A 221,136-nucleotide genomic window follows, 5' to 3' on the forward strand; every position below is an offset into this window, starting at 1 on the left:
AAAATCAAAACACCAAACGAGCCGCCCAAGGGCGGCTTTGCTCGTTCTCAACCGCTCGTTCAGCACCAACCCAACAATCGCCGACAAAAAAAGGAAAGAAACGCGCAATATGCGCAAGAATTGCAGCGCGCCACCAAAAAATCTCAGCACCTGTCGAAATCTGAGAAAACCCGACGTCCTTGGGACACGAACCTGAAAACAGGAAGGACGATAGATGGTTTTTTCAACGACACCGATTTATGCGCTGCTAGTGGCGATGATCTGGCTCGTCTTATGGTTTCGTGTCTCGGGGATGCGGTCGGCCACGGGCCAATCCATCGGCGATGGCGGCGACATGGCGCTGATGTTGCGCGTGCGCCAACACGGAAACTGCCAGGACTGGGCGACCTTCATATTGATATTGATGATGCTGGGCGAAGGGGGCGGCACAGCTACACTATGCCTAAACGCGGCGGGCATTTTGCTGGTCATCGGACGAGCTGCGCATCCTTTCGGGCTGAAGATTGACAATGCCGGCCACCCGCTCCGCTATGTCGGTAATGGAACCAATATTCTGGCCGCGCTGATCATGATGATCTGCATCGCAACCCGGATCTTCGGTCTTTGACCCAGAACTTTTGAAAAGGATTATTGCTATGAAATACATGCTGTTGATCTACACCGACCCCGCGCAGGAACCGGCCTATGGCACCCGGGAATTTGACGAGATGATGAGTGGCTTCTTTGCCGCCAATGAGCGGATGAAAGCGGATGGTGTTCTTTGCGATGGCGAGGGTCTGCAAGGGATCGAAACTGCAACCTCCCTTCGGATCCGCTCCGGAAAAGCTGAAACCATGGACGGGCCCTATGCCGAAACGCGTGAGCATCTGGGCGGATACTATGTGGTTGACGTTGCCGACTTGGATGCGGCGCTGAAATACGCGGCACTGATCCCGGCCGCCAACTACGGTACCATCGAGGTTCGGCCTCTGATGGACTACAATCCGGCTGGATAACCCATGAAGAACGCCGCCCCCAAAGCGATCGCAGTTGGACATGTCATTGATGATGTGTTGCGGCGGGATCGGGGGCGGCTTTTGGCCGGTCTGATCAACCGGTTGGGTGACTTTCAACTGGCCGAGGACGCATTGCAGGAGGCCGCAATCTCGGCCGTGAAACACTGGAGCCGCAACGGAGTTCCGGACAACCCGACCGCATGGTTGATGCGGGTTGGTCTGAACAAGGGCATCGATCGCATTAGAGCGCAACATAGGGAAGGTCGAAAAACAGCAGCCTTGGCCATAACCCTGCCCGAGTCCGTGGCGGACGACATGCCTGAGCCGATACCGGATGACCGGTTGCGTCTGATTTTCACCTGCTGCCACCCCGCGCTGGACCAGAAGTCACGCATCGCGCTGACCTTGCGCACGGTCTGCAACCTGACCACACGGGAAATCGCCGCGGCATTTTTGGACAACGACCAGACGATGGGCCAGCGCCTGTCCCGAGCCAAGGCCAAGATTCGCGCCAAGGGGATTGGCTACTCTGTTCCCGATCCGGAAATCTGGCCGGAACGTTTGGATACGGTGCTGACGACCCTCTACCTGATCTTCACCACCGGGTACGTGACCGAGGATACAGGGCCGCGGGACCTCTGCCACGAAGGCATCTACCTTGCGCGGGTTCTGCGAGACCTCCGACCGGGAGAGCCCGAAATCGAAGGTGCGCTGGCCCTGATGCTATTGACCGATGCCCGCCGCCCTGCGCGAATCGACGCTGATGGCGCTATGGTGCCCGTAGAGGATCAGGACCGAACACTTTGGCGGCAGGGTCAGATACGTGAGGCGCAGCGGCTCCTGCAAGCTGCGGTAGACCAGAGAAAACCGGGACCGTTTCAACTCAAGGCCGCCATTGCGGATTGCCACATGATGGCGCCGGCCCCGGATTGGTGGCAGATGTCGCTGCTGTATCAGTCCCTTTGGGCCTGCGAGCCAACCCCGGTGGTTGCCCTGAACTGGGCCGTCGTGATGGCCGAGGCAGGTCATGCCCAACTGGCCTTGGACAAGCTGGACAGCCTGCGGCCCGATCTTGACGATTTTCAGCCATGGCACGCGGCCCGCGCGCATATTCTTCAGAAGACGGGCCGCACCGCCGCGGCGGTCGCGGCCTATCGGCAGGCCATAGAAGCGACACCGAACCTGGCGTCCAGAAAGTTTTTGCAACAAAGACTGCGGCGGCTCGCGCACTGAGGATCTGACAAGATCGGGCGCCATTGCGACGATTGCCTGGAAAGGGACTCAGCTGGTGCCTTCCGCGTGGGCCAGCATTTCCTTGCCGACTCGCCGATAGTTCACGAAGGAATTGGCGCTCATGACGACAAAGAAGCTGTCCAAATCAATCATGACATAGCCCATTTCCAGAAGTTCACGGGTCAGAGCCGTGATGTCCTCCTGGTACAGCCTTCTCCGGCCACACAGTTCACGCAGCAGCTTCTGCGGGATGCGATACCGGCCCGAGGCCTTTCCTCCGAACTCCCGGGCATACAGCCCGGCCAGGGTTTCCGCAGCATTCGTGAAGTCAGACATTCTATATCTCGTGTAATTTTGCCTATAGACAAAAATTTATCACTTATATAAAGGAACGACAACCCAATTGAATGGCCAAGGCATGGACGGAAACGTAGACATTCCCTCAACCGACGAAGAGCTTTCGCTTCGGATCAAGGAAGCGGTCGAGCAGTCCAATGCGTCCGAGCTTGAGGCGCTTCTGGATCCGCTGACCAGCAGCGAAGCCCTGCGCGAAGTTCTTCAGCTGACACCGGCTGAGCGCGATACCGTTCTGGAGATCGTGCCCGTTGGACTTGCGGCGGAACTGGTCGAAGAAGCGCCAAACGAGATGGCGGTCGAGCTTGTGGAACGCCTCAAGCCCGAGCGTGCTGCCGAGATCATCGAACAGCTGGATTCGGACATTCAGGCCGACGTTATCGGCGAGTTGGATACACCGGATGCCGAGGCCATCCTGTCCGAAATGGACGCCGAGGAGGCTGCGGATGTCCGCCTGCTCAGCACGTTCGAGGATGACACCGCCGGCGGTCTGATGATGACCGAGGTGTTCAAGTTCCGCGACACGCAGACCGTTGGCAATGTCCTGCGCGAACTTGCTTCGGACGACGAGGATTTTGAAAGGTATCGCGGGCAGCACCCCTATATTGTCGATTCCGAGGGGCGCGCCGTGGGCGTGGTATCGCTGCGCAGCCTGCTGACCGCCAAGCGCAGCGAAAAGCTGACAAGCATCATGGTTCCACCACTGACCGTGACCGTGGATACCCCGTTGGAACAGCTGGAAGACGTGTTCAACGATCATCCTTTCCTGGGGGTGCCGGTGGTTTATGCCGACGGAGTCCTGGCGGGTGTCGTGTCCCGCACGGCGGTGGCAGAAGCCACTCTGGAACGCTCGGAAAGTGAAAGCCTCAAACGTCAGGGTGTGGTTGGCGACGAGTTGCGCTCGATGCCTTTGTCGGTGCGGTCCCGTCGCCGGCTGGCCTGGCTTGCGGCCAACATCGTGCTCAACATCATCGCGGCCAGCGTGATCTCGGCCTACGAAGAAACACTGGCCGCGGTGATTGCGCTGGCCATCTTCCTGCCGATGGTATCGGACATGAGCGGCTGTTCCGGCAACCAGGCCGTTGGCGTCACCATGCGCGAATTGAGCCTTGGATTGGTACGGCCGCAAGATGCCATGCGGGTCTGGATCAAGGAGATTTCGGTCGGGGTCATCAATGGGATCGCGCTGGGTATTCTGATCGGGCTGGTCGCGTGGTTCTGGAAAGGCAATCCGGCTCTGGGTCTGGTGATTGGTACTGCGCTGGCACTCAATACGATGCTGGCAGTATCCATCGGCGGTGTTGTTCCTTTGCTGCTGAAGCGGATCGGACAGGACCCGGCCGCCGCAAGTGGCCCGCTGTTGACCACGATTACGGACATGGCCGGCTTCTTCTTCGTGCTCAGCCTTGCAACCCTTCTGATGCCCTGGCTGGTGTGATTATGGCAAACGTTTCCGACAAGGGTCAGCCGCAGATGCCGAAGGTCATTGGTTGGATGGAATACATCGACCTTCCCGACCTGCCATTGAACGACATCAAGGCCAAGATCGACACTGGCGCCCGCACGTCAGCGCTGCATGCAACCGACATTCGGCGGTTTCAACGGGACGGACATCATTGGGTGTCCTTCCTGACGGAGGTGCCGGGTGGAGAAGGCATGATCCGTATCGAGGCTCCGATAAAGGAACGGCGCAACATCAAGAACACCAGCGGAATTCCTGAAAACAGGATCGTCATCCGAACCACCATCCGGTTGGGCGACGAAACCTGGCCGCTGGATCTGTCTCTGACCGATCGCACGAACATGACCTTTCAGATGATCGTGGGCCGGGCGGCGCTGAAGAACCACGCGATCGCCGTTCACACCAAGCGCGCGCATCTGTTGCGCGGCAAACCAAAACACCAGGACAAAGGGGATTTGTCATGAAGATTGCAATGCTGGCGCGCAATGCCAACCTGTACACGCACCGCCGCCTCAAGGAAGCGGCCGAGGAGCGTGGGCATCAGCTCGACATCATCGACACCCTGCGGTGCTACATGAACATCGCAACCCGTCGCCCCGAGATCTATTACAACGGCGAAAAGCTGACGGGGTATGACGCGGTGATTCCGCGGATCGGTGCCTCGGTCACCTTCTACGGAACCGCAGTGCTGCGTCAGTTCGAAATGATGGGTGTCTACCCATTGAACGAAAGCGTCGCCATCGGCCGGTCGCGCGACAAGCTGCGGTCGATGCAGTTGCTGGCCCGCGACGGTGTCGGTCTGCCCGTCACAACCTTTGCCCACGACCCCAAACAGACCGACGAGGTGCTTAGACTCGCTGGTGGCGCGCCTATCGTCATCAAGTTGCTGGAAGGGACGCAAGGCATCGGTGTGGTTCTGGCCGATACGGATCGGTCCGCCAAATCGGTTGTCGAGGCGTTCCGCGGTGCGGGTGTGAACATCCTGCTGCAGGAGTTCATCAAGGAAGCCGGCGGAACCGACATTCGGGCCATCGTGGTGGGAGGCAAGGTTGTCGCTGCGATGAAACGCACCGGTGCAGAGGGCGATTTCCGCTCGAACCTGCATCGCGGCGGTTCGGCCAAGGTGGTCAAGCTGACCCCGGAAGAGCGTGCAACGGCCGTTCGCGCGGCCAAGTCGATGGGCCTGAATGCCTGCGGCGTCGACATGCTGCGCGCCAACCACGGCGCTGTGGTGATGGAGGTCAATTCCTCGCCGGGTCTGGAGGGTGTGGAAAAAGCCACGGGTCTGGATATTGCCGGAAAGATGATCGAGTTCCTGGAAAAGAACGCAAAAGCCGGGGCCACCAAGACCAAGGGCAAAGGGTAACGGCATGGCAAAGCGGCAGCCAATCACGATCGGCCACGCCACGGTGGCGCCGGGGTCGCGGCTTACCGTGGATCTGCCGGTCAGCGTTCTGTCGGACCATACCCCGGTGACCATGTCCGCGCAGGTGGTGCATGGCCGACAAGACGGGCCTACCGTTTTTGTCAGCGGTGGGGTGCATGGTGATGAGGTGATCGGCGTCGAGATCATTCGCCGCCTGTTGCGTGCGCCCAACCTGGCGACCTTGAAAGGCACGCTGATCGCGGTGCCGATCGTGAATGCGTTCGGCTTCATCAACCATTCGCGCTATCTGCCCGACCGTCGCGACCTGAACCGGGTGTTTCCCGGCAGCGAGAACGGGTCGCTGGCCTCGCGGCTGGCGCATCTGTTCATGACCGAAATCGTCGCCCGCTCGGATCTGGGGATCGATCTGCATTCGGCGGCGATACATCGCACGAACTATCCGCAGATCCGGATCTCGCCCGACAACCCTCGGACCAAGGAACTGGCCAGCGTTTTCGGAGCACCGATCGTCATCCAGTCGCCCCTGCGCGATGGATCATTGCGCGGCGCGGCGAAGGCGCAGGGGAAAGATATTCTGTTGTACGAAGCGGGCGAGGGTCTTCGCCTGGATGAACTGTCGATCCGCGCGGGCCTTGCAGGCATTCTGCGGGTGCTGAGGCACATGGGGATGGTTCCCGTTAAGCGGATCTCCAAGCCCAAAGCGGCGCCGCAGTTCTGTTCGTCCAGCAAGTGGTTGCGTGCCCCGATGGGGGGAATCCTCCGGATCTACAAAGCGGACGGTGAACTGGTTCGCAAAGGTGATCTGCTGGGAGCCGTATCGGACCCGTTCGGCGAAGCCAGCGAGGATATCATCGCTCCGTTCGACGGATTGATCGTCGGGCGTGCGGTCATGCCTGTGGTGAATGAGGGCGATGCCGTGTTTCACCTGGGGCGGGTCGGGTCCGTGGAAAAGGCCGAAGACTCGATGGAAGACATCAACGCGCAGCTGGAAGATGATCCCATGTTCGACGAAGACGAGATCATCTGAACGGTCCGACACGAAAAATATACTGTCAATACAGGCACTTGGGGCGGCCTTGGTCGCCCCTCTATTATCCCAGGCGTTTCTTGAACCTGAGCGTCGCAGCCAGCATCCCAAGTACGGCAAACCCGATCATCCACAGGATGTCACCGCGCAGAGCGTAAAGCGTTGCATCCCGCAGAACCACGCCGCGGATCATGTCCATGAAATGGGTGGCCGGCAGCACTTGGGCGATCACCTGAACCGGCTTGGGCATCCCGTCGAACGGGAACATGAATCCCGACATCAAGATCGAAGGCAGCAGAACGAAAATCGTCATCTGCATGGACTGCAGCTGGTTCTGGGCCAGTGTCGAGATCACTAGGCCAAGCGACAGGCTGGCGATGATGAACAGAAGCGTTACCACCAGCAGCGGGATCATCCCTCCATTTACGGGGACGTCGAACAGGAAATGTCCCAGCCCGAGGATGATCGCGACCTGCAGCAAGCCCAAGAAGATGTAGGGAATGATCTTGCCGATCATCAGTTCGATGGATTTGACCGGGGTGTTGATCAGCATCTCCATGTTCCCCCGCTCGCGCTCTCGGACAATGGCGGCCGAGGTGAACAGGATCATGGTCATGGTCAGGATGACACCCACAAGCCCGGGCACGATGTTCACCGCCGATCGTTGCTCGGGATTGAAATACAGCGTGACCTCGAAGGTCGGGACCTGACGGTTTGGCGGCTGTCGCAGCAATTCGGTCAGTGGCATGCTGCGCAGGGATTTGATGGCGCTGGCCACCATGGTGTCCGACCCGTCCACGATCCAATGAGCCACGGGGCGGCTGGATGTCTGGTTCGTCGCGTTGGGCAGGCCCAATCCGATGGACGGGCTTCGGGCAAGCCGGTCATCGACGTCGGGCGGAATGATGAACGCGGCGCGCACGGTGGATTCGGTGATCGCCTGCTCGGCCTCTTCCGGGGTCGCGAAGACCTCGGTGATGGTCACGACCTGCGTAGCCTGAACGATCTGAGCCAAGGTCCGGGACAGCGACGAGTCGGCCTGATCCACGATCCCGACCGGTATATGGCGGATGTTTGTGTTGATTGCGTATCCGAACAACAGCAGCTGGATCAGCGGGATCATGACGACCATGGCAAAGGTCATCCGGTCACGCCGCAGTTGCAGCAGCTCTTTCTTGAGAACGGCGGTGATACGGCGGAGCGATTTCATTGGGCGGGCCCCTTCGTCGCGCTGACGAACACGTCTTCCAGATTGGGGCGCTGTACCGACATCGCCACGTTGGGAAAGTCCGAAAGGCGCGACGTGATCATCGCCATCGGATCGGTTTCCGACTTGTCCACCAGAACGCGCAATCGGGCACCCACCTGCGCCGTCGACAGCACCTTGGGCGTATCATCCAGTAGGTGTTTGACCTGCCGCAGACCCTCGCCTTCGACCTCGATCACGGTGGCGTTCAGGTCTTCCATCAGTTGCCGGGGCGATCCATCCGCCTTTTTTACCCCATGCTCGAGGATGGCCAGCTTGTGACACCGTTCCGCCTCGTCCATGAAATGCGTGGACACGATCATCGTCGCGCCCTGATCGACCAGGTCGAACAGCTGTTCCCAGAAAGACCGGCGGGTTTCGGGGTCGACGGCCGATGTCGGCTCGTCCAAAAACAACAGCTTGGGGCCGTGCAGCACCGTCGCGGCCAGCGCCAGTTTCTGCCGCTGCCCGCCGCTCATGCTGCCGCTCAGTTGATTGGCGTTTTCGGTCAGGTCGTAGGTTGTCAGTAACTCGTCGATCCGGTCGGCGGATTTGCGGCGCGGCATTCCATAGATCTCGGCGGCAAAGCGCAGGTTCTCAAGCACCGTCATGTCGCGGTAATACGAAAAGATCTGCGTCATGTACCCGATTTCATTCTTCAGCGGCTCGGCGTATTGCGGCATTGGTCGGCCCAGCACCGAGACGGATCCGCTGCTGGGTGTCAGCAGTCCGGTCAGCATTCGCATCGTCGTTGTCTTGCCGCAGCCGTTCGGGCCCAGAAACCCATAGATCTGACCCTGGCGTATCTCCAGGTCCAGGTTGCTGACGGCTGTCTTTTCCTTGAACCGGCGCGTCAGACCCTGGGTCGAGACCACCAGATCGCTCATGGCATCTTCACCTGGACGGGAACGCCTGCGGGCAGATCTCGGGCGGTTTCCGGCAGGTCGATTTCTGCCAGATAGACCAACCGCGTCCGATCATCCTTGTTCAACCCGTAGTAGGGGGTGAAGGACGGGTCGTCGCTGACCCATCGCACGGTGCCCGTCAAAGGTTGGTCCAGTCCATCGATCCGAACCTCGAGAGAGTCACCGGGCGCGATGTCCACCCGGCTGGGTTCGGGGACATAGACCCGGGCGAAAGGGGCCGCGCCGGACACCAGCACCGCGACCGGGCTGCCCTGGGCGACCCGTTCCCCCAGGTTCCAGGGAAGGGAATCCAGGATGCCGTCCCGTGTCGCAACAACCGTCAGGTCATCCAGAACGGTCTGCTCGGCGGCAACCGCCGCTTCGGCCGCCCGCACATTGGCCCGGGCAACCGACAGATCTTCGGGGCGGGTTCCGTTTTCCAATTCTTTCAGGGATTCCCGAGCGCTTTCCAGTGCCGCCCGAGCGGAATCGCGTGCGGCAATATCCTGGTCCAGGCGCGCCTGGCTGACGACCGAGTTGACGACCAGCTGGGAATTCCTCTGATATACGGCCTCTGCGTCCAGCAGACGCGCCTCGGCACCGGCGACGTTGGCGCGCGCGATCGCAATCTCTTCCTCGCGCGGGCCGACTTCCAGTTTCAGTAGCGTGGCCTGCGATTTTTCCAGTTCCGCCTGCGCGAGGTTCAGCTTCGCGGTCTGCAGATCCGTGTCGAACCTGACCAGCACGTCGCCGACCTTGACCGGAGACCCTTCTGCAACAGGCAGTTCCACGATGATCTCATTGGCCGTTGCCGTCAGTGCGACCCGGTCCCGCGCCAGAACTCCCAACGCGGTGCCGGTGTTCTGGCCCGAACATCGGTCCAGCAACGCAGCAGGGAGAATGGCCATGACCAGCAGCGGAATCGGCAGGGACACATTCATCAAATCATCGTCTCCTTGGTCGGGGCGGTTTGGTATCGGTGTCAATTTCTGCCCCGACTCAAAGGTTTAACAGACGATTGAAAAATCACAAAAGCAGAACCAAACGGGCCAATACCAAGCCATCCAAGGATGCCCAGGCTGCAAATTCAAGAGATTGACCCCGCCCACGACCGGCTGAGTTCTGTCCTGACCGCGGTGCAATGACGGGCAAGAGCGCGGGCACATACAGGGCGCAAATAATCCTTGCAACCGGTTGCAAAAAAGAACATGCTCCCGCCAGAAATATACCCAGAGGTCACAATGCTCAGAATCGGATTGCTTGGAGCAGGGCGCATCGGAACCGTCCACGCGCAAGCCATTTCGGACCACCCGGACAGCACGCTTGTTGCGGTTTCGGACGCAATGGAAGACGCCGCCGCACGTCTGGCGCAAGCGCATGGAGCTGTAGCGCGCACGTCGGAAGACATCATCGCCGACCCGGATATCGACGCGGTACTGATCGCCACGCCGACGGATACGCATTCGGACCTCATCGAGGCGGCGACCGCCGCGGGCAAGGCCGTTCTGTGCGAAAAGCCGGTCGATCTGGACCTGAACCGCGCCCTCGCCTGCCAGCAAGCCGTGGCAGGTGCCGGTCAACCGGTCATGATCGGGTTCAATCGGCGTTTCGATCCGGGCTTTGGCGCATTGAAATCCGCCGTTCAGTCCGGCGAGATCGGAAGCCCCGAATTGCTGTCGATCACTTCTTTTGATCCGGCGCCGCCCCCGATTTCCTATGTCAAAGTATCGGGCGGATTATTTCGGGACATGACGATACATGATTTCGACCTCGCCAATTTCATCATGGGTGACTTACCGGTCACTGTTTCGGCCGTTGGCACATCGACCGTGGACCCCGCCATCGCCGAAGCGGGGGATGTGGACACAGCCGTCGTCACCATGACCTACAAGGACGGTCGGATCGCCGTCATCAAGAATTCTCGCCGGGCCGTATACGGCTATGATCAACGGGTCGAGGTCTTGGGGTCCGGCGGGCTGCTGCAGGCGCGCAACGTGCTCGAGAACAACCTGGTGAAATCCACGTCCGACGGCGTGATCAGTGCCAAGCCGACCTACTTCTTCCTCGAACGCTACATGCCTGCCTATCGGGCGGAATGGGATGCGTTCGTGACTGCGGTCAAGACCGGATCCGCCGTGCCGGTGACGCTGGAAAACGGCGTCGCAGCGCTGGCCCTGGCCGAAGCTGCGACCCGATCGGCCAGGACGGGTATTCCGGTAAAGCTGGAGGAAATTTTGAAACCGGTTGCAAAATGACGTGAAGTATTGAAACTGAAACGGCCCCGATGCGTATCGGTGCGACAGAGATTCGGCCTTGCCGGATGAATGGGTCCAGGACCCGGACAAGACAAAAATCTGTCCTAGTGGGAGGAAACGTAATGAACAAATTTTTCAAAGGTGCTTTGGCCGCCGGCGCGCTGGCGCTGGCCACTCCGGCCTTTGCGCAGGACATCGTCGTGGTGTCGCACGGCCAGGCCAATGACGCGTTCTGGAACGTGGTCAAGAACGGGGTCGAGCAGGCCGGCACGGATATGGGCGTGAACGTCGAATATCGCGCGCCCGAAACCTTCGACATGGTTGCCATGTCGCAGCTGATCGACGCTGCCGTGAACCAGGAGCCCGACGGGCTGATCGTCTCGATCCCGGACGCCGACGCGCTTGGCCCCTCGATCGAACGCGCGGTCGCCGCAGGCATCCCGGTGATCTCGATGAACTCGGGCTCGGACGTGTCCAAGAAACTGGGCGCGGCGCTGCATGTCGGCCAGGATGAGTTCGACGCCGGCAAGGCCGCCGGTGAGAAGCTGGCCGAAATGGGCGGCAAGAACGCGATCTGTGTGAACCACGAGGTCGGAAACGTCGCGCTGGACCTGCGCTGCGCGGGCTTTGCCGAAGGCTTTGGCGGCAACGTGACCGTTCTGCCCACGTCGAACGACCCGTCCGAGATCGAGTCGAAAGTGTCGGCGGCTCTGGCTTCGGATGAAAGCGTCGATACCGTGATGGCGCTGGGCGCAAGCTCGGCCGGTGAGCCCACAGTGGCCGCCGTCAAAGGGTCGGGGCGCGACGTGAACGTGGCCTCGTTCGACCTGTCGGCCAACTTCCTGCAGTCGATCGTCGATGGTGACGCGGCCTTTGCCGTGGACCAGCAGCAGTATCTGCAGGGTTACCTGCCGGTCGTGTTCATGGCGCTGAACGCCAAGTACGGCCTGATGCCGGGCGGCAACGTGCCCTCGGGTCCGAACCTGATCACCGCCGACAAGGCCGGTCAGGTGGTCGAGCTGTCCGCTCAGGGTATCCGCTGATACCGGCGGGCTGAAAACCGGGGCGGCGTCAGGGCGCCGCCCCTGCCAAACGGGAGGAAACCATGACCGAGTCTGCACAAGCGGCGATGGACGAACGGATCAAGAAGGAACCGTTCCTGACCAAGCTGATGAAGCGGCCCGAACTGGGGGCCATCGCAGGGGCGATCCTTGTCTTCATCTTCTTCGCCATCACGGCCGATGAATCGATGTTCACGCTTGCCGGCATCATGAACTTCATGACCCCGGCCGCCCAACTGGGTATATTGGCGATCGGCGCGGCGCTGCTGATGATCGGGGGCGAGTTTGACCTATCGATCGGGTCCATGGTGGCCTTTGCCGGCCTGTTCTTCGGGGTCTGCGTGGTGACCTGGCAGCTGCCCTTGGTCGCCGCGATCCCGATGACTTTTGTTTTTGCCGCCTTTGTCGGGGCAATCAACGGCACCATCGTCATCCGCTCGGGTCTGCCATCCTTCATCGTGACGCTGGCGTTTCTGTTCATTCTGCGCGGCCTGTCCCTGGTGGGGCTGAAGGCGGCCACCGGCGGGTCGACCCAGCTGCGCGGCGTGCGCGATCAGGTCGAAAATGACTGGCTCGCGCCGTTCTTTTCCGGCGAAGCCTTTGCCAGCCTGTTCACCTGGCTGGCCGAAAAGGGCCTGATCGACACGTTCAAAAGCGGCGCGCCCAAAGTGCCGGGTGTCCCGGTTGAAATCCTGTGGTTCGTGGCCTTCGCCATTGCCGCCACCTATGTTCTGCTGCGCACCCCGGCCGGCAACTGGATCTTCGCCTCGGGCGGCGACCGGGTTGCGGCGTCGAACTCGGGCGTACCGGTTAACCGGGTCAAGATTTCACTGTTCATGCTGACTGCCTGTTGTGCCGCGCTGGTGGCGATCATCACCGTGATCGACGCGGGCTCCACCGATGCGCGGCGCGGCTTCCAGAAGGAATTCGAGGCGATCATCGCCGCGGTGATCGGTGGCTGTTTGCTGACCGGAGGGTATGGCTCGGCCATCGGGGCGTTCTTCGGGGCGATCATCTTTGGCATGGTGGTCATCGGCCTGACCTATACCGATTTCGATCAGGACTGGTTCCAGGTGTTCCTGGGGGCGATGCTGCTGATCGCCGTTCTGTTCAACAACGCGATCCGCAAACGCGTGACGGGAGAGCGCTGACATGACCGAAGATACCAAGTTCCACCACGGCGACGCGGTCAAGGACGTGGCCCCGGTCGTCGAAATGAAAGAGATCGAAAAGCATTTCGGCAACATCATCGCGTTGGCGGGCGTCAGTTTCGACGTCAAGCCGGGTGAATGCCACTGCCTGCTGGGTGACAACGGGGCGGGCAAATCGACCTTCATCAAGACGATGTCGGGCGTGCACAAACCCACCAAGGGCGAGATCTATTTCGAAGGTCAGCCGATGTCCTTCGACACGCCCCGCGACGCGATGGAGGCGGGCATCGCCACCGTGTTCCAGGACCTGGCGATGATCCCGCTGATGAGCGTCACCCGCAATTTCTTCATGGGGCGCGAGCCGACCAAAGGGAAAGGCCTGTTGAAACGGTTCGACATCGAGCACGCCAACGAGGTCTGCATGGAAGAGATGCGCAAGATGGGCATCAACCTGCGGGGCCCCGATCAGGCGGTGGGCACCCTGTCGGGGGGCGAACGTCAGACCGTGGCGATTGCCCGTGCGGTCTATTTCGGCGCCAAGATCCTGATTCTGGACGAACCGACCTCGGCGTTGGGCGTGCGGCAGACATCGAACGTGCTGGCCACCATCGACAAGGTGCGCCACCAGGGCATCGGCGTGGTCTTCATCAGCCACAATGTCCGGCACGCGTTGGCCGTGGGCGACCGGTTCACGGTTCTGAACCGCGGCAAGACGCTGGGCACCGCCCGGCGCGGCGAGATCTCGCCCGAAGAGCTGCAGGACATGATGGCCGGCGGGCAGGAGATGGCCGAGCTGGAAGGGTCGCTGGGCGGTACCGTCTGAAGGTTTCTCCCCGGTGTCCCGTATCGTGCGGGGCACCAATATCACCAGGGTCCGGCAGGCCGGGCCACCCGGTCTGGGTGGTGGGCGTGTCGGATCCTTTCACGACAGAATGATTGCAACGGATTGCCCATAGCGGCCTCGTTCTGAAAGGGATCATGATGAGCAAGACAATCCGACTGACCGCGGCGCAGGCCTTGGTGCGTTACCTTGGGGCGCAGATGAACGAAGACGGCGAGCCCTTCATCGCCGGTGTCTGGGCGATTTTCGGCCATGGCAACGTGGCCGGTCTGGGCGAGGCGCTGCACGGTGTGCGCGACAGCCTGCCCACCTATCGCGGTCACAATGAACAGACCATGGCCCATTGCGCGATCGCCTATGCCAAGCAGATGCGGCGCAGCCGGGCCATGGCGGTGACCTCGTCGATCGGGCCGGGGGCGACCAACATGGTGACGGCCGCCGCGCTGGCCCATGTGAACCGCCTGCCGGTGCTGCTGTTGCCCGGCGATGTGTTCGCCAGCCGTGGCCCCGACCCGGTGCTGCAACAGACCGAGGATTTCACGGATGGCACCGTCAGCGCCAATGACTGTTTCCGCCCGGTCAGCCGCTATTTCGACCGGATCACCCGGCCCGAACATCTGCTGACCGCTCTGCCGCGCGCCTTCCGCACCATGACCGACCCGGCCGATTGCGGGCCGGTGACCCTGGGCTTTTGCCAGGACGTGCAGGCCGAGGCCTATGACTATCCGCTCAGCTTCTTCGAGCCGTGCATCTGGCACCAACGTCGCATCCGCCCCGACGCAGGCGAGCTGGCCCGCGCCGCCGAGGCCATCCGGTCGGCCAAACGCCCGATCATCGTGGCCGGCGGCGGTGTCCATTATTCCGGCGCGACCGACGCGCTGCAGGCCTTTGCCGAGACCCACAACATTCCTGTTGCCGAGACGCAAGCCGGCAAATCGGCCCTGGCCTGGGATCACCCGCTGAACCTGGGCCCCGTTGGCGTGACCGGGGGCGAACCCGCCAACACCGTGTGCGCCGAGGCAGATCTGATCCTGGGCATCGGCACGCGGTTTCAGGATTTCACCACCGGGTCCTGGGGGCTGTTTTCCAACCCCGAGCGCAAAATGGTCTGCCTGAACACCGCCGCCTATGACGCCGCGAAACACGGCGCGATGCCGCTGTTGGCCGATGCGCGGGTCGGGATCGAGGAATTGGGCGCGGCCCTTCAGGGCTATCGCGCCGACCCGGTTCCCGACACGCTCAAGGCCGAGTGGTTTGCCAAGGTCGATGCGCTGACCCATGCGCCGGGTGACGCCAACGCGCTGCCCACCGACATGCAGGTGGTGGGCGCGGTGCAGCGCGCGGCACATGACGACACGGTGGTGATGTGCGCCGCCGGCACCATGCCGGGCGAGCTGCACAAGCTGTGGAAGGCGCCGCGTCCGGGGGCCTATCACATGGAATACGGCTTCAGTTGCATGGGCTACGAGATCGCCGGCGCGATGGGCATCAAGATGGCACAGCCCGACCGCGACTTGATCTGTTTCACCGGGGACGGCACCTACATGATGGCCAACTCGGAAATGGCGACGGCGGCGATGATGGGCGTGTCCTTCACCGTGGTGATCACCGACAACCGGGGCTTTGGCTGCATCAACCGGCTGCAGATGGGCACCGGCGGGGCCGAGTTCAACAACCTGCTGGACCATGCGGTGCACGAGACGCCCTCGGCCATCGACTTTGCGGCCCATGCGGCGGCGATGGGGGCGACCTCGGTCAAGGTCGGCTCGATCGCCGAGCTGGAAGAGGCGCTGGCCAGACGCGGCGACATAAAAGGCCCCTATGTGATCGTCATCGACACCGATCCGTACCCCTCGACCGAATATGGCGGCACGTGGTGGGAAGTGGCGGTGCCCGAGGTCAGTGTCCGCCCCGAAGTGAATGAAAAACGTGCGGCCTACGAGGCTGCCATCAAGGAAAGAAACACCAAATGAGCGTGAAGATCGGCATCTCTCCGATTGCGTGGCAAAATGACGACCTGCCCGACCTGACGGCGGCGTTCACGATGGAACAGGCCCTGATAGAGGCGCGTCAGATCGGCTATACCGGGGTCGAGCGCGGACAGCGCATGCCCGCCGATACCGAGGGGCTGCGCGCCTACTTGGAGGAAAATGACCTTGCCCTGTGCGGCGGCTGGTGTTCGGGCAATTCGCTGATCAACGATTTCGCTGCCGAACGCGACGCCGTGCGCGCACAGGTCGAGCAGTTCGTGGCGCTGAACAGCCCCTGCATCGTCTATGCCGAATGCTCGAACACGGTTCAGGGCCAGATCGGCACCCCGGTCAATGACCGTCCGCAGCTGTCGAAGGATGAGATCAAGGCCTACGGCGCCAAGATCACCGAACTGGCCAAGTGGATGGCCGATCAGGGGATGCCGATGGCCTATCACCATCACATGGGCACGATCATCGAAAGCGAAGATGACGTGAACTGGCTGATGGAGGGGTCGGGACCCGAGGTGAAGCTGTGCTTTGACACCGGGCATCTGCTGTTTGGCGGCGGTGATGTACTGGCAACCCTGAACCGCTGGGGCGATCGGTTGCAAAATGTGCATTTCAAGGACATTCGCCCCGGCATCGTGCGCGACACGCGCGGCAACCGGCGCAGTTTCCTGGATGCGGTGATCGCGGGGGCCTTCACCGTGCCCGGCGATGGCTGCATCGACTTTCAGGAGGTCGCCCATGCGTTGAAGACCATGGATTACGAGGGCTGGATCGTCGTCGAGGCCGAGCAGGACCCGGCCAAGGCCCCGCCCTATGAATACTCGAAGATGGGTTATGACCACATCGTCGAGGTCTGCGGTCGGGCCGGCTTGGAGATCACCGCCTGATCTTTCGCGCCCTTGGGTGCCGCCATGGGAAAGGAGCGTTTCATGGTCCGTCAGCAACCTGGTTTCGTCGGTTATTTCGGCCGTGAGTCCTGTGATCTGGACGAATTCAAGGTGCTGACCTCGCAGAGCCTGCGGCCCGAGCAGGTGCGCCACGCGGCCGCTGTGGAGAAGAACGTGCCGGTCTATGACATGCACGCGCTGCGGCCCGCCTTGGAAACCCCCAACACCCGGCGCGCCCTGCTGGCTGAATGGGGCTGGGTTCTGGGCCGATCTGCCGGGGTGATCGCGTTGAAAGGCGCCTATGCGGATACCGCGGTCATCGACCGGGCGACCGAGGTGTTTCGCCGTATCATCGAAGATGAGCGTCAGGCCGAGGGCGGCGAAGGTGATCACTTTGCGGCCTCGGGCGCGAATGACAGGGTGTGGAACGCGCTGCAAAAGCAATGCCTGCGCGACCCCGAGGGTTTTGCGCTCTATTTCGGCAACACGGCGATTGCCGCCGCCAGCGAGGCCTGGCTGGGCCCCGATTACCAGATGACCGCGCAGATCAACCAGGTGCGGCCGGGCGGCAAGGCGCAGCAGGCGCATCGAGACTATCACCTGGGGTTCCAGACCGCCGACAAGGCGGCCCAGTTCCCGGCGCATGCCCATATGGTCACCGCCGCGCTGACCCTGCAGGGCGCGGTTGCCCATTGCGACATGCCCATCGAGAGCGGCCCGACCAAGCTGTTGCCGTTCTCGCAGCTGTATGGGCCCGGCTATGTCGCCTTTCACGACGACGCGCATCGGGCGCATTTCGAACGGGCCTGCATCCAGCTGCCGCTGGCCAAGGGCGATGCGGTGTTCTTCAACCCGGCGCTGTTCCATGCAGCCGGCGAAAACAGCAGCGCCGACATCCACCGGATGGCCAACCTGCTGCAGGTGTCGTCAGCCTTCGGGCGGGCGATGGAGGCAGTGGACCGCAAGGCGATGTGTCTGGCCGTATTCCCGGCACTGATGGCGTTGAAACAGCGCGGCGATCTGGATGATGCCCGCATCGGCGCCGCGATCGCGGCCACGACCGAAGGCTATCCCTTTCCGACCAATCTGGATACCGATCCGCCGGTGGGCGGAAACGCTCCGCCCAGCCAGGCCGACATCCTGCGCCAGGCGGTGTCGGAAAGCTGGACGCAGGCACAGTTGGAACAGGCGCTGGACGCGCGACAGGCGCGGCAGGCGGTATGACGGAACCCGGGCGGCCGGTGCTGCCCCAACACAGGTGAAACCGATGGCAGAACTGCTGAGAAAACCGTTCGGAACCCATGGCAAGGTTCATGACATCACGCCGGCCAACGCTGGCTGGCGCTATGTGGGCTTCGGCCTTTATCACCTGCGGGCCGGCGACCGCGCCGCCGAGGTCACCGGCGACCGCGAGGTCATTCTGGTGATGGTCGAGGGCAAGGCCCGGATCACCGGCGCCGGGCAGGATTGGGGCGTGTTGGGCGACCGGATGAACGTGTTCGAAAAATCCCCGCCCCATTGCCTGTACCTGCCCAACGGCACCGAGTGGGAGGCCACGGCCGAAGCCGATTGCGTGATCGCCGTGTGCTCGGCCCCGGGCAAGGGCGGCCATGCCCCGCGCCGGATCGGGCCCGAGGGCATCACCCTGACCGAGCGCGGCAAGGGAACGAACACGCGCCACATCAACAACATCGCGATGGAAGCCGAGGACTACGCCGACAGTCTGCTGGTGACCGAAGTCTTTACCCCCAGCGGCCATTGGTCATCCTACCCCAGCCACCGGCATGACGAGGATGACTATCCCCGCATCACCTATCTGGAAGAGACCTATTACCACCGCCTGAACCCGGCCAGCGGGTTCGGCATCCAGCGCGTCTATACCGATGACGGTCAGTTGGACGAAACCATGGCCGTGTCCGATGGCGATGTGGTACTGGTGCCGCGCGGGCACCACCCTTGCGGGGCGCCCTACGGGTTCGAGATGTATTACCTCAACGTCATGGCCGGGCCGCTGCGCAAATGGCGTTTCGTTCCGGCGCCCGAAGTCGAATGGATCATGGAGCGCGACAAATGACCAAGGCCTTTGCCATCCATCCCAGCCTGAAAGGGCGCACCGTATTCGTGACCGGCGGGGCCTCGGGCATCGGGCGCGAAATCGTGCGCGGCTTTGCCGAGCAGGGGGCCAAGGTCGGCTTTGTCGACATCAACGCCGAGGGCGGAAACGCGCTGCTGGAAGAACTGGACGGAACCCACGCCTTTGCCGCCTGCGACCTGCGCGACATCGCGGCGCTGCGGTCCGCTTTTGACGAGCTGGCAGGCGCGCTGGGCACGGCGGACGTTCTGGTCAACAACGCCGCACATGACGACCGGCACGACTGGCGCGAGGTGACGCCGGACTATTGGGACGAGCGCATGGCGACCAACCTCCGCCACATGTTCTTCGCCATCCAGTCCGTGGCGCCCGGCATGATCGACAAGGGCGCGGGGTCGATCATCAATATCGGCTCGAATTCCTGGTGGGAGGCCGGCGCGGGCTTTCCCGCCTATGCCACCGCGAAATCCGCTGTGCACGGCCTGACCCGCACCATGGCGCGGGAACTGGGCGATCACCGGATCCGGGTCAACACGGTCGTGCCCGGCTGGATCATGACCCAGCGCCAGAAAGACCTGTGGGTCACCCCCGAGGCGCTGGCCAAACAGATCGATCGCCAATGCCTGCCCGACCCGATCGACCCGGTCTATGTGGCGCGGATGGTGCTGTTTTTGGCCTCGGACGACGCGGCCATGTGCAGTGCCGGGAACTTCATGGTCGAGGGCGGCTCGATCTGACGAAATTGGGGTCTTCCCTGCCCGGAATCGACGTGCGCCGATGTGCTGGTGCCGGTTGACGGATCGACACCCTGCAAGGGAAGATGCGGCATGATTTCCTATGTCACGGTCGGCGCGGACGACATCGCGCGTGCAAAACGGTTTTACTGCGCCTTTCTGCCGGATCTCGGCTATGCGCTGGAGGAAGGCCCAGAAGGGCTGAGTTTCGCCCTGCCGGTGCCGCCGGGCCAGCAGCCGGTTCTGCCGGAATTTTATGTCAAACCGCCTTTTGACGGGGCCGCGGCCTCGGCCGGGAATGGTGCGATGGTCGCGTTCGAGGCGCGCAATCAGCAGCAGGTGTGCGACCTGCACGCCGCCGCGCTGCGGGCCGGCGGGTCTGACGAAGGCCAGCCGGGCTTTCGCGCCATGTACGGGCCGCGTTTCTATGTCGGCTATCTGCGGGACCCACAGGGCAACAAGATCGCCCTGTTTTCCAGCAATCCAAACGAACCGGGGCGCGACGACTAGGGCCCGCCAGCGCATTTTGCGGTATGGCATAGGTCGGAGCGGTTAGCGCTGCGGCGGCGCACCAAAGGCGCGGATCACGGTGCGGGCGGCGGCCTCAACCGGGTCATGGGTTTCCTTCAGGATCGTCACCCGGTCGAACCGGTCGGGGTCACGGTTGACGGCCTCGCGTAGGGCGGCGCCGAAGGCCATGCGCAGCTCGGTCCCGATGTTGAACTTGCAGATCGCTGTTTCACGCGCCAGCCGCGCGCGCTGTTCGACGGGCACGCCCGATCCGCCATGGATCACCAGCGGCACATTGGTCACGGCCTGAATCCGGCGGATGCGGTTCTCGTCCAGCCCGCCTTCCTTGTTCTGCTGAAGGTGGACGTTTCCGACCGAGATCGCCATCGCATCCACGCCGGTCTGGGCGGCGAAGGTGGCGGCCTCGTCCGGATCGGTCCCGGCCGAGCCTTCGCCCCCGGAATAGCCGACGAAGCCGATCTCGCCCTCGCACGAGATCCCGGCGGCATGTGCCATTTCGGCAATCGCGGCGGTCTCGTCGATATTCTGCTGCAGGGGCTTGCGCGATCCGTCGAACATCAGCGAGGTGAACCCGCTGTCCAGCGCGATCTTGCACTCCTCGAACGTATAGCCGTGGTCCAGGTGCGCCACGACGGGCACCGAGGCGTTTTCGGCCAGATACCGGAACATCTTGCCCAGGATCGGCAGCGGTGTGTGCTCGCGGCAGCTGGGTCCGGCCTGCAGGATCACCGGGGCGTTCTCGGCCTCGGCCGCGGCGACATAGGCGCGCATATCCTCCCAGCCCAGCGTCACCAGGCCGCCGACGGCATAGCCCTGTTCATAGGCGGGTTGCAGGACGTCTTTGAGCGTAACGAGGGTCATTTGAACTTGGCGATCATGTCTTTGATGCCCGGGATCGTCTCGATCTGATAGGCATGGGTGGGTTGGAAATACTGTACCAGCGATCGTTGGGTCAGCCCGCCGAGGATGGTAAAGTAATACATCTCGTATCCCGGCAGCACGCAGCAGGGGTGATAGCCCTTGTCGATGCAGATCGTCGAGCCATCGACGATGTGATAGGCATCGCCCGGCTCGTTGTCCTCGCGCTGCAACATCTGCAGGCCCGAGCCCCAGTTCGGTTTGAAACGGAAATTGTAGGTCTCGTCATGCCGGGTCTCGTCCGGCAGGCGGTTGGTGTCGTGCTTGTGGCTGGGAAAGCCCGACCAGCCGCCCTGACCCACGGTGAACAGCTCGCTCACCAGCAGGCGGCCGACCTTGTCATGCTGCTTCTGGCCCAGGATATGCTTGATCTTGCGATGGGTCTTGGTGTCGTCGCTGCCATATTGCACCAAGTCATGCTCGCGCACGTCGAACGGGTCCAGCACCTTGTTATACTTTGCGCCGGCCACGAACACCTCGGCCGTATCCGAGACGCAGACCATCTGCGCCCGTGCCCCTGACGGGACATAAGCCCCCTCGGGCTCGCCATCCCAGACATCCTCGCCCCGATTGCCCAGATGGGCAAAGTGCACGCCCTCGACATCCAGATCGACGCTGCCGGTGGCGGGCACGATGCAGGTCTCGTACCCTGGGACCTGGTATTCGAAGGCTTCGCCGCGCTTCAACTTGACGATGTTGAAATAGTTCAGCGGCACGGTCGGATCATCGACATCGACGATGGGTTTGTTCTGGTTGTCGAACGGGGGGATGTGCATCGGGCTCTCCTATCCGGCCGGGGTGGGGCCGGGGTGGGACGCAAGGAAAGCGTCCAGGTCTTCGGTGGTTGGCATGGCGGGCGCGCAGCCTGGTTTGGACACGACGATCGAGGCGCAGGCCGAGCCGCGCAACACCGCCTGTTCCAGCGAATGGCCCGCCGCGACCGAGGCCAGCAGCCCGGCCATGAAGCTGTCGCCCGCGCCGTTGGGTTTGACGGCGGTGACCGGGTAGATGCCGGTGTGGATCTCTTGCCCGTCGGTCAGGGTCACGGCGCCCTTTTCGCCCATCTTGTAGATGACGATGCGGCCGGGTTTCTCGGCCAGATCGCAGGCTTTCCGGAAGCCTTTCTCGATCCCGCCGGCCATGAAGCCGAATTCTTCGTCATTGCCGACGATCATGTCGCTGGCCTCGCCCGCGCGCGACAGCACGTCGGCGGCGACCTGCGCCGAAGGCCAGCTGTAGGGCCGGTAGTCGATGTCGAAGATCACCGGCAGCCCGGCCTTGCGCGCGTTTTCGAAGGCGCGGAACGTGGCGCTGCGCGACGGTTCGGCGGCAAACACGGTTCCGGCCGAGATCGCCGCGCTGAAACGGCCATAGTCGACCCGGTCCATGTCATCTTCGGTGACCTGAAAATCGACGGCGCCGTTTCGGTAGATGACGTTCTGAAAGTCCTCGATGCAGCTTTCATAGACCGCCAAGGACATGCGGTATTCACCGCCGACGACGCGGATGAAAGAGGTGTCGACACCATAGTGATGCAACTTGTTGAGGCAGAACCGCCCAACCGCGTCATCCGAGACGGAGGTGATCAGCGACGCCTGGCTGCCCAGCTTGACCAGACCCGCGCAGATATTCGCGGACGAACCGCCCAAGTCCGCGCGGAACATGTCGGCATGTTCGCTTTTGACACCGACCGGATCGGCGAACATGTCCATGCCAGCGCGCCCGAAAACGGCAAACCGGTTTCCTTTGATGCCGTCGATCAAGTGACTCAAACTGTTCCTCCCAGGCATTTTGATCCCGCCGATCCGATGGACCTTGCATTGGATCGATTCTCACGATACTGATTTTGCAACCGGTTGCAATCAGTATGTTCGGAGCCGCCCAAAATGCGAGAAATCGGAATTGGAATCGTCGGAGGCGGCTATATGGGCAAAGCCCATTCGGTGGCCATGTCCGCCGTGGGCGCCGTGTTCGACACCGCGCTCAGACCGCGGCTCGAGATGATCTGCGCCTCAAGCCCCGACAGCGCCGAACACTACCGCGCCGCCTACGGGTTCCGCCGTGCTACGGCCGACTGGCAGGCGCTGGTCACTGACGCGGCGGTCGAGGCCGTCGTGATCGCCTCGCCCCAATCCACGCACCGGCAGATCGCCGAGGCGGCGCTGGCGCTGGGCAAGCCGGTGCTGTGCGAAAAACCGCTGGGCGCGTCGCTTGAGGACAGCCGTGCCATGGTGGCGGCGGCCGAGGCCTCGGGTACCGTCAACATGGTTGGGTTCAACTATATCCGCACCCCGGCCAGCCAGTTTGCCCGCCAGCTGATCGCCGACGGCGCGATTGGCGACATCACATGGTTCCGCGGTGAACATACCGAGGACTTCTATGCCGACCCCGAGGCCCCCGCGACCTGGCGCACGACCGGCATGGCCAACGGCACCATCGGCGATCTGGCGCCGCACATGGTCAATGGCGCGCTGGCTTTGGTGGGGCCGATCGCGCAGGTCATGGCCGATGTGGAAACCGTTCACCACACCCGCCCGGGCGGCGCAGTGACCAATGACGACCACGCCCAGATGATGTGCCGGTTTGAAAACGGCGTCATGGGGAACCTCTATTTCAGCCGCATCGCGACGGGCCGCAAGATGGGCTATGCCTACGAGATCTCGGGCACCAAGGGCGCGATCCGGTTTGACCAGGAGGATCAGAACGCCCTGTGGCTCTATCGCCGCGAAGGCCCCGAGGCCCAGCGCGGTTTCACCAAGATCCTGACCGGTCCGGCGCATCCCGATTATGAGCCCTTTTGCCAGGGTCCCGGCCACGGCACCGGTTATCAGGATCAGATCATCATCGAGGCCAAGGATTTTCTGACCGCCATTCATTCCGGCCGGAACATCTGGCCGACCTTCCGAGACGGGCACGAGGTCAACCGGGTGCTGGCGGCGGCGCTGGCCTCGGCCGACGGTCGCGGCTGGCAGGACGTCGGCGCGTTCTAGGCCCGGCACGTTTTCCAACATCGTTCGCAGAGAGACCAAGACCATGGCAAAGTTGAAATGGGGCATGATCGGGGGCGGAGAAGGCAGCCAGATCGGGCCCGCCCACCGTCTGGGCGCACAGGCCGACGGCCTGTTCGAATTCGCCGCCGGCGCGCTGGATCACCGGCCCGAGGCGGGGCGCGCCTATGCGCAGCGGCTGGGTGTGCCCGCCGACCGCGCCTATGGCGACTGGCAGGAAATGCTGGCCGGCGAAAAGGACCGGCCCAACCGGATCGACCTTGTAACCATCGCCACCCCGAACGCCACCCATTTCGAGATCGCCAAGGCGTATCTCGAGGCCGGGTTCAACGTGCTGTGCGAAAAGCCGATGACCATGACCGTGGAAGAGGGCGAAGAGATCGTGCGCGTGGCCCGGGAGTCGGGTAAGATCTGTGCGGTCAACTACTGCTATTCGGCCTATCCGATGGTGCGGCAGGCCCGCGCCATGGTCCGCGCCGGCGAGATCGGCAAGGTGCGCCTGGTCGTCACCAATTTCAGCCACGGCCATCATGGGGATGCCACTGACGCGGACAATCCGCGCGTGCGCTGGCGATATGATCCGGCCATGGCGGGCGTGTCGGGGCAATTCGCCGATTGCGGCATCCACGCGCTGCACATGGCCAGCTTCATTTGCGACGACGAGGTCGCGACGCTGTCGGCCGACATGGCCTCGACCATTCCCAGCCGCCAGCTGGAAGACGACGCGATGGTCAATTTCCGCATGGAAGGCGGCACCGTGGGCCGGTTGTGGACCTCGTCCGTGGCGATCGGGCGGCAGCACGGGTTCGATATCCAGGTGTTCGGCGAAACCGGCGGGCTGCGCTGGGCATCGGAACACCCCAACCAGCTGATCTACACCCCGGTCGGTGGACGCACCCAGATCATCGAAAAGGGCGAGGGCGGCCTGCATGAAGACGCGATGCGCCTGTCGCGGGTGGCGATTGCCCATCCCGAGGGCTTTCCGCTGGCCGTAGCCAATATCTATTGCGATCTGGCCGACGCGATCCGGGGCGAGCCGCGCGATGGGCTGCCCGATGCCGCCGATGGCGTCCGCTCGATTGCCGCGGTGCACGCGGCCGTGGCCTCGGCCCGGGCCGAGGGCGCCTGGCAGGACGCGCGCCCGCCGATGTTCCGTTGATCAGGGGCGGGGCCGCAACGTGCCCCGCTCGATCACCCGGCAGGGGAAGATCCGCGCCTCGGGGTAGCGATCGGGCGTTTTCAGCATCTCTTCGACCAGATCGACCGACGCGGTGATGATCTGCTTGATCGGCTGATGGATGGTCGTCAGGTTGATGTATTCCCAGCGCGACATCTCCATGTCGTTCAGGCCGATGATCCCGATGTCGGAACCCGGTTTCAGCCCGTGGTCGGCCAGCGCCGACAGCGCACCGATCGACAGGATGTCGTCGCCGCAGAAATAGGCCTGCGCCGGGTCACCCGCCAGCAGGCGCAGCATCTCGGCCCGGCCGGCCTCGAAGGAGTAGGCCCCGGCGAAAGAGTGGCTGACGGGAACCTGTGGGTGGTTTGCCATTTCCTCGGTAAAGCCCCGTTGCCGGTCCCGTGCCGAGGTCGCATCGATCGGCCCGCCCAGATAGCCCACGCTGGCATAGCCTCGCGAGACCAACTCGCGCGCGGCCATGCGTCCGCATTCCACATTGTCGATGCCCACCACATGCACCTCGGGCGAGGTCGCCGAGCGCCCGAAGGTGTGCACCACCGGCACGCCGGCATCGTGGAACGCCTTGGCAAAGCTGGGCGGCAAGGTCGACGAGGCGACGATCACCGCATCCACCGAATATTGCCGCAGCATGCGCACGGAATTGGCGGGCTCGGTCTCGTCGGTCAGGTTCACGATCAGGGGGCGCAGCCCGCGTTCCTGCAGGGCGCGGGTGAACTGGTCGAAAACCTCAAGAAAGATGGGGTTGTGGAAGTTGTTCGAGATCAGCCCGATCAGCTTGGTCCGCCCCGTCGTCAACGACGAGGCCAGCGCGTTGGGGCTGTAGCCCAGTTCCTTGGCGGCCTTTTCCACTTTGGCGCGGGTCTTGGCCGAGACCGAGGCGCCCGGCGTGAAGGTGCGCGACACCGCCGACCGCGACACCCCGGCCAAGGCCGCAACTTCCTTCAGCGTAACGCCCACTTGCCTGGTCTCCTTCGTGAGGTCGATCGGGTCTGTTGAATGTCGCATCATTGCAAAAATGGTGCAATCGGTTGCAAGGCATTTCCACCCCTGACGTCAGGTTCCAAGACGCTGCGGCCGTGATCCGACATTATGATTCAATTTTCGTCATTATGGCGGAAAAGCCGCCCGTTTCGTCAACTCGATTGCTGTGCCCGGACGGCGGCGCGGTCATACTGGAACCAGAGCAGAGGAGGAGGCGCGCAATGAGTTGGAACATCTGCGTCGTCGGGGCCGGAAAGATCGGACAGATGATCGCCGCCCTGTTGAAGAAATCGCACAATTATACCGTAACCGTGGCCGACCATGACCTGACGGCCTTGTCGGCGTTGAACAGGCAGGGCATCACCACCCGCCAGATCGACGCGGGCGACGAATCCGGGCTGGCACAGGGGCTTGCGGGGTTCGATGCGGTGATCTCGGCCGCACCGTTTTTCCTGACGCCTGCCATCGCCAAGGCAGCCAAGGCGGCGGGTGCGCATTATTTCGACCTGACCGAGGATGTCGCCGCGACCAACGCCGTGCGCGAACTGGCCCGCGACAGCGGCACCGCCTTCATGCCGCAATGCGGATTGGCCCCGGGTTTCGTCGGCATAGCGGGAGCCGCACTGGCGGCCGACTTCGACACGCTGGACAGCCTGCACATGCGAGTGGGCGCGCTGCCGCTCTATCCGACCAATGCGCTGAAATACAATCTGACCTGGTCCACCGATGGGCTGATCAACGAATACTGCAACCCCTGCGACGCCATCGTGAATGGCGAACGGGTCAAGACCGCGCCGCTCGAGGATTACGAGATCATCGGCCATGACGGTGTGGAATACGAATGCTTCAACACTTCGGGCGGCCTGGGCACCTTGCCCGAGACGCTGGCCGGCAAGGCGCGGGCGGTGTCCTATCGCTCGATCCGCTATCCCGGCCATCGCGACATCCTGAAGCTGCTGTTGACCGATCTGGGCCTGGGCCAGCGCCGCGACCTGTTGAAGGACATCTTTGAAACCGCGCTGCCGCGCACCGATCAGGATGTGGTTCTGGTCTATTGCACGGCCAAGGGCATGATCGACGGGGCCCTGCGCGAGAAATCCCTGATCAACAAATCCTTTGCCCGCACCATCGACGGCCAGGTCTGGAGCGCGATCCAGATCACCACCGCCGCCGGCGTTCTGGGCGTGGTCGACCTGATGCGCACCGGCGCGCTGCCCACCCAAGGCTTTGTCCGGCAAGAGCAGGTCGGGCTGGATGACTTCCTGAACACCGAATTCGGCCAGCTGTACCGCGCTGGCGAAGTGACCCCCCAGAACAAGGCGGCCTGAACATGAAAGACGTAGTCATGACTGCAGAACACACACTCGAAAAACTGGGCCTGACGGCAGCCGAGCTGACCGGCGGGTCGCTGGAGGTCCGTTCGCCCATCGACGGCCGCGTGCTGGCGCGGGTGCATGAAACGCCCGTTGCCGACATGGATGCGGTCTTTGCCCGCGCCACGGCAGCCTTCAAGGCCTGGCGCACCGTGCCCGCCCCGCGCCGGGGCGAGCTGATCCGCCTGCTGGGCGAGGAATTGCGCGCTGCCAAGGAAGACCTGGGCGCGCTGGTCAGCTGGGAGGCCGGCAAGATCACCTCGGAAGGTCTGGGCGAAGTGCAGGAGATGATCGACATCTGCGATTTTGCCGTGGGCCTGTCGCGCCAGCTGTATGGCCTGACCATCGCCTCGGAACGCCCCGGCCACCGGATGATGGAGACCTGGCACCCGGCCGGTCCGGTCGGCGTGATCTCGGCCTTCAACTTCCCGGTCGCGGTCTGGTCGTGGAACGCGGCGCTGGCGCTGGTCTGCGGCGATCCGGTGATCTGGAAACCGTCCGAGAAAACGCCCCTGACCGCGATGGCCTGTCAGAAGATCTTTGAAAAGGCCGTGGCCCGGTTCGGCGATGCGCCCGACGGGCTGCTGCAACTGCTGATCGGCGGTGCCGATCTGGGCAAGGCGCTTGTGGCCAGCGAGGCGGTGCCGATCATTTCGGCCACCGGCTCGACCCGGATGGGCCGCGCGGTCGCGCCGATCGTGGCGCAGCGGTTCGGCAAGTGCATCCTGGAGCTGGGCGGCAACAACGCCATGATCGTGGGCCCCTCGGCCGATCTTGAAATGGCGGTGCGGGCCATCGTGTTCTCGGCCGTGGGCACCGCGGGTCAGCGCTGCACCACGCTGCGGCGGCTGATCGTGCACAACTCGATCCGTGCCGATCTGGTTGCGCGGCTGAAAAAGGCCTATGCCGGTCTGCCCATCGGTGACCCGCTGGCCGAAGGCACGCTGGTCGGTCCGCTGGTGGACGAGGCCTCGGGGCAGGCGATGGAGGCCGCACTGAAGGCGGCCGAGGCCGAGGGCGGCACCGTCTTCGGCGGCAAGCGCGTGTCCGACGGCGTGCCCGAGGGCGGTGTCTACATGCAGCCCGCGATCGTCGAAATGCCGGGCCAGACCGAGATCGTAATGACCGAAACCTTTGCGCCGATCCTCTATGTCATGGGCTATGACGGTTTCGACGAGGCGCTCGAGATGCAGAACGACGTGCCGCAGGGCCTGTCGTCTTGCGTGTTCACGCTGAACATGCGCGAGGCGGAACAGTTCCTGTCGCCCGCCGGGTCCGATTGCGGCATCGCCAACGTGAATATCGGCCCCTCGGGCGCCGAGATCGGTGGCGCGTTCGGCGGTGAGAAGGAAACCGGTGGCGGACGCGAAAGCGGTTCGGACGCCTGGAAGGGCTATATGCGGCGCCAGACGAACACCGTGAACTACTCGGCCGAATTGCCATTGGCGCAGGGCGTGAAGTTCGACATCTGAAAACCCGGCCCGGCGGCATAGTGCGGCCGGGCCAACACTTGCGTTCAGTCCGTGAACAGGTAGTCAAGCTGCATGATTGACTGGGCGGTTTCCTCCGAAACCCCAAGGAACCCCGCGATCGCGGCCACGTTCTCGGCCGGGTCAGCGGTTTCGCGCAATCGGAAGAACCTCTCGATCCCGGCACCGCGCAGCTGTTCGGATTCATAGGCCAGATCGCTGCGGATCGTCGGTAACAGGCGTTCGACGGTTGCGGCTGGGCTGTTTTCTCCGGCCAACCCGACCCTGTGGGCGTGGCCGACAAGATACGCGTCTGAATAAGTGCACTCGATTTCAAGCACATGGGTGCGCGCCTTGTCCGAGCAGAAATCCTGTACGATATCCAGACTGGCGGGATCGAGGCAGATGAGCAGCCGGTCGGCGCCGAAGTGATCGTACAGCATCCGGGTGACCGCCCTGCGATGCCGGGATCGTTTGACCAGCGTGGTCTCCAAGCCCCCAAGATCGGGCAGCGGGGCGGTTTCCTCGTTGAACAGGTACTCGATGCAGGGCAGGTTGGTCTCAGAGGCGATCTGGTCGATCAGCCGCTTGGCCACATGCCACTTCTTGCAGACGACCATGTACAGATCGCGATCGGCGCCCAGCGTGTTGGCGGTTTCCCAGAAGCGGGGTGCATACCGGCGTCCCACGCGGCCACGGCCGGTCAGAAATCCGTGCAGATTCCGACCCTCGTTCGAGATCTGGAACGCGACCCCTTCGCTGGCATAGAGCGCACCCAATTTCTGCTTCAGCAACTGCGCCTCGGGGCTGATCTTGCGGGCGAACAGGTAATCTTGGGTCAGCAGCAGGTCGTAGTGATCGTTGTAAAACGTCACCGGCATCCCGTAGTCCGAGAACATCAAGAAAGTCAGCGTACGGTTTTCGATTTCGATTTTCGGGATCAGGTGGCGCACGAGGGTCTGAAAGAACGTCTCGTCCGGAATCCAGGTGGTCGAGAAAAAACGGACCACGTCCCGGCGCTGGCGCAGGAAATCCAGGATCATCTCGATTGTCCGGCGGCGAAGGCACCACCACTGGCTGCCGATCATGATCTGGAGATCCTCCGGGATCTCGCGGGTCAGGCCGAGACGTTTCTGGGCCTCGTAGGCGGCATAGAACAGTTTGCTCTGCGTGCGTTCGTTGAAATAGTGGCGATAGATCAGCCGGTCTTCCTTCATGCCGGTCTTGATCCAGTCGCTTTCGAAAAAGTCGTGGCTTTCGATGAAATCCTTGTCGGTTTCATCCAGAAACCGATGCGCATATTCCGCGGTCTTTATCGCCATGCAGTCGCCCGACAGCATGTAGAAATGGGTGGCTCGCGGGAAGGCCTCGACCGCAGCTTGCACCGCGTTCAGTGTTGCCTGCACCAGCGACCATTCCCCCCAGCCACATTTGATCCGCCTGGCCGCGAAGGTCACATTGGGATTGCTTTTCAGGGCCGTCTGGATTCGGTCAAAGTCTCCTGCGGATGCGCTGGCGTCGAAATGGATGGCCATGCAGTCCCCTGCGGCCGTCAGCCGTTCGGCCTGTGCGATAATCGCGTCAGGGTCTTTGTGACACAGCAGAATGTAGGCGATCTTGGCCATTGGCGTTGCATGAAGTCCGTTACTGCCCGGTTCCAACCGTGATACTGAGGATGAGCGATTGAATAAACAGAATATTTTTGCTTCTCTGGCGTCAAAAGCTGGCGCATAACCTTGAGACTCGGCCGGCTAAGGAGGCATGGCAGATGGGATTTCCCGGTACATGGATGACCGAAAGCGAAAGCATGGTCTATCGCGTCGTGCCCAAATGCGCCTGCTCGACCATCGGGCAGATCATGTATTACTCGGATCACGGTCGGTTCTTTGACGGCGATATCCACGACGCCAAAGACGGGATGCACAAATGGGCGTTTGACCACAGCCAGGATGTGATTTCGGCCAATGTGCGCGGACACAGGTCGTTCGCCTTCACCTGCGTGCGCAACCCCTACACGCGGATCCTCAGTTCGTTCTTCGACAAGATCTGCGGCATTCAGCGCAACGGGAAACGGTACCGGGGCAATCTGGTGCCGACGCTGATCTACAATTACGGGATCGAGGTCGGGGGTGAGGACGGCAAGGGCGAATTCGACCAGATCGCCAGCTTCCGCCGGTTTCTTCTGTTTGCCCGCGACACGATCCGTTGGCGGCGGCCAATGGACCCGGACATTCACTGGTCGGCCATGTCGGGGCATGTGTCGACCTTCATAGTGAATGGCGGGCGCTATGACCGGATTTTCTGGACCGAAAAATTCAACGACGGGATGCAAGGCGTGCTGGACGCGCTGGAAACCCCGCATCCCGTGACCCTGTCCGAGATTCCGCGCTTCAACGAATCCGAGGGCCACGGCCCCAAACGTGCGAACCGGGTCGAGGACTATTTCGACGACCTGTCGATGCATCTGGTCTATGAGATCTACAAACAGGATTTCGAACTGTTCAAATACGATTTCGAGAACCCGGCCAACAAGATGCCGACAGGTGAAATCGACTTGGATGAGATTCACGCCAAGTTGGGTGATTGATCCTACAGGCAGGGGCGCTCCCGTCCATCGTCGATGTCTCTGGCGAGACATCTCCTCTGGTTGGGCCGGGCGCCGCGCACGGCGCGGCGCCCGGCCCAAGACTGAAGGAGGCAGCGGCGCAGCCGATGGGTCCTGTCAGGCGCGGGAGCACTTCGGTTTCAGGCAACGGACCGGCCCGCATGACGCGGGCCGTCAGCGTTCAGACCTGACGCACCGCGCCTTTTGCAGCGCTGGTGGCCAGCTTCGCATAGGCCTTCAGTGCCGTGGACACCTTGCGCTTGCGCGGTGCAGCGGGAACCCAGCCCTTTTCGTCCTGGACTTCCCTGCGGGCTGCCAGCTCTTCGTCGGACACGGCGAGGTGGATCGAGCGGTTGGGGATGTCGATTTCGATCGTGTCCCCGTTCTGCACCAGACCGATCTCACCGCCTTCGGCCGCCTCGGGTGAGACGTGCCCGATCGACAGACCCGAAGTGCCGCCCGAGAAGCGACCGTCGGTCAGCAGCGCACAGGCTTTGCCCAGACCTTTGGATTTCAGGTACGAGGTCGGGTACAGCATCTCCTGCATACCGGGCCCGCCGCGGGGGCCTTCATAGCGGATCACGACCACGTCGCCTTCCGTGACCTTGCCGGTCAGGATGTCGTTCACCGCCTGGTCCTGGCTTTCGCAGACATAGGCGGTGCCGGTGAATTTCAGGATGTTCTCATCCACACCTGCGGTCTTCACGATGCAGCCGTCGCGCGCGATGTTGCCGAACAGAACGGCCAGACCGCCATCCTGACTGAACGCATGGTCCTTGGACCGGATCACGCCGTTTGCCCGGTCCGTGTCCAGTTCCTTGTAGCGGTTCGACTGGCTGAACGCCTGGGTCGTGCGCACGCCACCGGGGGCGGCCTGGAACAGCTCTTGCGCTTTGGGGTTGTTGGTCACCGTGATGTCCCAGTTGGCGATGGCCTCGGCCATGGTGGCCGAATGCACCGTGCAGCAGTCGTCATGCAGCAGACCGGCGCGGCTCAACTCACCCAGGATCGAGAAGATGCCACCCGCGCGATGCACATCCTCCATGTGGACGTTTTCGGTGTTGGGCGCGACCTTGCACAGGCAGGGCACCTTGCGGCTCAGCCGATCCATGTCGGACATGGTGAAATCCACCCCACCCTCATGCGCGATGGCCAGCAGGTGCAGCACCGTGTTGGTCGAGCCGCCCATGGCGATGTCCAGGCTCATGGCGTTTTCGAAGGCCTCGAAGGTCGCGATCTCGCGCGGGAGGAAGCCTTTTTCGTTCAGCTCATAGTGGCGCTTGGTGATTTCGACGATGCGGCGGCCGGCCTCCAGGAACAGCTCCTTGCGGTCGGCATGGGTGGCTAGCGTCGAGCCATTGCCCGGCAGCGCCAGACCCAGCGCCTCGGCCAGGCAGTTCATCGAGTTCGCGGTGAACATGCCCGAGCACGATCCGCAGGTGGGGCAGGCGTTTTCTTCGATATGTTTGACCTGCTCGTCGGTGTATTTGTCATCGGCGGCGGCGACCATGGCATCGACCAGGTCGATCTTCTTCACATCCAGATCGGCGATGTCGATCTTGCCGGCCTCCATCGGCCCGCCCGAGACGAAGATGGCCGGGATGTTCAGGCGCATCGCTGCCATCAGCATGCCCGGGGTGATCTTGTCGCAGTTCGAGATGCAGACCATCGCATCGGCACAGTGTGCGTTGACCATGTATTCGACGCTGTCGGCGATGATCTCGCGCGAGGGCAGCGAATACAGCATGCCGTCATGGCCCATGGCGATGCCGTCATCGACGGCGATGGTGTTGAACTCTTTGGCCACGCCGCCGGCGGCCTCGACCTCGCGGGCGACCATCTGACCCAGATCCTTGAGGTGGACGTGCCCCGGCACGAATTGCGTGAACGAGTTGACGATGGCGATGATCGGTTTGCCGAAATCGTCGTCGCCCATCCCAGTGGCGCGCCACAGGCCGCGGGCACCGGCCATGTTGCGGCCATGGGTCGAAGTTCTGGATCGGTACATTGGCATGATGCTGTTTCCCTTTTGCCCAGTTGCAAAACCGGGGGTGCGTGCGTTATAGCGCACGTAGCACATGTGCGTTATAACGCACAAGGTAAATCGCGGGACGTGGCCATGGAATCGGATGACATCACCCTGAAACTCAGAGACGTCCGTGCGGCATCGGGGCTGAGCCTGGCCAAAGTGGCCGAGTTGACCGGAGTCAGCAAGGCCATGCTGGGCCAGATCGAGCGCGGCGAATCAAGTCCCACCATCGCGACGCTGTGGAAGATCGCCAAAGGGTTCCAGATGCCACTGAGCGCGCTGATCGGCACCAGCGCCCTGCGCGATCCGGCGGATGCGGCCCGGTTCCGCACCGTGACCTTTCCGGGCAGTCTGAAGGTCAAGATCGTCTTTCCTTTCGACCCGGTTCTGGGGGCCGAGACCTTTCACGTTGAACTGGACCGCAACCAATGCCACGAATCCCCCGCCCATGCCGCCGGCGTAACCGAGGAAGTCTTTGTGCTGAGCGGCGCGCTCGAGGTGCTGCGGAACGGCGAATGGGTGCCGCTGAGCGCGGGCCAGGGGTTGCGCTTTCCGGCCGACCTGCCGCATGGCTATCGCGCCGGGCCCGAGGGCGCGGCGTTTCTGAACATGCATCACTACGGACATCGGCCCGCCACCGCCGCGGCCGGTTGATACGGCAGAAGGAGATGACCCTATGACGGACTTCCTGAACGCCCTGACCTTGGCCGATGGCATCGGGTCCTTCGGGGCGCTGATCGTGGTCGCGGCTTATTTCGCCACCCAGATGCGGATGATGAATTCCGACGATCTGGCCTTTCCGGTGGTCAACCTAGTGGGGTCGGTTCTGATCGTCTATTCGCTGCTGCAGAACTTCAACCTGGCCTCGATGCTGATCGAAAGTTTCTGGATCGCCATCAGCGTGATCGGCATCATCCAGCATTTCCGCCTGCGACGGGCGCGATAGGGCCGCAGGGACCCGATCCAGCCTTGAACCCGCACCTTTGCGCGTATAGGGAAATCCCTGCGCGTAAAGGGGAGGCTTTGATGCTGGACGATCCAAAAACCCTGGTTTCCACCGAGTGGCTTGCCGCCCACCTCAAGGACCCGGATCTGAGGATCCTCGACGCCTCGTGGTACCTGCCGCAGCAGGGGCGCGACGCCCGCGCCGAATACGAGGCCGGACATATTCCCGGCGCGCGGTTCTTCGACATCGACGAGATCTCGGACCACCGTTCGGACCTGCCGCACATGGCGCCTCCGGTCGAGAAATTCATGTCGCGCCTGCGGGCCATGGGCGTGGGCGACGGCCATCAGGTCGTGGTCTATGACGGCGCGGGCCTGTTCTCGGCGGCGCGGGTCTGGTGGCTATTCCGCCTGATGGGGCAGGAGAACATCGCCGTTCTGGACGGCGGCCTGCCCAAATGGGTTGCCGAGGGGCGCGAGATCGAGGATCTGCCCCCCGTCATACGCGATCGCCACATGACCGTGCGCGTGCAGAACCACATTGTCCGCGACGTGACCCAGGTCTCAGCCGCCGCCAAGCTGGCCGATCACGAAATCATCGACGCCCGCGCCGCGGACCGTTTCGCCGGAACCCAGCCTGAACCGCGCGAAGGTTTGAGGGCAGGGCACATCCCCGGTTCGCGCAACGTGCCCTTCGGACAATTGCTGAACCCCGAAGGCACCATGAAATCGCCCGAAGAATGCCGTGCCGTGTTCGAAGCCGCAGGCGTCGATCTGTCGAAGCCTGCCATCACCACCTGCGGGTCGGGCGTGACCGCCGCGATCCTCAGCCTTGCGCTCGAGCGCATGGGCAAGAAAGACCATTCGCTTTATGACGGCAGCTGGGCCGAATGGGGCGCTTTCCCGACCCTGCCCGTCGCAACCGGAGACTCCTGATGTTTGAAAACCTCAAGCCGCAGCCAGCCGACAAGATCCTGGCCCTGATGCAGATGTATCGCGAGGACCCGCGCGAGCAGAAGATTGATCTGGGTGTCGGCGTCTACAAAGACGCCAATGGGGTGACCCCGGTGATGCGGGCGGTCAAGGCCGCCGAGCAGCGGATCTGGGAAGAGCAGGACTCAAAGGCCTATACTGGGCTGGCCGGTGATCCGGTCTATGCCGATGCGATGATCAGCCTGATACTCGGCACCAGCGTGCCGCGCGCCAACATCGCCGCCGTGGCCACCCCGGGCGGCACCGGTGCCTGCCGTCAGGCATTCGAGCTGATCCGTATGGCCAACCCCTCGGCCCGGGTGTTCGTGTCGAACCCGACCTGGCCGAACCACATCTCGATCCTGAACTATCTGGGCATCGAAACCGTCGCCTACCGCTATTTCGACGAGGAAACCCGTGGCGTCGATTTCGACGGCATGATTGAGGACCTCAAGACCGCCAACGCGGGTGACGTGGTGCTGCTGCATGGCTGCTGCCACAACCCGACCGGCGCCAACCTGAACATGGTCCAGTGGCAAGAGGTGGTGAACCTGATCAACGACCGCGGCCTGGTGGCGATGATCGACATCGCCTATCAGGGTTTTGGCGACGGTCTGAACGAGGATGCGCAGGCGACACGGCTTGTCGCTGCGTCGGTCAAGGAATGCCTGATCGCGGCGTCCTGTTCGAAGAATTTCGGTGTCTATCGCGAGAGGACCGGCCTGCTGATGGCTATCAGCGCCGATGCCGGCCAGACCGCGCTGAACCAGGGCACGCTGGCGTTTCTGAACCGCCAGAACTACTCGTTCCCGCCGGATCACGGCGCGCGCGTAGTGACCACGATTTTGATGGATGAGGGCCTGCGCGCCGACTGGATGGCCGAACTGGAGGAGGTTCGCCTGTCGATGCTGGGCCTGCGCCGCCAGCTGGCGGACGAGCTGCAGCGGCTGAGCGGATCGGACCGGTTCGGCTTCCTGGCCCAACACCGCGGCATGTTCTCGCGCCTGGGCGCTGCGCCCGAGCTGGTCGAGAAGCTGCGGGTCGAGCACGGCATCTACATGGTCGGCGACAGCCGCATGAACATTGCCGGGTTGAACGAGGCCACCGTGCCGATCCTGGCCAAGGCCATCATCGACGTCGGCGTCTGAGATAAGGCATTTCAAAAAAGAAACCCGGGCACGAATGCCCGGGTTTTTTGTTTGGATTGAAGAGAGCTCAGCCCTTCGAGAACTCGGGATAGGCTTCCATGCCCAGTTCGCCCATGTCGAGGCCGTTGATCTCTTCTTCCTCGCCAACCCGCAGGCCGACAGTGGCTTTGAGGATCGAGAACAGGATGTAGCTGACCACGAAGACGAAGATCCCGATGGCCGCAAAGCCGATGATCTGGGTCACGAAGGACGCGTCGCCGTTGGTCCAGGCCACGATGAAGGTGCCCCAAAAGCCCGCGATCAGGTGAACCGGGATGGCGCCGACCACGTCGTCGATCTTCATCTTGTCCAGCAGCGGCACGGTGTAGACCACGATCACGCCACCGATGCCGCCGATGATCAGCGCTTGGAACAGCGACGGTGCCAGCGGTTCGGCGGTGATCGAGACCAGCCCGGCCAGCGCACCGTTCAGCACCATGGTCAGGTCTACCTTGCCGTACATCACCTGGGTCAGGATCAGGGCAGCGACAGCGCCGGCGGCGGCGGCCATGTTGGTGTTGGCGAAGATGCGGCTGATGTCAGCCATGTCGCCGATCGTGCCCATGGCCAGCTGCGATCCGCCATTGAAGCCGAACCAGCCCAGCCACAGGATGAACGTACCCAGGGTGGCAAGCGCCAGGTTCGAGCCGGGGATCGGAACGACCTTGCCGTCCTTGCTGTATTTGCCGATCCGGGGGCCCAGCACGATGGCACCGGCCAGTGCGGCAAAGCCACCTGCGGCATGCACCAGGGTCGAGCCCGCGAAGTCGCTGAAGCCCATTTCGGACAGCCAGCCGCCGCCCCACTGCCACGATGCTTCGATCGGGTAGATGACACCGGTCAGGACGATCACGAAGATGAAGAAGGGCCACAGCTTGACCCGCTCGGCCATGGTGCCCGACACGATCGAGGCGGTGGTGGCGCAGAACATCAGCTGGAAGAAGAAGTCCGAACCGACCGACGCATAGGACAGATCGGTTTCGACGCCATCAAGGCCGACCGGTTCGAGCGAGGTGGGCGAGAATGCGCCCAGAATGCCGGTGATGGTCCAGCCGTCGCCCGGATACATCAGGTTGAAGCCGACCAGCCAGTACATGATGGCGGCAAAGGAAAACAGGCCGATGTTCTTGACCAGCTGCATGGCCACGTTCTTGGAGCGCACCAGACCTGCCTCGAGCATGGCAAAGCCTGCGGCCATCCAGAACACCAGGAAGCCGCCCATCAGGAACAGCAGCGAGGTCAGGATATATTGCGTATGCTGCGCGGTTTCGCCGGTTGCGGCGGCCTCCTGCGCCAGGCCCATCTGCGGCAGCGCGACGATCGCGGCGGCAGGGATGAGTGATTTCATCAGGTTCATGTTCAGTCCTCGAATGATTGTCGGTCGCGGCGCCTTACAGCGCCTCTTCGTTGAGTTCCCCGGTCCGCACGCGCAGGGCCTGCTCGACATCGAGGACGAAAATCTTGCCGTCGCCGATCTTGCCGGTCTTGGCGGTTTTAGTGATGGTCTCGACGATCTGGTCGGTCATCGCGGCGGGCACCACGATTTCCAACTTGATCTTGGGCACGAAGTTCACCGCGTATTCGGCGCCCCGATAGATTTCGGTGTGACCGGATTGCGAGCCGAAGCCCTTGATCTCGGTCACCATCATGCCGCGCACGCCCGCCTCGGTCAGTGCCTCGCGCACCTCCTCGAGCTTGAACGGCTTGATTGTCGCAATGATCAGTTTCACGTCTTTCCCCTCTTCTGTTCCGGTGGGTCCGGCTTTGCACCTGCAGAAAAAGAGCCCGACATGGCCGCTCAAGGAACGATTTCGGCGAAAAGACGCTGGGGAAGAGGGGCAAAGTTGCACATTTTTTGCACAAAAACGGCAAAGTGATTAAAAAATACGCAAGTGTGAGAGGGGAATTCGCGCTATTTCACACCTCTACATGGGCGCGACAGCGCGGTATGGTGCCACAAAAGCAAAAACGGGCAGAGTTTGAGCATGACTGAGTCCAAGCGTCGAAAACCGCTGGTGGCGGACAAACGGTATCCGTCCGGAGGCCGCAAGACCTCGTCCGCCAAGCGGACGGCGAAACCGGCGGGCAAGAAGGCGACGGCGCGCAAGACTACGACCCGAAAGACCAGTCGCAAGCCCCGGGGCAAACGTTCGGGAGGCGGGCAGGGCGGCTTCTTTCGCCGGCTGTTCCGCTGGATAGGGCGCCTGATCTGGGGGCTGACCTGGCGGGTGGGTGCGATAGCCGCTATGCTGCTGGCGCTTGCCGTTGGGGTTGTCTACTCCACGTTGCCCGAGGTCGATGCCCTGCTGGATGGGCGCGCGCGTGGATCGGTCACGCTGCTGGACCGGGACGGCAAGGTCTTTGCATGGCGCGGGGATCAGTTCGGCGGCGTTATCACCACCGACACCGTGTCGCCGCATCTGAAGAATGCGGTTGTCGCGACCGAGGACAAGCGGTTTTACCGTCACTTCGGCGTAAGCCCGCGCGGCATTGCCAGTGCGGTGAAGATCAACCTGTCCGAGGGGCGTGGCCCGCTGTCGGGGCATGGCGGTTCGACCATCACCCAGCAGACGGCCAAGCTGCTGTGTCTGGGCGTCCCGTACGATCCGACCGAGTGGGAATCGGAAGCGGCGTACGAGGCCGACTGCCGTCAGGGCTCGCTGTGGCGCAAGGCCAAGGAAGCGATCTACGCGATGGCGATGGAGGTCAAATACTCCAAGGATGAGATCCTGACCATCTATCTGAACCGGGCGTTTCTGGGGGCCGGGGCCCGCGGATTCGAGGCGGCCAGCCAGCGCTATTTCGGCAAGTCCGCAGCCGAGGTGGACCCGGCCGAGGCGGCGATGCTGGCGGGGCTGCTGGTGGCGCCCACGCGTTATGCGCCCACCAACGACCTGCAACGCTCGCAGGACCGGGCCAAGGTGGTCATCAGCCTGATGGAGGATCAGGGTTACCTGACCACGTCACAGGCAACCGTGGCGCGCAACAACCCGGCCGAGCTGTCCGAGGCCGCCGCCGCCCGCGCTGGCGGGTATTTTGCCGACTGGGTCATGGCCAGCGGCCCCGAATTCTTTACCCGCAACACCACCGAGGACGTGGTGATCAAGACCACGCTGGACCAGCGGATCCAGCAGGCGGCCGAGGCGGCGCTGAAACAGGTTTTCGACGAAAAGGTCAGTGAAGGCTCAAAAGCGCAGGCCGCGATCGTGGTGATGTCGGCCGATGGTGCGGTCCGGGCCATGGTGGGTGGACGCAAGACCAAGGTGTCGGGTGCGTTCAACCGCGCGACGCAGGCGTTGCGCCAGACCGGGTCTTCGTTCAAGCCCTTCGTCTATGCCACCGCGCTGGAACTGGGTTATTCGCCGCTGGCCACGGTGGTGGACGAGCCCTATTGCATCGACATCCCGGGGTCCGGCCAGTGGTGCCCAAAGAATTACACCAACAAGTTCTACGGTCGCGTGACCCTCGCGGATGCGCTGAAGAACTCGTTGAACATCCCGGCCGTCAAGGTGGCCGAGGTTGCTGGGCTGGACAATGTGCGCACCGTTGCCAGCGGGTTTGGCATCGAAAGCGATCTGGCGGCGGGCCCAGCCCTGGCGCTGGGCGCCTCGGAAAGCACACTGATCGAAATGACCGGCGCCTATGCCGGTATCCTGAATGGTGGCTCGTCCGTGGAACCTTACGGCCTGACCGAGTTGAAACTGCTGGGTGATGATGCCCCGATGATGGTGACGACAACCGGAATCGGCGAGCGAGTAATCCGAGACGAAGCTGCCAAGCAACTGACCTGGATGATGGAGCGCGTGGTATCCGAGGGAACCGGACAACGAGCCAAGTTGCCGGGATGGCAGGTTGCAGGCAAAACAGGCACGACCCAGGCCGCCCGGGATGCTTGGTTCATCGGCTTTACCGCGGATTATGTGGCCGGTGTCTGGATGGGCTATGACGACAACACGCCGTTGTCGGGCGTGACCGGCGGTGGGCTGCCAGCCGAGATTTGGAAGGAAACCATGGTGCGGGTCACCGAAGGCATGACTCCGACACCGCTGCCTATGCTGGCTCCGGCCGCTCCGGTCCAGACGACGCAGCAATCCCAGCCACGCCGCAGGCAGCAGGGTGGTTTTGCCAAGGCCGTCGACAGTCTGTTGAAGGATCTCTTTGGCGGCAACTAGGCCGCAGATGATCAGACGGGCGGCGCTGGGCGCCGCCCGGACCAATTCTTACAGGCTTTCGTCCAGCGCGGCGACGATCGCATCGCCCATTTCGCTGGTCGAAACCGGCTGAACGCCTTCTTCGGCCAGCAGATCAGCTGTGCGGACACCATCGGCCAAAACCTTTTCGACCGCAGCTTCCAGGCGATCGGCCTCGGCGCCTTGGTCAAAGCTGTAGCGCAGCGCCATCGCAAAGCTGAGGATACAGGCGATCGGGTTGGCCTTGCCCTGGCCGGCGATGTCGGGGGCCGAGCCGTGGACGGGCTCGTACAGCGCCTTGGGCCGGCCGTTGGCCATCGGCGCGCCCAGCGAGGCCGAAGGCAGCATGCCCAGCGAGCCGGTCAGCATCGCCGCGCAATCCGACAGGATGTCGCCGAACAGGTTGTCGGTCAGGATCACGTCGAACTGTTTCGGCGCGCGCACCAGCTGCATGGCGCCGTTGTCGGCATACATGTGGCTCAGCTCGACCTCGGGATAGTCCTGGCCCACGCGGGTCACCACCTCGCGCCACAGGATGCCCGATTCCATCACGTTGGCCTTTTCCATCGAGCACAGCTTCTTGTTGCGGCGCATCGCCAGTTCAAAGGCCGAGCGCGCGGCGCGTTCGATCTCGGATTCGGTGTAGCGCTGGGTGTTGATGCCCACGCGCTCGTTGCCTTCCTCGAAGATACCGCGCGGCTCGCCGAAATAGACGCCCGAGGTCAGTTCGCGCACGATCATGATATCGAGACCGGCAACCACGTCCTTTTTCAACGACGAGAAATCGGCCAGCGCGTCAAAGCACTGGGCCGGGCGCAGGTTCGAGTACAGGTCCATCTCCTTGCGCAGGCGCAGCAGGCCGCGCTCGGGCTTCACGCTGAAATCCAGATCGTCGTATTTCGGGCCGCCCACGGCGCCCAGCAGAACCGCGTCGACCTCTTGCGCCTTGGCCATCGTCTCGTCCGACAGGGGCTTGCCGTACACGTCATAGGCGGCACCGCCGACCAGATCCTCGCTCACGTCGAATTCAAGGCCGCGCTTGGCGCCGAACCAGCCGATGATCTTGCGCACTTCGGCCATGACTTCGGGGCCAATTCCGTCTCCGGGCAGGATGAGGAGCGAGGGGTTGGACATGAACGGTCTCCTTGCGTTTTTCAGCATCGGGCCTAGCGTTTGCGGTGCATCTGGTCAATGAGGCGTTCTGGTCAAAATGCGCGGAATCAGGGCCGTACAGCGCGAAAAACGCCGCTGAACATGCGCCGGGCACCCGATCTGGGTTACAAGCTGGTTTTCAGCCCTTCTGCAAGCAGGTCCCAGACCCGGCGAATGCGCGGTGTCTGCCGCATGGCCTGCGGCGCAGCCAGCCAGACCGGCAGAACCGGGATGTCCACATCCAACGGCAGAATTTCGACCGCAGGATCAGCCTCGGCCACTTGAACCTGGCTGAAACCGATGCCGCAACCCGCACGGATCAACTCCCAATAGGCGCTTTGAAGATCGCAACGGGTGGCAAAGTTTTCCTTGCTGGCAGGCCAACCCTTGGCCTGCATTTTCGAGATGATCAGGTCGTTGGAATCGAAACCCACCAGGTCATGCTGAAACAACTCTTCGGGGGTGGTTGGCCGACCGGCGCGGTCCAGATACGACCGGGCTGCGCAGAAACACAACGGTACGTCGCCCAGATGACGGGTCACGATATCGACCTGCTCGGGGCGGTACATGCGAACTGCGATATCAGCTTCGCGGAACAGCAGGTTCTCGCTGATGTCGGTGGCGACCAGTTCCAGCTGGATCGAAGGCTCTTGCCTGCGGATGTCCGCCAGAATGGACGGCAGGATATGGTGCGATGCGAAGACCGACGCGGTGATGCGGACCGTACCGCCCAGCTGTTGCGACTGCCCGGCGGCGGCCAGGCTCAGCTGACGCATGGCCGCGTGCATCTGTTGCGCCATCGGCAGCAATTGCTGGCCGGCGGCGCTGAGCTTGAGGCCTCGCGCATGGCGATCGAACAGCGACACGCCCAAATCCGTCTCGAGCGCCTGCACCTGGCGACCAAGCGTCGGCTGACTGCGCCCCAGTTCCCGCGCGGCCGCCGACAACGATCCCGTTTCCGCAACTGCCAGAAAGCTCTGCACCAAAGACCAATCAGAAAGTGCCAAGGTTTTATCCATGCGCAGATGAATACATGCTCTGCGTTTTTCGGCAATTCCCAAAGGTGAGTGAATGGATATCTTTTGTTCAACCGCCAGGGCATACAGGAGGTTGCGATGACGGGAAGGGCGCTGATCCTAGGATCTTCGGGGCGTTTTGGCCGCAATGCCGCAGACGCGTTTCAAGCGGCCGGATGGACGGTGCGGGGATTTGACCGCGCGAGGGATGATCTGTCCACCTCAGCCCGGGGTGCGGATGTCATCGTGAATGGCTGGAACCCGCCATACACCGAGTGGGCGCGGCAGGTGCCGGATTTGCACGCTCAGGTCATCGGTGCGGCGAAGGCAACCGGGGCGACCGTGATCGTGCCCGGGAACGTCTATGTTTTCGGGGCCGACACGCCCGGGCCGTGGGCGGCAGATACGCCGCATCTTGCAACCAACCCTCTGGGCCAGATTCGGATCCGTATGGAGGAGGCCTATCGGTCGTCGGGTGTGCGCACCGTGATCCTGCGCGCCGGGGATTTCCTTGACACGCAAGCCTCCGGCAATTGGTTCGACCAGATCATGATCAAGCCCCTGGCCAAAGGGCGTTTCGTCTATCCCGGTGACCCTGACATTGCCCATGCCTGGGCCTACCTGCCGGATCTGGCCCGCGCTGCGGTTCAGTTGGCCGAGATGCGGCATGACTTGCCGCGCTATTGCGACATTCCTTTTGCCGGATACACGTTGACCGGCCGCCAATTGGCACAGGCCTTGTCGGAAGTGACCGGGACTCCGGTGCGCCTGAAGCAGATGAACTGGTGGCCAATCGTTCTGGCCCAGCCGTTCTGGAAACTGGCCCCGCATCTGCTTGAGATGCGCTATCTGTGGGACACGCCGCACCGCTTGGATGGCTCGTTCTTCGACTCGTTGATCAGCGATTTCGCATCCACGCCGCTGCACGAGGCATTGAAAACCGCTGTGTCTGACCTGTCGCATGATAACCCGCGAACCACAGACGTGGATCGAGTTCAGGGCCTGTCATAGGCCCGGCGGCATGTCAGGGTGTGACAAGTCAACCCAAATCAGGCGATGTCGGCTGGCCTTGCTGGCCGCGGCAAGGGGCGCGTCTTTGGCGTCAGTCCAGTGGATGCCGGCGTTTTCAACCACCCAGTCGACCGATGGCAGCAGATAGTCAACACGCCGTTCACCCACCGCCTTCCAGACCACCGTTACAGCCGAGCCTGCGCCATCCACGGGTCGCGGATCCTGCAGGCTGGGGTGCTGTAACAGATCGCGGATGGCTTCATTGCGCCCCTCGCCCAGGTTCGGGTCAAGATTGGCGTCACCGGCAATGATGAAACGACTTTTCGGGGCTGGACCCAGCCCGCCGTCAAGCAACACCGACCACAGCCGGATCTCATCGCGATTGCGCAATCCGTTGCGATCCTCAGGCCCGTCAAAGACAGGAGGGGTGGCGTGAAAGGTCATCAGGTTCAGGCGGCCTTGAGGTGTCTCCACCGGCACGATCCAATGGGCGGTCGACGACAGGCGCTGAACAGCGTGGGCTTGTTCGGACGGGAAAGGCAACCCGCCAAGGGTGGGTAGCGTTGCGCCGGGCAGGTCCTTCCAAAGCAGCGCTGAAAGGTCACGAACCTCATCCTTTGCGATCGGATAGCGGGACAGCACGGCCAGCCCGCCATTTCCGGTGAAACGGCCCCATCCCTGGGCGTCCCCGGGTCCGCCCCGTTCTCCGTCCCCGTCCAGATCAAGCGACGTCATCAGCCCCGAGTTGGGCTGACCAGCGAAGAAATGCGGGTAATCCAGCCCTGCCGCGCGCAACCGATCAGCCAGCGCGGACAGGGCCAGGTTGTCATGGTCCCAGTCGATGCCTTGCAGGGCCAGGACATCGGGGGCAGCGGCGGTCAGAACGTCGATCACGGCTTGCACCTGGGGATCATCACGCCGAATATCCCGCAATAGCAGGCCCGGACCTTTCCGGCCTAGCTCAGCATTGAAGCTGGCAACGCGCACTGGCTCTGCCTGCGCCGCAAACGGCAGCAACAGCAGAACAAGAATACGGATCATGCGGTTTGGGTCGTCTCGGCAGTCGAGTAGGCGCGGCGTTTTTCCACGATCAGCCCGGCAATGCGCAGGGTTGCCATCCCGCGCATGATCATGCTGGCCGGCAAGAAGGCCCATGCGCTCATGGTCCAGATCAGCGTCTGCGGATTGGACAACGACAGCGGGTCAATGAAATCCGTGAGCAGCTTGATCAGGGCCGGAATCAGGAAAGGCAGCAGAACGCCGACCGAGATGTTCAACCGACCGTCGCGCTGCAGGCGAGTCACCACGTCTCCGCCCTTGGTGGGATCGAACAGGGGCAGGTTGGTCCAGACATTGAATGCCCCATTGCCAGTGGGCCATCCACGCAGTTTGACCGCATAGGCAAAGCTGGCGATCGTGACCAAAGCGGCGACATAGGCGACACTTGCCGTTATGCGCACCAACTCGACCAGGGGTTGGCTCGCGTCAGCAGGCAGCATCAACACCACCAGGCGGACAGGCGAATAGGGGAAGTCCACGACATTCGCGACGGCCAGACCGACCGAATACACGGTGCTGGTCAGTTCCGTCGGCGCATAGGCGTTCTTGCAGATCAGGGTCAGAAACGAGATCATCGACATCAGGCCGACAAAGCGCAGTCTGTTCACGGGCGGCGCATCGCGGAATTCGATAAAGCTGGGAAAGGCCGAGTTGTATTCGGCGAATGTCAGAATGAATGCCAGGATTGCCAGAAAGACAACGATCTCGGTCCCGTTGGACGTTGATGCGGGCAGATACAATGCGGGTGTCAGCACCAGAAGTGCCACCAACAATCCCCGTATCGCAGCCCCTGTTGTGCGAGCAATCACTATCCGAACCCTTTCCAAACCGGACCAGTCGATTCTTTGCCGACTTGGTTCCAACTTGATGCCCGCCAATCTCGATATTTGGCGGATGCCCCTTTAGCGCCATCATTGGCGATAAGCGGCATTTCGCTCAAGCCGAGGTGCAGAAAACACGTGATTTCGGGCAAAAAGATGGCGAAACTGGTGCGGCTTTGCATCATTCACGTCGCAAATTCGACGTGTAATGGAAATGGTTCTCTACATGTTGTGGTTGCTTTGACTTTAACCCCAAGAATGCGAACGGGGCCGCCTTGGCGACCCCGTCAGGTTGAGTATCCACAGATTCATCCCCAGAATCACACCCAGGGGCGCGCCTGTCCGGCATGGGATTCGAACGAGTCGATGTGGTGATCTTTTTCCATCGTCAGGCCGATATCGTCCAGACCGTTAAGCAGGCAATGCTTGCGGTGCGGGTCGATATCAAACTCGATCACGACGCCGTCCGAGGTCACGATCTGCTGATCTTCCAGGTGCACGGTCATACGTGCGTTCTCGCCCTTGTGGGCATCCTCCATCAGAATGACGTGGTGGTGTTCTTCGACCACGATGGGCAGGATGCCGTTCTTGAAGCAGTTGTTGAAGAAGATGTCGGCGAAGCTGGTCGAGATGACCACCTTGATACCGAAATCCTTGATCGCCCAAGGCGCGTGTTCCCGAGATGAGCCGCACCCGAAGTTGTCGCCGGCCACCAGAATCTCTGCGTTGCGATAAGCGGGTTTGTTCAGGACGAACTCTTCGTTCTCGCGTCCGTCATCGTGATAGCGCATCTCGTCGAACAGGACGACGCCGAGGCCGGACCGTTTGATCGTTTTCAGATGCACCTTGGGAATGATCATATCGGTGTCGATATTGATCAGGGGCATGGGGGCTGCCACACCGTGGACTTTTTCAAACTTTTCCATGTTCACACTCCTGCGGGAGAGGTCAGGCCCCATGCCCCGCGTTTCAAGCTTGTTGAGCTTCTGTTGTTTCGTCTTTGGGCGCGTTCTTGACGAAGAACGCCATGAAGACCAATCCGAACCCGTTGAACAGCATCTCGATGCCCAGCAGGATGCCCAGCAACTGGAACAGCACCGCCGGTTCCGAGCTTGCATAAGACCAGATGATGCCTGCCAGGATGATCGACAAGATGCCCGAGATCAGGGTTGGCCAGAAAAATGACGTGCCTCGCATCTGAAACGAGAGAATGATCCGTGCGATCCCGCCTGCCATGAACAGGATAAGCACCACTGTTGCCAGCGTCAGAGTGCCTGCCAGCGGATGGTCCAGAAACGACCAGCCCAGGAACAGCATGACCGCACCCATGATGAAGGCCAGGATCTTGTTTCCGGTTCCTTCGACGGTGAAACCGCCGACAACCTGCAGAACGCCGGACACCAGCAAAAGGACGCCGGTGACCACGGTCACTGCCACGGATGCCACAACCGGTGCGCCCAGCACGAATATGCCGAACACGATCGATAGAAGCCCCATCAGGAGCCATTTGACCCATTCACTCATTTCAGTCTCTCCCTCAAATATCTAGATATGAGGGGACCTTACATCAATTCACGCACATCTGTCAGCTTTCCCGTGATTGCCGCAGCGGCAGCCATCGCGGGGCTCAGCAGATGGGTGCGTCCGCCGCGGCCCTGACGACCCTCGAAATTGCGGTTCGACGTGGCGGCGCAGCGCTCGCCCGGGGTCAGCTGGTCGGGGTTCATGGCCAGGCACATCGAACAGCCCGCAAGGCGCCATTCAAAGCCGGCCTGCTTGAAGATCTCGGCGATGCCTTCCTCTTCGGCCTGCGCGCGGACAAGGCCCGAACCGGGCACGACCATGGCACGGATGCCGTCCTTGATCTTTTTGCCCTTCAGGATCTCCGCGGCGGCGCGCAGGTCCTCGATCCGGCCGTTGGTGCAGGAGCCGATGAAGACCGTGTCGATCTCGATGTCGCTCAGTTTCTGGCCCGGCTTGAGCCCCATGTATTCGATCGAGCGGCGCGCGGCCTCGACCTTGCCGCCCTCGAAATCCTCGGGGTTGGGCACGGTCGCGGTGATCGGCAGAACGTCTTCGGGGCTGGTGCCCCAGGTAACCACGGGGGCGATGTCCTCGCCGCGGATGGTGACGACCTTGTCCCAATGGGCGTCGTCATCGGAATAGAGCGTCTTCCACCAGGCCAGGGCGGCCTCCCACTGCGCGCCCTTGGGAGCGTGCGGGCGGCCCTTGACGTATTCGAACGTCTTTTCGTCCGGCGCGATCAGGCCGGCGCGGGCGCCGCCCTCGATGGCCATGTTGCAGACGGTCATGCGGCCTTCCATCGACAGGTCGCGGATCGCTTCGCCGCAATATTCGATCACATAGCCGGTGCCGCCGGCGGTGCCGGTTTCGCCGATCACGGCCAGAGTGATGTCCTTGGCGGTCACGCCCGGCTGCAGTTTGCCGGTGATCTCGACCTTCATGTTCTTGGACTTTTTCTGGATCAGAGTCTGGGTGGCCAGAACATGCTCGACCTCGGAGGTGCCGATGCCGTGGGCCAGCGCGCCGAACGCGCCGTGGGTGGCGGTGTGGCTGTCGCCGCAGACCACGGTCATGCCCGGCAGGGTCCAGCCCTGTTCGGGGCCGACGATGTGGACGATGCCCTGACGGATATCATTCACCGGGTAGTAGTGAATGCCGAATTCGCGGGCGTTTTTGTCCAGCGCTTCGACCTGAATGCGCGACTCGGGGTTTTCGATCCCGTTCACGCGGTCGGGCGTGGTGGGCACGTTGTGGTCCGGCACGGCGATGGTCTTTTCCGGCGCGCGCACCTTGCGGCCTGCCATGCGCAGGCCTTCGAACGCCTGCGGGCTGGTGACTTCGTGCACCAGGTGGCGGTCGATATAAAGCAGGCAGGTGCCATCGTCGGCTTCGTGCACGACATGGGCATCCCAGATCTTGTCATAGAGTGTTTTGGGGGACATCGGTCCTCTCCCGTCTGTATTGAGAAATGCTGGCGAGTGGCTGGGCGCCGATTATAGGCGGGCCAGAACCGTGCGGGCGGCCCCGAAGAACCGTTCACGCAGGCGCGCGCGGTCTTGCAGGTTGGGAGCAGGGGCCTGATGGAATCTCATGCGATCCAGATATATCGCGCCCCCTCGTCAATCAAGGCTCAATCCGCGTCCCGCGACAGGTCGGTGGGCCTTGCAAGCCGCCACATTGCTGTTCAATCTGGCGGCAGGAGACGCGCATGGACAATGATTTGATCCCAAGTTCGATTTCAGAGCTGTTCGACAACATGGCCGAGGCCTTTCTGTTGCAGCTTGGGAACCTGGTCGAGCTGATCGTGACTCCGGGGTGGCGGCAGTATCAGATCGCCATCATCCTGGGGCTGGTGGCGCTGTCCTTCCTTTTGACTCTGCTGACAAAAGGCCGGTGGGAAGCCTGGGCGCGGGCGCGCAGCGGATGGCCCAAATGGCGGTTGCGGGTTCTGGTTCAGCTGATGCAGCGGATGACGCTGGTCTACTTCGTCGTGCTGGCTTGGGGCGTTTATCTGGTGATGCAGCAGGTCACCTGGCCATCGCGCAGTTACATCATCGGTGTTCTGGCAACGCTGGCAACCGCGTGGCTGGCGATCGCGCTGATTTCGCGACTGGTCCGCAACCGGACGATTCGGCGCATCTTCCGCTGGTCGATGTGGATCTACGCCACGCTGGTCGCGCTGAGTCTGACCGATGACGTCGCCGAGTTTCTGGACGGCGTGGCGATTTCGATCGGCAGCCTTCACATCTCGGCATTGGGGATTCTCAAGGCCATTCTGCTGATCGGCACGTTGTTGGTGCTGGCGCGGCTTGGTACCCGGGCGGCTGAACGCGGGCTGAAAAGCAATGACGACATCTCGCCCTCGATGCAGGTGCTGCTGGCCAAGGGGATCCAGGTCGCGTTTTACGGGCTGGTCTTTCTGGTCGGGATCCGGACGCTGGGATTCGACCTGACCGGGATCGCGCTGTTGTCCGGTGCGGTTGGCGTCGGTATCGGCTTCGGCCTGCAGAAGGTCGTGTCGAATCTGATCTCGGGGATCATCATCCTGATGGACCGGTCGATCAAGCCGGGCGACGTGATCTCGCTGGGCGATACGTTCGGTTGGATCAACGCGCTGGGCGCCCGCTACGTCTCGGTCGTCACCCGCGACGGGCGCGAATACCTGATCCCGAACGAGGATCTGATTACCGGGCAGGTGGTGAACTGGTCCCATTCCGACGAGTTCGTCCGCCTAGATCTGACCTTCGGCACCAGCTACGGCGACGACCCGCACAAGGTGCGCGAGACCGCCGTGCGAACGGTGAAATCAGTCAAACGCGTTCTGAGCGGCGGCAAGCACGAACCGGTCTGCCATATCACCGGGTTCGGAGACAGCAGCGTCGATTACGTGCTGCGGTTCTGGATCCGGGACCCGACGGCCGGCCTGACCAACATCCGCGGCAATGTCTATCTGGCGCTGTGGGATGCATTCCAGGCCGAGGGCATCTCGATCCCCTTCCCGCAGCGCGAAGTGCGCCTGCTGGGGCAGGGTGCCACCGACACCGCTGTGCCACATCTGGACACGGATTGATCAACCCCGTGCCATCAGCGGTTGCCGTTCATTGAAATGTTGCAATTGCCTTGCTACCTTAATAGTACCCCGGCGCCGGGGTTACACGGCGCTTTAGCAAGGAGGACCATGTCCTGTCTCTACACACACAGGCGGGTTTGCCCGCCGATGAAGGGGCCGCTGTGATGGCCCGCTCTCAGTCAATCAGCGACAAGCTGCTTGAACGCATCCTTTCCTCACTTTCCGATGACAAGGCCGAAGATGTTGTGCAGATCAACCTGCAGGGCAAGTCTTCGGTGGCCGACTACATGGTCATCGCTTCGGGCCGGTCGACGCGTCAGGTGTCGGCGATGGCGGAAAAGCTGACGGATCGCATCAAGCAGGAATTCGGTTTCACCTCGAAGGTCGAAGGCAAGGATGCCGGCGACTGGGTGCTGATCGATACGGGCGATGTGATCGTCCATATCTTCCGCCCCGAAGTGCGCGAATTCTACCAGCTGGAAAAGATGTGGCTGCCTCAGGGCGGCAGCGCCTCGGCGAACTGAGGCGCCATCCCGGCCCGTATTGAAGGGCCGGCGGCGAGAGCGACATGCGTATCAGCATTTGTGCGGTCGGGCGATTGCGTGCCGGACCGGAGAAGACCCTGCTTGACGACTATCTGACCCGTTTCGACCGGACCGGCCGCGGCCTGGGCTTGGGGTCTGCGCGCGTGATCGAGGTCGAAGACAAGAAAAACGCCGGTATGGGCGCCGAGGCCGCGTTGCTGCGCAAGGCGCTGCCCGCTGGCGCGGTGATCTGCACATTGGACGAGCGGGGAAAGGTGATGTCTTCCCCCGATTTCGCGCGGAAGCTGGCCGGGTGGCGTGACATGGGTCGGCAGGATCTGGCCTTTGTCATCGGCGGCGCCGACGGGATCGACCCGGCGCTGCGGGCCGAGGCCGATTTTTCGATTTCTTTCGGCGCTATGGTCTGGCCACATATGCTGGTCCGGGTGATGCTGTCGGAACAACTCTATCGTGCCGCGACGATCCTGTCGGGCGGCCCGTATCATCGGGCCTGACCACTGTGGCCCGTCTACTGATCGTCTATCATTCGCGCACCGGCGGCAGCCGGCAGATGGCCGATGCGGCCGCACAGGCGGCCAGCGCCGAGGCTGAGGTCAGCCTGAAACCCGCCGAGCAGGCGGGACCCGACGATTTGCTGGCGGCTGACGGATACATCTTTTGCGCGCCCGAGAACCTCGCGGCGCTGTCAGGCGTCATAAAGGACTTTTTCGACCGCTGCTACTATCCGGTTCTGGGCCGGATCGAGGGGCGGCCCTATGTGCAGATGATCTGCGCCGGGTCCGACGGTCAGAACGCGGCGCGGCAACTGGCGCGCATCGCCACTGGATGGCGCTTGAAAGAGGTGCAGCCGCCCCTCATCATCTGCACCCATGCCCAGACGCCCGAGGCGATATTGGCGAAAAAGACCATCCCCGAGGATGAACTGAACAAATGTCGCGAGATCGGTGCCGCGCTGGGCGCCGGGCTGTCGCTGGGCGTGTTCTGACGATCAGTCCAGCGTCACAAGCGTGGTGTCCGCGTTCCAGCCGTCGACACTGCAACGGGTCTGGACCTGGACCTGTTTCGCGCCTTCGGGGATCGCGACCCCGCCCAACGACCTGGTAAAGGGCTGCTCGGTCTCGTGCGGGTGATGCAGCACTCGCATCCCCAGCTCGGTCCCGTCCATCGCCAGAACGCGCCAGCCATCGGCATAGTGGTCCCACCCGGTATCGGGATGGCGGATGGTCACGTCGAATCGCCAGGTCTCGCCCGTGCGCGTCGCGGAGACATTTTCGACCGTCGGCGGGTCGGCGAGGGCCGGGGCGGCCAGAAACAGGCAGGGGATCAGGTGTCGCATTGCGCCAGTCTAGGGTCTGATCGGGCGGGGCGCGATCACGTCTGCGTGTCCGGCGGCAGGCTCAGCAGGATCGCGCGGGAATGCGAGGCAAACTCGCGCCGATAAAGAACCCCCAATGTCAGAAGCGTGCCGATGATCAAAGTGATCGGGCCCAGGATCCAGGCCAGCGAGGCCAGCGCGAAATAGGTGGCGCGTAGGGCACGGTTGAAGCTGCGCGCGGCGGTCACGCAGATCTCGGCCGCCTGCGCCGCGCGGGGATAGGCCTGCGGGTCCTCGGGCTCGTTGGGCACCGCCGCCATCAGCACCGCGCAGTAGCCGAACAGCCGATGCGCCCAGACGTATTTCAGAAAGGCATTCGACAGAAACAGCAGCACGATCAGGATCTTGACCTCCCACACCATGGCCGGTGCGCTGCCGATGGCCAGATCCTTGGCGACGCCCGACAGCCGCTCGGTATTGCCCAGAAGGGCCAGCCCGCCCCCGATGGCGATCATCGTGGTCGAGGCAAAGAACGTACTGCCCTGACGCATCGTGCCCACGACCTGGGCGTCGAACATGCGGGGCTGACGGGTCACCATTTCGCGCATCCAGCAGCGGCGGAAGTCGTCCATCATAACCGCGACCGAGCGCTTACCCGGCGCGGGGTTCTCGATCCGCCATCCGATCCATTGCCAGGCGATCAGCAACAGCAGGACGGCGGCGTAGTCCAGGGGCGAAAACAGCAGGGCGCGTTCGGTCAGTGTCATGGCGCGACAGTACGTCCGACGAAGGCAACTTGCCAGATGCAGAAATTGGTAATATTATTTTACCAAACCGGAGGATCCGCCATGGACATGCCACAGCCCAACCCCGACGTTCTAGCCCGCAAGGCCAGCGTGCTAGCCCGTCTGCGGCAGGTTCTGCCCGAAGATGCCATCATCGCCGATCCGTCCGAAACCCGCGCCTATGAATGCGACGCCCTGACCGCCTACAAATGCGCGCCGATGATCGCGGTTCTGCCGTCCTCGACGCAGGAGGTCGCGGACATTCTGCGCATCTGCCATGACGAAGGCGTGCCGGTCGTGCCGCGCGGGGCCGGGACCTCACTGGCCGGTGGGGCGCTGCCCACCGCCGATTGCGTGATCCTGGGCGTGGCCCGCATGAACGAGGTGCTTGAGGTCGACTATGACAACCGCTTCATCCGCGTGCAGACCGGACGCACCAATCTGAGCGTCACCGGCGCGGTCGAAGAGCAGGATTTCTTCTATGCGCCCGATCCGTCGTCGCAGCTGGCTTGCGCCATCGCGGGCAATATCGCGATGAATTCGGGCGGCGCGCATTGCCTGAAATACGGCGTGACCACCAACAACCTGCTGGGCGTGACGATGGTGCTGATGGATGGCCGCGTGGTCGAGATCGGCGGGGCGCATCTGGATTCCGGCGGGCTGGACCTGCTGGGCGTGATCTGCGGCTCGGAAGGGCAGCTGGGGGTCGTCACCGAGGCGACGCTGCGCATCCTGCGCAAGCCCGAGGGCGCGCGCCCGGTCCTGATGGGTTTTGATGACAATGCGGTGGCGGGCGAATGCGTTTCAGACATCATCAAATCCGGCATCCTGCCCGTGGCGATCGAGTTCATGGACCGGCTGTGCATCGAAGCCTGCGAGAATTTTGCCCATGCCGGCTATCCGAATTGCGAGGCGCTGCTGATCGTCGAGGTCGAGGGCTCGGACGCCGAGATCGACAGCCAGCTGGCCAAGATCGTCGAGATCGCCAAACGACACAAACCGGTCGAGCTGCGCGAAAGCCAATCGGCCGAGGAAAGCGCCCGCATCTGGCTGGGTCGGAAATCGGCCTTTGGCGCGATGGGGCAGATCAACGACTATATGTGCCTGGACGGCACGATCCCGGTGTCGGCCCTGCCGGACGTGCTGCGCCGCATCGGTGAACTGAGTAAAGAGTTTGGCCTGCCCGTGGGTAACGTGTTCCACGCCGGCGACGGCAACATGCACCCGCTGATTCTGTTCGACGCGAACAAGCCCGGCGATCTGGAAAAATGCGAAGCCTTCGGGGCCGAGATCCTGAAACTGTGCGTCGATGCCGGCGGCTGCCTGACCGGCGAGCATGGGGTGGGCATCGAAAAACGCGACCTGATGCACCATCAATACGCGCCTCAGGACCTTGAGGCGCAGATGGTCGTGAAGGACGTGTTCGACCCGAAGTGGCTGCTGAACCCCGCCAAGGTGTTCCCGCTGGATGCCAGTGCGGCCCGGCGCGTCGTGCCGATGGCGGCGGAATGACTCCCAAGACAGAACGGACCCCGCAATGAGACCTGAATCAGAGTCTGAACTGGCCGAAATCGTGGCCGGCCTGAACGAACCGGTACGCGTTGTCGGTGGCGGCACGCGCGGTGTGACCGGCCCCGACCGGACGCTGAGCACCGAGGGGCTGCGTGGGATCACCCTGTACGAGCCGGGGGCGTTGACGCTTGTGGCGCAGGCCGGAACCCCGCTGGCTGAGATCGAGGCCGCTTTGGAGGCCGAAGGTCAGCAGCTGGCGTTCGAGCCGATGGACCATCGCGCCCTGCTGGGATCCTCGGGCGCGCCCACGATCGGCGGTGTCGTGGCGGCCAACGTCTCGGGGCCGCGCCGGATTCAGGCCGGGGCCTGCCGTGATTTCCTGCTGGGCGTGCGCTTTGTCGACGGGCAGGGGCAGATCATCAAGAATGGCGGGCGGGTGATGAAGAACGTCACCGGCTATGATCTGGTCAAGCTGATGGCCGGGTCCTGGGGCACGCTGGGCGTGCTGACCGAGGTGTCGCTGAAAGTGCTGCCCAAACCCGAGGCCAGCGCGACGCTGGCCGTACCCGCCAAGGACGCCGCGACTGCGGTTCGCATCCTGTCCGAGGCCCTGAAATCACCCTTTGAGGTCACCGGCGCAGCCTATGATCCGCAGCAGCAGCGCGCCTTGATCCGGATCGAGGGGTTTGCTGAATCGGTCTCGTATCGCACCGGGCGTCTGCAGGAGTTGCTTGCCCAGTTCGGCGCAGTTGATCCGGTCGAGCCATCGGACGCCCTGTGGCAGGCGATCCGCGATGCGGCCGATTTAGCCGACACGCCCGGCGAAGTCTGGCGGATTTCGGTCAAACCCGGCGACGCGCCCGAAATCGCCGCGCGGGCCGAGGCTGATCGGACCCTGTTCGACTGGGGCGGCGGGTTGATCTGGGCGCTGGTGCCCGCAGGCACCGACCTGCGCGCGCGCATCGGCGCGTTTTCCGGCCACGCCACGCTGGTGCGGGCCGGGGCCGATACCCTTGCCCGGCTGGGCCGGTTCCAGCCGGAACCGCAGGGAATTGCGTCTCTGACACAGGGGATTCGACAGAAATTCGACCCGCGCGGCGTGTTCAACCCCGGGCTGATGGGATAGGGCGATGCAGACCACATTCACCGAAGACCAGTTGAAAGACCCCGGCACCCGCCGCGCAAACGAGATTTTGCGCAACTGCGTGCATTGCGGGTTCTGCACCGCCACCTGCCCGACCTACCAGGTGTTGGGCGACGAATTGGACAGCCCCCGCGGGCGCATCTACCTGATCAAGGACATGCTGGAAAACGAGCGTGTGCCGGATGAAAAGACCGTCAAGCATATCGACCGCTGCCTGTCCTGCCTGGCCTGCATGACTACCTGCCCGTCGGGGGTGCATTACATGCATCTGGTCGATCACGCCCGCGAATATATCGAAAACCGCTACAAGCGCCCCTTCTCGGACCGGGCGCTGCGGTGGGTTCTGGCACGGATCCTGCCCTATCCGATGCGGTTCCGCTGGGCGCTGATCGGGGCCAAGCTGGGGCGGCCGTTCCGCTTTCTGATGCCCGACGCGCGCCTGCGGGCGATGCTGGACATGGCTCCGAAACACATCCCGCCGGTCAGCCGCAATGACGACCCCCAAAGCTTTGCGCCCAAGGGGCAGGCGATCAAACGCGTGGCCCTGATGACGGGCTGTGCGCAAAAGGCGCTGAACACCGACATCAACGATGCCACGATCCGCCTGCTGACCCGGCTGGGCTGCGAGGTCGTTGTGGCCGAGGGCGCCGGCTGCTGCGGGGCGTTGACCCATCACATGGGCAAAACCCGCGAAAGCCATGCCACCGCCGCCGCCAATATCCGCGCCTGGACCCGCGAGATGGACGGCAAGGGGCTGGATGCGATCGTCATCAACACCTCGGGCTGCGGCACCACGGTCAAGGATTACGGGCACATGTTCCGCGACGATCCGCTGGCCGAGGACGCGGCCCGGGTGTCGGGCATTGCCATGGATGTCAGCGAGATCCTGATGCAGCTGGACTTGCCGCAGGGTGACGACAAGGGGTTGACGGTTGCCTATCACGCGGCCTGCTCGCTGCAACACGGGCAGCAGATCAAGACCTATCCCAAGGACCTGCTGAAAAAGGCGGGGTTCACGGTGGTTGAACCCGCTGACAGCCACCTGTGCTGTGGCAGTGCGGGCACCTACAACCTGATGCAGCCCGAGATCTCGGCGAAGCTGAAACAGCGCAAGGTGCGCACGTTGGAGGCCAAGAACCCCGATCTGATCGCGGCCGGGAACATCGGCTGCATGATGCAGATCGGGTCGGGCACCCGACTGCCCATCGTGCATACGGTCGAGCTGTTGGATTGGGCCACGGGCGGGCCTCGGCCCCCTGCGCTGGATCGGGACGGACAGCCTGCGGATACGGTGCCGATCCTGCGGTGATCGGGCCTGATGCGCCGACGCATCAGTCTGGTGCGGATTAGGCGCGGTCCGGCTTTGCCCTATTTTCGCCAAACGCCACGCGTAAGTAGATTGGCCGATACCTCATGCCGGAGAACCGCGTGCGCACATGGATCAGGGCGATAGCGTTATGTGTTCTGCCATTGGCAGCCACGGCGCAGGATACTGGGCTACAAAGCCTTGAAACCTCGGATTCCGGGCGCGAATGGATGGCGGTCGGACGGTTGAACATCGACGGCACCGGCTTCTGCACCGGTGCGTTGATCTCACCCACGCTTGTTCTGACCGCAGCGCATTGTCTGTTCGACCAAGCGACCCGCCAACGAATTGATCCGGGCCAAATCGAGTTTCTGGCGGGGTGGCGACACGGCCGCGCATCGGCCTATCGCACAGCGCGCCAGGCGGTCATTCATCCGGAGTACGAGTATGACCGCGCCGCATCCGTCAGCCGTGTGCGCCACGACGTCGCGCTGATCGAGTTGTGGCAGCCGATTCGAAATACGACCGTGATCCCGTTTGAAACCGGCTACAGGCCAACGCGTGGCGAGGATGTCGGAGTGGTTTCGTACGCCCACAACCGCGCGGAAGCCCCTTCGCTGCAACAGGTCTGCTCGGTCATGGCGCAGCAATCGGGGGTGCTGGTCATGTCCTGTGACGTGGATTTGGGTGCGTCCGGCGCGCCGATCTTCTCGTTCTCAGGGGATCACCCCCGGATCGTATCGGTTGTGTCCGCGAAGGCCGAATTGGAAGGCCGGCGGGTATCGTTGGGAACAGCGCTGGAAGAGTCGCTGGAGGTGCTGCGCACCGAGCTGTCCGCAGGGAATGGATTTGGCGCCTCCGGCAAGACGATCGAGCCTGGGAAGAACGTTGGCGCAAGGTTTGTCCGGCCATGACCTGCCGTATCGTGACATTGGCTCTGATTTTGGCCGGGATTGCTGCGTCGGCGGTGGCCCAGGACAGTGGCAAGCGCCGGCTGACCGATCGGGACGACCTGTATGGTTGGGAGGCGATCGGGCGGTTGGACATCGGAGACCGCTCGTTCTGCACCGGCACGCTGATCGCGCAGGATCTTGTCCTGACCGCAGCCCATTGTGCGACGGACAAGGCCACCGGTCGGACCTACGCACCCGGCGAAGTCACCTTTCGCGCAGGTCTGAGCGATGGACATGCGCTTGCCGAAGGCACGGTCGTGCAGATCGCCGTCCTTCCCGACTATGACCCCCGGGTTGGCCTGTCACCCGAGATGGTCCGGGTCGATGTCGCCCTGATGCGACTGGATCAACCGATCCCGTATACCGTCGCCAACCCATTTGCATTGCACAGTGGCCGGGTCGCCGGGGATGAGATCAGCATCGCTTCGTACGGGCGCGGCCGATCCGAGGCAATCACGCGCCAGCGGTCCTGCCGGATTCTGGAGCGGCGCCAAGGTTTGATTACCTTCAATTGCGATGTCACGTTTGGATCCTCCGGTTCAGCCATTCTGGCCCGCAACGGGCCGCGTTGGCAGATCCTTTCTGTGGTATCTGCGGTTGGTACCGACGGCCGTCGCAAGGTCGGGTTCGGCATGGAACTTGAGGGGGTCGTCTCGGACCTCAAGGCCATCATGCGGCGGGATGCGCCGCAGCCAAAGGCCAAGATTCGGCGGCTGCAGGTCGGCTCGGGCAAGTCCAGCTCGGGCGCGAAATTCATCAGCTCCGGCGGGTCTTGAACTCAGCCAGATCCTTTCCCATCTCATGTGTGTCGGGCAGCCAAACCGGGGTCCGACTATCACCAACGCCCGTCCAATCGGAGGGCAAAACTCGTAAATCGCTCTGAACATGAGGATAACGAACATGCGTAGCTTTGATTTTGCACCACTGCACCGTGCAACCGTCGGCTTTGACCAGATTGCCGACATCATGGACCGGGTCATGACCAGCGAAGTGTCACAACCCAGCTATCCCCCGTACAACATCGAAAAAACCGATGCCGATGCGTATCGCATTTCGATCGCAGTCGCCGGCTTTGCCGAAGATGACCTGACGATCGAAGTCAAGGAAAACGCGCTGGTCGTGGCCGGCAAGAAAGCCACCGAAGACACCAAGCGCACCTATCTGCATCGCGGCATCGCCACCCGCGCCTTCGAGCGTCGTTTTGCTCTGGCCGACCACGTCCGCGTGACCGGCGCCAGCCTGGAAAACGGTATGCTGCACATCGACCTGAAGCGCGAGGTGCCCGAAGCGCTGAAACCGCGCCGGATCGAGATCACCTCGACCAAGGCGATCGAAAAGGACGTGGTTGACGCCAAGCCCGTGAACTGAGGCTGAGACCGCCCAAGCGGCGATAATCGTCTCCTCCCTCGGTTGTCGCACAACCCCGCGTTCCTCCGGACGCGGGGTTTTTTCATGACGGTTGCAAGGAATAAGGGCGCCCAGAGGCGCCCTTGTCTCATGGTCCGTCCGATCAGACCGCCATGCAGATGTATTTCATCTCGAGATAGTCTTCCATGCCGTGGTGGCTGCCTTCACGGCCAAGGCCGGATTGCTTGACACCACCAAACGGGCCCAGTTCCGAGCTGATGATGCCGGTGTTGATGCCGACGATGCCGTATTCCAGCGCCTCGGCCACCTTGTACACGCGGCTCAAATCCTTGGCGTAGAAATACGAGGCGAGGCCGAAGATCGTGTCATTGGCCATGGCGATGACCTCGTCCTCGTCCTCGAACTTGAACAGAGGCGCCAGCGGGCCAAAGGTCTCTTCCTGCGCGACCTTCATGTCCTGGGTCACGTCGGTGATGATCGTCGGCTGGAAGAAGGTGCCGCCCAGATCGTGCGGCAGGCCACCGGTCAGGATCGCGCCGCCATTGGCCGTGGCATCGGCGATATGTTCCTGCACCTTGGCCACCGCCTCGTCGCTGATCAGCGGGCCGGTCGTTGTGCCATCGGACAGGCCGTCGCCGATTTTCAATGCCTCGACCGCGGCCTTGAGCTTGGCGGCAAAGGCGTCATAGACACCGGCCTGCACATAGATGCGGTTGGCACAGACGCAGGTCTGGCCGTTGTTGCGGAATTTGCACAGCATCGCGCCTTCGACGGCGGCATCCAGATCGGCGTCGTCGAACACGATGAACGGCGCGTTGCCGCCCAGCTCCATCGAGCATTTCATGACCTGGTCCGCGGCCTGACGCAGCAAGATCCGGCCCACCTCGGTCGAGCCGGTAAAGGTCAGCTTGCGCACGCCGGGGTTCTCGCAGAACTCCTTGCCGATCTCGCTGGCCTGTGACGAAGGCACCACGTTGAACACGCCCGCCGGAACGCCGGCCTGTTCGGCCAGCAGCGCCAGCACCAGCGCCGACAGGGGCGTTTCGGTGGCCGGGCGCGCGACGAAGGCGCAGCCAGCGGCCAGTGCCGGGCCTGCCTTGCGCGTGATCATCGCGTTGGGGAAGTTCCACGGCGTGATCGAGGCCGCCACCCCGATCGGCTGTTTCAGCACCATGATCCGCTTGTCGCGCTGATGGCCGGGGATGGTCTCGCCATAGACCCGCTTGGCCTCTTCGCCGAAAAATTCGATGAAGGAGGCGCCATAGGCGATCTCGCCCACCGCCTCGGCCAGGGGCTTGCCCTGTTCGGCGGTCAGGATCTTGCCCAGATCCTCGGCGTTTTCCATCATCAGGTCGAACCACCGGCGCAGGATCGCGGCGCGCTCCTTGCCGGTCAGCTTGGCCCATTCCTTCTGTGCGGCCTCGGCCTGCGCGATGGCACCGGCCACCTGGGCGCGGCTGACATCCGCGACCTCGGCGATCACGTCGCCGCGGGCCGGGTTGGTAACGGCAAAGGTGCCGTTGTCCCCATCGACCCATTGCCCGCCGATATAGGCCTTGGTGACCAGAAGGTCGGGGTTCTTCAAAAGCGATTTCAGGTCGGTCGTGGTATCCAGCATGGGTCGGCCTCCGGGCAGGGAAAGAATTTGCGCGTACCCAATCAGGTGGCGCAGAACATGTCTAGGGCCACCCGGGGGCGTCAATCAATCCAGATTTGATCAAAAAATAGATCGGCGTGCGATGCAAGGGCCGGAAAGCATCAAAAGCCAGCCAGCTGTTGGTTTTGACGCCTATCTTTTTCGATAGGGTTTTGCCAAAGTTCCGGTGATTTGAGAGACCCAGGGGGATGTAAATCGTTATAACATTTCCTATCTTGTTGGGTAGATAAGAAAAACAAGGATTGGACAGATGTCGAACCAGCAATTCGAAGCATTGATCGAGGAAACCCAGGCCAAGGTGCGCGAAAGCCAGTCGCAGATCGAAGGGCTGACCTCGCGGATCGAGGCCGCACGCGCCAAGATCGGAACGGCCGAAGCGGATATCGACATCGAAAATGCCACGCTTGAAGACGTGCACGCCCATACCGAGGTGATGAACGCGAACATCGCCGAACTGATCATGGGGCTGGACGACGTCACCAGCGCGTTTTCTAAGGATTTCGACGAAATGCGCTCGAAGACCGGGTGGGAATCGTTCGTGGGCATCTTCTCGAAGGGTAAATCCGAGTCCATGCGCCAAGAACGGATGCGCTCAGCCAATATCGACGACAAGCTGCAGGACCTGATCGCCAAATCCGACGTGATTGTGAAGCTGCTGGAAGGGCAACTGGCCGTGCTTGAAGAGCAGCGCGTGAAGGTGGAGAACAACCTGACCGTCACGCTGGATGACCGTGAGGCCACCGTGGCCGAATTGGAGGCTCTGCGTACCGAGATTCAGGGTATGGACCCGGCGATCATCACGCTGGAAAACAAGATCAGTGTCGAGCAGGACGCCGCCGCGCGCACCAAGCTCGAAACCGAACTGGCCGAGCTGAACAAGCAGTACAACGCGAAGGTTCAGGAAGAGCAGGTCAAGCTGGCCAAGTCCCAGACGCTGGAGCGCTATATCGAAAAGGGCAAGACCTGGGTCGATTCACTGCAGAACCAGGCGGCGACGCAGATGGTGCTGATCAACAAGCTGCAGACAGACACGCAGCAACGCGTGGTGCTGTATGACGCCCTGACCAAATCGCTGAAAACCGCGCAGCAGCAGGACGTGGCCCACCGCATCAACGAGATCGGCGTGCAGACCGATCAAGAGGCGCAAACCGCCATGGCCGCCATCGGCACAGCGACCAACCAGAAAATGGCCGACATGCTTGAGGCGCATGAGGACCACATGGTCTTTGCCCGCGACGTGCTGGAGAAAAAGGCCAAGGCGGACGAACGCTTTGCCCGTCGGTTTGCGTCGATTGTCGAGAAGCATGATAAGAACTTGTATGGGGGGTGAGGACTCAATCCGTTCGCCGCTAAAGATGCTAAGTTCAGCGGTGGGCGTTGCGCTCTTTGGGGCGCTTCTCATCCTGTTCGGGTACCTGACCCAATTGATTCCAGCATACCTTGGTCCCGATCTGAGATTGATGATGTTCTTCGTGCCATTGGTCTTCGCGCTCGGCTCATTTGGAGTTTCAGCCGTGTTCGCAGTCTGGGGCGCACTTTGGTTGGCATTCGAGGTATTCCTTCTATTGGTCGATAAGCTAAATGAGTAACCCAACCCAAGACCATGTTGGCCTGACCGACACCTTCGCCTCGCGCCGCTATTTCCGCAAATTCGAGGTGATCACCGCACACCTCCTACGCGTGGCCGCGACGATGGAGGCGGAAGGCGCGATCAGCAAACAAGAGGTGCGGATCATTTCGCGGTACCTCTCGGGGCTGCTCTACACCTTCCGGGCGCTCAGCATGAAATACCTGCTGGTCGGGCGCGACACTGGGCGGTTCTTTGGCAGTCTGGCCATGGACAAGCGCGACAGCGGGTTTCCGGTGGCGGCCGAACTGCTGACCATGGCCAATGACGCGCAGCAGGCGCAGGTACATCTGGCGAATATGCCCTCGGAAGAGGACCTGAAAACCGAGATGGTGCGGACCATCATCAGCGACCGCGAAATCCCCACCAAGCTGCAATTCGCTCTGTCTCAAAGGCTCTATTACGAGGAATTGTTGAAAGGTCAGCTGTTCTGGGCTCGCAATGATCCGGAGTGCCATTGGATCGAGACCGAGGGCGAGCGGCGGAAATTCCTGATTCATTGGGCGGTCTATGACAGCCAGATCAACCTGCCGGTCATCTACCTGATGCAGTTGGAGGACAGCGGCAAAACGGCCCTGCCCAAGGATCAACACCGCTGGCCCGAAGTGCAGGCGCATCTGATGGCGCAGTCGCTTGGCGGGTTGAAACTGGTGACCATCGCCAAGGGCTTCGATCAGGATTTCGACGACCTGCACCCCAAACACCTGCGCCGCATTCATGTGGGTCCGATGTATTCCTCGGCCTATACCGAGCAATCCGGCCCCCTGCGGCAGGTGTTGGAGGACGCGCAAGCCCCCGAGGGGCAGGATTGGGCTCTGGCCTGGACCACCGAAGAGCTGCGCAGCGAAGAGGTCATCGAAGAACGCGCCGGATGGTTCTCGACCGTCGAGCGCGAGGTCTTTGCGTTGGACCCCTTCGGCGGACAGGGGGCCGAGACCGGGGCCACACGCACCCAGCGCTCGATCATTCTTCCCCAGCGTCCGTTCCAGGTTCTGGCCGAACGCAATCCGCCGGGCTTTGCGGATGTGCGCAAGTTTGTGGTCAGCAAGTCCGGGCAGGTGTTGCGATATTGATAATACAAAGGCGATTTTGAAATGAGTTTGACGTCAGACCAGATGGAATTGCGCGAAGACGATATTCGCAAGCACTATCCTGCCGCCACCGCGTTGCTGAACGGGTTCGAGCATGCGCCGCGCATAGCCAAACCCGCCGAGGCCGCCGTCGAACGGTCACCGGGTGTGTCGACGGGGCGGCGGTTCCGGTCGACCACGCCGGGGTTGGTAACCCGCCGCACTGCGCGGGCCGATGGGGTGCATCTGGTCGAACGGATCGAGGCCGCGGATGACGGCGACGCGCTGGTGTCCCCACCGCAGGCGACCACACAGCAGGCGATCCGCCGGGCGATTGCCATCGCTCTTGCCTTGGCCGAAACCTATGCGGACCAGACCCCGCTGGCCGATCTGAAACGCGCGAATCTGGCCGGAGATCTTGCCGCCGCGCGCAAGACCGAATTCTCGGATCTGCTGACCGCCGAAGCGTTGATCACCTTGCACACCTTCGGCAATGCGTTGGCCTATCTGATGTCCTCGCATCTGGGTGAGACCACGGTCGAAATCGGTGAAATCGATGAGGTCCTGACAGACAACGGCCAACTCGCCCTGCACGGTGCCCTTTGGGAGCTGGATCAGGTTCTGGCCAAGCACGCGCCCGATGATGCCCATCTGATCGCGGCCACCAGTGCCTATGCAGAGCAACTGATGGAAAAAGCTGCTCTGCGCGCGCAAACGGCTGGCCATCTGGCCCCGTTCCAGAACGCCGCCTGGCATATCGAGGCCGACGATCTGACGATCCGGGGATTTGAGCCCGCGTCGAAAGCCAAATCCACCACGCTCACCATGACGTTCAAGAAACCGAACGAGGTGGTGGGCAACCATATCGCCAAATATCAGGCCATGAAGCTGGCCAAAATGCTGATGGCTTATGATTTTGACCGTCGCCTGAACCCGTTCGCGGAGCTTGGCGGGTTTATCTTTACCTTCATGGGCGACGGCAAACCGGGCACCGGCAAGACCACTCTGATCCAGATGATGGCCGGGCTGATCAATGATTATTGCCAGAATGCAGGCTATCCGTTCCGCTATCAGAACCTGAGCACCGACAATATCGACAGCTATCAGGGCAAATCCGGCCAGAACGCCAAGGCGTTCATCAACACGATCATCGACCCCTCGGTCATCGGCTTTGGCACCATCGACGATATCGACCAACTGGCGGGCAAACGCGGCGACCGGCAGTCCAGCGCGGGCCAGCTGGAAATCACCGCCGTGCTGATGGAGAGCTTTGCCGGCGCCAACACCGTGGTGCGCGGCAACTGCACCTTTGGCATGTTCTCGAACTACCCCGAGAATGTGGACGACGCCCTGCGCCAGCGTGCCGGAGCACGGTTTCTGGTGGACGGCCCGCAAACGCGTGAGGATTACATTGACATTCTGCACCTGCTGATGGGCCGCAACCACGACATCCCGCTGGGCGAGCACGACGCCTATGCCGCGCAGGAAATCAAGAAGGCCGTCGCCGCCAGTTTCGAAAGCCACTCGCGCCCGCATGAGGATGCTTTGCTGCTGGTCTATGAGCGTGTTTCTGGTGAGATCGGCCAGATGGACACCATCGCCAAGCTGGGCACCTACCTCAAGGCGATCCAGCAGGCGGACGAGCGTTTTACCGGCCGCGCGATCAAGAACATCACCGACGCCGTCAAGGTCCGCGCGATGGATTTCGAACTGCCGGATGAGTGGATGGAGAACCCCGACCTGTTCCTGTTCCGCGACTACGACACCAAGAAAGCGATGATCGAGGAACTGCGCCAGCCGATCACTGTGGACATGGTGATCCAGGAGATCAATCGCTACGCCGACAGCGAGTTCCGATATGCCGACAAGATCGACGAGGTCGCCATCGAAAACGCCGTCCGCGAGATGGGCCGGATGGAAGAGGCCAAGCGGCGGTATCTGGAGGGGAAAGGGTGAGCCGTCCAGCAGTTTGGATTGTTTTCGCCTATCTTTGGTGGACCATAGACGACAAACCTGACGACGTATTGAAGCGCTACGCTCACAGATATTGGTCGGGCGTCGATGGGCTGATCAAGTTCGGATTGGCAACGACAGCAATCTTTCTCGTAGTTGTCATCGGCTTTGCCCTTGATGGTACATGCAAAGTTATAGACGGCGAAAAGATGTGCGAGATGCGTTTTTTGGTTCTGATGGATGCTCCTGCCAACGAAATCGGAGACACGCTTGCGGGCCTTGCTGGTGGTTTAGCGTTCTTATGGTTGGTTGTGACGGTTCTATTGCAAGGAAAAGAACTCGCTGCGCAACGAAAGGAGCTTGAACTGACAAGACTAGAAATGATGGGGCAACGCGAAGCCGCGCAAAATTTGGCTCTGGCGGCAGCTGAGCAGGCCGATCTGGCGCGACAGCAGAATACCGCACTCTTGGAGGAAAGAGCCTCGGCGACATTCGATAGGTTACTCTTAGAAATTCGAAAAATGTTGCTCAGTGATGCTTGGGAAGGTGTTGATTGGCTAGTGAGACTGGACGAGTACGAAGGTGCAGAAACAAAGTACATTTACTTTGACTATTCAGCCTTTTCTGATGAGCAAAGCACCGACGACATGATGTCGAGACTGTTTATTGAGTTTGCAAAGTGGGCAAGGGAGTTGACAGGCTGTGTTCTCTACACAGAGAGATTACCTATGATGCGGAATGACTTTCGGCGCCTTTTTGACGCTCTTAAACTACTCGATGCACAATACGATAAATTGCCTCAAGATAAAAAGCTCCTCTGCAATGCTTGGATGGTTTCAAATATCGCTGCGTTAGCGCGCGAAGTTGAAAAACCCGAGTATTGGGCAGATTTTGGACCTCGGAGAAACTGATGATCCGCCTCATCGAACAAGGCCTGATGTTCGGCAACCTCGTTCACATCTCCAGCCCGGCTCTGGTCGAGCGGTATAACCGCGCGCTGCAGCATCTGGCGGGCAAGACCACGGCGCTGACGGACTTTCATGTCGATATCTCGGGCTATTCGCCGGAGGTGGGGATTGAGCTGGACGACCCGCTTTACCTCAACCCAAATGGGGTCAACCGGCAGTTCATCCTGCTGACGACCGAACAGAAACGCGCGCCTTTGCTGAACGTCAAATTCTCAACCTCGCGCGATATCCTGCGTGAATTCATCGAGATGAACGAGGCGCAGCTGTTCGCCCTGACCGCCACCGACGCAGTGGCCGGAGAGCTGGTGAACTCGGTCTTCAAACTTACCACGCCGCGCGACCTGCTGAACCTGCGCAAGATCGAGATTGAGGCCGACACGGTCGGCGGCACCCTGCGCAAGGCACAGCAACTGGCGGGCATGGTGGAAGAGTTCAAAACCAAAGAGGACGCCTGGTTCGACGATGTACTGATCGCCAAGATGATCGAAACGGCCAAGGAAACCGGCGACGTCACCCGCAATGCGGTCCGCCTGCGCCATACGACGTTTGAGCAGCGCAACTTCTGGACGGCGCATTTCGGCGGCATGTATCTGTTCCCGGATCTGGATCACCCGGCGGTGATCTGCATGGGTGAAAGGCCAGAGGATTTGCCGATCAAATATGTCTTTGATCCGTCGCAGCGAAACCAGATTGCCAAATTTCTGAATTACAACGATCTGGTTGAGCCGATCGTCAAGGCCCGCGGCGTGGATGCCGCCGCAATCCTGCAACAGAAGATGGACTTTCTGACCGTTGACGCCGCCGCGGATGCGGGCATTGATCTGACCGGGCTGGACCGCAGCGACATGCGGCGTTTGGCGCGCAATCACGCGGATCGCTTGCCCGAAGCCTATCATGGCCTCGCGCAATTGTTGCGCTGGGCGACAGATGGCGGGCCTTGGCCGCGTATCACCTCGGATCATCCGGCCTATTTCTATTCGCTGCGCGCCGCCAATACCCCGAACCGCGATCTTGTGAATATGCTGCTGGCCGAACTTGCCCCGCTGGACCCGCGCCAGATGTTCATTTGCCACAAGGAACTGTTCTACCGCACCTATGGTGGCTGGGCAGAACCAAAAAAGGCCTATGTGGCCGAGTTTCTTGCCCGTGAATATCAAGTGGACAAGGCCGGGGCCCGCGCCGCACTGTTCGGGCATGAACCCGACATGAGTGGCGAGGACCGGGTCAGCGAGGCGGTGATCGCACGGGTCGGCCCTTGGGGCGCGGTAAGGAAAGAGTGATATGTTCGGAGCAACGCGCCTGTTTCTCGGTTTGCTTGTCGTTCAGACGATTGCCTACTTTGCCTTGTCACTTTACTCGCGTCGCGTCCGGCGGCAAAAGCTTGAGACGTGGTGGGAGGAGAAGGGCAAGACTGGCAACAAGGAAGCCTTTGTCGAACGCGGATTGCATGTCTATGACAATTCGTTCCGTCGCAAACTGATCCTGGGTGTTTATATCGTGCCTTGGGTGGCGATCGCCGCGCTGATCTATGTCGTGAACTACATGTGAGGTTTTGGGAATGGTCTACATCAAATGGGCGTTCATCCTGATTTTCTGGATCACGCTGGGTGCGATCCTGCAATACTCGCTGCCGCAGCACGACATTGTCCGCATTGTAAACACCTACGAAGAGCGGCAGGATCTGACGGATTGGACCCGCATTTTCTGGTCCGAGCCCGATGATCAGTCGACCAGCCTTTCGAACCGCGATGTGCAGTTCATCCAAGCCGTGCGGGCGAACGGCAAGCCGATCGTCTATCGGAACGAAGATACCAGCTGGGGCTGGCCACCCTATTTTAAGTTCGATACCGCCAACCTTTATACCGAAGCCAACGACGCAATCTCGGACAAGGATGATCCGGATTGGGTTGTCGTGACCCACTACGGCTGGCGCAACGAGTTTCTGTCGATCTTCCCGAATGCCATCTTCATCAAACATGTCGAAGGACCGGATGTCCGCATCATTCCCTGGTTCAACATCATTTTCCTGACCGTTTTTTTTGCCATCGTCTGGGCGCTTTGGGTGCGTTGGCGCAGGTTCCGCGAAGCCCGCATCGACCCCATGCTTGAAAGCGTCGAGGATGGTCTCTACGCCGCTGGGGATGCGATCGACGAACGAAGGTCCAGCTTCCGGCGCTGGCTGGACAGTTGGAAGTCAAAATAGACCAGAACCGGAAACCAGTTTGACCATCGGCTACCCGGCTAGGCGTCTCGCTATCTGACGACAAACTCGGCATGAAGGGCCCCGGCGGCTTTGATGGTCTTGAGGATGTCGATCATATCCCGCGGGGACACGCCCAACGCGTTCAGGCCGGAAACCACCTGCGACAGCGTTGTCGCTTCGGGTATTTCTGCCAACCCGGTGCCGGCGTCCTCCTCAATCCCTGCGATGGTTCGCGGCACAACAACGGTCTCCCCTCTGGCAAAGGGGTTGGGCTGAACGGCGATCGGAGATTCCTCTACCCGAAGTGTCAGGTTGCCTTGGGAAACCGCGACACGTGAGATTCGGACCTCCTGCCCCATGACGATCGTGCCGGAGCGCTGATCTACAACCACCCGCGCTTTGGTTTCAGGTTCAATCAGGATGTTTTCGATCCAGCCGATCGCATGCGCCGTGGAAGGGGCCCGCGTTTCCGGGATGCTCAATTCCACCGTGCCCGAGTCGCGCATGACCGCAACGGCGCGATTGAACTCGCGGTTGATGGCCGCTTCGATCCGACCGGCGGTCGTAAAGTCCGGCTCGCGCAGGGCCAACCGCAATTGGGAAAGACCTGACAATTCAAAGTCGATCTCCTGCTCGACCCGGGCCCCGGCGGGGATGACACCGGATGTCGGGACTCCTTGAACAACCGATGCAGCGTCGCCCTCGGCGACTGCACCACCTGCCAGAACGGTGCCCTGCGCAACTGCGTAGATCTGCCCATCCGCGGCGTTCAACGGTGTCATGACGAGCGTGCCGCCCAGCAGGCTTTTGGAATCTCCGATCGCCGAAACGGTCACATCGATCTGCCCGCCCACCCTCGCAAAGGGCGGAAGGGTGGCGGTGACAAGAACGGCGGCGACGTTCTTGGGGCGAAAGTCCTCGCCAGTGACGTTTACACCCAACCGTTCCAGTATGTTCGACATGATTTCTTCGGTGAACGGAGAATTGCGCAGCCCGTCACCGGTTCCGTTCAGTCCAACGACAAGGCCATATCCCACGAGGTCATTGCCGCGCACACCGTCAAAATTCACTAGATCCTTGAGCCGGACAGCCCCGGAAACCGCCACCGAAGGCAGCATGATCAGAAGGAAGGCCAGAAGTCTCATCTCAGGAAATTCACCAATGATAGGGTCGAGTTGCGGACAGTGACCGAATAGAGGCTTTCGAGCTGGAACTGCACGGTCTGCAGGTGTGCCGCAGTTTCGTAGGGATCGGCGGCGACAAGTTCGTTGCGCGCGTATTCAAAACTGGTCCTGGCCGCCGCATTTCGTGTTTCGGCCTGTTCGATGCGGGCTTGCACCGCTCCGATCTGAGCGCGCATCGTCACGACGTCATCTTTGGTGTTGGCCAGAGCCACGCCCAGATCGGTAAACAAGGCAGTCTGCAGGTCTGGTGGCCATCCCAGCGCGCCCTCCGTCGCCAAGGCCGCAAGCGCGACATCGCGCAATCCATCCCGAAGTTTCGGATCATTGGCCGTGAACGGCATGTTCACCCGCTTGGTCTCCGAAATCTGCATTGGTGCGAGGGTCGTGTTGGACCCGTTGTACATGACTGCCTCGAATCCGGCAGGGTCATTGAACCAATCGTCGGTCGCCTGGCGAATATCGGTCAGGGTTGTCAGCCCTGCCAATTCGGTTCGCAGAGCAGCCAGTAGCGTGTCCGTCGACTTCAACGGAGAGGTGTCCGTGGCGGTTCCCGCGAACAAGCTGCGGCCACCGACCCGCGTGTTCAGTGAAGAAATCATCGTGTCCAGTTCGTTGCGCGCCTGAGCCGAGGCCTGAGCATGCGAAGTCGCTTGGTTGGACGTCCCAAACGCGAGCAGAGAAGCCGAAACCTCGCCGATCGAGGTCTCAAATGTCTCGAGGCTGATCTGAGTGGCATCAGCAAACAGATTTGCCTCGGCGGTCGCCGTAGAGAAGGCGTCCAGCTGTGCAATTTTTCGATCCAGGTCCAGCAGATGCGAGTAATCGCCACTGAGACGCCCAGAAATGTCAGCGGTTTGACCCGTAGACATCTCATAGGACAGGGTTTCGATCTGCGTTTTGATCTCGGTGCTGCGCGCACGCAAGGTCAGACCGCGGGCCAGATCACCAATCGAGTTTAAGGTCATGGTTACATCCTCAGCAGCAAATCCATCAATTCGTCGACAACGGTGATGATCCGCGCATTGGCGGCATAGGCCTGTTCAATCTGCATCATGCGCTGCAATTCGGTGTCACTGTCCACGCCTTGCTCGGCCACTAACTGTTCCATTTGGAGTTGCGCGTTGGATGCGTAACTTTGGCGCGATTGAGCGGTATGGGCAGCGGTGCCAGCTTTGGACAAAAGCGCCGCCGACACTTCACTGGCCCGCAGGGCCCCTGTGCCGAAAGCCGGGGCAGGGCGCGGCGTGGTCAATACGGCGCCAAAAGCCTGCAGCTGGGTTGCCTCGCCGGGGTCGTTGGGTGCAACGGTCCCCAACCCCGCGCGCAGTTTCCAACTGTCGCCGCCGGCATCTGGATCGACAATCGGGTTGAGCTCAAGACGGGACGCGAGCCCCGCCGGCGCCGCGGCATCGAAACGCGAACCGGCATCGGTGAACAAGCCTGGATCAGTCGGCATCGCGGTCGGGTCCAGGCCGGCAGTTTCGAACCGTTCGATCAGATCGCGCGCAACTGCGTCCAGGTCCTCATGCGCGTCGATGGCCAACACGTCGCGAATGTCAAACTGGGCTGCCAGAGCGCCGCCGCGGATCTGTCCGGAATCACCGGATGTGCGGACTGGCCGTCCATTGAGTTCGAGCCCGGACAGCAGTCCGTTTCCTACGGTCATGTGCGGTTTGGTATTACCGGTGACCGAGAACGCGAACTCTGCGGCTGATCCTTCTAGAAGTATCAGCCCACCGTCGGAGTACAGCGAGACGCGGTTGTTGTCGCGCGCCACGACATTGACCGGAACCAGCTGGTTGACTTGGTCAATGAGAACCTGGCGTTGATCCAGCAACCCATTGATATCGCCGCCCGCGTTCTCAACAGCCGGGATCTTGGCATTCAACGCTTCGATATCTTTCAGGTTTGTATTCAGTGTTTCGACATACGTCCCGATTATTCGGTCCGCGTCAGAACGCATCTTGCTGAGGCCGTCGGACGCCTTATTCAAATCGGCAACCAGATCCCCAGCTGCGCGCGCCGCCAGATCCAGACGCTCGACCGAGCCGGGATTGCTTGCGGCCGTGATCAAGCTGTTCTCGAATGCGCTCAAAGATACCGCGATCGAGTTGCCGTCATCGGGGGTACCGACCAATGCTTCGAATTGCGAATAAAACTCCGAGTTTGCCGAGGCCGCCGCGTTATCCGCCGTTGCCGCGCGCAGGTTCGCCATCAGAACAGGATCTTGATGGCGGGTGATTCCCACGACCCTGACGCCGTTGCCGGAAATAGAGTTGGTGGTCAGCTCCAACGTCCGCTTGGCGTAGCCGGGCGTCAGCGCATTGGCTATGTTGCCCGAGACGACGGCGGCGCCGCGGCTTGCCGCGCCCAGCCCACCCAGCGCGTTATTCAGGGCCGTTGACATGCTCATGAGGCCGTTCCTTTCCGCTTTGCAGGTTCAGATCAGCGCTTGATGTTGGTTGTTTCCTGCAACATCTCGTCGACTGTCTGGATCACCTTTGCGCTTGACGAATAGGCGCGCTGGGTTTGGATCATCGACGTCAGTTCAGTCGCAACGTCGGTCGTCGACTCTTCGCGCGCGAAGGAAATCAATTCGCCCGTCGGACCTTCGCCGGCATCCCACAGGAAATAAGTTCCACTGTCGCGAGACGGCGCATATGTCTGGCTGTCGAGTGCGGTCAGCCCATTCGGGTTGGGGACGTCCGCCAGCGGTATCTGGTACATCCGACGGGTGACGCCCGTGTCATACAGCGCGTAGACGTATCCGTTTTCATCGACCTGAACGCTGGACATGGTCCCGACTGCGGATCCGTCCCGGGTGATCGAAACCGGCGCAAACGTGTCGGACAGTTGAGTGATTCCATCGCCGTCACCGATCAGACCGATATTGACCTCCATCGGGCCGCCGGCGACGTTGACGACAAAGCTGCCGGCGGTCGGATCATAGGTGCCACCGGACACGGTGGTCACACTGGCAAGGGTACCGCCTGCGGTTCTGCTGTCCGTAAATGTCAGCGTATATTCACCGATCACGGCACCGCCCGAAGCGGAGTCGCGCAAGATCATCGTCCATTCGTTGCTGGACCCGGCGGCCGGCACCGTCGGGACAAGCTCGATATCGACATTCTCGGGTTTGCCCAAATTGTCGAAATATTCGACGGACAAGGGCTGCGTGTCACCAGGTGCGCCGGCATCGGTGGCCGTGGCGGGCAGGTTCATGCGCAGGTTCATTGCGGTGGTCGGCGAGCCGGACAATTGATTGACGCTGAGTTGAACCGGCTGCAACGCTGCGGGTGTGTCGCGCGAAACGTTGGGAATGGACCCATCGGCGTTGGCGGGCCAGCCCAGCAGCACAAGTCCGGACTCGGTAACCAGATACCCTTCCGCATTGGTTCTGAAGGATCCGGTGGTGGTCAGAAGCATTTCGTTTGAATCGGTTCCAATCTGAGAACTTGGGCGAACCGGCAGCATGCCCCGGCCGCGCACGGCCAGGTCGGTTGAGTTGTTGGTGGTAACCAGCGAGCCACGCTGATCGATCAGTCGCTGGCTGGTGGTCCGGACGCCGCCCGCCGAATAGCTTCCGCCCTGGCCCGACGTCACCATCGAATGAAAATCCGTCTCAACCCGCTTGTAACCGTAGGTCGAAGAGTTGGCGATATTGTCCGATATGGTCGCCAACCTGTTCGCGTTGGCCTTCAAGCTGGCCACACCGGCATTCAGCGAAGAGGAAATTGTCATCGGCACGCCCTTCTGTTGCGTCAATCGTTCCCGCAACAGCTAACGCGCTGGGCCTTAACAGCGCGCTAACAAGTAAAATGCCAGATATCCTCCGATCTCAGGGATTGCGCAGAAACACGATCTCGATCCGGTTGTTGCGGGCCGCCATCGGGTTTTCCACCGCCAGCTTGCGATCTGCATGACCCGTGATCCGTTCAAGCCGTTTGGCGCCGACCCCCTTGTCCTGAAGCATCTGACGTACCACCTGCGCGCGCGAAGTCGACAGATCCCACGACGGATTTCGGGCCAGAACCATCGGAGAGGAATGAACGTGACCCTCGACCGAGATGGAATTGGTCACCATGTCCGATGAACGTGCAACCAGCAGTACCAGTGCACGCATCATCTGCGTTGGAGAGTCGGAACCTCTCTCGAACAACGGCTCATCATCGGTATCGAACAGCTCGACGATCAGACCCTCGTCCGTCACCCGAGTGACAATATGCTTCAAGGCCTTTTTGGACACCATGCTTTCGCCTGACCGCCCCAGCAGCCGCGCCTCGAGCGACGAGAAGTCTTCGAACGCGCCGCGCCCGCCGCCATCGGCATCCACACCGGTCGAACCCCGCGCGCGCTTGGCCTCGGTCGGGTTCTTGTTCGTCGCTCCCGAGCCGTCCATCACCATGGTTTTCTCCGAGAACATATTGTCGCCCCCAAAGGCCCCGTCGCCCCCGCCGGAAACGGGATTGATCGGAATTGTCGGAGAGAAGTAGTCCGCCAAACCCTTGCGTTGCTTTTCTGTCGTTGCGTTCAACAGCCACATCAACATGAAGAACGCCATCATGGCCGTCACGAAGTCCGCATACGCGACCTTCCAGGCGCCGCCGTGATGGCCATCGCCACCCGAAACGCGCTTCTTCTTGATGATGATCGGCGCCGCATTTGATTGCGCACCCATCTAAACCACCCTTTTTCACCCACCCATTGGATTAACAGCGCGGGGATTAAGGGCGGCTTAATATCTAAAACTGTTCAGACCTTTGCCGACCCATCATTGGACCATCCCGGCGCTGGCCCGGCGCAGGATGACCGAAAGGCGGTTGAAACTGTTCTGGACTCCGTCCGGATCGAGTTTGCCGAAAAAGCCATCAAGCTCGTCATGGATGCGAACCGCCTGATCCAGGAGCGGGTCCGTGCCCGGCGTGTACAGACCCGCCTTGATCATCACGTCGGACTGCTCGTAGCTTCCGACCAACCGGCGGGCTTCGGTGATCAGCTTGTTTTCCTCGGGTGTCGCCGCAGCCGGTAAAGAGCGCGAGACCGAACGGCTGAGCGCGATGGCTGGAAAGCGCCCTCGCTCGGCGATCTCGCGACTTAGCACGATATGCCCGTCAAGAACGCCGCGCAGGATGTCGGCCACCGGTTCATCCATGTCCGAACCCGCGACCAGAACGCTGAACACGGCGGTGATGTCGCCCTGATCGGCGGTTCCCGGGCCGGCGCGTTCACAAAGGCCGGCGATCATCGGTGTGACCGAAGGCGGAAAACCCCGCAGGGACGGGGCCTCACCCATGGCGACGGCGATCTCGCGATGCGCCTCGGCGAACCGGGTGACAGAGTCGCACAGGAACAGAACGCTCAGACCCTGATCCCGCAAAAACTCGGCCGCTGTCATCGCAGACCAGGCGCAGCGCCGGCGGGCCAGAGCTGATTGGTCGGACGTGGCCGCAACCACGATCGAGCGCCCCATACCTTCGGCGCCCAACGCGGTCTCGACGAATTCATTCACTTCGCGCCCGCGTTCGCCCACCAGCGCGACGACCACTGCATCGGCTTGCATGGATCTGGCCAGCGTTGCCAGCAAACTTGATTTTCCCACACCCGACCCCGCAAAAAGGCCGACACGCTGCCCCTGGACGATCGGAAGCAGGGTGTTCAAAATCGCCAACCCGGTGGCCATACGGTCTCCCAGCGGTTTGCGGTCGACGGCCCGGGGCGGCGCGGACATCACGTTGCGGGCCTGCGTCCCGGGCAGAAGTGGTTTGCCGTCCAGCGGTTTGCCGAACGGATCGACCACGCGACCAAGCCAATGCAAACCGGGTGCAAAAACCGGAGTCGGCTCAAGATAGACCCTGTCCCCCAGGCGAACGCCGTCAGGGGCTGCGCCAGGCAGCATGTGAACGGCTCCGGCCTCGACCTGCAACACTTCGCCAGCCAAGGGCTGGTCGTCGCGTCGCCGCAAAATCAGATGGTCGCCGATGCGCGCGTGTTCCGCCAGCCCTTCGACCTCGATCACCCCACCGGAAACACCCGCGACCAGACCCATGTGCCGCACTGGAGAAAGCCGTTCGAACTGGTACTTCAGAATCGAGGGATCGAGGTCGCACATGGCGTCGGCTCCAATTGGTTTCTGAAAACGGTTTCTAAAGGAATCGGGGTTAAGCCTTGATTGAAATTGATCGAGGGAGAAGCCCCGATGTTCTCGGACCTGAACGTCTTTAAAGTTGCGTACGCCCTGGCAACCCACGCCGGACAACGGCAGGCCGTCATCTCGCGCAACATGGCCAATGCGGATACGCCCGGCTACCTGGCTCGCGATATTGAGCCTTTCGCGGAAGCCTTTGAAAAATCCAGTGCCACCAGCGCAATGAGCGCGACCCGCGAAGGTCATTTGAACGGTGTCGGGCCGGGGGGGATGACTTGGGCCGAACATATGCGCGGCGGCGCCGTCGATCCCAATGGCAATAGTGTTTCGCTTGAAGAAGAAATGCTGAATGCGGTCGAGGTCAAGCGACAGCATGACCGCGCGCTGGCCATCTACAAGTCCTCGATCGGGATCCTGCGTACCAGTCTGGGCAAGGCGTGAGGAGGCCGTCATGAGCGATTTCTCCAAGTCCTTTGCCGTCACCGCCAGCGCGCTGCGGGCGGAGGCTGCGCGCCTGCGCCATGTTTCGGAAAACATCTCGAACGCGGATACTCCGGGTTACCGGCGCAAATCGGTTCCTTTCGAGACGGTGCAGAAGGACGGCACTGATCTGGTTCAGGCCGGTCGGGTCAGGCTGGACCGGCGGGCGTTGCCCCGGATCTATGATCCCAGTCACCCGATGGCGGACGCCAGCGGATACTACGCAGGGTCCAATGTCGATCTTATGGTCGAGATCGCCGACGCGCGTGAAGCGCAACGCAGTTACGAAGCAAACCTCAAGATGTTCGACCAGACCCGACAGATGTCGGCCAGCCTCATGGAATTGTTGAGAAAATAAAGGAAAGCCAGAATGGATATCCGATCGATCACCGCGGCTCAGAGCTATGCGCATGCCCGCCCGGCCACCCAAGCGGATCCGGGAACAAGTGGCGCGGCACAAGGGCTGCGCGCAACTTTTCAGGACTTTGCGGAAACCCTGAAACACAGCGAAGAGGTCGCCAATGCGGCCATGATTGGTCAGGCCGACCCACATGCCCTCGTGCAGGCACTGGCTCAGACCGAACTTGCGGTCGAAACAGCGGTTGTGGTGCGCAATAAGGTCGTTGAGGCCTACCAGGAAATTCTCCGGATGCCGGTCTGAACGATGCTCAGCGAAGGTCTGTTCTATGACGTCGTACGTCAGGCCCTTTGGATTGCCGTGATCACGTCAGTTCCGATTCTGACGGTCGCGCTGGTCACGGGTTTGGCCGTGGGCCTGTTCCAGGCCCTGACATCCATCCAGGAGATGACCCTGACCTTCGTTCCCAAATTGGTGGCCATCGTCATCGTGTTCTGGGTCTCGATGGGCTTCATGACGCAGACGCTGGTCACATTCTTCACCTCGACACTGGTTCCGCTGATTGCAGGAGGTCGCTGATGGATACAGCCTACGTCACCCTGTCCCGTCAAACCGGGCTGATGAACGAAATGCGTCTGGTCGCGAACAATATCGCCAATGCGCACACGACGGGTTACCGCCAGCAGGGTTTGGTGTTTTCCGAGTTTGTGAGGGACCTTCCCGGCAGCCCCTCTCTGTCCATGAGCCGTGCTCAGGCGCGCAACACGTCTTTTGCACAGGGCGTGTTGACGGAAACCGGTGGGCAATTCGATTTTGCAATCGAAGGCAGTGGGTTTTTCTTGGTTGAAACTCCGTCCGGCAACCGTCTGACCCGGGCGGGCAGCTTTTCACCGGACGCCAATGGCGATCTGGTGACGATGGATGGGCACCGCGTGCTGGACAGCAACGGGGCCCCGGTCTTCATCCCACCGGACGCAGCAACCATTGATGTGGGCGGCGACGGGACGCTCAGCGCGAATGGACAGGCTTTGGGGCAGATCGGGGTGGTTCAGCCCGCGGAAGGCACCGAGTTGGTGCGGGAAGGCAGCACCCTGTTCAAACCGGAAGGCGAGGTCGAGCCGGTCGAGCAACCAGTGGTTCTCAACCGCTTTCTGGAGGGTTCGAACGTCAACGCCATCGGCCAAGTGGCCCGGCTGATCGAAATCCAGCGTGCCTACGAACTGGGTCAGAGTTTTCTTGACGCCGAAGATGAAAGGGTCCGCGGCGCCTTGAAGACCTTGATGCGCTGATCTGAAACTGCAGGAGAAACCGAAATGCGAGCCCTGAAAATTGCCGCGACTGGAATGGCGGCGCAACAAATGCGGGTCGAGACCATCTCGAACAACCTGGCGAACATGTCGACCACGGGCTACAATGCCCGGCGGGCTGAATTTGCGGATCTGCACTATCAGCAGATGGCTCGCGCCGGCACGGTGAACGCCGCGGACGGGACTGTCCTGCCGACGGGAATACAGCTTGGTCTGGGTGTTCGTCCCGCGGCCGTGACCGTCGAGTTGGCCCAAGGCGCGTTGTCCGCGACGGGCAGTGACCTGGACATCGCGATCGAAGGGCGCGGATATCTCGAGGTGGTGCTGCCAAACGGCCAGTCGGCCTATACCCGTGACGGCAGTCTGAAGCGATCGGCCGAAGGCCTCATCGTCACGTCGGACGGGTTTGCGGTCGCCCCCGAAATAACCATCCCGGACGACGCGCGGTCGATTTCCATCAACGCGTCCGGCGAGGTCTACGCCTATTTTGACGACACCGCGGAAGGGCAACTGCTGGGGGAATTCACGCTGGCCAGCTTTTCCAATGCCAAGGGCCTCGAGGCCATCGGCAGCAACCTGTTCAAGGAAACCGAGGCTTCGGGCGCTCCGATCGTGGGCACCCCAGGCGAGGACGGGCTCGGGATGCTGCGTCAAGGCTATTTGGAAGACAGCTCGGTCGATGCGGTACGCGAGGTGACTGATCTGATCGAGGCACAGCGCGGCTACGAAATGAATGCCAAGGTGATTTCGGCCGTCGACCAGATGATGGGCGCGACGACACAGGTACGCTGATGCGGGTCGTGGCCTTCATATCCCTGTGGCTTCTTCCGGTTGCCGCCTTCGCTGACATAGTCGTGCCAACCAGAACGATCCGGGCCAAGGAGATCATTGGATCCGCTGATCTTCAGGTGAAATCCGGTGAGGCACCCGGCGCGGTAAGTGATCCTGCAGACCTGATCGGGCAGGAAGCCAAGACCGCTCTGTATCCCGGTCGGCCAATTCTGAAGGCAAGTGTCGGCCCTCCCGCCCTGGTCGATCGGAACGATCTGGTGACGCTGGTCTTCGTGAAAGGCGGACTGTCCATCGCGGTCGAAGGGCGCGCGCTGGGCCGCGGAGCCGCCGGTGATCGCATCCGAGTCATGAACCTGTCGTCACGAACGACGGTAACCGGAAAAATCCGTTCCGACGGCCAAATCGAGGTATTTTGATCATGAAACTGTCCAGATCCCTGTTGCTGGCCATCCTGTCCCTTTCCGCCTGCGGGCGTTTGGACCATCTGGGCAAACCGCCCAGCCTGTCGCCAACTACGGAAACTCCGGAACACGTGGCGATGTTGTGGCCGGGTTTGCCGTTGCACACGCAATCCCAGCGCGCCGTGGACGGCGCGTCTCTGTGGAGTGGGGGTCAGCAGTCTCTGCTGGGTGATCAGCGCGCCATCAAGAAGGGCGATATTCTGACTGTCGTGATCGAGCTTGATGAAAAGGCCGAAATCTCGAACGATACAAACCGGTCGCGCGGCAGCTCGGAAGATCTCAAGGTTCCCGGCCTCTTGGGGTTGCCCCAGCGCGCAGCGAAACACCTGCCAGATGGTGCGTCACTGGACGAGGCGGTTTCGATCGATTCCGCGTCAGTCAGCAAGGGCAAGGGGTCGGTGAAACGCAAGGAAAAGCTGACACTGCGCGTCGCCGCAACGGTGATCGATGTCCTGCCGAACGGCGTCCTGTCGATTTCCGGAACACAGGAACTGAGGGTGAATTTCGAACTTCGCGAGCTGCTGGTGTCTGGCTATGTGCGTCCGCAGGACATCTCGCGCCAGAACGAGATTACCTATGACAAGATTGCGTCTGCACGGGTGTCCTATGGCGGCCGCGGCCAGATCACGGATGTTCAGCAGCCACGATACGGGCAACAGGTGCTGGACGCGCTGTTGCCGTTCTAAGGTGTTCAAATGATGAAGAAACTGCTCCCCGTTCTCTTTTTGATTGCAGGTCTCGGGGCCGGCGCTGCGGCTGGGCTATTTTTGACACCGGGACCAGCGGAAACCGTGGCCGATGCCAAAGCACCGGAGCCTCACGCCGAGGAGACCGCCAAGGCAGACAAGGCGAACAAAACCTCCGGCCATAGTGAGACATCGGGCAAGGCTGGTCCCTATGAGTATCTCAAGTTGACCAAACAGTTCGTCGTTCCGGTCGTCGAAGAAAACGAAATCTCTGCTCTGGTGACCATGTCGCTGAGCCTGGAAACCCGGCCGGGCATCTCGGAGGAGTTCTACAAAATCGAACCGAAACTGCGGGACGGGTTTCTTCAAGTGCTGTTTGATCACGCGAATATTGGTGGGTTCGACGGCGAATTCACGCAATCGGACAATCTTGAGGTGCTGCGAAGGTCTCTGTTGGAGGTTGCCCGAAAGGACCTTGGCGATGACGTGTCCCGTGTTTTGATCATGAGCGTGAGCCGCCAGGGCACCTGACGCCAAAAGGGCGGGCTTCAGCTTTCGGTTTACTGGTTCATCAGTTTCCTGGCGCGTGCAATGCGCAGCGCGGTTTCTTGATCGCGCTGCAACGTCTCAACCGCCTGCTTGCGGCCGAATGCTCGGCGAAGGTCCTCCATCATTGCCAGTTTCCGGGATCTGACGTGCGCCAATTCAGTGTTTAGGTCACGCCGGGTTCTGGACTCCCACCCGTGCCACAAGACGTCGGCGCCAGCGATCTGGTACCCAGGGGTTTGCGCGGCGTCCGACGCCGTTTGGGCGACCTGCGCGTTCAGTGCGCTGATCTGTGCCTGAATGCGGCTTTCGGCCTCAAGTATCGGTTTCAGTTTCTGAAACTCTCTTTCGAATGAAGCCGCCGTGACCGCCGCTAGATCCCCTAGTTTCGTGCGTGTCATCCGACCGTTCCCTTCGCGCGTTTTCGCATGGCTTCGGCAAATCGGATGGCGGCAGCGACCGGACGATACAGGTCTTCCGTTATCTCCTTTCCGATTTCGACGGTCGCATGCAGGGCTCGCGCCGTCGGCGGGTCCGAATGAATCGGAACTCCTGACTCCATTGCCGTTCGGCGGATTGTCGCGGCAACTTCGTCAACGCCCTTTGCGACGCAGACGGGTGCGGTTCCACGGGCGCGGGTCCATTTCAATGCCACCGCAAAATGGGTGGGGTTGACGATGACCACGTCGGCCTTTGGAACCTCGGCCATCATCTGGTTGGTCGCAATCTCTTGCGCGCGCTGGCGTCTCTGCTGTTTGACATGCGGATCGCCTTCCGAGTCCTTCGTCTCGTCCTGCAGTTCTTTGCGCGACATTCGATTTTTGCGCATGTGCTCGGAATACTGCCACAGGTAGTCGATGACCCCGATGGTCAACGTGACGGCGACGACGATGAACAGGAACCGAAACAGAAGGGTCATCATCAGCGGGATGGAGGCTCGTGCGGGGCTGGCTGCAGCGGTCAGGATGTCCGCCAGGTTGGATTTCAAAAACACGGCAAGGCAGATGCTGTAGATCACCAGCTTGATGAAGCTTTTGAGGAACTCAAAAAGTCCGGCACGACCGAACTTGTTCTTGGCATTGGATGGGACTGAAATTCGGGATATCTTCGGCGTCAGTTTGCTTGGGGCAAACACCAGGGCGCGCTGCGCCAGGAGGTTCAGCAACACAAACGCCGCTGGAACCGCCAGCAGAATACCCGCGGAAACGGCAACCTTTGTCATCAGCCCGCCGACCGGTGCAGCCGCGCTGCCAGACGTCAACAACAGTGACAGTTCCGGGGCCTGATCAATCAGAACCATCAGGGATGATCCCAAATGTTCGGTCGAAAACTGCCCGACCGCCAAAAGAGCGATTGTCAGGCCGGAATAGGCGGCAACGGCGGACAGGTCATTTGATTTGACGACCTCACCCTTTTCCCGAGCCTTCTGCAGTTTCTGCGGTGTCGCCTCGAAGGACTTGTCAGTGTCGTCGTCCGTGCTGCTCATTCCGGTGCTCCGGTCGGATCAAGCAAGTACTGGAACAGGACGTCAGACCAGACCGCAAGGATGACCGGCGCTCCCGCGAACAAAAGGAACAAACCGGCAAAGGTGATTGCCGGCGAGCCCACAAAGGCGACCATCAGTTGAGGCATGGCCCGGTTGATGACACCCAGAGCCAAGTTGTAGATCAATGACGCAATGACAAACGGCATGGCCAGCCCAAAGGCCAATGCAAAGCTGCGCGATACCTGCGACACCCCCCAACGGGAAAGATCGGTCGCTGTTGGGGCCGCGCCCACCGGGAATAGTGAATAGCTGTCGATCAGGAATTGGGCCGCCCGGATGTGAACGCCCATCAGTGTGGCAAGGGCCAACCCGGACAGGGTCAAAAAATGTCCCATCGCCGGGGCCGGATCGGCAGCCGCGCTACCCAGGATCTGCGATAACGACGTGGCTTGCGCGGCCATCGACCCGGCGGTTTGAAGGGCGAGTACCAGTAGCCGAAGTCCGATCCCCAGGGTCAGGCCGATCAGGATTTCGGTCAGTATCAATTGAACCAGCGGCATCAGGCCACTGTCGGGCTCGGCAATGGAAACCGACGGCGCGACGACCAGCGTGAATGCCATTGCGACCCCCAGCTTTACGCGGGTTGGAATGCTGCGCTCCCCGAAAGCTGGTAGCAGGGAAACCAGCGCTGAAACCCTGAGAAAAACCACAAATGAGGACCACAGCACGCCTCCCAGCTGAGCCAGCAAGTCCGGCGGCAGCTCAATCACGCCGGCACCGTTCCGACCAGAGCCGGCCGCGCTTCGAGCCCAATTTCCTCGAACGACAGGACAGGATTCGAAATTCCCCGCGCGTGCATGATGGTACGCAGCAACCTGCGCCGCCGCGTCGAGGTTACCAACGCCGGGAACACACCCTGATCCGCGCTGCGTGTTATCGTCGTGACGACGCCATCGGCCAGTTTGTTGAACAGATTGGGGGGCAGCGCCACATCCAATCCAGCATTTGGAGTGTCGATCTGGTAGGTGGAGAAGGTCTCCTCCCATTCCGGCGCCAACTGGATCAGGGGGATCGAGCCGTCGCCACGCTTCAGGTCCGCCACCAGCTGGAAGCCCAGTCGCTGGCGCACGATCTCGCAGATCGCCTCAGGCTGCGTCGTGGTCATCCGCGCTTCGGCCACGCTTTCCAGGATCAGCGCCATGTTGCGGATCGAAACCCGTTCTTCGAGCAGCAGCCTCAAAACCGCGTGCAAGGTGTCGATCGGAACCTTGTCGGGGATCAGCTCATCCAGCAGCTTTCGGTTTGCTTCGGCCCGGACCGGGTCGCTGAGGTGGGTCATCTCGGACAGCAGGCGGCGCAGGGATTTCAAGGTGAGCAGGCGCGGGAAGTTCTGCTTGATGATTTCCAGCAGATGGGTGGCCAGAATCTCGGGCGGGGTTACGATGGTTGCACCGCTCAGCGCGGCGGCCTCTTGATCCTTGGGCAGGATCCATCGGGCGGGTGCGCCGTAGACCGGTTCGGTGACGTCATTGCCTTCCGGCAACAGGTCCAGCCCGTCCTGCACCAGTGCCAGGATCAGGTCGGGGTGAAGCACCCCCCGGGCCTGTTCGACGCCCTGAACACGAATGACGTAAGTGCCCGTCGGCAAGTCGGCCCGGTCTGTCAGCCGGATCTCCGGCAGGATCAATCCAAAGCTCGACGCGACGTAGGTCCGCATGTTGGCGATCCGAGCGTCCAATCCGGTGCCGGGGTTCAACACCATGCTGACCAGATCCGGGGCAAATTCGAGGTGAACGTCGTCGAGGTCAAGGACGTCTCCGATGCCTTGTGAGGCCTTGGGCTCGGCGTCCGAAGCCGGCATCTGGGCCGCCTCTAAGGCAGCTGATCGTTTTTTGTGAACAACAAAGGCCGCATAGCCCAGGATCACGCCGCCGAGAATGAACGGCAGAAAAGGCAGCCCGGGCACCAGCGCAAACAGCACCATCAGGATCGCAACGGTTGCCAGCGCAGCCGGATGACGCCCCAGTTGCGAGAACAAGGCGGTGTCGGTTGCACCCTGCGTACCACCGCGGGCCAGCAACAGGGCGGATGCGATAGAGATGATGACAGCCGGTATCTGCGTGACCAACCCGTCACCAACAGTCAGGATCGCATAGGTTTCAAACGCCGAGGCGACCGGCATTCTGTGCACGATCACCCCCATGATCAACCCCATCACCAGGTTGAGCAGGGTAATCAGCAGCCCGGCAATCGCGTCGCCCTTGACGAATTTGGATGCCCCGTCCAGCGACCCGAAAAAGGTGGTTTCCTGTTGCTCAAGCTCGCGCCGTTCCTTGGCTTGCTGATGGTCGATGGCACCGGCAGACATGTCGCTGTCGATGGCAAGCTGTTTGCCCGGCATACCGTCAAGGGCAAAGCGGGCTCCGACCTCGGCCATGCGCGCCGCACCTTTGGTGATCACCATGAAATTCACGATCAGCAGCACGCCGAACACGACGAGACCCAGGAAGATACTGCCGCTCATGACGAATTGGGCAAAGCCCTCGATGACGTCACCGGCGGCGTTCGGGCCGGTATGACCCTGCCCGATGATCAGCTTGGTCGAAGACACGTTGAGCGACAGGCGCAGCATCAGCGAGGCCAGCAAGATCGTTGGGAAAGACGAGAAATCCAGCGGCCGCTCAATGAACAAGGTCAGGGTGAAAATCAGGATGGCCAGCGCGAACGAGGCCGCAAGGCCAATGTCCAGCACCCAGGATGGCATTGGAAGGATCATCATGACGATCACGGTCATCAAGGCCAACGCCAGTATAACGGTGGGTGAAAACAGGGATCGGGCGTCAAGCTTTGGCACGCGTCACTCCTGATCGAACGCGATGAAGGCAGCAGCAGCGGCGGAGGCGGGAACCAATGAGCCCAAGCGGCCCGGCTGGGTTCGGCTACGACCGGACGGGATCAAAGGCGCAGCCTCCCGGGAAAACGGATCGCGCCCCGCGGGATCCGGCTGCGCCGGCGGCACACCGTCGAGATTGGCGAGGATGGTTTCAAACCGGTCCGTATAAGCCCGTGCAAGGCCGGGCGTACGCGAGTGATAGGCGCCAACCGCATGCCCCCACGAACCCTGTTCGGCAAAAAGCGTCTTCAGGAACTGCGCCGCGTAGGCTGCGTTCTGATCCGGATCAAACATAGCGTCTATGGACCGGAAGGCTTTGCCATGCCAGCGGTAGTTGATCTGGAAACAGCCAATATCAAAACTGCGCGCACCCGCTTTGAACACGTCGAAGACAAAGGCCTTGGCCTCGGTCTCGGTGGCGAACCAGTACCCTTTGCCCTCGACATTGACGGTCCAGGGCCAGGGTGTCAGGCGGCCCCTCATGCTGCGCCCGGTCTCGGTTCGAGTGACGGCCAACAGGATATCCTGCGGCACACCTTCGGCCATTGCCGCCCGACGCGCGGCCCGGTCGCAGACATCAGTCGCGTGGCCATCCGACCATGCCAGGGCGGCAGGCGCGGCGGCGGTAAGCCAAACGGCGATCGAGATGAAAAACTTGAGCTCTGGCATTCTGCCGGTCCGGGGATTCTTGTGTCCGGGCCAAGCTAGCCAGTTTTGGGTTTACAGAGGGTTATCGGGACCTCAGCCCCGATCGATGCGGCGGCCGAACACCACGCTGGTGTTGGTCCGCAGCACTCCCGGGATCGCCGCTAGCTCATCAACCAGAATGTCCAGATCCTCGATCCGCGGCGCTTCGGCGGACAGCAACAGATCGAATTCACCATTGATCGACAGGCACAGCTTGACCTCTGGATAGGCTTCGAGCCGCTTGATGATGCGGGCGGTTTCTTTCTGCTGTACCTCCAGCAGGACAACGACCTGGACCTTGGGCGTGTCCTCGGCCTGGCGCAGGATCACCGAATATCCGGCGATCACACCGTTTCTCTCCATCCGGCTGATACGTTCATGCACCGTAGTCCGGGCCACCCCGAGCGTTGCCGCGATATGGGTGGTCGAGGCGCGCGCGTTGTGTTGCAGCGCGGCAATGATGCGGCGATCAAGCTGGTCCATCGATGCTCCGTGTTCCGAAGGGATGGTTCGGGTGTATGCCAGTTTGGCGCCTGCGCTCAAGGCTGATGCGGGTATCGGGGGTGAAGGTCGTCGATGATGATCGGGTGGGCGTGCTCTGCCGATCCGGACAGGTGCGGATGGTCGACCGGCAGGTCCGGATGCTGGTGGATGACCGCGCCCGGCTCGGCGCGAGGCCATGCCAATAGAGCTCCGACCAGACCGCACAGTGACAGAACGGTCAACAAAGCCATGGCCACTGTCGCACCGAACGCTGTCATGACCCATCCGGCCAGCGGGTAGAGAACCAACCAGCAGGTATGCGACAGGGTGAATTGGGCGGCGAAGACGGCCGGGCGGTCTTCGGCGTGGGCCGACCGGGTCAGCAGGCGCCCCGACGGGGTCAGGGTTGCCGAGTATCCGAAGCCGACCAGTGCCCAGATTGCGGACAGCCCGGCAAGGTTCAAAGGTACAGCTGCAGACAGGATTGCAGCAAACGCCATGGAAGCGGTGGCAATTGTGGCACCCGCCAGCATCACTTTGCGGTCCTCGAACCGCCGCAAAACCGCCGGCAAGGCAAATGCCGCCAGCATGGACCCGCTCCCAAATCCGGCCAGCGCGATGGCCACGGCACTGTCGGACAGCCCCAGGCTTGCACGCACGATGACGACGGAATTGACCAGGACCATCGCGCTGAGCGCTGCGGCGCTCCAGCTCAAAGCAAGCAACCCCCGAAGGCGCGGTGTGGCCAGATAGATCCGCAGACCGCGGGTCGTGCGGTCGAAGAACTCGCGCGGCCGGACGGGCGTGGGAGAGGGAAGGGTAACCGACATGACCAACAAGGCCGAGGCGACAAAGCCGAGGCTTGTTCCCAGAAACAGGCTGTCGAAGCTGACGAAGATCAGAAGGAACGCGGCCAGCATCGGGCTCACCAGACTTTCCAGATCATAGGCCAGGCGCGACAACGACAGCGCCTTGGTATAGTCCTGCTGGTCGGTCAGAACGTCTGGTATCGTGGCTTGGAGCGCCGGGGTGAACCCGGCCGAAGCAGATTGCAGAACGAAGATCAGAACGTAGACTTGCCAGATGTCGGTCACGAACGGCAGGCACAGCGCCACTGCGGCGCGGACGAGGTCCAGCGTCACAAGCAGTTTTCGCCGGTTCAGCCGTTCCGCAAAGGCCGCCGCCACCGGCGCGACCGAAACATAGGCAACCATCTTTATCGTCAGTGCCGTACCCAGAACCAGCGCCGCAGAGCTTCCGGCCAGATCGTAGGCCAGAAGCCCCAGGGCGACCGTGGCAAGACCGGTGCCCGTCAAGGCCACGATTTGCGCAGCAAGCAGGTGACGATAGACCCGGTTTTGCAGAACGCTCAGCATCACAGGTACTTGGTGATGGCCTTGAAGGCGTCGACCGAGTCGGCGTCGCCCGAAGCAACGCAATGGTCGACATGATCATGGATCAGTGCCCGCTTGGCATTCGTGATCGCCTTTTCCACGGCGAAAAGCTGCTGAGCGATGTCCGGACAGGGCTCCTGGTCGTCCAGCATTGCGATGACCTTGGCCAGATGCCCATGTGCGCGTTTCAGGCGCGCGATGATCTGCGGGTGAGTTGAATGCTTGTGAGGGTTCATGCATTAACCCTATCCCCCCCATGGGGATGCATCAAGCCTGCCTGAGATCAATCGCGGCATCGGTCCGGATGGCGTTGAGTTTGCAGGCCAAACACCCTATTTCGGGGACGATACCGAACGAAGGAAACACGTGTGGCGAACCATCTGTACAAGAACGACCTGCCCGATGGGCTGGATCTGGGCCCGATCGTGGCCATTGATTGTGAGACCATGGGTCTCAACCCGCACCGGGATCGCCTGTGCGTGATTCAGATGTCCGGGGGTGACGGCGATTGCCATATCGTGCAGGTCGAAAAGGGCCAAACCTCGGCGCCAAACCTGAGTGCCATGCTGGAAAACCCGGATGTGCTGAAGCTGTTTCATTTCGGGCGGTTCGACATTGCCGCGATGTATCATGCCTTCGGGGCGTTGGCCGCCCCGGTGTATTGCACCAAGATCGCCAGCCGCCTTGTGCGCACCTATACCGATCGTCATGGACTCAAGAACCTGTGTCAGGAGTTGCTGGGCGTCGATATCTCGAAACAGCAACAGATGAGCGACTGGGGTGCCGAGACTCTGACCGAGGCCCAACTGGATTATGCGGCCTCCGACGTCCTGTATCTGCACCGTCTGCGTGATGCCTTGAACGCGCGGCTGGCGCGTGAAGGGCGCACCGAGATGGCGCAGGCCTGTTTTGACTTCCTGCCGATGCGTGCCAGACTGGATCTGGCCGGATGGCCTGAAACGGATATTTTTGCGCACTCATGACAGACAATGAATCCTTTCTGAAGGTTGCCCGTCAGGTAATCACCGACGAAGCCCGGGCGTTGGATGTTTTGGCCGACAGCCTTGACGACCGGTTTGCCGAAGCCGTTCAGCTGATCCTGCAGGCCACAGGGCGGATCATCATCAGCGGCATCGGCAAGTCTGGACACATCGGCCACAAGATCGCCGCAACCCTGGCCAGCACCGGTACGCCGGCCTATTTCGTTCATCCGGCCGAGGCCAGCCACGGCGATCTGGGGATGGTGTCGAAAGGAGACGTGGTTCTGGCGATCTCCAATTCGGGCGAGGCGCCGGAACTGGCCAATCTTCTGGCCTTTACCCGGCGGTTCGGCATCCCTTTGATCGGCCTGTCCAGCAAGCCCGAAAGCTCGTTGATGAAACAGGCGGACGTGCATTTGCTGATCCCCTCTCTGGGCGAGGCCTGCGGCTATGGGATGGTGCCGTCGATTTCGACCACGCTGACGCTGGCCATGGGTGATGCGCTGGCGATTGCGCTGATGAAATATCGCGACTTCAAACCAGAGGATTTCCGCGCCTTTCATCCGGGCGGCAAACTGGGCGCGCAGCTGAGCGCAGTACGCGATCTGATGCACAGTGGCGATGCGGTGCCGCTGGTTTCTGCCGATACACCGATGAGCGACGCGTTGATCGAGATCAGCCAGAAAGGCTTTGGCGTGGTCGGGGTGACGGACGCGGATGGCAAACTTGCCGGTATCATCACCGACGGCGACCTGAGGCGCCACATGGAGGGGCTGCTGGACAATACAGCCGCTCAGGTCATGACCCGCAACCCGACCACGATCGCACCGGAGTCGCTGGCCGAAGAAGCCGTGGCGATCATGAACGCGCGCAAGATCACCTCGTTGTTCGTCGTCGACCCCGAACAACCGGGATTGGCGCAGGGCCTTCTGCATATTCACGATTGCCTGCGCGTCGGGCTGGGCTGACAGGAGGCGCAGGTGGACCGCTATTCCCGAATGGTGCAGTTCCTGAAGGTTCTGTTGCCGCTGGCGGCGATTCTGCTGCTGTCCACGGTATTCCTGCTGTCGCGCAGCATCGAAACCAACGTCTCGGGTCCGTTCACCCAGCAGGATATCGACGAACGGCTTGAGGGGCAGCTTGTGACCCGCCCGAACTATCGAGGGACCACCCGCAAGGGCGAAGATGTCCAGGTCGAGGCGGTTCGGGCCAGCCAGGGAACTGCCGACAGCGATCCAAGAGCAACCGAATTCCGTGGCCGGTTCGGCCTGCTGAACGGTGGGGTTATCACGCTGGACTCCAACTCGGGGTCGATCCGACCGGACAAGGCGACGGCCACCTTCACGGGGGACGTGGTGATCACAACCACGGACGGTATCCGGGTGACGACAGACCTGTTGAATACTTCATTGGATGAGATCCGGGGCGATACGCCAGGTCAGGTGCAGGGAACGGGACCAATCGGCAATTTCTCGGCCGGGCGGATGACATTCGGCGCTGAAAAAGACGGTGGACCGGTCCATATTCTTTTTACAGATGGCGTTAAGCTGTTATATGAGCCGAAAAAAGCCGAAAGATAGACTGTGTTTGATTTTCGTTTCGTCCTCGTTTGTTTCGCCCTGGCCGTGGGTTCGGTGCCAGCGTCCGCGCAGGAAGCGCAGGTGGCTTTTGGGTCGGTGAAGGCCGATCCCAGTCTGCCGGTCGAAGTGACATCCGAGACGCTGAACGTCAATCAAGAGGACGGTTCGGCCGAGTTTCTTGGCAACGTCATTGTAGTGCAGGGCGAAATGCGCCTGTCCGCCGGACGCGTGTTGGTGATCTACAACCAGGATCGGTCGGGGATCGAACGCATGGAGGCATCGGAAAACGTCGTGCTTGTCAGCCCGCCGGATGCCGCCGAAGGGGACTGGGCGGAATACACCATCGACTCGGGTGTGATCGTGATGAAGGGCAACGTTCTGCTGACGCAGGGGCCCAGCACGATCAGCGGCGACCAGATGATTGCGAACCTGACAAGCGGAACCGCGACCATGTCGGGGCGGGTCAAGACGATCCTTCAGCAGGGCGGCAATTGATGGCGGGCCCGCAACTGTCCGTTGCCGAAGGGTCTCAGGGTCTGAAGATTCAGAAACTGCGCAAATCTTATCGCAAAAAGACCGTGATCCGGGACGTGTCGATGACGCTGGACCGGTCCGAGGTCGTTGCGTTGCTAGGGCCGAACGGCTCAGGCAAGACGACCACGTTCTATTCCGTTGCCGGGCTGGTGTTCCCCGAGGCCGGAACGGTCACGTTGGACGGTCAGAATGTGACCACGCTGCCGATGTATCGCCGGGCGCGCATGGGCATTGGGTATCTGCCGCAGGAAATGTCGATCTTTCGCGGCTTGAGTGTCGAGGACAATATCTCGGCCGTGCTCGACATTGCGGTGAAGCATGTGCACCGCCGCAAGGAACGTCTGGAAGAGCTGCTCTCGGATTTTTCGATCGAGCATTTGCGGCGGGCGCCTGCCCTTGCATTGTCGGGCGGTGAGCGCCGTCGCGTCGAGATAGCCCGCTGTCTGGCCGCCGACCCCAAGTACCTGCTGCTGGACGAGCCATTTGCCGGCGTCGACCCGATCAGCGTGGGCGATATCCGGCATCTGGTGGCGGATCTGAAAAAGCGTGGAATCGGCGTACTGATCACCGACCACAACGTGCGGGAAACGCTGGAAATTGTGGACCGCGCCTATATCCTGCACGACGGGCAGGTGCTGATGTCCGGATCGCCCGACGAGGTGGTGGAAAACGAAAATGTCCGCCGCGTGTATTTGGGTGAAAACTTCAAGATTTCATAGGCTTAGCTGTGATTGCGCCAGGCGCATGACAGAATTCGCGTATATACACTCCTGTTTTGATTGACTCTTCTGCCGCCTCTTGGCTCAATTGGGACATGGCATTTTCGCGGTTCCAGACTGGATCTCGATCTCCCTTCTCCGAAGGGCCCTACCGAGGACAACCGCAAAACATGTCTCTACCCCCCACCCGATAAAAACAAGCATGTCACCTGACGTGACGTCATAATGGGTGTGAATTGTGAAGGAGATCACATGCGTTACCAAATCAGCGGCAAACAGATCGACATTGGTGCGGCCTTGCAGACACACGTGCAGGACGCATTGGGCGAGGTCGTGAGCAAATATGCTCAGCGACCGACGGATGCCAACGTCGTCTTTTCCCGTTCAGCGCATGAGTATGTGTGCGAAACCACCATACATATGTCCACGGGCCTGACAGCCCAGGCCAAGGCACATGCAACCGAAATCTATGCAGCATTCGAGGCGTGCTGCGAAAAGATGGAGAAACAGCTGCGTCGCTACAAGCGTCGCCTCAAGGACCACCATCGTGAACGGGCTCAGCCGGTTGAACTCTTCGGAGCGTCATCTTATATCCTCGCCTCGAACGAATCGGACGTGGCCGACGAACCCGACTCATTGCAGCCCATCATCGTGGCTGAGATGGAAACCAAGATCCCATCGTTGAGTGTCGGCGAAGCTGTCATGCAAATGGAATTGGCCGGCGCCCCGGTGCTGGTGTTCAGGAATGAAAACAAGGACGGATTGAACGTCGTGTATCGCCGAGATGACGGCAATATCGGCTGGATCGATCCGTAACAGGCAAGAATTGGGCGGGGCCCCCGGATTCTGGGGGCGTCGCCGTGGAGCAAAACATGGATTTGTCGAGCATACTGAAGCCCGAAGCGGTGCGCGTGCTATCTGCAGCGTCCAGCAAAAAACGGTTGTTTCAGGAAATCGGTGACGTCGCTGCGGGCGCACTCGGACTTGATCCGCAGACCATCGTAGACTGCCTGCTGGAGCGGGAAAGCCTTGGGCCGACCGGCGTTGGCCATGGTGTTGCCCTGCCACACGCCCGTTTGTCCGAGATCGACTCGGTTGCCGGCGTGTTCGTCATGCTGGAAAAGCCCATCGACTTCGGATCGGTCGACCGTCAGCCCGTGGATCTGGCCTTTGCGCTGTTCGCCCCGGAAGACGCCGGTGTCGAGCACCTCAAGGCCTTGGCGCTGGTATCGCGCACGCTGCGCGACGGCGCGGTCTGCTCGAAGCTTCGGGCCAACCCGGATCCGGTCAAGCTGTATGCGATCCTGACCACAGCCCAGTCCATGCAAGCTGCCTGAGACCTGTTAGAAAGAAAAAAGCCCCCGGTTTTCGGGGGCTTTTTTCGTCTGGGGCCATGCTTAACCGCCGGTTCCCATCTCGAGCGTCCACCAGATCTTCCCGCCGTTTTCCTGGTGCCATGCAAACCCCATCTGGGTTGCTTGCGGGTCCATGATCACCGATCGCGGACCCGGTTCCTGCATCCACGCGGCCAGGGTTTCGGTTTCGGTCTCGTAGGTCTCGGAAATCGCTTCACCCAGGAAACGCCCCGCATAACCGGCACGGGCCACCCGGTCGAGCGGCGAAGATCCGTCCGAGCCGAAATGCCAGGGCCGGTTCTGCCGCGACATGTCCTTGGCGTGCGTCGCCGCCGCTGCGTTCAACTGCGCGTTCAACTGCACCGACTGCAGTCCCGACGCCTGCCGCAGGGCGTTTACGGAATCAAGCATGCGGAACTGCAGTTTTTCGGGATTTCCCCGGATCTTGTAGGCTTTGGGCAGCGGGCGCCCATCCGCACCAAGGGTTGAAGTGCCGCTCACGTCGGTACATGCCGCCAGCGCGACAAGGCAAATCAAGAGCAGGGAAAAAATGCGCGTCATGATGAGTCCGGTTTGCTTGTTTCCAATTGGCAATACCCTGCCAGCGGCCCATGAGCAAAGGCTCAAATGCACGAACCCGCATGATTCTGCCGGTTTGATTTGCGACTGAAGCATTCTGGCAATAACATAGAGCGGATTCTTGCACATCTTTCGCAGAGGACCTGTCACCATGGTCAAGAAACGCGTTTTCTCTTCGTCCCGCCGCGGATTCCTCGCAGGCGCATCGTCTTTGCTCGCCAGCCCGGCGATCGCCCAATACATCCCGGGCGACCCATTGCGCCCTGCACCCGAGCCTGAACCGGCCGTTCGCCGCAACGTGTCGGGGTTCAAGGCGCAGCAGTGGCAGCCCTACTTCTCGAACACCCGGAACGGGGCGATTCTGGTCGACACCGTTTCCCGCGCTTTGCACTACTGGTCGGAAGATCAGACCGTCTACAAGCTGTACCCGTCCTCGGTTCCGCTGACCGAAGAGCTGACCCGCCGCGGTCGCACAAGTGTCATCCGCAAGGTCGAAGGGCCCAGCTGGTCGCCGACGCCGTCGATGAAGAAAAGAAACCCGGAATGGCCGGATTACATCCCTCCGGGGCCCGATAACCCGCTGGGAACGCACGCGTTGTATCTCAGCTGGAAGTATTACCGGATCCACGGAACCCACGATACGCGGAAAATCGGCCGCCGGTCGTCGAACGGGTGCATCGGGTTGTTCAACGAGAACATCGCAGAGCTGTACGCCATGGCGAAGGTCGGGACGCAAGTGTTGCTAATTTGACGACATTTTCGCGCGCCAACCCGCTTGCACTGCAAGTTGCAATTGCATTCGTTCTGCTTTGCTGATTAGAAAAAACCACGAGGTAAGTCTTAGGTGTGTGGTTCCGCAATTGGGATCGCGCAAACTCTGGAGGTTAATATGAAGAAACTTGTACTCGCTGCTGCACTGACCGCTGCTGCTTCGACCGCATATGCTGGCAACCTGGAAGAGCCGGTTGTTGAGGCACCTGTTGTCGTCGAAGAAACCCAGGGCTCGTCGCAGGGCATCATCCTGCCGCTGATCCTGCTGGTCGTTGTTGCCGCAGCTGTTGCCGCAGGCTAAGTCCAACGGACTACGACAAAAAAGAAAGGCGGTGGATTTCCACCGCCTTTTTTCGTGCTTGTTTCCGGGCCGGTTCAGTCCAGCCAGCCTTTGAGGTTGTCCTCGACAACCTTGCCCAAGGCCGCGATATGCGCGTCCTCGTCGTTGAGGCAGGGAATGTAGGTAAAGCTTTCGCCGCCGGCGTGCTCAAAGCTTTCGCGGATCTCTTCGTTGATCTCTTCCAGCGTTTCAATGCAGTCCGACGAAAATGCCGGGGCGATGACGGCTATGTTCTTTTTGCCCTGCCGAGCCAGTTCCGCGACGTGGTCGACGGTGTAGGGCTTCAGCCATTCCTCGGGCCCGAATCGTGACTGGAAGGTGGTCACCAGTTGATCATCCGCCCAGCCCAGCCGTTCTTTCAGCAGGCGTGACGTCTTGGCGCACTGGCAGTGGTACGGATCACCCTGCATCAGATAGCGTTCCGGCATGCCGTGATAGGAGCACACCAGAACGTCCGGCTTGGTCTCCATCGCGGCATAGGCCGTCTCGACCGACTGCGCGAGGGCGTCGATATAGGCCGGCTCGTCGAAAAAGGCGGGCACCGTGCGGCTGGCGGGCTGCCAGGCCTCGTCCATCAGTGCGCGAAAGAACTGGTCGTTCGCGGTGGCGGTCGTAGCGCCGGCATATTGCGGATAGAGCGGGAAGAACAGGATGCGGTCGCAGCCCTCGGCCACCATCTGGCGGACCTTCGACTTGGTCGAGGGGTTTCCGTAACGCATGCAGAAATCCACCATGACCTTGTCGCCATACCGGTCCTGCATCGCCGCACGCATCTTGCCGGTCTGGTCCTTGGTGATGGTCATCAGCGGGCTTTCGCCCTTGTCGTGGTTCCAGATCGACTTGTACGCAGCGCCCGAGCTGAAGGGACGTTTGGTCAGGATGATGGCCTGCAGGATCGGCTGCCATTTCCAGGCCGGATAGTCGATCACCCGCCGGTCGGAAAGGAACTCGTTCAGATAGCGGCGCATCGGCCAATAGCTGTAGTCGTCCGGGGTGCCGAGATTGGCCAGAAGAACGCCGACGCGGCCCATCTTCACTTTTGGGTGGTCTGCCGGAGCGTGTTCCGGGCGGGTGGCATCGAACATGGTGAGCTTCCTGAATTCTGGTTTAGAGGCTGAAATAATCGGTTCGGTCAGCGGGTCAATCGGACAGTTTGCCTTCTTTCGTGCCAAGGGCGTCGGCCAGTCTCATCTGGGCCGAGCCAGGGCGCAACGGCTTGGGCTGGCTGGCATCCGGCGCCCAGCCCGTCAGGCAGATCAGCTCGAACGTGGCACTCAGCCGGCCTTCGGGAGATGTGAAATGCGCGGCGTAAATCTCTTGGGCCCGGGAAAAGACCGCGCGGCGCGACGGGTGTTTCAACCGCTGGGTCATGGCGTTGGTTTCACCCATCGCGCGCAGGTCCCGCATCAGGTGCCACAGGTCGCGATACGTCGCCGTCAGGGATACTTTGTCCGCAACGGGCAATGCAAAACCCGCACGCTGCAGCAGCGCGCCAAGATCTCGCAACTCGGCCATCGGCGCGACACGGGGGCTGAGACCGCCGGTCACCTCAACCTCGGCCTGACCCAGCGCGGCCCGCAATTCGTATAGCGTTTCACCGCCCAGACACACCACCAACAACAACCCGTCGGGCTGCAGCGCGCGGACACATTGGATCAGCTGCCCCACCGGATCGTTGGCCCAATGCAGGGCCATCGCATGAACCACCAGGTCATGCGCAGCGGGTTTGAGGTCCAGCACGTCGTCATCGGCCACGACCTTGGCGCCCGGCAGGACCGGCGCCCAGATCTCGGGGCAGGGAGTTACGATCGCTGGCGCAGTAAAGGATTTGTTAACCATGGAAAGGCGATCCTGCACCTCGTCCATGGCGGCGTGGTGTAGAAAAAGGGCTTCGTCGCTGATCCGCGCGCGGTGTGCCGCAAGCGCTTTGCGATCGAACAGCGAGGGTGCATTGGGTGCTGGCAAATCCATAAGCCGCAATTATCGCATATGGCAGCGGATTCAAACCGCGATCGAGGTCGTGTATCCGCCACGCTGCATCGGCTGCGGCGAGATGGCGGCCTCGGATTTCGGCCTGTGCGGGCCGTGCTGGCGCGAGACCCCGTTCATCGGCGGGACGGTCTGCCACAGTTGCGGTGCGCCCGTGCCTGGCGGCGATGATGGTCACCGAATCGACTGCGACGATTGCTTGCGCCGCCCGCAACCGTGGGCCGAGGGGCGCGCGGCATTGCTGTATCAGGGACGGGCGCGGTCACTGGTTCTGGCCCTGAAGCACGGGGATCGTTCCGAACTGGCAAAACCTGCGGCACGTTGGATGGCGCAGGCCGGTCGCACCTTGTTTCGACCGGATACGGTGATCGCTCCGGTGCCGCTGCATTGGTCGCGGCTGCTGAAACGCCGATACAACCAGTCCGCGCTTTTGTCGCTCCAACTGGGAAAGGAGGCGGGCCTGCCGGTCTGTCCGGATCTGTTGATACGCAAGCGGCGCACCCCACCGCTGGAAGGGAAAACGGCGGCCGAGCGTGCGGATACGCTGCGCGATGCGATCACCGTGCATCCGCGCCGGGCGGACCGCCTGACGGGGCGCCACGTGCTGCTGGTCGATGACGTGATGACATCGGGTGCAACCCTGGCGGCCTGCGCCCGCGCCTGCCGGGCGGCCGGGGCGGATGATATTTCCGTGTTGGTACTGGCGCGCGTTGCCAAGGATGCCTAATTCCCCCTAGATTGCGCGAAATCCAAGGGAACGGACCATGAAACCGGTTGTCATATATACCTCGCCGCTGTGCGGCTTTTGCCACGCGGCCAAACGGCTGCTGAATCAGAAAGGCGTCGCCTTCGAGGAAATCGACGTTTTGATGAACCCCAAACGCAAGCCCGAGATGATCCAGCGGGCGGGCGGGCGGCGCACGGTGCCTCAGATCTTCATCGGCGACACCCATGTCGGTGGCTGCGACGATCTGTACGAACTCGAACAGGCCGGCAAGCTGGACCCGCTGTTGGCCGCCTGATGAGAACCGCCCTGCTGCAGATCACCTCGTCGGACGACCCGGCCGCGAACTTGGACATGGTGCGCGCCATGATGGACGAGGCCGCGGGCAAGGGCGCGACGTTCATCCTGACGCCCGAGGTCACCAACTGCGTTTCGACCAGCGGAACGCGCCAACGCGAGGTGCTGCAGCACGAGGAAGACGACATCACACTGGCGGGCCTGCGCGAACAGGCGGCGGAATTGGGCGTGTGGCTGCTGATCGGATCGTTGGGGCTGAAGACTCATGACGCCGACGGGCGGTTCGCCAACCGGTCTTACATGATCGACCCGCAGGGCGGGATCGTCGCGCGCTATGACAAGATCCACATGTTCGACGTGCAGGTCACCGAGACCGAGACCTTTCGCGAATCGGCCAGCTATCGCCCCGGGTCGCGGGCGGTGATCGCCGAGACCGCCTTCGGCAAGGTCGGCATGACCATCTGCTATGACATCCGGTTCCCGCATCTGCACGCCGCGCTGGCACAGGGCGGGACCACGATCCTGACGGTTCCGGCGGCGTTCTCTCCGGTGACCGGCGCGGCCCATTGGGAACCGCTGCTGCGCGCCCGCGCCATCGAGACCGGCTGTTGGGTCATTGCCCCCGCGCAGACCGGAGAACACCCCAAGACCCGGGGCAAAACGCGCCATACCCACGGGCACAGCATGGTCGTGTCGCCCTGGGGCGAGGTGCTGATCGACGCAGGCACTCAGACCGGCATTCACTTTTTTGATCTGGATGATAGGTCTGTTACAGAGGCACGGCGGCGCGTGCCGTCCTTGACACATGTTCGCCCGTTCGACGGGCCCTGATCCAGAACCGGGTAATGACTGACGAAACCAACGCCCTTGCGGTCGCGCTGTTCAGCGAGATCCTGACCGCGGACCAATTGCTGCGGAACCGGCTGAGCCGGGTGCTGCCCAAGGGCATGGAAATCTCGCATTTCTCGGTGCTGAACCACCTCGTGTTCGTGGGGGGCGAGCGGACGCCTGCCCAACTGGCCAGCACATTCCATGTGACCCGTGGGGCGATGACCAACACCTTGGCCAAGCTGGAATGGGCCGGATACATCCACATCCGCCCCGATTGGGACGATGCCCGCCGCAAGATGGTGGCGATCAGCCCGGCCGGCCGCCGGGCGCGGGATCAGGCGATCTCGGCCATCGCGCCTCTGATCAACCGGGTCGTGGGCGAGCTGGGCCTTGAGCGTGTGCGCACGACCCTGCCGGTTCTGCGCGACCTGCGCATGAAGCTGGAAGAGGAATAGACCTCAGCCCGGCTTCACGCTGGCGGTGACATAGTTCACGCTCAGATCCCGGTCCGAGATCGACCAGCTCCAGGTGATCGGGTTGAAGACGAATCCCTTGCGGTCCACCGGGTCCAGACCGGCTTGGCGCAGCAGGTCGAACAGCTCGTCCGGGGTGATGAATTTGGACCATTCATGCGTGCCGCGCGGCAGCCAGCGCATCACGACCTCGGCCCCGAAAATCGCCATCGCATAGGATTTCGGGTTGCGGTTGATGGTGGAACAGATTTCCAGCCCGCCGGGTTTCAACAGCTGTTGCGTGGCTGTCAGATAGGCCAGCGGATCGGCCACATGCTCGACCACCTCCATGTTCAGAACCACGTCGAACTGCTCGCCCGCGTCGGCCATCGCCTCGGCGGTGGTGTGGCGATAGTCGATCTGCAGGCCGGATTGCTCGGCATGGATGCGCGCCACGGACAGGTTGCGCTCGGCCGCGTCGGCGCCCACGACCTCGGCACCCAGCCGCGCCATCGGCTCGCTCAGCAGCCCGCCGCCGCAGCCGATATCCAGCAGGCGCAGGCCCTCAAACGGTTTCGCAGCCGTCAGATCCCGGTCAAATTCGCCTGCAATCTGCTGTGTGATATAGTCCAGACGGCACGGATTGAGCATGTGCAGAGGTTTGAATTTCCCGTGCGGGTCCCACCATTCGGCGGCCATGGCCTCGAATTTTGCGATCTCGGACGGGTCAACCGTGTTCGGATGCGCTTGCATTCCTGTCTCCGTGTGCTCTTTTACGCTGTAGGACTATATAGGGCCATAATGGACAAGTACCCGGACCAAAAGCGCGCAGTGCAATATCTTTACCCGCCGGTCGATCCGTTCGACCAGCGCGTGGTGGATATGGGCGACGGGCACCGCATTTATGTGGAACAATGCGGCAATCCCGACGGGATTGCGGTGGTGGTTCTGCATGGCGGCCCCGGCGGCGGCTGCAGCCCGGCCATGCGGCGCTATTTCGATCCCGAGGTCTACCGGGTGATTCTGTTCGACCAGCGCGGCTGCGGCCGGTCGCGGCCCACGGCCTCGGTCGAGAACAACACGACCTGGCACCTCGTGGCCGATATCGAGCGTCTGCGGAAACTGTTCGAGATTGACGACTGGATCGTGTTCGGCGGCAGCTGGGGCGCCACGCTGGCGCTGATCTATGCCCAAACCCACCCCGACCGGGTGACCCGTCTGGTTCTGCGCGGCGTGTTTCTGGCCACGCAGGCAGAGCTCGACTGGTTCTATGGCGGCGGGGCCGGCAAGTTCTGGCCCGAGCAATGGGCGCGTTTCACCTCGCTGCTGCGCGACTCGGAACTGTCCGACACCATTGGCGCCTACAACAAGCGGTTGTTCTCGGGCGATCGCGCGACCGAGATCCTGTACGCCCGCGCCTGGTCGCACTGGGAAAACGCGCTGGCCTCGATCCACACGAACGGGGCCGTCGGTGAAAGCCCCGGCGAATATGCGCGCACCTTCGCGCGGCTCGAGAATCACTATTTCATCAACAAGGCGTTTCTGGAACATGACGGCCAAATTCTGGATCAGATGGACCGGATCGCGCATATCCCCGGCCATATCGTGCAAGGCCGGTACGACATGATCTGCCCCCCTCAGGCGGCCTGGAGCCTGGCCGAGAAATGGCCCGAGGCCGAGCTGAAGATGGTGCGGCAGGCCGGTCACGCCCTGTCGGAGCCTGGGATCAGCGCCGAACTGGTGCGCATCATGGACCGAACCGCGCAGGAGGTTGCATGACCCGCATCGACCGCCGTGCTCTGTTCACCTCGGGTGCCGCCGCAGCCCTGCTGGCCGCGACGGGGGCCTCGCTGGCGGATACGCCGAAATCGGGCGGCGTGCTGCGCATCGCCGTGCCGCGCGATGACAGCCTGGACCGGCTGGCCCGGGGTGCGGTGTTCGACACCCTGACCGAGATCGCGCCGGACGGCACTCTGCGCGGCGAGCTGGCGACCGCATGGCAGACCGATTCCGAGGCCCGGGTCTGGACCTTCGACCTGCGTGCGGATGCAGTGTTTCACGACGGTGCGGCGCTGACGGCCGGGGATGTTCTGGCGGTCATGTCCGAGGTCGGGCGCGCCGAAGCCCTGGCGCCGGACCGCATACGGATCGAACTGGCCGAGGCCAACCCCGGCCTGCCTTTCCTGCTGGCCGATACCCGGTTCGTCATTACCCGCGACGGGCAGAGCGTTTCGCCGCTGCAGCAGGCGAACGGCACCGGGAGTTACCGGGTCGAACGGGCCGAAGACGGGCGCCATTTCCGCGGCCGCCGGGTCGCGGGCCACTACAAGGATGGCCGTGCCGGCTGGCTGGAGGCGGTCGACATCATCGTGATCCCCGACCCGGCCGTGCGGGCCGAGGCGCTGCGTGACCGCTATGTGGACGTGTCGGTGCTGCCGGCGGCGCAAGGGCTGCGCGGTCTGGGTGGCGTGCGGTTCTTCCCCAACGAATCAGAGATGTCGCTGGCAATCTCCGGCACCGTGGGTCTGCCACGCCGGATCGGGCGGGGCGCGCCGTTGGACGATGGGCGCATCGCGGAACGCTGGTGGATGGCCTGAGACCGGCCTGAAAACTGACGCGGATTGTCCGTTGGTTGACGGCAGGGGTTGCAGACTCGGGGCGTCCTGCGTATATGCAGTTGCAACAGCGGCGTGTCGGACTTCTGGTCCGAGGCTCCACCGGAAAATTCGACGGGCCGCGCGCCCGTTTTTTTGTGCCCGATTGAAGGGTAGAGCACCATATGACAAACGACCTGATAGCCAAGGCGGCGATCGACCGACGACTGGCCGAGATCATCACTCCGGTGATCGAGGATCTGGGGTACGAGCTGGTCCGCATCCGCCTGATGAGCGGCAAGCAGACTACGCTGCAGATCATGGCCGACAAGCCCGATGGCGGCATCGAGGTGGATGATTGCGCCGAGATCTCGAACGCGGTCAGCGCCACGCTGGACGTCGAGGACCCGATCCTTGACGCCTATACGCTGGAAGTGTCCAGCCCCGGCATCGACCGCCCGCTGACGCGGCTGAAGGATTTCGAGATGTTCGAGGGATACGAGGCCAAGCTGGAAACCACCGAGCTGATCGACGGCCGCCGCCGCTTCAAAGGGGAACTGGCCGGTGTCGAAGGGGATGAGGTTCTGATCAACATCCCCAACGGCGAAGAGACCGTGACAATCGGCCTGCAATTCGACTGGCTGAGCGATGCCAAGCTGGTCCTGACTGATGACCTAATCAAGGAAATGTTGCGCCAGCGCAAGGATGCCGGCGCCCTGAACGAAAACGCTTTCGACGAGATTGAGACCGAAGGGTCCGAAGAGGAGACGAACTGATGGCAATCACCTCAGCAAACCAGCTTGAGCTGTTGCAGACCGCCGAGGCCGTGGCCCGCGAAAAGATGATCGACCCCGGTCTGGTCGTCGAAGCGATGGAGGAATCGCTCGCCCGCGCCGCCAAGAGCCGTTACGGCGCGGAAATGGACATCCGTGTGTCCATCGACCGCAAGACCGGCAAGGCGACCTTTACCCGGGTCCGCACCGTGGTCGCGGATGACGAGCTTGAGAACTATCAGGCCGAGATGACCGTCGAGCAGGCCAAGCAATACCTGGAATCGCCCGAGATCGGTGACGTCTTCGTGGAAGAGGTCCCGCCGGTGGAAATGGGCCGGATCGCGGCTCAGTCGGCCAAGCAGGTGATCCTGCAGAAGGTTCGTGAGGCCGAGCGTGACCGCCAGTACGAAGACTTCAAGGATCGTGTCGGCACCATCATCAACGGCGCCGTCAAGCGCGAGGAATTTGGCAACGTGATCGTTGATCTGGGCGGGGCCGAGGCTGTCCTGCGCCGCAACGACAAGATCGGCCGTGAAAGCTATCGCCCCAATGACCGGGTGCGCGCCTACATCAAGGAAGTGCGCCGCGAAACGCGCGGTCACCAGATCTTCCTGTCGCGCACGGCACCCGAGTTCATGGCCGAGCTGTTCAAGATGGAAGTGCCGGAAATCTATGACGGCATCATCGAGGTCAAGGCCGTGGCCCGCGACCCCGGTTCGCGTGCCAAGATCGCGGTCATCTCGTATGACAACTCGATCGATCCCGTCGGCGCCTGCGTTGGTATGCGCGGCAGCCGCGTGCAGGCCGTCGTGAACGAGCTGCAGGGCGAAAAGATCGACATCATCCCGTGGAACGAAGACCAGCCGACCTTCCTGGTGAATGCGCTGCAACCCGCCGAGGTTTCCAAGGTGGTTCTGGACGAGGAAGCCGGCAAGATCGAAGTCGTCGTGCCCGAGGAACAGCTGTCTCTGGCGATCGGTCGCCGTGGTCAGAACGTGCGTCTGGCCAGCCAGCTGACCGGTCTGGACATCGACATCATGACCGAGGCCGAAGAATCGGCGCGCCGTCAGAAGGAGTTCGAAGCCCGCACGCAGCTGTTCATGGACAGCCTGGACCTGGACGAATTCTTTGCCCAGCTGCTGGTCTCGGAAGGGTTCACCAACCTGGAAGAAGTGGCCTATGTCGAGCTGGACGAACTGCTGGTGATCGATGGCGTCGACGAAGGCACCGCAAACGAGCTGCAGGCCCGTGCGCGCGAATTCCTTGAGGCACAGGCCAAGGCGGCGCTGGACAGCGCCCGCAGCCTGGGTGCCGAGGACAGCCTTATTGAATTTGAGGGTCTGACACCCCAAATGGTTGAGGCGCTTGCCAAGGACGGCGTCAAGACGCTGGAAGACTTTGCAACCTGCGCTGACTGGGAACTGGCCGGAGGCTGGACCACGGTTGATGGTCAGCGGGTCAAGGATGACGGTATTCTCGAACCCTTTGGCGTGACGCTGGAAGAGGCACAGGATCTGGTGATGACCGCCCGGGTCATGCTGGGCTGGGTCGACCCCGCCGATCTGGAGCAGCCCGAGGCAGACGTCGAGGACGAAGCAGCAGACGAGGAGGCCGAGGCCTGATTCCAGGCCTCGGGTGGCACACATGGGTCGCGGTGGCGTCCATAAGGAACGGTCCGAAGGGCCAGAGCGGAAATGCATCGCCACGGGCGAGGTGCAGCCTCGGTACGGGCTGATCCGCTTTGTAACCGGCCCGGATGGGCAGGTTTTCCCGGATGTCGCGTCCAAGTTGCCGGGTCGGGGCGTTTATGTCTCGGCGGATCGCAAGGCGCTGGACACGGCCGTCGGCAAGAAGCTGTTTGCACGCGGGTTCAAGGCGCAGGTGACTGTACCGCAGGACCTTGTGGACGAGGTGGAGCGTCAATTGTCGCGCCGCGTGATCGAATTGATCAGCCTGGCGCGAAAGTCCGGCGATGCGGTCGCCGGGTATGAAAAGGTCAAGTCCTGGCTTGATCGCGAAGAGGCCTGGGTTCTGATTCAGGCGGTCGATGGTTCCGGGCGCGGCAAGTCCAAGCTGAGCACGCCGCATTTCGGGAAATACATTGGCTGGCTGACCGCAGACGAGCTTGGGGCGGCATTTGGGCGCCAAACGGTGATTCATGCGGCGCTCGCCTCTGGCGGACTCGCCAAACGTGTTGTAGAGGAAGCGCAGCGCCTGCGTGGCTTGCGCGATATGGATGACGGCGGCAAGGGCCGCGCGGAAGGGTAAGAAGCTTTATGAGCGATAGTGACGGCAAAAAGACATTGGGTCTTCGTGGCGGGGCACGCCCCGGGAATGTGAAACAGAGTTTCAGCCACGGACGCACCAAGAATGTCGTGGTGGAAACCAAACGCAAGCGCGTGGTGGTTCCCAAGCCGGGAGCGTCCAAGCCCAGCGGTGGCGCTGCGCCGTCGGGTGATCCTTCGCGCCGGCCGGCCGGGATTTCCGATGCCGAGATGAATCGGCGCCTGAAGGCATTGCAGGCGGCCAAGGCCCGTGAGGCCGAGGAAGCCGAACGCCGCGAGGCCGAGGAAAAGGCGCGCGCCGAAGAGCGTGAACGCCGCCGCGCCGAACAGGAGGCCAAAGAGCGCGAACAGCGCGAGGCCGAGGAGAAAGCCCGGCAGAAAGCCGAGGAAGAAGAGCGCAAGCAGAAAGAGGCCGAAGAAGCCGCTCAGCGCGCCGCAGCAGAAGCCGCGGCCGCGAAAGAGGCGCCCAAGGCCAAGGCCCCCGCGGCCAGCAAGCCTGCGCCAGCGGAAACGCCGCGCAAGGCGGACCGCGAACAGCGTCAGACACGCGGCAAGGGCCGTGACGATGGCCGCCGTTCGGGCAAGCTGACCCTGAATCAGGCGCTGTCGGGCGGTGAAGGTGGCCGGCAGCGTTCGATGGCATCGATGAAGCGCAAACAGGAGCGTGCGCGGCAGAAAGCCATGGGCGGCTCGGTCGAACGTGAAAAGGTGATCCGCGAGGTTCAACTGCCCGAGGCGATCGTTGTATCGGAACTGGCCAACCGTATGGCCGAACGCGTCGCCGATGTCGTCAAGTCGCTGATGAACATGGGTATGATGGTCACGCAGAACCAGACCATCGACGCCGACACTGCCGAACTGATCATCGAAGAATTCGGCCACAAGGTCGTGCGGGTTTCGGATGCGGATGTCGAGGATGTCATCTCGGATGTCGAGGACAAGGATGAAGACCTGCAGCCCCGTCCGCCGGTCATTACCATCATGGGTCACGTCGACCACGGCAAGACCTCGCTGTTGGACGCGATCCGCGACGCCAAAGTCGTTGCGGGCGAGGCCGGTGGCATTACCCAGCATATCGGCGCCTATCAGGTGCAGACCAACGACGGCACTACGCTGACCTTCCTGGATACGCCGGGCCACGCGGCCTTTACCTCGATGCGCTCGCGCGGTGCTCAGGTAACGGACATCGTGGTGCTGGTTGTCGCGGCGGATGACGCTGTGATGCCGCAGACGGTCGAGGCAATCAACCACGCCAAGGCTGCCGGTGTTCCGATGATCGTTGCGATCAACAAGGTCGACAAGCCCGAGGCCAACCCGGACAAGGTGCGCACCGACCTGCTGCAACACGAGGTGATCGTCGAGAAGATGTCCGGCGAGGTTCAGGATGTCGAAGTGTCGGCCATCACGGGCCAGGGTCTGGACGATCTGCTGGAAGCCATCGCGCTGCAGGCCGAGATTCTGGAGCTGAAGGCCAACCCGAACCGCGCCGCACAAGGCGCCGTGATCGAGGCGCAGCTGGACGTGGGCCGTGGCCCGGTCGCGACCGTTCTGGTCCAGAAAGGTACGCTGCGCCAGGGCGACATCTTCGTCGTGGGCGAACAGTACGGCAAGGTCCGCGCGCTGATTAACGACAAGGGCGAGCGCGTCCAGGAAGCCGGGCCTTCGGTTCCGGTCGAGGTTCTGGGTCTCAACGGTACGCCCGAGGCCGGTGACGTTCTGAACGTGACCGAGACCGAGGCGCAGGCCCGCGAGATCGCCGAGTACCGCGCGCAGGTTGCCAAGGACAAGCGCGCCGCCGCCGGTGCCGCGACCACGCTGGAACAGCTGATGCAGAAGGCCAAAGAAGACGAGAACGTGGCCGAGCTGCCCATTCTGGTCAAGGCCGACGTGCAGGGCTCGGCCGAGGCGATCGTCCAGGCGATGGAGAAGATCGGCAACGACGAGGTACGCGTGCGCGTGCTGCATTCGGGCGTCGGCGCCATCACCGAAACCGATATCGGCTTGGCCGAAGCGTCGGGTGCTCCGGTCTTTGGATTCAACGTGCGGGCCAACGCGTCGGCGCGCAACACCGCCAACCAGAAGGGCGTCGAGATCCGCTACTACTCGGTGATCTACGACCTGGTGGATGACGTCAAAGCCGCCGCCTCGGGCCTGCTGAGCGCCGAGATCCGCGAGAAGTTCATCGGCTACGCCGAGATCAAGGAAGTGTTCAAGGTCACTGGCGTCGGCAAGGTTGCCGGCTGTCTGGTCACCGAGGGCGTTGCCCGCCGCTCGGCCGGCGTGCGCCTGCTGCGCGACAACGTGGTGATCCACGAAGGCACGCTGAAGACGCTGAAACGCTTCAAGGACGAAGTGGCCGAGGTTCAGTCGGGTCAGGAATGCGGTATGGCGTTCGAGAATTACGACGATATCCGCCCCGGCGACGTGATCGAGATCTTCGAGCGCGAGGAAGTCACCCGCACGCTGGATTGATCCGGTCGAAATTGAAGGAAACGGCGGTCCCCAGGGCCGCCGTTTTCGCTTTCAGGGGTGGTCGTTCAGAAACGTCCCGTCCTTGAGGATGATGTCGAAATGGTGCGTGCCCGGCTGCAGGTCAAAGCTGACCGCGTGCCCGGTCTTGCGCAACGCTTCGGCATAATCGCGGCTCTGGCGGATGAACTCGCCGGTGTCCCGCTCGCCCACCGTGACCCGATAGCGCGGCCCGGGCGCGGGCAGGTTCAGGGTGGGGGACAGGTCGTGCAGCTCGACCGGGGTCAGCTGCAGGGGATCGTTGACCGGGGTCAGGCTGATCGGTTCCAGGTCGTAGACGCCGCTGATCAGGATGACTTCGCGCACCCGCAGGCCGATCCGGGCGAATTGGTCGGCCGAGGTCGCCATGACCATCGCCGCCAGATGCGCGCCGGCGCTGTGCCCGGACAGGGTGACATGCGAGGCGTCGAACCCCAGCGACTTGGCCCGGGTGGCCAGCCACATCAGCGCGGTCCGGCATTCATCGACCATCTGGTACAGCCGCGCGTCGGGGGCGAGCGTGTAGTTCACCGTCGCAAAGGCCTGCCCGCCTTGGACCAGCGCGGGCGCCATCATCGCCGAGTCGCGCTGGCTGAGCGCCTGCCAATAGCCGCCGTGGATAAACACATGCAGCGGTGCGCCGGGCGTGCGGGCGGGAAAGAAATCCAGCACCTGCGCGGGCGTGACGCCATAGCCGAGAATTTCTTGCACCGTCATTTGCGCCCGCGCCTGCGCGCTGAGCGCCGAATAGGCCGCCAGATAGGGCGCAAGGTCGCCGCCGATCATCGAACTGGGCGCGTATTCGCGCTCCAGCTCGGCTTGGGTAAATCCGCGATACAGCATGGCTCAGCCCTGTCCGCCGTACATCAGGTCGGTGCGCACGTCATAAAGGTCATGGAAGAATCGCAGCTCCAGCGCCTTGCGCAGGAAGGCCACGCCGCTGGAGCCGCCGGTGCCGGGCTGCATGCCGATCACACGTTCGACGGCAGTCGCATGGTCGAACCGCCACCGCTGGAACAGCGATTCCACATCCATCAGCTTTTCGGCCAGCGCATACAGGTCCCAGTATCGGCCCGTGTTCCGGTAGATCTCGGCCCAGATCTTCACGATGCGCGGATCGCCGGAATAGGTCTTTGAATAGTCCCGGTCCAGCAGGTCCTGCGGCACGTCGAACCCCTGCCGCGCCAGCATGTGCAACACCTCGTCATACAGCGACGGTTTGACCAGAGCGGCGGTCAGCATCTCCATCACTTCGGGGTCGTGCTCATGCACCTTCAGCGTGGCGGTGTCCTTGTTGCCCAGGATGAACTCGATCTGGCGATAGCCATAGCTTTGGAAACCGGATGAATTGCCCAGCGCCTTGCGGAAGGTCATATAGTCGGCGGGCGTCATGGTCAGCAGGGTTTCCCACGCGGCGATCAACTGGCGCTGGATCGCCTTGATCCGGTCCAGGTTCTTCATCGCGGGGCCGAACTCATCCTGCTGCAGAAACCGGCGCACCTCGACCAGCTGATGGTGCATCAGTTTCAGCCAAAGCTCGCTGACCTGATGGATGATGATGAACAGCATCTCATCGGGTTGGGCCGGGTCCTGAAAGGTTTTCTGCAAGTTCAGCAGGGTCTTGAGTTGCAGGAAATCGCCATAGCTTTTGCGGTGGGTATCCGCGAAATCGGTCACCAGCGTATCCTCGATTCCGCGCTCCAGCGGGCGGTCGCCCTTGGCTTTGTCGGCCATTTCATTTCCTCCCCGGCATGTGTGCGCACCTGTCTAGAAGGTGCGTTTGCAACTATCCAGAGGGTCAGGCCCAGTCCAACACCACCTTGCCCGATTTTCCCGACTTCATGGCGGCAAAGCCCTGCGCAAAGTCATCGACGGCAAAGCGATGGGTGATGACCCGGCTGACATCCAGACCGTTCTGCAGCATCGCGATCATCTTGTACCAGGTCTCGAACATCTCGCGGCCGTAGACGCCCTTGATGGTGATCGCCTTGAACACGATGCGGCTCCAGTCGACGGGCGATTTGCCGGGCGGAATACCCAGCAGGGCGATCTTGCCGCCCATCACCAGCGCCTCGACCATCTGGTCCAGCGCCGCCTGCGAGCCCGACATTTCCAGCCCCACGTCAAAACCCTGGCTCATGCCCAGGTCGGAAATCACCGATTGCAGATCTTCCTCGGCCACGTTCACCGCCCGGACCGAAGGCACGACATGCCGCGCCAGCGCCAGCCGGTCGGGGTTGATGTCGGTGATCACCACATGCCGCGCTCCGGCGTGGCGGGCCACCGCGGCGGCCATGATCCCGATCGGGCCCGCGCCGGTGATCAACACGTCCTCGCCCAGCAGGTCGAAGCTCAGCGCGGTGTGTACGGCATTGCCCAGCGGGTCGAGTATCGCGCCGATCTCGTCCGGAATGTCGTCGGGCAGGGGCACCACGTTGAAGGCCGGCAGCTTGAGATATTGGGCAAAGGCGCCCTGTTCGTTCACCCCGATCCCGCGCGTGCCCGGGTCGAGGTGGAACTTGCCCGCGCGGCTCTGGCGGCTGTCGGTGCCGATCAGGTGACCCTCGCCCGAGCAGCGCTGGCCGATCTTCAACCCGGTCACGTTGCGTCCCAGCTCGACGATCTCGCCGGCGAATTCGTGGCCGGTGATCATGGGAACAGGCACCGTGTGCGACGCCCATTCATCCCAGTTCCAGATATGGATGTCGGTTCCGCAGATACCGGTCTTTTTCACGCGGATCAGAACCTCGTCGGGGCCGATCTCGGGGACCGGGGCCTGCACCATCCACAGCCCTTCTTCGGGCTTGGACTTCTCCAGCGCTTTCATCGTGTTGGGTCGCATCCGGATCACTCCCACAAATCGGTCGACAGGTATTTCAAGCCGCTGTCACACATCACGATCGCGATGCAGCCACCCCGTTCCGGGCCACGCAGCAGGTCGATGGCGGCAGCCAGGTTCGCCCCGGCAGAAAAGCCCGCAAAGATGCCTTCGGTGCGGGCCAACAGGCGGGTGGCGTCGCGCGCCGATGCGCCGGTGACGGACAGATGACCGGCCAATTGCACTCCGTTCAGATGCGTCAGATCCGACATCGCATAACCGCCGCCCTGGATGGGATGATCAGGCGCACGGACGGGTTCACCGGCCAAGGCACGAGCGCCTTCGGGTTCGACCGCATAGCACCGCACCCCAAGGGGTGACAGGTATTCAGAGACCCCGGCAAGCGTGCCGCCAGAGCCGGCAAAATCACAAAAGGCCGTCACGGCACCTGCTGATTGGGCCCAGATTTCCGGACCCGTCCCGGCGGCATGGGCCTTGGGGTTGCCCGCGTGGCCGAACTGATCGGCGCGGAATGCGTTGCGCTCGGCGGTGATGCGGCGGGCGGCGTCATCCACCAGCGCCAGGTCGCCGCCCGAGACTTCGCCCGGTTTGCCGCCTTCGGCCTGAGGGACGATCACCACCTCGGCGCCCAAGGCGCGCATCATGCGGGCGCGTTCGACCGAGTTCCCTGCGCTCATGACCGCCACGAACGGGTGCCCCAGAATGCCGCAGACAATCGCCAGGCCGGTGCCCATGTTGCCTGAGGTCAGCTCGACAACCGTCTGCCCCGGGATCAGGCTGCCGTCGGCGCGGGCCTGTTCGATGATGGACCGGGCGGCCCGATCCTTTTTCGAAAAGCCCGGCAGCAGATAGTCCAGCTTTGCTAGAATACGGCCGTCCAGATCCAGTATTTGGCAAACCCGGGACAGCTCGATCAGGGGCGTATCGCCGATCGCGTCGATGACCGAGTTCAGAACCATCAGATGACCCCCAACGCCTTGCCGACCTTGCCGAAGGCGGCCAGCGCGCGGTCCAACTCGTCGCGGGTCAGCGCCGCGTTCATCTGGGTGCGGATGCGGGCCTGGCCACGCGGGACCACCGGGAAGAAGAAGCCCGAGACGTAGACGCCTTCGTTGAACAGGCGGGCGGCCATGTCCTGCGCCAGCTGCGCCTCGCCCAGCATCACGGGGATGATCGGATGTTCACCCGGCAGCAAGTCGAACCCCAGCTTCTCCAGCCCGGCGCGCCAGTATTTCGCGTTGCCGAACAGTTGCTTGCGCAGCATGTCGCCCTCTTCGACCAGGCGGATCGCCTCGAGCCCGGCGGCGACGATGGAAGGCGGCAGCGAATTCGAGAACAGATAGGGCCGCGCCCGCTGCCGCAGCAGGTCGATCACTGGCTGCGGCCCGGCGATGTAACCGCCGATTGCCCCCCCAAGTGCCTTGCCCAATGTCCCGGTCAGAATGTCCACGTCCACGCCGAAATGATCCGGCGTGCCCGCGCCTCGCGGCCCCATGAAGCCGGTGGCATGGCAGTCATCGACCATCAGCACCGCGTCGTATTTGTCGGCCAGTTCGCGGATCCTGGGCAGGTTGGCCAGGTAGCCATCCATCGAGAACACTCCGTCGGTGGCGATCATGATGTGCCGCGCCCCGTCCTCGCGCGCCTGTTTCAGCCAGGCCTCGAGGTCGTTCATGTCATTGTTCATGTAGCGATAGCGTTTGGCCTTGCACAGCCGCACCCCGTCGATGATCGAGGCATGGTTCAGACTGTCCGAGATGATGGCATCCTCGAGTCCCAGCAGGGGTTCGAACAACCCGCCATTGGCGTCGAAACAGGCCGCGAACAGGATCGAATCGTCCTTGCCCAGAAACTTGGCCAACCGCTGCTCCAACTCGCGGTGGATGTCCTGCGTGCCGCAGATGAACCGGACCGAGGCCATGCCGAACCCCTTGGGCTCCATCGCGTTCTTCGCGGCCTCGATCAGCGCCGGATGGTCGGCCAGACCCAGGTAATTGTTGGCGCACAGGTTGATGACCTGACGTCCGCCCACCGTGATCTCGCCGCTTTGGGGCGAGGTGATCATTCGTTCCGTCTTGTACAGGCCTTCCGCCTTGATCTGCGAGAGGGTGTCCGAAACGTGGGACAGGAATGCATCAGCCATGGCGATCTCCTTCTTCTGAGTCGCGTATCTAACATAACGGACGCACATCCCAAATAGGAGATTTTCAGTATGGCGGAAAAAAATCCGTAAAGGCGGAAACTGGCCGATGCGCGCGGATCAGGCGTTCTTGACGATCAGGAACACGCGGGCAGGTCCGTCCGGCGCCGCGATGGCGTGGGCCACATCGGCCGCATACCGGGCCGTGTCGCCCTGGCGCAGTTCCATCGTCGCGGCGCCCGAGGTGACGCGGACGGCCCCTTCCAATACGGTCAGCTGTTCGCGCGCGCCGCGGGCATGCGGCTGGCTGTTCAGCGCTCCGTTTGCGTCGAACCGGATATCATAGACCTCGTGGCCCCCGGCCTCTTCGGGTGGCGAGAGGATGCGGATCCGGCAGGATTGGCCCATATTGTCGATGCTGGGCACCTCGGCGCTGCGCAGCACCTCGATCTGGTCGGTGGTCTCAGACTCTTCCAGCAGACCAGCGAAATCGACCTGCAGCGCACGGGTCAGGTTCCACAGGGTCGAGATCGTGGGGCTGCTTTCGCCGCGTTCGATCTGGCTGACCATCGACCGGGAGACGCCGCTGAGATTGGCCACCGCTTCCAGCGACAGCCCCTTGGCGCGCCGGGCCTCTTTCAGGCGGGCGGGCAGGCGTGTCAGGATATCGTCTGAGTTTTCCGTCATGGCGGAATTTCTTGCGCGTCCGGGCGCGAATTGTCAATTCCGCCGATGACGGAACGTCCCGCGCGACAGGCCCATGCTGCGGGTGCATACTGCGCGCAAATCCAAGAGGAGAGAGACATGACCGACATCGTGATTCTGGACGGTGCCCGCACCGCAATCGGTACGTTCGGAGGGTCGCTGGCCGCGACTGCGCCGATCGATCTGGCCACCGTCGTGACCAAGGCCGCGCTTGAGAAATCCGGCGTCGAAGGCGACCGGATCGGGCATGTGGTGTTTGGTCACGTCATCAATACCGAGCCGCGCGACATGTACCTGTCGCGCGTCGCGGCGATGCAGGCAGGCATTCCGAACGGCACCCCGGCGATGAACGTGAACCGGCTGTGCGGGTCGGGTGCCCAGGCCATCGTATCGGCGGTTCAATCGCTGATGCTGGGGGATGCCGAGTTTGCCGTGGCCGGCGGGGCCGAGAACATGTCGCGTAGCCCCTACATCGTTCCGCAGGCGCGTTGGGGCGCCAAGATGGGCGACATCAAGTCGCTGGACATGATGCTGGGCGCGCTGAACTGCCCCTTTGGCACCGGGCATATGGGCGTCACCGCCGAGAACGTTGCCGATGAACACCAGATCACGCGCGAGGAGATGGACGCGTTTGCGCTGGCCAGCCAGCAGCGCGCGGCGGCTGCGATCGAGGCGGGCTATTTCGACAGCCAGATCGCGCCGGTGCAGGTCAAGGTCAAGCGCGACATGGTCGATTTCAGGGTCGATGAGCATCCCAAGGCGACCACGGCCGAGGCCCTGGCTGGGCTGCGCCCGGTGTTCCAGAAGGACGGGCGTGTGACTGCGGGGAACGCCTCGGGTATCAATGACGGCGCGGCGGCGATGGTTTTGGCCACGGCCGATGCCGCCGAGAAAGCCGGCCTGACGCCAAAGGCGCGCATCCTGGGCTATGCTCATGCAGGTGTCCGCCCCGAAGTCATGGGGATCGGCCCAGTTCCGGCCGTGCGCAACCTGATGGAGCGGACCGGCCTGTCGGCGGGCGATTTCGACGTGATCGAAAGCAACGAGGCCTTTGCCGCCCAGGCGCTGGCAGTGAACAAGGAACTGGGGCTGGACCCGGCAAAGGTGAACCCGAATGGCGGGGCCATCGCCTTGGGTCATCCGGTGGGGGCCACCGGGGCGATCATCACGCTGAAGACTCTGTACGAGTTGGAGCGCATCGGCGGGTCGAAAGGTCTGATCACCATGTGCATCGGTGGCGGGCAGGGGATTGCCGTCGCTATCGAGCGGCTCTGATTCCGGGCTGGGCAGGGGGGCTGTCTGCCCCCCATCGCGCTTGGGCGCGATTCCCCCCGAGGATATTTTTGGCCAGATGAAGCGACGGCGCCTGTCAGCCCAGGCCCGAAAGGATCAGGACGGCCACTGCCCCGGCTGCCGCTCCGATTGCGGCGGGAATGGCCTTGGGCCAGAAATCTGATCCGGAGGGATCATCCTTGCGGGTCTGGGCGATCAGGGCATTTTCGACCAGATCAGGTAGGCGGGGACCGAACCGTGCAAGAACCAGCGCTGTTTTTCCAAAATCACGCAGGGCGGCGCGGGGGCCGATGGACTGCTTGATATAGTCCTCGACCACGGGGCGGGCGACCTCCCAGATGTTCATATGCGGGTCGAGCGAGCGGGCGACGCCTTCGACCACCACCATCGTGCGTTGCAGCAGGATCAGTTCGGTGCGGGTTTCCATGCCGAAGCGTTCGGTCACCTCGAACAGGTAATTCAGCAGGCGGCCCATCGAGATATGGGTGGCATCCATGCCGAAGATCGGTTCGCCCACTGCGCGCAGGGCGCGGGCGAATTCATCGACGTCCTGGTTAGCCGGGACATAGCCGGCCTCGAAATGCACCTCGGCCACGCGTTTGTAGTCGCGGCGGATGAAGCCGAAGAGGATCTCGGCATAGACGCGGCGGGTGTATTCGTCGATATGGCCCATGATGCCGAAGTCATAGGCGATGATGTCGCCGTTCGCGGCGACCTTGAGGTTGCCCTGGTGCATGTCGGCGTGGAAGAAGCCATCGCGCAGGGCGTGCAGCAGGAACAGGCGCAGCACACGCTCGGCCAGGTCGCGGCGGTCGTGATTTGCGGCGTCCAGCGCGTCGTTGTCGCCCAAGGGGATGCCGTCTGCCCAGCTGAGCGTCATGACCCGGCGCGCGGACAGCGACCACACCACGGGCGGCAGCCAGAAGCCTTCGTCATTCTGCGTGTTGGCGGCAAATTCCGAGGCTGCCGAACTTTCGAGCCTGAGATCCAGTTCGCCGCGGACGACGCCGTCGAAATGCTCGATCACGTCCATCGGGCGCAGCCGGCGCGCACCGGGGGCGAAAAGCTGGACTATCCGGGCGGCGAAATAGAACGCATCCACATCCTTGCGGAACGCGCGTTCGATGCCGGGGCGCAGGACCTTGACGGCCACATCCTCGCCTGTGCTGGCCAATTTGGCCTTGTGGACCTGCGCGATCGAGGCGGCCGCGATCGGTTCGCTGAACTCCGAGAACATCTCGTCCAGAGGTTGGCCCAGCTCCTTTTCCACCTCGGCCATGGCCACGTCGCGTGGAAAGGGGGGCAGCTTGTCCTGCAGGACGCGCAGCTGTTCGGCCAGCTCTTCGCCGACGACATCGGGGCGCGTGGACAGGACCTGACCGAACTTGATGTAGGCCGGGCCCAGGGCGGTCAGCGCCCGGGTCGCCGGCGGCATGGATGGGTCGCCCTTGTAGCCCAGCCATTGGAACGGTTTGCCCAGAGTGTGGGCCACGATCCGCAACGCGCGCGGAGCCTCGAACGCGTCCAGCACCACGTTCATGGCGCCGGTGCGCTCCAGCGTGGCGCCCGTGCGGATCAGGCGGATGATGTTGTGGGGGCCGCGCATGCGTCAGATCTTCCAGCCGGAATGCAGGGCGGCGATGCCCATGCTGAGGTTGCGGTATTTCGCGTTTTCGAATCCGGCGGCGCGGACCATGCCCAGAAAGGTATCCTGATCGGGGAATTTGCGGATCGATTCGACCAGGTATTGATAGCTGTCATAGTCGTTTGCGATCAGCTTGCCCATGCGCGGGATCACGTTGAAGCTGTAGAGGTCGTAGAGTTTCTGCAGCCCGTCATTGGGCAACTGGCTGAACTCCAGCACCATCAGGCGGCCGCCGGGTCTGAGCACGCGGTAGGCCTCGTTCAGGGCCTCTTGCGGGCGGGTCACGTTCCGGATGCCGAAGGAGATGGTGTAGACGTCGAAGGTGTTGTCCTCGAACGGCAGGGCCATCGCGTCGCCCACCAGCCAGTCCAGGCTGTCGGCCATCTGTGCGGCCTCGGCGCGTTTGCGACCCTCGATCAGCATCGGCTCGGTCAGATCCAGAACGGTGGCATGGCCGTGGCCCGCCCGCTTGAGGAAGCGGAACGAGATGTCACCGGTGCCGCCGGCCACGTCCAGCAGGCGCTGGCCGGGGCGCGGGGCCAGCCAGTCCATCATCGCGTCCTTCCAGACCCGGTGGATGCCCATCGACATCACGTCGTTCATCACGTCGTATTTCGACGCGACCGAGTTGAATACGCCCTGCACGCGCCCGGCCTTTTCGGCCTCGGGGACGGTTTCGAAACCGAAATGAGTGGTCTTGTCGCTGTTGTCGGACATAAGCCTTGCCGTTCGTCGAATTTCGTCTCTGTTATAGGGCCTGGAAACCGGGGCACAATGCGGCCCTTTGGAATAGGAGCCGTCTAATGCCCGAATTGCCCGAGGTCGAGACAGTAAGACGCGGCCTTGCCCCGGCGATGGAAGGCGTGGTGATCGAAAGGGCGGACGTGAACCGCCCCGATCTGCGCTGGCCCTTCCCCGAGCGGATGGCTGAACGGCTGACCGGCCAGCGGGTCGAACGCCTGCGGCGACGGTCCAAATATATCCTTGCCGATCTGAGCGGCGGCGAGACTTTGTTGATTCATCTGGGCATGTCGGGCCGCATGACCGTGTCGGGCGATCCGCTGGGACAGTTCGTGCATCATCATCCGATGCCGCAGAAGCATGACCACGTGGTGTTTCACATGGCCAATGGCGCACGCATCACCTTCAATGACCCGCGCCGGTTCGGGGCGATGGACCTGATGCCCACGGCAACCGCTGAGCAACACAAGCTGCTGGCCGTTCTGGGGCCGGAGCCGCTGGGCAACGATTTCAACGAGACCTATCTGATCGACGCCTTCCGCGGCCGGGGCACACCGGTCAAGGCGGCGCTGCTGGATCAGAGAATCGTTGCCGGGCTGGGCAACATCTATGTCTGCGAGGCGCTCTACCGCGCCAGAGTGTCGCCACGTCGCAAGGCGGGTCAGATCTCGGCCGGGCGGGTCGAGGCCCTGGTTCCGGTGATCCGGACGGTGCTGGCCGAGGCCATCGAGGCCGGCGGATCCTCGCTGCGTGATTTCCGGCAAGCCGATGGAGAGCTTGGATATTTTCAGCACAGTTTCGACGTCTACGGGCGCGAGGACCAGCCCTGCCGGACCGAGGGCTGCGGAGCCGAAATCCGCAGAATCACCCAGTCGGGACGCTCAACCTTCTATTGCGCGCAATGCCAAAGATAGCTTGATCCGAGTTTTTCGCGTGATAAGGAATTGGACCTGAACGGAACAACCGAAAGCTCAGACCTCATGGCTTTTGAGACGATCATCGTCGAAATCGAAGACCACGTCGCCCTAATCAAGCTCAACAGACCCGATGCGTTGAACGCGCTGAACACTCAGCTTCTGGGTGAGCTGTGCGAGGCGCTCGAGGACGCGGACACCAATGACAAGGTGCGCTGCATCGTCATCACCGGATCGGAAAAGGCATTCGCCGCGGGCGCGGACATCAAGGAGATGTCCGAGATGAGCTTTGTCGATGTCTACACCACCAACCTGTTCGCCGACGCCAACGACCGGATCACCGCGATCCGCAAGCCGATCATCGCGGCGGTGGCGGGCTATGCGCTGGGCGGCGGGTGCGAGCTGGCCATGATGTGCGATTTCATCATCGCCGCAGACACCGCCAAGTTCGGCCAGCCTGAGATCAATCTGGGCGTCATCGCCGGGATGGGCGGCAGCCAGCGCCTGACGCGGTTCGTGGGCAAGTCCAAGGCGATGGACATGAACCTGACCGGGCGTTTCATGGATGCCGAAGAGGCCGAGCGCTCGGGCCTCGTGTCGCGCGTGGTGCCGGCCAAGAAGCTGATCGAAGAGGCGACCGGCGCAGCCCAGAAGATTGCCGAGAAATCGCTGCTGACCGCGATGGCCGCGAAAGAGGCTGTCAACCGCAGCTACGAGGTGCCGCTGAGCGAGGGCATGCTGTTCGAGCGGCGCGTGTTCCATTCGATGTTCGCGACCGAAGACCAGAAGGAAGGCATGGGCGCATTCCTTGAAAAGCGCGCGGCCCAGTTCCGCGACAAATAACCGGCGCCGACAAGACTGCAGGATCAGGCGGGCGTTGCCCGCCTTTTTTCATGGCGGGCAACAAAGCCAAGAATCGGCTTGGCAAAGTCTGAAAACTTGGCTATTGACCGCCACCATACATGCGCGTGCGGCCCGCTTGGCCCGATTCACACTCGTGATTTCTGATCCGGTGCGGGTAATTCCGTGACGTGCAACCCTAGACAAACGTACCGAACAAAGGTCAGAGACACATGGCAAACTCGCCCCAGGCAAAGAAACGCGCTCGTCAGAACGAGAAGCGTTATGCAATCAACAAAGCACGCCGTTCGCGCATCCGCACCTTCCTGCGCAAGGTCGAAGAAGCTATCGCATCCGGCGACAAGGACGCGGCAACCGCCGCTCTGCGCGCGGCCCAGCCCGAGCTGATGCGCGGCGTCACCAAAGGCGTGTTCCACAAGAACACCGCAGCCCGCAAGATGTCGCGCCTGTCGGCGCGCGTCAAAGCGCTGGGTTGACCTAGCGTCAACATTTGCTGGTTCATTCCGGTTTCGAAGGCGTCGCCCCGTGCGGCGCCTTTTGCGTTGTTGCCAGAATGCCGCGCCTTCACGAAACCGAGAGATTCTTTCGCCCAAAGACCCGAGTCAATATCAGAGTTTCGTTGCCCGGCCCCACTGCCTCTTGCTACGACAGTTTCAGCGATTCACTCGCTTGGGGGGACAGGCTGTTCCTGCGATCGGACTGACGGGCATCAGAATGATCCAGGGGCGAATGTCGGCAACCGGTGCCAACCGGTTTGACGATCTGCTGCGGATCTCGGCTGCTCCGATGATCTTGGCCCTGTCGAAAACTGGAACTGCGTGGCGCAAACCGCGGTTTGGGCGGCCGTACTTTTTGGTCGTCGTCAAACAGGCAAGCGTCGTGACCACTGATATTCCCGCCGATTCTTGGGGTTTCGGCGACAGAATATCTGTGCGCGAGTGAACGCAAAAGAACCGGGATACCGGTCACAATCATAAGGCCGATTAGGTCAAAAATATTGGGATGCGTGAGGCGCTGGATGACACAAGAAAAATGGGGACAACTGCGTAACAAATTGCTGAAGGCCGTGGGCCGGAACAATTTTACGACTTGGATTGAACCACTGGAATTTCAGGAATTGAAGGGAGGCGTGGCCGTATTTTCGGTTCCGACCAACTTCATGGGGAACTACGTCAGTCAAAATTTTGCAGACCTCATTCTGTACGAGCTGAACACGGCCGGAGAGTCGGTTCAGCGCCTGGCCTTCCGGGTGGCCGCCAACTCACCGGCGCGTCCCGCCGCCGCGGTCCAGCCGGTCGAAGACCAGCCCGAGCCGGTCAATATCGAGCTGGCACCGGAAAGCAACGGAACCAATGAAGCGCTCGAGTCGCTGCAGGCCGCACCGTTGGACGCGCGCTTTACCTTCGACACCTTCGTCGTCGGCAAGCCCAACGAACTGGCCCATGCCGCAGCGCGCCGTGTTTCCGAAGGCGGCCCCGTAACCTTCAATCCGCTGGTTCTGTACGGCGGTGTCGGCCTTGGTAAGACGCACCTGATGCACGCCATCGCGTGGGAACTGAAGACCAAACGCCCTGAGCTCAACGTGCTCTACCTGTCGGCCGAACAGTTCATGTACCGCTTCGTACAGGCCCTGCGCGAGCGCCGGATGATGGATTTCAAACACCTGTTCCGCTCGGTCGACGTGCTGATGGTCGATGACGTACAGTTCATCGCCGGCAAGGATTCGACGCAGGAGGAATTCTTTCACACCTTCAACGCGCTGGTGGATCAGAACAAACAGATCATCATCTCGGCCGACCGCGCGCCGGGTGAGATCAAGGATCTGGAGGAACGGGTCAAGTCGCGTCTGCAATGCGGACTGGTAGTTGACCTGCACCCGACCGATTACGAGCTGCGCTTGGGCATTCTGCAGAACAAGGTGCAGCAATACGCCAAGACCTATCCCGACCTGAAGATCGCCGATGGCGTGCTGGAATTCCTGGCCCATCGCATCTCGACCAACGTGCGCGTTCTGGAAGGGGCGCTGACCCGGCTGTTCGCCTTTGCCTCGCTGGTCGGCCGCGAGATCGACATGGAGCTGACGCAGGACTGTCTGGCCGACGTGCTGCGCGCCTCGGAACGCAAGATCACCGTCGAAGAGATCCAGCGCAAGGTTTCCGACTACTACAACATCCGCCTGTCCGACATCATCGGTCCGAAACGCCTGCGGTCCTATGCCCGCCCGCGTCAGGTGGCGATGTATTTGTGCAAGCAGCTGACCAGCCGGTCGCTGCCCGAGATCGGCCGCCGCTTTGGCGGGCGCGACCACACCACCGTCATGCACGGCGTCAAACGCATCGAAGAGCTGAAGCTGACCGACGGTCAGATCGCCGAAGATGTGGAAATGCTGCGCCGGGCGCTCGAAGCCTGAGCCCCTGCAATTCGAAGAACCGCCCCGGCCTTGCGCGGGGGCGGTTTTTCTGTGCGCATTTTTCCACGATTTCCACGGAACTGGGGCGCAGGGCCGCTCGGGACCTTGACGGTTTGCGCGTTCCGACCCAGAAATCGGTAAAAAATCCTTGTGCCTCAGGGCTGAACCGCTAACTTGCCAGTCCCGCCCATGTAAGCACTCAAATCAGAGGAATTGAGGGTATGAAGATCAGCATCGAACGCGGCACGCTGCTCAAGGCCGTTTCGCAGGCCCAATCCGTTGTGGAACGCCGCAACACGATTCCAATCCTGGCCAATGTGCTGATCGAGGCCGAGGGCGATCAGGTTCTGTTCCGCGCGACCGACCTGGATATCGAGGTGGTCGACAAGGCTCCCGCGCAGGTCGAAAAGGCGGGCGCAACCACGGTTGCGGCAACGACCCTGCACGAGATCGTGCGCAAGCTGCCCGATGGCGCGCTGGTCACGCTGACCGCCGACAGCGCGGCTGGCCGGCTGACGGTCGAGGCGGGGCGGTCGAACTTCTCGCTGGCGACCCTGCCGAAAGAGGATTTCCCTGTGATGGCGTCCTCGGAGTACCAGTCGAACTTCACCGCTTCGGCGGCCCTGCTGCGGCGGCTGTTCGACAAGTCGAAATTCGCCATCTCGACGGAAGAGACGCGGTATTACCTGAACGGTGTCTACATGCACGTGACGGATGGCCCCGAGGGCGGCAAGGTGTTGCGCTGCGTGGCCACCGACGGCCACCGCCTGGCCCGGATTGACGCCGATCTTCCGGCGGGGGCCGAGGACATGCCGGGCGTGATCGTTCCGCGCAAAACAGTGGGTGAGCTGCGCAAGCTGTTGGAAGATGACGACATGGACATCGCGGTGTCGGTCAGCGAAACCAAGGTGCGCTTTGCCACACCCGACATCACGCTGACCTCGAAGGTGATCGACGGGACCTTCCCCGACTACACCCGCGTGATTCCGCAGAACAACACCCGCAAGATGGAAGTGGACGCGGCCGAGTTCGCCCAGGCTGTCGACCGGGTGGCAACCGTGTCGTCCGAGCGGTCCCGTGCGGTAAAGCTGCAGTTGGACGGCGACAAGCTGGTCCTGTCGGTGAATGCGCCCGACAGCGGCGCGGCCGAGGAGGAGCTGGCCGTGGCCTATGGCGACGAACGGCTGGAAATCGGGTTCAACGCCAAGTACCTGCTGGAAATCGCAAGCCAGGTGGACCGCGAGAACGCGGTGTTCCTGTTCAACTCGGCGGGCGACCCGACCCTGATGCGCGAAGGCAATGACCAGAGCGCGGTCTATGTCGTGATGCCGATGCGCGTCTGATCGCCCGGGCGCGGGATGCGTCCGGCGCGCGTGTTTGTACAAGGATGAAGGGAGGGGTCATGGCTTTGGCCCTGACCGAATTGACGGTCTCGCATTTTCGGTCGCACAAGCTGGCGCGCATGGCGCTGGACGGGCGGCCGGTGGCCTTGTTCGGGCCGAACGGGGCCGGCAAGACCAATATTCTCGAGGCGGTATCCCTGTTTTCACCCGGCCGCGGCATGCGCCGGGCCAGCGCTGCCGAGATGACGCGCCGGCCCGAGGCGCTGGGCTGGAAGCTGAGCGGTCTTCTAGACGTTCAGGGCCGCCGGTCCGAGATCGAAACCTGGTCCGAGGGGGGCGCAGCGCGGCAGGTCCGGATCGACGGAAAGGCAGCCAGCCAGATCGATCTGGGCAAGCTGGCGCGGGTCGTCTGGCTGATGCCCGCGATGGACCGGCTTTGGATCGAAGGCGCCGAAGGCCGACGGCGCTTTCTGGACCGGGTGACGCTGAGTTTCGATCCGAGCCATGCCGAGGCCGCGTTGATCTATGAAAAGGCCATGCGCGAACGGAACCGCCTGCTGAAAGAGCAGGTGCGTGACGCGCATTGGTACGCGGCGCTCGAGGCTCAGATGGCCGAAACCGGGCATCGCATTCATACCGCGCGGCTGGGTGCTCTGGCGCAGTTGCGCGCGGCGCAGGAACAGGCCGAGACCGCCTTTCCCTCGGCGGAACTGGAACTTGTTCAGTCCGAAGGGGACATGCCCGAAAACGCGCAGGATCTGTTGGAGGCGCTGGCCAAAAACCGGTTCCGCGATCTGGCGGCGGGGCGCACATTGGTGGGGCCGCACCGGTCAGATCTGCATGGGGTTTTTGCCGCCAAAGGCGTTGCGGCCAGTGAGTGTTCGACCGGAGAGCAGAAGGCGCTGTTGGTGTCGTTGATTCTGTCCAACGCGCGGGCGCTGGCCGCGCAGGTCGGAGCACCGCCGATCCTGTTGCTGGACGAGGTGGCGGCCCATCTGGACGCGGACCGTCGGGCGGCGCTGTATGATGAAATCTGCGCGCTGGGGGCGCAGGCCTGGATGACCGGAACAGGCCCCGAGTTGTTCGCCGAACTGGGCGACCGGGCGCAGTCTTTCGTGGTCAATGACGCGGGTGACGGCTCGACCGTCACCCCCGCCTGAGCGGATCAGGCCGGCTCGCCAACCTTGCGTTCCCACAGGAAGGGACGCATCACCTCGTCCACCGGCGTCTGGGCCATGTGGTTGACGTAGTTCGACATGGTTTTCTGCGCCAGGCCCAGGATCACGTCCAGAACGGCGCGGTGCGAATAGCCAGCATCGAAGAACGCCTGCAACTGCGCGTCGGTGACGTTGCCGCGCTGGTTCATCACCTGCAGCGTGAACGTCCGCAGTGCTTCGAGCTTGGGCGAGGGCAGCGGGGTTTCATTGCGCAGCGCTTCGGTGATCTCGTCCGACACCTTCATCATCTTGGCGATGCCGGTATGGGCCGGAACGCAATAGTGGCATTCGTTTTCCACGTTGATGGTCTGCCAGACGACCGTTTTCTCGTCATTGTCGAAATCGGTCTGCAGGAACAGGTGGTGCAGAACCTGGTAGGCCTCAAGGTGCTGTGGGCTTTCGGCCATGACCTTGTGCAGGCCCGGCAGGCGGCCAAACGCGGCCTGCGATTTCTCGAGCAGGGGTTTCGAACCTTCAGGTGCGGTGTTGAGGTCATGTGAGGGAAAATCGGCCATTTCGGGTCTCCTTTTCTGGCGGCTGAGTCCGAAATAGGCTTTATTGAGCGATCACTCAAGTATATATTTGAGTAATCGTTCAAGAACTGGTGATCACATGCCCCGCAAACCTGCCTATGACCGTGACGCGCTGATCGCGCAGGCCAGAGACCTGTTCTGGCGCCAGGGCTGGGCGGGCACGTCCCTGAAGGATCTCGAGCGTGCGCTGAAGTTGAAGCCAGGCAGCTTTTACGCCGCCTTCGGGTCAAAGGACGCCTTGTATGCCCTGACGCTGGAACGCTATGCGGATGAAGGTGTTGCCCGGCTTGAAGCCTTGGCCGAGGAGCTTGGGCCGCTGGGTGCGCTCAAGACCCAGCCGCGTTTGGTGGTCGAGGCCGCGAACGCGCCTGCAAAGGCCTGCATGCTGGCCAAGACCTATGCCGAGTTGAGCGCAAAGGACCATGATCTGGCGCAACTGGCCGCGACCCATCTGTCGCGGATGAAGGCCTGTTTCGCCGATCTGTTCCGGCAGGCGCAGGCGCAGGGGCAGATCGGCCTCGACCATGATCCCGAACGGCTGGCGGCGCGCTACCAGTCCGACTTGTTGGGCCTGCGCCTGTCGGCCGAGCGCGGCGATGTCGATGCCCGCCAAATCGCCGCTGATATCGCCGCCGATCTGGATAGATTGTGACCGTCTGAGGTCGGCCGAGCCGTTCGGCCCGCGCCCGAAAGAACCGGCACAAAATCTGGGGGGATGACGTGACATTCCCCACCAGAGAACGTATAACTTACCAAAATAATATAGGTACTGACGGCATGTCCGAAGACGCACAGGCAAATCAGGAATACGGCGCAGATTCCATCAAGGTTCTCAAGGGGTTGGAGGCTGTCCGCAAACGCCCCGGAATGTATATCGGCGACACCGACGACGGGTCCGGTCTGCACCACATGGTGTACGAGGTCGTGGACAACGGCATTGACGAGGCTCTGGCCGGTCACGCCGACCACGTGACCGTCAAGATTCACGCCGATTCCAGCGTCTCGGTCAGCGACAATGGCCGCGGGATTCCGGTGGACATCCACCCCGAAGAAGGCGTCTCGGCGGCCGAGGTCATCATGACCCAACTGCACGCCGGCGGGAAATTCGACTCGAACTCGTACAAGGTGTCGGGCGGCCTGCACGGCGTGGGTGTGTCGGTGGTGAACGCCCTGTCCGATTGGCTGGAGCTGCGCATCTGGCGGAACGGCAAAGAGCATTTCGCCCGGTTTGAAGGCGGCGAAACCTCGGAGCATCTGAAAGTGGTCGGCGAATGCGGCGACCGGACCGGGACCGAGGTGCGGTTCCTGGCTTCGACCAATACGTTCTCGAACCTTGAGTATTCGTTCGAGACGCTGGAGAAGCGGTTGCGCGAACTGGCCTTCCTGAACTCGGGCGTTCGGATCATCCTGATTGACGAGCGGCCTGCCGAGCGGCTTGAGACCGAACTGTTCTACGAGGGCGGCGTCAAGGAATTCGTGAAATACCTCGATCGGTCGAAAACTCCGGCCATGCCCGAGCCCATCTATATCAAGGGCGAGCGCGACGATATCGGGGTCGAGATCGCGATGTGGTGGAACGACAGCTATCACGAAACCGTCCTGCCATTTACCAACAACATCCCCCAGCGGGATGGCGGCACGCATGTCGCTGGCTTCCGTGGAGCGCTGACCCGCACGATCAACAACTACGCACAGTCCAGCGGGATCGCGAAAAAGGAAAAGGTCAGCTTCACCGGCGATGATGCGCGCGAAGGCCTGACCTGCGTGCTGTCCGTCAAAGTACCTGACCCGAAGTTTTCCAGCCAGACCAAGGACAAGCTTGTCAGCTCGGAAGTGCGACCGGCTGTCGAAGGGTTGATGAACGAGAAGCTGGCCGAGTGGTTCGAGGAGAACCCCAACGAGGCCAAGACCATCGTCGGCAAGATCATCGAGGCCGCCTTGGCGCGGGAAGCGGCGAGGAAAGCCCGCGAACTGACCCGACGCAAGACGGCGATGGACGTCAACTATTTGGCCGGCAAGCTCAAGGATTGCTCTGAGAAGGACCCGGCCAAAAGCGAAGTTTTCCTTGTCGAGGGGGACTCGGCCGGCGGATCAGCGCAGACCGGTCGCGATCGTCTGACGCAGGCGGTTCTACCTTTGCGCGGCAAGATTCTGAACGTCGAACGTGCGCGGTTCGACCGAATGCTGTCCAGCCAGGAAATCGGCAACCTTGTGATGGCGCTTGGCACCGGTATCGGCCGGGACGAGTTCGACATCTCGAAGCTGCGCTACCACAAGATCGTCATCATGACCGATGCCGACGTGGACGGTGCACATATCCGGACCCTGTTGCTGACGTTCTTCTACCGCCAGATGCCCGAGTTGATCGAGGGTGGATATCTCTACATCGCGCAGCCGCCGCTTTACAAGGTTTCACGAGGAAAGTCAGAGGTTTACCTGAAGGATCAGGCGGCGCTTGACGACTATCTGATCAACCAGGGTGTCGAGGGCGCCGTGCTCAAGTTGGGCTCGGGTGAAGAGATCGTGGGTCAGGATCTGACCCGTGTGGTGGACGAGGCGCGTCAGCTCAAGCGCGTGTTGGATGCCTTCCCGACGCATTACCCGCGGCACATCCTTGAACAGGCCGCCGTTGCCGGGGCGTTTGTGCCCGGGGCGGTGGATGCCGACCTGCAGGGCGTGGCCGACAAGGTCGCGGCGCGGCTGGACCTGATTGCGCTGGAATACGAGCGCGGCTGGCAGGGCCGGATCACTCAGGATCACGGTATCAGACTGGCGCGCATCCTGCGTGGCGTCGAGGAAGTCCGCACGCTGGACGGTCCGATGCTGCGTTCCGGCGAGGCACGCAAGACAGGCAGCTTTACCCAGAGCCTTCAGGACGTCTACAACCTGCCGGCCACATTGGTCCGCCGCGACCGGTCGCAGGTCATCCACGGCCCGCTGGATCTGCTGCGCGCCATTTTGGAAGAGGGCGAAAAAGGCCTGTCGCTCCAGCGCTACAAGGGCCTGGGTGAGATGAACCCCGATCAGCTGTGGGAAACTACGCTGGATCCGGACGCGCGGACATTGCTGCAGGTGCGTGTCGATGACATGGTCGAGGCCGATGACTTGTTCACCAAGTTGATGGGCGACGTGGTCGAGCCGCGCCGTGAATTCATCCAGAAAAACGCGCTGAGCGTGGAAAACCTGGATTTCTAGTCGCTTCTCAAGACGGCTGAACCGGCCCAACTGACGGCAGCTTTTTTTCAGGACCCTCCTACGGCCAAAAAACGCGGCCTGGGAGCGGTTCTGAGTGGCGCGGATCAAGGAAGTTGGACCCAATGCGGGCTTTCTTGGCTAAGTCATCCGTACGGGGTGAGTTCCGTGCAGTAGCGATCAAAACTCAGGGATATTGAAAACGTACAGGCGCGACTTCTCGGCATCGTCCGTGAGGATGTAGAGAAGCCCTTTGGCCTCATCCAAGGCGATCCCTTCGGGGTGCTTCACGACCTTTCGGTCTCCATTTTTCATATACGTCAGTTCGATCGTATCTGCTGTTCTCGTCTCTGGATCGTACAAAAAGATCTGGCGTCCCTTGTCGCTGAGAATCCACAGCACACCCGACACGGACCAAGCCAAACCGCTCACATCCAGTTCATCGTCATTCACGCGATCCGAAACAAAACCAGATCCACGATCCAAAGGGATGACTTCCTGAATTTCAGTTAGGTCCGGTGACACGACCAGCAACAGACGCGGTTGTCCTTCAATGACAACGAATACTCGCCCAGTGTCCGGGTCGACGGTGATGCCCTCAGGCCCCTTGTTCAGCGGGTTGCCGACAAGCAGTTCGGCAGCGGCCGGGTACCCCTTGAGGGACGCAAGTGGGACCCTTGTCAGTTGGATAGGGTCGGTTGGTTGAACGACCAATATCGATCGATCGGTTTCCTGAAGGAGCAAAACCGACCCATCTTTTCGCGACGCGACGCCCTCCAAATCTGATCCGGCCAAAGGCGGCAACTGGAAGGAGTTTCCCAATACTCCGTCGACTCCAAGTAGGTGCAGTTTCGGCTCAGCGTCGCTTACAGACCACAAGAAGCCTTCAGCGTGGGACAGCGACAAACCGGAAGGTTCTGAGAATCCCTTTGATTTGTCCGCGACTTTGATTCTATCGACCAGAACCAGATCAGCACTTTTTGCAAAGGCAGAGCCAGACCAAGGCAAAAACGCTGCCGCGAGGAAGGTGGCCGCAAGAGCGGATCTCCCAAATTTGCACAAGCGCCGTGAAACTTCAGGTTTTGACGGAAACACGTGCTTTCTGCCCTTCGATTTTCTCGTGTGTGTGACACACCCCTTTATCGCATTCGTATCACAACTTGTCTGTGATGTCGGAAGAATGCGCTTTGAACTCTTTACCTGATCCTGCTTGTTGGGATTCACTTGTGACGGGCACTGTCTGGGCGCAATCAGGAAGGAAGATGAGTTGAATACGATTTTCCCGTTTGTGACTGTGTTGTTGATGCTGCTGTTGCCCGGTGCGGCGATGTCGCAAATCGACCCGGCGACAATGCTTGCCGGGGCATCGGAATCGGAAATTCTGATCGAACGCAGATGGACGCAGTTTCGCGGCAAACAGGAACTGTATTTCTTTTCTCTTGATGTGCTGGTCACGATAATTCTGGCTGGCTTGATCGTCTATCATCCGGTGCGGCGTAAAGCCCGTAGAAGTGTCGGCGACATCGTCATGCCCAGGCTCTTCTTCCTCTATGCGCTGATCGGCATGGCGGTGGGGTTCCTGGTCGTCCAGCACGGGTCAATGATCGGGTTCGTTATCTTCGGCATCGGAGCTTTGCTCAGGTTTCGCTCCAATTTGGATGATCCGATAGACACTGTCGAATTGATCGTCGTAACCGTTCTTGGACTTGCGGTCGGGTTGGGCCTGCCGCTGATGGCCACATTGGTGGCGGTTGTCTGTTGGTGTTTCATTTGGCTCGGAGGGCGAAACAAGGGCGTTGAAATATCGCTTAAGGCTTCGGACGAGGAGCACTCATTGAACGTCAGCAGCGCCATTGAAGCCATGGCCGCCGACGCCGGCTGGAAGCTGATCAGAAAACACCATGTTCCCGGCAAATCCCGAATTTCATTGCTTTTCATTACCTCGGGTGGGCTTTCCGAAGCCCGCATCGAAGAGATGATAAACGATTTGGTCCCCGAAAAAGTCGAGTTGAAACTCAGCTTCTAGTCATTTCACAAGGTCTAAACGTTTCAACACCGCATTCGGGGATCTGATCTCTTTCGGGAGCGACTTGAAGTCGACAGACCTTTCGAAATCCGGCCCTCGATATACTGCTATCCCAAACTCTCCGTTCGGCTGGAAGGTGACATGCGTGAAACTGTGAGGTGACCTGGCGCGATCACCGATTAGCCGCCGCGGGCCACCACCCAAGCAAGCTTGCGAAACATAGGCCACGCCGTCTTTCCAGCCAGGGTAAAAAGCATGATGGTGTCCAGACAGGTGCAGAACGACGCCGCTTTGCAGATAGATTCTTTCAAGCGTCGGGTCACCGATGATTTCGCGTTCGCGCTGGATCGCAAACGGCCACAGCGGGAGGTGGCTGAACGTGACAATCGGGTCTCCACCTGCCCCAAGTTGCACAAGTTGGTCCTGCTGATCGCCGGATAGTGGCCCAAGGGTCGTGGCATCCAGAGACGCAAAGGTTATCCCCTGCATTTCAAACGCGTAGAAGAACGGATAGTCATCCGACATCAGGAAGTTGACGTCTGGTTTTCTGGGGCCCCATTCCTCGGCATATATTTTTCTCTCGCGCTCGAACCCGCGATAGGCCGAGGCATCATGGTTTCCCGGCGTGACCGCAAATGGAATCCCGGCAGCCTCCAGCGGGTCGGACACCGCCTTGTGAAACGCCTTCCACATCTCTCTGACCTGCTTGTCTGAAAGGTTTGGGATGCGTTGCCCGGCGACCATGTCGCCCGTCGAAATCACCAGATCGGGATCAATCTCAATTATCCGCTTGATCGCCTTTTCGATGCGCGCATCGTATCTGACCGAGCCATAGCTGCCGTTCAGATCCGATATGACGATCACATCCAAAGCGGCCGCTTTGCAGGCGAGCACGACCGTCCAAACGAACGCCGCGACAGTGATCGAACGCTTACGGATCATTGCAGTCCAGGCCCTCCGCCTCGGTATTTTTGTTCAAAAAGAATGTGACAGGGTCCAAGTCAAACACCAGATCGCCTTTGGCACAATTGCTCTTGAGGATGGATGTTGCCAGCGCAGTGTTTTTGACGACCTGCGCAATCTGACGGTCCGACAACCCAAAGCTTTGTGACAACCAGCCGTAAACCGGGCCTTGCGTTTGAAGGTCACTGTTCAACGCAACCAGCCGCCGGTATGTGTTTGGAGAGAAATGCCGCATTTTCTCCAGCATCTGAGTGGATTTCGCGAAGTTGGCATATTCGACCCGCCCACCGGCATCGTTGTCGTTCAGATTGCTGCGACGGATCAATATCGCATCGGCGGGAACGTCTCCATCATTCGGCTGATGGTGTTTCGTTTTCTTGTGTTTGAGTTTTCCGTCTTCGACCCAATACCAGTAGGGTGTGAAATCAATATTTCCCACACGGTCCTGCTGGCTGAAGATGAAGTCGAGCAGAACAATCTCCGTAAGCTCCTGCATCCAGAATGCCATCTGTTGATCGCTGACTTCGGGCCCAAGGTCCTTGTTGATCTGCCGGTCCTTTCGGCCTTCCCTGACACCCTCTGCAATGGCCTCGGGCAAGGGTTTTGACGACCGCAAGGCCAGGAAAGCGGGTGTTTCCTGAAAATCGCGATTCTGGCCTTTGCCCCAACCGGATTGACGGGTGCCGTTGATTTCCGAGCCGTAGCGATGACCGGGGCTATCAAGCAGGACACCGTATATCTGCGTTCGATCCGCGGTGAACAGATCATCCGTCGGTTGGTACGAGTTCGGGTCGGCATCCGCAGCCACGAAAACCCGCCAGCCTTCATGGTTCATGCGCCCGCCATGAGATCCGCCGGAAATCGCAAGGCCGGGCTCTGCAACCTCAGAAAGATGCGCCTGAGCGTCCATGCTGCGCCAGACCGCCACCGGAACTTTCACCGTCGCGTCGAAATACCTTGAGAAATGATAGTAGAGCAGCGACGAGGTGGAAAACGTTCCGCTTGTACCCTTCTGGTTCATGGTGGATTTGAATTTGGCTACTCTGCCATTGGCCAGTTCTTTTGCCGACTTGCCCTCCTTGCAAGCGTTTCTCTCGAACTCAGAGCGGTTCCCCACGTAGGGTCCTTCCGAAATATCGTAGACGGCCATTCCCGGGCTGGTGCTCCAAGTTTTTGGGCAAATGGCGATTTCGGGCGCATAGAAATCGATCTCGCAATAGGCCGTTTCTTCCTCAAGATCGCTGTTCTTGTACTCGCCCGTTGGGACTTTTTCGATCCGAATGCAGCGTTCCGTAACACCATTGGGACTATCAAATGTCGTGGCTTCTCCGCGAACATCGTCGCTCGCCCACAAGGCTGTGGGTGCAATGAGAGCCAGTGACCCCAGAAGATTGAATCTCATTTGGATAGTCCTCCGGATGTCATTTGGGGCAAATCGCGGCCTGTTGTTCGGCGGAGATCTTCAAACTGGGGTCGACACTGAAGTTTGAGAATTTCGAGTCAATCCACTGGTCACACCCGCCCGAACATGGGGCCCCGTTTCGGGCATCATTCCAATATTTCTTGGCCCTGTCTTCCGTCCAGCCGCAAAACTGAACAAGCGCCATTGCCGACAAGGCGCCTGAGGAATGAACGCCCCACATGCAGTGCACCAGGACAGGACCCTTTCCAGGGTCCTCAATCACCTGGTGTATGGCGGCCATGACACTGCCGGGGCGGGACGATCTGGCGCTCTGATAGTCAAAGGCTCCGTTTCCACAGCTGGTGCGGCCGTATTCGGTGTTCTTGCCGAAGTCCGCATAAAACCCGGCCGAAAACCCTTCATCGCACAGTGTTTCGCGCTGAGCGTTGCTCAAGCCCGTTCGACCCTTGTCGCCGCCCTTGAAGCCAGAGCGATACAAAACTCCGCTTAGGACTGGGCGAAAGAAAGCGACGCCATCGATGCCTCCGTCGCTGCCCCTAGAGAGCATCTGGCTGTTGCTTGGGCCACCGTTTCGACTGGTGACGTCAGAATTCGCCGCTGTTGCCAGAACACCGATGAATATGAGGGATGTCAAAAAACGCATGCGTATTCCTTTCTGTTTTCAGCCAGCGATGCTCACGCTTTTCCTGCCGGCAATCCCGCGGAGAGACGTGTTCACGGTAACCAGGTCAGGTCGGCGGTTGGCTTCTCGCCCTCCAGAATCAAATCGGCCACACCAAGTTGATGATAAAGACGACCACGAAGTAGGCCAGAACAACTTTCCAGTTCCATTGGTGTTTGTTTTCTTCGTTGATCACGCCGGCCGATTTCAGGGCCAGGTTGGTGATGATCAGGGCGACAACGGTAATCGCCGCATGTGCCAGGTCGAAATGCAAGCTGGAGCTCCTTTTTGCAGATTTGGGATTGATGAATGTGTGTCAGCAGTCACCTGACGGCAGCATCGCTACGTCCGAGTATCTTCCCTCAGATGTCGTGATCCGAGCACAAGCACCGGTCTCCTTGTTGAACCAGTACGAGGTCAGCCCTTCGCTTCGGATGAGTTCAAACCCGAGACTTTGAATGCCCATTTCAGCCTGACCCGCTCTTGCGCCTTCAAATGACGACAGATCGCTGGAACTGCCCACAATCGGTGCACTTGCTTCCACTGATCCGCCACTTTCGCCGCATCCTGCAAGCACAGAGACACTGACCGCGCCGATCGCCACTAGGGTCTTGGACTTCATCTGCTTTTCCCCGGTTGTTTTGGAAATGCGGTTCAGGGTTTCAGGTCGATCACCTACTCAATTCCAAAAATGACGTTGTAGTCGACGGCAGAGCTGCCGCGGTTGATGACCTCGACAACATGATCGCCGGATTGCCACAGCTGTCCGCGATACTCCTTGTCCGCAGACATCAATCCCAGCAATTCAGACCCATCGGGGTTGCGAATGACGTAGTCCAGGGATCCATCTCGCGGAGCAACGCGGACGTAAAGGAACTGTTCGTTCTTCGCGCCAAGAACGTATTGCTGCGATTCCCCTGGCGCGAGTTGGCCGACGAGCTCGGCGCCGGTGGATCCGGCATCGAATGTGACGCGCTGGCTACCTGTAGACCCGGAAGCGCCGTCCATGGCTCCGCCACCATCATCCATCGCCTCGACAACCGACATCTCGCCAATGCTTCCGTCCTTGTACGCAATGCAGCGCCAAAGTGTTCCGCCGGCGTCACGCAGCATGACGAGCGTGCCGGCTTCCGAGAACTGTGAGCTTTCGATCGTACCGGATTGACCGTCCGGTCCACCGACCTGTCGCAGATGGTCGATACACGCGTCGTCGGCGTCTGACATGGCCAGGGCGGCCGTTCCGCTGATCGCAAGTGCGGGTGTTAAAAGATTCCAAAAACTGCGTTTCATAAGCAGGTCCTCTGTCGGTCTATCGTAAATGTTGTGTTTCCGGTGAGCAGAAACCTCACTTCGCTTCCCGCAACTTTGCCAGAAATTCATCGCATGCCTGTGCGCTGCCGACGATCTCGTCCGTCGTTTCAATTCCTTGCAATGATGCCATCTCGGAGTTCACGCGATTGAGGATCTGATCTGCTTGCTCGGCGGTGATCAGGTTCTCGGCCTGAGCTCCCTTCAATGTGGTGCACACACCGGCGGACAAGCCTGTCGCAACGCCGACACCCATCGCGGCCCCGCCGCCCAAGGTCATCGCTCCAACCACACCGAGGATGAGCCCGATCACAAGCCCCAAGATCACTTTTCCCATGTTTTCCTCCTATTTTGCGGGAAAGAGTTCCGCCTTCATTCCTGGCGCAAACCACGTGCCCATCTGCATATCAAAACCAGTGCCAACAGGTTGAGCACCGGTGCAATCGCCGCGAGCCACGGTTTGGCCGACTCTGAGAAAAGGTCCAACGCAAGGACCCAAGGCAGACCCAGCGGCAAAAGGAATACGCCGGACAATGGGTCTCGTTCCTGTCCAAACCAGCCAAAAGTGCCCGTCACAAACGCAAACAACGCCAACAGGTAAAGGGTCGCGAACGCGATGATGGTTATTCTGCAGACCAAGCCGGACCTCAGCGTATCAAGCCAGTGCTGCGCAGCCGATTTCGGCTACGCATCAAACCGGTCACAACGCGCCTTCGTCGCCGAGGAACTCGATACCAGCTGTCGCGCCATCACTGTAGGCAATACAATTCCACGGAGCCCGATCCTCTCCAACCCCAACGGTAACTTGTGTTCCAGCCTCGCTGAACGCGGATGAGAGCACGACCACTTGCGAATTGTTTGTTGTTTTGGCCACGTCTCGCAGACACGCCTGTTGAGCGGGTGTCAGTTCGGCAGGTGCGCTTGACGTGCTGGTGTCGTCACAGGCCGCTAGCAGTACGAAACACGTCGCGCCTGAAATCATCATGACTTTGTTAATCACTTTCTTCTCCTTTTGGGTTTGTTGATACTTGTGGAATAGGTGGTCCTTTTTGCGTGCTCACGTCTATGCGGTCCCCGGTTTTGCCGCCAAAGACATGGCTGGCAGACAGATATTCTGCCGATCCCCGGGACCGAAAACAAAGCGTGCTGACGCAATGACGTCATGGGCAAAAACCGGTGCGAAGTTTCGAGGAAGGGTTCGTACGTTAAGACCGGGCACCGCGTCCTCCCAACGCTGATCTTTTTGAAATGCCTTCCGACCGCCAGCACTCACTCCAGCAGTCGGAAGGGCCCGACGAAACGGGCGACAGCGACAACAACGGAGGTAAAGCTAAAGTTGTGTCGAATTCGTATGTTTGAATCAATCACAGGATAAATCAATGATTTTTCCGCGCGTAAATTTTGTACGCTTGCCAACGATAGGCTTCTGCATTCAAAGAGAAAAGGCGAGGCCGCTCACGGAGGCTTGGCAGTCAGCCCGCTTGCACCGCCGTGTTTCGGGACCTTCCGGGCCATCTTAAGCCAGTTGGTCAGAACGACGTAATTCACCGCCCGGTCTGTCGCTCAGGTGGTGCCGAAGGGTCGCCGGGACACCTCCATTGTGCAGCCGCCCAGAACGTCGTTGACAGTGCAATCGGTTTCATGGATGAGATTGGCGCTGATGGTTCCCGATCGTTTCGGCGGTCGGGTAAAAGGGAATACGGTGCGGCGCCGTTCTGACGCCAACTCCGTGACTGCCCCCGCAACTGTAGGCGGTGTGCGACCCCCGGATGCCACTGGGCCGATAGGTCTGGGAAGGCGGGGCAAGCCATACACCGCGAGTCAGGAGACCTGCCATCATCAAACGCAACTCAACCCGGGCGGGGTGTCCCGGAAGGAGGCCAAGATGGCATTTTCGGCTTACGCCGCTGACATGACTGGTTCCCTTTCCGCCCCGCGATTTCGCGGAGGGCGAAATGAACCGACAATCAACACATCACATCACGGTTTGCCTATCTTGCCGACCCAAGAGCGCAGCCGTACGCCCCGGGCCTGACCTGATCGGACGATTGCGCGCCGCGCTGGCCGAAGACGACGGTTTGGCAGGTTTTGACGTTTCCGGTGCGGCCTGCATGGCCGGGTGCACCCGACCCTGTACCGTCGCCTATCACGCGCCGGGCAAGGCATCTTACCTGTTTGGCGGCCTGACGTCTGAAGAGACCGGGGCATTGGTGGAATTCGCCCGGCTGTACCAGCAGTTGCGCGATGGATGGTGCAGCTCGGTCGACCGCCCGGCCGGGCTTCGCCACGCGACGCTGGCCCGCATTCCAGCCGCGATGGCTGCGTCTTCGGAAAATGCGGATTGCGCCTCATGAGCGCGCCTTTGCTGTCGGTGGATACCGTCACCTGGGCGCCGCGAAAACGAGCGCCGTTGGTGCTGCACGAGACCAGTTTTGCGCTGATGCGCGGGCAGGTCATGGGGGTTGTGGGGCCCAACGGTGCCGGCAAGACAACCCTTCTGCGGATGATCTACGGCTATCACCGTCCGTCCTCGGGCGACATTCTGGTGGACGGCGGGTCCGTCAAAAGAATGGCCCCCAGGGCGCTGGCGCGTCAGGTTGCCGCCGTGCTGCAGGAGCAGCCCTCGGATTTCGCGCTGACCGTGCGCGACATCGTGGCGTTGGGGCGGGTGCCGCACCGGTTGGGCCTGTCCACGCCCGGCAGTCGTGACCACCAGATCATCGAATCCGCGCTGCACCGAATGGATCTGCAAGGGTTTGCCGACCGTGGGCTGGCCACTCTGTCCGGCGGCGAGCGTCAGCGTGTGATGGTCGCGCGCGCCCTTGCCCAGGAACCCCGGATTCTTGTGCTGGACGAGCCTACCAACCACCTGGACATCCGCAACCAGCTAGAGGTGTTGCGGCTGATCCGGGACCTCGACCTGACGATCGTCACCTCGCTGCACGATCTGAACCTGGCCGCCGATGTCTGCGACCGTGTTCTGATTCTGAAGAACGGTCGACCCTGCGGCTTTGGCCCAACCCAGACAGTGCTGAGTGACAGGCTGGTCTCTGACACGTTCGATGTCACCGCCCGGCAAGAGCAACTCAGCCTCAGTCACAAACCTCACCTGACCTATCAACTCCCCAATCCCCAACCAGAAGGAAGCTTGGAATGAAACCGACCACCCTAGTCCTGGGCTTGGCTTTGGCCGCCAATACCGCGATCGCGGAAACCACCGTGCAAAGTTGCAATCGAACCGTCACCTTTGACGAACCGCCCAAGGCGGCGATCTCGAACGACGTGAACCTGACGGAAATGATGCTGGTGCTGGGCCTGGCCGACCGAATGGTGGGATATACCGGCATTTCCGGCTGGAAGACGTTGGACGAGGACATGCGCGCCGGAGTGCAGCAACTGCCCGAGCTGTCGGCCAAGTATCCCAGCAAAGAGGTGCTGGTCGGCGCAGATGCCGATTTCTATTTCGCGGGCTGGAACTACGGGATGAAAGTGGGTGGCGAGGTGACGCCAGAGACGCTCGAACCTTTCGGGATCAAAACCTACGAACTGACTGAAAGCTGCATCCATATCGGCGACAAGCCCAAAGCCAGCATGAGCGACATGTACAACGATCTTCTGAACCTCGGTCGTATCTTCGGTGTCGAAGACAGGGCGCAAAAGCTGGTCCAGGGATATAAGGCCGAACTTGCTGAGATCACATTCAGCCTGAATCCTTCGGACGAACCGCTGCGTGTCTTTGTCTATGACAGCGGCGAGGATACGCCGTTCACTGCCGGCCGCTATGCCATGCCGACCGCTCTGATCGAGGCCGCAGGCGGCGTCAACATCATGGATGATTTCGAGAAAAGCTGGGCGACCGTCACCTGGGAGGAAGTCGTCGATCGCAACCCCGAAGTCATTGTGATCGTCAATTATGGCGACGTCGCCGCCGAGCAGAAGCGGGACTTCATGGTCAATAATCCTGCATTTGCAGATCTGGACGCGGTCAAGAACGATCGTTTCGTGGTCCTGGAATATGTCGAGGCCACGCCCGGACCGCGCAACATCAAGGCGGTTCGGAAGCTCGCCCATGGCTTTTGGGGCCCGGCTGCCTCGGTCGGCAACTAAATGCGCGTAGTGCGGGCGCGCCGGGTACTACCGCTCTGGGCGGCGATGCTGGTGGGGCTGGTCGTGTTGGTCGTGTCCTTGTCCTTTGCGATTTCGGTGGGGGCCATTTCGGTGCCCACCAAGACCGTCTGGGGAGTTTTGCTGCACGAAGCCGGCCTATCCTCGGACGAGCCGACATGGTCAAAGGGCCGCGCCGCGATTATCTGGGAAATCCGTTTTCCGCGCGCCCTGCTTGCCGTCATGGTCGGGGCCGGATTGGCGATTGTCGGGGCCACCCTCCAGGCGGTCACAAGAAACCCGCTGGCCGATCCGCACCTGCTGGGCATTTCGGCCGGCGGCGCGTTTGGAGCCATTCTTGCCTTGATGCATACCGGCTTGTTTCTGGGGCTTCTGACCGTGCCGGTCATGGCGTTTCTGGGTGCCCTGGCGGCCACGCTGACGGTCCTAAGCGTTGCCCGCTGGGCCGGCGCCACAAGCGCGGACCGCCTGGTCCTGACTGGTGTGGCGGTGTCTTTCGTCATCATGGCTGGCGCCAACATTTTGATTTTCCTCGGCGATCCCAAGGCGGCTCATACGGTCGTGTTCTGGATGTTGGGCGGGTTGGGGTTGGCTCAATGGTCATACCTGATCTACCCGCTGGCGATCCTGCTGCCATGCGGTACCTGGTTTTGGCTTCAGGCCGCCAGGCTGAACGCGATGACCATCGGGGATGAAACCGCAAGCTCGCTGGGCATTGCGGTGGCGCGGTTTCGGCTTGGTGTCTTTGCAGCTGGCGCGCTGATCACCGGAGTCATGGTGGCCTTCTCGGGCATGATCGGCTTCGTCGGTCTTATGGTTCCGCATATCGTGCGGTTCCTGGTTGGCGGAGACTACCGGCGCGTCGTTCCTCTGTCGGCAATTCTGGGTGGTTTGTTTTTGCTCTGGGCGGATGTGGTCGCCAGAACCGCAATGGCCCCCGAGGACATTCCCGTTGGCGTCGTCACGGGTCTTTTGGGAGGGATCTTCTTTATTCTGTTGTTGAAACGCTGAGTGTTCGAGGCCCGTTGGCGGATCATCAGCCAAACGGTGCTTGAAGCTGGCGGAGCACCGGCGAAGGCGCGCAGCAAAAGTGTAGAACTTGAAAGCAAGCCCTTCACTATTTTAGCCATATCAATGGGTAATGGCGGAGACGAAGGGATTCGAACCCTCGAGACGGTTTCCCGCCTACTCCCTTAGCAGGGGAGCGCCTTCGACCACTCGGCCACGTCTCCGCCGACGGGTATAGCCGTGCAAGCGACGGAAATACAAGGCCAATTCCTGCACCACCGGAAATTTTTGCCGGATTGGGCGAAGCCCTTGAAAACGCTTGGAATCGCTTGGGTCTGCACCCGCTTGGGCAAAGGCGTGGTCACTATGTCTTGCTGTTGGATTTTCAAGAACCATGCGTGGATTCGCGTTCTGCTTCGATTTGGTTTCGCTGTCCCAACGTCGGTTGGCCTGAGAATGTACGCGCGGCCAGAGTACGTAATCGGACACAAAAATTTGGGCGAGCCAGGTGCGGTAGGGAACTGCATCTGCAAAATGATGGGTGCCGCAAACGGCTGAACCAATTGGAGAGGTTGCCTGCCTTTGGCGTTGGAACCCGCTCTGCTGGATCACCAGTGCCAGGTGGTTTGAGTTGCAGAAACGGCCGTTTCTTTTGACTGAACTCGGCGGCTCAGCTTCTCCGCTGAAAAGGCATAAGAACAGAAAACTTGCCAATTACATGCCAATGGATGCATATTTGCTAAGATTTTAGTCATTTTGATTGATCCAAAAAAACAGTTTCAGAGGCTGGCCGGGCAGTGAGCGCATCCGCGCTCGACAGTAACCTTTGGGGGAAGGGCTGGCATTTTGGCTTGGTTGAAGATTGTTCTGGTTGGTTTTTTCGTTCTTTGCGTTCCTGCCCTCAGTTGGGCAAATATCGGAACCGTAATCAGCGTGAAACAGGGGGCGGACGTGACCCGTGGCGGCAAAACGCTGCCCCTGCGTAATGGGATGGAGGTGTTGTCCGGCGACTCGATCGTCACGGATGCGAATGGCGTGGTTCAGCTTGTCTTTGTGGATGACACGAAGATCGCGGTTGGTCCCAATGCGCGGATGGTTCTGGACGTGAAGATGTTGCGCGGCAACCGCAAGGCTAAAAGCTTTGCTGTCGAGGCGCTGGGTGGAAGCTTCCGGTTCATCTCGGGCAAAAGCAGGAAAGGCGCCTACTCCATCAAGACGCCGACGGCCACCATGGCGGTGCGGGGCACGGTATTTGACATGTGGATCGCGCCGGGAAACCAAAGCGCGATGCTCGTGCTGCACGGCACGGTTCAGATGTGTGGCCTCGGCGGCTCTTGCCGATCAACGGGTCGGATTTGCAGCTTGTATGCAACCAGCCAGCGTGGTGCGGTCGGGCGCCCGGTCGATCAGGCGATGTATGACAAGGCCGTGGTCAGCGGTTTTCCTTTCATTCAGTCGCAGAAAGACCTCAAACCGCCTTTGCAGGTGGATGTCGAAGGTTGCTCGGGTGAATCCCAACCTGCGCCGCGCGCAAAATCGGACGCGCCCGAACCGCGCCGGTCCGCTCCGCTGCAGAGGCAGGTCAAGGCAGCGGTTGCCGCGCCGCCCGAACAACCGGATCCGGTCGGGCAGTTCGACAGGTCGGGCGACCGGCCCGAAACTGTCGATGATCGGCGGGATACTGGCGGCGGTGTCTTTGGGTCCGGCGGCGATGGCTAGAGCGTTGTCCATGTCGTTGCCGGCGAGCAGAGGTTGACGTGAGTGTCAGGCAGCACGAGAAAGCCGGACGGCGCCGTGCTTTTCGGCTGGTGGGCTTGGGTCTGATCCTGTTTGGTTGTCTGCTGCGGGTACTGGACCCTTATCCGGTCCGCATGTCCCGGCTGATCTTTTTCGACGTGTTGCAGCGGTTGTCCCCGCGCGCCTTCGATCCCGATTTGCCGGTCCGGGTCGTCGATATCGACGAAACGTCGCTCGAGAATTGGGGCCAATGGCCCTGGCCCAGGACCCTGTTGACGCAGATGGTCGAGCGTTTGGGCGAGTATGGCGCCGCTTCAATCGCTTTTGACATGTTGTTCGCCGAGCCCGATCGGTACTCACCGTCGCGGCTGCTGAGTGATCCGGCCCTGGCTGACATTCTCAGCGCCAAAGAGGAGGCCGCCCAACTGGACAATGACATCTTGTTCGGGGCCGAGGTTTCGAACTGGCCCGTCGTGATGGGTGTGGCGGCGCGGTTGACCGGAGGGGATCAGGACATTGCCCCGAAGGCCGGGATCGTGGAGATCGGCGAAAACCCGGCCGCCGGGCTGGTGTCCGTGCCCCACTGGACTCCGCTGGCGCCACCGCTGGACCGGGATGCAACCGGGATCGGCGGTGTGAATGTTTCACCTTTGGGCGGCACGGGCGTGGTGCGTCGGGTTCCGGTGTTGTGGCAGGGGCCAAGCGGTGTTCTGCCCGGACTTGGGCTGGAGGCTCTGAGGGTCGCGACGGGCGAGCCGGTGATCTTCATCGAAGGGGCTCAGGGCGAGGCCGGCATCGTGCTGTCGGTCGAATTGGCGGGTCTGGTCCTGCCCACAACGGAAAACGGAGAGGTCTGGGTCAGGTACAGACCGGATGATCCCGGGCTCTACCTGTCGGCCAATGACATACTGCGATCCGCAGATGATCCGGTTCTGCGCAGCCAGATCGAAGGCCGGATCGTATTGATCGGAACGTCGGCTGCAGGTCTGTTCGACATGCATCAGACTGCGTTGGGAGAGTCCGTTCCCGGCGTCTCCATCCACGCCCAAGTCATCGAACAGGCGCTGCTGGGCGACATGCTGACCCGGTCGGATGTCACCGCCGCCCTCGAGCTTCTTGCTTTCATCATCCTTGGAGTCGTCGTCACGGTCGTCATGTCCAGTTTCGGGGCCGTTGCCTCGTTCATGGCCGGCGGCATCGCGGCGACCGTGGTTGTCGGGGTCAGTTGGTTGGCATTTCAGAACCAGTCCGTGCTGTTCGATGCAACCTTCCCGCTTGCCGGCGGGATGGCCAATTTCGGGCTGTTGTCCGGTTATCTGTTCATATCGACCGAGCGGGAAAAGCGGGTGATCCGGCGGATCTTCTCGCACTATGTCGCGCCCGAGATCCTGGACGAGATGGATGCAACCGGACACCAACTTCAACTGGGCGGTGAAACGCAGGAAATCACGGTCATGTTCTCGGACATTCGCGGGTTTACACCGTTGTCCGAGCGGGTGTCGGCCACGGACCTGGTCGCGCTGCTCAATGAACTGTTTTCGGTCATCGGAGACCGGATCCTGCACGAAAAAGGCACCATCGACAAATTCATCGGGGATGCGGTCATGGCGTTCTGGAACGCGCCGGTTCCGGTGGAGCGGCACCCGCTTCTGGCGGCACAGGCTGCGTTGCAGATGCGGCGAGCTCTGGCCGAGTTCAATGCTTCGGACACGATGCGCGGGCATCCTCCGATCGCATTGGCGACAGGATGTGCCACGGGAATGGCCTGCGTCGGCAACATTGGCTCGCGGCGGCGATTCAACTACACGGTGATCGGAGATGTGGTCAACGTCGCCGCTCGAATCGAGCAGAGTTGCCGCCAGGTCGAATATGACATCCTGATCTCAAGCTCAGTCTCACAGGCTGCTGGCGCCGATCTCGCGATGCTTGAAGCCGGGCTTGTTCATCTGAAAGGCAAGACCGAACTGGAGCCGATTTTTGCATTGGTCGGTGACAGCGCGTTGGCCCATAGCGCGGATTTCCGGAAGCTGCAGGAGATGCATCAGGATTTGATCACTGCGATACGTGCACGGCGGTCTCACGACGAAATACAGCGCTTGAGCGAAGCCTGCAGCGTCCAAGCTGGCTTGGTCGAACCGGGCCTGCGCGCGTTCTATGCGGCCTTGCCGGGACGGTCGGCTGATTTTCGGTTCGACATCCGCTCGGGCCAGGCGATGTTCAGTCATCATGGCAACGTGCACCGTTTTCCCGGATGACAGGGACCCGTTGCGGGTCGCAGAGTCAAAACGGGCCGCGCCTTTTTTCAAAGGCACGACCCGTTTCGATCGGACAGGGTTCTCAGTCTCGCCCCCTCGAATACTATCTACAAAATCACGAACTACAACTTCGATACATTCGAGACTGATCCACATTCCCAATCGGGATGACACATTGATGCCCGATTTCAACCGGGGCGACAGTGAAGCAGTTCACATTCGCAGAAACTTTTTTACAAATTTCTCCACTCGAAGAATCCGGGCCCGGCACGGTGCAGCAGTTCTGCCGCCACGGCCCGGCCCATTTCCGCTGCGTCCTCCGTCGAACCGGTCTGGCTTTCGGTGATGGCATCCGATCCATCCGGGCGCAGGACCTCGCCGCGTAGGCGCAACTGCCCATCGGCAAGTTCGGCCAGACCGGCAATCGGAGTTTCGCAGGACCCGTCCAGCGCGGCCAGCAACGTGCGCTCGGCCGCCAAGCGACAGGCCGTTTCAGAGTGATGAATGGCTTCCAGCATCTCGGCGGCCCGGTGGTCGTCCGCGCGGCGTTCGATGCCGATCGTACCCTGCGCGATAGCCGGCAGCATGTCGTCGGGCGAGATCGCGGTGGCAGGTACGTCCTGCATGTTCAGGCGGCGGAGGCCGGCCATGGCCAGGAACGTGCATTCGGCCACACCATCAGCCAGCTTCTTCAGCCGGGTCTGTACGTTGCCCCGGAACTCGACCACGTTCAGATCGGGCCGGCGGTGCAGCAATTGGGCCCGTCGCCGCAGCGACGAAGTGCCGACGACCGCGCCTTCTGGCAGGTCATGGATCGAGCTGAGACGGGGCGAGATGAAGGCATCGCGCACATCCTCGCGCGGCAGGAACGTGTCCAGCACCAGCCCCTGCGGCTGTTCGACGGGCATGTCCTTGGTCGAGTGCACGGCGATGTCGATGTCCCCGCCCAGCATCGCCTCTTCGATTTCCTTGGTGAACAGGCCCTTGTTGCCGATCTCTTTCAACGGGCGGTCCGCGTCGATCATGGCGCGGTTGTCGCCGGTGGTCTTGATCACCACGATCTCGAACGCCTGTTCCGGCAGGTCGAAAGCATCGCACAGCCGCTGGCGGGTTTCATGGGCCTGGGCCAGCGCCAGCGGCGAACCACGGGTGCCGATCTTCAGCGGCGATGCGGGGGTGGGCAGGGTCAAAGTCATGGGCACAGCTTTAGTCGCGTCACATTGCCCTGACAATGGGGGCCGCGCTTGACATTTTGCCGCTGAAGGCGGACCCGTTGCGCAAACCGGAATAGTGGGGGCTGACATGGCCGAGAACAAGAAACTGCTGCGGGCGCTTGCGGGCGAGGTACTGGACACGCCGCCGATCTGGATGATGCGACAGGCCGGACGCTATCTGCCGGAGTACCGCGCGACGCGGGAACAGGCGGGCGATTTCCTGTCGCTGTGCTACACCCCCGATCTGGCGGCGGAGGTGACACTGCAGCCGATCCGCCGCTATGGGTTCGATGCCGCGATCCTGTTTGCCGACATCCTGCTGGTGCCGCAGGCGTTGGGCGCCGATCTTTGGTTCGTCACCGGCGAAGGGCCGCGCCTGTCGACGATCACGCGGCGATCGGATTTCGACGCCTTGAAACCCGTTGATGCGATCCACGAGACCTTGTCGCCCGTCTATGAAACCGTGCGCATCCTGTCGCGCGAGTTGCCGTCCGAGACGACTCTCATTGGCTTTGCCGGCGCCCCGTGGACCGTTGCGACCTATATGATCGCCGGGCGTGGCACCCCTGATCAGGGCCCTGCCCACGCCCTGCGCGAGGAAAACACCGCGCTGTTCGAGGCGTTGCTGGACCGGATCACGGCGGCCACGATCGAATACCTGTCGGCTCAGATCGAAGCGGGGGCCGAGGTGGTCAAGATCTTCGACAGCTGGGCCGGGTCATTGAAAGGTGAGGCCTTCACCAAATACGCGGTCGAGCCATGCCGGATCATTACCCAGGCGCTCAAGGAACGCCATCCGGGCATTCCGGTCATCGGTTTCCCGCGTGAGGCGGGCGAGGGCTATGTCGGCTTCGCGAAGGCCACCGGTGTCGATTGCGTGGCGCTGGACAACTCGGTTGCGCCGGAATGGGCGGCCGAACATGTGCAGGTGGATGGCTGCGTGCAAGGCAACCTGGCCTCGTCTCACATGGTGACCGGCGGGCAGGCCCTGGTGGATGAGACCCGCCGCATCCTGCGTGCCTTTTCCAACGGGCCGCAAATTTTCAATCTGGGACACGGGATCACACCGGATGCCGACCCGGACAATGTGCAGTTGATGATCGACACGGTCCGCGGCGGGTAGGCGGCGCGGGAGGGGGCCAGCGCCCTCTTGGCCGTTGGCCAGATGAAGGATGTGTCATGTCTTTTTGAGAGCCTGAAGTTCGTTCAGAATTTCGGTCGTGTGTTGGCCGCGGGCCGGGCTGGGTTTCGGCTGCCATTGGCGGGTGGAGAAGCGCGGGGCGGCGGCGGCCTGCAGGGTGCCGGCTGCCGTGCGCCAGGTTTGGCGGGCGGTGTTCATCGGATGGGTTGCGGCCTCGTCGGGGCTGAGCACCGGGGCGACGCAGGCGTCTGAGCCTTCGAACAGTTTGGCCCAATGGTCGCGCGGTTTGGTTGCGAAGATTTCCGCCAGGCGCTGGGTCAGGTCTGGCCAGCGCATGCTGTCGTATTGTTGCTGAAACGCCGGGTCTTGGGACAGGCCCAGGATTTCGAGGAATTGGGCATAGAATTTCGGCTCGAGGCATTGGATCGAAACAAAGCCGCCATCCGCGCAGGCGTAGGTACGGCTCCAATGCGGGCCGTCCAGCAGGCTCTGGCCGCGCGTGTCGGACAGGTTGCCTGTCTGGCGCAGGCTCATCAGCAGGTTCATCATATGCGCGGATCCGTCGTAGATGGCGGCGTCGACCACGGTTCCCGCACCGGTTGCGCGCGCGTTCAGCAGCCCGGCCAGTATGCCGGTGACCAGATACATCGCGCCCCCGCCGATATCGCCGACCAGCGTGGCCGGGGTCATCGGCTCGGCGCCTGGAGGGGAGCCGTACCAGAGTGCCCCCGACAGGGCGATGTAGTTCAGATCATGTCCTGCGGTGTCGGCAAGCGGGCTGTCCTGGCCCCAGCCGGTCATGCGGCCATAGACCAGCGCCGGGTTCAGGGCGTGGCAGGCTTCGGGCCCCAGGCCCAGCTTCTCCATCACGCCGGGACGGAAGCCCTCGATCAACGCATCGGCGGTTGCGATCAGGCGCCGGGCGGTTTCGAGGTCGTCGGGGTCCTTGAGGTCGAGCGCGATCGAGCGCTTGCCCCGGTCCAGCACGGATCGGTCCGGCATGCCGGGTGTGACGGCGCCCTCCTTGCGGTGGATGGTCACGACATCGGCCCCCAGATCCGCCAGCATCATGGCGGCGAACGGGCCGGGGCCGAGACCCTCGATTTCGACAACACGGATTCCGTTCAGCATGAGCAGCACTCCCTCGCGGCGATGCTGGCCGGGACCCAGCAGGAATGCAAGACCGACCGCCGGCGACGCGGCGTCTGGCATCGGTCTGATCCGGAACGGGAAAAACCAACAAACACATCGGAATACTTGCCAGCTTGGGGCCAGCGGCGTAGCGTGCTGTCCGGGGTGGATCAGCGAGGGGTAGGATGCGTCTTTGGATCACGATCAGTGCCGCCATGGTCTTGGCGGTTCTGGTGGCAATCATCCTTCTGCTGCACCCGCCCGGCGACCTGCGCATGGCAGCCGGACCGGCGGGTGGTGCCTATATCGAAGTGGCGCAGGACTACTCTGATATCCTTGCCGAGGATGACATTCGGCTCGAGATCGTCGAAACCGCAGGGTCTGTCGAAAATGCGCGTCTCCTGGAAGACGGGGCTGTGGATGTGGCCTTCTTGCAGGGCGGCATCGAAGTTGACCCGGATCGGGCGCAGGCCATCGGGACCGTGTTTTTCGAGCCGATGATTTTCATGGCGCGCGAGGATGCCTGGATTCCGCCCAATCCCGCGCTGTGGCGTCGGTTGAGCATCAACAGCGGTGCACCCGGGTCCGGCACCGCGGACGCATTCCGCGACTTCGAGCGCGCGGTCGGGCTGGCCCACGAGGATAACGTGCATGTTGCACTGCCCTATGACCAGGCGGCCGACGCCTTGTTGGACGGAACGTTGGACATCGCTGTCTTTGTCGCGCCGATCGAAGCTCCCTACCTGCTGGCCGCCTACGAGGTGCCGGGACTGAAGGTTCTGAACCTTGAACATGTCGAGGCGATTTCGCGTCGTTTGTCCTATGCCACCGTGGTGACCGTACCGACCGGAGGCATGTCGCTGAACCCGGTTCTGCCGCCGCGCCCGGTAGATCTGATCGCTCTCGAGGCGCGGCTGGTCGTGCGGCCGGGACTGCATCCGGCGTTGGTCAATCGACTAACGATGGCGGCGATCGCCCTGCACGAGGCTCAGGGCATCATCAATGACCCCGGGGCCTTTCCGGGGATCGAAGGGACCGCATTGCCCCTCAACAACACCGCACGGCAGCTGATACTTGAAGGGCCATCCACCTGGCATGATTGGTTGCCTTATTGGGTGGCGGCGCAGGTCAATCGGGTTTTCCTTTTGTTCCTGCCGTTCTTTTTCATCGTCCTTCCGCTGGTCCGGTTGTTGCCGCGCATCTACGCCTATTTCCAACGATGGCGTGTCTGGCAGCACTACCCGGAAATTCGTCTGATCGAACAGGACCTGGCCGACAACCCTTCCGCGGAAGACCTCGCGCGGATGCAAGGCCAATTGCAGGTGCTGGACGAAAAGCTGGCGGACCTACGGCTGCCAGCGGCCTACAGGCAAGGGCAGTATGATGCCCGTCTGCATCTGGAACTGGTGCAGAAACGGATTTCCGACATGCGGGCTCAGGATTCCGGGGGCGGCGGGTAATGTGTGGAACACGGTTGCCGCAACGGCAGTTCGTGGATAGGTCTTTGGTCGAATATCAGACATTTAAGAAAGGGGGGTGGTCCCATGCAAATGAGTGACACGCGTGAAATTCAGGCGGCGCCGTCCGATGTCTATGCGGCCCTGCTGGACCCCGAGGTGCTGAAAGCCTGCGTGCCCGGTGCGCAAGAGGTTTCGGGCAATCCGACGGACGGTTACGAGGCGACCGTGGTGCAGAAGGTCGGGCCGGTAAAGGCCACGTTCAAAGGCACCGTCACGATGTCCGACATGGTTGAGGGTCAAAGCCTGACCATCGCCGGTGAGGGCAAAGGCGGGGCGGCGGGTTTTGCAAAGGGCAGCGCCAGTGTCACGTTCAGCGCCAGTGACAGCGGTGGAACGGTTCTGGCCTATGACGTGGATGCCAAGGTTGGCGGAAAGCTGGCGCAGCTAGGCAGCCGTTTGATCGACGGCTTTGCCAAAAAGATGGCTGACCAGTTCTTCTCGAACCTTCAGCAGCATTTCGAAGGCCCTGCAGCGCCGGAAGAGGGCGGCGAAGACACCTCCGAGGGTGAAAAGAAAGGCTGGCTGGGTCGCCTGACCGGGCGCGAGTGAAACCTGCGTTTGTGCGCAGAGGACTGTGCGAATTTGGTCTGTTCGGCAATCCTCTGGCGCGATACTGTCCCGGCCAGAACTGGGAAAACGCATGACGACAATTCTTTCGATCAAGGATCTGCGCAAAACCTATGCCGGCGGGTTCGAAGCGCTGAAAGGCGTATCGCTGGACATCGAAGAGGGCGAGATCCTGGCTCTGCTCGGCCCGAACGGGGCGGGAAAGACAACCCTGATCTCGACGGTTTGCGGGATTACCACGCCCACGTCTGGGACTGTCACCGTAGGGGGGCACGACATCCTCACGGACTTTCGTGCCGCCCGGCGCATGATCGGCCTCGTGCCGCAGGAAATTGCGCTGGAGCCGTTCGAGAAGGTCTGGAACACCGTACGGTTTTCGCGCGGTCTGTTCGGCTATGGGCAGGACAGTGCCCGGATCGAAGAGATCCTGCGCAAGCTGTCGCTGTGGGACAAGCGCAAGAACGCGATCAAGGAATTGTCGGGCGGCATGAAGCGGCGGGTGCTAATCGCCAAGGCGCTGGCGCACGAGCCGCGGGTGCTGTTTCTGGATGAACCCACCGCCGGCGTGGATGTCGAACTGCGCAAGGATATGTGGGCCATCGTCGACGAGTTGAAGGCTGCCGGTGTCACCATCATTCTGACCACCCACTACATCGAAGAGGCCGAAGCCATCGCCGACCGGATCGGTGTGATCGACAAGGGCGAACTGATGCTGGTGCAGGACAAAAACACCTTGATGGCGCAGATGGGCAAGAAGCAGATCGAGGTCATGCTGACCCGCACGATCTCGGACATTCCCGGCAGTCTGGCCCACCACAATCTGGTGCTGAACGGGCAGGGCGATGCGCTGATCTATACCTATGACACCAATGCCGATCGCACCGGTATCACCACCTTGCTGAATGACGTGGCCGAGGCGGGGCTGGTGTTGCGCGACGTGCAGACCCGGCAATCGAGCCTGGAAGAGATTTTCGTCAACCTCGTGTCCGGAGATGCCGCATGAACTGGTCCGCCATCGCCGCCATCTACCGGTTCGAAATGGCCCGGTTCTTCCGCACCCTTGCGCAGAGCTTCCTGTCGCCGGTGCTGTCGACCTCGCTGTATTTCGTGGTGTTCGGCACCGCCATCGGCAGTCGCATCCAGGAGGTCGAGGGCGTCTCCTACGGCGCCTTCATCGTGCCGGGGCTGATCATGCTTTCGGTGGTGATGTTGTCGATCTCGAACGCGTCCTTTGGAATCTATTTCCCCAAGTTCCTGGGTACGATCTATGAACTGCTCTCGGCTCCGGTGAATTTCATCGAGATCGTGATCGGCTATGTGGGCGCCGCCGCGACCAAGGCGTTGTTCGTGGGATTGGTGATCCTGACCACTGCCACGTTCTTCGTGGACATCCGCATCGAGCATCCCTTCGCGATGGCCGCCTTTCTGATACTGTCCTGCCTCAGCTTTTCCCTGCTGGGCTTCATCATCGGGATCTGGGCCAGCAATTTCGAACAGATGTCGCTGGTGCCGCAGCTTGTCGTCACGCCTTTGATCTTTCTGGGCGGCACGTTCTACTCGATCTCGATGCTGCCGCCGGTGTGGCAGACGATCTCGTTGTTCAACCCGGTGGTCTATTTGATTTCGGGCTTTCGCTGGTCGTTTTACGGGCTTTCGGACGTGCCCATTCTGCTTAGCCTTCTGGCGATCCTGGCCTTTACCGGCTTTTGCCTGGCGGTCATCGGTTGGATCTTCAAAACCGGGTGGCGCATCCGGAGCTAGGGCGTTGCATTTTTGCCGTGGCTGAACAGGATTTTGGTTCACGTCACGTTCATGGCAGGTGGGGTCCCTTGTTTAAGGGGCGGACGCACTCTACATCGGCACCCATGAAACTCAGCCTGCCGTTTCTCAACAAGCAGCCAACCGTGGCTGTCGTTCGCCTGTCCGGAGCCATTGGAATGGCTGGCCGAGCCTCGCTGAACGATGCCTCTTTGGCGCCGGTTCTGGAAAAAGCCTTCCGCAAGGGAAAACCTGCCGCCGTCGCGCTCGAGATTAATTCGCCGGGCGGATCGCCGGTGCAAAGCTCGCTGATCGGTGCGCGGATCCGGCGGTTGGCCGACGAGTTCAAGGTGCCAGTCCATGCTTTTGTCGAGGATGTGGCGGCGTCGGGTGGTTATTGGCTTGCGGCTTCGGCGGACGAGATCTGGGCGGATGACAGCTCGGTTCTGGGGTCGATCGGGGTCATCTCTTCGGGGTTCGGAGCCCATGTGTTTCTGGCCCGGCAAGGGATCGAGCGGCGCGTGCACACCGCCGGGAAATCCAAATCGATGCTGGACCCGTTCTCTCCGGAGAAAGAAGAGGATGTCGCGCGTCTCAAGGGGCTGTTGGAGGACATCCACCAGAATTTCATTGCCCATGTGAAAGCTCGGCGCGGCAGTCGTCTGGACGAGGCCGTCGATCTGTTTACCGGTGAAATCTGGCTGGCGCGGCGTGCGCATGAACTTGGGCTGATCGACGGCATCGCGCATCTCAAGCCAAAGATGCAGGAAGTGTTTGGCGACAAGGTCAAATTCCGGCGCTACGGGTTGCGCCGACCGATCTGGTCGCGGTTCGGAACGGACATGGCGCAGGATGCCATTTCCCTGCTTGAGGAGCGCGCGGCCTACGCGCGCTTTGGTATGTGACGTGATCGTCAAGGTCGTCATTCTGTTTCTGGTTGCCATGGGGGTCCTGGCGATGTTCGGAAAGCTGCGCTTTCCCGGTCAACAGCGATTGAATTCCGCGAAATGTCCGCGCTGCGGTCGGTTCCGGATCGGCAAGGGCCCCTGCACATGTGAGCAAGGAGGGCGTCGATGACGGCCTGGCTGCTTTCCGGTCTTGGCTTGTTGATCCTGCTGTTGGCCGGTGACGCGCTGGTGCGGGGTGCGGTGAATCTCAGCCTGCGTCTGGGTGTTCCTGCCTTGATTGTCAGCCTGACGATCGTGGCCTTCGGCACCTCGGCGCCTGAGCTTCTGATTGCCATCAAGGCCATCGAGGAAAATGCGCCCGGTATCGCGCTGGGCAATGTCGTCGGTTCGAACACGGCCAACATCCTGCTGGTCTTGGGTTTGCCGGCCTTGTTGGCCACGATCCACAGCAGCGAATGCAACACGCGCAGAAACTACATCTTCATGTTGCTGGCCTCGGTTCTGTTCATCGGTTTGGCCTTTTGCGGGGAATTCAACCTGTTCAGCGGGGCAATCCTGCTGGCGGGATTGGCTCTGATCCTGCTCAACGCCTTCCGAGAAGCGCACGCGCATCGCAACTCCTGCTCGGAAGAGCAGGACCTGGAAACGCTGGAAGAGGCCGACCCGGACATGCCGTACTGGAAGGTGTCGCTGTATCTGGTGCTGGGGCTGATTGGCCTGCCGATGGGCGCGCACCTTCTGGTCGACAACGCGACCATCATTGCGCGGACCTACGGGGTCAGTGAAACGGTGATCGGGTTGACGCTGGTCGCGGTCGGAACCTCGCTTCCCGAACTGGCGACCACCGTCATGGCCGCGTTGCGCCGGCAGGCCGATGTTGCTCTGGGCAACGTCATCGGTTCGAACATGTTCAACCTTCTGGGCATTGTCGGTATCGCCACGCTGTTTGGGCGCATCCCGGTGGACCCCGAATTCCTGCAATTCGATCTTTGGGTCATGCTGGGCTCGTCCTTGCTGCTGATCCCGTTCGTTTTCTTCAAGCAAGACATCACCCGGGTCTGGGGGTTCATATTGACACTGCTTTACGTCACATACGTCGTGATCCTGTTGGCCTGATCTGACTGAAAGGAGCCCCTACATGACCCGAGCACTGGTGACCGGCGCCGGCATTCGACTGGGGCGGGCCATGGCGTTGTACCTGGCGAAACGTGGCATGGATGTTGCCGTACACCACGCAACCTCGGGCGCAGCCGCCGCCGAGACCGTGTCCGAGATCCAGTCGATGGGCCGCAATGCCGTGGCGCTGCAGGCCGATCTGCTGGACGAGGATCAGGTGCAGACCCTTTTGCCGCGCGCGGCCGAGGCGCTGGGCGGTCCGATCACCTGTCTGGTCAACAATGCGTCGATCTTCGAATACGACAACATCCGCACTGCCACCCGGCAAAGCTGGGATCGCCACATGGACAGCAACCTGCGCGCGCCCTTCGTGCTGACGCAGGCCATGGCAAGTCAGGGTCTGGAACCCGAGATGGACGAGAATGACGAACCCGTCGCGACCGGCTTGATCGTGAATATGGTCGATATGCGGGTGCGCAAACTGACGCCTGAGTTCATGTCCTACACCATAGCCAAGATGGGGCTATGGGCATTGACCCGGACGGCGGCCCAAGCACTGACGCCGGCCATTCGCGTCAATGCCATTGGGCCGGGTCCAACCCTGCAGGGACATCGGCAAAGCCCCCAGCACTTCAAGACGCAACGCGAAAACACGGTCCTGGAACGCGGTGCAAACCCGTCGGATATCAACGCGGCCCTTGGGTATTTTCTGGACGCACATGCGGTCACGGGCCAGCTTTTGTGCGTTGATGGCGGCCAGCATCTGGGCTGGCAAACGCCTGATGTAGTGGGCCTTGAATAGGTATTGGCCCTGCAAGTTTTGCACCGCTCTCGATCCTGTTACAGGTTCGTTACAAAAATGTCTTTTTTTTCATACACTTGTAAAACGATAATAAAAATATCGTTTAGAATCAATATGTTAAAATTGTGCCTATTTATTGTGCAACGCAGTGAAAACACAAGGATTCAAGGAAAAATCACAGTGCAGGGAAAGTTGTCCGCACAGTTATCCACAAGAATCGTGGATTTGTTTTCTCTTGATCTGAGGCGCGCAAGATTGCAGCCACGGTCAGAGAATCGTATCTCTCTCTCATGACCGCCGACAGCGCCTCTCAATCCCAGCCTCAGCCGACCGGCTATGCCTGCATCCAGAAATACGTGAAGACGCTGGACAGTTCACCGGGTGTCTATCGGATGCTGGATGCGGACAGCCGGGTTCTGTATGTCGGCAAGGCGCGCAACCTGCGGGCGCGGGTGTCGAACTACACCCGCCCGGGACATTCCGGCCGGATCGAGCGGATGATCGCCTCGACCGCGTCTATGATGTTCCTGACCACTCGGACCGAGACCGAGGCGCTGCTGCTGGAGCAGAACCTGATCAAGCAGCTCAAGCCCAAATACAACGTGCTGCTGCGCGACGACAAAAGCTTTCCCAACATTCTGGTGGCCAAGGACCACCCATTTCCGCAGATCAAGAAACATCGCGGGGCCAGGAAGGAAAAGGGCGCCTATTTCGGCCCCTTCGCCAGTGCGGGCGCGGTGAACCGCACGCTGAACCAGCTGCAGAAGGCGTTTCTGCTGCGCAACTGCTCGGATTCGATGTTCGACAGTCGCACCCGGCCCTGCCTGCTCTATCAGATCAAGCGGTGCTCGGGGCCGTGCGTGGGCATGATCTCGCAGGCCGACTATGCCGAAAGCGTACGCGACGCCGAGCGGTTCCTGTCCGGACGCTCGACCCGAATCCAAGAGGAACTGGCCGCGCAGATGCAGGAGGCTTCGGACGCGATGGAGTTCGAGCGCGCCGCCGCCCTGCGCGACCGGATCCGCGCGCTGACGCAGGTGCAGACGGCGCAGGGCATCAACCCGCACGGGGTGGCCGAGGCGGATGTGATCGGCCTTTATATGGACAGCGGTCAGGCCTGCGTTCAGGTGTTCTTCATCCGCGCCAACCAGAACTGGGGCAACCGCGATTTCTATCCGCGGGTCGGCCCCGAAGTCTCGCCGGCCGAGGTGATGGAGGCCTTTCTGGGCCAGTTCTATGACAACAAGGAACCGCCGCGCCAACTGATCCTGTCGGACGCGATCGAGAACGCCGACCTGATGCAGCAAGCCCTGTCGGAAAAGGCCGGTCGCAAAGTCGAGATCCTGGTGCCGCAGCGGGGCGAAAAGCTCGAGCTGGTCTCGGGCGCGCTGCGCAACGCGCGCGAGGCGCTGGCACGCCGCATGTCGGAAAGCGCGACGCAGGCCAAGCTGCTGCGCGGTCTGGCCGAGGCCTTCGATCTGGACGCGCCGCCGAACCGGATCGAGGTCTATGACAACTCGCATATCCAGGGCACCAACGCAGTGGGCGCGATGATCGTGGCCGGGCCCGAGGGGTTCATGAAGAACGCCTACCGCAAGTTCAACATTCGCGGCGACGACCTGACGCCGGGCGACGATTTCGGCATGATGAAAGAGGTGCTGACCCGCCGCTTTACCCGCCTGCTGAAAGAGGACCCCGACCGCGACAAGGGCCTGTGGCCCGACCTGTTGCTGATCGACGGGGGTGCGGGGCAGGTGAGCGCCGTGCACGAGATCATGCAGGCACACGGGGTCGAGGACATCCCTATGGTCGGCGTCGCCAAAGGCGTCGATCGCGACCACGGCAAGGAAGAATTCCACCGCATCGGCCAGCGCCCCTTTGCCCTGAAACGCAACGACCCGGTGCTGTATTTCATTCAGCGGCTACGGGACGAGGCGCACCGCTTTGCCATCGGCACCCACCGCGCCAAGCGGGCCAAGGCGATGGGGGCGACGCCCCTGGATGAAATTCCGGGCGTGGGCGCAGCCCGCAAACGCGCCCTGCTGGCACATTTCGGCAGCGCCAAGGCGGTCAGCCGCGCCAATCTGGCGGATCTGAAGGCGGTGGACGGGATCTCGGCCGGTCTGGCGCAGAAGGTCTATGATTTCTTTCACGACAAGGGCTGAGGCCGCCGGCGCCCGCGCCACAGAATGTACAGCCCCGAGGCCACGATCAGCGCGCTGCCCAGCCACATGGTCTGGTCCAGATGCTCGTCGAATATCAGCACGCCCAGCCCGATGCCGAACAGAAGGCGGGTATAGCGAAACGGTGTCACGGCCGACACTTCGCCCGTCCGCATGGCCAGCATCAGCGAGGCATAGGCCACCGCGCCCATCACCACGGCCCCGGTCAGGTGCAGGGCGGTTTGGGTGTCCACCGGCACCGCGGCCGCGCCTTCGAACGCCCAATACAGACCGCCGGCGACGACAATTGACAGAAAGCCATAAAACCCAAGAACGGTGGTGCCCAGCGTGGCGGGGGCGGCGCGGCTGGCCAGATCGCGGCCGGCAAAGCCCAGCATTCCCAGCACCGCAAGAATGGACAGGGCTGAAAAACTGTCTCCGGTTGGCTGGATGATGATCACCACTCCGATCAGTCCGACCAGAATGGCACTCCAGCGCCGCCAGCCGACGGTTTCCTCGAAGAACAGCGCGGCACCCGCCACCACGACCAGCGGCGTGGCCTGCAGGATCACCGTGGCCGAGGACAGCGGCGTCAGGGCGATGGCCAGCACATAGAACAGGCGCCCGAAGACTTCGAACAGCACCCGGATCTTCATCGGCTTCGACAGGACATCGGGGTGCAGCAACCGCCGCCCCTGTAGCAACGCGGCTCCGGCGAAAACCAACGCGCCGCCCAGCCCGAACAGCACCAGAACCTGCCAGATGGGCAGCACCTTGGCGGCACTTTTCAACAGCGCGTCCTCCAGGGCGAACCCGGCCATGGCCGCGATCATCCAGGCGCTGCCGATCAGGTTGGCGCGCGCATCGGTTCTGATATGTGAGGTCACGGGGCGGATCTTTCCTGGTGTGCCGATACCCGCGCAACCTGACCCGTTCTTCGCGCCGCGCCAAGGGGGAAACGGTCATCGATCCTCCGCCTGCGACGGTCTGACCTGTCGTGGTCCAAACACCTGTGTTCTTGGCAGTTTTTTGTCGTGCCGTCTTTTCTGTTCCCGGCCATGGTTGTAGGGTCCAGCGCATGAAGTGGAACCTGCCGAATATTCTGACTTTGCTGCGCCTACTGGCCGCGCCCGGCCTGGCGGTGATGTTTCTGTATTTCACACGGCCCTACGCGGATTGGTTCGCGCTGATCCTGTTCCTGTCGGCGGCCATAACCGATTGGTTCGACGGCTATCTGGCGCGCGCGTGGAAGCAGGAAACCAAGATGGGTGCAATGCTGGACCCGATCGCCGACAAGGCGATGGTGGTGATCGCCCTGATGATCCTGGTCGGCTATTCGACCGAGCACTGGACGCCTTGGCTGGTGCTGCCCGCCACCGTGATCCTGTTCCGCGAGGTCTTCGTCTCGGGCCTGCGCGAGTATCTGGGCGACGTGGCCGGAACGCTCAAGGTCACCAAGCTGGCCAAGTGGAAGACGACCGCGCAGATGGTGGCGATTGCCGTGCTGTTTTCGCAGGGCATATTCGAGCACTATTTCGTCATGTCCACCTTCGGCATGGATGCCGCGCTGATCGACCAGATCCTGTCGGGCCAGGTCGAGGATATCTCGGGCCTGCAATGGAAGCTGGATGGCATGTTCTGGTCGGGCCGCATCGGGTTGTGGCTGCTGTGGATCGCGGCGACGCTGACATTGATCACCGGCTACGACTACCTACGTAAAGCCATGCCCCATCTGAAGGAAGGCTGACACATGGATGTTCTGTATTTCGCCTGGGTCCGCGAGCGGATCGGCGTACCGAAGGAAATGGTCGAAACCACCGCGGCTACGGTCTCCGATCTGGTGGCGGAACTCAGCGCCCGCGAAGACCGCTATGCCGCGGCCTTTGCCGACGTCTCCGCCCTGCGGGTCGCGCTGGATCAGGAACTGTCGGATTTCGACGCGCCGCTGGCCGGCGTCCGCGAAGTGGCCTTTTTCCCGCCCATGACCGGCGGCTAGGGCGATGCGGATCTCCGTCCAGCAAGAGCCGTTCGATCTGGGGGCCGAGGCCAATGCCTTTGCCGCGGGTGACACGGCCAATGGCGCCATCGTCACCTTTACCGGTGTCGTGCGAGATCTGGCGCAGACCGATCTGGCCTGCATGGAGATCGAGCATTATCCCGGCATGACCGAACGCGCCATCGCCAAGATCGCCGAGGAAGCCAAAAACCGTTGGTCTCTGGGCGATGTGCTGGTGATCCATCGCCATGGGCGGCTGGCCCCGGGTGACCGGATCATGATGGTCGCAACGGCAGCCCCGCACCGCAAGGATGCGTTCGAGGCTGCCGAATACCTGATGGACTACTTAAAATCCCGCGCCCCGTTCTGGAAAAAGGAAATCACAGGTTCGGGCGCGGAGTGGGTTGCCGCCAAGGACGAGGATGAGGACGCGCTGTCGCGCTGGTAGGCGCTCAGTCGGCGTTGTTGATCCGGCCGCGCAATTCCTCGGCTTCCTGGCGGGCGGCGCGCAGCCCGTCCATGGCCGCGGCCAGCTCGGCCTCGGTTTGGGTCAGCTGGTTGGTCAGCTCGGCCTCGCGCTGCTGCAGATAGGTGATCGCCTGATCACGGGTTTCCTCGGCCTCGTGCAGCTCCTGGCTCATGCGGTCCAGATCAGCCACGTCGGATTGGCGCACGCGCGACAGGCGGTGCACCAGCCAGTTGGCGAACCAGCCCATGCAGAAGGCGGCGAACAGGATGACGGCGGTGGCGATGATGAATTCGGTTCTGTTCAACTTACTGGTCCCCTGCATCCGTTTCGGATGCTTCTTCTTCTGTTGGCGCAGGTTCGGTTGCGCTTGTCTGGGTCTCCAATGCTTCCAGACCGGTTTCCTGAATGGTGACCGGCTCGGGCCGGATCAGGCGAAATTCGATGCGCCGGTTTTTCTCGCGCCCGTCTTCGGTGCCATTGTCTGCAATGGGCTGCGTCTCACCATATCCTGCGGCCGAGTAGCTTTTGGTCGGCACCCGGCGGGCGCGCAATTCGTTCAGGATGGACTGGGCGCGTGACTGGCTCAGCTGCTGGTTCATCTCTTCACGGCCCTGGCTGTCGGTATGACCCTGGATTTCAATCCGGATCGGTCCGCATTCGCGCAGGATCTCGGCAATCTGGTTCAGACTGTCGCGGGACTCTGATGAAACCGTAGCCGACCCGGGCTCGAACGTGATCTTGCGGGTTTCCTGAACCTCGGCGATGCGACTTTCGCACTGCTCGGGGTCTGGCAGCGCGTCTTCGGGTTCGGGCGGGGGCTGATAGGTGATCGACAGGTCAAAGTCCTGCGCATCGCCCAGCTTGTCGGACAGCAGGCCCGCGATCTGTGCCTTGGCGTCTTCATCATGGCTGACGCCTGTCAACTCGACCTTGTCGGGCGTTACGGTCAGCACGCCGTTGTTCAGCCAGGACAGGGATTCCAGCCCCGCCAGAACACGCACGGGCCAGTCCTGCGGCATCTGGTCGACTACGCGGGCGGCACTGTGAACCTGATCGGATCCGAAGGCAGCCCGGGCGTAGCTGTCGATCATGTCGCGCTGCAAATCGTCGCCCAGACGGCCGCGCAGTTGTACCAAACCTTCCGGGCTGCGGGTGGCGGTGAATTCCACAGGTCCGGCCTGTTCGTTGTTCTCGGGTTCGGGCAGAACCGCGTGCAGGGCGAACACTTCGGGCAGGGCGTTCTCCAACTCGCCCACGACCTTGTCGAAGGTGGCCGGGCTGGTGTTCGGTTCAGCAATCAGCGTGATGTCGGCATCCGACATCGTGACCGATCCTTGCCCGATCTCGGACAGAGCCCGGATACTCAGTTCAGCGGCCTGCGCCCATCGGGGCGATGGCACACCCAGGCCGATTGTGCAGGTATAGGGCCCTGAAAGCCCGGCATCCTGCGCGGCGGCAACAATGGTGTCGCGCGCCTTTTCATCCTGTGCCGAACAGGCGTCGAACTGGCCGCCTTCCTCCGAAATCAGGTAGCGCAGGGTGAACGGAGTGATCACCGGGCGAGGTGCCGAAATCGCCAGACCAATGCGCAAGCTGGGCGGCGCGGCGCGTGTCAGCTCTTGTTCCAGCCGTTCTTTTTCCTGCTGGCTGTCGGCGATGGCAGTGATCTTGACCAGGTCGGGGCTGGCGGAAACCTTGGCTCGCGGCAGCTTGGACAGGGCAAGGATGGCATAGGAAATCGCGTCGTCCCAGCCTTTGGGTTTCTTGTAGTCTGCGGTTTCCAGCAGGTCCGAAACCCGCGCCTGGGGGTCCAGCTTCTGCAACCGGGCCATCAGAGCGTTGCGATCCACGCTGGCCGGAACCAACCCGATCACGGATATGCCGCTGTCGTTCCGGAGGATTTCAGCCGAGAATTTGGGCGGAGTCAGGTCAGCCGTCGGGGCAATGTCCATCTCGTCGATCACCCGAGAAGTGTCGACCTGTGTACCGGCCGCGGTCAGCGCGTTGAATCGGGTGGCCTCGTCCGGGGCAGTACCGGTCAGCACAACGCGCAGCCCATCCGCCTGCACTTCGGCCCACTCGTGGCCCTGCATGCTCAGTGCATTTCGAACGGCAGTTTCCGAGGTTTCTTCGATCTTGGTCACCGCGAATCCGGCGGCCAGCAGACAGACCCCCGCCGACACGACAAAGATCAGGGCTGATGTCAGGAAATACGGCAAGCGCATGAGCGGTTTCTTATCTCCTCGGGCCATTGGGCGGGACTCTTACAGGCACCGGTACCGAGGTGCAATCAGAGGAGCAATGCGACGCAAAGGAAGATGAGCGGAATAAGGCCGGTGTCCCGGTTGGCGCGAAACAGCTGCAGCAGTTTCGCGTTGTCTTCGATGTCCAGCCCGCGCAGTTGCCACGCCATGTGCCACCCCATTGCCCAAGGTCCACCAATGGCCACGACCAGCGCCAGCACGCTGGAATTGGGCAGCGCGGCCTCGACGATGGCCAGCCCCATCAGCGCCACGGTCGCCACAAGGAAATACTTCAGCCATTTCGCGGTGTCGGTCCCGAACAGACGCGCGGTGGACTTGATGCCGATCAGCTCGTCATCCTCGGCGTCCTGGTGGGCATAGATCGTGTCATAGAACAGCGTCCAGGCGATGCCGGACAGGTACAGCAGGATCGCGGGCCATTCGACCGTGCCGCGATGCGCCGCCCAGGCCAGCAGGGCGCCCCAGTTGAAGGCCAGCCCCAGAAACACCTGCGGCCACCAGGTGAAGCGCTTGGCATAGGGATAGATCGTCACCGGCAGCAGCGACAGGACGCCCATCGCGATGGCCGCCTGGTTGAAGGTCAGCAGGATCGCGAGCGCCAGAAGGCACTGGAGGCCCATCCAGATCACCGCCTGCCGCACGCTGACCTGACCCGAGGGGATGGGCCGCGAGCGCGTGCGGGCGACCTGCGCGTCGAACTTGCGGTCGGTGATGTCGTTCCAGGTGCAGCCCGCGCCACGCATCAGAAAGGCCCCGGCCGCGCACCCCACGGCAATCCACAGGTCGCCCCACCGCGGCTGACCGTCATGCAGGATCGCCAGCGCCAGGCCCCACCAGCACGGAATCAGCAGCAGCCACGTTCCGATCGGCCGGTCCGCGCGCGACAGCCGCAGATAGGGGCGGGCAAAGGCCGGGGCGCGGGTATCGACCCAGTTGCCGGTAACGGCGTCGGCGACCTGACCGTCTGGTGTTGGGGCATTGCCTTGCATATGTAGGGTCTCATGAGTGCGAAGATCAGGCTGTATGTAGATCACCCTTTGGGTGCGGGGCAATCGGTTCCTTTGACGCGCGAGCAGGCCCATTACCTGTTCGGCGTGATGCGTCTGGCCGTGGGCGGGCAGGTGGGCCTGTTCAACGGCCGCGATGGCGAGTGGTTGGCGGAGGTGGCCGAGTCGGGCAAGCGGGGCGGTGTTCTGAGCTGTCTTGAACAGACCCGGCCACTGCAACTGCCGCCGGACCTGTGGCTTCTGTTTGCCCCGATCAAGAAGGCGCGGACCGATTTCATCGTCGAAAAGGCGGCCGAGATGGGGGCCGCCAAGATCATGCCGGTGCAGACTGCCTTCACCAATTCCGAACGCATCCGCCAGGACCGGCTGCAGGCCCATGCGGTCGAGGCGGCCGAGCAATGCGGCGGCACCTTCGTGCCCGAGGTCTGCGACTTGCAGCGGCTGGACAAGCTTTTGGACAACTGGCCCTACGGCCGCCAGCTAATGTTCTGCGACGAGGTCGAGGCCGGGTCGGCCCTGCGCCTGGCCGCTCAGGACAAGGGCCGGCCCTGGGCCATCCTGATCGGCCCCGAGGGCGGGTTCTCCGATGCCGAGCGCCAGCGGCTGAAGGATCTGCCTTGCACGCATGTGGTCAGCCTGGGGCCGCGCATCTTGCGGGCCGATACGGCGGCGGTGGCCGCGATGACCCTGTGGCAGCAGACGCTGGGGGACTGGTCCTGATGTGGCGGCTGGCGCAGCAACAGGACGTACCGGCGATTGAGCGGTTTCTTCTGGACCATGTGCAAAGCTCGATGTTCGCTCTGGCCAACCTGCGAGAGTTTGGCCTGAACGCACCCGCGCCGCGCGCAATGAGCATGTGGATGCTGGGCGACCCGCTGCGCGGCGTGTTCGGCATCACCAACGAAGGCATGATCCTGCCGCAGTGCCCGGATCTGCCCGAGGCCGGCCTTGCCGAGGCAGCGGACCTGATCCGGGGGCGCCGGGTCATCGGGCTGGCGGGCGAGGCCACGCAAGCCCGCCGGTTTCTGCGACAAGCCGGATGGCAGGACCGCGCCGCCCGTCTGGACCGGGACGAGCCCTCTTTTGCGCTGGACCTGCGCGACCTGATCGTTCCACCAACGGAAAACGCAAGGCTGGTGCCGCTTTCGGATGGGGATCGGAGCCTATTGATCCGCTGGCGCGAGGCCTATCATCTGGAATCCTTGGGCACCGACCCGGGCATGGCCCACGCGGCAGCGCAGAAGGACATCGACGGATATATTCAGCGCGACTCCCACCGGCTGCTGATGGTCGATGGCCAGCCCGTCAGCATGACGGGCTTCAATGCCACGCTGCCCGAGATCGTCCAGATCGGTGGCGTGTTTACCCCGCCCGCGCTGCGCGGTCGGGCCTATGCCCGCACCGCCGTTGCCCTGCATCTGGCCGAGGCGCGGGCCGCCGGGGTGCGCAAGGCCGTTTTGTTTGCGGCTTCAATCGCCGCCGTGCGTGCTTATGTTGCAATTGGGTTTGCCCCTGCCGGGACCTTTTCACTGGTCCTGTTCAGCGATCAGATGGAGGCCGCGTCATGAGTTTCATCCGACCCGAAGCCAAACTGGCCCTGTGGCGCTGGCGCGAGGTGCTGGCCGCCGGGTTCGTTCTGATCCTTGGCCTCAGCTGGATTGGCGGTCCGGGCGGGTTGCTGGGCTGGCTGGGCTGGGTGCTTGTGCTGGTCTCGGTCGCGCTGGCCGTGATCGGCGTACAGCGCGCGCGGTTCCGGCTGGGCGCGGGCGGGCCGGGCGTGGTGTCGGTGGATGAAGGGCAGATTGCCTATCTGGGGCCGCTGGAAGGTGGCATCGTCGCCACCCGCGAAATCGAGAGCCTGACTCTGGACCCTACCGCCAGCCCCGCGCATTGGGTGCTGCAGCAGCCCGGCCAGCCGCCGCTTCACATTCCCGTGAATGCCGAGGGCGCCGAGGCGTTGTTCGATGTGTTCTCGGCCCTGCCGGGGCTGCGGACCGAGCGGATGCTGTCGGAACTCAAGGGCGGGGCGTCGCATCCGGTGGTCATCTGGGAACGCCACCCCTCGCGCCCGGCACACATCCGGTTGAATTGACGGTGCATTGACACCGGGGGAGATTGCGACCACCACTGACCCCCACGACTCGACACTTCAGGATCGGAGCACGGTTCATGTCCATTCCTCAGTCCGGCGGCGGGCCGATCGAACGCCACGAACAACTGGCCGAATACCTGGCCGATGGCTGCAAACCCAAAAGCGAATGGCGCATCGGGACCGAGCACGAGAAATTCGGCTATTGCAAGGACACGCTGAAGCCGCTGCCCTACGAAGGCGAACGCTCGATCCTGGCGGTACTGCAGGGGCTGCGCGACGGGCATGGCTGGACCCCCGTGGAAGAGGCGGGCAAGCTGATCGGGCTGGAAAAGGACGGGGCCAACGTCTCACTGGAACCGGGCGGGCAGCTGGAGCTGTCAGGCGCGCCACTGGAGACCATCCACGAGACCTGCGACGAGGTGAACGCGCATCTGCGCGACGTGAAGGACATTGCCGACAAGATCGGCGTAGGCTTCATCGGGCTGGGCGCCGCGCCGATCTGGAAGCACGAGGACATGCCGCTGATGCCCAAGGGCCGGTATGTCCTGATGAACGACTACATGGAAAAGGTCGGCGACATGGGCCGCGCCATGATGCGCCGGACCTGCACGGTGCAGGTCAACATTGATTTCGGGTCCGAGGCGGACATGGTGCAGAAGCTGCGCGTGGCGCTGGCCCTGCAACCGGTGGCGACCGCGCTGTTTGCCAACTCGCCCTTCTTCGAGGGCAAGCCCAATGGCCACAAAAGCTGGCGCAGCTACATCTGGCGGCATCTGGATGACGCGCGCACCGGCATGCTGCCCTTCGTGTTCGAGGACGGCTTCGGGTTCGAGCGCTACGTGGAATATGCCTTGGATGTGCCGATGTACTTCGTCTATCGCGACGGCAAATATATCGATGCGCTGGGCATGTCGTTCCGCGATTTTCTGCAGGGCAAGCTGCCCGCGCTGCCGGGCGAGACGCCGACGCTTTCGGATTGGGCCGATCACCTGACCACCGCTTTCCCCGAGGCGCGGATCAAGAAATTCATGGAAATGCGCGGGGCCGACGGCGGCCCGTGGCGCCGTCTGTGCGCGCTGCCCGCCTTCTGGGTGGGGCTGACCTATGACCAGTCCGCGCTGGATGCCGCATGGGATCTGGTCAAAGGCTGGGACGCCGAAACCCGCGAGGGGCTGCGCGTCGCCGCGGCCCGGGACGGGCTGCAGGCGCAGGTCGGCGGCATCAACATGCACGATCTGGCGCGCGAGGTGGTGGCCATCGCCGATTCCGGCCTGAAGGCGCGGGCGCGGCCGGGTGCGGGTGGTCTCGTCCCGGACGAGACGCATTTCCTGAACGCGCTTAAGGAAAGCATCCAGTCCGGCAAGGTGCCGGCCGATGAACTGCTCGAGCATTATCACGGCGACTGGCAGGGCGATCTGACGCGGATCTACCCCGAATACAGCTACTGACCGCGACCTGTTGCAATTAGGGGCCTGTTAGCCACATTCCCGGATCGCGCCTTGTTCGGCGGCGGCGTTTGCGCGATACATTCGGGTCAGGTTTTCCGGTCGTGGTGCTTTCATGGCGCGTATCAGTGAGTTGCATTATTCCAATGCCTATGCCGCGAATTCGGGCGTGTCCGAATTCCTGGAGGTGTCCCTTCGCCCCGGCGAAGACCCGGCGGATTTCACCGTGTCCTTCTATCAGGCGAACGGGCAGGTCGGGATCGAGATCCCACTCAACGATCCCTCCGTTCAGGTCACCGTCGACCCCGACAACAACGAGATCGTCTATGTCATCTCGGCCGATGATTTCCCGATCTTCCTGACCGATCCGGATGGCGGCGGCCCAACCAATTACGAAGCCTATGCGCTGACCAACACCGCCACGGGTGAGGTGATAGATTTCTACGACATCGGTGGCGGCACGCAGAACATCGTCGCGGTCGATGGGCTGGCGGCCGGGGAAACCTCGGTCAACCTGCCGGTGCTGGTCGGGCCGAACCAGACCACGACGACCTTGCAGTTCAACCAGCCCGATCCCGACACGCTGACCTATGGCCCCTTGTCGCCCGGGGATACCGGGGCCGCCTGTTTTACAGCAGGTACCTTGGTGGATACCCCCGAGGGGCCGCGCCGGATCGAGACGCTGCAGCCCGGCGACACTGTCCTGACCGTCGATGACGGCCCCTGCCGAGTGCGCTGGATCGGCCGCCGCACGGTGCGCGGCGTGGGTCGTTTCGCGCCGGTGCGCATCCGCGCGGGTGTTCTGGGCGCCAAGACAGACATTCTGGTCTCGCCCCAGCACCGCATTCTGGTCGGCGGCTGGCAAGCCCAGCTTCTGTTCGGCGAGGATGAGGTTCTGGTTCCTGCCAAATCTCTGGTCAACGGCGACACCGTCACCGTGCAGCCCTGCGACATCGTCCGCTATGTCCATCTGTTCTTCGACCGGCACCAGCTGGTCACCACTTCGGGTCTTGTGTCCGAGAGCTTCTTTCCGGGGCAGGAGGCGCTCTCGGGGCTGGAGCAGGAGGCCGCGCGCGAACTGTTTGCGCTGTTCCCCGAACTGCAGACCCATCCGCAGGGCTATGGCCCCACGATCCGCCCGGTCCGGTGTGATCGACAGGCAGCGGTTCTGCGCGCGACCTGATCGCGCGGCCCGGCCCTCTTGCTTTCGCGCGCTGCTGTGATAGCAGGACAGCAACAGAATTCAGGGGACCGTCATGGACGATCTTAAGGCAAAATACCTGGGTCAGATCGCTGACGCAGGCGACGAAAGCACGCTGGAAGCGATCCGCGTGGCCGCGGTGGGCAAAAAGGGCGAAGTGGCGCTGAAGATGCGCGAACTGGGCAAGATGACGCCCGAGGAACGCCAGGTCGCCGGCCCCGCGCTGAACGCGCTGAAGGACGAGATCAATTCGGCGCTGGCCGCCAAGAAGGCCGCATTGGCCGATGCCGCGCTGGACGAACGTCTGCGGACCGAGTGGCTGGACGTGACCCTGCCCGCGCGCCCGCGCCGCCAAGGCTCGATCCACCCGGTCAGCCAGGCGACCGAGGAACTGACCGCGATCTTTGCCGAACTGGGCTTTTCCGTCGCCGAAGGTCCGCGGATCGAGACAGATTGGTACAATTTCGACGCGCTGAACATCCCCGGCCACCACCCCGCGCGGGCCGAGATGGACACGTTCTACATGCACCGCGCGCCGGGCGACAATCGCCCGCCGCATGTGCTGCGCACCCATACATCGCCGGTTCAGATCCGCTCGATGGAGAAGCAGGGCGCGCCGATCCGCGTGATCTGCCCGGGCGGTGTCTATCGCGCCGACTATGACCAGACCCACACGCCGATGTTCCACCAGGTCGAAGGGCTGGCCATCGACAAGGACATCTCGATGGCGAACCTGAAATGGGTTCTGGAAGAATTCGTCAAGGCGTTCTTCGAGGTCGACGACGTCGAACTGCGCTTCCGCGCCTCGCATTTCCCGTTCACCGAACCCTCGGCCGAGGTCGATATCCGCTGTTCCTGGGAAGGCGGTCAGCTAAAGATCGGCGAGGGCGACGACTGGATGGAGATTCTGGGCAGCGGCATGGTCCACCCCAAGGTGATCGCCGCCGGCGGGATCGACCCCGAGGTCTATCAGGGCTTTGCCTTCGGCATCGGCATCGACCGCCTGGCGATGCTGAAATACGGCATCCCGGATCTGCGGGCGTTCTTTGACAGCGACCTGCGCTGGCTGCGCCACTATGGGTTTGCGGCGCTGGACATGCCCAACCTGCATGGTGGCTTGTCACGATGAAATAGCGTGGGGCTTGCCCTGCTGCCCAAGAGAATTCGGCGGGCTGGCCCGCCTTACCGGACAGGAAAACAGAAATGAAATTCACCCTCTCCTGGCTGAAAGACCACCTGGACACCGACGCCTCGGTTGATGAGATCGCCGAGGCGCTGACCGATCTCGGGCTCGAGGTCGAAGAGGTCATCAACCCGGCCGACAAGCTCAAGGATTTTACCCTTGGCTATGTGAAACATGCCGAGAAACACCCCGATGCAGACAAGCTGCGCGTCTGCAAAGTGGACACCGACGAGGGCGAGTTGCAGATCATCTGCGGCGCCCCCAACGCGCGCGAGGGCATCACCGTCGTGGTCTGCAAGCCGGGCATGTATATCCCCGGTCTGGATCTGACGATCAGCGTTGGCAAGATCCGCGGCGTCGAAAGCTTTGGCATGATGGCGTCCGAGCGCGAGCTGGAACTGTCGGACGAACATGACGGCATCATCGAGCTGCCCTCGGGCGAGGTGGGCCAGCGGTTCGTCGACTGGCTGGCCGAGAACGACCCCGCCAAGATCGACCCGGTGATCGAGATCGCCATCACCCCCAATCGCCCCGATGCGCTGGGCGTTGCGGGCATCGCGCGCGATCTGGCGGCGCGGGGTCTGGGCAAGTTGAAGCAGCGCGACTATGCCCCGGTGCCCGGGGATTTCGAAAGCCCGATCAAGGTGACGATCGACGACGACACGCTGGATGGCTGCCCGCATTTCACCGGTCGCTTGATCCGCGGCGTCAAGAACGGCCCCAGCCCGCAATGGCTGCAGGATCAGCTGAAGGCGATCGGTCTGCGTCCGATCTCGGCCCTGGTGGATATCACCAACTACATGACGTTCGACAGCAACCGCCCGCTGCACGTCTTTGACGCCGACAAGGTCAAGGGCAACCTGCGGGTGCACCGCGCCAAGGGCGGCGAGAAACTGGTGGCGCTGGACGAAAAGGAATACACTCTCCAGCCCGGGATGATGGTGATTTCCGACGACAACGGCCCGGAATCCATCGCCGGCATCATGGGCGGAATGGAGACCGGCTGCACCGAAGACACGGTGAACGTGTTTTTGGAAAGCGCCTTCTGGGATCATGTCCAGATCGCGCTGGCGGGGCGCGCGCTCAAGATCAACTCGGATGCGCGCTACCGGTTCGAGCGTGGAGTCGATCCGGCATACACGCTGGAAGGGCTGGAGCACGCGACCCAGATGATTCTGGATATCTGCGGCGGCGAGGTTTCGAAGGTCGTCGAGGCCGGCAAGGCGCCGGACCATTCGCGCGCCTATCGGCTGGATGCGGCGCGGGTGCAGTCGCTGGTGGGCATGGACATCCCCGAAAGCGAGCAGCGCCAGACCCTGACCCGGCTGGGCTTCCGGCTGGAAGGCGACATGGCCCATGTGCCCAGCTGGCGCCCCGACATCCAGGGCGAGGCCGATCTGGTCGAGGAGGTCGCCCGCATCGCATCGCTGACCAAGCTGCAGGGCAAGCCGCTGCCGCGTGTCACGGATGGTATACCCAAGCCGGTCATGACTCCGGCCCAGCGGCGTCAGTCGATGGCGCGGCGCACCTGCGCGGCGCTGGGGTACAGTGAATGCGTCAGCTATACTTTCATCGATCAGGCTTCGGCCGCGCTGTTCGGTGGCGGCGATGACGCGACGATGCTGGAAAACCCGATCTCGTCCGAGATGAGCCACATGCGCCCCGACCTGCTGCCCGGCCTGCTGCAGGCCGCGGCCCGCAACCAGGCGCGCGGCTTTGCCGATCTGGCCCTGTTCGAGGTCGGCCCGGTCTTTCATGACGGGGAACCCGGCGAGCAACGCACCCAGATCGCAGGCCTTCTGGTCGGGCGGACCGGACCCAAGGATGTGCATGGCGCCGCCCGCACGGTCGATTTGTTCGACGCCAAGGCCGATGCCGAGGCTGTGCTGGCCGCCATCGGGGCCCCGGCCAAGGTGCAGATCCTGCGCGACGGCGACGCCTGGTGGCATCCGGGCCGTCACGGCAAGATCTGCCTTGGCCCCAAAAAGGTGCTGGGCGTGTTCGGTGAACTGCATCCGCGCGTGCTGCAGCAGTTGGACATCAAGGGCCCGGCCGTGGCCTTCACCATCTGGCCGGACGAGGTGCCGCTGCCGCGCAAATCCGGCACCACCCGCTCGGCGCTGGAACTGCGCGACCTGCAGGCGGTCGAGCGTGACTTTGCCTTTGTCGTCGATGCCGATGTCGAGGCGCTGACGCTGGTGAATGCCGCCGCCGGAGCCGACAAGGCGCTGATCGAAGAGGTGCGCGTATTCGACGAATTCATCGGCGGCAGCCTGGGTGAGGGCAAGAAATCTCTGGCCATCACCGTGCGTCTGCAGCCGACCGACAGCACGCTGAAGGAAAAAGACATCGAGGCGGTGGCGGAAAAGATCATCGCCAAGGTCACCAAGGCAACCGGCGGCGTTCTGCGCGGTTGAAGCGGCTCTAACCCGAAGAGACACGCGCGCCGAAGGTGCGCGTGTTTCATTTTGCGAAGAACTCTGCCAGCAGGTCAAAGACTAGCCGAATGCGCCGGCTGGTATGCAGCTCGCGGTGGGTGGTCAGCCAGATCGGGAACCGCAGCGGCTCCATGTCGGGAAGGACGCGCTCCATACCCGGTGTGGCATCGCCAACCGGCTCGGACATGGGCGCGATGCCAAAGCCCTGCCGGGCAAATTCCCACGAGACGATGCCGTTCTGCGACCCCAGGCGGAAGTTTTCTTCGGTCAGATGCAGGCCTATCGGTTCGAAATAGGCGATCATCTGCGCGGTGTCGCCGAAACTGATGAACTCGTGCCGGGATAGCTCCAACAGGGACTTGGGGCGCCCAGCCCGGTTCAGGTAGGCGGTGGCGGCATAGAAATGCCCGTCGGCCTCCTGCACCAGTTTTGCGATCAGGTCGGGCTGGTCGGGGCGGACATGTCGGATGGCGATATCCGCCTCGCGCCGCATCAGATCGCGAATGTCGTTCGCGGCGATCACGTCGATCCGCAGTTTCGGAGCTTGCGCGCGAATCTCGCGAAGCAGATCCGGTAGGATATAGGCCGACATCACGTCGCTTGCGGTGATCCGCACCTGCCCTTCGATCGACTGCGCCTGACCGGACGCGGCCAGCGCAATGCGATCTGCGGCGGCGCCCATGGTCCGGGTGTGCTCCAACAGCTCGATCCCGGCGGTGGTGATCTGAAGTGATCGGCCGACCCGTTCGAACAGCATCACGCCCAGATCGGATTCAAGCGCGGCGATCTGGCGGCTGAGGGTCGGTTGCGTCTGGTCCAATCGCCGTGCCGCCGCCGAAAGCGAGCCGGTCTCGGCCGTGGCCAGAAAGGCGCGGATATGGTTCCAGTCGAATTTGCGCGGATCATCCATGCATGAATGTATAAGGATTCTGCGAATTTCGGCAATTCACCTTTGAAACGCGTATCACTACCTTGCGCTTAAAGGAGAGCCTACATGACCGCCACAGCCAAATTCTGGGACGGAATCGCCGAGAAATACGCGAAATCCCCGATCCGGGACATGGAGTCCTATGAGCACACGTTGCAACGCACGGTGTCCTATCTGAAGCCGACCGATCAGGTGCTGGAACTGGGCTGCGGAACCGGGCGCACCGCGTTGCGGCTATCCGGCCATGCGGATACGATCACGGCGAGCGATGTCTCTCCGGGCATGTTGGCCGTGGGCCGCAGGCTGGCGCAAGAGGAGCAGATCGAAAACGTCGTCTTTGTCGAGGCCGACGCCAACCGCCCCCCGAATTGGGCCTATGATGTGGTGATGGCGTTCAATCTGCTGCACCTGATCCGGGATCTGGAGGCGACGCTGTCCGGGGTTCATGAGGTGTTGAAACCCGGCGGTCTGTTCATTTCAAAAACGCCCTGTCTTGCCCAGGGTGGATTGGGGTTCAAGTTCGGCTTGCTTAAGCTGCTGCTGCCGATCATGCAGCTTTTGGGCAAGGCGCCATTCGTCAGTCAATTCGACATCAAGACGCTGGAAACCGCCATTGAAAAGGCCGGGTTCGAGATTATCGAAAGCGGGAACTTCCCGGCAAAACCGCCCTCGCGCTATCTGGTGGCCCGCAAGCTGTGACGCCAGCGCCGCATCGGCAGGCAACTTCCGCATTGGGCTTTGCGGGTTTGGACAGTAAACAGGGCCAGAAGCAAAAGGCGGAGGCTGCAATGGGTTTGAATGTCTACCTGTCGGGCGAGATCCACACGGATTGGCGCGAACAGATCATCGAAGGCGCGCAAGGGCTGGACGTCACGTTCAACAGCCCGGTGACCGATCATGCGGCCAGCGACGATTGCGGGGTCGCCATTCTGGGGGCCGAGCCGAACAAGTACTGGCACGACCACAAAGGTGCGATGGTCAACGCGATCCGTACCCGCAAGGGGATCGCCGATGCCGACGTCGTCGTGGTGCGATTCGGGGACAAGTACAAGCAGTGGAATGCGGCCTTCGACGCGGGCTATGCCGCGGCCCTGGGCAAGTCGATCATCGTGCTGCACGGTCCCGAGCATCAGCATGCGCTGAAAGAGGTCGATACCGCCGCGTTGGCGGTGGCCGAGGAGCCCCGCCAGGTGGTCGAGATTCTGCGCTATGTGCTGACCGGGAAACTGCCCGGTTGATGGAACGGAATGCCGACGCCGCTTGCAAGGCGGCGACGGCGTGATCCCTTACCCGCGCGGAGGCGTGACCAGACCCTTTTGAACCGCGGGCCGGTCCAGGAACCGGTTCAGATAGGCGATGGTGTTGCGATGATCGTCCCAGCCGACCAACTCTTTGGCGCCGTAGAAATCAAGGCCGCGCAGCCACGGGGCCAAAGCGATATCGGCAATTGAGTACTCACCGGCGATCCAGTCCTGCCCGTGCAACTGGGTCTCGACGACATTCAGCAGCCGTTTGGCCTCGTTGATATACCGCTCGCGCGGGCGCGGGTCTTCGATCGCGCTGCCGGCGAACTTGTGGAAGTAACCCAACTGCCCGAACATCGGACCCACGCCGCCCATCTGGAACATCAGCCATTGCGTGATCCGATACTTGTCGGCCGTGTTCTGGCCGAGGAACTTGCCGGTTTTCTCGGCCAGGTACAGCAGGATCGCACCACTTTCGAACAGCGCCAAGGGCTGTCCGTCCGGGCCGTCAGGATCGATGATCGCCGGAATCTTGTTGTTTGGGTTCAGCGACAGAAACTCGGGGCTTTTAACGTCGGCGTCTGACAGGGTGACCTTGTGCGCCTCGTAGGGCAGGCCTGTTTCTTCGAGCATGATGGACACCTTCACGCCGTTCGGCGTCGGGAAGGAATAGAGTTGGATCCGCTCCGGCGAATGCGGGGGCCATTTGGTCATGATCGGGAAGGTGGCGGTGTCCAGCATGGCAAGCTCCTTGTTCGGGTACTATTGCAAGCTAGGCATTCAGGGGCGGATTGTTAGATGGCGGTCTGTGCAACCCCGGGCAGCGACTGTTTGCTGAAGCACAGCGGGGAAATCCGGGACATTTCAAACCTAGACCTGTGCGGTTTTATCGCCCAATGTTGCGGAAACCCCGCGCGAAAGTCGCGGGTTTGTTGCTGTTTGAAAGGAGACGCCCGTGGATGAGGTCGTGACGCAGGTAGGGGCATTTGCCCCATTGATCATGAGCGCGGTCAAAGCCCTGATCGTTCTTGTTGTCGGCTGGATAGCCGCTGGCATGATCGCAGGGATCGTTCGCCGTCGAATTAATTCGACCCCGCAAATCGATCCGACTTTGGGGAATTTCGTTGCCAGCACCGTCAAATGGGTGATCCTGGCCATTGTTCTGGTTGCTGTGCTTGGCATCTTCGGGATCGAAGCGACGAGTATCGTTGCCATTCTGGGTGCCGCTTCGCTGGCCATCGGCCTTGCGCTGCAGGGTACGCTCAGCGATTTGGCCGCAGGTGTGATGCTGGTGGTTTTCCGGCCATACAAGCTGGGTCAGTTCGTGGATATCGGTGGGACAGCCGGCACGGTGAAGGACCTGAACCTGTTCACGACCGAACTGGTCACGCCCGATAATGTGCAGATCATCGTTCCCAACGGTCAGGCCTGGGGGTCGATTATCACCAACTACTCGGCGCACGACACGCGGCGTGTCGATCTGGTGTTCGGGATCGACTATGGCGACAGTGCGGATGCGGCCATGAAGATCATTCTGGATGTGGCCAAGGCGGACAAGCGCATACACTCGGACCCCGAGCCCTGGGTGCGTGTGACCAACTTGGGAGACAGCTCGGTAGACCTGACCGCGCGGTTGTGGTGCGCGGCCGCCGACTATTGGGACGTCAAGTTTGATCTGACCAAGGCCGTCAAGGAAGCGTTTGACAGCAAGGGCATTTCGATTCCCTACCCGCACTCGGTGGAAATCCACAAAGAGGGCTGAATGCTCCCGCCCGTCCGTCGGGCATTGGAAATGCCCTTCTTCGGTTGGGCCAAGCGCCGCGCAGATGCGCGGCGCTGTTGCGTTTCGATCAGGCCTTGACGACCATTGCGGGCGAAACCACGTCGATCCCCAGTGCCTTGCCTACAGCATAGTATGTCAACTGGCCGGCGTGCACGTTGAGGCCCGCCAGAAGGTGGGGATCGTCCTGACATGCTTGTTTCCAGCCCTTGTCGGCCAGCGCCAGCATGAACGGCATCGTTGCGTTCCCCAGCGCGATGGTCGAGGTCCGTGCCACCGCACCCGGCATATTGGCCACGCAGTAGTGCATGATGCCATCAACCTCATAGATCGGATCGGCGTGCGTCGTTGCCTTGGAGGTTTCGAAGCAGCCGCCCTGGTCGATGGCAACGTCGACAAGCACCGCGCCCGGCTTCATGGTCGACAATTGCTCGCGGGTGATCAGTTTCGGGGCGGCCGCGCCCGGGATCAGAACGGCCCCGATCACCATATCCGCCGACTGGATCAGTTCGGCCGTGGCACCGGCGGTCGAGTACTGGTTCTTGAACCGGCCACCGAAGACGTCGTCCAGATAGCGAAGGCGCGGCAGCGAACGGTCCAGAACGGTCACATCAGCGCCCATGCCAGCCGCCACCTGAGCCGCATGCGTGCCAACGACGCCGCCACCGATCACGACAACCTTGGCCGGGCCCACACCAGGGACGCCGCCCATCAGAACGCCGCGCCCACCATTGGCCTTTTGCAGGGTCCACGAACCGACTTGCGGGGCCAGACGCCCCGCGACTTCGGACATCGGGGCAAGCAGCGGCAGACCACCGTTGGAGTCCGTCACCGTTTCATAGGCGATCGCCGTGCAGCCCGAGGCCAGCAGATCGTGGGTTTGCTCCGGGTCGGGCGCAAGGTGCAGGTAGGTGAACAGCAGCTGGCCTTCGCGCAGCATCTTGCGCTCGACCGCTTGCGGTTCCTTGACCTTGACGATCATGTCGGCGGTCGCGAACACCTCTTCCGCGGTGTCCACGATGCGGGCGCCTGCGGCAACATAGGCGTCGTTGTCAAAGCCTGAACCCAGCCCGGCGCCGGTTTCGATGATGACCTCGTGACCACGGGCAACCGCTTCCTGCGCGGCGTTCGGGGTCATGCCGACGCGGAATTCCTGCGGTTTGATTTCCTTTGGGCATCCGATTTTCATGGGGCTCTCCATTCATATACTGCACAAATTATGTGCAGAAAGCGGTGCAATTTCTGTGAAACTCGGTGCGCAGATGCGCTAATATCTGGGAAATTTTTCGATGAAATGAGAAAATCTTGCAACGGATGTGCGTGAATGTCACTTGATGCGACTGACCGAAAGATTCTGGCGGCCCTCCAGCGCAAGGGGCGTATGTCGAACGCGGAACTGTCCGAGCAGGTCAACCTGTCACCGTCGGCCTGCCATCGCCGGGTCCAGCGGCTTGAGGCGGAAGGCTATATCCGGGACTATGTCGCGCTGCTGAATGCGCGCAAACTGGGGGTGCCGACAACCGTATTTGTCGAGATCACCTTGCAGGGTCAGGCCGAGGAGGTGCTCGAGGCCTTCGAGCGGGCGGTCCGGCGCATTCCGGACGTTCTGGAGTGCCACCTGATGGCCGGGTCGGCTGATTATGTCCTGAAGGTGGTCGCCGAAAACACCGAGGATTTTGCGCGCATCCACCGCCAGTATCTGTCGCGCCTGCCCGGAGTTGCGCAAATGCAAAGCTCGTTCGCCCTGCGGACCGTTTTCAAGACGACCGCACTGCCTGTCTGACGCTGGTGCGGCAGGTTTGCCGATGCGGTTGTATCTGCCGTTGAGCCGGTTCAATATTGGCCTTCGGGGCGGGAAACAGGTCGGCATGACACTGGCCGGTTACACGTACCCTATATGGTCCGAGACTGTTGAAAGATAAGGAGCAGGCCCTTGGCTGAAGACTATGAGAACACAGTCGACGATTGGCTGGAAGCCGAGTTGCAGGACACACTGGACGAGGATTTTGAGATCGAGTTCAGTGAACCCATGCTGTCGATGGAGGTCCGCAAGATCTATCGCGAACAGCATCCTGAAATGCTGGATCGCAAGGTCTATTTCCGCAACCTGTTGCGCCTGCAGGCCGAACTGATCAAGGTTCAGGACTGGGTGCAGCATACCGGCGCCAAGGTTTGCATCCTGTTCGAAGGGCGCGACAGCGCTGGAAAGGGCGGGGTAATCAAGCGGATCACCCAACGGCTGGACCCGCGGGTTGCACGTGTCGTTGCTTTGCCGGCCCCCAGCCGGCGCGAGCAGAGCCAGTGGTATTTTCAACGCTATGTGCCGCATTTGCCGGCGGCGGGTGAGATCGTTCTGTTCGACCGGTCGTGGTACAACCGGGCGGGCGTTGAACGGGTGATGGGCTTCGCCACAGAGGCCCAGGTCGAGCAGTTCTTTCAGGACGTTCCCGAATTCGAGCGCATGTTGGTTCGGTCGGGGATCATCTTGCTGAAATACTGGTTCTCGATCACGGACGAAGAACAGCAACTGCGCTTTCTGATGCGAATCCACGATCCGATGAAGCAGTGGAAATTGTCACCGATGGACCTGGAATCGCGCATCCGCTGGGAAGACTATACCAAGGCCAAGGAAGACATGCTGTTCCGAACCAACATTCCCGAGGCCCCCTGGTACATTGTCGAAGGCAACGACAAAAAGCGGGAAAGGTTGAACTGCATGGAGCATATTCTGACCAAGATTCCGTACGAAGAGGTGCCCCACGAAAAGGTCACTCTGCCGGATCGGAAATACAATCCCGAGTATGAACGGCGGGTTCTGCCGGACGAATTGTACGTGCCCAAGATTTTTTGAAACGACAAACCCCCGGGCGATGCCTCGGGGGTCGTCAAATAGTGTCATCCAAAGCTGGACGAGGAAGATCTTAGAGCAGACCTTCGCGCTGGGCTTTCTTGCGTGCCAGTTTACGGGCACGGCGGATCGCTTCAGCTTTCTCGCGCGCTTTTTTCTCGGACGGTTTCTCGAAATGTTGCTTCAGCTTCATTTCACGGAACACGCCTTCGCGCTGCAGCTTTTTCTTCAGGGCACGAAGCGCCTGATCGACATTGTTGTCGCGAACACTAACCTGCATGTGGTTGTCACCACCTTTCTAGATAGAGTTGCAAGGAAATTGCAGGAGTTGGCCGTATAGCAAAGCGGACCTAACTTGTCTAGTACTGGGCACAACAGTCGGAGGACCGCCATGACCGTGACCTATGAAGATGCAAAACAGCAATTGCTGGACGCAATTCTGACCCATGTTCCTTTTGATGGTTGGTCCGAAGAGAGCTTTCGCGCGGCCATTGCCGACTGCGATCTGGACGAAGGTCTGGCCCGTGTCATCTGCCCGCGGGGCGCCGTGGATCTGGCGCTCGCATTTCACGCCCGCGGGGACGCCGAGATGCTTGAACGGCTGAAGTCCGAGGACCTGAGCGATCTGAAGTTCCGCGACAGGATTGCCGCCGCAGTGCGCTTCCGCCTGCAGGCTGTCCCCGACAGGGAGGCGGTGCGCCGAGGCGTGACTTTGTTTTCGTTGCCGTCATATGCAGCAGATGGCGCCAAAGCGGTCTGGGGCACCTGTGACCTGATCTGGGATGCGCTGGGCGACACTTCGGATGATGTCAACTGGTACACCAAACGCGCAACACTGTCGGGTGTGTATTCCTCGACCCTCTTGTTCTGGTTGGGCGATGACAGCCCGGACCACCAGCGGACCTGGGAATTCCTGGATCGCCGCATTGCGGATGTGATGCAGTTCGAGAAGCTCAAGGCGCAGGTGAACAACAATCCGCTGTTCAAACCGTTCCTTGCGGTTCCCAACTGGCTGGCAAGTCAGGTTCGGGCGCCAGTCAGGATGCGGGCCGATCTGCCGGGTCTTCTGAACCCGCGCAAGTAACCGCCTCTTGCTGCTGGGCCTTTCCCGATTCGCCTGATACCCATTGCGCAAAGGAGTTTTGCCAATGCCCCAGATGATGCGCGCCATTGAGATCACCACGCCCGGAGGTCCGGACGTTCTCAAGCTGACGGAACGCCCCATGCCCGAGCCGGGTCATGGTCAGGTGGTTTTGAAAGTGGCCTATGCCGGCGTCAATCGCCCAGACGCTCTGCAGCGGGCCGGGGCCTATGATCCGCCGCCGGGGGCCAGCGACCTTCCCGGGCTCGAGGCTTCGGGCGAGGTGGTGGCCATCGGGTCCGGCGTCTCGGGGTTGGCATTGGGGGATCAGGTCTGTGCGTTGTTGCCTGGCGGCGGGTATGCAGAATACGTGGTAACACCGGCGGCACATTGCCTGCCTGTGCCCTCGGGCCTGAGCCTGAAACAGGCCGCCTGCCTGCCCGAAACCTTCTTTACGGTCTGGTCAAACGTGTTCACTCGTGGCGGGCTGAAGGCTGGCGAACGGTTTCTTGTACACGGGGGATCGAGCGGGATCGGCACCACGGCAATTCAGCTGGCCAACGCTTTCGGAGCCCGGGTCTTCGTGACGGCCGGTTCGGACGAGAAATGCCAGGCCTGTCTGGACCTGGGGGCCGAGAGGGCGATCAACTACAAGACCGAGGATTTTGTTGCTGCCATGCGGGTCGAAGGTGGGGCGGATCTGATTCTCGACATGGTTGGCGGCGATTACATCCCTCGCAACGTCAAGGCGCTGACCGAAGATGGCAGGCTGGTTCAGATCGCGTTTCTGCAAGGACCCGTCGTCGAGTTGAACTTTGCTATGATGATGGTCAAACGCCTGACCCTGACCGGCAGCACACTGCGGCCACAGAGCGATCTGGCCAAAGCACGCATCGCGCAGGATCTGCACGAGGCGGTCTGGCCGCTGCTTGAGGCTGGAACAGTTGCCCCGGTCATGGACAGCGAATTTGATCTGGCCGATGCCGCCGCTGCGCATGCCCGCATGGAAAGCTCCGGCCACATTGGCAAGATCGTCTTGAAAGTATCAGGCTAGGCCTATCAGCGCGGGGGGTGCCCCGCGCTTTGCTCAGGCGATGGCGCGTCTATAGAGGTGCCATGTCGCGTGCCCCAAGACAGGCATTGCGACGATCAGGCCCAAAAGCAGCGGGATCGCACCAAGAACCAGCAGCGCGGCGACGATGAAACCCCAGGTCAGGATCACGGTCGGATTGTGCCGGAGGACCCGGACCGAGGTGACAACGGCCACGGGCAGGCCGACCTTGCGGTCAAGCAGCAACGGGAAGCTGACAACGCTGACGGCCAAGGTCACCAGAGCAAACAGGAACCCAACCGCCGATCCGACGATGATCATGGTCCAGCCGGGGCCGGTGGTCAGAGCCCGTGTCAGAAATTGGCCCAGCGTCTCTGGCGGCTGCGGACCCAGTGTTTCGATATAGATGCCGTGTGCCACCATCAGCCAGACCAGCAACAGCATGACAAGGTAAAAGGCCAGTGCCAGTATGGCGCCGAACGAGGGGGATCGAAAAACACCCAACGCGTCCAGCCAGTGAACCTCGTGCCCCTGTTCCCGCTTGCGGCTGATCTCATACAAGCCCAGTGCAGCGACCGGACCGATCAGCGCAAACCCGGCCACCAGAGGAGCCAGAAGTGGCACCATGTTGGCTTGCATCGCGAATCCGAACATCAAAAGCCCCGCGATCGGGTAGATCAGAACGATGAAAATGGCATCGGCCCGGATCGCCAGAAAGTCTTCGTATCCGGCGCGCAGGCACTCTCGCAAGTCTTGCAACGTCAGCGTTTGTACCGTCGGCAGATGCTGGGTGTCAGCGCTGCCGATGCCCGTTACGTTTTCAGCGATGTGATCGCTGGTCGCGCCGAGTTGCTGCGCGGTCCAACTGATCGGGTTTCCGATTGTCTTTGCCATTGTCATCCCTTTCCTTGGCGCAGGTGCGCCGCAGGATGCATCCGGCGAAAAGTTGCCCGTGGCCGGATGACCCGGCAACGCCTGACCCTAGTGTACCACAGTTTTTTCCAATCCTGGTTCACCCTTGCGAGATCGCCGGATTGCCCTGCGGCGCCGAAGTGATAGCTTGGATCCAGGCAAAAGGAGGTCAGCATGCTGAAAACGGCGCGTACCGTAGTCATTCACGAAACCGGCGGCCCCGAGGTGCTGAAGATCGAGGATAGACCGTTGGGTGACCCGGGACCGGGTGAAGTTCGGATCCGCCATCACGCCTGCGGTCTGAATTTTATTGATGTCTACCAGCGGACCGGTCTGTATCCGATGGAACTGCCGCACGCGCTGGGAATGGAAGCCGCCGGGGTGATCGAGGCGGTCGGCGAAGGCGTGACGCATCTGAAACCGGGCCAGCGGGCGGCCTATGCAGCGGTGCCGGCCGGTGCCTATTGCGAAGCGCGGGTGATGCCCGCGTCGCAGGTGTGCCCCTTGCCCGGCGGAATCTCATTCGAGACCGCGGCGGCCATGATGCTCAAGGGCTTGACGGTTGAATACTTGTTTCACCGCACCACGCCGCTGAAACGTGGTGATACGGTTCTGTTCCATGCCGCCGCCGGGGGTGTCGGCCTGATCGCGTGCCAGTGGGCCAAATCCGAAGGCATCAAGCTGATCGGCACGGCCGGGACCGATGACAAGTGCCGTCTGGCCCAGTTCAACGGCGCCACACACTGCATCAACTACCGGACCGAGGATTTTGCGTCCCGCGTGGCCGAGATTACCGGCGGCAAAGGGGTCGATGCGGTCATGGACTCTGTCGGTGCCGATACGTTCGAAGGCTCGCTGGACTGCCTCAAGCCATTGGGGATGATGATTTCCTTCGGCAATGCGTCTGGACCCGTGCCACCGTTCAACATCGGCATTCTTGGGCAGAAAGGGTCGTTGAAGATCACCCGGCCGACGCTGTTCACCCATATCGCGGACCATTCCGTGTGTCAGGCCATGGCCCGGCGGCTGTTCGGCAAGGTGGCCGGCGCCGAGGTCAAGATTCACATCGATCAACGCTTCGAACTGGATCAGGTTGCCGAGGCGCACCGCGCACTGGAGGCGCGGCAGACAACCGGAAGCACGATCCTTGTGCCATGAAAAAGGCCCGGCACGCCGTGCCGGGCCCGTTCGATTCTGCGCAAGGGATCAGAAGCGGTATGCCGCCCGGATCTGGAACGTGGTTGCATCCACGTCGACACCGGTCGAGTTGAAATTGTCGAACTCGTGGTACAGCAGCTCGCCCGCGATGCTGACGTTCGGCGCGACGATCTGTTCATAGCCTGCGCCGATGAACCATCCATCGTCGCTGCCCAGCGTGTCGGTTCCCGCATCCGCGTAACCGGCGACACCATACAGCAGCCCCTGCGGGTTGACCTTGTAGCCGGCGCGGGCTTTCAGCCGCCAGACGTCTTCGACCGTTGCGGCACCCGAAAGGTCGACATCAGACCAGTCATAGTCAAAGCCGCCGCCAACGACCCAGTCGCCCAGATCATAGTCGTAACCAAGGATCAGACCGCCGATGGCGCCGTCTCCGTCCACACCGGACAGGCTGGTGCCGATATCCGCGTAGCCGACCTGCGCACCCGCATAGAACCCGGTCCAATCGCCCGAGGACTGCGCCATGGCGGTGCCGGCTGCAAAAGTTGCAACGGTGGTCAAAAGTGCCAGTTTGCTCGTCATCTTGCTATCCTTTCGTTGGAAGTTATCTGCCTCGGCCTTTGGTTGGCCTGAAGGTTTGTATTGATCATTACGTTCCGGTCGGTGGACCGGATCATTGGTTTTTCGCTGTTATTCCGACCCGGATTTCCGCAAGGTCGGCGCCTGGCCGCCCTTTTGGAGTGTTGTTCTGATCAGATAGGTTCGGGGTCGTGGGGCTTCAAATCACGATCGGCGGCAGAAGCATTCTGCCGCCGATCCTTGCCGCCAATTCAGCAGATTATTGCTGCAGTTCGGCCGGATCCTTGTCGGCGATCGTTTCCCAGTTGACGCTGGCTTTTTCGATGAAGCCGGGGATGTCGCCTTCCCAACGCTGCTGGATGTCTTCCGACAGGTTCAGGTACAGCTTGTTGTCCACGATCTTCCAGTAGGTCGGATCGCCGTCAAACTTGAACCCCATGGCCGCTCCGAAGGCACAGTAGCCGCCGTAGGCGGGCAGGTAGGCCTCGGGATTGGCTTCGAACGCGGCCTTGTTCTCTTCGGTGGCAAAACGGTACAGCGCATCGTTGTGCAACGCCGTGATCTTGTAGCTGCCTTTGGTCGGCTCGCCTTCGGTGAAATAGGCCACAGGGTCGTAACCCTGCATCGCCAGGCCGGTCGACGAGGCGTTGATTTCCACGCCGGCCGCCAGGGCCGAGCTTGCGATTGCCACGGACAGCGCCACGCCGCCCAACAGGGATTTGATCTTGTTCATGGTTCCACCTTTCGTGATCGGGGCTGCCCGGCATGTCCAAGCGCGGGCGTTCCAGCACCGAAATTGCGTTTCGTGCACCCGGTAATTGAGCGTCACGGAAACTGAGGTGGGAAAGGCAGCGATCACGTTCAAAGCAATCAAACGTGAATGTGCGGAAATGCCAAGCGGTCTGTTCGCCTGCGCAGGTCGGTCCGCGGTTCAGCTGTCGGGTACCAGGGCAAGAACAAAGCGTACGACCTTGGCGGCAAGCATCTCGCAGGGGCGCAGCAAAGCGCCGCTCTGATCCGTCAGGTACAGGTTCATACTGATGTAGTCTGCGCCACCCCGTTCATGGGCGACCAGCTTGTGCGATTTGCCGCCCGCCATCGCCAGCCGCGTGACCGAGTAGCTTCGACCGTTTGCGGTTCCGGTGAAGGAACCCGCCGGCAAGGCAAAGAATGCGTCCAAAAAGTCGGTCGGCGCGGTCACGATTTCCCGATCTTGGGCTCTGTTCCCGCCTTGATGCGGGCCAGATTCTCGCGGTGGCGCCAGTAAATCAGCAGCGTCAGAACGACGCCCAACAAAAAGGTCGACCCGTCCGTCAGGATCATCACCCATGTTGTCGACAGGGCTGCCGCGGCCAGCGCGCCGAGGGATGAGATCCGCCAGATCGCAGCAGCGACCAGCCATGTCAGACAGCACGCAACGCCCACCCGCCAGTCCAGCGCCAGCCACAGGCCTAGGAAAGTTGCCACGCCCTTGCCGCCCTTGAAGCTCAGCCAGACCGGGTAGCAATGGCCGACAAAAGCCGCCAGCGCCGCGACCTGGGCGGCATCGTCGCCGGCCAGTGCCCGGGCCAGCAGGACCGCGACCGCGCCTTTGCCGGCGTCGAACAGAAGGGTCAGCGCCGCCGCCGCCTTGCTGCCGGTGCGCAACACGTTGGTGGCACCGATATTGCCGGATCCGATCTGGCGCAGGTTGCCCAGCCCCATCACCCGCGCAACGATCATGCCATAGGGCACCGACCCCATCAGGTATCCGATCGCGGCCCAGATAATCAGTTGGGTCGTCGTGCTGTCGAAAACGGGCATCAGGGTCTCCGGAAAATTTCTTTGCCTGCAACGTAGGTTGCGGTGACCTTACCCTGCATCCGCTGTCCGTCAAACGGGGTGTTCTGCGATTTCGATTTCAGCGTGAACCGGTCCAGCACGAAGGGCACATTCGGGTCGAACAGAACCAGATCGGCCGGGGCGCCTGCGCTGAGGCGGCCGCAGTCCAGCCCCAGTCGTTTCGCCGGATTCAGGGTCATGGCGCGGAACAGCGTCGGCAGGTCCAGTTGATCGGCATGATACAGGCGCAGTGCGGCCGGCAGCAGGGTTTCCAACGCAACTGCGCCCGAGGCCGCCTCTTCGAACGGGAGGCGTTTGCTTTCCTCGTCCTGCGGCGTGTGCATCGAGCTGATCGTGTCGATCAGGCCGGACCGCACCGCCTCGATCACCGCCTGCCGGTCATCCTCGGATCGCAGCGGCGGCTTGACCTTGAAGAAGGTGCGATAGTCGGCCACGTCCAGCTCGTTCAGCGTCAGGTGATGGATCGAGGTGCCGGCGGTGATGTCCAGCCCGTTGCGCTTGGCCCGTTCCAGTGCGGGCAGGGCGCGGGCCGTGGTGATCTGATCGGCGTGATAGGCCGCGCCGGTCATTTCCAGCAGGGCGATATCGCGGTCCAGACCCATGCGTTCGGCCATGGGCGAAACGGCGGGCAGACCGCGCAGGGCGGCGAATTTGCCGCTGGTGGCGGCGGCACCGTGGCTCAGCCCCGGGTCCTGTGGGTGGGCGATGACAAGCGCGCCGCAGGCCCGGGCATAGGTCAGCGCGCGGGAAAATACCTTGGTGTCCGTCACCACATGGTCGCAGTCGGTGAAAGCCACCGCGCCCGCATCCATCAGAAACCCGATCTCGGTCATCTCGCGCCCGTCGCGGCCCTTGGTCAGAGCGGCCATGGTCAGCACGTTGACGGGCGTGTCGGCCTGCGCGCGTCGGGTGACGAACTCGAGCGTTTCCGGCGTGTCGATCGCAGGCAGGGTGTCGGGGCGGGTGACCATTGTGGTCACGCCTCCGGCCGCGGCGGCAAGGCCCGCGGATTTGTAGCTTTCCTTGTGTCGCTCGCCCGGCTCGCAGACCTTGACGCCGATATCGACGATGCCGGGGGCCAGACACTGACCGCCGCAATCAATCACCTGCGCGTCCGCCTCGGGCGCCGGACCGTCGCCGCTGGCCAAGATGCGCCCGTCGGCCACATGCAGCCAGCCCAGGGCGTCGGTTCCAGCTTCGGGGTCGATCAGGCGGGCGTTGGTGAAGATCAGGTTGGTCATGCCATTGCCCTTTCAATCGCGGCTTTGGTGGCGGCCGGGTCGGCCTGGTACTTGATCAGGTGCTTGTCGCCGCCTTTGGTGACGATCTGCACGAAGCTGCCCATGATATTCACGGCCGCGATCTGGTTCAGCGGCACGCTGCGCCCGCCGGGTCCGGTCAGGGTGGTGTCGGTCATCTGCCAGTTGGCCACCAGTTCCTCCGAGGCCAGATACCACGCCCGGACGCCCACCGCCGCCAGACCGGCCGGGGCGCCGGTCCAGACATAGGGATTGCCGATCAGCCAGAGCACGAGCATCGCCCCCGCCATCGCGCCCGCGGCCAGCCAGGCGTTGGTGCGGACATAGGCGCCCTTGTCCGGCACAAAGCTCACAGGATCAGCCACAGGACGCCTCCGATGACCAGCAGGATGATCACGGCAAGCACGGCCGATCCCGTCCGGCGGGGTTGCTCGCTTGAAACCGGGCTCGGCGCAGCCGAGTATGGCCGCGCGCTTTCGGTTTCGATGTTGCCGCCGCTCCAGTTCGTGGCCTCTTCGGTGTAAAGGCCGATCAGGCGCAGACGCGGGTCGGGGTTCAATGTGGCCGCGCGCCCACCCAGGGCCGCGCTGCGCAGCACCAGAACCCAGCCATCGACCGACTCCAGCCTGGCCCGGTCCAGCTGGTCCCCGGACACGCCGCAGCCCTCGCTGAGATAGCCGTAGAGGCCCAGATCCTCGAGGTCGGACACCGGAAAGACGTCGATCTGCTCGGGGTCCAGCCCCGAGACCCCAAGGACCTGATCCGCCGCGCCGGGCTCGCGCAGGAACTTCGCCTCTTCGGGCCGCATGTCCAGCGCGAACAGGCGGATCACGCCGCGCTCGCCAGCCGAGATGTCCAGATCGCTCATGCAGCCTCCTTCAGGTTGCGGGCCAACAGCTCCATCGCGGCCATGCGCACGGCAACGCCCATCTCGACCTGTTCCTGAATGACCGAGCGGTTGATGTCATCGGCCAGCGTCCCGTCGATCTCGACCCCGCGGTTCATCGGGCCGGGATGCATCACGATGGCGTCCGGCTTGGCCAGCGCCAGCTTGGCGGCGTCCAGACCATAGCGGTGATAGTATTCCCGTTCCGACGGGATGAACCCGCCATCCATCCGCTCTTTCTGAAGGCGCAGCATCATCACAACGTCCACGTCGCGCAGGCCCTCGGTCATGTCGTCATAGATCTCGGCCCCGAATTCGGCGAATTGCGCCGGCACCAGCGTCGGCGGGCCGATCAGACGGATGCGGTTTTCCATCTTGCCCAGCAGGATCAGGTTCGACCGCGCCACGCGGGAATGGGCGACATCCCCGCAGATCGCCACGTTCAAACGGTGCAGCCGCCCCTTGGCCCGGCGGATGGTCAGCGCATCAAGCAGCGCCTGCGTTGGGTGTTCGTGCCGCCCGTCGCCCGCGTTCAGCACCGCGCAGTTGACCTTCTGCGCCAGCAAGTCGACCGCGCCCGAATGCGGATGCCGCACCACCAGCAGGTCGGGATGCATGGCATTCAGCGTCATTGCCGTGTCGATCAGGGTCTCGCCCTTTTTGATCGAGCTGGCCTGCATCGCCATGTTCATCACATCCGCGCCCAGACGTTTTCCCGCCAGTTCGAAACTGGCCTGCGTGCGGGTCGAGTTCTCGAAGAACATATTGATCTGGGTCAGCCCCGCCAAAACGTCCGAGTGCTTGGCCGATTGCCGGTTCAGATCGACGTATTTTTCGGCCAGGTCCAGAATGGCGGTGATGTCGGATTGGGACAGATGCTCGATGCCAAGTAGGTGACGATGGGCGAAACGCATGGGCCGGGCTCCTGTCTGACAGTCGCGCCGCTTATAGAAAGCGCAGCGCGTCGGGGCAACTGGAGTCAGTCCCCATCGGGCAGTTTCTCGCATCCGCCTTCGGGCAGGCACTGCTCGCCGGGCCGGCACCACTTGCCGTATCCGCAATCGACGGCCTTTCTGGGCACGCAGCCCTGATTAGCTGAGCATTTGAACCCGGTGCGGCACTGCGATCCGGTCGCTTCGCACAGGTACCAGCCCGGGCGCGTACAGCCGCCGCCCGGCAGGCAGGTCGAACCGGCTGCGCAGGTCCGCCCGTCGTCGCAGGGTGTTGCCGGTTTCGGTGAGGGGTCGAAATCCGGCGAACTGCGCTCGCATTCGCCGCGCGCGTTGCAGAAGGACCCGCTGGGGCAATCCAGCCGCGAGGCGCATTTGTTCGCGCCCGCGGGCGCACATCGGGTGCCCCCGGCCACGCATTTCTCGAACGGTCCGCAGGACCGCCCGCCGCCGCAATAGGTGCCCCCGGCCTGAATGCAGAACCCGTCATAGCTGCAGCGCTGGCCGACCGAGCAGCATTTCAGACCGCACTGAAACTGGCCCCCACGGCATTGGCCTTGGTTGTTGAGAAACGACTGCGCCTCCGACCCGCCGGGCAGCAGGGCGAACAGAGTGATCAGCAGAAGGCCCAGGGTTCGCGTCATGACGGGGACCATCGTCGGCCCGGCAATGCGCCAAGGCAAGGCCAATTTGCTTTCCCTTCCCGCAAAGCTGAGTAGATTGATGGTCATGGAATCGGCCCTTGACCCTTACACCGCGCGTGCCCTGCTGGAATGGCAGGTTGAGCTGGGCGTAACCGACGCGATCGTCGACGCGCCGGTTGACCGCTATGCATTGCCGGATACCGCGCCAAAGGTCAAAAAATCCGCCGTAGCGCAGCCTGCGGTGCAAAAGCCCGCCAAGGCGGATCCGGTGGTCGAGGCAAAGAAGGCTGCGTCTGCGGCATCGTCTCTGGATCAGCTGCGCGCCGCTCTGGAGGCGTTCGAACACTGCGATCTGAAGCGTGGCGCGCGACAGTTGGTCTTTGCTGATGGGACACCCGGTGCGCCGGTCATGATCGTCGGTGAGGCCCCGGGCCGTGACGAAGACCGCGCTGGAAAGCCGTTCGTTGGCCGCGCCGGGCAGCTGCTGGATCGGATGCTGGCCGCGATCGATATGGACCGCGCCCAAAACGTCTACATCACCAATGTCCTGCCGTGGCGTCCGCCGCAGAACCGGGACCCGCGGCCGGACGAGATCGCGATGATGCAGCCGTTTTTGGAACGGCACGTGGCCCTGTCCAAGCCAAAGGTCCTGGTAGTGATGGGCAACATCAGCTGCCAGGCGGTTCTGAACAAGCGCGGCATAACGCGTCTGCGCGGGCAGTGGGATCAGGCGCTGAATCTGCCGGTTCTGCCCATGCTGCACCCCGCCTATCTGCTGCGCCAGCCCCATGCCAAGCGCCAGGCCTGGGCCGATCTTTTGGATCTGCGCGCATATCTGGAGAACAAGGGATGAAGATTCTGGCCTTTTCCGACCTGCACATGGCCCGCAATCGGGCTGCGGAACTGGTGGTAGCCAGCGTCGAAGCTGACCTGGTGATCGGCGCTGGTGATTACTGCAACATGCGTCAGGGGCTGGACGAGGCGATAGGTATGCTTTCTGGCATATCCGCGCCGATGGTTCTGGTTCCCGGCAACGCCGAAAGCGCTGAGGAACTGGCGGCGGCCGTGCCGGACGGCGTGCATGTTCTGCACGGAACAGGCATGACCGTGGACGGGCTGCGCCTGTTCGGACTTGGCTATGGCGTACCGGTCACGCCATTTGGTGACTGGTCCTGCGACCTGACCGAAGCCGAGGCCGCAGAGCTGCTCAATCGCTGCGCGTCGGCCGACATCCTGATCACGCATGCCCCGCCCAAGGGCAAAGGCGACCGGACCTCGCAGGGGCAGTCGATCGGATCGAGCGCAGTGCGCGACGCGGTGGAACGGATTCAACCTGACTTTGCTCTGTGCGGTCATATCCACGACAGCTGGGGTTATCGCGGCGAGATCGGTCGCACCCGGATCGCGAATCTGGGGCCCAAGGTGAATTGGTTCGAGGTCGATCCATGATCGAATACGCAACGCTGTTGACCTTCATCCCAGCCGCCATCGCGCTGAACATGACGCCGGGGGCTGACATGATGTTCTGCTTCGGGCTTGGGCTGCGGTCCGGTGCCCGGTCGGCCATCGTGGCCAGTGCCGGTGTTTCGACCGGTCTGATGGTTCATGTTCTGCTGGCTGGGCTGGGACTTGGCGCGGCGGTCGCGGCTATGCCCTGGCTGTTCGACGTCATTCGCTGGCTGGGCGTGGCCTACCTGCTGTATCTGGCCTGGGGCACCATCCGGAACGGTGCGGTCCGGACTGACGCTCCAATGCAGTCGTCGGGCCATGCCTTTCGCGAGGGGATGCTTGTCAACATGACAAACCCCAAGATCATTCTGTTCGTTCTGGCCTTCATCCCGCAATTCGTCTCGCCGGCCAACGGATCGGTTCTGGCTCAGTTTCTGCTGCTGGGCGCGATCATCGCTGTGGGCGGGTTCGTCGTGAATGCCCTGGTGGGGTCATTTGCCGGCGGCGCCGGGCGAGCGCTGATTTCAAGCCCGCGGGCGTCGCGAATTCTCGGCTGGGTCAGTGGCGGCGTGTTCGTCGCGCTGGCGGCCCGGCTGGCCATCATGGAAAGAGCCTGACACGACATGTCCCGAATTGATGAAACCATGGAATTCATCCCCATCCGCATCGCTGTTCTGACCGTATCGGACACGCGGTCACTGGCCGAAGATCATTCGGGCCAAACATTGGTCGACCGGATCGAGCGTGCGGGGCACACCGTGGCCGACCGCAAGATCATTCAGGACGAGCGCGCCCAGATCGCCGAGCAGTTGCGGGCGTGGGTCGCCGACCCCGAGATTGACGTGGTGATCTCGACCGGCGGCACCGGCTTGACCGGGCGCGATGTCACGGTCGAGGCGCATCGCGATGTCTACGAAAAGGAAATCGAGGCTTTTGGCACCGTCTTCACCCTGATTTCGATGGAGAAGATCGGAACCTCGGCTGTACAGTCGCGGGCCACAGGTGGCGTCGCCGGCGGAACCTATCTGTTTGCCCTGCCGGGCAGCCCGGGGGCCTGCAAGGATGCCTGGGACGGCATTTTGGAAAAACAGCTGGATTATCGCCACCGGCCCTGCAATTTCGTGGAAATCATGCCCAGATTGGACGAACATCTGCGACGGAAGTAGACTGGTCGTACGTTTAACGGCTCATAACCGCCTTGTGGGTTGGTATTTTTTCCGGCCCGGCTACCTATTCATAGACGGCGTCCCGTTGCAACCGGAGTGAAAGATCAATGCGATTTCTGCGGCAGAGCCTCATCGGTGTCTTTCTGGCATCCCTGATGCTTGCGCTGTTGATTGTCGCGGCGCAGATGATCACCGGCGCAGTGCAAGAGGTCATGACCCGCGACAACAAACCCCCGCAGGCGCGCGAACGCGTGTTCGCCGTCACGGTTCAGAGGGCCGAGCCACAAACCGCCACCCCCTATCTGGAAGCATTCGGCGAAGTTCAAAGCCGCAGGCGTCTGGAGTTGCGGGCGGCGCTGGGCGGCCGCGTCATCGGGCTGGCGGAAAACTTCGAGGATGGAGGGGTTGTGCGCGCAGGCGAAGTTCTGGTCGAGCTGGACCCGGCCGATGCGCAGGCGGCGCTGGACCGGGCGCGGTCGGACCTGCTGGATGCCCAGTTTGAAGAACGCGATGCCGAACGCGCCCTGCTTTTGGCACAGGATGAATTGAAGGCCGCCGAGTCCCAATCGGATCTGCGGGAACGGGCCCTGCAGCGTCAGAAGGATTTGCTGGACCGTGGCGTGGGCGCGACCGCCAGCGTTGAAGAGGCCGAATTGGCCGCGGCCTCGGCCCGGCAGACCGTGTTGTCGCGCCGTATCGCTTTGGCGCAGGCCGAGTCCCGCGTCGATCAGGCAACGACGTTGCTGGCGCGGGCCCGTATCGCTTTGGAATCGGCGGAACGCGATCTGGAAGACATGACCATCCGCGCCCGGTTCGACGGGACGCTGACGGGTGTCACGCTGGTTGAAGGGCGCCTGGTCACGGCCAATGAAAAGCTGGCCGAACTGGTCGACCCGTTCGCGCTGGAGGTCGCGTTCCGTGTTTCGACCGCGCAGTACGTGCGGTTGCTGGACGATCAGGGCAAGCTGATCCCGGCACCGGTGACCATCTCGCTTGAGGTGACGGGCACGGACCTGAGCGCCAACGGTCGGATCAGCCGCGACAGCGGGTCGGCCGGCGAGGGCCAGACCGGCCGGTTGCTCTATGCCCGGCTTGATGACGCGCCGGGGTTCAAGCCCGGCGATTTCGTGACCGTTTCGGTCGAGGAACAGCCGCTGGATAATGTCGTGCGTCTCCCGTCTTCGGTTCTGGATGCGCAAGGAACCGTGCTGGTGCTGGGCGACGACGACCGGCTGGAAACGCTCCCGGTCGAGCTGGTGCGCCGGCAAGGGGACGAAGTTCTGCTGCGCGGCGCCGGGCTGGAAGGGCGCGAAGTCGTGGTGGGTCGGACCCCGCTGCTGGGATCGGGGGTCCGCGTGCGCCCGGTTCGCATCGAAGACAGCGCCGCGGTCGAGCCGGACATGGTCGAGCTGACGGACGAGCACCGCGCGCGGTTGGTGGCGCAGGTCGAGGCCAGCGACCGCATGTCCCAGGACGCCAAGACCCGTGTCCTTGCTCAGTTGAGCGAGGCGAAGGTGCCGTCGTCTCTGTTGCGGCGGCTTGAAAACCGGGCTGGGGGATAGGCGCCATGATGCGCGAGATCCCGGGCGCGGCCAGCGGCATCCTCAGCTATTTCACGCGTCACCGGACCATTGCCAACCTTCTGCTGATGGTCATGCTGGTCCTTGGCGCGGCTTCGGCGCCGAACATGCGGGCGCAGTTCTTTCCGGACGTGATCCTGGAACGGGTCAATGTCAACGTCGAATGGGATGGTGCGGGGCCCGAGGATGTGGACAACGGGATTGTCCAGATCCTTGAACCTGCATTGCTGGCGGTCGAAGGCGTTGCCAGCACCGAGTCGACCTCTCGCGAAGGATCGGCCCGCATCGCGCTGGAGTTTGAACCCAACTGGGACATGAGCCGCGCCGTCGAAGAAGTACGCACCGCGGTCGACAGCGTGACCAACCTGCCTGAGGACGCCGAAGAACCGTCCATCCGGCGGGCCGCGTGGCGAGACCGGGTGACCGATGTTGTCCTCACCGGCCCGATCGAGACCGGGCAGCTGGCCAAATTCACGGATGAGTTGATCAATCGGCTGTTCGCTGCCGGTGTGACGCGGACCACGATCCGCGGCCTTGCGGCCCCACGTATCGTGGTCGAGGTTCCCACCGCGCAGTTGATCGCCAACGACATCACCCTGTCCGAGATCGCCTCGGCGGTTGCGGCCGAGGTCACGGCCAATCCGGCCGGGGACGTGACGGGCGCAAACGCCCGGATCCGCACCGGTGTCGAAAAGCGCACCCCGGAAGAGATCGAGCGCATCGCATTGCGCACCTATCCGGACGGGTCCAAGCTGGTGGTCGGCGATGTCGCGCAGATCCGGGTCGAGGGCGTTACCCGCAATCGCAGCTATTTCGTGGGCGAAAATCCGGCCATGTCCGTCCGGGTGGACCGGTCGAACCTGGGTGACGCGATCGACATTCAGCACACGGTCGAGGATGTGGTCGCCGAGATGCAGGCGAGCCTGCCGGATGGTATCTCGGTCGAGCTGATCCGTACCCGGGCGCAGGCCATCACCGACCGGTTGGACATTCTGATCGACAACGGGCTGGTCGGGCTGGGCTTGGTGGTGTGCCTGCTGTTCCTGTTCCTGAACGCACGCATCGCATTCTGGGTAGCGGCCGGTATCCCGGTGGCCATGTCGGCAGCCATCGCCTTCATGTATATCGGCGGGCTGTCGATCAACATGGTCTCGTTGTTCGGACTGATCATCACGCTGGGTATCGTGGTGGATGATGCGATCGTGGTGGGGGAACACGCCGATTTCCGTGCCCGCCGGCTGGGCGAGCCACCGGTCGTTGCCGCCGAGCGCGCCGCCCGGCGCATGGCGATGCCGGTTTTTGCGGCCACGGTCACGACCGTGATCGCCTTTTTCGGTCTGACCGCCATTGGCGGACGGTTCGGAGAGCTGATCCGCGACATTCCCTTTACGGTGATCGCTGTACTGATCGCATCGTTGATCGAGTGTTTTCTGATCCTGCCGAACCACATGGCGCATGCCATTGCACATTCGGCCAAGGAACACTGGTATGACTGGCCCAACCGGGTTGTGAACCGGGGTTTTCGCTGGGTGCGCGACACTCTTTTCCGACCTTTGGTGGCGTGGGCAATCTGGGCGCGATACGTGGTCGTGGCCCTGATGATCGCCATTCTGGCCAGCCAGATAGCGCTGTTCATCAAGGGCGACGTCAATTGGCGGTTTTTCAACGCGCCCGAGCGGGGATCGGTCACCGGCAATTTCATCATGGCCGAAGGCGCTACCCGCGCCGACACGATCGAAATGATGCACATTCTGCAGCGCGCCACCGAAGAGCTGGGCCAGATCTACGAAGAACGCCACGGTCGCAACCCGATCGACTATGTTCTGGCCGAGATCGGGGGCAGCGCCGGCTATGGTCTGTCCGCCGCCGATGGCAAGGATGGCGATTTGCTGGGCGGTATCTCGATCGAGCTGATCGATGCCGACCTGCGACCTTATTCCAGCTTTGAATTCGTGGGCGAGCTGCAGGAATTCGTTCCGCGCCATCCCAAGGTCGAATTGCTGACGTTCCGCGGCTGGCGCTCGGGTCCGGGTGGTGATGCCATCGACGTTCAGCTTTTCGGGGCGGACGTGAACACACTGAAAACCGCGTCCGAGGCCCTGCAGGCGGAACTGTCGAAATACCCCGAGGTTTCAGCGCTGGAAGACAATCTGGCCTATGACAAGGAAGAGTACATTCTGGATCTGACGGCACAGGGTGAGGCGCTGGGTTTCCGCATCGAGACATTGGGCCGGGTTCTGCGCCACCGCTTGAACGGGATCGAGGCGGCGACATTCCCCGACGGTCCTCGCAGCGCCGAGATCCGGGTCGAACTGCCCGAAAGCGAGCTGACCGCAGATTTCCTGGAACGCACGTTGATGCGGTCACCGGACGGGGTTTATGTCCCGCTGGCTGACATCGTCTCGGTCAAGCGCGAGTCGGGGTTCTCGACGGTGCGCCGGGAAAATGGCCTGAGGGTGATCGCAGTGAACGGGGACATATCCGAGGATGACCCGGCCCAGGCGGCGGAAATCACCCGCGCCATGCGCGAGGAAATCCTGCCGGATATCGCCGCCGAGTATCAGGTCGAGTGGCGCATGGCCGGTCTGAGCGAACAGGAGGACGAGTTCCTGACCGAGGCGCGTACCGGTCTGATCCTGTGCCTGACCGGAATCTACCTTGTTCTGGCGTGGATCTTCGCCAGTTGGACAAGGCCGCTGGTGGTGATGGCGATCATTCCCTTTGGTCTGGTAGGCACCATCTGGGGGCATTACATCTGGGGCGTTCCGCTAAGCATGTTCACGGTCGTCGGCCTGTTGGGCATGACCGGTATCATCATCAATGACTCGATCGTTTTGATAACGACCATTGATGGGTATCAGCAGGATCGCGGGCTGGTGCCCTCGATCATAGAAGGAACCGCTGACCGGTTGCGTCCCGTGATGCTGACCACGCTGACGACGGTGATGGGGCTGGCCCCGTTGCTGTACGAAGGGTCGCAGCAGGCGCAATTCCTCAAACCCACGGTGATCACACTGGTCTACGGGCTCGGGTTCGGCATGGTGCTGGTGCTGCTCCTGGTTCCCGCGTTGCTGGCGATCCTGAGTGATATTTCTCGCCCGATGACGGCGATGCGCCGCGCCTTGCGGGCGCCGGACAAGGTGGTCCGGGTCGCGGCCGCGGGGACGGGCGGTGCGATGATCCTCTGGCTGCTGGTCACCATGGTCTGGCCGGTTCTGGCCGGCGCGCCGCTGGGTGTGCTGTCCGGGCTGTACGGCGGCGAGGACGGTCTGGCGTTGCTGAGAATGGGGCTGGGGGCGTTCGCGGCCGGTGCGGTTGCCATTCTGGCCGTCAGCCTGATCGTGTCCGGGGCGCTTTATGTCAGGCTTTCATCCCGGGCCAGTGCCTGAGACAGAAGGTCGGGCACCCGGGCGCTCATGGCAAGGTCGCGGTCCAGCACCTGCCGGATTGGGAACCAACGCGCATCCTGCGCATCATCCGCTGCGACCGGAGTGCCGGATCCGAAGCGGCAGGACACGCCGACCAGCAAATAGTGGGCGGTGATCTGTCCGGCCGCATCCCGGACCAGCAGATCAAGGTTGCCCAGATACGCTTGCGGGGTTGCCTCGATACCGGTTTCTTCCATCAGCTCGCGCGCGGCGGCCTGCAGGACGGTTTCGCCCCACTCCACATGGCCGCCCGGAAATCCCCAGAGACCGGCATCGGGGGCCTTGCTGCGTTGCACCAGCAGGACATGGCCCTGATCTACGACAACCGCCAGTGCGCCGATCCGGGGAACCTGCTGCATCCGCTCAGCCCGCGCTGCAGCCCAGAATGTCGACCGCGTGTTTGGTCCCCAGAACCGTGATCCGCACGGCGGACCGGTCCAGCGCAAAGGGCTGACCGTCGGGGCTGATCACCTCGGACGTGGCGGTCAGCCGGTTGCCTTGCCGCTTGGTTTCAGTCTGCGAGGCCCACAGGGCCGGGTTCCCCGGTTCGATCACCGCAAGTTCGGCACCACCGGCCGAGGGCATGTCGATCTGTACCTGAACCTGCAAACCGTCCGCGGTCGGGCTCAGGCGACAGGCCGCGCCGGTAACGCCAGCCTCGCGTGCAGAGAAGGGCCGTTGCGCAAGCGCAGCCGCGATCGCCGGATTTCTTGCTGCGCCGGCGTCCAGTTCGTGGTCAAATTTCAAAGATGCGGGAATGCAGACATCCTTGCACACTCCCAGATCGACCTCGCCGCGCAACCGGACCGGTTTGGATGCGTCCTTGGGCGTAATCCGAACCGGCAACACCAGCTGGGTTTCATAGCCGATGGACTTCAGGCCGTTCTGGTCAAAGACATGCGGCTTGGGCCAGGTGATCGCAACCGCGCCGACATTGCCGGAGCGGCGCCAGTCGAATTCAGGCGGAATGCCGGCGTCACCGGGGGCCCGCCAATAGGTCTTCCATCCGGGTTCCAGATCCAACCGGATCGCGGTGAGATAGGTTCCATCCTCGGATTGGCCGCCATCGATCACGTCCAGCCGGACGATCGAGTCGATCGATTGCCCCTGCGCAGGTGCGGCCAGGGCCAGACAAGCTGAAACAACGGTCAGGACGGGTTTGAACAGCGATCTCATGATCCATACATGCGACTTGCGGGCAGGTTTGCCAAGTCACGTTCTGGTCACCGGCAGAAATCGCGGGATTTCAGGCGTGATCCCTTGCCAATCCGGCTTCCGCAAGGTCATTGTAAGGGAATAAGCCGCACGAGTTTTTTGATGGATCTGACTGGAAAACTGTTGATTGCGATGCCCGGCATGGGCGATCCGCGCTTTGATCATTCAGTGGTGTATCTGTGCAGCCACGGCGATGACGGCGCGATGGGTCTGATCGTGAACAAACCGTCGGATTTGCGGATCAAGACGCTGCTTGAACAGTTGAACATCGCGTGCCGCATCCCGGTTGTCGGAGAACGCCTTGTGCATTTTGGTGGTCCCGTCGAATTGTCCCGGGGGTTTGTCCTGCACAGCGCGGACTACGACGCAAATCTGCATTCGCTGCACGTGGCCGGCGATTTCAGCATGACGGCGACGCTGGACGTGCTCGAAGATATCGCCTCTGGCAAGGGGCCGCTGAACTCGATGCTGATGCTGGGCTATTCGGGATGGGGGCCTGGACAGCTGGAAGATGAGATCGCGGCCAATGGCTGGTTGACGACCGATGCCACATCGAAACTGGTCTTTGACGTTGCCGACGACGAAAAGTGGGAGGCCGCCTTGGCCACGCTGGGTGTCGATCCGCTGACGCTGTCGGCCAGCGCCGGTCGGGCCTGATCAGGAGTTGCGCGGCGCCGCGGCCCGGCGCAGGCGGTCGTTGATGGCCGCCCCCACGCCCTCGGAAGGGATCGGGCTGACGGCAATCGGCCGCCCCGTACCGTCCAGTTCGTGCAGATACGCAAACAGGTTTGCCGCCGCTTCGATCAGGTCACCCCTGGCAGACAGGTTGCGGTCGCAATCGACATTGCCAAATCCCAGCAGCAGCTCGTCCCCGCGCCGCTCGGTGGCGTTCAGCCGCACCGGTGCATCCGGAGCATAATGTGACAGCAACTGCCCCGGAGCGGTCAGCAGATCTCCGGGCTTGTGGCGGGTCAGGCGCGTGCCCAGAACTGTTTCGATCTGCTCCAGAGCGACACCGCCGGGCCGCAGCAAAGCGGGGCTGCCGGCCAAGCCCACGATGGTCGATTCCAACCCGACCGAACAGGGTCCGTCATCCAGCACAGCGGCGATCCGACCGTCCAGACCTGCGCGCACATGCGCCGCAGTGGTCGGGCTGATCCGACCGGAAGGGTTTGCCGATGGGGCAGCGACGGGTCCGTCAACTGCGCTCAGCAATGCGCGCGCGGTTGGGTGGGCTGGCACCCGCACGGCCAGCGTCTCCAGCCCTGCCGTCACCAGCGAGGACACGCCATGCCCTGCGCGCAGCGGCAGCACCAGCGTCAGCGGACCGGGCCAGAACGCAGCTGCCAGTTTTTCGGCATTGTCCGACCACTCGACATAGCGTTTGGCGGCCTCGACCGAGGCGACATGCGCGATAAGCGGGTTGAAACTGGGTCGCCCTTTGGCGGCGTAGATCGCGGCGACGGCTTCGCCGTTGCGGGCGTCGCCGCCCAGCCCGTAGACGGTCTCGGTCGGGAAGGCGACCAGCAGTCCCTGGCGCAGCAGGTTGGCCGCGGCTGCAATCCCGGCGGGATCAGCATCCAGATATTGCGTGCTGTTGGGGATCATGGGTGGTGACGCGGCGTTTTGGTTGCTTGCAACAGGGGGACGGATAGGTAATCGAACAAGCTTAGATGAATACCGACGCGGGCCGTGGAAGCCAAGCCCGACAATGCGACCAACACAGGATTTCCGGGGGAAACCATGCCATATCGCGCGCCTATTTCCGATTACGAGTTCCTTCTGGGCCACGTCGTGGGCTTCAAGGACGTCGCCGCGACCGAGAAATTCGCCGAGGCCACCCCGGACGTGGTCAGCGCCATCCTGACCGAGGCCGGCAAGATGTGCGAAGAGGTGATGGCCCCCCTGCAGCGCCCCGGCGATCTGCACCCCGCGCGGCTGGAAAACGGGGTTCTGCGGACCTCGCCCGGCTATGCCGACGGCTGGAAGGCGATCGCCGAGGGCGGCTGGATCGGCATGAGCGGCGACCCGGAATACGGCGGCATGGGCCTGCCCATGACCGTGACCACCGCCGTGAACGAGATGATGAGCGCCGCCTGCCTGTCGCTGCAGCTGGCACCGTTGATGAGCCAGGGTCAGATCGAGGCGCTGGAACACCACTCCAGCGAAGAGCTCAAGGCGCTGTACCTGCCCAAGCTGATGTCGGGCGAATGGTCGGGCACGATGAACCTGACCGAACCGCAGGCCGGGTCGGACGTTGGCGCGCTGACGTCCAAGGCCGAACCCAACGGCGATGGTACCTATGCGATCACCGGCCAGAAGATCTACATCTCGTGGGGCGACAATGACTTCTGCGAGAATGTCTGCCACCTGGTTCTGGCCCGTCTGCCCGATGGCGCGCCGGGGACCAAGGGGATTTCCCTGTTCCTGGTGCCCAAGTACATCCCCGATGAAAACGGCAATCCGGGTGTGGCCAATGACCTGAAGGTGGTGTCGCTGGAACACAAGATGGGCCTGCATGGCTCGCCCACCTGCGTGATGCAATATGACGGCGCCAAGGGCTGGCGGGTTGGCCAGGAACACAAGGGCATGGCCGCCATGTTCACCATGATGAACAACGCGCGCCTCGGCGTCGGCGGGCAGGGCGTGGGCGCGGCCGAGGGCGCCTATCAGAACGCGCTGGCCTATGCTCTGGAGCGCAAGCAGGGCAAGACGCCTTCGGGCACGATCATCGATCATGCCGATGTGCGCCGGATGCTGATGGACATGCGGGCCGACCTGTTCGCCGCCCGTGCGATCATGCTGGCCAATGCCGCGACCATCGACATGGCCAAGGCCACCGGCAATGCTGACTGGGCCGCGCGGGCGGCCCTGCTGACCCCGATCTGCAAGGCTTTCGGCACCCAGACCGGCATGCGCGTGTCCGAGACCGGCCTGCAGGTGCATGGTGGCATGGGGTATGTCGAGGAAACCGGCGCCGCGCAGTATTACCGCGATGTTCGCGTCACCGCGATCTACGAGGGGACCAACGGCATTCAGGCCATGGACCTTGTTGGCCGTAAGATGATGGACGGGGGCGAAGCCGCCGCCCGCCTGCTGGACGAGATCGAAGATCATGCCGAGCGCGCCCGCGCCACCGTGCCCGAGCTGGCCGGCCCGGTATGGGAGGCGACCGAATCCCTGCGCGAGGCGACCGAGTGGCTGGTGGCGCAAGAGGACATGAACAACCGCTTTGCCGGGGCCATGGCCTATCTGAACGCCTTTGCCTGCGTGCTGGGTGCGCATTACCACCTGATCGCCGCTTTGGCCGATCCGGATGGTCCGCGCGCCAAGCTGGCGCGGTACTACATCACCGCGCGCCTGCCGGAATACGCGGGCCTGCTGGATCAGGCGCAGATCGGAGCCGGAGACCTGTTCGCGCTCAGCGCTGACGAACTGGTCGCGTGATGGACGGCGCGCGGCCTCCGACGTTTCGCCATCCCTGGCCCGAGCCGCCCGCGCCCGGACAAGCCACCGAGATCGCCGAGGGCGTGCTGTGGATGCGCCTGCCGCTGCCGATGGCGTTGGACCACGTCAACGTCTACGCGCTGGAAGACGGCGATGGCTGGACGGTGATCGACACCGGGATTTCATCGAAAAAGACGCGCGGTCTGTGGTCCGACCTGATGGCCGGGCCGCTTGCGGGCAAACCGGTGACCCGCGTGGTGGTCACGCATCACCACCCGGATCACGTCGGAAATGCCGGGTGGTTCCAGTCGGAGCACGGCGCCGATCTGGTTTCGAGCCGCACCGCATGGCTGTTTGCGCGAATGCTGACGCTGGACGTGCAGGAGAGCTGGCCGGAAGAGACGCTGGAATTCTACCGCAGCGCCGGCATGGCCCCCGAGATCCTGGCCAAGCGCATGTCTGAGCGGCCCTTCAATTTTGCCGACACGGTCTATCCGATGCCTCTGGGCTTTGTCCGCATCAAGCAGGGCGACGTGATCCGCATGGGCGGGCGCGACTGGGACGTGCATATGGGCAATGGCCATGCCCCCGAACACGCCACGTTCTGGAGCCGCGACGACAACCTGGTGATTTCGGGCGACCAGATCCTCAGCTCGATCAGCCCGAACCTGGGAGTCTATGCCACCGAACCGATGGCCGACCCGGTGTCCGACTGGCTGGAGGCCTGCGAGCGCCTGCAACAGCTGGCACGGCCCGATCAGGTGGTATTGCCGGGGCACAAACTGCCCTTCGTCGGCCTGCCGATCCGCATGAAGCAACTGATCGAGAACCATCACGGCGCTCTTGCACGCCTGCTGGACGATCTGGACGCGCCCAAGGCGGCGTCGGATTGTTTCGTGACCCTGTTCAAACGCCCCATCCGCGACGGCGAATACGGTCTTGCGCTGGTCGAGGCGGTTGCGCATCTGAACCATCTTTATCACACTGGAGCCGTGACCCGGGCGCGCCGTGAAGACGGCGCATGGGTGTATCAGCGCAAAGGTTGAGACGATGCAGGACAAGATCGAAACCTCGGCCGAGGCCGCCGAAGCGGCAGCTCTGCCCCGGTGCTACGAGGTGCATGCCGACCCGGACAGCACGTCGGGCACCAAGGACCTGCCCGAACCCCTGCGCCAGCCGGTCGACAGCAAAAGCCCCGCCCAATGGGCGTATGAACGGCTGATCCTGTACATCCAGAACTTTGAAAAAACGCTCGATGCCGATCACGAGGTCGCCATGGGCTTTACCGGCGGTGACGCCGGGGTGATGCGGATCGAGGGGATGGGGTATTTCGACCCCGACGTGATCACCTTCTACGGCTCGGACGGTTCGGGCGCACGCACCCAGCTGGTGCAGCATGTCAGCCAGCTGAACGTCATGCTGCGCGCCCTGCCCAAAACGGTCGAGGACAAGCCTGCCAACCGGATCGGCTTCCGCCTCGCGGCCAAGCTTGAGGAAAGCTGAGCGTCACGCTTGCAATTCACATCTGCGCGGCCTTGAATGAATTCAGCATTCAAAGGGGGCCGGCGTGTCACATTTCTCAACCGTAACAGATGCCTATCGCGGGGCCTGGGCCCGACGCCGGACCTTTGTTCCCATCTATCTGGCGGTGCGTCTGCTGCTCATCGCGCTGATCGCACCCGGCGTGGCCTTCACCGTGAACCTGGCGGTGATGCTGTCCGATCAAACTGCGCTGACCGATCAGGACATCGCCATGTTCATCCTGTCGCCGGTTGGCTTCGTGGCGGCGGTGGTCATTCTGGGCCTGTTCCTGTTGGCCGAGGTGTTCGTCTTTTCGGTCATGGCCGGATCGCTCAGGATGGGCGAGAGCGACCCGTGGAGGGCCGGCGGGTCGGCCTTGCGGTTGATCCTGTCGCGCCTGCCGACGCTGTTTTCCTTCGCGGTGCGCTTCATCCTGCGGGTGCTTGTTCTGGCGGTGCCCTTCGTGGCGGTCGCGGGCCTGATCGCGTGGTGGACGCTGACCGAATACGACATCAACTATTACCTGACCTTCCATCCGCCCGCCTTCCAGGTGGCCGTCGCGCTGATCGGGCTGGTGGTGCTGGCTTTGGCCTGGGTGCTGATCCGCCGCCTGTCGGCCTGGGCGCTCGCCCTGCATCTGGTGCTGTTCGAGGGAATTGCGCCCTCGGACGCCTTTGCCGAAAGCGCCGGCCGAATGGAGGGCAAGCGCGGCCGGTTGAAGATCGAACTGGCACTGTGGCTGGCCGTACGTCTGGCGATTGCTGCGCTGATTGCCGCCTTGGCCAGCCTGTTGTTCCACCTTGTACCTCTCGAACAGGGCACGAACCTGCGGTTTGCCCTAACGCTCAGCCTGCTGGTGGCCGGGCTGTGGTCTCTGGCCGGATTGGTGCTGGCGGCGGTGGCGCTGGGCGCGCTGGCGGTTCTGCTGGATGGGTTTTTTGAACCTCGCGCGGCAGAGCTGCCTCACCCCGAAGCTGGAAACCTGCGCGCCCCGGTTCTGGTGACCGTTGCCGCGGCCGTTGTGGCCTTGTTGGCCGGGATCTGGTTCAGCCAGGACGTACTGGACCAGATTTCGGCACCCGATCATGCCGACGTGATCGGCCACCGGGGAGCGGCGGCGCTGCGGCCGGAAAACACCATGGCTGCGGTGCTGAAGGCCATCGAAGACGGGGCCGACTGGGTCGAGATCGACGTTCAGGAAAGCGCCGACGGCGAGGTGATCGTGGCCCATGACAGCGACTTCATGAAGCTGGGCGGGGTCAATATCAAGGTCTGGGATGCCACGATGGAGGATGTGGCGCAGATCGACATCGGCAGCTGGTTCGACCCCGAATATGCCGATCAGCGTACCCCGACCCTGCGCGAGGTTCTGGAGGCCGCGAAGGGCAAATCCAAGGTCATCATCGAACTGAAATACTATGGCCATGATGTCGACCTGGAAAACCGCGTGGCCGCCATCGTCGAAGAATTTGGGATGGTGCAGGACATCGCCACGATGTCGCTCAAATACCCGGCGGTGCAGAAGATGAAGGCGTTACGCCCGGACTGGCGCGCCGGCGTTCTGGCCGCGACGGCGGTGGGCGATCTGACCGGGCTGGAGGGCGATTTCGTCGCGGTGAATGCCGGGATGGTCACGCCCGGGCTGATCCGCTCGGTCCATGATGCAGGCAAGGAAATCTATGTCTGGACGGTGAATGACCCGCTGCAGATGTCGTCGATGGCCTCGATGGGTGTCGACGGTCTGATCACCGACCGCCCGGCCATGGCGCGTGAAGTGCTGCGTGTCCGCGCCGAGATGGAGCCGGGCGAGCGCTTGCTGCTGTGGCTGGCCACGACCTTCGGCCTGTCGGTCGATACCGAGGCGATGCGCGATGAAAGCCCCTAGCTTCGGTCTTTTGCTCGCCTGCCTTGCCGGGTCGGCTTCGGCGCAGGATCTGATGCGCGGCGTCGAGATGCCCGCGCATCGGGCTTTGATCGCGCAATCTGTCGGGCAACCATTGAGCGCGTTTGAAACCGATGGCTGCTCGGGGGGCATGTCGTCCAGCTGGCGGCTGGTGGCAGAGACCTTTCCCAGATTTCGCGCCGTTTACGAAAGCCACCCGCCGTGGGAGTCATGCTGTGTGACTCATGATCGCGCGTATCACACCGCCGGGGGTGCCACGTCCGCCGACGCCAGTTTCGACGCCCGGCTGGAGGCTGACCGCGCCCTGCGCGCCTGCGTCAAGGAATTCGGAGCCGTGCATGCGCAGGACTATGCCACGCAATACGACATGACGCCCGAGCAGGTGAAGTCGGCCATGTCAATCACCGCCGAGGCGATGTTCATGGCCGTCCGATTCGGGGGTGGTCCCTGCACCGGCCTGCCGTGGCGGTGGGGCTTCGGGTATCCCGGCTGCTCGGTTTTCGCCACCGATGAGGCTGCGGGCAACTGAACTCGGGCACCTGCGCGCGATTGACGTCGTGACAGGCCGGAAAATATGATTTATCCAAACCGGCAAACACGCGAATTGGGAATCTTTCGAAATGGCTGAACACAAGCACGGCGAGATGGACATCACCGTCCAGACCAAAACCTTCAACGGGTTCATCAAATTCACCACCTACAGCGTCGTGGTGATCTGCTTCATTGCCCTGTTTCTTGCGATCTTCGGGGCATAAGCCGGACTGACGGGTCATGTTTCGCATCTTGATTGCCTGCCTGCTGGCAGTAACCGTCGCAGGCTGTGCCACGTCGCAGCGCCCTCAGGCCGACCAGTCCGAGATCGTTGCGCGATCCTACCGTGACCCGGGGCCCTCAACGCTGACCCTGTACACGATGATCAACACGCGTACGGGGTCTGGCGCGCATACCTCGCTGATGATCAGCGCCAGCGAGCGGGTAATTTTCGACCCCGCCGGGTCGTTCCGCGCCGACGTGGTGCCGATCAAGGATGACGTGCTGTACGGCATCACCCCCGCGGTCGAGCGTGCCTATCGCAGCTCGCACGCACGCGAAACGCATTATGCGCGCATCCAGACCATCCAGGTGACATCCCAACAGGCCGAGATCGCCTATCAGCTGGCCAAGCAGTCCGGACCGGTTGCGGGCGCCTACTGCGCCAACTCGACTGCTCGGCTGCTGCAGCAGGTTCCCGGGTTCGAGCAGATCCAGACCACCTTCTACCCGGTCAAGTTGTCCGATCAGTTCGGGCAGCTTCCGGGGGTCGTAACGACCGAATACCGTGAAAACGACAGCGCCGATCTGCAGGCGGGGCTGGCGGCCAACAACGCCGCGCTCAACCAGCTGGAAGCGGCTTCAACCAACTAGGTACAGCAGACCATACAGCGTGCCGGCCCCGGCAAAGATGGCGGCCAGCACGTTCTTGGTGATCAACCCGACGCTCAGGGCAACCACGGCCGAGGCCATGCGCGGCAGGTCCGGCTGGCCCTCGGTGGCCGTGGGCCACATGACCAGAGGGGCAATCAGGGCCGGCAGGATGGCCACCGCCGTATAGCGCAGATGCCGCAGCAACCATGGCGGCAACGGACGGTCTCCGACAAAGCCGATGAACACGAAGCGCAGGGCATAGCTGCCGATCGCCAGCCCGACGATGATCGTCCAGACCGTTGTCTGATCGGGGGTGGTCATGACGCTACCTTTCTGCGTTCCAGCATCACTTCGGCCTGCGCACCGGCCATCATGCCCGCGCAGCCCGCGATCAGCAGGCCAAGATTGTAGGGGATTGCTACGCATAGCAGCGATACGACGATAGCGACCAGAGCCGCGACCACATGGGCCGGAGTGCGCATCATCGGGCCGATCATGGCCAGAAAGGTGATCGGCAGCGCGAAATCCAGTGCCCAGCTATCGGGGATCTGCGTTCCCAGGTAGGCGCCAATAAAGGTGGCCAGTACCCACATGGGCACCAGCGGCGAAACCGACCCCATGAAATAGGTCATGCGCTGCGGAACCGACATGTCCGGTTCCTTTTCGAACTGGACGATCGAGCAGGCATAGGATTGGTCGACCGTAAGATAGGCGGCAAAGGCCCGTTGCCACAGGGGCGCCGCGCCCAGATAAGGCGTCAAAGACGCTGAATACATGGCCATCCGCAGGTTCACGGCCAGTGCCGAAACCAGAATGATGGCCGTGGGTGTGCCGTCCTGCAGCAGCTGCAGCGATGCAAACTGCGCGGCGCCTGCAAATACGGCTGCGGTGAACACCATGGTCTGCAGAATGCTCAGGCCCGCCTCGGTCGCGAAGACGCCGAACAGGGTACCGAATGGCACCGCCACGAAGATGAACGGGGTCCCGTCGCGAAAACCCTGCCAATAGTATGACTTGGATGTGGAGGTTGCCATGGCTAGATCCTATGGTGGTCTGCGCAGCAGTAGCGGGTCAGAGAGAGGGTTGCAATTGGCCACCGAAGTCGATCTGTCGGAATACATCATCGCCCCCGATCCCGGCGCGGCGCGGTTGACCCGCGCGGTCGAAGGGGTGGACCAGAACGGCGAGGTCAGCCGCATCTCGGTGGTCGAGGAGCGCCCGCTGACGATCTTCCTCAATTCGCAAGAGATCGTGACCGCGATGACCATCGGCGACTACCCCGAATATCTGGCGCTGGGCTTTTTGCGCAACCAGGGCATGTTGCGCCCCGATGACGAGATCACGCGTGTCGATTACGATGACGATCTGGAAACCGTGGTGGTGCGCACGGCCCGCGAAACGTCCTATGAGGACAAGCTGAAGAAAAAGACCCGCACCAGCGGCTGCGCGGTGGGCACGGTGTTCGGCGACATGATGGAGGGGCTGGAAGGCGTGCGCCTGCCGCAGGTTCAGGTGCGCACCTCGTGGCTGTATGATCTGGCGGCCAAGATCAACCGCACGCCGTCGCTGTACTTGCAGGCCGGGGCGATCCACGGCACGGTTCTGTGCCGCGAAAACCGCCCGCTGGTCTACATGGAGGACGTGGGCCGCCACAACGCGGTGGACAAGATCGCCGGCTGGATGCTGTCCGAAGGCGAGGCGGCCGGCGACAAGATCCTTTACACGACCGGGCGGTTGACCTCGGAAATGGTGATCAAGACGGCGATGATGGGCATCCCGGTTCTGGCCTCGCGGTCGGGATTTACCGCGTGGGGCGTCGAAATCGCGCGCGAGGTCGGCCTGACCCTGATCGGCCGGATGCGCGGCCAACGTTTCGTCTGCCTGTCGGGCGAAGACCGGCTGCTGCGCGACGCGGACCCGGCCACCGTCCCGGTCGAGGACAGGAAGCATCGAAGGAAAAGCGCCGATGGAAGTTGAAGCATCACGCCCCCTCGGCGTCATACTGGCCGGAGGTCTGGCCACGCGGATGGGCGGCGGAGACAAAGGGTTTCTGCAACTGGGGGGGCAAAGCCTGTTGGCGCATGTGATCGACCGGTTGGCGCCGCAGGTGGCCGGGCTGGCGCTGAACGCCAATGGCGACCCTGCGCGCTTTGCCGATCTTGGCCTGCCGGTCCTGCCGGACAGCATCGCGGGTTACGCCGGGCCGTTGGCGGGCGTTCTGGCCGGGTTGGATTGGGCAGCGGGGCAGGGCGCCGATTGCATCGTCACCGCTGCCGCCGACACGCCGTTCTTCCCGCGCGATCTGGTCGACCGGCTGACGCGGACGGCGCAGGGGCAGGCTCACCCGCTGGTTCTGGCCACCACGCCGCGCACGGGTGACGAGGCGCTGAAATCCGGCGGTGGCCGTCGGGTGAACCGGCACCCGACCTTTGGCCTTTGGCCCGTGGCGCTGCGCGATGATCTGCGCGCGGCCCTGACGGACGGGTTGCGCAAGGTGGTCCTGTGGACCGACCGCCATGACGGGCGCGAGGCGCTGTTTCCGGCCGACCTGTTCGATCCGTTCTTCAACGTCAACACGCCCGAAGATCTGATCCGGGCGCAGCACCTGTTGGAGCAGGCATGAGGGTCTACGGCGTTACCGGCTGGAAGAATGCGGGCAAGACCGGTCTGGTCGAGCGGCTGGTGGCCGAGATCACCGGGCGCGGGTTCCGTGTCTCGACCGTCAAACACGCTCACCACGCAGTTGACGTGGACCAGCCGGGCACCGACAGCCATCGCCACCGAACCGCCGGGGCATCCGAGGTTCTGCTGGCATCCAGCCGCCGCATCGCCGTGATGCAAGAGCTGCGCGGCGCGCCCGAGCCGCCGTTGGACGACCTTCTGGCGCGCCTGTCCCCGGTCGATCTGGTGTTGGTCGAGGGGTACAAGCGCGCGCGCCACCCCAAGGTCGAGGCTTTTCGTGCCCAGCCCGGAAACCCGCTGATTGCCGTCGACGATCCGACGATCCGCGCGGTGGCCAGCGACACGCCGCTGGATCTGGACCGCCCGGTCTTTGATCTGAACGACACGCCTGCCATTGCCGATTTCATCCTGGCCGAGGTCGGCTTGGGGCGGCGGCCAAGCCCCTGACCATGCCCGAGGACCGGACCATGCCGAAGATCGCGCCTCCACCGCTGAAAAACGACTGTTTCGCCTTGCCGCCGGGGGTCGAATGGACCCCGGTCGATGACGCGCTGGCCCTGCTGCGCGACCGGTTGCACCCGGTGGCCGGCGTCGAGACCCTGCCCGTTGGTCAAGCCTGCGGGCGCGTTCTGGCGCAGGACGTGATCGCGCAACGGTCGAATCCGCCGCTGCCCAACACGGCGGTGGACGGGTACGGTTTTGCCGGTGGTCGGCCCGAGGGCCCGCATGTCCTGCCGCTGGCCCAGGGGCGCGCGGCGGCGGGCGTGCCGTTCGCGGGGGCCGTGCCGGAGGGGCAGGCGCTGCGCGTTCTGACCGGTGCGCCGCTGCCCGAGGGGGTGGATACCGTCATTCTGGAAGAGGACGTGACCGTGCAGGACGGCCACATCGCCTTCAACGGGCCTTTGAAGGCCGGCGCCAACACGCGCAAGGCCGGCGAAGACGTGCAGGCCGGCGCCTTGGCTTTGCCGGCCGGGCGACGCCTGACACCCGCCGATCTGGCGCTGCTGTCGGCGGTGGGCGTGGTCGAGGTCCCGGTCCGCGCCCCCTTGCGCGTGGGGGTTCTGTCCACCGGCGATGAATTGCGTGATCCGGGTCAGGCCGCGGGGCCGGGTCAGATCTATGATGCGAACCGCCCGATGCTGTTGGCGATGCTGCAACAGATGGGTTTTGTGGCGGTCGATCTGGGCCGCGTGGGCGACGACCGGGCCGCGCTGCGGGACCGGCTGGACCAGGCCGCGCAACAGACCGACGCGATCCTGACCAGCGGCGGCGCTTCGGCGGGGGACGAGGATCATGTCTCGGCCCTGTTGCGCGCGGCGGGGGCCTTGCAGGAATGGCGCATCGCGCTGAAGCCGGGCCGCCCGCTGGCGCTGGGCCTGTGGCAGGGCACGCCGGTGTTCGGCCTGCCGGGCAATCCGGTGGCGGCGATGGTCTGCACCCTGATCTTTGCCCGGCCCGCGCTGGGCCTGATGGCGGGCGAGGGGTGGCGGCAGCCGCAGGCCTTTGACCTGCCCGCCGCGTTCGCCAAGCGCAAGAAACCGGGCCGCCGCGAATACCTGCGCGCCCGGGTCCGCGACGGCCGGGTCGAGGTGTTTCACTCGGAAGGGTCGGGTCGCATCAGCGGGGTCAGCTGGGCCGAAGGGTTGGTCGAACTGCCGGACGGCCCGCTGGACATCCAGCCCGGAGACCCGGTTCGGTTCATACCCTATGGGAGTTTCGGCCTGTGACGGTTTCGGTCTCTCGCGGGTTTGACCCCGATGAGCGCGCACGGGCGGCCGCGCTGTTCTGGCAGGCATTCTCGGGCAAGCTGTCGCGTGTCATGGGGCCGGATGCGCGCGGGCTGGCCTTTTTCGAACGGGCGCTGAACCCCGATTTCGCGCTTGTGGCGCGGGATGCGGATGGGCGGATGCTGGGGCTGGCCGGGTACAAGACCCGCGACGGCGGGCTGACGCAGGGCGGGCTGGCGGATCTGGCCTGGGTCTATGGCTGGTTCGGCGCCCTGTGGCGGGGCCTTGTCCTGAGCGTTCTGGAGCGCGACCTGAAGCCGGGCGTGTTCCAGATGGATGGCATATGCGTGGCGACCGAGGCGCGCGGGCAAGGTGCCGGGACCCTGCTGCTGCGGGCGATCAAGGACGAGGCCCGGAGGTTGGGCATGCACGAGGTGCAACTGGACGTGATTGACACCAACTCGCGCGCGCGGACCCTGTACGAGCGCGAAGGGTTTCAGGCGATCGGGCAGGACTATACCGGCCCGTTCAAGCATCTTTTCGGATTCAGTTCGGCCACGAAAATGCGGTGGGTCGTGCCCAACGGTGGCTAGTCGAACGTTCCGGCCACTCGGCCCAGCAGCATGAAGGCGCGCGCCGTGCGCGTGTCGCCTAAAGCGGTCAGGTCGGCGTCGCTGGCCTGAGGTTCGAACTCGGCGATCATGGTGTCGAAGCGGCGCAGGAAATGGTGCACCGCATCGCGAAAGATCGGGTCCTGTTTCAACCGCGCCGAGGTCAGCGCCAGGCACGACCGGTCGCGGATACCGCCCAACGCGGCGACCGCACGCCCGCGTTCGCCCTTGGCGAACTGGCGCCAGACCTCGGGGCGGGCCATGTCCGGACGCAGGTCGTCCATGTAGATGCCTTCCTGGCTGAGCAGAGTCAGCACGTCCTCGGCGGCCTGCACCAGTTGCGCGGTCTTGCGGTCCTTCATCGCGCGGCGCAGGGCGTTGAAGCCTTCGGTATCCTCGGCGGTTTCGGGAAAGTTCAGCGCGCGGATGAAAATGTCGGTGGGCAGAGGAGTCGTGATCTCTTCGGCCGGGGTGCCCAGTTCCAACGAGGTCTGGCCCGAGGGTGCCGCAGGTCTTGCCAGCGGCGCAAGATCCCGCCGCTTGCTGGAGAACGTGGCCAGCGTGCTTTGGGTGTGCCGGGCGGCCGCGGCGATTTCATCCAGTTTCCGGGCCACCGCGGGTTCGTAGGTGCTGGCCGAGCGCTGTTGCTGCGATACATAGGCCTGCCGGATCGCGTCGATCGCGGTCTGCAGCCGGGCGCTTTCTTCGCGCATGATGCGGCTGGCGCGCATGGCCAGCGCCGCGACCCAGATCATCGCCACCGGCATGAACACCGCCAGCAGCATCACGATGAAACCGCCGGCCTGCGTCTGGTCGGGCAGCACCAGAAAGACCACGGCCACCACCAGCCAGATCAGGCTGAGGGCCGCGGCCGCAATCTCGATCCCGGTGACGCTCGGTCGGCCCGGACGGTCATAGATGCCCAGCCAGGTGGGGCGTTTGCTGTCCTGATCAGGGTCTTGGCCCGACATGGCGCGCTCCGATCAGGCGTAGTGGATGCTCAGCACTTCATACGAGCGCACGCCGCCGGGGGTGCGCACCTCGACGCTGTCGCCTTCTTCCTTGCCGATCAGGGCGCGGGCGATGGGCGATTTGATGTTCAGCAGGCCCTTTTCGATACTGGCCTCATGCTCGCCCACGATCTGCCAGGTCTTTTCCTCGTCGGTGTCCTCGTCCACCAAGGTGACCTTGGCGCCGAACTTGATCGCGCCCGACAGTTTGGTCGGATCGATCACCTCGGCCAGCGACAGAACGCCTTCCAGTTCCTTGATGCGGCCTTCGATGAAGCCCTGCTTTTCGCGGGCCGAGTGGTATTCGGCGTTTTCCTTCAGGTCGCCCAGTTCGCGCGCCGAGGCGATGGCCTCGATGATGGCGGGGCGTTCAACGGACTTGAGTTGCTTGAGCTCTGCCTCGAGCGCGGCAAAGCCCGCAGGCGTCATGGGGATCTTTTCCATATCTTCTTTTTTCCACGCACAAATTGAGTCGCCCCGCCGCATGAGACCAGCGTCGGGGCGAAAGATGGGTTGGCAATTACCTGACCCAAATATGGCGTGAAATGCAAGAGGCCAAGGGGTTTGGCCCCTGCAATCCGCAACTTAACGCCGTCGGGGCGGTGGGGGTTTCCGATTGTGTCGATGCCCCAGCAGATCACCGCGTTTCCAGCGATGCGCCTCGGCGCCGAACCAGAGCATTTCAATCATATTGAACGACCTCGAACTCGATACCGTTGTCATCGTCGAAATAGAACCGGCGGCCGGGTTCATAGTCGGCGTGGTTGTGCGGCTTGAACCCGGCGGCGCGGACCTTGGCCTCGGTCGCGTCGATGTCCTCGACCAGCACGCCCACATGGTTCAGCCCGCCGACGATGTCATAGCTGCTTTCGCCCGACGGTTTCGGGTCGGCCGGGGCGTAAAGCGCCAGATAGGTATGCGCGCTGCCCACATGCACGGTATAGCCGCCCGCGATGGCGGGGCCTTCCCAGCGGGTTTTCCATCCGAATACGTCCTGCATCCAGGCGGCGGTTGCCTGCGGGTTGCGGACGGTGAAGTTCGTGTGTTCCAGCGTCGCCATCATGGGGTCTCCTTTTCATGTACAGGCTTGTTTCGACTCACCGTAATTCCTAAACCTAACTTTAGCTCAAGAGATTTTTCCAGGAGGAGATCATGCCCGCATCCGAAGGCCTTTCCATAGGTGCGCTGGCGCGCCGCACGGGGTTGGCAGTGTCCGCCATCCGCTATTACGAGGCGCAGGGGTTGATTTCCCCCTGGCGCAATCCGGGCGGTCAGCGGCGGTATCAGCGGGCCGACATCCGTCGGCTGAGTTTCGTGATGATCGCCCAGCAGTTCGGCCTGACCCTGCCCGAAATCCGCGAGGTTCTGGCCGGGCTGCCCGACAACCGCACGCCCACGCCGGCGGATTGGAAAAAGATCAGCGTCGGCCTGCGCGCGCATCTGGACCAGCGAATCGATACTCTTCTGCGTCTGCGCGACAATCTGGACGGCTGCATCGGCTGTGGCTGTCTGAGCCTTCCGAAATGCGCGCTCTACAACCCCGACGACCGGGCCAAGGCGCATGGTAGCGGTCCCAGGTACCTGATGGGTGACGCGCCCGAGGGCTGATCTGCCGCATTGCAGCAATGTTACGCCGTGTTTTGATTGACCAAGGTCTTTTCCAGCAGGTAATCAGCCGGGAAACAAAATTTCGCCGAGCCCGCGCCCCAGGCGCCAATTCGGATAGTTAGCGGAGGAGCCCACGATGGCCGAAATTGAACGCGAAGCGATGGAATACGACGTGGTGATCGTGGGCGCAGGCCCGGCGGGCCTGTCGGCGGCCATTCGTCTGAAACAGCTGGACGCCGACCTGAACGTGGTCGTGCTGGAAAAGGGCTCGGAAGTGGGCGCGCATATCCTGTCGGGCGCGGTGTTGGACCCGTGCGGTCTGGATGCGCTTATCCCCGACTGGAAGGAAAAGGGCGCGCCGCTGAACGTGCCCGTGCGCGAAGACAACTTCTATATGCTGGGCGAGGCCGGCCAGTTGCGCATCCCGAACTGGCCGATGCCGCCGCTGATGAACAACCACGGCAACTACATCGTCTCGATGGGCAATGTCTGCCGCTGGATGGCCGAACAGGCCGAAGAACTGGGCGTTGAGATCTTCCCTGGTATGGCCTGTTCCGAACTGGTCTATGGCGACAATGGCGAGGTCAAGGGTGTCGTGGCTGGCGTGTTCGGGCTGGAACCCGACGGATCCTATGGCCCCAACACCGAGCCGGGCATGGAACTGCACGGCAAATACGTCTTCCTGTCGGAAGGCGTGCGCGGGTCGCTGTCCAAGGAAGTGATCGCGAAATACGACCTGTCCGCCGGGAAAGAGCCGCAGAAATACGGCATCGGCATGAAGGAAATCTGGGAGGTCGACCCGGCCAAGCACAAGGAGGGCAGCGTCACCCACACGATGGGGTGGCCGCTGGGCGGCAATGCCGGGGGCGGATCCTTCATCTATCACCTGGAAAACAACCAAGTCTATGTGGGCTTCGTGGTTCACCTGAACTACAAGAACCCGCACCTGTTCCCCTACATGGAATTCCAGCGGTTCAAGCACCACCCGGTGGTGGCCGACCTGCTGAAAGGCGGCAAGCGCGTGGCCTATGGCGCCCGCGCGATCACCGAGGGCGGATATCAGTCGATGCCGAAGCTGGTGGCACCGGGTGTCGCGCTGTTGGGCTGCTCGGCGGGCATGGTCAACGTGCCGCGCATCAAGGGCAACCACAACGCGATGTTGTCGGGCAAGGCCGCGGCCGAGGCCGCGTTCGAGGCCATCAAAGCCGACCGCTCGGGCGACGAACTGTCCGCCTATGAAGACGGAGTGCGCAACGGTGCTATTGGCCGCGACCTCAAGAAGGTTCGCAACGTCAAGCCGCTGTGGTCGAAATACGGCCTGACCGCTTCGCTGGTGCTGGGCGGTATGGACATGTGGACCAACACGCTGGGCTTCTCGCTGCTGGGGACACTGGGCCATGGCAAGAACGACGCCGAGGCGACAGAGGATGCCAGCAAGCATACCCCCATCGACTATCCGAAGCCCGATGGTACGCTGTCTTTCGATCGTCTGACCAACGTGGCGTTTTCGTTCACCAACCACGAAGAAAGCCAACCCTGTCACCTGAAGCTGACCGACCCCGAGATTCCGGTGAAGGTCAACCTGCCCAAGTTTGACGAACCGGCGCAGCGGTATTGCCCGGCGGGCGTGTACGAAGTGGTGAAGGACGAGGCCGAGCCGCGATTCGTGATCAACTTCCAGAACTGCGTCCACTGCAAGACCTGCGACATCAAGGATCCCAGCCAGAACATCACGTGGACCACGCCGCAGGGTGGGGACGGACCGAACTACCCCAACATGTAGGCAAAAACCCGGGCAATGGCGGGGCCGTGAACGCTCGGCCATTGCCTCTGGCGGGCCAAGGCCCTAGCTTGTTCTGCAATCATAGGCAGACAAGGCAGGTATTAGGTGGCTTCACTGGTTCGTCGCACGGCGCTGGCCGTGTTTCTTGCGACAGCGGCTGTCGTTCCGGTTCACGCGGATTCCGGCGCGGGATCCTATCTGGCTGGACGCCAGGCCATCTATGAAAGCGACTACAAGGCTGCCGAAGAGTACTACTCCAAAGCCCTGATCTTCGACCCGGGCAACACCAAGCTCAAGGAAAGCGTGCTGCTGGCGCGCGTGGCGCTTGGCGATGTGGAACGTGCATTGCCGATCGCCGAGGACATGGAGGCAAACGAGCAGCCCAACCAGGCCGCACGTATGGTTGTTTCCGCCAAACTGGTCTCTGACGGAAAGTTCGACGAATTGCTTGCCCGTGATCCGGAAAACCAGGGCGTTGGCCCGCTGGTCGATGGGTTGATGACGGCCTGGGCGCATCTGGGCAAAGGCGAAATGACCAAGGCGATGGCGCAGTTCGATGAGGTCGCCCAGCAGGACGGTCTGCGGGAATTCGCGCTGTATCACAAGGCGTTGGCGCTGGCGTCGGTTGGCGATTTCGAGGGGGCCGAGGCGATCTTTGCGGCCGACGACAGTATCGTTGCGCGATTCTCGCGACGTGCAGCGCTGGCGCGGGTCGAAGTCTTGTCGCAGCTCAACCGCAACGACGAAGCTCTGCAATTCCTGGAAAACGTCTTCGCGGCGGGCAGCGACCCATCGATCGATTCCTACGTGGATACGCTCAGTGCCGGTGGCACCTTGCCATTCACCCATGTCGGGTCGGCCACCGAAGGCGTGGCCGAGGTCTTTTTCTCGGTCGGGGCGGCGTTGAACACCGAGGCCGCACATGACTATGTGCTGCTTTACGCGCGGATCGCGACTTACCTCCGGCCCGATCACATCGATGCGATCCTGCTGAGCGCGGAACTGCTTGAGCAGTTGAGCCAGTACGACCTGGCCGCCGAAGCCTATCGAAAGGTTCCCACGGATAGCAGCGATTTCCACGCAGCCGAGCTGGGGCGTGCCGAAATTCTGGCTCAGTCGGGGAAACCGGATGCGGCGATCGAAGTGCTGGAAAACCTGGCGGCCCGGCAGCCCAATCTGCCCAGTGTCCATGTCGCCTTGGCCGACCTGCAGCGGCGTCAGGAAAACTACGCCGCAGCTGTAACCTCGTATGACCGAGCCATCGAACTGACCGAAACCGGTTCGGGTGGCAACTGGTTCCTGCACTACGCCCGCGGCATCTGCCACGAACGTCTCAAGGCCTGGGACAAGGCCGAGGCGGATTTCAGGCGTGCCCTGGAGTTGAATCCGGATCAGCCGCAGGTTTTGAACTATCTCGGGTACTCGTTGGTCGAGCGGCAGGAAAAACTGGAGGAGGCGCTGGACATGATCGAGCGCGCCGTCGCGATCCAGCCTGACAGCGGCTATATCGTCGACAGCTTGGGCTGGGTCCTGTTTCGCTTGGGCCGGTACGACGAGGCGGTCGAGCATATGGAGCGCGCCGTTGAACTGATGGCCGTGGACCCGGTGGTCAACGACCACTTGGGCGACGTCTACTGGGCCGTCGGGCGCACCCGTGAGGCCGATTTCCAATGGCGGCGCGCGTTGTCCTTCATCGATCCCGAAGATACCGATGGCGAGGCCGACCCCGACCGGATCCGACGCAAACTCGAGGTCGGGCTGGACGCGGTGCTGGCCGAGGAAGGCGCGGCCCCCCTGAAGGTCGCCAATGGCGACTGAGGCCTTTGCGCCCGCGAAGATCAACCTTTCCCTGCATGTGACCGGACGGCGGGCCGACGGATACCATCTGCTGGACTCGCTGGTCGCCTTTGCCGATGTGGGAGACACATTGATCCTGTCACCCGGGCCCGAGAATCGCCTGACCGTGACCGGCCCCCATTCCGCCGGGGTGCCGACCGACGACCGCAACCTCGTCTGGCGGGCCGCTCGGGCGATGGGATGGATCGGGCAAATCCAGTTGGACAAGGTTCTGCCGCATGGCGGGGGAATCGGCGGCGGCTCATCGGATGCGGCTGCGACTTTGCGGGCCATCGCAGGGGAAGACGCGGAAGTTCCGCTGGATACGGCTTTGGACCTGGGCGCGGATGTTCCTGTTTGTGTACTGGGCAGAGCCGCACGGATGCGGGGCATTGGTGACCGTGTCACCCCGGTTGCATTGCCTGCTTTGCCCGCGCTGCTGGTCAATCCGGGTGTGCCGGTTCCGACGGGGCCTGTCTTCAATGCGCTGGCTTCACGCGACAATCCGGGGATGTCGGATGAGATTCCGGCATTCGAAACGCCCGAGGCCTGCGCTGACTGGCTGGCCGGGCAACGCAATGATTTGCAGGAAGCGGCAATAGGCTTGGCGCCCCAGATTTTAGACGTGTTGCAGGCGCTGGGTGAAACGCGGGACGTTCTGCTGGTGCGCATGTCGGGGTCGGGTTCGACCTGCTTTGCGCTGTACCCGTCCATGAAGGCCGCACATTTTGCGGCCTACGAGATTGGTGTTTCCCAGCCGGACTGGTGGTGTCGCGCTAGCGTCCTCAGTTGAGGCGGGATACGACGTAATCGGCCAGATCGCCGAGCAGGTCGCGCAATTCGTGATCGGGCAGCGCGGTCAGAGCGGCTTTGGCCTTGGCAGCCCAGGCCAGAGCGTCTGTCCGGGTCTCCTCCAGGGTGCCGTATTTGCGCATGAGGTTCAGGGCCAGGTCCAGGTCTCCATCCTGTTGCCGACCCTTCTCGATCGTGCGCTCCCAGAACGCACGCTCGTCGGGTGTGGCTTGGGCCACTGCCTTGATGACGGGCAGGGTCAGTTTGCGCTCGCGGAAGTCGTCGCCCACGTTCTTGCCGGTGGTCTTGCTGTCGCCCTGATAGTCCAGCAGGTCGTCGGCGATCTGGAAGGCGATGCCCAACGCGTCACCATAGGCGAACAGTGCGCGGACCTGTTCCTCGGACGCACCGGCGATCACGCCGCCCACCTCGGTTGCCGCGGAGAACAGCGCGGCGGTCTTGCCGCGCACCACCTGCAGGTAGACGGCCTCATCCGTGCGCAGGTCGGTGGCTGCGGTCATCTGCAGCACCTCGCCTTCGGCAATGGTGGCCGAGGCATTGGCCAAGATGTCCAGAACCCGCAGAGACCCGGTTTCCACCATCAACTGGAAGCTGCGCGAAAACAGATAGTCACCGACCAGCACGCTGGACTTGTTGTCCCACAGCAGGTTGGCAGTGGGTCGGCCGCGCCGCTGGGCGCTTTCGTCCACGACGTCGTCATGCAAAAGCGTGGCGGTGTGGATGAACTCGACCGTGGCGGCCAAACGGATGTGATGGTCACCGCCATAGCCGAACAGCCGCGCGGCGGCCAGTGTCAGCATCGGGCGCAGGCGCTTGCCGCCCGCTTCGACCAGATGCGCGGTGACTTCGGGGATGCGGGGCGCGTGTTCCGAGGCCATGCGGGTGCGGATCAGAGTGTTTACCGCCTCCATTTCACCGGCCAAAATCTCGGCCAGTCGCTCATGCGGTTTCGAGATCGTGCTGATCGTCATCACACTCCTGATACAAGGCTCGACTTTCGTCCTGCCTTGCCCTTACATCCATCCCCATGAAAGAACTTCTGCGCAGCACCGATCCGACCATCATCGCCTTTGCATCCGCTCTTCTTGAGGGCGAGGATATAGACTGCTTTGAGATGGACGTAAATATGAGCGTCCTCGAGGGAGGCATCGGAATCTTTCCGCGCCGCCTCATGGTTCGGACCGATGACCTCGAGCGGGCAGAGCGGGTGATGCGTGACAATGACATTCCGCTGGGAAGATGACCGGGTTTCCAGACAGCGCGCTGACTTGCAACGACTTTCTGGGTGGCCGCCTAAAGCTGTGGCAGCCGCGAGACGGTTATCGCGCCGGTGTCGATCCGGTGCTGCTTGCTGCCGCGGTTCCGGCCAAAGCCGGGCAGTCGGTGCTGGAGCTGGGCTGCGGGGCGGGCGCTGCGGTTCTTTGTCTCGCGACCCGCGTGCCCGGTCTGCGGCCGACTGGGGTCGAGCTTCAGGCCGACTATGCCGATCTGGCCGCAAGAAACGCGCAATGCAACGAGATCGATTTGTCCGTCCACGTGGCCGACCTGTCCAATATGCCGACTGATCTGCGTCAGCAGCACTTCGACCACGTGATCGCAAACCCGCCCTATTATCGGCCCGGTGCACATAGCGCGGCCGTCGATGCTGGTCGGCGAACGGCGCTGAGCGAGCAGACGCCGCTGTCCGACTGGTTTGATGCGGCGGCGCGCAGGCTGACACCGCGCGGGTACCTGCACATGATCCAGCGCGCGGAACGCTTGCCCGACATGATGACGGCCTGCGCGGGTCGGTTGGGCTCGGTAGAAGTTCTGCCCATCGCGCCGCGCATGGGGCGCGGGGCCGAGTTGCTGATCCTGCGGGCGCGCAAAGGGGGACGCGCGGATTTTCGGTTGCATGCGCCGCTGATTCTCCACAGCGGTGACCGCCATGAAAGGGACGGCGACAGCTACACCGACACGGTATCCGGCATCCTGCGCGAGGGCCGACCAATGCCCTGGCCGGGCGCCCGATAGGCAATGACCAGCCGAAATTGTCGGATTTGAACAAGAATCCGAGCGTCTGCGGCGTGACAGGCTGGAAATGATGTGATCAACTTCCCATGTGATATTCAGAAACAGAGAAGGAGGATCGCCATGAGCGTAAGCGCACATCTGACGGAACTGAAGAAGAAGCACGAAACCCTCAGTCTCGAAGTGGAACAAGCCCAGCGCTCGCCCGGTATCGACGATCTCCACATTGCTCAACTCAAAAAGAAGAAGCTGAAGCTGAAGGAAGAGATTGAACGCCTGTCGGCTTAACGTCGTAGGCTGGCGCGTGCCGCGATTGCAGCGCCGCCGGTAACAAGCAATGCCGCGATCGCCAGCGTCCAGGACGGCGTGGCGATCCCGGCGACCACAAGCACCAGAGTTGACAGCAGGGGTGCCGCGTACGAGCTGGTGCCCAACATCTGGATGTCACCGTGCTTGACCCCGATATCCCAGACATAGAACGCCAGCCCAACGGGCCCCAACCCCAGGGCAACGGTCGACATCCAGGCCAGTGCGTCGGGCGGCCAGACTGTCTGCTCAAGGCTGAAATGCAGGATCCACGAGGCGATGGCGGTCAGCACGCAGAACACTGCTACCGAGCTGGTCGGCGTTTGACCCAGCCTGCGCGACAATACGGAATACCCCGACCACGTAAGGGCACACAGAAGCGCCAGCGCATAGCCCGGCAGATGTTCGGCCTGAAACCCTGCGGTTCCGCCACCGGTGATGATCAGCGCGGCCCCGGAGAAGCCCAGACATGCCCCGAGCAGATGCCCCAGTCGTAGCGTTTCGCCGGGAAGAAACCCTGAGAAAAGCACGATCAGCAAGGGCCAGAGGTAGGCGATCAATCCGGCCTCGGCCGCAGGTGCCATGCGCAGGGCCGAAAAATACAGGGCGTGGTATCCGAACAAGCCAACCGTGCCGAAGGTGAATACCTTCCAACTAACCTGTTTCAGTTGCCCAAGCCCACCGCTGTGCCATGTCCAGATCAAGCCAAGGGTTCCGCCGATCGTGAAGCAGATGGCGTTCAGCAAAAGCGGCGGGGTCGGCGCCGAGCCAACCGTGAACAGCGCCAGCAGTGCCCACAAAAGGACGGCGGCAAAGCCGATGGCGGTGGCGCGGTTCTTTGTCATGCGGGTGGGATTTCCTCGACGGGTATGATTTCAAGACCGTCGGATATGTGCGCGGTTTTTTCGATCTCTGCAAGGAACCAATCCCGGAAGGCGGCAATCTGAGGGCGCGTCTCTTCTCCCGAACGGCACAGGAACCGGAAGCGGGCCTTGGTTTCGATGGCGGTTTTGAAGGGCATGACCAGTCGGCCTTCGATCACATCCTTGATGATCATTGGGCGCCGTCCCAACGCGACGCCGACACCCGCCACCGCGGCATCAATGGCGTGATCCGCGTTCGAGAAATGCGCGCCATGAGTCGGCGTGAAGTCCACCCCGACCACGCGAAACCAGGCGGGCCAGTCACAGGGCGGATTCAGGAAGTTGATCGAGTCATCGTAGATCAGGGGCGCTTCGGTCAGATCCTGCGGCGTCGGAAACCGGGCCGCAAGCTCGGGCGTCATGACAGGCGTCAGCCACTCTTGCCGCACGGGAACTGAATACAGCCCGTCATCCTGCCCGTACCCGAACCGGATCGCGACATCCACGTCGTCGCGCTCGAAATCGAGATTGCGCAGCGTGGCTGAAAACCTCAGGTCGATCTCGGGATGGGCGCGGGCGAACTCGTAAAGGCGGGGGGCCAGCCATTTGGCTGTCAGGGCCGGCCCAGCGGTCACTGTCAGTGTTGTGTTGTCCTGCAGGCGGCGGGTGGCCGACCAAGCCGCTTGCAGCGCAACAAACCCTTTTTCCGTACCTGAGGCCAGGGTTCGTCCGGCCTCGGTCAGCTCGACGGCACGGTTCAATCGGCGGAACAGCGGCTGCCCCAGATGCTCTTCCAGCGACTTGATCTGAAACGACAGCGCGGCTGGTGTCACGTTCAACTCGTCCGCGGCCTTGGCAAAGGACATATGGCGGGCGGCGGCGTCAAAGGCCCTGAGGGCGGTGAGTGGGGGAAGTCGGTCGCTCATCGTCACGTAAGATTTTCTAAACTGAAGGCGGAAAAACTCTCGTTTGTACCTATTGAAAACAACAGGCATGTTGAATGCAAGTCAAGTTCACCTTTAGCAGAAGGGAAAAGCCATGATCGAGATGACGACCAATCCTGCCGCACAAAAGGCAATTCTGCGCGCTCATCAAGAGCGAGGCAAGGCGATCCGGAGTTTCTGGAAGTGGGTTCTGGGTTCCCGCTGAACGCTGCGCGCGCGTTCTTACGGGATCAAAGAAGGGCCGACCCGTTGGGTCGGCCCGTTTTCATTTGAGCCGCGATCAGACGAAAAACTGCGCGCCGTTGGCCGAAATCGTCGACCCGTTGATGAACTGCGAATCTTCCGAGGCCAGGAACGCGACGCAGCGGGCAATTTCCTCGGGTTCGCCCAAACGGCCTGCGGGGATCTGGCCGATGATGGCTTCACGCACCTTTTCCGGAACGGCCATGACCATCTCGGTCGCGATGTATCCGGGGCAGATGGCGTTTGCGGTGATGCCGGCGCGCGCGCCTTCCTGCGCCAGGGATTTGACGATGCCCAGATCACCGGCTTTGGTGGCGGCATAGTTCACCTGGGCGAACTGGCCCTTTTGCCCGTTGATCGAGCTGATCACGATCACCCGACCGAACTTGCGCTCGCGCATGCCGGGCCAGACGGGGTGTACGGTGTTGAACACCCCGGTCAGGTTGGTGTCGATCACCTGGTGCCACTGTTCCGGTGTCATCTTGTGGAACGGCGCGTCGCGGGTGATGCCGGCATTGGCGACAACGATGTCGATCGGGCCGAGCTCGGCCTCGACCTTTTCGATGCCCGCCTTGGACTCGTCATAGTCGGCCACGTTCCATTTATAGGTCGCAATGCCGGTTTCCTCGGTGAACTTGGCCGCGGCTTCGTCATTCCCCGCATACGAGGCGGCTACATTGTATCCTTCGGCCTTGAGCGCTTTGGAAATTGCTGCGCCGATGCCGCGGGTGCCGCCGGTTACGAGTGCTGTACGTGCCATTTAGGACTCCTCCAAATTTAATCGTGTTGGTAATTCTGTTACTCTGAGAGACTGTGGTGCGCAATATCGTTTCGTCGCGAGTTGGCTCTTTCCGTTTGGTGATATTGTCGCATCCTAGGGATATTCTCGGAGTGTAACAAAAAAGGGCGCCCATTGGACGCCCTTATTCGTGACTTGTCAAAGCACTTAGACGCGCTCCACGCACAGGGCGACGCCCATGCCGCCTCCGATGCAGAGGGTTGCCAGACCCTTTTTCGCGTTCCGGCGCTTCATTTCGAACAGCAGCGTGTTCAGAACCCGGCAGCCGGATGCTCCGATCGGGTGGCCGATGGCGATCGCGCCGCCGTTCACGTTCACGATCGAGGGATCCCAACCCATGTCCTTGTTCACGGCGCAGGCCTGTGCCGCGAAGGCCTCGTTGGCTTCGACCAGATCCAGATCGTCAACCGACCAGCCGGCCTTTTCCAGCGCCTTGCGCGAGGCATAGATCGGTCCGACACCCATGATCGACGGGTCCAGCCCGGCGGTCGCATAAGACGCGATGCGGGCCAGCGGTTCGATCCCGCGCTTTTCGGCGTTGTCGGCTGACATCAGCAGGGTTGCCGCCGCGCCGTCATTC

At 62.2% G+C, this 221,136-nt stretch carries 234 protein-coding genes, 1 tRNA gene and 1 riboswitch (1 of these 236 only partly in view); of the genes, 142 read left to right on the plus strand and 93 right to left on the minus strand.

Translation table 11 applies throughout. The annotated features are described in order from the left end of the window. Positions 1–214: 214 nt before the first annotated feature. The 3 genes from ACR0CU_RS14975 to ACR0CU_RS14985 are packed head-to-tail and all read left to right on the plus strand — an operon-like array spanning position 215 to position 2,228. Entirely contained in the window at positions 215–607 is a 393-nt protein-coding gene (locus ACR0CU_RS14975; RefSeq protein ID WP_170541363.1) for an MAPEG family protein, read from the plus strand. Positions 608–635: 28 nt separating this feature from the next. Further along, a complete protein-coding gene (locus ACR0CU_RS14980; RefSeq protein ID WP_170448754.1) occupies positions 636–995 on the plus strand; it encodes a YciI family protein in 360 nt (119 codons plus the stop codon). A gap of 3 nt (positions 996–998) precedes the next feature. Then, positions 999–2,228 (plus strand): RNA polymerase sigma factor, encoded by a 1,230-nt coding sequence (locus ACR0CU_RS14985; RefSeq protein ID WP_170448752.1) that lies wholly within the window; start codon positions 999–1,001, stop codon positions 2,226–2,228. A gap of 48 nt (positions 2,229–2,276) precedes the next feature. Here ACR0CU_RS14985 and ACR0CU_RS14990 read toward each other — a convergent pair whose 3' ends face one another. Further along, positions 2,277–2,564: a hypothetical protein gene (locus ACR0CU_RS14990; RefSeq protein WP_170343210.1), complete on the minus strand. Its 288-nt coding sequence runs from the start codon at positions 2,562–2,564 to the stop codon at positions 2,277–2,279. An 82-nt stretch (positions 2,565–2,646) separates the two neighbouring features. On the opposite strand from ACR0CU_RS14990, the gene mgtE reads away from it, so the two are divergent. From mgtE to ACR0CU_RS15010, 4 genes are read left to right on the plus strand one after another with little or no spacing between them, the layout of a single operon-like run. Then, positions 2,647–4,020 carry a magnesium transporter gene (mgtE, locus tag ACR0CU_RS14995; RefSeq protein ID WP_170343209.1) on the plus strand — a complete coding sequence of 458 codons (1,374 nt, stop codon included), beginning with the start codon at positions 2,647–2,649 and terminating at the stop codon, positions 4,018–4,020. A 2-nt stretch (positions 4,021–4,022) separates the two neighbouring features. Next, positions 4,023–4,508, plus strand: a complete 486-nt coding sequence (locus tag ACR0CU_RS15000; RefSeq protein ID WP_170342576.1) for an ATP-dependent zinc protease family protein — start codon at positions 4,023–4,025, stop codon at positions 4,506–4,508. After that, a complete protein-coding gene (gene rimK, locus ACR0CU_RS15005) occupies positions 4,505–5,410 on the plus strand; it encodes a 30S ribosomal protein S6--L-glutamate ligase (protein WP_093963715.1) in 906 nt (301 codons plus the stop codon). Before ACR0CU_RS15000 ends, rimK begins: the two co-directional genes overlap by 4 nt. A 4-nt stretch (positions 5,411–5,414) precedes the next feature. Further along, positions 5,415–6,458 carry a succinylglutamate desuccinylase/aspartoacylase family protein gene (locus ACR0CU_RS15010; RefSeq protein WP_170448751.1) on the plus strand — a complete coding sequence of 348 codons (1,044 nt, stop codon included), beginning with the start codon at positions 5,415–5,417 and terminating at the stop codon, positions 6,456–6,458. A gap of 64 nt (positions 6,459–6,522) precedes the next feature. On the opposite strand, the gene ACR0CU_RS15015 is transcribed toward ACR0CU_RS15010, so the two are convergent. The 3 genes from ACR0CU_RS15015 to ACR0CU_RS15025 are packed head-to-tail and all read right to left on the minus strand — an operon-like array spanning position 6,523 to position 9,550. Further along, positions 6,523–7,668, minus strand: a complete 1,146-nt coding sequence (locus ACR0CU_RS15015; RefSeq protein ID WP_170448749.1) for an ABC transporter permease — start codon at positions 7,666–7,668, stop codon at positions 6,523–6,525. Beyond that, on the minus strand, positions 7,665–8,591 hold the full coding sequence (locus ACR0CU_RS15020; protein WP_170365693.1) for an ABC transporter ATP-binding protein: 927 nt from the start codon (positions 8,589–8,591) through the stop codon (positions 7,665–7,667). Before ACR0CU_RS15020 ends, ACR0CU_RS15015 begins: the two co-directional genes overlap by 4 nt. Further along, on the minus strand, positions 8,588–9,550 hold the full coding sequence (locus ACR0CU_RS15025; protein ID WP_254437624.1) for an HlyD family secretion protein: 963 nt from the start codon (positions 9,548–9,550) through the stop codon (positions 8,588–8,590). Before ACR0CU_RS15025 ends, ACR0CU_RS15020 begins: the two co-directional genes overlap by 4 nt. Before the next feature lie 300 nt (positions 9,551–9,850). Here ACR0CU_RS15025 and iolG point away from each other — a divergent pair, with 300 nt between their 5' ends. From iolG to ACR0CU_RS15075, 10 genes are all read left to right on the plus strand, one after another. After that, entirely contained in the window at positions 9,851–10,864 is a 1,014-nt protein-coding gene (iolG, locus tag ACR0CU_RS15030; protein ID WP_170448747.1) for an inositol 2-dehydrogenase, read from the plus strand. A gap of 122 nt (positions 10,865–10,986) precedes the next feature. Next, entirely contained in the window at positions 10,987–11,907 is a 921-nt protein-coding gene (locus tag ACR0CU_RS15035; protein WP_170343203.1) for a sugar ABC transporter substrate-binding protein, read from the plus strand. A gap of 62 nt (positions 11,908–11,969) precedes the next feature. Continuing rightward, complete coding sequence (locus ACR0CU_RS15040; RefSeq protein ID WP_170343202.1) at positions 11,970–13,076, plus strand: ABC transporter permease; 1,107 nt, start codon at positions 11,970–11,972, stop codon at positions 13,074–13,076. 1 nt (position 13,077) lies between these two features. Then, positions 13,078–13,899, plus strand: coding sequence for an ATP-binding cassette domain-containing protein (locus ACR0CU_RS15045; protein WP_093963708.1), 822 nt, complete (start codon positions 13,078–13,080; stop codon positions 13,897–13,899). Between the two features lie 158 nt (positions 13,900–14,057). Beyond that, entirely contained in the window at positions 14,058–15,890 is a 1,833-nt protein-coding gene (gene iolD / locus ACR0CU_RS15050; RefSeq protein ID WP_170448745.1) for a 3D-(3,5/4)-trihydroxycyclohexane-1,2-dione acylhydrolase (decyclizing), read from the plus strand. Beyond that, a complete protein-coding gene (gene iolE / locus ACR0CU_RS15055; RefSeq protein WP_170448743.1) occupies positions 15,887–16,786 on the plus strand; it encodes a myo-inosose-2 dehydratase in 900 nt (299 codons plus the stop codon). Before iolD ends, iolE begins: the two co-directional genes overlap by 4 nt. Before the next feature lie 42 nt (positions 16,787–16,828). Then, entirely contained in the window at positions 16,829–18,010 is a 1,182-nt protein-coding gene (locus ACR0CU_RS15060) for a phytanoyl-CoA dioxygenase family protein (protein ID WP_170448741.1), read from the plus strand. Between the two features lie 43 nt (positions 18,011–18,053). Beyond that, on the plus strand, positions 18,054–18,860 hold the full coding sequence (gene iolB / locus ACR0CU_RS15065; RefSeq protein WP_170448739.1) for a 5-deoxy-glucuronate isomerase: 807 nt from the start codon (positions 18,054–18,056) through the stop codon (positions 18,858–18,860). Further along, complete coding sequence (locus ACR0CU_RS15070) at positions 18,857–19,615, plus strand: SDR family NAD(P)-dependent oxidoreductase (protein ID WP_170448737.1); 759 nt, start codon at positions 18,857–18,859, stop codon at positions 19,613–19,615. Before iolB ends, ACR0CU_RS15070 begins: the two co-directional genes overlap by 4 nt. 90 nt (positions 19,616–19,705) lie before the next feature. Then, entirely contained in the window at positions 19,706–20,122 is a 417-nt protein-coding gene (locus ACR0CU_RS15075) for a VOC family protein (protein ID WP_170342554.1), read from the plus strand. Positions 20,123–20,164: 42 nt separating this feature from the next. Here the strand turns inward: ACR0CU_RS15075 and ACR0CU_RS15080 are convergent, their stop codons facing one another. The 3 genes from ACR0CU_RS15080 to ACR0CU_RS15090 are packed head-to-tail and all read right to left on the minus strand — an operon-like array spanning position 20,165 to position 22,851. Then, a complete protein-coding gene (locus tag ACR0CU_RS15080; RefSeq protein WP_170448735.1) occupies positions 20,165–21,004 on the minus strand; it encodes a class II fructose-bisphosphate aldolase in 840 nt (279 codons plus the stop codon). After that, entirely contained in the window at positions 21,001–21,837 is an 837-nt protein-coding gene (locus tag ACR0CU_RS15085; RefSeq protein WP_170448733.1) for a 5-deoxy-glucuronate isomerase, read from the minus strand. The genes ACR0CU_RS15080 and ACR0CU_RS15085 overlap by 4 nt, the downstream gene beginning before the upstream one ends. 9 nt (positions 21,838–21,846) lie before the next feature. After that, complete coding sequence (locus ACR0CU_RS15090) at positions 21,847–22,851, minus strand: PfkB family carbohydrate kinase (RefSeq protein WP_170343193.1); 1,005 nt, start codon at positions 22,849–22,851, stop codon at positions 21,847–21,849. A gap of 96 nt (positions 22,852–22,947) precedes the next feature. On the opposite strand from ACR0CU_RS15090, the gene ACR0CU_RS15095 reads away from it, so the two are divergent. Beyond that, positions 22,948–24,051 (plus strand): Gfo/Idh/MocA family protein, encoded by a 1,104-nt coding sequence (locus tag ACR0CU_RS15095; protein WP_170448731.1) that lies wholly within the window; start codon positions 22,948–22,950, stop codon positions 24,049–24,051. 43 nt (positions 24,052–24,094) lie between these two features. Further along, the gene (locus ACR0CU_RS15100; RefSeq protein ID WP_170367494.1) at positions 24,095–25,228 is read left to right on the plus strand and encodes a Gfo/Idh/MocA family protein; all 1,134 of its coding nucleotides are present in this window, start codon (positions 24,095–24,097) and stop codon (positions 25,226–25,228) included. On the opposite strand, the gene ACR0CU_RS15105 is transcribed toward ACR0CU_RS15100, so the two are convergent. Further along, the gene (locus ACR0CU_RS15105) at positions 25,229–26,227 is read right to left on the minus strand and encodes a LacI family DNA-binding transcriptional regulator (RefSeq protein WP_170343223.1); all 999 of its coding nucleotides are present in this window, start codon (positions 26,225–26,227) and stop codon (positions 25,229–25,231) included. A 245-nt stretch (positions 26,228–26,472) separates the two neighbouring features. On the opposite strand from ACR0CU_RS15105, the gene ACR0CU_RS15110 reads away from it, so the two are divergent. Further along, positions 26,473–27,579, plus strand: coding sequence for a saccharopine dehydrogenase family protein (locus ACR0CU_RS15110; RefSeq protein WP_170372527.1), 1,107 nt, complete (start codon positions 26,473–26,475; stop codon positions 27,577–27,579). A gap of 17 nt (positions 27,580–27,596) precedes the next feature. Continuing rightward, the gene (gene amaB, locus ACR0CU_RS15115; protein WP_437342653.1) at positions 27,597–29,096 is read left to right on the plus strand and encodes an L-piperidine-6-carboxylate dehydrogenase; all 1,500 of its coding nucleotides are present in this window, start codon (positions 27,597–27,599) and stop codon (positions 29,094–29,096) included. Positions 29,097–29,140: 44 nt separating this feature from the next. Here the strand turns inward: amaB and ACR0CU_RS15120 are convergent, their stop codons facing one another. Next, a complete protein-coding gene (locus ACR0CU_RS15120; protein WP_170448729.1) occupies positions 29,141–30,718 on the minus strand; it encodes a DUF5928 domain-containing protein in 1,578 nt (525 codons plus the stop codon). 143 nt (positions 30,719–30,861) lie between these two features. Between ACR0CU_RS15120 and ACR0CU_RS15125 the strand changes: the two genes are divergently transcribed. Continuing rightward, positions 30,862–31,680: a sulfotransferase family protein gene (locus ACR0CU_RS15125; RefSeq protein ID WP_170448728.1), complete on the plus strand. Its 819-nt coding sequence runs from the start codon at positions 30,862–30,864 to the stop codon at positions 31,678–31,680. A gap of 199 nt (positions 31,681–31,879) precedes the next feature. Here ACR0CU_RS15125 and ilvD read toward each other — a convergent pair whose 3' ends face one another. Continuing rightward, positions 31,880–33,712 carry a dihydroxy-acid dehydratase gene (ilvD, locus tag ACR0CU_RS15130; RefSeq protein WP_170448726.1) on the minus strand — a complete coding sequence of 611 codons (1,833 nt, stop codon included), beginning with the start codon at positions 33,710–33,712 and terminating at the stop codon, positions 31,880–31,882. Between the two features lie 105 nt (positions 33,713–33,817). Here ilvD and ACR0CU_RS15135 point away from each other — a divergent pair, with 105 nt between their 5' ends. The 4 genes from ACR0CU_RS15135 to ACR0CU_RS15150 all read left to right on the plus strand — a co-directional run bounded on the left by ACR0CU_RS15135 (position 33,818) and on the right by ACR0CU_RS15150 (position 36,792). Continuing rightward, positions 33,818–34,381, plus strand: a complete 564-nt coding sequence (locus ACR0CU_RS15135; protein WP_170448724.1) for a helix-turn-helix domain-containing protein — start codon at positions 33,818–33,820, stop codon at positions 34,379–34,381. Between the two features lie 22 nt (positions 34,382–34,403). Beyond that, positions 34,404–34,673: a CBU_0592 family membrane protein gene (locus ACR0CU_RS15140; RefSeq protein WP_170359828.1), complete on the plus strand. Its 270-nt coding sequence runs from the start codon at positions 34,404–34,406 to the stop codon at positions 34,671–34,673. An 80-nt stretch (positions 34,674–34,753) separates the two neighbouring features. Beyond that, a complete protein-coding gene (gene sseA / locus ACR0CU_RS15145; protein ID WP_170448722.1) occupies positions 34,754–35,608 on the plus strand; it encodes a 3-mercaptopyruvate sulfurtransferase in 855 nt (284 codons plus the stop codon). Next, positions 35,608–36,792 (plus strand): amino acid aminotransferase, encoded by a 1,185-nt coding sequence (locus tag ACR0CU_RS15150; RefSeq protein ID WP_170448721.1) that lies wholly within the window; start codon positions 35,608–35,610, stop codon positions 36,790–36,792. Before sseA ends, ACR0CU_RS15150 begins: the two co-directional genes overlap by 1 nt. A 67-nt stretch (positions 36,793–36,859) precedes the next feature. Here ACR0CU_RS15150 and ACR0CU_RS15155 read toward each other — a convergent pair whose 3' ends face one another. Both ACR0CU_RS15155 and ACR0CU_RS15160 read right to left on the minus strand, forming a co-directional pair. Then, positions 36,860–38,188 (minus strand): ammonium transporter, encoded by a 1,329-nt coding sequence (locus tag ACR0CU_RS15155; protein ID WP_093963690.1) that lies wholly within the window; start codon positions 38,186–38,188, stop codon positions 36,860–36,862. A 34-nt stretch (positions 38,189–38,222) separates the two neighbouring features. Beyond that, positions 38,223–38,561 carry a P-II family nitrogen regulator gene (locus ACR0CU_RS15160; protein WP_093963790.1) on the minus strand — a complete coding sequence of 113 codons (339 nt, stop codon included), beginning with the start codon at positions 38,559–38,561 and terminating at the stop codon, positions 38,223–38,225. Between the two features lie 255 nt (positions 38,562–38,816). On the opposite strand from ACR0CU_RS15160, the gene ACR0CU_RS15165 reads away from it, so the two are divergent. Next, complete coding sequence (locus tag ACR0CU_RS15165; protein ID WP_170448719.1) at positions 38,817–41,003, plus strand: transglycosylase domain-containing protein; 2,187 nt, start codon at positions 38,817–38,819, stop codon at positions 41,001–41,003. 48 nt (positions 41,004–41,051) lie between these two features. Here the strand turns inward: ACR0CU_RS15165 and leuB are convergent, their stop codons facing one another. Together leuB and ACR0CU_RS15175 are read right to left on the minus strand one after the other, a co-directional pair. Beyond that, positions 41,052–42,155, minus strand: a complete 1,104-nt coding sequence (gene leuB / locus ACR0CU_RS15170) for a 3-isopropylmalate dehydrogenase (protein WP_170448717.1) — start codon at positions 42,153–42,155, stop codon at positions 41,052–41,054. Positions 42,156–42,298: 143 nt separating this feature from the next. Further along, positions 42,299–43,192 carry a LysR family transcriptional regulator gene (locus ACR0CU_RS15175; protein WP_170448715.1) on the minus strand — a complete coding sequence of 298 codons (894 nt, stop codon included), beginning with the start codon at positions 43,190–43,192 and terminating at the stop codon, positions 42,299–42,301. Between the two features lie 96 nt (positions 43,193–43,288). Here ACR0CU_RS15175 and ACR0CU_RS15180 point away from each other — a divergent pair, with 96 nt between their 5' ends. Continuing rightward, the gene (locus ACR0CU_RS15180; RefSeq protein ID WP_170448713.1) at positions 43,289–44,200 is read left to right on the plus strand and encodes a Rossmann-fold NAD(P)-binding domain-containing protein; all 912 of its coding nucleotides are present in this window, start codon (positions 43,289–43,291) and stop codon (positions 44,198–44,200) included. Here ACR0CU_RS15180 and ACR0CU_RS15185 read toward each other — a convergent pair. From ACR0CU_RS15185 to ACR0CU_RS15210, 6 genes are all read right to left on the minus strand, one after another. Beyond that, the gene (locus ACR0CU_RS15185) at positions 44,195–45,241 is read right to left on the minus strand and encodes an endonuclease/exonuclease/phosphatase family protein (protein WP_170448711.1); all 1,047 of its coding nucleotides are present in this window, start codon (positions 45,239–45,241) and stop codon (positions 44,195–44,197) included. The genes ACR0CU_RS15180 and ACR0CU_RS15185 overlap by 6 nt on opposite strands. After that, the gene (locus ACR0CU_RS15190) at positions 45,238–46,068 is read right to left on the minus strand and encodes a hypothetical protein (RefSeq protein WP_093963685.1); all 831 of its coding nucleotides are present in this window, start codon (positions 46,066–46,068) and stop codon (positions 45,238–45,240) included. Before ACR0CU_RS15190 ends, ACR0CU_RS15185 begins: the two co-directional genes overlap by 4 nt. A 332-nt stretch (positions 46,069–46,400) precedes the next feature. Then, entirely contained in the window at positions 46,401–47,006 is a 606-nt protein-coding gene (leuD, locus tag ACR0CU_RS15195) for a 3-isopropylmalate dehydratase small subunit (protein WP_170461225.1), read from the minus strand. Between the two features lie 43 nt (positions 47,007–47,049). Next, the gene (locus tag ACR0CU_RS15200) at positions 47,050–47,604 is read right to left on the minus strand and encodes an HdeD family acid-resistance protein (RefSeq protein ID WP_170343176.1); all 555 of its coding nucleotides are present in this window, start codon (positions 47,602–47,604) and stop codon (positions 47,050–47,052) included. A gap of 38 nt (positions 47,605–47,642) precedes the next feature. Further along, positions 47,643–49,046 (minus strand): 3-isopropylmalate dehydratase large subunit, encoded by a 1,404-nt coding sequence (gene leuC / locus ACR0CU_RS15205; protein WP_170367504.1) that lies wholly within the window; start codon positions 49,044–49,046, stop codon positions 47,643–47,645. A 51-nt stretch (positions 49,047–49,097) separates the two neighbouring features. Then, positions 49,098–49,196, minus strand: a complete 99-nt coding sequence (locus tag ACR0CU_RS15210) for an isopropylmalate isomerase (RefSeq protein ID WP_141138497.1) — start codon at positions 49,194–49,196, stop codon at positions 49,098–49,100. Between the two features lie 116 nt (positions 49,197–49,312). Here ACR0CU_RS15210 and ACR0CU_RS15215 point away from each other — a divergent pair, with 116 nt between their 5' ends. The 4 genes from ACR0CU_RS15215 to ACR0CU_RS15230 all read left to right on the plus strand — a co-directional run bounded on the left by ACR0CU_RS15215 (position 49,313) and on the right by ACR0CU_RS15230 (position 52,204). Further along, on the plus strand, positions 49,313–50,674 hold the full coding sequence (locus ACR0CU_RS15215; RefSeq protein WP_170343174.1) for a mechanosensitive ion channel family protein: 1,362 nt from the start codon (positions 49,313–49,315) through the stop codon (positions 50,672–50,674). A gap of 164 nt (positions 50,675–50,838) precedes the next feature. After that, positions 50,839–51,198, plus strand: a complete 360-nt coding sequence (rsfS, locus tag ACR0CU_RS15220) for a ribosome silencing factor (RefSeq protein ID WP_093963679.1) — start codon at positions 50,839–50,841, stop codon at positions 51,196–51,198. Between the two features lie 44 nt (positions 51,199–51,242). Then, positions 51,243–51,713 carry a 23S rRNA (pseudouridine(1915)-N(3))-methyltransferase RlmH gene (gene rlmH / locus ACR0CU_RS15225; protein ID WP_170448706.1) on the plus strand — a complete coding sequence of 157 codons (471 nt, stop codon included), beginning with the start codon at positions 51,243–51,245 and terminating at the stop codon, positions 51,711–51,713. A gap of 5 nt (positions 51,714–51,718) precedes the next feature. Continuing rightward, complete coding sequence (locus ACR0CU_RS15230) at positions 51,719–52,204, plus strand: flavodoxin family protein (RefSeq protein ID WP_170448704.1); 486 nt, start codon at positions 51,719–51,721, stop codon at positions 52,202–52,204. Positions 52,205–52,207: 3 nt separating this feature from the next. Here the strand turns inward: ACR0CU_RS15230 and ACR0CU_RS15235 are convergent, their stop codons facing one another. Then, positions 52,208–52,555, minus strand: a complete 348-nt coding sequence (locus ACR0CU_RS15235; RefSeq protein ID WP_170448702.1) for a hypothetical protein — start codon at positions 52,553–52,555, stop codon at positions 52,208–52,210. 35 nt (positions 52,556–52,590) lie between these two features. Next, a complete protein-coding gene (locus ACR0CU_RS15240; protein ID WP_170448701.1) occupies positions 52,591–53,301 on the minus strand; it encodes a DUF599 domain-containing protein in 711 nt (236 codons plus the stop codon). Between the two features lie 81 nt (positions 53,302–53,382). On the opposite strand from ACR0CU_RS15240, the gene ACR0CU_RS15245 reads away from it, so the two are divergent. The 6 genes from ACR0CU_RS15245 to ACR0CU_RS15270 all read left to right on the plus strand — a co-directional run bounded on the left by ACR0CU_RS15245 (position 53,383) and on the right by ACR0CU_RS15270 (position 59,602). Continuing rightward, entirely contained in the window at positions 53,383–54,831 is a 1,449-nt protein-coding gene (locus ACR0CU_RS15245) for an FAD-linked oxidase C-terminal domain-containing protein (RefSeq protein ID WP_170448699.1), read from the plus strand. Positions 54,832–54,856: 25 nt separating this feature from the next. Then, positions 54,857–55,957, plus strand: coding sequence for an FAD-binding protein (locus tag ACR0CU_RS15250; protein WP_170448697.1), 1,101 nt, complete (start codon positions 54,857–54,859; stop codon positions 55,955–55,957). Between the two features lie 4 nt (positions 55,958–55,961). Continuing rightward, positions 55,962–57,284: a glycolate oxidase subunit GlcF gene (gene glcF, locus ACR0CU_RS15255; RefSeq protein ID WP_170448695.1), complete on the plus strand. Its 1,323-nt coding sequence runs from the start codon at positions 55,962–55,964 to the stop codon at positions 57,282–57,284. Positions 57,285–57,403: 119 nt separating this feature from the next. Next, positions 57,404–58,195 (plus strand): trypsin-like serine peptidase, encoded by a 792-nt coding sequence (locus ACR0CU_RS15260; protein ID WP_367647607.1) that lies wholly within the window; start codon positions 57,404–57,406, stop codon positions 58,193–58,195. Positions 58,196–58,206: 11 nt separating this feature from the next. After that, positions 58,207–59,010, plus strand: a complete 804-nt coding sequence (locus ACR0CU_RS15265; RefSeq protein ID WP_480643377.1) for a trypsin-like serine peptidase — start codon at positions 58,207–58,209, stop codon at positions 59,008–59,010. A gap of 124 nt (positions 59,011–59,134) precedes the next feature. Further along, positions 59,135–59,602 (plus strand): Hsp20 family protein, encoded by a 468-nt coding sequence (locus ACR0CU_RS15270; protein WP_170342492.1) that lies wholly within the window; start codon positions 59,135–59,137, stop codon positions 59,600–59,602. A gap of 142 nt (positions 59,603–59,744) precedes the next feature. On the opposite strand, the gene ACR0CU_RS15275 is transcribed toward ACR0CU_RS15270, so the two are convergent. Next, positions 59,745–61,220 carry an NAD-dependent succinate-semialdehyde dehydrogenase gene (locus ACR0CU_RS15275; RefSeq protein WP_170342490.1) on the minus strand — a complete coding sequence of 492 codons (1,476 nt, stop codon included), beginning with the start codon at positions 61,218–61,220 and terminating at the stop codon, positions 59,745–59,747. A 289-nt stretch (positions 61,221–61,509) separates the two neighbouring features. On the opposite strand from ACR0CU_RS15275, the gene ACR0CU_RS15280 reads away from it, so the two are divergent. The 7 genes from ACR0CU_RS15280 to ACR0CU_RS15310 all read left to right on the plus strand — a co-directional run bounded on the left by ACR0CU_RS15280 (position 61,510) and on the right by ACR0CU_RS15310 (position 69,080). Then, positions 61,510–62,589 carry a coiled-coil domain-containing protein gene (locus ACR0CU_RS15280; protein ID WP_170359858.1) on the plus strand — a complete coding sequence of 360 codons (1,080 nt, stop codon included), beginning with the start codon at positions 61,510–61,512 and terminating at the stop codon, positions 62,587–62,589. Positions 62,590–62,840: 251 nt separating this feature from the next. Continuing rightward, complete coding sequence (locus tag ACR0CU_RS15285; protein WP_170448691.1) at positions 62,841–63,959, plus strand: hypothetical protein; 1,119 nt, start codon at positions 62,841–62,843, stop codon at positions 63,957–63,959. Between the two features lie 21 nt (positions 63,960–63,980). After that, on the plus strand, positions 63,981–65,912 hold the full coding sequence (locus tag ACR0CU_RS15290; protein WP_170448689.1) for an AAA family ATPase: 1,932 nt from the start codon (positions 63,981–63,983) through the stop codon (positions 65,910–65,912). Then, positions 65,909–66,820, plus strand: coding sequence for a hypothetical protein (locus tag ACR0CU_RS15295; RefSeq protein ID WP_170448687.1), 912 nt, complete (start codon positions 65,909–65,911; stop codon positions 66,818–66,820). Before ACR0CU_RS15290 ends, ACR0CU_RS15295 begins: the two co-directional genes overlap by 4 nt. Further along, entirely contained in the window at positions 66,820–68,157 is a 1,338-nt protein-coding gene (locus ACR0CU_RS15300; protein WP_170448685.1) for a DUF6638 family protein, read from the plus strand. Before ACR0CU_RS15295 ends, ACR0CU_RS15300 begins: the two co-directional genes overlap by 1 nt. A gap of 1 nt (position 68,158) precedes the next feature. After that, positions 68,159–68,425 (plus strand): hypothetical protein, encoded by a 267-nt coding sequence (locus tag ACR0CU_RS15305; RefSeq protein WP_170448684.1) that lies wholly within the window; start codon positions 68,159–68,161, stop codon positions 68,423–68,425. A gap of 10 nt (positions 68,426–68,435) precedes the next feature. Continuing rightward, complete coding sequence (locus ACR0CU_RS15310) at positions 68,436–69,080, plus strand: DUF1523 family protein (protein WP_093963661.1); 645 nt, start codon at positions 68,436–68,438, stop codon at positions 69,078–69,080. Between the two features lie 50 nt (positions 69,081–69,130). Here ACR0CU_RS15310 and ACR0CU_RS15315 read toward each other — a convergent pair whose 3' ends face one another. The 6 genes from ACR0CU_RS15315 to ACR0CU_RS15340 all read right to left on the minus strand — a co-directional run bounded on the left by ACR0CU_RS15315 (position 69,131) and on the right by ACR0CU_RS15340 (position 76,373). Then, positions 69,131–70,225: a flagellar basal body P-ring protein FlgI gene (locus ACR0CU_RS15315; RefSeq protein ID WP_170448682.1), complete on the minus strand. Its 1,095-nt coding sequence runs from the start codon at positions 70,223–70,225 to the stop codon at positions 69,131–69,133. Then, the gene (locus ACR0CU_RS15320; protein ID WP_170448680.1) at positions 70,222–71,229 is read right to left on the minus strand and encodes a flagellin; all 1,008 of its coding nucleotides are present in this window, start codon (positions 71,227–71,229) and stop codon (positions 70,222–70,224) included. Before ACR0CU_RS15320 ends, ACR0CU_RS15315 begins: the two co-directional genes overlap by 4 nt. 2 nt (positions 71,230–71,231) lie before the next feature. After that, complete coding sequence (flgK, locus tag ACR0CU_RS15325; protein ID WP_170448678.1) at positions 71,232–72,677, minus strand: flagellar hook-associated protein FlgK; 1,446 nt, start codon at positions 72,675–72,677, stop codon at positions 71,232–71,234. Between the two features lie 32 nt (positions 72,678–72,709). Further along, entirely contained in the window at positions 72,710–74,005 is a 1,296-nt protein-coding gene (locus ACR0CU_RS15330) for a flagellar hook protein FlgE (protein WP_170448676.1), read from the minus strand. Positions 74,006–74,102: 97 nt separating this feature from the next. Further along, positions 74,103–74,942: an OmpA/MotB family protein gene (locus ACR0CU_RS15335; RefSeq protein WP_480643383.1), complete on the minus strand. Its 840-nt coding sequence runs from the start codon at positions 74,940–74,942 to the stop codon at positions 74,103–74,105. A 93-nt stretch (positions 74,943–75,035) separates the two neighbouring features. Then, entirely contained in the window at positions 75,036–76,373 is a 1,338-nt protein-coding gene (locus ACR0CU_RS15340) for a FliI/YscN family ATPase (protein ID WP_170448672.1), read from the minus strand. A gap of 87 nt (positions 76,374–76,460) precedes the next feature. Between ACR0CU_RS15340 and ACR0CU_RS15345 the strand changes: the two genes are divergently transcribed. Genes ACR0CU_RS15345 through ACR0CU_RS15385 form a run of 9 tightly spaced genes read left to right on the plus strand, consistent with a single transcriptional unit; the run spans position 76,461 to position 81,024 of the window. Next, positions 76,461–76,850 (plus strand): FlgB family protein, encoded by a 390-nt coding sequence (locus ACR0CU_RS15345; protein WP_170448670.1) that lies wholly within the window; start codon positions 76,461–76,463, stop codon positions 76,848–76,850. A 10-nt stretch (positions 76,851–76,860) separates the two neighbouring features. After that, positions 76,861–77,247, plus strand: a complete 387-nt coding sequence (flgC, locus tag ACR0CU_RS15350; protein ID WP_170448668.1) for a flagellar basal body rod protein FlgC — start codon at positions 76,861–76,863, stop codon at positions 77,245–77,247. A gap of 12 nt (positions 77,248–77,259) precedes the next feature. Further along, complete coding sequence (gene fliE / locus ACR0CU_RS15355; protein ID WP_170359884.1) at positions 77,260–77,550, plus strand: flagellar hook-basal body complex protein FliE; 291 nt, start codon at positions 77,260–77,262, stop codon at positions 77,548–77,550. Between the two features lie 3 nt (positions 77,551–77,553). Next, the gene (locus tag ACR0CU_RS15360) at positions 77,554–77,826 is read left to right on the plus strand and encodes a flagellar biosynthetic protein FliQ (RefSeq protein WP_093963653.1); all 273 of its coding nucleotides are present in this window, start codon (positions 77,554–77,556) and stop codon (positions 77,824–77,826) included. Beyond that, complete coding sequence (locus ACR0CU_RS15365; protein WP_170436289.1) at positions 77,826–78,536, plus strand: flagellar hook-basal body complex protein; 711 nt, start codon at positions 77,826–77,828, stop codon at positions 78,534–78,536. Before ACR0CU_RS15360 ends, ACR0CU_RS15365 begins: the two co-directional genes overlap by 1 nt. A 24-nt stretch (positions 78,537–78,560) precedes the next feature. Further along, on the plus strand, positions 78,561–79,346 hold the full coding sequence (gene flgG / locus ACR0CU_RS15370) for a flagellar basal-body rod protein FlgG (protein ID WP_170343153.1): 786 nt from the start codon (positions 78,561–78,563) through the stop codon (positions 79,344–79,346). After that, the gene (gene flgA / locus ACR0CU_RS15375) at positions 79,346–79,762 is read left to right on the plus strand and encodes a flagellar basal body P-ring formation chaperone FlgA (protein WP_170448666.1); all 417 of its coding nucleotides are present in this window, start codon (positions 79,346–79,348) and stop codon (positions 79,760–79,762) included. The genes flgG and flgA overlap by 1 nt, the downstream gene beginning before the upstream one ends. 2 nt (positions 79,763–79,764) lie before the next feature. Beyond that, the gene (gene flgH / locus ACR0CU_RS15380) at positions 79,765–80,493 is read left to right on the plus strand and encodes a flagellar basal body L-ring protein FlgH (protein WP_170367527.1); all 729 of its coding nucleotides are present in this window, start codon (positions 79,765–79,767) and stop codon (positions 80,491–80,493) included. Between the two features lie 9 nt (positions 80,494–80,502). Next, entirely contained in the window at positions 80,503–81,024 is a 522-nt protein-coding gene (locus ACR0CU_RS15385) for a flagellar basal body-associated FliL family protein (RefSeq protein ID WP_254437120.1), read from the plus strand. A gap of 29 nt (positions 81,025–81,053) precedes the next feature. Here the strand turns inward: ACR0CU_RS15385 and ACR0CU_RS15390 are convergent, their stop codons facing one another. From ACR0CU_RS15390 to ACR0CU_RS15425, 8 genes are all read right to left on the minus strand, one after another. Continuing rightward, on the minus strand, positions 81,054–81,440 hold the full coding sequence (locus tag ACR0CU_RS15390) for a hypothetical protein (protein ID WP_480643386.1): 387 nt from the start codon (positions 81,438–81,440) through the stop codon (positions 81,054–81,056). Further along, positions 81,437–82,525 (minus strand): flagellar type III secretion system protein FlhB, encoded by a 1,089-nt coding sequence (gene flhB / locus ACR0CU_RS15395; RefSeq protein WP_170448664.1) that lies wholly within the window; start codon positions 82,523–82,525, stop codon positions 81,437–81,439. Before flhB ends, ACR0CU_RS15390 begins: the two co-directional genes overlap by 4 nt. Next, entirely contained in the window at positions 82,522–83,295 is a 774-nt protein-coding gene (locus tag ACR0CU_RS15400) for a flagellar biosynthetic protein FliR (protein WP_170448663.1), read from the minus strand. Before ACR0CU_RS15400 ends, flhB begins: the two co-directional genes overlap by 4 nt. After that, the gene (flhA, locus tag ACR0CU_RS15405) at positions 83,292–85,319 is read right to left on the minus strand and encodes a flagellar biosynthesis protein FlhA (RefSeq protein WP_217356871.1); all 2,028 of its coding nucleotides are present in this window, start codon (positions 85,317–85,319) and stop codon (positions 83,292–83,294) included. Before flhA ends, ACR0CU_RS15400 begins: the two co-directional genes overlap by 4 nt. A gap of 63 nt (positions 85,320–85,382) precedes the next feature. Continuing rightward, positions 85,383–86,087, minus strand: coding sequence for a transglycosylase SLT domain-containing protein (locus tag ACR0CU_RS15410; RefSeq protein ID WP_170448659.1), 705 nt, complete (start codon positions 86,085–86,087; stop codon positions 85,383–85,385). 72 nt (positions 86,088–86,159) lie between these two features. Continuing rightward, positions 86,160–86,588, minus strand: coding sequence for an Lrp/AsnC family transcriptional regulator (locus ACR0CU_RS15415; RefSeq protein WP_093963783.1), 429 nt, complete (start codon positions 86,586–86,588; stop codon positions 86,160–86,162). A gap of 56 nt (positions 86,589–86,644) precedes the next feature. Continuing rightward, a complete protein-coding gene (locus ACR0CU_RS15420; protein ID WP_170448657.1) occupies positions 86,645–87,964 on the minus strand; it encodes an MFS transporter in 1,320 nt (439 codons plus the stop codon). Then, positions 87,964–88,218, minus strand: a complete 255-nt coding sequence (locus ACR0CU_RS15425; protein WP_170448654.1) for a metal-sensing transcriptional repressor — start codon at positions 88,216–88,218, stop codon at positions 87,964–87,966. The genes ACR0CU_RS15420 and ACR0CU_RS15425 overlap by 1 nt, the downstream gene beginning before the upstream one ends. Before the next feature lie 132 nt (positions 88,219–88,350). Between ACR0CU_RS15425 and ACR0CU_RS15430 the strand changes: the two genes are divergently transcribed. The 7 genes from ACR0CU_RS15430 to ptsN all read left to right on the plus strand — a co-directional run bounded on the left by ACR0CU_RS15430 (position 88,351) and on the right by ptsN (position 93,132). Then, a complete protein-coding gene (locus ACR0CU_RS15430) occupies positions 88,351–88,965 on the plus strand; it encodes a ribonuclease D (protein ID WP_170343143.1) in 615 nt (204 codons plus the stop codon). Continuing rightward, complete coding sequence (locus ACR0CU_RS15435) at positions 88,962–89,930, plus strand: KpsF/GutQ family sugar-phosphate isomerase (RefSeq protein ID WP_170372450.1); 969 nt, start codon at positions 88,962–88,964, stop codon at positions 89,928–89,930. The genes ACR0CU_RS15430 and ACR0CU_RS15435 overlap by 4 nt, the downstream gene beginning before the upstream one ends. A 12-nt stretch (positions 89,931–89,942) precedes the next feature. Beyond that, positions 89,943–90,542, plus strand: coding sequence for an LPS export ABC transporter periplasmic protein LptC (lptC, locus tag ACR0CU_RS15440; protein WP_170359908.1), 600 nt, complete (start codon positions 89,943–89,945; stop codon positions 90,540–90,542). A 39-nt stretch (positions 90,543–90,581) separates the two neighbouring features. Beyond that, positions 90,582–91,037 carry an LptA/OstA family protein gene (locus ACR0CU_RS15445; RefSeq protein ID WP_170342617.1) on the plus strand — a complete coding sequence of 152 codons (456 nt, stop codon included), beginning with the start codon at positions 90,582–90,584 and terminating at the stop codon, positions 91,035–91,037. Next, positions 91,037–91,795 carry an LPS export ABC transporter ATP-binding protein gene (gene lptB, locus ACR0CU_RS15450; protein ID WP_093963638.1) on the plus strand — a complete coding sequence of 253 codons (759 nt, stop codon included), beginning with the start codon at positions 91,037–91,039 and terminating at the stop codon, positions 91,793–91,795. The genes ACR0CU_RS15445 and lptB overlap by 1 nt, the downstream gene beginning before the upstream one ends. A gap of 252 nt (positions 91,796–92,047) precedes the next feature. Further along, the gene (gene hpf, locus ACR0CU_RS15455; RefSeq protein WP_170342438.1) at positions 92,048–92,611 is read left to right on the plus strand and encodes a ribosome hibernation-promoting factor, HPF/YfiA family; all 564 of its coding nucleotides are present in this window, start codon (positions 92,048–92,050) and stop codon (positions 92,609–92,611) included. 56 nt (positions 92,612–92,667) lie between these two features. Then, positions 92,668–93,132, plus strand: coding sequence for a PTS IIA-like nitrogen regulatory protein PtsN (gene ptsN / locus ACR0CU_RS15460; protein WP_170343139.1), 465 nt, complete (start codon positions 92,668–92,670; stop codon positions 93,130–93,132). Between the two features lie 60 nt (positions 93,133–93,192). Here the strand turns inward: ptsN and dalA are convergent, their stop codons facing one another. After that, positions 93,193–93,711: a divisome-associated lipoprotein DalA gene (gene dalA / locus ACR0CU_RS15465; protein WP_093963636.1), complete on the minus strand. Its 519-nt coding sequence runs from the start codon at positions 93,709–93,711 to the stop codon at positions 93,193–93,195. A gap of 169 nt (positions 93,712–93,880) precedes the next feature. Between dalA and ACR0CU_RS15470 the strand changes: the two genes are divergently transcribed. Both ACR0CU_RS15470 and ACR0CU_RS15475 read left to right on the plus strand, forming a co-directional pair. Next, positions 93,881–94,480, plus strand: coding sequence for a L,D-transpeptidase (locus ACR0CU_RS15470; RefSeq protein WP_170365582.1), 600 nt, complete (start codon positions 93,881–93,883; stop codon positions 94,478–94,480). A 138-nt stretch (positions 94,481–94,618) separates the two neighbouring features. Further along, positions 94,619–94,801 carry a hypothetical protein gene (locus ACR0CU_RS15475; protein ID WP_005979327.1) on the plus strand — a complete coding sequence of 61 codons (183 nt, stop codon included), beginning with the start codon at positions 94,619–94,621 and terminating at the stop codon, positions 94,799–94,801. 74 nt (positions 94,802–94,875) lie between these two features. On the opposite strand, the gene hemH is transcribed toward ACR0CU_RS15475, so the two are convergent. Together hemH and ACR0CU_RS15485 are read right to left on the minus strand one after the other, a co-directional pair. Beyond that, positions 94,876–95,925: a ferrochelatase gene (gene hemH / locus ACR0CU_RS15480; protein WP_480643390.1), complete on the minus strand. Its 1,050-nt coding sequence runs from the start codon at positions 95,923–95,925 to the stop codon at positions 94,876–94,878. 55 nt (positions 95,926–95,980) lie between these two features. Then, positions 95,981–96,811, minus strand: a complete 831-nt coding sequence (locus ACR0CU_RS15485; protein ID WP_170448650.1) for a methyltransferase domain-containing protein — start codon at positions 96,809–96,811, stop codon at positions 95,981–95,983. 40 nt (positions 96,812–96,851) lie between these two features. On the opposite strand from ACR0CU_RS15485, the gene ACR0CU_RS15490 reads away from it, so the two are divergent. The 4 genes from ACR0CU_RS15490 to ACR0CU_RS15505 are packed head-to-tail and all read left to right on the plus strand — an operon-like array spanning position 96,852 to position 99,136. Next, entirely contained in the window at positions 96,852–97,556 is a 705-nt protein-coding gene (locus ACR0CU_RS15490; protein ID WP_367647608.1) for a double zinc ribbon domain-containing protein, read from the plus strand. A gap of 37 nt (positions 97,557–97,593) precedes the next feature. Then, the gene (gene grxC, locus ACR0CU_RS15495) at positions 97,594–97,851 is read left to right on the plus strand and encodes a glutaredoxin 3 (RefSeq protein ID WP_170342430.1); all 258 of its coding nucleotides are present in this window, start codon (positions 97,594–97,596) and stop codon (positions 97,849–97,851) included. Then, positions 97,851–98,681: a carbon-nitrogen hydrolase family protein gene (locus ACR0CU_RS15500; RefSeq protein WP_170448646.1), complete on the plus strand. Its 831-nt coding sequence runs from the start codon at positions 97,851–97,853 to the stop codon at positions 98,679–98,681. Before grxC ends, ACR0CU_RS15500 begins: the two co-directional genes overlap by 1 nt. Positions 98,682–98,695: 14 nt before the next feature. Next, the gene (locus tag ACR0CU_RS15505) at positions 98,696–99,136 is read left to right on the plus strand and encodes a MarR family winged helix-turn-helix transcriptional regulator (protein WP_170343133.1); all 441 of its coding nucleotides are present in this window, start codon (positions 98,696–98,698) and stop codon (positions 99,134–99,136) included. 3 nt (positions 99,137–99,139) lie between these two features. Here the strand turns inward: ACR0CU_RS15505 and ubiG are convergent, their stop codons facing one another. Continuing rightward, entirely contained in the window at positions 99,140–99,886 is a 747-nt protein-coding gene (gene ubiG / locus ACR0CU_RS15510; RefSeq protein ID WP_480643392.1) for a bifunctional 2-polyprenyl-6-hydroxyphenol methylase/3-demethylubiquinol 3-O-methyltransferase UbiG, read from the minus strand. Between the two features lie 48 nt (positions 99,887–99,934). Between ubiG and pip the strand changes: the two genes are divergently transcribed. The 6 genes from pip (at position 99,935) to infB (ending at position 107,257) form a co-directional block, all read left to right on the plus strand. After that, the gene (gene pip / locus ACR0CU_RS15515) at positions 99,935–100,912 is read left to right on the plus strand and encodes a prolyl aminopeptidase (protein ID WP_170448642.1); all 978 of its coding nucleotides are present in this window, start codon (positions 99,935–99,937) and stop codon (positions 100,910–100,912) included. Beyond that, entirely contained in the window at positions 100,909–101,730 is an 822-nt protein-coding gene (locus tag ACR0CU_RS15520; RefSeq protein ID WP_170438556.1) for an ABC transporter substrate-binding protein, read from the plus strand. The genes pip and ACR0CU_RS15520 overlap by 4 nt, the downstream gene beginning before the upstream one ends. 182 nt (positions 101,731–101,912) lie before the next feature. Next, positions 101,913–102,503, plus strand: coding sequence for a ribosome maturation factor RimP (gene rimP, locus ACR0CU_RS15525; protein ID WP_170342422.1), 591 nt, complete (start codon positions 101,913–101,915; stop codon positions 102,501–102,503). Continuing rightward, the gene (gene nusA, locus ACR0CU_RS15530; RefSeq protein WP_170420974.1) at positions 102,503–104,122 is read left to right on the plus strand and encodes a transcription termination factor NusA; all 1,620 of its coding nucleotides are present in this window, start codon (positions 102,503–102,505) and stop codon (positions 104,120–104,122) included. Before rimP ends, nusA begins: the two co-directional genes overlap by 1 nt. Positions 104,123–104,144: 22 nt before the next feature. Beyond that, positions 104,145–104,768 (plus strand): RNA-binding protein, encoded by a 624-nt coding sequence (locus ACR0CU_RS15535; RefSeq protein ID WP_170343128.1) that lies wholly within the window; start codon positions 104,145–104,147, stop codon positions 104,766–104,768. Between the two features lie 8 nt (positions 104,769–104,776). Next, complete coding sequence (infB, locus tag ACR0CU_RS15540) at positions 104,777–107,257, plus strand: translation initiation factor IF-2 (RefSeq protein ID WP_170343127.1); 2,481 nt, start codon at positions 104,777–104,779, stop codon at positions 107,255–107,257. Between the two features lie 51 nt (positions 107,258–107,308). Here the strand turns inward: infB and ACR0CU_RS15545 are convergent, their stop codons facing one another. The 6 genes from ACR0CU_RS15545 to ACR0CU_RS15570 form a co-directional block, all read right to left on the minus strand. Then, positions 107,309–108,136 carry an alpha/beta hydrolase gene (locus ACR0CU_RS15545; RefSeq protein ID WP_170448640.1) on the minus strand — a complete coding sequence of 276 codons (828 nt, stop codon included), beginning with the start codon at positions 108,134–108,136 and terminating at the stop codon, positions 107,309–107,311. A 3-nt stretch (positions 108,137–108,139) separates the two neighbouring features. Beyond that, on the minus strand, positions 108,140–109,027 hold the full coding sequence (locus ACR0CU_RS15550; protein ID WP_170343125.1) for a tryptophan 2,3-dioxygenase: 888 nt from the start codon (positions 109,025–109,027) through the stop codon (positions 108,140–108,142). A gap of 64 nt (positions 109,028–109,091) precedes the next feature. Beyond that, positions 109,092–110,120 carry an L-threonine 3-dehydrogenase gene (gene tdh / locus ACR0CU_RS15555; protein ID WP_170448779.1) on the minus strand — a complete coding sequence of 343 codons (1,029 nt, stop codon included), beginning with the start codon at positions 110,118–110,120 and terminating at the stop codon, positions 109,092–109,094. A 20-nt stretch (positions 110,121–110,140) separates the two neighbouring features. After that, complete coding sequence (locus tag ACR0CU_RS15560; RefSeq protein ID WP_170448638.1) at positions 110,141–111,091, minus strand: PLP-dependent cysteine synthase family protein; 951 nt, start codon at positions 111,089–111,091, stop codon at positions 110,141–110,143. Beyond that, the gene (locus ACR0CU_RS15565; RefSeq protein ID WP_170448636.1) at positions 111,091–112,275 is read right to left on the minus strand and encodes a glycine C-acetyltransferase; all 1,185 of its coding nucleotides are present in this window, start codon (positions 112,273–112,275) and stop codon (positions 111,091–111,093) included. The genes ACR0CU_RS15560 and ACR0CU_RS15565 overlap by 1 nt, the downstream gene beginning before the upstream one ends. Positions 112,276–112,392: 117 nt before the next feature. After that, positions 112,393–112,959, minus strand: a complete 567-nt coding sequence (locus ACR0CU_RS15570; RefSeq protein WP_170448634.1) for a helix-turn-helix domain-containing protein — start codon at positions 112,957–112,959, stop codon at positions 112,393–112,395. Positions 112,960–113,076: 117 nt separating this feature from the next. Between ACR0CU_RS15570 and ACR0CU_RS15575 the strand changes: the two genes are divergently transcribed. Then, positions 113,077–114,252 carry an acetyl-CoA C-acyltransferase family protein gene (locus tag ACR0CU_RS15575; RefSeq protein ID WP_170448632.1) on the plus strand — a complete coding sequence of 392 codons (1,176 nt, stop codon included), beginning with the start codon at positions 113,077–113,079 and terminating at the stop codon, positions 114,250–114,252. A gap of 94 nt (positions 114,253–114,346) precedes the next feature. Here the strand turns inward: ACR0CU_RS15575 and ubiB are convergent, their stop codons facing one another. Both ubiB and ubiE read right to left on the minus strand, forming a co-directional pair. Further along, positions 114,347–115,876, minus strand: coding sequence for a 2-polyprenylphenol 6-hydroxylase (ubiB, locus tag ACR0CU_RS15580; RefSeq protein ID WP_170448630.1), 1,530 nt, complete (start codon positions 115,874–115,876; stop codon positions 114,347–114,349). Positions 115,877–115,879: 3 nt separating this feature from the next. Then, positions 115,880–116,632 (minus strand): bifunctional demethylmenaquinone methyltransferase/2-methoxy-6-polyprenyl-1,4-benzoquinol methylase UbiE, encoded by a 753-nt coding sequence (ubiE, locus tag ACR0CU_RS15585; RefSeq protein WP_480643398.1) that lies wholly within the window; start codon positions 116,630–116,632, stop codon positions 115,880–115,882. 86 nt (positions 116,633–116,718) lie between these two features. Here ubiE and mutM point away from each other — a divergent pair, with 86 nt between their 5' ends. The 6 genes from mutM (at position 116,719) to recF (ending at position 123,344) form a co-directional block, all read left to right on the plus strand. Then, positions 116,719–117,570: a bifunctional DNA-formamidopyrimidine glycosylase/DNA-(apurinic or apyrimidinic site) lyase gene (mutM, locus tag ACR0CU_RS15590; RefSeq protein ID WP_170448626.1), complete on the plus strand. Its 852-nt coding sequence runs from the start codon at positions 116,719–116,721 to the stop codon at positions 117,568–117,570. Between the two features lie 66 nt (positions 117,571–117,636). After that, positions 117,637–118,413 carry an enoyl-CoA hydratase gene (locus tag ACR0CU_RS15595; RefSeq protein ID WP_170367547.1) on the plus strand — a complete coding sequence of 259 codons (777 nt, stop codon included), beginning with the start codon at positions 117,637–117,639 and terminating at the stop codon, positions 118,411–118,413. A gap of 230 nt (positions 118,414–118,643) precedes the next feature. Next, positions 118,644–118,907 (plus strand): 30S ribosomal protein S20, encoded by a 264-nt coding sequence (gene rpsT, locus ACR0CU_RS15600; RefSeq protein ID WP_093963612.1) that lies wholly within the window; start codon positions 118,644–118,646, stop codon positions 118,905–118,907. A gap of 542 nt (positions 118,908–119,449) precedes the next feature. Then, on the plus strand, positions 119,450–120,841 hold the full coding sequence (gene dnaA / locus ACR0CU_RS15605) for a chromosomal replication initiator protein DnaA (protein WP_170342394.1): 1,392 nt from the start codon (positions 119,450–119,452) through the stop codon (positions 120,839–120,841). Between the two features lie 221 nt (positions 120,842–121,062). Beyond that, positions 121,063–122,184 carry a DNA polymerase III subunit beta gene (gene dnaN, locus ACR0CU_RS15610; protein WP_170448624.1) on the plus strand — a complete coding sequence of 374 codons (1,122 nt, stop codon included), beginning with the start codon at positions 121,063–121,065 and terminating at the stop codon, positions 122,182–122,184. A gap of 59 nt (positions 122,185–122,243) precedes the next feature. Next, positions 122,244–123,344 carry a DNA replication/repair protein RecF gene (gene recF, locus ACR0CU_RS15615; RefSeq protein ID WP_170448622.1) on the plus strand — a complete coding sequence of 367 codons (1,101 nt, stop codon included), beginning with the start codon at positions 122,244–122,246 and terminating at the stop codon, positions 123,342–123,344. Positions 123,345–123,349: 5 nt separating this feature from the next. On the opposite strand, the gene ACR0CU_RS15620 is transcribed toward recF, so the two are convergent. After that, positions 123,350–123,916, minus strand: a complete 567-nt coding sequence (locus ACR0CU_RS15620; RefSeq protein ID WP_170365547.1) for a carboxymuconolactone decarboxylase family protein — start codon at positions 123,914–123,916, stop codon at positions 123,350–123,352. Positions 123,917–124,013: 97 nt separating this feature from the next. Here ACR0CU_RS15620 and ACR0CU_RS15625 point away from each other — a divergent pair, with 97 nt between their 5' ends. Further along, entirely contained in the window at positions 124,014–124,586 is a 573-nt protein-coding gene (locus ACR0CU_RS15625) for a TetR/AcrR family transcriptional regulator (RefSeq protein ID WP_170359940.1), read from the plus strand. 125 nt (positions 124,587–124,711) lie between these two features. Next, positions 124,712–127,129 (plus strand): DNA topoisomerase (ATP-hydrolyzing) subunit B, encoded by a 2,418-nt coding sequence (gyrB, locus tag ACR0CU_RS15630; protein ID WP_170342384.1) that lies wholly within the window; start codon positions 124,712–124,714, stop codon positions 127,127–127,129. Between the two features lie 177 nt (positions 127,130–127,306). On the opposite strand, the gene ACR0CU_RS15635 is transcribed toward gyrB, so the two are convergent. Continuing rightward, a complete protein-coding gene (locus tag ACR0CU_RS15635) occupies positions 127,307–128,350 on the minus strand; it encodes an SdiA-regulated domain-containing protein (protein WP_170448620.1) in 1,044 nt (347 codons plus the stop codon). Positions 128,351–128,393: 43 nt separating this feature from the next. On the opposite strand from ACR0CU_RS15635, the gene ACR0CU_RS15640 reads away from it, so the two are divergent. Next, on the plus strand, positions 128,394–129,152 hold the full coding sequence (locus tag ACR0CU_RS15640; protein WP_170448618.1) for a DUF4956 domain-containing protein: 759 nt from the start codon (positions 128,394–128,396) through the stop codon (positions 129,150–129,152). Here the strand turns inward: ACR0CU_RS15640 and ACR0CU_RS15645 are convergent, their stop codons facing one another. The 8 genes from ACR0CU_RS15645 to ACR0CU_RS15680 all read right to left on the minus strand — a co-directional run bounded on the left by ACR0CU_RS15645 (position 129,153) and on the right by ACR0CU_RS15680 (position 134,507). Continuing rightward, positions 129,153–130,094, minus strand: coding sequence for a metallophosphoesterase family protein (locus tag ACR0CU_RS15645; RefSeq protein WP_170448616.1), 942 nt, complete (start codon positions 130,092–130,094; stop codon positions 129,153–129,155). Continuing rightward, a complete protein-coding gene (locus tag ACR0CU_RS15650) occupies positions 130,084–131,517 on the minus strand; it encodes a hypothetical protein (RefSeq protein WP_170448614.1) in 1,434 nt (477 codons plus the stop codon). Before ACR0CU_RS15650 ends, ACR0CU_RS15645 begins: the two co-directional genes overlap by 11 nt. A 19-nt stretch (positions 131,518–131,536) precedes the next feature. After that, positions 131,537–132,181 carry a protein-tyrosine phosphatase family protein gene (locus tag ACR0CU_RS15655; protein ID WP_170448612.1) on the minus strand — a complete coding sequence of 215 codons (645 nt, stop codon included), beginning with the start codon at positions 132,179–132,181 and terminating at the stop codon, positions 131,537–131,539. Positions 132,182–132,299: 118 nt separating this feature from the next. Next, the gene (locus ACR0CU_RS15660) at positions 132,300–132,473 is read right to left on the minus strand and encodes a hypothetical protein (protein WP_170359951.1); all 174 of its coding nucleotides are present in this window, start codon (positions 132,471–132,473) and stop codon (positions 132,300–132,302) included. A 42-nt stretch (positions 132,474–132,515) separates the two neighbouring features. Beyond that, positions 132,516–132,821, minus strand: coding sequence for a hypothetical protein (locus ACR0CU_RS15665; RefSeq protein ID WP_170391759.1), 306 nt, complete (start codon positions 132,819–132,821; stop codon positions 132,516–132,518). A gap of 53 nt (positions 132,822–132,874) precedes the next feature. After that, complete coding sequence (locus ACR0CU_RS15670; RefSeq protein WP_170448610.1) at positions 132,875–133,489, minus strand: hypothetical protein; 615 nt, start codon at positions 133,487–133,489, stop codon at positions 132,875–132,877. A 55-nt stretch (positions 133,490–133,544) separates the two neighbouring features. Further along, the gene (locus tag ACR0CU_RS15675) at positions 133,545–133,844 is read right to left on the minus strand and encodes a hypothetical protein (RefSeq protein WP_170445390.1); all 300 of its coding nucleotides are present in this window, start codon (positions 133,842–133,844) and stop codon (positions 133,545–133,547) included. 363 nt (positions 133,845–134,207) lie between these two features. Continuing rightward, positions 134,208–134,507: a hypothetical protein gene (locus ACR0CU_RS15680; RefSeq protein ID WP_093963780.1), complete on the minus strand. Its 300-nt coding sequence runs from the start codon at positions 134,505–134,507 to the stop codon at positions 134,208–134,210. Between the two features lie 644 nt (positions 134,508–135,151). Beyond that, positions 135,152–135,359: riboswitch (cobalamin riboswitch) on the plus strand. A gap of 103 nt (positions 135,360–135,462) precedes the next feature. On the opposite strand from ACR0CU_RS15680, the gene ACR0CU_RS15685 reads away from it, so the two are divergent. From ACR0CU_RS15685 to ACR0CU_RS15700, 4 genes are read left to right on the plus strand one after another with little or no spacing between them, the layout of a single operon-like run. Next, positions 135,463–135,861, plus strand: coding sequence for a DUF1636 family protein (locus tag ACR0CU_RS15685; protein ID WP_170448608.1), 399 nt, complete (start codon positions 135,463–135,465; stop codon positions 135,859–135,861). Continuing rightward, entirely contained in the window at positions 135,858–136,664 is an 807-nt protein-coding gene (locus ACR0CU_RS15690) for an ABC transporter ATP-binding protein (RefSeq protein WP_170448606.1), read from the plus strand. The genes ACR0CU_RS15685 and ACR0CU_RS15690 overlap by 4 nt, the downstream gene beginning before the upstream one ends. Continuing rightward, complete coding sequence (locus tag ACR0CU_RS15695; protein WP_170448604.1) at positions 136,661–137,614, plus strand: ABC transporter substrate-binding protein; 954 nt, start codon at positions 136,661–136,663, stop codon at positions 137,612–137,614. The genes ACR0CU_RS15690 and ACR0CU_RS15695 overlap by 4 nt, the downstream gene beginning before the upstream one ends. Next, the gene (locus ACR0CU_RS15700) at positions 137,615–138,643 is read left to right on the plus strand and encodes a FecCD family ABC transporter permease (RefSeq protein WP_170448602.1); all 1,029 of its coding nucleotides are present in this window, start codon (positions 137,615–137,617) and stop codon (positions 138,641–138,643) included. Between the two features lie 131 nt (positions 138,644–138,774). On the opposite strand, the gene ACR0CU_RS15705 is transcribed toward ACR0CU_RS15700, so the two are convergent. Beyond that, a tRNA-Ser gene (locus ACR0CU_RS15705) sits at positions 138,775–138,864 on the minus strand. Positions 138,865–139,573: 709 nt separating this feature from the next. Between ACR0CU_RS15705 and ACR0CU_RS15710 the strand changes: the two genes are divergently transcribed. Beyond that, a complete protein-coding gene (locus ACR0CU_RS15710) occupies positions 139,574–140,359 on the plus strand; it encodes a FecR family protein (RefSeq protein WP_367647606.1) in 786 nt (261 codons plus the stop codon). Positions 140,360–140,397: 38 nt separating this feature from the next. Continuing rightward, the gene (locus ACR0CU_RS15715) at positions 140,398–142,632 is read left to right on the plus strand and encodes a CHASE2 domain-containing protein (protein ID WP_367647605.1); all 2,235 of its coding nucleotides are present in this window, start codon (positions 140,398–140,400) and stop codon (positions 142,630–142,632) included. 233 nt (positions 142,633–142,865) lie between these two features. On the opposite strand, the gene hemC is transcribed toward ACR0CU_RS15715, so the two are convergent. Next, a complete protein-coding gene (gene hemC, locus ACR0CU_RS15720) occupies positions 142,866–143,828 on the minus strand; it encodes a hydroxymethylbilane synthase (protein ID WP_170448600.1) in 963 nt (320 codons plus the stop codon). A 106-nt stretch (positions 143,829–143,934) separates the two neighbouring features. Between hemC and hemE the strand changes: the two genes are divergently transcribed. Then, positions 143,935–144,969 (plus strand): uroporphyrinogen decarboxylase, encoded by a 1,035-nt coding sequence (gene hemE / locus ACR0CU_RS15725; protein WP_480643406.1) that lies wholly within the window; start codon positions 143,935–143,937, stop codon positions 144,967–144,969. A 54-nt stretch (positions 144,970–145,023) separates the two neighbouring features. Here the strand turns inward: hemE and ACR0CU_RS15730 are convergent, their stop codons facing one another. Then, complete coding sequence (locus ACR0CU_RS15730) at positions 145,024–146,118, minus strand: CaiB/BaiF CoA transferase family protein (RefSeq protein ID WP_170448773.1); 1,095 nt, start codon at positions 146,116–146,118, stop codon at positions 145,024–145,026. A gap of 185 nt (positions 146,119–146,303) precedes the next feature. On the opposite strand from ACR0CU_RS15730, the gene ACR0CU_RS15735 reads away from it, so the two are divergent. The 8 genes from ACR0CU_RS15735 to uvrC all read left to right on the plus strand — a co-directional run bounded on the left by ACR0CU_RS15735 (position 146,304) and on the right by uvrC (position 154,954). Continuing rightward, positions 146,304–147,578 carry a TAXI family TRAP transporter solute-binding subunit gene (locus ACR0CU_RS15735; protein WP_170448596.1) on the plus strand — a complete coding sequence of 425 codons (1,275 nt, stop codon included), beginning with the start codon at positions 146,304–146,306 and terminating at the stop codon, positions 147,576–147,578. Positions 147,579–147,662: 84 nt separating this feature from the next. Continuing rightward, positions 147,663–148,187, plus strand: a complete 525-nt coding sequence (locus ACR0CU_RS15740; protein ID WP_170448594.1) for an SRPBCC family protein — start codon at positions 147,663–147,665, stop codon at positions 148,185–148,187. A 91-nt stretch (positions 148,188–148,278) separates the two neighbouring features. After that, positions 148,279–149,208, plus strand: coding sequence for an ABC transporter ATP-binding protein (locus ACR0CU_RS15745; protein ID WP_170343068.1), 930 nt, complete (start codon positions 148,279–148,281; stop codon positions 149,206–149,208). Next, positions 149,205–149,966, plus strand: a complete 762-nt coding sequence (locus tag ACR0CU_RS15750) for an ABC transporter permease (protein ID WP_093963579.1) — start codon at positions 149,205–149,207, stop codon at positions 149,964–149,966. Before ACR0CU_RS15745 ends, ACR0CU_RS15750 begins: the two co-directional genes overlap by 4 nt. Before the next feature lie 104 nt (positions 149,967–150,070). Beyond that, positions 150,071–150,868, plus strand: a complete 798-nt coding sequence (locus ACR0CU_RS15755; RefSeq protein WP_480643409.1) for a S49 family peptidase — start codon at positions 150,071–150,073, stop codon at positions 150,866–150,868. 168 nt (positions 150,869–151,036) lie between these two features. Next, on the plus strand, positions 151,037–151,987 hold the full coding sequence (locus ACR0CU_RS15760) for a calcium/sodium antiporter (RefSeq protein ID WP_170342350.1): 951 nt from the start codon (positions 151,037–151,039) through the stop codon (positions 151,985–151,987). A gap of 22 nt (positions 151,988–152,009) precedes the next feature. Continuing rightward, a complete protein-coding gene (locus tag ACR0CU_RS15765; protein WP_170342348.1) occupies positions 152,010–152,789 on the plus strand; it encodes an SDR family oxidoreductase in 780 nt (259 codons plus the stop codon). 290 nt (positions 152,790–153,079) lie between these two features. Beyond that, on the plus strand, positions 153,080–154,954 hold the full coding sequence (gene uvrC / locus ACR0CU_RS15770) for an excinuclease ABC subunit UvrC (RefSeq protein ID WP_480643411.1): 1,875 nt from the start codon (positions 153,080–153,082) through the stop codon (positions 154,952–154,954). Here uvrC and ACR0CU_RS15775 read toward each other — a convergent pair. Then, the gene (locus ACR0CU_RS15775; protein ID WP_170448590.1) at positions 154,939–155,838 is read right to left on the minus strand and encodes a DMT family transporter; all 900 of its coding nucleotides are present in this window, start codon (positions 155,836–155,838) and stop codon (positions 154,939–154,941) included. The two genes, uvrC and ACR0CU_RS15775, sit on opposite strands and share 16 nt — an antisense overlap. Positions 155,839–156,029: 191 nt before the next feature. On the opposite strand from ACR0CU_RS15775, the gene pgsA reads away from it, so the two are divergent. From pgsA to ACR0CU_RS15790, 3 genes are read left to right on the plus strand one after another with little or no spacing between them, the layout of a single operon-like run. Continuing rightward, positions 156,030–156,698 carry a CDP-diacylglycerol--glycerol-3-phosphate 3-phosphatidyltransferase gene (pgsA, locus tag ACR0CU_RS15780; RefSeq protein WP_170342342.1) on the plus strand — a complete coding sequence of 223 codons (669 nt, stop codon included), beginning with the start codon at positions 156,030–156,032 and terminating at the stop codon, positions 156,696–156,698. Positions 156,699–156,701: 3 nt separating this feature from the next. Then, complete coding sequence (gene moaD / locus ACR0CU_RS15785; protein WP_170448588.1) at positions 156,702–156,947, plus strand: molybdopterin converting factor subunit 1; 246 nt, start codon at positions 156,702–156,704, stop codon at positions 156,945–156,947. A gap of 4 nt (positions 156,948–156,951) precedes the next feature. Then, the gene (locus ACR0CU_RS15790; RefSeq protein ID WP_170372365.1) at positions 156,952–157,395 is read left to right on the plus strand and encodes a molybdenum cofactor biosynthesis protein MoaE; all 444 of its coding nucleotides are present in this window, start codon (positions 156,952–156,954) and stop codon (positions 157,393–157,395) included. 4 nt (positions 157,396–157,399) lie between these two features. On the opposite strand, the gene ACR0CU_RS15795 is transcribed toward ACR0CU_RS15790, so the two are convergent. The 3 genes from ACR0CU_RS15795 to ubiA form a co-directional block, all read right to left on the minus strand. After that, entirely contained in the window at positions 157,400–157,720 is a 321-nt protein-coding gene (locus ACR0CU_RS15795; RefSeq protein WP_093963571.1) for a hypothetical protein, read from the minus strand. 1 nt (position 157,721) lies between these two features. After that, entirely contained in the window at positions 157,722–159,641 is a 1,920-nt protein-coding gene (locus ACR0CU_RS15800; RefSeq protein WP_170448586.1) for an OmpA family protein, read from the minus strand. 65 nt (positions 159,642–159,706) lie between these two features. Further along, entirely contained in the window at positions 159,707–160,669 is a 963-nt protein-coding gene (ubiA, locus tag ACR0CU_RS15805) for a 4-hydroxybenzoate octaprenyltransferase (protein ID WP_170359989.1), read from the minus strand. 12 nt (positions 160,670–160,681) lie between these two features. On the opposite strand from ubiA, the gene ACR0CU_RS15810 reads away from it, so the two are divergent. The 7 genes from ACR0CU_RS15810 (at position 160,682) to pheT (ending at position 169,025) form a co-directional block, all read left to right on the plus strand. Then, the gene (locus ACR0CU_RS15810) at positions 160,682–161,407 is read left to right on the plus strand and encodes a 16S rRNA (uracil(1498)-N(3))-methyltransferase (RefSeq protein WP_170448582.1); all 726 of its coding nucleotides are present in this window, start codon (positions 160,682–160,684) and stop codon (positions 161,405–161,407) included. Beyond that, positions 161,377–162,255, plus strand: a complete 879-nt coding sequence (locus tag ACR0CU_RS15815) for a GNAT family N-acetyltransferase (RefSeq protein WP_367647604.1) — start codon at positions 161,377–161,379, stop codon at positions 162,253–162,255. The genes ACR0CU_RS15810 and ACR0CU_RS15815 overlap by 31 nt, the downstream gene beginning before the upstream one ends. Next, positions 162,252–162,779: a hypothetical protein gene (locus ACR0CU_RS15820; RefSeq protein WP_170448580.1), complete on the plus strand. Its 528-nt coding sequence runs from the start codon at positions 162,252–162,254 to the stop codon at positions 162,777–162,779. Before ACR0CU_RS15815 ends, ACR0CU_RS15820 begins: the two co-directional genes overlap by 4 nt. A gap of 77 nt (positions 162,780–162,856) precedes the next feature. Beyond that, positions 162,857–164,227 (plus strand): glutamate--cysteine ligase, encoded by a 1,371-nt coding sequence (locus ACR0CU_RS15825; RefSeq protein ID WP_170343046.1) that lies wholly within the window; start codon positions 162,857–162,859, stop codon positions 164,225–164,227. 112 nt (positions 164,228–164,339) lie between these two features. Beyond that, positions 164,340–165,407, plus strand: coding sequence for a Hint domain-containing protein (locus ACR0CU_RS15830; RefSeq protein WP_170373114.1), 1,068 nt, complete (start codon positions 164,340–164,342; stop codon positions 165,405–165,407). A gap of 73 nt (positions 165,408–165,480) precedes the next feature. Then, positions 165,481–166,554, plus strand: coding sequence for a phenylalanine--tRNA ligase subunit alpha (gene pheS, locus ACR0CU_RS15835; protein WP_093963563.1), 1,074 nt, complete (start codon positions 165,481–165,483; stop codon positions 166,552–166,554). 74 nt (positions 166,555–166,628) lie between these two features. Beyond that, positions 166,629–169,025, plus strand: coding sequence for a phenylalanine--tRNA ligase subunit beta (pheT, locus tag ACR0CU_RS15840; protein ID WP_170448577.1), 2,397 nt, complete (start codon positions 166,629–166,631; stop codon positions 169,023–169,025). A 46-nt stretch (positions 169,026–169,071) separates the two neighbouring features. On the opposite strand, the gene ACR0CU_RS15845 is transcribed toward pheT, so the two are convergent. Further along, a complete protein-coding gene (locus tag ACR0CU_RS15845) occupies positions 169,072–169,956 on the minus strand; it encodes a LysR family transcriptional regulator (protein ID WP_170448575.1) in 885 nt (294 codons plus the stop codon). A gap of 84 nt (positions 169,957–170,040) precedes the next feature. Here ACR0CU_RS15845 and ACR0CU_RS15850 point away from each other — a divergent pair, with 84 nt between their 5' ends. Beyond that, the gene (locus ACR0CU_RS15850; protein ID WP_170448573.1) at positions 170,041–170,673 is read left to right on the plus strand and encodes a class I SAM-dependent methyltransferase; all 633 of its coding nucleotides are present in this window, start codon (positions 170,041–170,043) and stop codon (positions 170,671–170,673) included. 89 nt (positions 170,674–170,762) lie between these two features. Next, a complete protein-coding gene (locus ACR0CU_RS15855) occupies positions 170,763–171,212 on the plus strand; it encodes a YtoQ family protein (protein ID WP_093963775.1) in 450 nt (149 codons plus the stop codon). A 48-nt stretch (positions 171,213–171,260) separates the two neighbouring features. Here the strand turns inward: ACR0CU_RS15855 and ACR0CU_RS15860 are convergent, their stop codons facing one another. Continuing rightward, positions 171,261–171,959, minus strand: coding sequence for a glutathione S-transferase family protein (locus tag ACR0CU_RS15860; RefSeq protein ID WP_170360001.1), 699 nt, complete (start codon positions 171,957–171,959; stop codon positions 171,261–171,263). 214 nt (positions 171,960–172,173) lie between these two features. Here ACR0CU_RS15860 and ACR0CU_RS15865 point away from each other — a divergent pair, with 214 nt between their 5' ends. Continuing rightward, positions 172,174–172,980, plus strand: a complete 807-nt coding sequence (locus tag ACR0CU_RS15865) for a mechanosensitive ion channel family protein (protein ID WP_170367577.1) — start codon at positions 172,174–172,176, stop codon at positions 172,978–172,980. An 88-nt stretch (positions 172,981–173,068) separates the two neighbouring features. Here ACR0CU_RS15865 and ald read toward each other — a convergent pair whose 3' ends face one another. Next, positions 173,069–174,187 (minus strand): alanine dehydrogenase, encoded by a 1,119-nt coding sequence (ald, locus tag ACR0CU_RS15870; RefSeq protein ID WP_170342313.1) that lies wholly within the window; start codon positions 174,185–174,187, stop codon positions 173,069–173,071. Between the two features lie 135 nt (positions 174,188–174,322). Between ald and ACR0CU_RS15875 the strand changes: the two genes are divergently transcribed. Both ACR0CU_RS15875 and ppk2 read left to right on the plus strand, forming a co-directional pair. Then, positions 174,323–174,781, plus strand: coding sequence for an Lrp/AsnC family transcriptional regulator (locus ACR0CU_RS15875; protein ID WP_093963556.1), 459 nt, complete (start codon positions 174,323–174,325; stop codon positions 174,779–174,781). Between the two features lie 150 nt (positions 174,782–174,931). Further along, positions 174,932–175,849, plus strand: coding sequence for a polyphosphate kinase 2 (gene ppk2 / locus ACR0CU_RS15880; protein WP_170448569.1), 918 nt, complete (start codon positions 174,932–174,934; stop codon positions 175,847–175,849). 70 nt (positions 175,850–175,919) lie between these two features. Here the strand turns inward: ppk2 and rpsU are convergent, their stop codons facing one another. Then, positions 175,920–176,126 carry a 30S ribosomal protein S21 gene (rpsU, locus tag ACR0CU_RS15885; RefSeq protein WP_005614280.1) on the minus strand — a complete coding sequence of 69 codons (207 nt, stop codon included), beginning with the start codon at positions 176,124–176,126 and terminating at the stop codon, positions 175,920–175,922. Positions 176,127–176,237: 111 nt separating this feature from the next. Here rpsU and ACR0CU_RS15890 point away from each other — a divergent pair, with 111 nt between their 5' ends. Together ACR0CU_RS15890 and ACR0CU_RS15895 are read left to right on the plus strand one after the other, a co-directional pair. Further along, on the plus strand, positions 176,238–176,930 hold the full coding sequence (locus ACR0CU_RS15890) for a COQ9 family protein (protein WP_170342311.1): 693 nt from the start codon (positions 176,238–176,240) through the stop codon (positions 176,928–176,930). A gap of 64 nt (positions 176,931–176,994) precedes the next feature. Further along, a complete protein-coding gene (locus ACR0CU_RS15895; protein ID WP_170448567.1) occupies positions 176,995–177,981 on the plus strand; it encodes an NAD(P)H-quinone oxidoreductase in 987 nt (328 codons plus the stop codon). A gap of 33 nt (positions 177,982–178,014) precedes the next feature. Here ACR0CU_RS15895 and ACR0CU_RS15900 read toward each other — a convergent pair whose 3' ends face one another. After that, a complete protein-coding gene (locus ACR0CU_RS15900) occupies positions 178,015–178,872 on the minus strand; it encodes a DUF2189 domain-containing protein (RefSeq protein WP_170391778.1) in 858 nt (285 codons plus the stop codon). A 192-nt stretch (positions 178,873–179,064) separates the two neighbouring features. Between ACR0CU_RS15900 and ACR0CU_RS15905 the strand changes: the two genes are divergently transcribed. After that, complete coding sequence (locus ACR0CU_RS15905) at positions 179,065–180,048, plus strand: quinone oxidoreductase family protein (protein ID WP_170343020.1); 984 nt, start codon at positions 179,065–179,067, stop codon at positions 180,046–180,048. Positions 180,049–180,096: 48 nt separating this feature from the next. Here ACR0CU_RS15905 and ACR0CU_RS15910 read toward each other — a convergent pair whose 3' ends face one another. From ACR0CU_RS15910 to ACR0CU_RS15950, 9 genes are all read right to left on the minus strand, one after another. Further along, positions 180,097–180,630, minus strand: coding sequence for an outer membrane protein (locus tag ACR0CU_RS15910; RefSeq protein ID WP_093963551.1), 534 nt, complete (start codon positions 180,628–180,630; stop codon positions 180,097–180,099). Positions 180,631–180,886: 256 nt separating this feature from the next. After that, positions 180,887–181,360, minus strand: a complete 474-nt coding sequence (locus tag ACR0CU_RS15915) for a YHS domain-containing (seleno)protein (RefSeq protein WP_093963550.1) — start codon at positions 181,358–181,360, stop codon at positions 180,887–180,889. Between the two features lie 198 nt (positions 181,361–181,558). Beyond that, positions 181,559–181,828 (minus strand): hypothetical protein, encoded by a 270-nt coding sequence (locus ACR0CU_RS15920; RefSeq protein WP_093963549.1) that lies wholly within the window; start codon positions 181,826–181,828, stop codon positions 181,559–181,561. Beyond that, positions 181,825–182,430, minus strand: coding sequence for a glycerol-3-phosphate 1-O-acyltransferase PlsY (gene plsY, locus ACR0CU_RS15925; RefSeq protein WP_093963548.1), 606 nt, complete (start codon positions 182,428–182,430; stop codon positions 181,825–181,827). The genes ACR0CU_RS15920 and plsY overlap by 4 nt, the downstream gene beginning before the upstream one ends. Then, on the minus strand, positions 182,430–183,710 hold the full coding sequence (gene pyrC, locus ACR0CU_RS15930) for a dihydroorotase (protein ID WP_170448565.1): 1,281 nt from the start codon (positions 183,708–183,710) through the stop codon (positions 182,430–182,432). Before pyrC ends, plsY begins: the two co-directional genes overlap by 1 nt. Further along, the gene (locus ACR0CU_RS15935) at positions 183,707–184,093 is read right to left on the minus strand and encodes a hypothetical protein (protein ID WP_367646568.1); all 387 of its coding nucleotides are present in this window, start codon (positions 184,091–184,093) and stop codon (positions 183,707–183,709) included. Before ACR0CU_RS15935 ends, pyrC begins: the two co-directional genes overlap by 4 nt. Then, the gene (locus tag ACR0CU_RS15940; RefSeq protein WP_170448563.1) at positions 184,078–184,596 is read right to left on the minus strand and encodes a hypothetical protein; all 519 of its coding nucleotides are present in this window, start codon (positions 184,594–184,596) and stop codon (positions 184,078–184,080) included. The genes ACR0CU_RS15935 and ACR0CU_RS15940 overlap by 16 nt, the downstream gene beginning before the upstream one ends. Further along, complete coding sequence (locus ACR0CU_RS15945) at positions 184,593–185,528, minus strand: aspartate carbamoyltransferase catalytic subunit (protein WP_005979082.1); 936 nt, start codon at positions 185,526–185,528, stop codon at positions 184,593–184,595. Before ACR0CU_RS15945 ends, ACR0CU_RS15940 begins: the two co-directional genes overlap by 4 nt. Positions 185,529–185,593: 65 nt before the next feature. Beyond that, positions 185,594–186,208, minus strand: coding sequence for a scavenger receptor class F, member 2 (locus ACR0CU_RS15950; protein WP_480643420.1), 615 nt, complete (start codon positions 186,206–186,208; stop codon positions 185,594–185,596). A gap of 85 nt (positions 186,209–186,293) precedes the next feature. Here ACR0CU_RS15950 and ACR0CU_RS15955 point away from each other — a divergent pair, with 85 nt between their 5' ends. The 6 genes from ACR0CU_RS15955 to ACR0CU_RS15980 all read left to right on the plus strand — a co-directional run bounded on the left by ACR0CU_RS15955 (position 186,294) and on the right by ACR0CU_RS15980 (position 193,792). Continuing rightward, positions 186,294–187,061 (plus strand): uracil-DNA glycosylase, encoded by a 768-nt coding sequence (locus ACR0CU_RS15955; RefSeq protein ID WP_170406857.1) that lies wholly within the window; start codon positions 186,294–186,296, stop codon positions 187,059–187,061. Further along, positions 187,058–187,657, plus strand: a complete 600-nt coding sequence (locus ACR0CU_RS15960) for a metallophosphoesterase family protein (protein WP_480643422.1) — start codon at positions 187,058–187,060, stop codon at positions 187,655–187,657. The genes ACR0CU_RS15955 and ACR0CU_RS15960 overlap by 4 nt, the downstream gene beginning before the upstream one ends. Next, positions 187,654–188,274 (plus strand): LysE family translocator, encoded by a 621-nt coding sequence (locus ACR0CU_RS15965; protein WP_170343006.1) that lies wholly within the window; start codon positions 187,654–187,656, stop codon positions 188,272–188,274. Before ACR0CU_RS15960 ends, ACR0CU_RS15965 begins: the two co-directional genes overlap by 4 nt. 6 nt (positions 188,275–188,280) lie before the next feature. Then, entirely contained in the window at positions 188,281–188,823 is a 543-nt protein-coding gene (gene moaB, locus ACR0CU_RS15970; protein WP_170406854.1) for a molybdenum cofactor biosynthesis protein B, read from the plus strand. A gap of 107 nt (positions 188,824–188,930) precedes the next feature. Then, on the plus strand, positions 188,931–190,385 hold the full coding sequence (locus tag ACR0CU_RS15975) for an efflux RND transporter periplasmic adaptor subunit (protein ID WP_480643425.1): 1,455 nt from the start codon (positions 188,931–188,933) through the stop codon (positions 190,383–190,385). A gap of 5 nt (positions 190,386–190,390) precedes the next feature. Then, the gene (locus ACR0CU_RS15980) at positions 190,391–193,792 is read left to right on the plus strand and encodes an efflux RND transporter permease subunit (protein ID WP_170448555.1); all 3,402 of its coding nucleotides are present in this window, start codon (positions 190,391–190,393) and stop codon (positions 193,790–193,792) included. Here the strand turns inward: ACR0CU_RS15980 and ACR0CU_RS15985 are convergent. Next, positions 193,759–194,190 (minus strand): NUDIX hydrolase, encoded by a 432-nt coding sequence (locus tag ACR0CU_RS15985; protein WP_170445485.1) that lies wholly within the window; start codon positions 194,188–194,190, stop codon positions 193,759–193,761. The two genes, ACR0CU_RS15980 and ACR0CU_RS15985, sit on opposite strands and share 34 nt — an antisense overlap. A 4-nt stretch (positions 194,191–194,194) precedes the next feature. Continuing rightward, the gene (locus tag ACR0CU_RS15990) at positions 194,195–195,007 is read right to left on the minus strand and encodes a protein-disulfide reductase DsbD domain-containing protein (RefSeq protein WP_170448553.1); all 813 of its coding nucleotides are present in this window, start codon (positions 195,005–195,007) and stop codon (positions 194,195–194,197) included. Positions 195,008–195,148: 141 nt separating this feature from the next. On the opposite strand from ACR0CU_RS15990, the gene ACR0CU_RS15995 reads away from it, so the two are divergent. Continuing rightward, positions 195,149–195,703, plus strand: a complete 555-nt coding sequence (locus ACR0CU_RS15995; RefSeq protein WP_093963536.1) for a YqgE/AlgH family protein — start codon at positions 195,149–195,151, stop codon at positions 195,701–195,703. On the opposite strand, the gene ACR0CU_RS16000 is transcribed toward ACR0CU_RS15995, so the two are convergent. Further along, positions 195,704–196,654, minus strand: coding sequence for an L-threonylcarbamoyladenylate synthase (locus tag ACR0CU_RS16000; protein WP_170448550.1), 951 nt, complete (start codon positions 196,652–196,654; stop codon positions 195,704–195,706). 135 nt (positions 196,655–196,789) lie between these two features. Between ACR0CU_RS16000 and ACR0CU_RS16005 the strand changes: the two genes are divergently transcribed. The 7 genes from ACR0CU_RS16005 to ACR0CU_RS16035 all read left to right on the plus strand — a co-directional run bounded on the left by ACR0CU_RS16005 (position 196,790) and on the right by ACR0CU_RS16035 (position 203,321). Beyond that, positions 196,790–198,493 (plus strand): acyl-CoA dehydrogenase, encoded by a 1,704-nt coding sequence (locus tag ACR0CU_RS16005; RefSeq protein ID WP_170448548.1) that lies wholly within the window; start codon positions 196,790–196,792, stop codon positions 198,491–198,493. Continuing rightward, positions 198,493–199,539 (plus strand): MBL fold metallo-hydrolase, encoded by a 1,047-nt coding sequence (locus tag ACR0CU_RS16010; protein WP_170448547.1) that lies wholly within the window; start codon positions 198,493–198,495, stop codon positions 199,537–199,539. Before ACR0CU_RS16005 ends, ACR0CU_RS16010 begins: the two co-directional genes overlap by 1 nt. 4 nt (positions 199,540–199,543) lie before the next feature. Then, positions 199,544–199,996: a DUF6173 family protein gene (locus ACR0CU_RS16015; RefSeq protein WP_170448545.1), complete on the plus strand. Its 453-nt coding sequence runs from the start codon at positions 199,544–199,546 to the stop codon at positions 199,994–199,996. A gap of 64 nt (positions 199,997–200,060) precedes the next feature. Further along, complete coding sequence (locus ACR0CU_RS16020; RefSeq protein WP_170448543.1) at positions 200,061–201,899, plus strand: glycerophosphodiester phosphodiesterase family protein; 1,839 nt, start codon at positions 200,061–200,063, stop codon at positions 201,897–201,899. Then, on the plus strand, positions 201,886–202,446 hold the full coding sequence (locus ACR0CU_RS16025; RefSeq protein WP_170529973.1) for a hypothetical protein: 561 nt from the start codon (positions 201,886–201,888) through the stop codon (positions 202,444–202,446). Before ACR0CU_RS16020 ends, ACR0CU_RS16025 begins: the two co-directional genes overlap by 14 nt. Before the next feature lie 91 nt (positions 202,447–202,537). Next, positions 202,538–202,672 (plus strand): aa3-type cytochrome c oxidase subunit IV, encoded by a 135-nt coding sequence (locus ACR0CU_RS16030; RefSeq protein WP_093963530.1) that lies wholly within the window; start codon positions 202,538–202,540, stop codon positions 202,670–202,672. A gap of 16 nt (positions 202,673–202,688) precedes the next feature. Beyond that, entirely contained in the window at positions 202,689–203,321 is a 633-nt protein-coding gene (locus ACR0CU_RS16035; protein WP_170440261.1) for a hypothetical protein, read from the plus strand. Here ACR0CU_RS16035 and ACR0CU_RS16040 read toward each other — a convergent pair. Beyond that, complete coding sequence (locus ACR0CU_RS16040) at positions 203,310–203,642, minus strand: AzlD domain-containing protein (RefSeq protein WP_170342269.1); 333 nt, start codon at positions 203,640–203,642, stop codon at positions 203,310–203,312. The two genes, ACR0CU_RS16035 and ACR0CU_RS16040, sit on opposite strands and share 12 nt — an antisense overlap. Then, on the minus strand, positions 203,639–204,355 hold the full coding sequence (locus ACR0CU_RS16045; protein ID WP_170365451.1) for an AzlC family ABC transporter permease: 717 nt from the start codon (positions 204,353–204,355) through the stop codon (positions 203,639–203,641). Before ACR0CU_RS16045 ends, ACR0CU_RS16040 begins: the two co-directional genes overlap by 4 nt. On the opposite strand from ACR0CU_RS16045, the gene ACR0CU_RS16050 reads away from it, so the two are divergent. Genes ACR0CU_RS16050 through ACR0CU_RS16070 form a run of 5 tightly spaced genes read left to right on the plus strand, consistent with a single transcriptional unit; the run spans position 204,354 to position 208,323 of the window. Further along, positions 204,354–205,298: a formate dehydrogenase accessory sulfurtransferase FdhD gene (locus tag ACR0CU_RS16050; protein WP_254437623.1), complete on the plus strand. Its 945-nt coding sequence runs from the start codon at positions 204,354–204,356 to the stop codon at positions 205,296–205,298. The genes ACR0CU_RS16045 and ACR0CU_RS16050 overlap by 2 nt on opposite strands. Further along, the gene (mobA, locus tag ACR0CU_RS16055) at positions 205,288–205,944 is read left to right on the plus strand and encodes a molybdenum cofactor guanylyltransferase MobA (RefSeq protein WP_170448539.1); all 657 of its coding nucleotides are present in this window, start codon (positions 205,288–205,290) and stop codon (positions 205,942–205,944) included. Before ACR0CU_RS16050 ends, mobA begins: the two co-directional genes overlap by 11 nt. Then, a complete protein-coding gene (gene mobB / locus ACR0CU_RS16060; RefSeq protein WP_170448537.1) occupies positions 205,941–206,450 on the plus strand; it encodes a molybdopterin-guanine dinucleotide biosynthesis protein B in 510 nt (169 codons plus the stop codon). The genes mobA and mobB overlap by 4 nt, the downstream gene beginning before the upstream one ends. A 20-nt stretch (positions 206,451–206,470) precedes the next feature. Further along, on the plus strand, positions 206,471–207,730 hold the full coding sequence (locus tag ACR0CU_RS16065; protein ID WP_170448535.1) for a molybdopterin-binding protein: 1,260 nt from the start codon (positions 206,471–206,473) through the stop codon (positions 207,728–207,730). After that, positions 207,727–208,323: a GNAT family N-acetyltransferase gene (locus ACR0CU_RS16070; protein ID WP_367647603.1), complete on the plus strand. Its 597-nt coding sequence runs from the start codon at positions 207,727–207,729 to the stop codon at positions 208,321–208,323. Before ACR0CU_RS16065 ends, ACR0CU_RS16070 begins: the two co-directional genes overlap by 4 nt. On the opposite strand, the gene ACR0CU_RS16075 is transcribed toward ACR0CU_RS16070, so the two are convergent. The 3 genes from ACR0CU_RS16075 to ACR0CU_RS16085 all read right to left on the minus strand — a co-directional run bounded on the left by ACR0CU_RS16075 (position 208,320) and on the right by ACR0CU_RS16085 (position 210,414). After that, complete coding sequence (locus ACR0CU_RS16075) at positions 208,320–209,312, minus strand: hypothetical protein (protein ID WP_170448534.1); 993 nt, start codon at positions 209,310–209,312, stop codon at positions 208,320–208,322. The genes ACR0CU_RS16070 and ACR0CU_RS16075 overlap by 4 nt on opposite strands. 12 nt (positions 209,313–209,324) lie before the next feature. Beyond that, entirely contained in the window at positions 209,325–209,795 is a 471-nt protein-coding gene (gene greA, locus ACR0CU_RS16080; protein WP_170448532.1) for a transcription elongation factor GreA, read from the minus strand. Between the two features lie 238 nt (positions 209,796–210,033). Beyond that, a complete protein-coding gene (locus ACR0CU_RS16085) occupies positions 210,034–210,414 on the minus strand; it encodes a VOC family protein (RefSeq protein WP_170360065.1) in 381 nt (126 codons plus the stop codon). An 89-nt stretch (positions 210,415–210,503) separates the two neighbouring features. Here ACR0CU_RS16085 and soxR point away from each other — a divergent pair, with 89 nt between their 5' ends. The 4 genes from soxR to ACR0CU_RS16105 all read left to right on the plus strand — a co-directional run bounded on the left by soxR (position 210,504) and on the right by ACR0CU_RS16105 (position 215,371). Then, positions 210,504–210,959, plus strand: coding sequence for a redox-sensitive transcriptional activator SoxR (gene soxR, locus ACR0CU_RS16090; RefSeq protein WP_170342262.1), 456 nt, complete (start codon positions 210,504–210,506; stop codon positions 210,957–210,959). Positions 210,960–211,095: 136 nt separating this feature from the next. Further along, entirely contained in the window at positions 211,096–212,742 is a 1,647-nt protein-coding gene (locus ACR0CU_RS16095; protein ID WP_170448530.1) for an electron transfer flavoprotein-ubiquinone oxidoreductase, read from the plus strand. 105 nt (positions 212,743–212,847) lie between these two features. Continuing rightward, a complete protein-coding gene (locus ACR0CU_RS16100) occupies positions 212,848–214,560 on the plus strand; it encodes a tetratricopeptide repeat protein (protein ID WP_170448528.1) in 1,713 nt (570 codons plus the stop codon). Beyond that, complete coding sequence (locus ACR0CU_RS16105; RefSeq protein WP_170448526.1) at positions 214,550–215,371, plus strand: 4-(cytidine 5'-diphospho)-2-C-methyl-D-erythritol kinase; 822 nt, start codon at positions 214,550–214,552, stop codon at positions 215,369–215,371. Before ACR0CU_RS16100 ends, ACR0CU_RS16105 begins: the two co-directional genes overlap by 11 nt. Here ACR0CU_RS16105 and ACR0CU_RS16110 read toward each other — a convergent pair. Next, entirely contained in the window at positions 215,364–216,362 is a 999-nt protein-coding gene (locus tag ACR0CU_RS16110) for a polyprenyl synthetase family protein (protein WP_170391827.1), read from the minus strand. The two genes, ACR0CU_RS16105 and ACR0CU_RS16110, sit on opposite strands and share 8 nt — an antisense overlap. A gap of 56 nt (positions 216,363–216,418) precedes the next feature. Between ACR0CU_RS16110 and ACR0CU_RS16115 the strand changes: the two genes are divergently transcribed. The 3 genes from ACR0CU_RS16115 to ACR0CU_RS16125 all read left to right on the plus strand — a co-directional run bounded on the left by ACR0CU_RS16115 (position 216,419) and on the right by ACR0CU_RS16125 (position 217,689). Further along, on the plus strand, positions 216,419–216,634 hold the full coding sequence (locus ACR0CU_RS16115; RefSeq protein WP_093963516.1) for a putative signal transducing protein: 216 nt from the start codon (positions 216,419–216,421) through the stop codon (positions 216,632–216,634). Next, on the plus strand, positions 216,631–217,404 hold the full coding sequence (locus tag ACR0CU_RS16120; RefSeq protein ID WP_480643433.1) for a tRNA1(Val) (adenine(37)-N6)-methyltransferase: 774 nt from the start codon (positions 216,631–216,633) through the stop codon (positions 217,402–217,404). Before ACR0CU_RS16115 ends, ACR0CU_RS16120 begins: the two co-directional genes overlap by 4 nt. A 120-nt stretch (positions 217,405–217,524) precedes the next feature. Continuing rightward, the gene (locus ACR0CU_RS16125) at positions 217,525–217,689 is read left to right on the plus strand and encodes a YdcH family protein (protein ID WP_093963770.1); all 165 of its coding nucleotides are present in this window, start codon (positions 217,525–217,527) and stop codon (positions 217,687–217,689) included. On the opposite strand, the gene yddG is transcribed toward ACR0CU_RS16125, so the two are convergent. The 4 genes from yddG to ACR0CU_RS16145 all read right to left on the minus strand — a co-directional run. Then, positions 217,686–218,552: an aromatic amino acid exporter YddG gene (gene yddG / locus ACR0CU_RS16130; RefSeq protein WP_170448522.1), complete on the minus strand. Its 867-nt coding sequence runs from the start codon at positions 218,550–218,552 to the stop codon at positions 217,686–217,688. The genes ACR0CU_RS16125 and yddG overlap by 4 nt on opposite strands. Next, complete coding sequence (locus ACR0CU_RS16135; protein ID WP_170448521.1) at positions 218,549–219,496, minus strand: transcriptional regulator GcvA; 948 nt, start codon at positions 219,494–219,496, stop codon at positions 218,549–218,551. Before ACR0CU_RS16135 ends, yddG begins: the two co-directional genes overlap by 4 nt. A gap of 298 nt (positions 219,497–219,794) precedes the next feature. Then, positions 219,795–220,517 (minus strand): acetoacetyl-CoA reductase, encoded by a 723-nt coding sequence (phbB, locus tag ACR0CU_RS16140; RefSeq protein ID WP_093963512.1) that lies wholly within the window; start codon positions 220,515–220,517, stop codon positions 219,795–219,797. Positions 220,518–220,703: 186 nt separating this feature from the next. After that, a protein-coding gene (locus ACR0CU_RS16145) for an acetyl-CoA C-acetyltransferase (RefSeq protein WP_093963511.1) crosses the window boundary here: on the minus strand, positions 220,704–221,136 show its 3' end. It continues 743 nt past the right edge of the window; only the last 433 of its 1,176 coding nucleotides appear in the window; its start codon lies off the right edge, out of view; the stop codon is at positions 220,704–220,706.

It is taken from the genome of Ruegeria sp. BC2, assembly GCF_056539245.1.

Bases quoted from the DNA above. Each gene is read 5' to 3' on its own strand.
- ACR0CU_RS16110 (WP_170391827.1), bottom strand. From the start codon at position 216,362: ATGACGATCAGCACGATCTCGAAACCGCATGAGCGACTGGCCGAGATT.
- ACR0CU_RS15700 (WP_170448602.1), top strand. From the start codon at position 137,615: ATGCGCGTAGTGCGGGCGCGCCGGGTACTACCGCTCTGGGCGGCGATG.
- ACR0CU_RS15250 (WP_170448697.1), top strand. From the start codon at position 54,857: ATGAGACCTGAATCAGAGTCTGAACTGGCCGAAATCGTGGCCGGCCTG.
- ACR0CU_RS15285 (WP_170448691.1), top strand. From the start codon at position 62,841: ATGAGTAACCCAACCCAAGACCATGTTGGCCTGACCGACACCTTCGCC.
- ACR0CU_RS15760 (WP_170342350.1), top strand. From the start codon at position 151,037: ATGACGGCCTGGCTGCTTTCCGGTCTTGGCTTGTTGATCCTGCTGTTG.
- flgK (WP_170448678.1), bottom strand. From the start codon at position 72,677: ATGAGCATGTCAACGGCCCTGAATAACGCGCTGGGTGGGCTGGGCGCG.
- rimP (WP_170342422.1), top strand. From the start codon at position 101,913: ATGACAAACGACCTGATAGCCAAGGCGGCGATCGACCGACGACTGGCC.
- ACR0CU_RS15120 (WP_170448729.1), bottom strand. From the start codon at position 30,718: ATGGCCAAGATCGCCTACATTCTGCTGTGTCACAAAGACCCTGACGCG.
- ACR0CU_RS15290 (WP_170448689.1), top strand. From the start codon at position 63,981: ATGAGTTTGACGTCAGACCAGATGGAATTGCGCGAAGACGATATTCGC.
- ACR0CU_RS15390 (WP_480643386.1), bottom strand. From the start codon at position 81,440: ATGACACGCACGAAACTAGGGGATCTAGCGGCGGTCACGGCGGCTTCA.
- leuB (WP_170448717.1), bottom strand. From the start codon at position 42,155: ATGTCCAACCCCTCGCTCCTCATCCTGCCCGGAGACGGAATTGGCCCC.
- ACR0CU_RS15015 (WP_170448749.1), bottom strand. From the start codon at position 7,668: ATGAAATCGCTCCGCCGTATCACCGCCGTTCTCAAGAAAGAGCTGCTG.
- ACR0CU_RS15850 (WP_170448573.1), top strand. From the start codon at position 170,041: ATGACCGCCACAGCCAAATTCTGGGACGGAATCGCCGAGAAATACGCG.
- ACR0CU_RS16035 (WP_170440261.1), top strand. From the start codon at position 202,689: ATGTTTCGCATCTTGATTGCCTGCCTGCTGGCAGTAACCGTCGCAGGC.
- sseA (WP_170448722.1), top strand. From the start codon at position 34,754: ATGCTGGACGATCCAAAAACCCTGGTTTCCACCGAGTGGCTTGCCGCC.
- ACR0CU_RS15820 (WP_170448580.1), top strand. From the start codon at position 162,252: ATGAGTTTCATCCGACCCGAAGCCAAACTGGCCCTGTGGCGCTGGCGC.
- ACR0CU_RS16050 (WP_254437623.1), top strand. From the start codon at position 204,354: ATGGCTAGATCCTATGGTGGTCTGCGCAGCAGTAGCGGGTCAGAGAGA.
- ACR0CU_RS16045 (WP_170365451.1), bottom strand. From the start codon at position 204,355: ATGGCAACCTCCACATCCAAGTCATACTATTGGCAGGGTTTTCGCGAC.
- nusA (WP_170420974.1), top strand. From the start codon at position 102,503: ATGGCAATCACCTCAGCAAACCAGCTTGAGCTGTTGCAGACCGCCGAG.
- ACR0CU_RS14985 (WP_170448752.1), top strand. From the start codon at position 999: ATGAAGAACGCCGCCCCCAAAGCGATCGCAGTTGGACATGTCATTGAT.
- ACR0CU_RS15315 (WP_170448682.1), bottom strand. From the start codon at position 70,225: ATGAGACTTCTGGCCTTCCTTCTGATCATGCTGCCTTCGGTGGCGGTT.
- ACR0CU_RS16065 (WP_170448535.1), top strand. From the start codon at position 206,471: ATGCCGAAGATCGCGCCTCCACCGCTGAAAAACGACTGTTTCGCCTTG.
- rpsT (WP_093963612.1), top strand. From the start codon at position 118,644: ATGGCAAACTCGCCCCAGGCAAAGAAACGCGCTCGTCAGAACGAGAAG.
- ACR0CU_RS15690 (WP_170448606.1), top strand. From the start codon at position 135,858: ATGAGCGCGCCTTTGCTGTCGGTGGATACCGTCACCTGGGCGCCGCGA.
- leuC (WP_170367504.1), bottom strand. From the start codon at position 49,046: ATGTCCCCCAAAACACTCTATGACAAGATCTGGGATGCCCATGTCGTG.
- ACR0CU_RS15500 (WP_170448646.1), top strand. From the start codon at position 97,851: ATGAGAACCGCCCTGCTGCAGATCACCTCGTCGGACGACCCGGCCGCG.
- ACR0CU_RS15535 (WP_170343128.1), top strand. From the start codon at position 104,145: ATGGGTCGCGGTGGCGTCCATAAGGAACGGTCCGAAGGGCCAGAGCGG.
- ACR0CU_RS15420 (WP_170448657.1), bottom strand. From the start codon at position 87,964: ATGCTGAGCGTTCTGCAAAACCGGGTCTATCGTCACCTGCTTGCTGCG.
- ACR0CU_RS15965 (WP_170343006.1), top strand. From the start codon at position 187,654: ATGATCGAATACGCAACGCTGTTGACCTTCATCCCAGCCGCCATCGCG.
- ACR0CU_RS15385 (WP_254437120.1), top strand. From the start codon at position 80,503: ATGATGAAGAAACTGCTCCCCGTTCTCTTTTTGATTGCAGGTCTCGGG.
- ACR0CU_RS15665 (WP_170391759.1), bottom strand. From the start codon at position 132,821: ATGAAGTCCAAGACCCTAGTGGCGATCGGCGCGGTCAGTGTCTCTGTG.
- ACR0CU_RS15200 (WP_170343176.1), bottom strand. From the start codon at position 47,604: ATGAGTGAATGGGTCAAATGGCTCCTGATGGGGCTTCTATCGATCGTG.
- ACR0CU_RS15975 (WP_480643425.1), top strand. From the start codon at position 188,931: ATGCGATTTCTGCGGCAGAGCCTCATCGGTGTCTTTCTGGCATCCCTG.
- ACR0CU_RS15035 (WP_170343203.1), top strand. From the start codon at position 10,987: ATGAACAAATTTTTCAAAGGTGCTTTGGCCGCCGGCGCGCTGGCGCTG.
- ACR0CU_RS15565 (WP_170448636.1), bottom strand. From the start codon at position 112,275: ATGGCTGATGCATTCCTGTCCCACGTTTCGGACACCCTCTCGCAGATC.
- ACR0CU_RS15435 (WP_170372450.1), top strand. From the start codon at position 88,962: ATGACAGACAATGAATCCTTTCTGAAGGTTGCCCGTCAGGTAATCACC.
- ACR0CU_RS15330 (WP_170448676.1), bottom strand. From the start codon at position 74,005: ATGACAATTTCCTCTTCGCTGAATGCCGGTGTGGCCAGCTTGAAGGCC.
- ACR0CU_RS15110 (WP_170372527.1), top strand. From the start codon at position 26,473: ATGAGTTGGAACATCTGCGTCGTCGGGGCCGGAAAGATCGGACAGATG.
- ACR0CU_RS15960 (WP_480643422.1), top strand. From the start codon at position 187,058: ATGAAGATTCTGGCCTTTTCCGACCTGCACATGGCCCGCAATCGGGCT.
- ACR0CU_RS15080 (WP_170448735.1), bottom strand. From the start codon at position 21,004: ATGACCCTCGTTACGCTCAAAGACGTCCTGCAACCCGCCTATGAACAG.
- ACR0CU_RS15175 (WP_170448715.1), bottom strand. From the start codon at position 43,192: ATGGATAAAACCTTGGCACTTTCTGATTGGTCTTTGGTGCAGAGCTTT.
- ACR0CU_RS15280 (WP_170359858.1), top strand. From the start codon at position 61,510: ATGTCGAACCAGCAATTCGAAGCATTGATCGAGGAAACCCAGGCCAAG.
- iolB (WP_170448739.1), top strand. From the start codon at position 18,054: ATGGCAGAACTGCTGAGAAAACCGTTCGGAACCCATGGCAAGGTTCAT.
- ACR0CU_RS15855 (WP_093963775.1), top strand. From the start codon at position 170,763: ATGGGTTTGAATGTCTACCTGTCGGGCGAGATCCACACGGATTGGCGC.
- lptB (WP_093963638.1), top strand. From the start codon at position 91,037: ATGGCGGGCCCGCAACTGTCCGTTGCCGAAGGGTCTCAGGGTCTGAAG.
- ACR0CU_RS15140 (WP_170359828.1), top strand. From the start codon at position 34,404: ATGACGGACTTCCTGAACGCCCTGACCTTGGCCGATGGCATCGGGTCC.
- ACR0CU_RS15365 (WP_170436289.1), top strand. From the start codon at position 77,826: ATGGATACAGCCTACGTCACCCTGTCCCGTCAAACCGGGCTGATGAAC.
- glcF (WP_170448695.1), top strand. From the start codon at position 55,962: ATGCAGACCACATTCACCGAAGACCAGTTGAAAGACCCCGGCACCCGC.
- ACR0CU_RS15210 (WP_141138497.1), bottom strand. From the start codon at position 49,196: ATGAGATTCCATCAGGCCCCTGCTCCCAACCTGCAAGACCGCGCGCGC.
- ACR0CU_RS15240 (WP_170448701.1), bottom strand. From the start codon at position 53,301: ATGACACTGACCGAACGCGCCCTGCTGTTTTCGCCCCTGGACTACGCC.
- rimK (WP_093963715.1), top strand. From the start codon at position 4,505: ATGAAGATTGCAATGCTGGCGCGCAATGCCAACCTGTACACGCACCGC.
- ACR0CU_RS15025 (WP_254437624.1), bottom strand. From the start codon at position 9,550: ATGAATGTGTCCCTGCCGATTCCGCTGCTGGTCATGGCCATTCTCCCT.
- ACR0CU_RS15300 (WP_170448685.1), top strand. From the start codon at position 66,820: ATGATCCGCCTCATCGAACAAGGCCTGATGTTCGGCAACCTCGTTCAC.
- ACR0CU_RS15845 (WP_170448575.1), bottom strand. From the start codon at position 169,956: ATGGATGATCCGCGCAAATTCGACTGGAACCATATCCGCGCCTTTCTG.
- ACR0CU_RS16125 (WP_093963770.1), top strand. From the start codon at position 217,525: ATGAGCGTAAGCGCACATCTGACGGAACTGAAGAAGAAGCACGAAACC.
- ACR0CU_RS15000 (WP_170342576.1), top strand. From the start codon at position 4,023: ATGGCAAACGTTTCCGACAAGGGTCAGCCGCAGATGCCGAAGGTCATT.
- mutM (WP_170448626.1), top strand. From the start codon at position 116,719: ATGCCCGAATTGCCCGAGGTCGAGACAGTAAGACGCGGCCTTGCCCCG.
- plsY (WP_093963548.1), bottom strand. From the start codon at position 182,430: ATGCCCGTTTTCGACAGCACGACGACCCAACTGATTATCTGGGCCGCG.
- ilvD (WP_170448726.1), bottom strand. From the start codon at position 33,712: ATGCCAATGTACCGATCCAGAACTTCGACCCATGGCCGCAACATGGCC.
- ACR0CU_RS15990 (WP_170448553.1), bottom strand. From the start codon at position 195,007: ATGAGATCGCTGTTCAAACCCGTCCTGACCGTTGTTTCAGCTTGTCTG.
- ACR0CU_RS15345 (WP_170448670.1), top strand. From the start codon at position 76,461: ATGTTCTCGGACCTGAACGTCTTTAAAGTTGCGTACGCCCTGGCAACC.
- flgG (WP_170343153.1), top strand. From the start codon at position 78,561: ATGCGAGCCCTGAAAATTGCCGCGACTGGAATGGCGGCGCAACAAATG.
- iolD (WP_170448745.1), top strand. From the start codon at position 14,058: ATGAGCAAGACAATCCGACTGACCGCGGCGCAGGCCTTGGTGCGTTAC.
- ACR0CU_RS15890 (WP_170342311.1), top strand. From the start codon at position 176,238: ATGACCGTGACCTATGAAGATGCAAAACAGCAATTGCTGGACGCAATT.
- ACR0CU_RS15505 (WP_170343133.1), top strand. From the start codon at position 98,696: ATGACTGACGAAACCAACGCCCTTGCGGTCGCGCTGTTCAGCGAGATC.
- ACR0CU_RS15675 (WP_170445390.1), bottom strand. From the start codon at position 133,844: ATGGGAAAAGTGATCTTGGGGCTTGTGATCGGGCTCATCCTCGGTGTG.
- mgtE (WP_170343209.1), top strand. From the start codon at position 2,647: ATGGACGGAAACGTAGACATTCCCTCAACCGACGAAGAGCTTTCGCTT.
- mobB (WP_170448537.1), top strand. From the start codon at position 205,941: ATGAGGGTCTACGGCGTTACCGGCTGGAAGAATGCGGGCAAGACCGGT.
- ACR0CU_RS16135 (WP_170448521.1), bottom strand. From the start codon at position 219,496: ATGAGCGACCGACTTCCCCCACTCACCGCCCTCAGGGCCTTTGACGCC.
- ACR0CU_RS15995 (WP_093963536.1), top strand. From the start codon at position 195,149: ATGGATCTGACTGGAAAACTGTTGATTGCGATGCCCGGCATGGGCGAT.
- gyrB (WP_170342384.1), top strand. From the start codon at position 124,712: ATGTCCGAAGACGCACAGGCAAATCAGGAATACGGCGCAGATTCCATC.
- rpsU (WP_005614280.1), bottom strand. From the start codon at position 176,126: ATGCAGGTTAGTGTTCGCGACAACAATGTCGATCAGGCGCTTCGTGCC.
- ACR0CU_RS15860 (WP_170360001.1), bottom strand. From the start codon at position 171,959: ATGCTGGACACCGCCACCTTCCCGATCATGACCAAATGGCCCCCGCAT.
- pgsA (WP_170342342.1), top strand. From the start codon at position 156,030: ATGAAGTGGAACCTGCCGAATATTCTGACTTTGCTGCGCCTACTGGCC.
- flgC (WP_170448668.1), top strand. From the start codon at position 76,861: ATGAGCGATTTCTCCAAGTCCTTTGCCGTCACCGCCAGCGCGCTGCGG.
- ACR0CU_RS15575 (WP_170448632.1), top strand. From the start codon at position 113,077: ATGACCGACATCGTGATTCTGGACGGTGCCCGCACCGCAATCGGTACG.
- infB (WP_170343127.1), top strand. From the start codon at position 104,777: ATGAGCGATAGTGACGGCAAAAAGACATTGGGTCTTCGTGGCGGGGCA.
- ACR0CU_RS15650 (WP_170448614.1), bottom strand. From the start codon at position 131,517: ATGAGATTCAATCTTCTGGGGTCACTGGCTCTCATTGCACCCACAGCC.
- hpf (WP_170342438.1), top strand. From the start codon at position 92,048: ATGCGTTACCAAATCAGCGGCAAACAGATCGACATTGGTGCGGCCTTG.
- ubiA (WP_170359989.1), bottom strand. From the start codon at position 160,669: ATGCAAGGCAATGCCCCAACACCAGACGGTCAGGTCGCCGACGCCGTT.
- hemH (WP_480643390.1), bottom strand. From the start codon at position 95,925: ATGTTCGATGCCACCCGCCCGGAACACGCTCCGGCAGACCACCCAAAA.
- ACR0CU_RS15740 (WP_170448594.1), top strand. From the start codon at position 147,663: ATGCAAATGAGTGACACGCGTGAAATTCAGGCGGCGCCGTCCGATGTC.
- ACR0CU_RS15905 (WP_170343020.1), top strand. From the start codon at position 179,065: ATGCTGAAAACGGCGCGTACCGTAGTCATTCACGAAACCGGCGGCCCC.
- ACR0CU_RS15985 (WP_170445485.1), bottom strand. From the start codon at position 194,190: ATGCAGCAGGTTCCCCGGATCGGCGCACTGGCGGTTGTCGTAGATCAG.
- dnaA (WP_170342394.1), top strand. From the start codon at position 119,450: ATGACACAAGAAAAATGGGGACAACTGCGTAACAAATTGCTGAAGGCC.
- ACR0CU_RS15100 (WP_170367494.1), top strand. From the start codon at position 24,095: ATGGCAAAGTTGAAATGGGGCATGATCGGGGGCGGAGAAGGCAGCCAG.
- fliE (WP_170359884.1), top strand. From the start codon at position 77,260: ATGGATATCCGATCGATCACCGCGGCTCAGAGCTATGCGCATGCCCGC.
- ACR0CU_RS15560 (WP_170448638.1), bottom strand. From the start codon at position 111,091: ATGGTTCTGAACTCGGTCATCGACGCGATCGGCGATACGCCCCTGATC.
- ACR0CU_RS15735 (WP_170448596.1), top strand. From the start codon at position 146,304: ATGCGTCTTTGGATCACGATCAGTGCCGCCATGGTCTTGGCGGTTCTG.
- ACR0CU_RS15215 (WP_170343174.1), top strand. From the start codon at position 49,313: ATGGACAATGATTTGATCCCAAGTTCGATTTCAGAGCTGTTCGACAAC.
- ACR0CU_RS15755 (WP_480643409.1), top strand. From the start codon at position 150,071: ATGAAACTCAGCCTGCCGTTTCTCAACAAGCAGCCAACCGTGGCTGTC.
- ubiG (WP_480643392.1), bottom strand. From the start codon at position 99,886: ATGCAAGCGCATCCGAACACGGTTGACCCGTCCGAGATCGCAAAATTC.
- hemC (WP_170448600.1), bottom strand. From the start codon at position 143,828: ATGACTTTGACCCTGCCCACCCCCGCATCGCCGCTGAAGATCGGCACC.
- ACR0CU_RS15950 (WP_480643420.1), bottom strand. From the start codon at position 186,208: ATGACGCGAACCCTGGGCCTTCTGCTGATCACTCTGTTCGCCCTGCTG.
- ACR0CU_RS16010 (WP_170448547.1), top strand. From the start codon at position 198,493: ATGGACGGCGCGCGGCCTCCGACGTTTCGCCATCCCTGGCCCGAGCCG.
- ACR0CU_RS15550 (WP_170343125.1), bottom strand. From the start codon at position 109,027: ATGGCCGACAAAGCCAAGGGCGACCGCCCGCTGGAGCGCGGAATCGAG.
- ACR0CU_RS15075 (WP_170342554.1), top strand. From the start codon at position 19,706: ATGATTTCCTATGTCACGGTCGGCGCGGACGACATCGCGCGTGCAAAA.
- ACR0CU_RS15165 (WP_170448719.1), top strand. From the start codon at position 38,817: ATGACTGAGTCCAAGCGTCGAAAACCGCTGGTGGCGGACAAACGGTAT.
- ACR0CU_RS15810 (WP_170448582.1), top strand. From the start codon at position 160,682: ATGAGTGCGAAGATCAGGCTGTATGTAGATCACCCTTTGGGTGCGGGG.
- ubiE (WP_480643398.1), bottom strand. From the start codon at position 116,632: ATGTCCGACAACAGCGACAAGACCACTCATTTCGGTTTCGAAACCGTC.
- flhA (WP_217356871.1), bottom strand. From the start codon at position 85,319: ATGACCGTGATCGTCATGATGATCCTTCCAATGCCATCCTGGGTGCTG.
- pyrC (WP_170448565.1), bottom strand. From the start codon at position 183,710: ATGACCAACCTGATCTTCACCAACGCCCGCCTGATCGACCCCGAAGCT.
- ACR0CU_RS15020 (WP_170365693.1), bottom strand. From the start codon at position 8,591: ATGAGCGATCTGGTGGTCTCGACCCAGGGTCTGACGCGCCGGTTCAAG.
- ACR0CU_RS16015 (WP_170448545.1), top strand. From the start codon at position 199,544: ATGCAGGACAAGATCGAAACCTCGGCCGAGGCCGCCGAAGCGGCAGCT.
- flhB (WP_170448664.1), bottom strand. From the start codon at position 82,525: ATGAGCAGCACGGACGACGACACTGACAAGTCCTTCGAGGCGACACCG.
- ACR0CU_RS15235 (WP_170448702.1), bottom strand. From the start codon at position 52,555: ATGCGACACCTGATCCCCTGCCTGTTTCTGGCCGCCCCGGCCCTCGCC.
- ACR0CU_RS14975 (WP_170541363.1), top strand. From the start codon at position 215: ATGGTTTTTTCAACGACACCGATTTATGCGCTGCTAGTGGCGATGATC.
- ACR0CU_RS15800 (WP_170448586.1), bottom strand. From the start codon at position 159,641: ATGCGCTTGCCGTATTTCCTGACATCAGCCCTGATCTTTGTCGTGTCG.
- ACR0CU_RS15730 (WP_170448773.1), bottom strand. From the start codon at position 146,118: ATGCTGAACGGAATCCGTGTTGTCGAAATCGAGGGTCTCGGCCCCGGC.
- ACR0CU_RS14990 (WP_170343210.1), bottom strand. From the start codon at position 2,564: ATGTCTGACTTCACGAATGCTGCGGAAACCCTGGCCGGGCTGTATGCC.
- ACR0CU_RS15790 (WP_170372365.1), top strand. From the start codon at position 156,952: ATGCGGATCTCCGTCCAGCAAGAGCCGTTCGATCTGGGGGCCGAGGCC.
- ACR0CU_RS15320 (WP_170448680.1), bottom strand. From the start codon at position 71,229: ATGACCTTAAACTCGATTGGTGATCTGGCCCGCGGTCTGACCTTGCGT.
- hemE (WP_480643406.1), top strand. From the start codon at position 143,935: ATGGCCGAGAACAAGAAACTGCTGCGGGCGCTTGCGGGCGAGGTACTG.
- ACR0CU_RS15425 (WP_170448654.1), bottom strand. From the start codon at position 88,218: ATGAACCCTCACAAGCATTCAACTCACCCGCAGATCATCGCGCGCCTG.
- ACR0CU_RS15875 (WP_093963556.1), top strand. From the start codon at position 174,323: ATGTCACTTGATGCGACTGACCGAAAGATTCTGGCGGCCCTCCAGCGC.
- yddG (WP_170448522.1), bottom strand. From the start codon at position 218,552: ATGACAAAGAACCGCGCCACCGCCATCGGCTTTGCCGCCGTCCTTTTG.
- ACR0CU_RS15180 (WP_170448713.1), top strand. From the start codon at position 43,289: ATGACGGGAAGGGCGCTGATCCTAGGATCTTCGGGGCGTTTTGGCCGC.
- grxC (WP_170342430.1), top strand. From the start codon at position 97,594: ATGAAACCGGTTGTCATATATACCTCGCCGCTGTGCGGCTTTTGCCAC.
- ACR0CU_RS16000 (WP_170448550.1), bottom strand. From the start codon at position 196,654: ATGATCCCCAACAGCACGCAATATCTGGATGCTGATCCCGCCGGGATT.
- iolE (WP_170448743.1), top strand. From the start codon at position 15,887: ATGAGCGTGAAGATCGGCATCTCTCCGATTGCGTGGCAAAATGACGAC.
- ACR0CU_RS15765 (WP_170342348.1), top strand. From the start codon at position 152,010: ATGACCCGAGCACTGGTGACCGGCGCCGGCATTCGACTGGGGCGGGCC.
- ACR0CU_RS15040 (WP_170343202.1), top strand. From the start codon at position 11,970: ATGACCGAGTCTGCACAAGCGGCGATGGACGAACGGATCAAGAAGGAA.
- greA (WP_170448532.1), bottom strand. From the start codon at position 209,795: ATGGAAAAGATCCCCATGACGCCTGCGGGCTTTGCCGCGCTCGAGGCA.
- ACR0CU_RS15185 (WP_170448711.1), bottom strand. From the start codon at position 45,241: ATGATCCGTATTCTTGTTCTGCTGTTGCTGCCGTTTGCGGCGCAGGCA.
- moaB (WP_170406854.1), top strand. From the start codon at position 188,281: ATGTCCCGAATTGATGAAACCATGGAATTCATCCCCATCCGCATCGCT.
- ACR0CU_RS15125 (WP_170448728.1), top strand. From the start codon at position 30,862: ATGGGATTTCCCGGTACATGGATGACCGAAAGCGAAAGCATGGTCTAT.
- ACR0CU_RS16025 (WP_170529973.1), top strand. From the start codon at position 201,886: ATGAAAGCCCCTAGCTTCGGTCTTTTGCTCGCCTGCCTTGCCGGGTCG.
- ACR0CU_RS15085 (WP_170448733.1), bottom strand. From the start codon at position 21,837: ATGCACATCCCCCCGTTCGACAACCAGAACAAACCCATCGTCGATGTC.
- ACR0CU_RS16075 (WP_170448534.1), bottom strand. From the start codon at position 209,312: ATGTCGGGCCAAGACCCTGATCAGGACAGCAAACGCCCCACCTGGCTG.
- ACR0CU_RS16040 (WP_170342269.1), bottom strand. From the start codon at position 203,642: ATGACCACCCCCGATCAGACAACGGTCTGGACGATCATCGTCGGGCTG.
- pheS (WP_093963563.1), top strand. From the start codon at position 165,481: ATGGACGATCTTAAGGCAAAATACCTGGGTCAGATCGCTGACGCAGGC.
- ACR0CU_RS15360 (WP_093963653.1), top strand. From the start codon at position 77,554: ATGCTCAGCGAAGGTCTGTTCTATGACGTCGTACGTCAGGCCCTTTGG.
- ACR0CU_RS15090 (WP_170343193.1), bottom strand. From the start codon at position 22,851: ATGCCTGGGAGGAACAGTTTGAGTCACTTGATCGACGGCATCAAAGGA.
- ACR0CU_RS15670 (WP_170448610.1), bottom strand. From the start codon at position 133,489: ATGAAACGCAGTTTTTGGAATCTTTTAACACCCGCACTTGCGATCAGC.
- ACR0CU_RS15895 (WP_170448567.1), top strand. From the start codon at position 176,995: ATGCCCCAGATGATGCGCGCCATTGAGATCACCACGCCCGGAGGTCCG.
- ACR0CU_RS15475 (WP_005979327.1), top strand. From the start codon at position 94,619: ATGAAGAAACTTGTACTCGCTGCTGCACTGACCGCTGCTGCTTCGACC.
- ACR0CU_RS15270 (WP_170342492.1), top strand. From the start codon at position 59,135: ATGCGTAGCTTTGATTTTGCACCACTGCACCGTGCAACCGTCGGCTTT.
- leuD (WP_170461225.1), bottom strand. From the start codon at position 47,006: ATGGAAAAGTTTGAAAAAGTCCACGGTGTGGCAGCCCCCATGCCCCTG.
- ACR0CU_RS15750 (WP_093963579.1), top strand. From the start codon at position 149,205: ATGAACTGGTCCGCCATCGCCGCCATCTACCGGTTCGAAATGGCCCGG.
- ACR0CU_RS15955 (WP_170406857.1), top strand. From the start codon at position 186,294: ATGGAATCGGCCCTTGACCCTTACACCGCGCGTGCCCTGCTGGAATGG.
- phbB (WP_093963512.1), bottom strand. From the start codon at position 220,517: ATGGCACGTACAGCACTCGTAACCGGCGGCACCCGCGGCATCGGCGCA.
- ACR0CU_RS15245 (WP_170448699.1), top strand. From the start codon at position 53,383: ATGGACATGCCACAGCCCAACCCCGACGTTCTAGCCCGCAAGGCCAGC.
- ACR0CU_RS16005 (WP_170448548.1), top strand. From the start codon at position 196,790: ATGCCATATCGCGCGCCTATTTCCGATTACGAGTTCCTTCTGGGCCAC.
- ACR0CU_RS15410 (WP_170448659.1), bottom strand. From the start codon at position 86,087: ATGCCAGAGCTCAAGTTTTTCATCTCGATCGCCGTTTGGCTTACCGCC.
- ptsN (WP_170343139.1), top strand. From the start codon at position 92,668: ATGGATTTGTCGAGCATACTGAAGCCCGAAGCGGTGCGCGTGCTATCT.
- ACR0CU_RS15645 (WP_170448616.1), bottom strand. From the start codon at position 130,094: ATGATCCGTAAGCGTTCGATCACTGTCGCGGCGTTCGTTTGGACGGTC.
- amaB (WP_437342653.1), top strand. From the start codon at position 27,597: ATGACTGCAGAACACACACTCGAAAAACTGGGCCTGACGGCAGCCGAG.
- iolG (WP_170448747.1), top strand. From the start codon at position 9,851: ATGCTCAGAATCGGATTGCTTGGAGCAGGGCGCATCGGAACCGTCCAC.
- ACR0CU_RS15655 (WP_170448612.1), bottom strand. From the start codon at position 132,181: ATGCGTTTTTTGACATCCCTCATATTCATCGGTGTTCTGGCAACAGCG.
- ACR0CU_RS15570 (WP_170448634.1), bottom strand. From the start codon at position 112,959: ATGACGGAAAACTCAGACGATATCCTGACACGCCTGCCCGCCCGCCTG.
- ACR0CU_RS15695 (WP_170448604.1), top strand. From the start codon at position 136,661: ATGAAACCGACCACCCTAGTCCTGGGCTTGGCTTTGGCCGCCAATACC.
- ACR0CU_RS15070 (WP_170448737.1), top strand. From the start codon at position 18,857: ATGACCAAGGCCTTTGCCATCCATCCCAGCCTGAAAGGGCGCACCGTA.
- pheT (WP_170448577.1), top strand. From the start codon at position 166,629: ATGAAATTCACCCTCTCCTGGCTGAAAGACCACCTGGACACCGACGCC.
- ACR0CU_RS14980 (WP_170448754.1), top strand. From the start codon at position 636: ATGAAATACATGCTGTTGATCTACACCGACCCCGCGCAGGAACCGGCC.
- ACR0CU_RS15940 (WP_170448563.1), bottom strand. From the start codon at position 184,596: ATGAGCGATCTGGACATCTCGGCTGGCGAGCGCGGCGTGATCCGCCTG.
- tdh (WP_170448779.1), bottom strand. From the start codon at position 110,120: ATGAAAGCGCTGGAGAAGTCCAAGCCCGAAGAAGGGCTGTGGATGGTG.
- ACR0CU_RS15415 (WP_093963783.1), bottom strand. From the start codon at position 86,588: ATGGACCAGCTTGATCGCCGCATCATTGCCGCGCTGCAACACAACGCG.
- ACR0CU_RS16115 (WP_093963516.1), top strand. From the start codon at position 216,419: ATGAAAGAACTTCTGCGCAGCACCGATCCGACCATCATCGCCTTTGCA.
- rsfS (WP_093963679.1), top strand. From the start codon at position 50,839: ATGGCCCGCTCTCAGTCAATCAGCGACAAGCTGCTTGAACGCATCCTT.
- ACR0CU_RS15150 (WP_170448721.1), top strand. From the start codon at position 35,608: ATGTTTGAAAACCTCAAGCCGCAGCCAGCCGACAAGATCCTGGCCCTG.
- ACR0CU_RS16120 (WP_480643433.1), top strand. From the start codon at position 216,631: ATGACCGGGTTTCCAGACAGCGCGCTGACTTGCAACGACTTTCTGGGT.
- ACR0CU_RS15335 (WP_480643383.1), bottom strand. From the start codon at position 74,942: ATGGGTGCGCAATCAAATGCGGCGCCGATCATCATCAAGAAGAAGCGC.
- ACR0CU_RS15545 (WP_170448640.1), bottom strand. From the start codon at position 108,136: ATGCTGTATCGCGGATTTACCCAAGCCGAGCTGGAGCGCGAATACGCG.
- ACR0CU_RS15825 (WP_170343046.1), top strand. From the start codon at position 162,857: ATGTCCATTCCTCAGTCCGGCGGCGGGCCGATCGAACGCCACGAACAA.
- ACR0CU_RS15900 (WP_170391778.1), bottom strand. From the start codon at position 178,872: ATGGCAAAGACAATCGGAAACCCGATCAGTTGGACCGCGCAGCAACTC.
- ACR0CU_RS15745 (WP_170343068.1), top strand. From the start codon at position 148,279: ATGACGACAATTCTTTCGATCAAGGATCTGCGCAAAACCTATGCCGGC.
- uvrC (WP_480643411.1), top strand. From the start codon at position 153,080: ATGACCGCCGACAGCGCCTCTCAATCCCAGCCTCAGCCGACCGGCTAT.
- ACR0CU_RS15910 (WP_093963551.1), bottom strand. From the start codon at position 180,630: ATGACGAGCAAACTGGCACTTTTGACCACCGTTGCAACTTTTGCAGCC.
- pip (WP_170448642.1), top strand. From the start codon at position 99,935: ATGGACAAGTACCCGGACCAAAAGCGCGCAGTGCAATATCTTTACCCG.
- ACR0CU_RS15485 (WP_170448650.1), bottom strand. From the start codon at position 96,811: ATGGATTTGCCAGCACCCAATGCACCCTCGCTGTTCGATCGCAAAGCG.
- ACR0CU_RS15830 (WP_170373114.1), top strand. From the start codon at position 164,340: ATGGCGCGTATCAGTGAGTTGCATTATTCCAATGCCTATGCCGCGAAT.
- ACR0CU_RS15155 (WP_093963690.1), bottom strand. From the start codon at position 38,188: ATGAACCTGATGAAATCACTCATCCCTGCCGCCGCGATCGTCGCGCTG.
- rlmH (WP_170448706.1), top strand. From the start codon at position 51,243: ATGCGTATCAGCATTTGTGCGGTCGGGCGATTGCGTGCCGGACCGGAG.
- ACR0CU_RS15310 (WP_093963661.1), top strand. From the start codon at position 68,436: ATGGTCTACATCAAATGGGCGTTCATCCTGATTTTCTGGATCACGCTG.
- mobA (WP_170448539.1), top strand. From the start codon at position 205,288: ATGGAAGTTGAAGCATCACGCCCCCTCGGCGTCATACTGGCCGGAGGT.
- ACR0CU_RS15520 (WP_170438556.1), top strand. From the start codon at position 100,909: ATGACCCGCATCGACCGCCGTGCTCTGTTCACCTCGGGTGCCGCCGCA.
- ACR0CU_RS16095 (WP_170448530.1), top strand. From the start codon at position 211,096: ATGGCCGAAATTGAACGCGAAGCGATGGAATACGACGTGGTGATCGTG.
- ACR0CU_RS15685 (WP_170448608.1), top strand. From the start codon at position 135,463: ATGAACCGACAATCAACACATCACATCACGGTTTGCCTATCTTGCCGA.
- flgH (WP_170367527.1), top strand. From the start codon at position 79,765: ATGAAACTGTCCAGATCCCTGTTGCTGGCCATCCTGTCCCTTTCCGCC.
- ald (WP_170342313.1), bottom strand. From the start codon at position 174,187: ATGAAAATCGGATGCCCAAAGGAAATCAAACCGCAGGAATTCCGCGTC.
- ACR0CU_RS15620 (WP_170365547.1), bottom strand. From the start codon at position 123,916: ATGGCCGATTTTCCCTCACATGACCTCAACACCGCACCTGAAGGTTCG.
- ACR0CU_RS15045 (WP_093963708.1), top strand. From the start codon at position 13,078: ATGACCGAAGATACCAAGTTCCACCACGGCGACGCGGTCAAGGACGTG.
- ACR0CU_RS15095 (WP_170448731.1), top strand. From the start codon at position 22,948: ATGCGAGAAATCGGAATTGGAATCGTCGGAGGCGGCTATATGGGCAAA.
- soxR (WP_170342262.1), top strand. From the start codon at position 210,504: ATGCCCGCATCCGAAGGCCTTTCCATAGGTGCGCTGGCGCGCCGCACG.
- ACR0CU_RS15340 (WP_170448672.1), bottom strand. From the start codon at position 76,373: ATGTGCGACCTCGATCCCTCGATTCTGAAGTACCAGTTCGAACGGCTT.
- ACR0CU_RS15470 (WP_170365582.1), top strand. From the start codon at position 93,881: ATGGTCAAGAAACGCGTTTTCTCTTCGTCCCGCCGCGGATTCCTCGCA.
- ACR0CU_RS16085 (WP_170360065.1), bottom strand. From the start codon at position 210,414: ATGATGGCGACGCTGGAACACACGAACTTCACCGTCCGCAACCCGCAG.
- ACR0CU_RS15060 (WP_170448741.1), top strand. From the start codon at position 16,829: ATGGTCCGTCAGCAACCTGGTTTCGTCGGTTATTTCGGCCGTGAGTCC.
- ACR0CU_RS15625 (WP_170359940.1), top strand. From the start codon at position 124,014: ATGCCCCGCAAACCTGCCTATGACCGTGACGCGCTGATCGCGCAGGCC.
- ubiB (WP_170448630.1), bottom strand. From the start codon at position 115,876: ATGCGCGGCCCCCACAACATCATCCGCCTGATCCGCACGGGCGCCACG.
- ACR0CU_RS15945 (WP_005979082.1), bottom strand. From the start codon at position 185,528: ATGCGTTTCGCCCATCGTCACCTACTTGGCATCGAGCATCTGTCCCAA.
- ACR0CU_RS15595 (WP_170367547.1), top strand. From the start codon at position 117,637: ATGGCTTTTGAGACGATCATCGTCGAAATCGAAGACCACGTCGCCCTA.
- dalA (WP_093963636.1), bottom strand. From the start codon at position 93,711: ATGACGCGCATTTTTTCCCTGCTCTTGATTTGCCTTGTCGCGCTGGCG.
- ACR0CU_RS15275 (WP_170342490.1), bottom strand. From the start codon at position 61,220: ATGCTGGATACCACGACCGACCTGAAATCGCTTTTGAAGAACCCCGAC.
- dnaN (WP_170448624.1), top strand. From the start codon at position 121,063: ATGAAGATCAGCATCGAACGCGGCACGCTGCTCAAGGCCGTTTCGCAG.
- flgA (WP_170448666.1), top strand. From the start codon at position 79,346: ATGCGGGTCGTGGCCTTCATATCCCTGTGGCTTCTTCCGGTTGCCGCC.
- ACR0CU_RS15135 (WP_170448724.1), top strand. From the start codon at position 33,818: ATGGAATCGGATGACATCACCCTGAAACTCAGAGACGTCCGTGCGGCA.
- ACR0CU_RS15915 (WP_093963550.1), bottom strand. From the start codon at position 181,360: ATGAACAAGATCAAATCCCTGTTGGGCGGCGTGGCGCTGTCCGTGGCA.
- ACR0CU_RS15010 (WP_170448751.1), top strand. From the start codon at position 5,415: ATGGCAAAGCGGCAGCCAATCACGATCGGCCACGCCACGGTGGCGCCG.
- moaD (WP_170448588.1), top strand. From the start codon at position 156,702: ATGGATGTTCTGTATTTCGCCTGGGTCCGCGAGCGGATCGGCGTACCG.
- ACR0CU_RS15980 (WP_170448555.1), top strand. From the start codon at position 190,391: ATGATGCGCGAGATCCCGGGCGCGGCCAGCGGCATCCTCAGCTATTTC.
- ACR0CU_RS15305 (WP_170448684.1), top strand. From the start codon at position 68,159: ATGTTCGGAGCAACGCGCCTGTTTCTCGGTTTGCTTGTCGTTCAGACG.
- recF (WP_170448622.1), top strand. From the start codon at position 122,244: ATGGCTTTGGCCCTGACCGAATTGACGGTCTCGCATTTTCGGTCGCAC.
- ACR0CU_RS16030 (WP_093963530.1), top strand. From the start codon at position 202,538: ATGGCTGAACACAAGCACGGCGAGATGGACATCACCGTCCAGACCAAA.
- ACR0CU_RS16105 (WP_170448526.1), top strand. From the start codon at position 214,550: ATGGCGACTGAGGCCTTTGCGCCCGCGAAGATCAACCTTTCCCTGCAT.